Here is a 178,739-nt window from a genome sequence, read left to right on the forward strand (position 1 = left end):
GACCCAAACAGAAAAAACGGCCGAAAGCCTAATCGCAGCCATGCGGGGATTTTTTCTTCCACTTTTTTATCGGTGATGTTCAGCATTATCTTGCCCTCAAGCGCCTCTCGATGCTGGTTAACTCAACTACGATGTTGATGCTACCATAAACATGCATAAAAAATACATGTTAAAAATAAGATTATACTTAAGGGGTAAAGTTTGAGCTTCATGGGCTGGTTAGGTATAAACAGTCCAAGACACAAAAAATGAGTTAAGGGATGCAACGAAGATGTACATATTTGGCTATGGCAGTTTAATCAATTCTGCGTCGCGCAAGTTAACAGGACAAACGGGAGAAGCCATTCCCGTCATTGCTCATGGACTGGTTCGCTACTGGGGAAAGATTGATGACAGCTACACTCTGTCTCCACTGGTTGTGAACCAAGGCAATGGACAGGTTAATGGCGTTTTACTCGAAGTGAATGAAGAAGCTCTCGCAGAATTCGATCGCCGTGAACGTGGCTATCATCGTATTCAAATTCAGCCAGATCAAATCGAAACGGACGCGAACTTTAACCAAGGACATGAGATTTGGGTTTACGTAAAAGACGAGCCACTACCACCGTGCGCAAACAGCCCAATCATGCAAAGCTATGTTGATACCGTGCTAGCAGGTTGCTTGGAGGTATCCCATGCATTTGCGGAGCATTTTGTGCGTCACACCATTGGCTGGCACCACGCGAAAGAAAATGACCGCCACCAACCCAAATACGGCAACCTTGCAGGCGTGCAAGAGCACCATTATGAGTTGATTGATAATCTGATTGCCCAAAATTCGTAGCTCAATCCCATCTATAAAAACAGCTCTAAACTAAGAGCTGTTTTTACAATAGAGCGACCAGTGAACTGATTAAACAATTCTCACCCCGGTCGGCATCGCTCTTTCTGGCGTTAGCAACACACTTTCGGATTCATCTTCCGTTTCTGCGCATAACAACATACATTCAGAGGTTTCACCGCGCATTTTGGCTTTGGCAAGATTACACAATACGACCACTTGTTTGCCCATCAACTCTTCCTCGGTGTAATAAGGCACTAAGCTGGTTACGGTTTGCAGTGTTTTCTCACCGATATCAATTTGCACAATATACAGCTTGTCTGCATTTTGATGACGAGCCACTTCAATGATTTTTCCGGTACGAATTTCCAGTTTGGCAAAATCAGAGTAAGCGATAGTTTCCATAATAAAAACCTCAGTAAAGTTTTACTAAAAAGATAACGTTTACACTATCAGTAAGCTTAATAAATACAAGTGGTAAAGATCTCATTTCCGAAAGCAAATCCTCTATCAAATTGCACTTATTACACAATGGGTGTTTAATACTTTCAGTCAAAATTTTTAGCCACTAAAGGTTCTATATGGCAACGATCAAGGATGTCGCGAAAGAAGCCGGTGTTTCGGTCGCAACGGTTTCTCGCGTGATCAACAAGTCCCCAAAAGCCAGTCAATCATCGGTAGAGTCGGTCACCAAAGCAATGAGCAAATTGGGTTACAGACCCAATGCCGCAGCTCGCGCACTGGTGAGTCAAAGCACAAATACCATGGGTGTGTTGGTGAGTGATGTGTCCGATCCTTTCTTCGGCACGCTGGTCAAATCCGTCGATAATGTCGCGCGCGAAAATGGCAAACATATCTTGATTGGCAACGGTTACCATAATCCAGAAGATGAACGTCAAGCTCTAGAATTACTGATCAACAGCCGTTGCGATGCAATAGTCATCCACTCGAAAGGCTTATCTGATGAGGAGCTAATTGGCTACGCCCAAGAAGTAAAAGGTATGGTGCTTATCAATCGTCATATCCCAGAGCTTGCTGAGCGCTGTATTTCCCTTGATAACCGCAAAGGAGCATTCCTCGCGACAGAATATTTAATTCGTCACGGGCATCGCAAAATCGCTTGTATTGCCTCATCCCACGATATCGAAGATACCGATGAGCGATTGCAAGGTTACCAAGCAGCATTGAAAGAACATGGTATTGAACTCTCCAAAAGCTACATCGAGTACGGTGAACCCAACAGTGATGGTGGCGAAGTTGCGATGACCAACCTGTTAACCAAATCTTTGGAGATTACTGGAGTGGTGGCCTACAACGACTACATGGCCGCTGGCGCATTGGCAGCGTTAGATCAAAATGGCATTGACGTACCAAGTAAGGTTTCTATGGTCGGGTTCGATGATGGCTTGATCGCCCGCTTTGTTCACCCTAGCTTGACTACTATTCGCTACCCAATCGAGATGATGGCAGAACGCGCCGCCCGTTTGGCTTTGGCGCTGTCTCGTGACGAAAAAGTTGAAGATGAAACCATTATTTTTAGCCCAACGTTAGTACGAAGAAATTCTGTCGAGCGTTGTTGATGGTGGATAATCTGTAAATTGAAAACGAAAAGCCCGCTCAGGTTATTGAGTGGGCTTTTTCTTTGAGCACTTGTCGAGACGATATGGATTCTAGCTCAAGGCTTCGTGCGGTTTTACAGACTTAACGTCAACGCCTTGCGCAAACTCACCACGCTGTAATTTTTCTCGTAAAATCGCATGTTGGTCTTCGGTAAATGTGTAGCGAGACATAATGAAGATGCGCACTAGAGCTCCCAATGCGGGTAGCAACGCAATACAGAAGAACATGCCATTGAGCGCGGTTTCCGTTTGCGCCGCATTTGGTACATAGCCAATCATCGTCAAGATTAACCCCGTTAAGCCGCCCGCTACCGCAACAGAAAGTTTGCCTGTAAAGGTTTGTCCCGAGAACGTGATCGCCGCGGTACGTTTGCCACTGTGGTAGTACGAGTACTCTACTGTGTCTGCAATCATGGCCGAGATAAGAGGGTTGGTCATCATAAAGATGCCTGTAATCACCGCTAACCACGCCATCACGACCGTTGGATTATCATAGCCAGTAAAATAGAACCCAATGCGAGCGATGATCTCTAAAACACACAGCGCAATAAAGATGTCACGTTTTTTGAAACGCTTTGTCAGCACAGGCGTAGCCAAACACGCAATCGCACTTACCAAAGTGATGGTACCAATCAGAGAGACTAACCCTGCGTCCCCCATGTTGTATGTGAAGAAGAAAATGTACAGGCCATTCACTAAATTGAAAAACACATTCATGAAAAACGCTGCCAGAATAAAAAACAACGGCTTGTTTTTACGAACGGCTTGAAAGGTTTGTTTTAGCGTGACTTTTTCGCAGCTCTTCGTCGAGATGCGTTCTTTGGTGTTATAAAAACCGTTCAGCATGAAGAACAAACCCGCGATCATCAACACAATCACAGCTGGTAAGTAACCCTGATCTGCTCGGCCATCAGCGAAGTAAGCGCTCAGTTTTGGGAACACAACCAAAGTTGCACCAATACCTGCATTCACCCCTAACATGGCACAAGTTGCCGCTTTTGCTCGCTCTTGCGGTTCATCCGTCATAACAGAAGACATAGACCAAAACGGCACATCAGAAATGGTGTAAAGCGTACCCCAAAGAATGTAAGTGATACCGGCATACATCACTTTTGTCGACGTATCAGCTTCAATGTTATAGAACGCGGCAACCGTGACCAGAACAATCAAAATCGGCGTAAACAGCATGTAAGGGCGGAATTTACCAAAGCGAGAGTCTAGCGTGTCCATGTATCCGGCAATGAGCGGATCGTTCACCGCATCCCACACACGAGCAATCAAAAAAATCGTACTCGCCGCAATTGGAGAAATGCCCAAAATATCGGTATAGAAATAAAGAATAAAAGAGCCGACTAGACCAAAGCTAAAGCACTGGCCTACCCCATAGCCGAAGTAAGACATCAGCTCCTTATTAGTGAGTTTGTTTTGTAGAGTAGTCATTGTTCACGTCTCAATTGATTTTATTGTAAATAAGAAACCGACCCATTTCTCAGAGTCGGCTCACAGGCAATTAATCCACTTCTGCGAGTGTTTTGATCAATTGCACTTCGCTTGCGTCATACGGCTGCCCTTGCTCATCAAGCAGATCGTGGAACCATTGACTCGCATAGTTTGCATCGCTACGTTTTATCTCTGGCCAAGGCAGATGCGTTTGTGTTTTTCCTTTCACTAATCCCCACTGGTAGCAGCCAATGTTTTTCTGTTTAAAGACCGGAAGCTGTTCGTGCATATACGATTGCGCATGACGAGCAAGCCACTCAGTACACATCATTGGTCGGTTGTAGCTTTCTACAATTTCAACGGCTTTATGGAACAGATCGAGTGGTAAGTAAGCGTGGAAAGTAATGATGTCCGATAGCTCCATCGCTTTGCGATCGGTTGGGTGTTCATAAATCGGCAGGCTTCGGTCAAGAATGCTTGGCGCATGCCAAGCGCCGACGGTAAGAGGCTGAGTTGGGTTTTCTTCACGTGCCCACTCAAACGCTTGTTCCATCAGCTCATGACTAAAGATTTCCATTTCTTCGTCGTAAGCGATCTCACCCGTAGTGGTGAAAATCATGCGGTTGGTTGGCTCGTTATAGAGATCCCAAATAACGATTCGAGGGTCATTTTTGTAGGTAGAGATGATGTCGCGAATATACGCTTCGACCTCACCCCACATAGATTTGTCCATCACCACATTGCGACCAGGACTTGCTGCTGCTTGGCTGTTGTGCAAATCCGGTACTGGCGCTTTTTGTTCACCAAGATAAGGATGGTCGCCCGAAAAACCGCAGTCATCCATCGGCGTGAGCATCACTTTGATTTGATTGCGTTCGCAAATATCCAGAAAGCGCTCAATTCGCGCATGTAAACCATCGCGATCCGCTTGCCAAACTATAAATGGTAAGTTGGTACGTAAAGTGTTGTAACCCACATCATGCGCCCAAGCTAACTCTTGTTCCATCACCTCAGGAGCAAAAGATTCCGCTTGCCACATCTCATTCCAGTTAACCGCTGTGCGCGGTAAATAGTTAAAGCCACGTAGCCAGCCATGCTCTTTTTGCCATTGCCACGCTTTCTCTTCCGACCATCTTTTCATCTTACTCACCTTAAAACTAAATTATTAACTAATAATATTAGCTAATATATTAATTAATAATTTAATGACTAGGTGCTCAAAGAATAAACGTGGTGAAAATCACAGCTTTTAAGTTGCTCTGACTTACTTTTGTGATCTTCATCTTTAAAGGATGATCCGAACTTAATCTTTAGCTAATATCTTTAGCTAACGAAATTAAGTAAAGAACAGAATGGCTAAAAAAATCACCATGAGTGACATTGCGGCGGCGGCTGGCGTCTCTCAGTCGACCGTATCGCTGGTATTGAATGGCTCAACTTCCGTAAAAATCGCGGAAGCGACCAAACGTAAAGTGCTCGAAACCGCAGAATCACTTGGCTACAAAAACAAAAAGGTTGCCCATGCTTTGGGACGCCCTAAAAAGATCGCATTGGTGATCAATGGCTTAACCAGTTATGACCCATTTATCGATGCCATCAATGCAGCGAGAGAAGAAGCGTGGTCGAACGACTACATATTGGTGACGTTCAATTACAGCCATGATGAAGTGTTGGCAAGCAAGATTGAGTCGGAGATAAACGGCGGTGATTACGCAGGTTTGGTTTACGCATCCAGTATGACGCGAGAGTTGGAGCAGCAACGCGTCACAACTTCCTTACCGACTGTGCTGTTGAACTGCACCAACGAAGAACACACCGAAACGCCAAGTATTTTGCCGGCCGATATGATTGGAGCTTACAAAGCAGTTTCCCACCTCACAGCGCAAGGTTATCGTCGCATTGCCATGCTGTCTGGTGAAAGTTGGATGCTAGCCAGTAAGCAACGTGCCGATGGTTATCGTCAGGCTCTCATTGATGCAGACATCATTCCTAACTCAGAGTATTTAGTCGATGCAAACTGGTCGCTAAAAGAAGCACACCAGCAAACACTGGCACTACTGAATATGGAGCAGCCGCCAGAAGCGATTTTCTGTGGCAGCGACTATATGGCAATGGGGTGCTACCAAGCGATAGCGGAGTTGGGGTTGAAGATTCCTCAGGATGTTGCCGTTGTCGGTTACGATAATCAGCAAATCGCCTCTGAAAGCTTCCCAGCATTAACGTCGGTTGAACTGCCCTACTCAGACATGGGTAAACTCGCAATCGAATCGTTGATGGCACTGATTGAAGGGCAACCGTTGCTTTCTAACAAACGCAAAGTAGAGGGTGAGCTCATCGTTCGAACCTCTTCGACAAAAACAAAAAAGGTGGGCATGTAGCCCACCATAACACCCAAAGTCGTTGGAGTTGCAGCATTGCTGCCGCTGCAAGTTCAAAGGGTAGAAGTGCTATCTAAAATTCAAACTGATAAGTAGTTTGATGCTGATAGCAATCCCCAGAGCTCAACACCCCATTGTTGAGTCCCCATTCTGGTTTGTTTGGCCCGTCTGGAAAGTACTGCGTTTCCAACGCAAGGCCGTCATAGCATTCGTAAGTTTTACTTGCACCTGGCGTACCGGCTAAGAAATTACCTGAATAAAACTGGATGGCAGGCTTGGTGGTTTTCACTTTCATCACCACATCTTCTTTTGGTGCAATTAAAACCGCAGTGACAGACACGCCATCGGTCACTTCAGGCATGAAGACAAAGGCGTGATCGTAGCCACCAGCAGTTTTCTGATCTTGCTCGGCAAGAAATTCTTGGCCAATCAATTTTGGCTCGGTGAAGTCGAAACTGGTACCCGAAACTGGCTTTTGTTCACCGGTAGGAATTAACCCCGCATCCGTTGGCAAGTAATACCCAGCGTTAAGCTGTAAAGTATGATCCAAACTTTTCGCGCAGCTCGCCTCACCAGCCAAGTTAAAGTAGGCGTGATTGGTTAAGTTCACTGGTGATGTTTTGTCGGTCTTAGCATCATAGGCGATAGCCAGTTCATTCTCGTCAGTGAGCGTGTACGTAACCTTCACATCGAGGTTTCCCGGATAGCCTTGGTCACCGTCCGGGGAGCGAAGTGAAAAAGTGACCCGTTGATCATTTTGCTCTTCAACCTTCCAGCGGCGTTTATCAAACCCTTCTAGGCCACCGTGCAGTGAGTTTTCACCGTTATTGATACCAAGTTGATACTTCTCTCCGTCTATCTCAAACTGCCCCTTCGCAATTCGGTTAGCAAAGCGGCCAACAATGGAACCGAAGTAAGCGTCTTGCTTCATGTGTTCAGCCATATTTGGTGAGCGCAACAACACTTCACGGTTTTCACCATTTACCGGTAATGTGCAACTCAACCACGTCGCACCGATATCCATAAACGACGCTGTCATACCATTCGCGTTGGTCAAATGAATCAGATTCGCAGTTTGGCCATCAAACGACGGCGTTTGCGCCATCGCTTGTTCTAGTTGTTGAAAATAGGCTTTCATCATCATTCCTTACAGCACTTCAACCAAACCCGCACCATTTTGGGCTTGGCAAACATAAATCGACTCTTTTAAGCCCGTAGCCGCTTGGTACTTCGCTTCAACTTCCGCTTTCACGTCATCAACCAGTGCTGGCGGTACAAGTGCCACGATGCAACCACCAAAGCCACCGCCAGTCATGCGCACGCCGCCTTGATCGCCGATCACCTCTTTGACTATCTCCACCAGCGTATCGATTTCTTTTACCGTAATTTCGAAATCATCGCGCATCGAGGCATGAGACTCGGCCATCAGCTCGCCCATACGCTTCATGTCGTGTGCTCGTAGCGCTTGTGCCGCTTCCACAGTACGATCATTTTCTGTGATGACGTGACGTGCACGCTTGGCCACCATTTCATCCAGCTCAGCGACTTTCTCGTTGAACTGCTCAATCGTCACATCACGCAAAGCTTTCACACCGAAAATACGCGCCGCTTCTTCACATTGCTGACGACGAGTGTTGTATTCGCTGTCGACCAAACCACGTTTTTTATTCGAGTTGATGATCACGACGGCCATGTCTTCTGGCATAGAGACTGCTTCAGTTTCAAGGCTCCGGCAATCTAATAGCATCGCATGATTTTCACGCCCTTCCGCTGAAATCATTTGATCCATGATGCCGCAGTTGCAACCGACGAATTCGTTCTCAGCTTGCTGACCGTTTAACGCAATTTCGGCTTGGCTGATCTCAAGATTGAACAGCACTTTGAACGTCTGGCCAATCACCACTTCCAACGCCGCCGATGAGCTCAAACCCGCGCCTTGAGGCACGTTGCCGCTGACTGAAATATCCGCCCCAGTAAACTGGTAGCCACGCGCCAGAAGACACTTCACCACGCCGCGAATGTAGTTCGCCCACATTTTGTCTTGCTGGAAGGTAATGGCTTGCGTGATATCGAATTCGTCCACTGCGTTGCCGTAATCGACCGCAACCACACGCACGATATTGTCTTCACGCTTTGCCGCCGCCACGACCGTTTGGTAGTTAATGGCACACGGTAGGACAAAACCATCGTTGTAATCGGTGTGCTCACCAATCAAGTTCACACGACCAGGCGCTTGAATAATATGGCTAGGTGCGTAGCCCAACACTTGCTCAAATGACGCTTTCACATTTTGGATAAGTTCAGACATAGGGACGTTCTCTTAAAATAGTAATTTGTGTGGGATAGCGCGTTGAGCCTAACTTTCTATCTGTAAAGTCGCGCTATCCCGTTATTCGTAATCAGTCCAATTTAAAGACTTAGCATTCTTTGTAGTGGACATCACTCACATCACGCAGACGCTGCGCCGCTTGCTCTGCGGTGAGGTCACGTTGGCTTTCTGCCAGCATTTCGTAGCCCACCATGAACTTACGAACCGTGGCACTGCGCAGTAGTGGCGGATAAAAAAGCGCATGAAGCTGCCAATGGTCGATGTCTGTGCCTTCGTCAAAAAACGGCGCGTAGTGCCAGCCCATCGAGTAAGGGAAAGAGCATTGGAATAAATTGTCGTAACGGCTGGTCAGCTTCTTAATCGCTAGCGCTAAATCGTCTCGTTGCTCATCGCTGAGTTCGCTCATGCGACGAATGTGCGTTTTCGGCAACAACATGGTTTCGAACGGCCAAGCAGCCCAGTAAGGTACCACCGCCAGCCAGTGTTCAGTTTCCACCACGATGCGTGAGCCGTCTTTGAGTTCCGCTTGCACGTAATCCACCAGCAAATTGCTGCCGTGTTCTTGGTAGTAGGCTTTTAGGTTGTGCTCTTTACGCTCGATTTCATTTGGTAAGAAGCTGTTCGCCCAGATTTGACCGTGCGGATGAGGCTGAGAACAGCCCATGGTTTCGCCTTTGTTCTCGAACGCCTGAACCCAAACGTATTCCTTGCCGAGCTCTTCAATTTGCTCATTCCATGTATCAATCACGCCACGAATTTTATCCACTGGCAGCTCCGGTAAGGTTTTGCTGTGATCTGGCGAGAAGCAAATCACTCGGCTCAAACCACGCACGCCTTGCGTTTTGAATAGCGGGTTGTTTGACTCTGGTGCATCTGGTGAATCCACCATCAGCGCAGCAAAATCGTTATTGAACACATAGGTGCCTTCGTAATCTGGATTAACATCGCCAGAGATACGTTCGTTGGTTGGACAAAGGAAACATTTACCGTCATAGCTTGGTAGCTCATCCAATGCGGGCTTTTCATCTGCGCCGCTCCAAGGGCGTTTTGCACGGTGAGGTGAAACCAAAATCCATTGCCCAGTCAGAGGGTTGTAACGGCGGTGTGGATGATCCACTGGGTTAAATTCGACATTCGACATGTTACTTACTCAACTCTTTAAAATTCTTCAAACTCAGCTTCCCAAAACCGTGAGAAGCGCAGATGGCAACGCGCGACTGCAATTACTCCGGGGAATAGCCACTAGGGTTATTTGACTGCCAGTGCCACGTATCGGCGGTCATTTCAGCCACCGTGCATGTTGCTTTCCAACCTAGTTCACGCTCTGCTTTTTCCGTGCTTGCCCAACATTCAGCAATATCCCCAGGACGACGCGGGCATAACTCGTAAGGCACAGGTTTACCGCAAGCGGTCGCGAACGCATCCACCATCTCAAGTACGCTCGATCCTTTACCTGTACCTAAGTTGTAAATGTGCAAACCCGATTTCTCACCCACCGATTTCAATGCGGCGATGTGGCCGTCGGCCAAATCCATCACATGGATGTAATCACGCACGCCAGTGCCGTCAGGGGTTGGGTAGTCGTTACCAAATACCGCGAGTTTTTCTCGGCGACCAACAGCGACTTGGGCGATAAATGGCATCAGGTTATTGGGAATGCCTTGTGGGTCTTCCCCCATGCAGCCCGATGGGTGCGCGCCAACTGGGTTGAAGTAACGCAGTAAGGTGATGCTCCAGTCGTTTTCAGCATGGAACAGATCGCTTAAACACTGCTCCACCATATATTTGCTGCGTCCGTATGGATTGGTGGTTGCGCCTGTTGGTGAGTCTTCCGTAATCGGCACTATTTCAGGGTCACCGTAAACCGTTGCCGATGAACTGAATACGATGCTTTTCACGCCCGCTTTACGCATGCTGCGCGCTAACACCAATGAGCCATTGACGTTGTTGTCGTAGTACTCAAGTGGTTTTGCCACCGATTCGCCAACCGCTTTGAGGCCAGCAAAGTGGATCACGGCTTGGATGTCGTGTTGCGCGAATACCGTATCCAAAAAGGCTTCGTCACGGATGTCACCTTGGTGGAACGCAGGCTGTTTGCCAGTCAGCGCTTCAATACGGTTTAACACTTCCAGTTTGGCGTTACACAAGTTATCAACGATGATAGGTTCCATTCCCGCTTCAATCATCTGAACGCAAGTGTGACTACCGATGTATCCCATACCGCCTGTGACAAGAACTTTCACTTTTTGCTTCTCCACGTTTGCTGCTTTCTGTTCATACCTCACTCTGATGCGCTAAAAGCCAATCGCTATTGCATCGAATCAGTACGCCCATTTCTAACTGGCTAAAAGTCTAGCAACCAATCTCGATCCAGATCCGTGATCGAATTCAAATTGTGTAAACGTTTCCACGAAATTGCACGAAAGCCTTATTTTAGATGCAGACTTTAGTTAAATTAAACCGGGAAGATGATGAGCAGTGAAGATGAGTCGAGCAGATACCGCTCTCTTTCATGGAGCGCACGATTTTACTAAAAGTTTGTGCATCCCTAAGTAGCTGTTTACAATAGCCAGATTATTGAGTTCTCACTTGGACTGTGAGCAATGCCAACGGGAAATGTACATGGCAACACTAAAAGATATCGCCACTGAAGCGGGCGTCTCACTTGCAACTGTATCGCGAGTTTTGAATGACGATCCGACGTTGAGCGTTAAAGAAGAAACCAAACGCCGCATTTTAGAAATCGCAGAAAAGCTGGAGTACCGCACCAGCAGTTCGAAGAAAGCCACCAAAGAAGCCAAGCAAAAACATCACTTTTTGGCCTTGTACAATTACAAACAAGAAGCAGAAGTGAATGACCCCTACTACTTGTCGATTCGTCATGGGATTGAAACTCAGTGCGACAAACTCGGCATTACGCTAACCAATTGCTACAACAGCGAAATTGATGTTGAAACGCAAAAGATTACGGGTGTCCTTTTAGTCGGGAAAGTCGACCAAAAGGTGGTCAATAAGTTACCTAAACGCCTAGCCGATAGCATCTGTTACATCGACTTTTCAGATCCAACTAGCCCTTACGATTGCGTTGATATCGACCTTGTAAGAATCAGCAAGCAAGTGGTTGATTTCTTTGTACAACAAGGCTACGAACGCATCGGCTTTATTGGTGGACAAGACGAGCCCAACACCGCAGACATTCGTGAAAATGCGTTTGTGGACTACGGCAGTCTAAAAGGTGTGGTTTCTGAAGACGACATTTATCGTGGCGATTTCTCTAGCTTGTCCGGTTATGACTTAGCGAAAGAGATGCTGGCCAAAGGCGATTTCCCAAAAGCGATGTTCATTGCTTCGGACTCCATTGCGATTGGTGTGTTACGAGCAGTGCATGAGTTTGGTTTAAACATTCCTGATGATATTGCGCTGATCAGCGTGAACGACATTCCTACCGCGCGCTTTACCTTCCCTCCTCTATCTACCGTTCGTATTCATTCTGAAATGATGGGGATTCAAGGTGTGAACTTGTTAGTAGAAAAATACCGTGACGGACGCGCACTACCCCTTCAAGTGTACGTTCCAAGCAAGCTCAAGCTACGCGGCACAACTCGATAAAAACCCCCTCAAAACTGCTCAAATAAAGCACTGAATTTTCAGTGCTTTTTTATTTCTTCTTTTATTTTCTACCGAATTTTTACTGTTTTTACTTTCCAAAACAATCTAGAACGCATTCCTTTACGCTGATCACATCTTGCTCAACATTGGTCATTTAAAACGTGACCAAGTTAAAGTAAAACGTTTTCACTAATTTATTTTAGTAAAACTTTTACTAATATCTTTCTCAGATTATTCATAAGCATTTTTCACAATACATCGGCCGTTGTTTTTGCACTGATGTTGAGCCGCGATGAAACCAATCCGCACTCCAACATAAGCGCACCAAGCCGAGGGGAGATCAAAACGTGAACAATTGGGAAAACTTCCAACACTTACACGAGAATCGTATGGCACCACGTGCGTACTTTTTCTCCTACGACTCTGTTCAGAGAGCACAAACCTTTCAACGTGAACTGAGTCGCCGCTTTATGTTGCTCAGCGGCCAATGGACATTCCGTTATTTCACCAACCCAATGTTGGTGCCTGATGCGTTTTACTCACAAACAATGAACGACTGGGGACACATTACCGTCCCAAACATGTGGCAAATGGAAGGCCACGGCGATCTGCAATACACCGATGAAGGCTTCCCATTCCCGATCGACGTCCCGTTTGTACCAACCGACAACCCAACGGGCGCTTATCAACGCACATTTACACTTGGTCCACAGTGGGATAACCAACAAACCATCATCAAGTTCGATGGCGTGGAAACCTACTTTGAAGTGTACGTAAACGGCGAGTACGTCGGCTTTAGTAAAGGCAGCCGACTCACAGCGGAATTCGACATTTCCAAGTTCGTCCAACAAGGCGAAAACTTACTCTCTGTACGCGTAATGCAGTGGGCCGATTCCACTTACATTGAAGACCAAGACATGTGGTGGACGGCGGGGATATTCCGTGATGTTTACCTAATCGGAAAAGAGAACATTCACGTCCAAGACCTAACAATTCGCACCGATTTCGCCGACGATTACCAAAGTGCGACGCTCAGTGCTCAAATCGAATTGGAAAACCTTTCCACCGCTATCACGTCTGGCTACACGCTGGAATACGCGCTGCATGACAAAGGCACTGTCGTAGCCAGAGGTCAATGCGATTCACTGACTATCCAAAAACACCACTCAACAAGCTTTGCGATTGATATGGTGAATCCAACGCATTGGACAGCTGAAAATCCTTACCTTTACCACTTGTTCATCACCTTAAAAGATCACCAAGGCAACGTAGTGGAAGTGATCCCACAACGCGTGGGTTTCCGTGACATCAAAGTGCGCGATGGCCTGTTTTACATCAACAACCAATACGTGATGCTGCATGGGGTCAACCGTCATGACAACGACCACCTAAAAGGTCGTGCAGTAGGCATGGACCGCGTGGAAAAAGATCTGATGTTGATGAAGCAGCACAACATCAACTCAGTTCGCACCGCGCACTACCCGAACGACCCACGCTTCTACGAGCTGTGTGATATTTACGGCCTGTTTGTGATGGCAGAAACCGATGTGGAAACCCACGGCTTTGCCAACGTTGGCGACCTCAGCCGCATCACCAACGATCCAGCATGGGAAGCGGTGTTTGTTGATCGCGCTGTGCGCCATGTGCACGCACAGAAAAACCACCCATCGATCATCATGTGGTCACTCGGCAATGAGTCTGGCTACGGTTGTAATATCCGCGCCATGTACGCCGCCACCAAAGCCCTTGATGACACCCGTTTGGTTCATTATGAAGAAGACCGCGATGCTGAAGTGGTGGATGTGATTTCCACTATGTACTCACGCGCTCAACTGATGAATTACTTTGGCGAACACCCACACGAGAAGCCACGCATTATCTGCGAATACGCGCACGCGATGGGTAACGGGCCGGGTGGTCTGACGGAATACCAAAACGTGTTCTATGCGCACGACCACATTCAAGGTCACTACGTTTGGGAATGGTGTGATCACGGCATTCTAGCGCGTGATGAACACGGTCAAGAGTTCTACAAATACGGCGGCGATTACGGCGACTACCCAAACAACTACAACTTCTGCATGGATGGTCTGATTTACCCAGATCAAACCCCGGGCCCAGGTCTCAAAGAATACAAACAAGTCATTGCACCGGTGAAAATCCGCGCCGTTGAAGGTTGCCATGACCGCTTTATCGTTGAGAACAAATTGTGGTTCACCAACCTCGATGATTACACCATTACTGCTGACGTGCGTGCCGAAGGTGAAACCCTGCGCAGCGTGCAATTCAAAGTCGAAGCTTTGGTCGCCAACAGCGAACGTGAAGTGACCATCGACTTGCCAGAATTGGATGAGCGCGAAGCCTTTGTTAACTTCACCGTACGCAAAGACAGTCGCACACTTTACAGCGAAGCCAACCATGAAATTGCGGTGTATCAGTTCCAACTGAAAGAAAAGACCGCGTCTGCACCTGCGTTCATCAATCGCAACGCACAACCTTTGGTGATTAACGAAAGCCGTTTGGAACACGTAATTGAAGGCCATAACTTCACGCTTACTTTCTCGAAAGTAAACGGCAAGCTGACTTCTTGGCGCGTAAATGGCGAAGAGATCATTCAATCTGAGCCGAGACTGAACTTCTTCAAACCGATGATTGATAACCACAAACAAGAGTATGAAGGTTTGTGGCACCCAGCGCATCTGCAAATCATGCAGGAGCACTTCCGCACACTTGCTGTGGAAGCAACTGATGATTCCGTCTTGATTACAACCACCAGCATCATTGCGCCGCCGGTCTTTGATTTTGGCATGCGTTGTACCTATCGCTATCAAATCAATGCTCAAGGCCATTTGAACGTGGAACTGAGTGGCGAGCGCTACGGCGACTACCCTCACGTGATTCCGGTCATTGGCTTGGATTTAGGCATTAACGGCAGCTTTGATCAAGTGAGTTACTACGGTCGCGGCCCTGAAGAGAACTATCAAGACAGCCGCCAAGCCAACATCATCGATCTGTACCACACCAACGTGGCGGACATGTTCGAGAACTACCCGTTCCCGCAAAACAACGGCAACCGCCAACACGTGCGCTGGGCATCGCTCACGAACCGTCATGGCACAGGGTTATTGGTGAAACCTCAGCAAGAAATCAACTTCAGCGCGTGGCTCTACACCAACCAAAATCTGCATGAAGCGCAACATACGATCGAGCTAGAAAAGAGTGGCTACATCACCCTTAACCTTGACCATCAAGTGATGGGGTTAGGCTCGAACTCATGGGGCAGCGAAGTGCTCGACTCTTACCGCGTGTACATGGACGAGTTCCGTTACGGTTTTACGCTGATGCCACTGCAAGCAGGCGATTGCAACGCACAAGTGATGGCAAACCATGATTTCGACAACGCGTTTTTCACTCAAACCAATACTCAACCAGTCAACGAGGCGTAACCCATGATCGTGTTAGACAGCTTAGAGCAATTCAAACAGGTATATCGCAACGGTCGTAAATGGAACCGCTGTGTGGAAGCCATTGGCAACATCGGTAACATCAAAGATGGCGTGATGCACTCGATTGGCGATTCACTGGTTTACATGGTTGAAGATGGCATCGCGAAACAAACCGAAACGTTCATCGGTAACCGTCGTTACTTCGATGTGCATTACTACCTCGAAGGCCGAGAAACCGTTGAGTTCGCGGATAAAACCGCTTTGACACTAGAACAAGCTTATCGTGATGAAACCGACCGCGAATTTTTTTCTGGTCAGGGTGAAATACGTGAGCTTTGCGAAGGCCAAGTAGCGATTTTTGAAAACAGTGAAGCGTACCGCTTCCATGGAGACAACCGCGTAAGAAAAGTGGTGCTCAAAGTGACCATCGAAGATGGCTACTTCCTAAATAAATAAAACAAGAGAAGGGCTGTGGTCACAGCATTACAAGCCCTTCCTCCCTACAATTCCAACGTGATTCACCGGAGATAGAACATGTCTGAATCCAAACGTAATACGATAGGCAAATTCGGGTTGTTGTCCCTCACCTTTGCTGCAGTATTTAGCTTTAATAACGTAATCAATAACAACATCGAGATCGGTCTAGCGTCTGCGCCAATGTTCTTTCTGGCGACCATTTTTTATTTCATCCCTTTCTGTTTGATCATCGCAGAATTCGTATCTCTGAATAAAGATTCTGAAGCGGGGGTCTACGCATGGGTAAAAAGCTCACTTGGCGGTCGCTGGGCGTTTATCTCTGCCTACACTTACTGGTTCGTTAACCTATTCTTCTTCACGTCCTTGCTGCCGCGTGTTATCGCTTATGCGTCTTACGCGTTCTTGGGCTATGAATACATTCTGACGCCATTCACCACTACCGTGCTCAGTATGATTTTGTTTGCGTTTGCGACCTACGTATCGACAAACGGCGCGAAAATGTTGGGGCCAATTACGTCGGTGACCTCCTCCCTCATGCTGCTACTGACAATGTCGTACATTTTACTGGCTGGCGCAGCGTTGATCGGCGGCGTAGAACCAGCTGACCCAATTACTGTAGAAGCGATGATCCCTGATTTCAGCTGGGCATTTTTAGGCATTACTACATGGATATTTATGGCGGCAGGCGGTGCGGAATCGGTCGCGGTTTACGTAAACGATGTGAAAGGCGGCTCGAAATCGTTCGTTAAAGTCATCATCATCGCAGGTATCTTTATCGGTGTGCTTTACTCAGTCGCGTCTGTTTTGATTAACGTATTTGTTCCTAGCGAAACCCTAAAATACACGGGCGGATCGGTTCAAGTATTTGAAGGTTTGGCTGCGTACTTTGGTTTGCCAGAAATATTGATGAACCGCTTTGTAGGCTTGGTATCCTTCACCGCTATGTTTGGCTCTCTACTGATGTGGACAGCAACGCCAGTGAAAATCTTCTTCTCTGAGATTCCAGAAGGCATTTTTGGTAAGAAAACCGTAGAGCTGAACGAAAACGGCGTTCCAGCTCGCGCAGCTTGGTATCAGTTCCTTATCGTTATCCCACTGATGATCATCCCAACATTAGGTTCTAACACCGCTCAAGATCTGATGAACACCGTGATCAACATGACCGCAGCGGCATCCATGCTCCCACCATTGTTCATCATGTTGGCGTACCTGAATCTGCGCTTGAAACTGGATCACGTCGAGCGTGATTTCAAAATGGGCTCACGCAAAATGGGCATCGCTACCGTATCGGTACTGATCGCTATCTTTACGGTTGGTTTCTTAGCATCGACCTTCCCTACAGGGGCCGACATCATGACCATCATTTTCTACAACGTTGGCGGTATCGTGATTTTCCTTGGCTTTGCTTGGTGGAAGTACAGCCAATACGAAAAATCATTGAATCAGGAAGAACGTATAAAAGAGGCCGCGCCAGCTTCGCAAGCGGTATAACACAGACTCTCAATGACAAACATTCTGGGCACCCTTTGGTGCCCTTTTTATATGTGAGAGGTGATGGTCGAAGAAACCAACTCGCGTAGCCAAATGCCTTTGTCTTCATTGTTTCGGCTGGAATGCCACAGCATGGCAATGAGATCGCGCTTTTTCAATAAATGCCGAATAGTGAGAAAGTTGCGCGACGCCACGGTGACTTTACGGCTCAAGCCATGTTCTGCGAGCTTTTGGTCTACTTGTGTCTTTAAGCTCCCATCGGGACTTACCAGAGCTTGCTCTATGTTCGCGAACGCTTCCAGAGAGAGCTGTGTTTCCCCTTTCAATACCTGTTTATCACACATACACACATGTTTTTCCGTGTACAAGTACAAGCTCTCAAAGTTGTCATCCAACACCGGCATGCTGCCAATAATGACATCGAGCTTTTCGTGCTCAGTTAATGCCACGTAGTTGCTACGATTGACGTTAATAAAACTGATCTGGGCCTCTGGTGCGCGCTGGCGTATTTCGTCATAAAGCCGAGGAGCAAAAATAAACTCGGCATAATCCGTTAACCCAATGCGACATACACCCGCGTAATTTTCAGGTTGAAAGGCAGACTTAGTGAGCAAGTCTTTGGCGATAGAGTCCAACAAGTGATGCACAGTTGGCGCGATGTGGTGAGCGTGCTCGGTGGGCTCCATCTTATGTCCTTTTCGCTCAAAAAGCGGGTCGTCAAACAACAACCTTAAACGAGACAAACTATGACTCATCGCCGACTGGCTAACGTAACTTTTCTCTGCAGCGACGCTAACGCTTCGATGTCGATACAAGTAGGAAAACGTCACCAATAAGTTCAAGTCAATGTTGCGCCACTGAATGTCCTCTTTCACCTCAACACCTTCATCCCATTTCATTCATAAATGAAATTAAATCTATCAATTTGAGTCATTTTAGAGCATCCGATAAATTAGCAACAATGCTTTTTAGATAAACAGGCTCGACATGTTCACCATCTTCAAAACTTTTTTCTGGCTGGGTTGGTTCAGCTTCGGCGGCCCGGCGGCTCATATTGGTTATTTTCGCCAAACCTTTGTTGAGAAACTGAAATGGCTTGATGACAGCGAGTACGCGCAAATTGTCGCACTCAGTCAGTTTTTGCCGGGACCGGGCTCAAGCCAAGTTGGCTTTGCTTTAGGCTATAAACGTGGCGGTTTAGGTGGCGCATGCGCAGCATTTGTCGGATTCACGCTTCCTTCGGTGATCATCATGTTGGCGCTGGCGATGGTGAGCAGCCAAATCACCGACACCGCAGTGTTCCAAAACATCGTTCACGGCCTAAAACTGCTCGCAGTCGTCGTCGTGGCGGATGCGACTTGGGGCATGTACAAAAACTTCTGTCAAAGCAAACTGACCGCGGGTTTGTGCGTCGCGACTGCGATTGCGTTGCTGGTGGCACCAAGCATCATGACGCAAATGTTCGTGTTGCTCGTAGCAGGTTTTGTCGGCATGCGATATCTGAAGAAAGACTCCGCGCCATCAGCCGAGCCGTTTAAACCGTCTATCACGCCATTGGCTCTATTTGCGGTGCTTTTACTCGGCTTACCGTTAGTAGCTCATACGTTGCCTTTGCTTGGGTTGTTTAGTGATTTTTTCCAAGCTGGTAGTTTAGTGTTTGGTGGCGGTCATGTGGTGCTACCGCTTCTGCAAAACATTGTTGGCGACCAGCTCAGCCAAGATGCATTTTTAACAGGCTACGCCGCTGCACAAGCTGTACCGGGGCCAATGTTCACCTTTGCGACTTTTATTGGTTATGAGCTTTCGGATACGCCAATTTTAGGCGCGCTGATCGCAACGCTTGGCGTATTCCTCCCAGGGTTTCTTTTACTGCTTGGCGTTCTTAAAAACTGGCAAGCACTGGCAGACAAACCGCTGGTCTCCGGCGCCATCAACGGTGTCAATGCCTCGGTAGTAGGGTTACTACTCGCGGCACTTTACCAGCCAGTATTTAGCAGCGCAGTTGTTGCTCCCATCGACATGGCGTTAGTGGTTGCGGGTTGCTATCTACACAAAAAGCTCAACCTTTCGGTGCTGTGGATGATCGTGTTTTTTGTGGCGGCAGGCCTTGTCACGGGCATGATGTAGCCTGCTGATACGCCAACTATTGAATCCAGATAAACCACGGGTACTCAAATACGAGTGCCCGTTTTCTCAACTAAGCTTAATGATATTGGAAGGATTGAGATGACGGATCATCGATGGAACAAGACAACAATTACGAGCTCAACCTGAGCTGGCAGCAAAAGGGCGTCGCTTTCTTCAATCAATTGCGAGAGGAAATAGCTGCAGACAAAAGTGTTTACCTGTATTGCCTTATCACAACCATCCTGCTTTATGCCTTAGCAGTTTACTTAAAACTCCCAGTTCAATACTCATTTACTACCTACCTCGAAACTCTTTATTTAGCTTGTTACAGCGCAGGGCTTGTGTGGTGCAGTTACTACTATTTGTATCTGCTCGTTCGCCGTGAAAAACGCCCCACCAAACAGTTTCTGTGTAAGCTCAAAACCATCGTTTTCCCGCTCAGTCGAACCTGCTCAATTCTGATTTTGTTGTTGGCGCTCAACATCGTCTTTTCAAATTACACCTTCTTAAAATCCATCATCCCCTTGCTACACCCTTACGGTGTTGATCAGAGCTTGATTGAACTCGACCGCTGGCTACATTTTGGCAACGACCCGTGGGTGATTACTCACGCTATTTTCTCAAGCCCTTGGGCATCTCTGGCAATCAATACCGCCTACAATGCTTGGTTCTTTTTTATGTGGGTGACGCTGTTTTTCTTTGTACTGTACAAGAAGGCACGAGTGTTACGCTTACAGTTTTTACTCACGTTTCTGCTGACTTGGATGATCAACGGCAGCCTATTTGCGACCGCGTTTTCATCAGTAGGGCCGTGTTATTTGGAGCTTTTGAACGGTGATGATCTTTTTGCTCCTTTAATGCAGAGATTGAACGAGCAAAGTACGTTTTTAGAAAACGTTGGCGCATTTCCATTATGGGCTTTACAAACTCAGGATTACCTTTGGCAAGGCTATGTAACGCAGGTAAATGGCATCGGTTCTGGCATCTCTGCCATGCCAAGTATGCACGTATCCATTGCGGTATTAATGGCGCTATGCACTTACCGTCTCAATAAAACATTGGGATACTTTGCCTGCGCTTTTGCGGTCATCATTCAAATAGGTTCGGTCCATTTGGGATGGCATTACGCGGTTGATGGCTATTTTTCTGTGCTTTCAACCTTGGCGATTTGGAAAGCGGTTGGATGGGCGCTAACGAGCCTTACTCACCAAACAAAAGTTACCTAACGCTACGAACTCTCCATCAAAACCCAAAATAAAAAGCCACTCTCGCCTTAGTAGCGGAGTGGCTTTTTCATTGAATATTTACTCTGTCAGATAACGGCTGTAATTGAAGAAATCGCCTCAGGTTTCGTTACCCTATTGTAAGAACACTTTCGATGTATCTTGTCGCTCGCGAACTATCGCAAGAGCGCGCTCTAGGTTTTTGTTGGCTAACTCATAGTAGGCCGGGTTCTTATCAATCGCTTGCTGCAAGTAAGGAATCGCTTCGTCCGGCTTGCCTTGCAGAATCAAAAAGTACCCCACGTTATTTAACGCTTCAGGCTCGGTCATATGACGGCTGAAAATGCTCAGCGCTTGTCTTGGTTGGTCTTTCGCAAGTGCAATCAATCCTAAGTTGTTAATTGCCCTTTCATCACTCGGTTTGATGCTCAAAGCCGCTTGAGTAAAGTGCGCCGCTTTTGAGTACTCTTTTTCCATATAATACGAGTATCCCAAACTGACTAATGCGTTAACGTTTCTCGGGTCAATATCCAACCCTTTTCTGATCAGTGCTTGTGCTACGCCGTGATCGCCACGGACGTCATACAATACCCCTAAACCAGAATACGCAGCCACTGGCGATTTATCGTCGTAACGATAAGTGGCTACAGACTCTGCCGTGATGTTGTCGTTGGTGATGTTCGGGTTGCCTTTCATACGGATTTGGTCGGCATTAAGTGCGCGAATGTAATAACTCTTACCGACGTCTTTTTCTCCGCGCTTAGTGTACAGCGTGCCAAGTTCTTGTAAGGAACCAATGTTGTCAGGATTTTCTGCAAGCGATGCACGAAAGGCTTTATCCGCCAGTTCGTAGTTCTCGCGAGCTAAGTGAATACGCCCGACGGTGTATAGCGTTTTGTCTTTATGCACCGCGTTAGGGAAAGAAAGGGAGCGAATATATTCATACAATGCCAAATCGACATTTTTGTTGGTAAGCGCAATATCACCGCGCGAGATAGCCTCTTCCTCAGTTTTGGGCGGCTCATCATTGGTGAGCGACTCAACGGGTTTGCCAGAATACAAGCTGGAATCAAAATCGGATGCTTGTTCATTTGTTGCACATGCAGTGAGCACCAACAACGAGATGATGACGTATTTCTTAATCCACAACATAACTATCCCTATTTTTATCTAATTAGAAAACGCTTCAATTAAGGTTATTATCGCGGGGCCAACGGCGACAATAAAAAAGCAAGGCCATATAAAGAAAACAGTTGGAAACAACATTTTCACTGGAACTTTTGCCGCTAACTCTTCGGCCGCTTGTTGTCGCTTGTCTCTGTAATCTTCCGTGTATTCACGTAAGGAGTTGACTAAGCTCCCCCCAATTCGAGATGCATGGCTTAACATACTTACTAATCCAACAAGTTCCTCCAATCCAGTACGAACAACCATTTCGTGTAGTGCTTCTGGCATTGTTTTACCTGCCTGTATCTTATTACAGACCGTATCTAATTCGTCAGCTAACTCGGGGTGAGATACAACCAACTCATCCGCCACACGTCGCAAAGCAGCATTAAAACCTAATCCGGATTCCGTACACACGATCAATAAATCGAGCATATCAGCCACACTAGCTCGAATTGATTTTTGGCGTTGATTTATCATTCGACTCAAAAATATATTCGGAATAAACAAACCAACAAAAATTGAAAGTATCATTAAAAAGTAAACATATTTGGATCCTGGAAAAGTTATATAAATAAATGCCGAAACTAAAACACCAAATATAGTTGTTACTGACTTAATAGAATAAAACAAAGATAAAGCATTACTCTGATGAAAGCCTGCATGCATCAGTTTATTGCGTGTGGTTTGACGTTCTTTTTCACTGGTTGGCGAGGTTAGCGGCGCGAGAGACTCCAACGTATCGGCCATTTTCTTATTGTGTGATGGGAGCGATTTCTTATCACCGGACAACTCTGCCAGCTTACGCTTAATGGGCGAGTTGACCCCGACAATGATGGAGCCCAACGTCATCACCACGAGTACCGTCGTAACCAAGATAAGTCCCATCAGTAAGGTTTCTTGATTAATGGCAAAACCGCTCAACCATCCTTGAATACTTTCCATGGTTACACCTCAACGTTGATAATTTTACGAATCCAAAGCGTACCGATGAATAGAGAGATCATCCCACCGATTATCATTTTGATACCAAGAGGACTATTATGTAACGGCTCCAAAAACTCAGGCCTAACTATAGATATAAACAAGTAGAGCACAAAAGGAGCCAACACCAGCACCCAAGCTGACATGCGAGATTCCGCTGAAATGGTTTTGATTTTTCGAGCCAGTTTGAAGCGCGCACGTAACAAATGGGACAGCTTTTCAATGTTCTCCACCAGGTTACCGCCCGTCTCTTTTTGCAATAGCACGGCACTGGAAAACGCAAGCATGGAAACCGTTGGTGTGCGCTCAGACATTTGCATGATGGCTAAACGCAGATCGTAACCATAATTGAGCAAGTTGAAGGTATTCAAGAACTCAGGGCCAAGTGGCGCGCTGACTTCCCTGCCCACTTCGCCAAACGCTTGAGTAATGGGCTGACCGGCTTGCAATACACGTTTGATGATGTCTAATGCCTCTGGTAATTGCTCCTCAAATTTCATCAAACGGTCGGCAATTTTCTTTTGCAGATAAAAGTACGCAGAGACCCAACAAGCGACCGCAACGCCAGCACACAAGTACCAGACTTGCCCCCACAAATAGAGCAGCAAACCGACCGCAACCCCAGATAAAAAGGTGAAGAAGATAACGCGGCTGAACCCCATCGAAATACCCGCGAGTTCGAGCTTTTTCTTAAAGCTTTCAAACAAGCTAAAACGTACTAACCATCGCTCTAGTGGTGAGAGGTTCTTCAAAGAGTTTTCTCTTAGCAGCGAGATACTCTCTTGATCGATATGCTTGTGGCTTTCGTGAATTCTCTTAATGAGCTGTTTGTGTTTCACCTTTTTACCCGCCGAAGGCAGGATCAATGCTTGGCTAATAAAGAACACCGACAAAAACAGCAAAAGAAGAAATAGGGGGAATTGACTTTCCATAGCACACCCTCCTAACGGACTTTTTCGTTAAATATTTCAAATGGAACGTCTAAGCCTCGTTTAATCAATTGATCATGGCAACTTGGCACGATGCCTGTTGCTATGTAATCCCCTAGCACATTGCCATCTTGATCCACCCCTCTTCTCTGGAAGGTAAAGATCTCGGACATGGTGATGACTTCCCCTTCCATGCCGTTTATTTCCTGCAAACTGACCATGCGGCGCTTACCGTCTTCCTGACGCTCCATTTGCACCACGATATTGATGGCTGACGCGATCTGCGCCCTTAAGTTTTTGGTCGAAACGTTCCAACCCGCCATAGAGAACATGTTTTCAATACGGCTGAGTGCATCCCTTGGAGTATTGGCGTGAATGGTCGCAAGTGAACCGTCGTGACCGGTGTTCATCGCAGACAACATATCGACCGCTTCCGAGCCACGCACCTCACCAATCACAATTCGGTCAGGACGCATACGCAGTGAGTTTTTCACCAGATCACGCTGGGAGATTTCCCCCTTTCCTTCAATGTTGGATGGGCGTGTTTCCAAACGAATAATGTGCGGTTGTTGCAACTGCAACTCGGCCGAGTCTTCGATAGTAACGATACGTTGATCACTCGGAATGAAACCAGACAGGATGTTAAGCGTGGTTGTTTTACCTGAGCCTGTACCGCCCGAGATAAGAATGTTCAGTTCCCCGACAACGGCTGCGTTCAAGAATTTGCCCATTTCTGGCGAAAGCGAACCAAGCCCTAATAAGTTGTCCATATTCAAACGTTCGACCGCAAAACGACGAATGGATACCGATGGCCCATCAATGGCAAGTGGAGGGATGATGGCATTGAAACGAGAGCCATCTTTTAGACGCGCATCCACCATAGGCGACGCCTCATCAATACGTCGGCCTACTTGGCTTACAATACGGTCAATGATGTTGCGAAGGTGGCGCTCATCCAAAAACGTATGCGGCGTTTTTTCTAGCTTACCAAAGCGCTCGACATAAATGTTTTTAGGGCCATTGACCAAAATATCTGAAATGGTTGGATCTTCAAGCAGTGGCTCAAGCGGCCCAAGACCAAACACTTCGTCTTCGATTTGGTGGATAACGCGGTTGCGCGCTTCTGAACTTAAAGGATGCGTTTGGTCTTCGGCGATCAACTGAACCACCGCTTCCCTTAACTCTTCTTTCGCGCGATCTTCTTGCAGATGTGATAACAAGCCAAGGTCTAAAGTATCCAGCAATTTTTTGTGGTAGTAGTGCTTGATAGCCAGATCTTGCTCAAGCTGTTTTTTCTGCTCTTCAATCGCTTTCAGCTTCGCTTCAACCGGCGTTAATGGTTTGTTTTCACTGACGTAATCCTCGTCTTCTGCTCTTTCAGAGAGATCTACTTGGACGACTTTTGATTCTTTTTCTTCATCTACGGAATTGAATGAACTCCCGACGCCTTTCCGTTTGAAAAACATAACTCCCCCTTACTAAGAAAAGAATTTCTTAATCCAACTCTGGTGCTCTTGTGTTGGGCTTTCTAATAAGTGCGATATTTCCGCTAACGAAGCTTTTAAAGCACTATTTTTCTTAGATTGAACAATTGGGTTACCTAAATTGGCGCTCTCTATCGCAATAGCAAAATTATTTGGGACTAAATGTATCGCATGGCCACCAACTGCATTTTCAATATCTTTTAAGGATATTGTTGATTTCTTTTCAAAACGATTAACTATGAGTTCAACCTGATGATGACTTAAACCATAGTCTAATTCTAATGAACGTATATAACTGACCGCATGTTTTACTGAGGTCACATTCTGCTGCATGATCAAAAATATATGCGTGGCAGGGGAAACAATCTGTTGATAAACATGATCAACGCCATGAGACAAATCGACAATAATATGCGAATAAAACTGGCGAAGAATAGGCAAAAGCTTACTCACTTGAATGGCATGCTTATGGTTATTTCTTGGATCATTTTGACTAAAACAGAGGTAATTCAACCCAGAAGGATGTTGATAAACGAGACCTTCTAGTGACAATTCATCCAAATCGTTTACGGAATCAATCACATCGTTGATGCTATATTTCGGTTTACAGTTTAAATAATCTGCGGCGTCACTGAACTGCATATCAAGGTCAATCAGCAATACTTTGCTTTTGGCGTAACTCGAAAGCTCAATGGCTGTATTGATAGCCAGCGTGGTCGCCCCAGAGCCACCTTTAGTATTGATAAATAAGGTCAAATCTCCCATTTTTTTGTTGGAGATTTTCTCTTCAGCCGTCGATTTCAACAACGGGTACAATTCACCAAGGTCTACCGAACGCGAGAAATAATCCGTCGCGCCCAGTCGCAGCGCCATTTTAAGTGAAGCGGTATCGCTTTCATCACCGAAAACAATTAATGCCGTATGGTTATGCTGTAAATTTCCATCACCAGAATAAACATGAGCCACTTTTTGTGCCCAGTTTTCTCCGGTTTCAATATAAATTAAATCAGGTATTGATTTGCTCTTAACCAAATCAATATTAAATAAATCCAGCTCTATCCAATCGACATTGACATTGACGCAACCAGATAATTCATCCGACAAATGAAGTTTAAAATTGGACGTAGAATAGACTACCCAAACAATCAAGTTTGTTTTTAAACTTTTATATGTATCGTCACTTATTTTTACTGGTTTCAACATATGGCCACTCCATTAGCAATCCGTAATAACATTCGTCCCTTCTGGCCTTAATATGCCTAAGCTCTCGGCTGGCAATATGGTTTCAAAAGCTGGAGTATTCCCTACTGCATTAATTAAAGCAGCTAAAACAAAAAACTGAAATGTATAATTCACCGCCCTTGCTCGAACATACTTTATTTGGACAAACTGAGAATCCAAAGTCGCCTTATCAGCAGGAGGCGTCGATAAAAATCCGGCTACGTTTACACTTGCGCCATTTGCATCGAGATAATCAATTTGTAGATTATTAGCAGTAAAACCCGATGGATAAAGGTTAGATACGGCAGGCAAGTTAGGAACGTCATCCCTATCGGCGATGTAACACACGGTCGCAAGCCTTGCAGCCCTTCTGGTGACCTCATTGACCATTTGCACAGAAAAAAAATACAAAGCAAATTCAATAATTAAGAAGAGCACCAATATCACTGCCAACGCAATCAGTGAAAACTCCAGCTGGGTAACCCCTTTCTGTTTCACTATCAATCGTTTCATGGACCTGTCCTCATTGATGCTGAAGCGCCAATGCTAAATTGCAAAGAAGAGTTCGAAAACGGTAAGGTCGCAAAGATTGGCACGTAATTGTAAGTTGCAGACAAAGTAACCGTTTTATTTGTCGAGGATGGAGGCGTGATAACAATATCCCCAACAGCAATGTAATCAATTATAGGCGTTGAAGACGCTGACGGTGTTCCATACACAACAACATTTTTGATATTGGTTTCATCTGCAATTGAATCAAAATCTAATGTTCCGTAAGTGTCCACCACAGCATATCGCGCGCCATTTTGCAGCGCTTTGTTAACTTCGGTGTATTGTATAAACGCACGACAAACATCTATGACTAAAACAGATAGCATCAATAAAACCGGGAGCACTAAAATAAACTCAACTGCAGCAAGCCCCCGTTGATAATTTTTGCCTAACTGGTTATGAGCTTTAACGTACAACATATTAGGAAGCCTCGCTGAGTGGATCTTTGTAAAGCTGAATTTTGTACAGGCCTTTGTCTGAAGGATCAGTACCTGTAGATCCATTGTTAATCACGCAGTCTTCCAAAAACTGTCCGTAAATTTCCGATTCGTTCCCTTTTTGCTTCACCTCTTGAAGAAGAAAGAAACACCCCAACCCCAATACCTGAACTGTTTGCTTCCCACTTGTTGTGGAATCACAGTTAATAATTGGCACTCTTAAGATTCGTCTGCCACTAGAGCCATCTGCATCATAATAGTTACTATTACACGTCCCCCCCGAACTGCAACTTTCTATCGCGGATACATAATCAGCGTAGTAAAAGTTACTGCTTTGATAAGTGTCACTCTCTAAAAGAGGGGAAGGCTCCTCAACATATTTATCGCTTTTTACCGCCCCCCCTTCTTCGGTAGGACCATTAAATTTACCAAAACGTGTATTGATACCTTGGGCAACTGGCCCAGTACCTTTACCCGTCTCAGTATCTACCGTACCGCCAATAGTAATGCAGTTATTTGTTGCGCCGGCAAAGGCATCTCGAACAGCGTTTTTACCAGACACGCCAAGATCCAGGAGATGAAAATTCCCTGGTCCTATGTCACCACTTTGATTATCTGCAGGTTTCAGTTGATATAAAGTACTCGCAATACGATCAACGGAAGGGTTATATCCGGGTTGTGGTACGTAACCCCAAGAAGTTTCCGGAGACGACGTATCTGCACACATGGCAATAGGAGAAATATTACATGTATAGTTAATACCTGCGCTTCGACCTGCAACTGCACTTGCTGATACTTGTTTGTCTATACCAAAAATGGCACTTAGAAATCGCCCAAGTTCCAAATTTGAAACTGCTACGCGAACATAAATGTCATATTCACCAGAAACGGGGGGGGTAAATGCCCCGGCACTAACAAATGATTCCATGTCTGTTGAGAACGTTACAGAAGTGTTCTCGTCAGTAAAAGTTAACTCACTATTACCTGAACTAGTCGAAAATCCAGCAAGATATGTTTTGGCAGCCGTTTCTGCCTCGCTAACATTGCTAGTCTCATCAGCAACAACAGCAGCGGCCAATGCTGCTGCATCCACAGAGTTCTGTAACCTTGTTTTATTCAAGATCTGATGGTTTAAATCAATACCGAACGCAGCAACGCCCAACAAAATCAACAGAACTAAACTTATAAGCACCAATGTGATCCCTTTCTGGGTTCTCCTTGTTGCTGTTTGCATTTTCCTTCGCATAGCCCCTCCTATAAGTGAACGAATCACTTATTTTTCTTTGGCTACCCCGTTATTGTTGTATACCTCTAAGCTGACCTGCGTGCGCTCACCGCTTCCCTCTGGTAGATAACCTAGATTTTCATACCATGCTTCCGGATTTAGCGTTTGTTCTGCGCGCAATTGGCTTACCGAGATTCCAAGATCAGGGTCATTCGCACAGCCAAACAAGCCGAATGATGTGAAACAAATGGTCATGATCATTATGCTTTTCATCTTACTCTCCCACTTATAGACTGTGCCCAAACTTGCCCTCAGAGCCACCTTCTGACGAACCGTACTGATTAAAATTATTGTTTGTATCTTCTTCTCTAATATTATTAAGTTGATAGCGGTCGAAATCGAGCGTCGCGCCTTTACCCAACAGATAGAATTCCACATCGTTTGGAGCCACAAACCCATCGGTCGGCAGAGTCACTCTGCGTCTATCGATTGGCGTCGCTAATCGTGGTGTCACCAAAATCACCAGCTCGGTTTCACCAGATGTAAACTCTTCACTCTTAAACAAGCGTCCAAGCACTGGAAGGTCACTGGCTCCCGGAATTCCATCCGCAACGTTGCGCGCGTTTTCACTCAACAAACCGGCGATACCGATTGTTTGTCCGTCCGCTAATTCAATTGTAGTTCCTGCGCTACGCTTAGTGATCGGAGGAATAAAAAACGTTGCGTTGACTTCGTTCGGATTAAACGTCAGCACACCAGAGTTAGAAATTTCACTCACGTTAACATTGAGCTTCAGGTTGATTCTCTTATCACTGAGAATGAAAGGTACAAAGTCCAGTTGAACACCGTACTCTTTGTAGTCGATGGTAATACCATTCTCATTCGGTACAGGAATTGGGAATTCACCACCCGCAATAAATTCCGCTTGAGTACCACTTAGAGCAGTAAGGCTTGGCTCTGCCAATACTTTAGCCATACCGTTTTGCTTCGCGACATCCAGAGCAAACGTAAACAAAGTATTGCTATCAATGAACGATCCCAAGAAGCCGAAATCTTCTACCGTTGGCACATTTAAAATCGGGCCAATGTTGTCGATACCGCCACCCGCGGTTGTCGCACCCCAAGTGAAGTCACCGCTTTTTTGGAAGAAATGGAAGTTTGAGTCAAAACGTCGAACCAAAGTTCGTTGTACTTCCGCGACCGTCACTTCTAACGTCACTTGCTGCGCGCCGCCAATAGAAAGCAAGTTAATGACTGAGCTTTCATCGTCTTTCGCATTGTCATCTTCTTCATCAGCGGCATCACCTAAAGCAAAGGTTTCGGCAATTTTGACGGCGGTATCCATGTTTTGCTGACTGCTGACCAAACCTCTGAGAACGACTTTCTCTTGAGCGCTATGCACTTCGATATTTTCGTCCGGCAAGAACTGGAACAACTTAGATTTAAGCGTATTTAAATCGTGAGTGACTTCGACATTAAACTGTTCGATCAATCGGCCACGACTATCCCAAACCGACACATTGGTCGTTCCTAGTTTTTTACCAATCAAGAACAGTTCATTCGATCTTAGAACTACGATATCCAAGACTTCTGGATCCCCTAACGTCACCTTTTTGGCCTTACCTGAAATCACCAATTGTGTAGATTGGTGATGCGCAACAGAGACCACTCTTCCAGACTGCGCGGTTGCCGCATGAACAGACAAGCTAACAAAAAGTAACTGGCTAACGAGTAATATTATTGTTTTCATAATTCACCTAATTACTGACTCGGACACTGGATGTCTGAGATCCCTTAATGATGGTCACACTAGGTCGAGGGGTATATTTTTTTGCTACAACAGGTTTATCGACTTCATGAGGGTTACGCAAAGCCAGTTGGATCTCACCCTTGCTGTTAGCAGTAAGCAGTTTTTCCGCTTCTTTAGGGGTGACTTCCAATGTGACTGCACGAACGATCACGGGTTTGTTGTCGTTAGTTTTTGCTGTTTGGTCGACTGCTAATACATTGATATTTTTTAACACCGTGAGTGTGGTCGCTTGCTTGCCTTTGCCATAGCTCACTGTGTTCAACACATCCACTTTGTTACCCGGCAGTAGGAAACCCGCTACGCCGATAACGTCATTTACACGAATGGTGACTGCTCGCTTGTTCTCAGGAATTAAGGCCGCAAGCGTTGCGCCCTCTCCAGGTTGAGCAAGACGATTGGGATTGACCAACTCGCCCGCGTAAATGGTGTTTGCAACGATACGTCCCAAAGCTTGCTCAGGCACTTTGAGTGTTTCGTCGTCTATCCAGTCCACTTCCATTAACTTGGTGGTTAAGTGCTTTTCATCCAAAATGGTGCCTGGCTCCAGCTCCATCGTAGCGACTACAACTGGGTGACGTTCCACCTCTTCGAGCTCTACTGTTGGCTGGTTTCTGCCGTCCATCCATTGTTTGGCAATTAATACGGCAGCAAGGCCGAAAACAATGGAGAGCAGCAATAACATGATGACTTGAGTCCGACTCATAATTTAAATCTCCCTATTCATCCACTGTAAAATACAGTCCCCAAGCTCGAGTCAAGAGATCTGGAGACACCACTTTTCTTTGTCCTTCGAACACCAAAATATCTCGGCTAATACCCAATAGATCTTTCGGCAAACAAGGAAAGTTCGGCATGTTGTTATCACAGTGCAATTGCTTCAATGCATCAAAAAACTCAGGCGCTAATGCGATTTGCTGATCTTGTGAAAGAGACAACCACAGAGCGTGGTAATCTTCGTCACTGAGCGGCTTAAACTCGATTTTGTAACCAAGACGACGTAAAAAAGCAGGGTCCGCAATTTTGCTCGGTGCAAAGTTGGATGAGAAAGCCAATGTCAGCATAAATGGCACAGTAACTTGTTGACCGTTAGGCAGTGCTAGATGGTCGAACAAATACTCCATCGGCACAATCCAGCGGTTCAACAACGCATCAACGGGCATGGCTTGACGCCCTAAATCGTCAATAACCAAAATGCCGTTGTTTGCCATCATTTGCAGCGGCGCAATCCAAACTCTATTGTGCTCGCTATGGTTAACTTCCAACATATCCATCGTAAGTTCACCACCGACTTGGATATTTGGCCTTTCACACAGAACCCAGCGTTTGTCGTAATGCGTTTCCAACTTAACGAATACTTGAGAATGGGAGTTGTCTAAACGACGGTGATGGTGCTCGGAAAATACTTTGATGATGTTGCCATCAGCATAAATAGCGTAAGGAATGAAAACCGACGTACTCATCGCATTCAAAACACGCGCAGCCACATAACTCTTACCTGTACCAGCATGCCCGTACAGCAGCATTGCTCGACCTGAGTTAATCGCTGGGCCAAGCACTGGAATTAAATGCTCGGAACCAAATACATCGGACAGTGCACGTTCTACATCGGTGCGTGTAATTGGATTTTTACGCAGATCTTGCCCTTCCACAACCGTCCAATAATCGTCCAACGACACAGGAACTGGGCCAATGTAGGGATCTTTTCGATAAGCAATATCCGCCTCAGCCAAACCAAGCTCGGTAAGGCTATATCGAACATTCGAATACGAATGGCTTAGTTTGTCTGACGCAGGCTGATACACCTCAACCCAGCTGCGTTTTCTCAACTGCGCGAGTGCAAGCTCAACAATGTTTGAAACCACAGACAATCGCTGAGTCAGTTCAACTAAATCACATTTGGGATAAGCAGCCAGATGTTTCAGAACTAGGTTTTCAACGACTGAAGCTGGGATCCCAAGACCTTCCACTGCGGAAGGCACCTTTGGTGGATTGATTTGTGGCACTAGTTTTTCCCAATACGCAGAGCCCATCATACTTCCCCTCTTGAAGTTGCCTAGTCAACTGATGTCGTATGTTTTTCTATTTATAAGTATTAGTGCGTGTAGGAGAAATAAGCTAATCCGATTACGATTACAGGCGCGAAAGGAATCACTAGTGGCTTATTAGACCTAAAGCCTGGTGTAACTTTTTCAATGCAGTAGCCCTTGACCTGATGAGTTAGAGCAACGCTCGTTGAAGCAATGTGAAGCATCAAATAAAAGATGCCAACAATTCCCCCTGCGAGAATAATTCCGATAGACGCTTCCCACAGATTACTTAGACCCAACCATACCCCAATGACGGCGAGTAATTTAACGTCTCCTCCAGCCATTGCTTTAACGAGATAGAGCGCAAAGCACACTGCAAACGCAACTAATCCTCCATACGCATGATCCATCAACGATGTGGTAGGACTATAAATCACGTTTGCAGTGACAACGACCAGAAGCAACAAAACGGCTTTATTAGGAATTTTGTGCTTCTGGGCATCGGACACTCCGATCACTATCAATAACGACCAGATAACAATTTCGAACATAGGCACTTACTGACTAGCAATTGTGCTCGAAACAGTGTCGAACTTGTCAGCTAGAGCATCCCAGAAAGTAACCCCACCAGTAACGAATGCAGCAACAATCAGAGCGGCGCCCAAGATGTATTCAAGCAGTGTTAGACCTTCTTCATCTTCCATGAAGTCCTTGATTAGGTTGCGAAAGTTGTCCATAAGTTTATCCCCTTGTTTAACATTTTCTCGCTTGTTAATGATGCAAGTGCATATCCACCTGAATCATGATTAAACCTTAGTCACCGAAAAAATGGGGAGTTAGGACTTTTTTGCCAACGACTAGTACTTTTTTGCCCACCTTGTGTTTAGCGTTAAAATGTATCAAAAATGAGACACAAAACCACACTATATGCGACATATCTCACACTTGCAGTATGAATTAATAGACCTAAGCTTAAACGAAAGGGTGAGTTATTGATTTCAAGGAATGAGACTCGACTTACACCGCATGGACAACGTTGTTTCGACTCAAGCTGAAAGGATGTCATATGGAAAGAGTGACAAAAGCTTATTGGATTGGAGAGCCGTTACACACTCTGCCTGAAGAATTTAAGGCAGAGTTTGAGCAGCATTTTGATTTGCTAGATTGCAGCAACGACATATCAGTATTGAGTGATAAAGAGTTTTGCTACTTCTTTTACTACATCACCCATGACCCAACCGACCATGCCAAAAGCATTGCTACCCTTTGTGAAAACCTTGATAAGAAACTGATTGTTGTCACAAAAGAAAACACCGAGTGTTGCTTACCGCCAAGTCACATCACCGCTGAGTGTTATGAGCTAAATGAAAACACGCTACCAGTGTGGCTTTCTCAAGCTAAGCTCAAATACTTTTTACACGCCAAAGTCGATGACGCTCAAATTTCTGCGGACAATATTTTTTCCCGCAATGGTAAGTCCAATTTCTCAGATGTCGTCAATTACATCGCCAACAATGTTCATAAAGACCTAAGAGAAGAAGAAGCCGCGGCACTGTGCCATTACTCTCCGACATACTTCTCAAAGGTGTTTCACCGCAAAGTTGGTATGTGTTTTCGTGACTATGTGACTGCGAAACGCATTTCATTAGCCAAAAAAATGCTGATCGAGAACGAATCCATGAAAATCGCGTATATCGCTTACCAATGTGGTTATCGCGATGTCTCGTACTTTTCTCGTATCTTTAAAAAGAAAACGGGGCTTTCTCCGGCGAATTATCGCCAACAGTTTTAAGCCCAAATCACAGCGTTTTTTGCCGATCTAACGCTAACTTTCCCACAGAATTCATCAAAATGCGTTCCCGTGTCGTAATTCAACATGCTAAAGTTAACAATGCATTAACAATTATAAATACAACGAGAAGACATGGAGTCACCAAACATGAATCAGCCGAAAATAAATAGCACTGCTGGTTGCGCTCTCCCACCACCAAATGAAATGATTCTTAAATGGGCAGCGGAGCGCCCGAATGAGGTCTACCTAAAACAAATCATTAACCGACAGTTTGTCGAATTTACTTACGCAGAAGTCGCCGATCAGGCTCTCAAGCTCGTCAGCGCACTACGTGGGCTGGGTATTCAGCCTGGCGATAAAGTCGCACTGGTATCGAAAAACTGCGCAGAGTGGTTTATCTGCGATTTGGCCATGATGCTAGGGGATTACGTAAGCGTACCTATTTTCCCTACCGCAGGGGCCGACACGATTGAATACTGTGTAACTCACAGTGAAAGTAAGGCGCTGATCGGGGGGAAGCTTGATGACCCAGCAGCAACTCAGCAAGTCATTGATGCCATGCCAGAGCTTATCAGCATCGCGCTGCCGTATGATTCAGCACCACAATGCCAATACCAGTTCAACGCTTTGATTGCGGATGCCGTGCCAAGTGAAGAGCGTCCACAACACTACGACGATAAGTTGATGTCATTGGTGTATACCTCCGGCACATCAGGTTTGCCAAAAGGCGCAATGCTGACTTACGGAGCGTTTAGTTGGTCGGTACAACAGCTGATCAACCACATCGGCATTCAAGCTAACGACCGACTCTTTTCCTACCTACCATTGGCACATATTACTGAACGCGTTTATATTTTTGGTTCATCCATCATGGGTGGCGTACCAACGGCTTTCCCAGAGTCGCTCGATACTTTTATCGAAGACGTGAAAATGCACCGCCCAACCTTGTTCATTTCTGTACCGAGATTATGGACTCTGTTCCAGCAACGCATTCAAGACAAACTTCCGCAGAAAAAATTGAATTTCTTACTGAAAATACCGTTCGTAAATTCGCTGATTAAGAAAAAGCTCGCCGAAGGGCTGGGGTTAGATCAAGCGCGAGTTTTGGGTTGTGGTTCTGCTCCGGTATCACCCGCACTATTAGATTGGTACCACAGCGTTGGCCTAAACATCACCGAAGCATGGGGGATGACGGAATCCTTCGCTTACAGCACCATAAACTACCCATTTAGAGCAGATAAAATTGGTACCGTGGGTAACGCAGGCCCCGGCATTGAGTTAAAAATTGCCGATGACAGCGAAATCATGGTGCGCGGTAAGGGATTGTTCTCTGGCTACTACAAGAATGACATCGCAACTCAAGAATCTTTTGATTCAGACGGTTGGCTGCACACCGGCGATATTGGCGCAATTGATAAAGATGGCTACCTCACCATTCAAGGTCGCAAAAAAGACACGTTCAAAACCGCCAAGGGTAAATTTGTCTCTCCAGTACCGATTGAGAAAAAACTCTTCGAGTACAGCCGTGTAGAAATGATGTGCCTGATTGGCTTAGGCTTACCTGGCCCTATTCTTCTCGTGGTGCCGCATGATTTTCCTCATTTCGACAAGGAGCGTTATGCTCGTACGACAAGAAAAGTCATTGCGCGCATGAATCAAGAATTGGCCTCTCATGAGCAGATCAAAGGCGTATTGATGATCAAAGAGCCATGGAGTATTGAAAATGGTGTGTTGACACCAACACTTAAAATCAAACGTCATGTATTGGAACAAAAATACCACGAGCTTGGCCACAACTGGCCGAAAGATGAATTAGTCTTGTGGGAAGAAGACTTGTAACCAAGCAAAGCACTCCTCAAAGCCATTGGGGAGTGCTCTTTATTCTTGCTTCAAACTACTCTCTCCAAAATGGTTTGCTGACTTCATTACGAATCTCATTCGCTTCTAATCCGATGTCATCCCACAAATGTTCAGGTAAGTCCTTCAAGTGTCGGCGCGTCCGATAGTTCCTTCGCCAAACAACCAGTTTAGAATAAATTAACTGTAACCAAGTCTGACGACTGACTGGGATCACTTGTTCACAAGTTTGCGTCACGTTTTCCATGTTTCGGCTTCCTATTACAATATTGACCAGTTAATAATCGGAGACTACGCTGATATCCTCAAACGATAGAATCTGCCATTGAGTTAAGGAAAACTAATGTGAAAGATCGAATGCCACCATTACAGGGCTTGTACTATTTTTTCATCGCAGCAAAGGAAGGCAGTTTTAAAACCGCAGCCAAGAATCTATTTGTTACCCCCGCAGCCATCAGCCAACAAATTCGTCAGCTTGAGGAGTTTTTAGGGACGGACTTGTTTGTTCGTCAACACAGAAAAATTGTACTGACGCCAGAAGGGGAACTGCTATTTACTCAAGCAGAAAGAGGGTTTGCCCATTTGCAGCAAGGCGTACGCCTTGTCAACCAGGATCCAAACCCGAACCATCTTTCAATATCAACACTGCCCTCCTTTGCCCACCATTGGTTGGTGCCTAAAATCACCGCCTTTCGTCAACGTCATCCTGATATTGCCCTATTACTAGAGCCCACAAATGATCTCGTCTCTTTTCAAGATAGTCAGATAGATTTGTGCGTTCGCTACGGATTAGGAAAATACCCAAATTTAGAATCGCAGTGGCTGATGGACGAAGCCTTTTACCCAGCATGTCATCCGATGTATCAGAAGGAACATGGCATCTATAGCATCGAAGATTTAAGCAAAGCAGAGCTCATCGAAGACGTGTGGCCCGATCTCGACTGGAACATGTGGTTAGCAAGACTTGGACACTCTGCGGCAAAGCCCGCTTTAAAATACAGTGGCTCGCACTTAGTGTTGGAAGCTGCGTTATCCCTACAAGGTGTAGCGCTCGTCAAACACAGCTTGGCGTATCAATATTTTCGGACGGGTAAACTGGTTCGTATTGGCGACATCGCGATAAAACCTAGATTTGCGTACTACCTATGTGCACCCAAGGGTTACTTGAAGCGACCAAAAGCACAACTATTTGCCCAGTGGTTAAGAGAAGAGATAGACACATTTGAAAAGTCAGTGACACAAGATTTTGAAATTATCGAGCTCGATAAATAAGCACGTCTTACTTCAAAAGGAGTTTTGCTAAACAGCAAGAGAACGAACAAGTTCGGTGATGAATGTTAGCCAGCATCTCAGCATCAAAGTAAAGCAAACTTAAAAGATGAACGTTGATGACTCTTCAAACAACTTTCGGCCATAGATATAAAAAGCCCCGCACGAGGCGGGGCTTTAAAATCATAGAGTTAACTTAAGAATCACTTCTTAGCGTTACGCTCTTTAACGTCAGCAATTACTTGCTCAGCAACGTTGTTTGGACATGGTGAGTAGTGTGAGAACTCCATAGAGAACTGACCACGACCAGATGTCATTGTACGTAGAGTACCGATGTAACCGAACATTTCTGATAGAGGTACATCACCCTTGATACGTACGCCAGTAGTACCAGCTTGTTGGTCTTTGATCATACCACGACGACGGTTAAGGTCACCGATTACGTCACCAACGTGATCTTCTGGAGTGAATACGTCAACTTTCATGATTGGCTCAAGAAGTTGCGCGCCAGCTTTAGGCATAGATTGACGGAATGCGCCTTTAGCAGCGATTTCGTAAGCGATAGCTGAAGAGTCAACTGCGTGGAAACCACCGTCGTATAGTTCAACTTCTACGTCTAGAGTAGGGAAGCCAGCTAGAACACCAGTTTCCATCATGCCAGCGAAGCCTTTCTCAACTGCAGGCCAGAATTCTTTAGGTACGTTACCACCAACAACTGTTGATTTGAACGTGAAGCCTGAACCAACTTCACCTGGTTTGATACGGTAGTCGATTTTCGCGAACTGACCAGAACCACCAGACTGTTTCTTGTGAGTGTAGCTGTCTTCGATTGCTTGAGTGATAGTTTCACGGTAAGCAACCTGAGGAGCACCTACTTCTAGCTCAACGCCGTAAGTACGTTTTAGGATATCAACTTTGATATCTAGATGAAGTTCACCCATACCTTTTAGGATAGTTTCGCCAGACTCTTCGTCAGTCTCAACTTGGAATGATGGATCTTCTGCAACCATCTTACCAATAGCGATACCCATCTTCTCAGAACCGCCTTTATCTTTAGGCTTAACAGCGATAGAGATTACTGGTTCAGGGAAGATCATTGGTTCTAGAGTACATTCGTGTTTAGGATCACATAGAGTGTGACCAGTTTGAACGTTCTTCATACCAACTACAGCGATGATGTCACCAGCTTGTGCTGAATCGATCTCGTTACGCTCGTCTGCGTGCATCTCAACCATACGGCCGATACGCTCTGTTTTACCAGTTGCAGAGTTAAGAACTGTGTCGCCTTTCTTCATCTTACCAGAGTAGATACGGATGAAGGTTAGAGCACCGAAACGGTCGTCCATGATTTTGAACGCAAGCGCTTTTAGTGGCTCGTCTGCAGATACAGTTGCAACTTCACCAGTCGCTTCACCTGTGTCAGGATCAGTTAGAGGCTGTGGATCAACTTCTGTTGGCGATGGTAGGTAATCTACTACCGCGTCAAGAATAAGTTGCATACCTTTGTTCTTGTACGCTGAACCACAGTAAGTTGGGAAGAATGCTAGGTCACGTGTACCTTTACGGATACAACGTTTGATGTCTTCTACAGATGGCTCTTCGCCTTCTTCTAGGTAAGCCATCATTAGATCTTCGTCTTGCTCTAGAGCAGTTTCGATTAGCATTTCACGGTATTCAGCTGCTTTGTCTACCATGTCTGCTGGGATTTCTTGAACTTCGTAGTTCTCTGGCTGGCCAGACTCGTCCCATACGTAAGCTTGTTGGCTTAGTACGTCTACAACACCTACGAAATCTTCTTCGATACCGATAGGTAGAGTCATTACTAGAGGAGTTGCACCTAGAACGTTTTGTACTTGGTCTACAACTTTGTAGAAGTCTGCGCCCATACGGTCTAGTTTGTTAACGAAGATCAGACGAGATACGTGTGATTCGTCAGCGTAACGCCAGTTAGTTTCTGACTGAGGCTCAACACCACCAGAACCACAGAATACACCGATACCACCGTCAAGTACTTTTAGAGAACGGTAAACTTCGATAGTGAAGTCAACGTGTCCAGGAGTATCGATGATGTTTAGACGGTGATCGTTCCAGAAACAAGTTGTTGCTGCAGACTGGATAGTGATACCACGTTCAGCTTCCTGCTCCATGAAGTCAGTAGTAGTTGAACCGTCGTGAGTGTCACCGATCTTATGGATCTTACCAGTTAGCTTTAGGATACGCTCTGTAGAGGTAGTTTTACCCGCGTCTACGTGAGCAAAAATACCAATGTTTCTGTATTTTGATAAATCAGTCATTGTCTTACTCTGTTAATAAGGTATAAAGTGCGCGCAGAGTATATCACATTCTGTCAATACTGATACCCTTGCGTGCAGATGGAAGAAAAAAAATTTTAACGTGAATTTTCCGTCCTCAAAGGATAGTCAAACATAGCGATTTATGTACTTTATTCGTTCTATATTCAGGACGGAATGAACAGTTTGTGAGCCCACAAATACCATTCTTTTTCAGCATTACAGCTCGTCAAAAGCCTCAATAGCCTCTGACAACTTCTTAACGCCGTGGATTTGCATCCCCGGAATGCCACCTTTTGGCATATTAGCAGCCGGGACAATTGCCTTTTTGAAGCCGTGCTTAAATGCCTCGTTCAAACGCTCTTGGCCACTAGGTACCGGACGAATCTCGCCAGCCAAACCAACTTCGCCAAATACCACCACATCTTTTGGCAACGGACGATCGCGAAAGCTTGATAGTAACGCCATCACTAAAGCAAGATCCGCACTGGTTTCTGTTACCTTAACGCCGCCGACTACATTCACAAACACGTCTTGATCAGCCATTTGCAGACCACCGTGCTTATGCAGTACGGCTAATAATAAGGAGAGACGATTCTGCTCCAAACCAACCGCTACGCGACGAGGGTTTGCCAATTGCGAGTAGTCCACCAGCGCTTGAATCTCTACTAATAGAGGACGTGTACCTTCCCACACAACCATGACCGAAGATCCTGACGTCTCTTCTTCGCCACGAGAAAGGAAAATCGCCGATGGGTTACTTACTTCTTTCAGCCCCTGCCCCGTCATCGCAAACACGCCTAATTCATTTACCGCACCAAAACGGTTTTTGTGGCTGCGCAGTGTACGGAAACGACTATCTGTTCCGCCATCAAGCAAAACAGAACAGTCAATAATGTGCTCAAGGACTTTAGGGCCGGCAAGAGTACCATCTTTCGTTACGTGACCAACAATAAATACCGCAACATTGTTCTGTTTTGCGTATCGCGTCAGTGCCGTCGCAGATTCTCGCACCTGAGCAACACTGCCCGGTGACGATTGAACATCAGAAACGTGCATAACCTGAATCGAGTCAATCACCATAATTCTGGGCTGCTCTTTCTCTGCAATTTGGCAAATTTTATCGACGTTGGTTTCTGATAGCATCTTCAGGTGCTCTTTTGGCAGACCAAGACGAGACGCGCGCATCGCAACCTGTTGAAGCGATTCCTCACCCGTAACGTAAAGTGTCGGCATCAGCCCCGATAACGTACACATAGTTTGAAGAAGCAACGTCGACTTACCCGCGCCAGGGTTACCACCTATCAGAATCGCCGCGCCAGGTACGACACCACCACCAAGCACACGATCGAGCTCTTTAAAACCACTAGTGAATCGCGGCACTTCTTGCAGATCGATTTCAGATAAGGTTTGGACTTTCGATTCTGTCGCCGAACCAGCATAACCGCTTAAGCGTTCATTGCGAGCAACGGTTGGCGAAGCAGCAATGCGCACCTCTGTGATCGTATTCCATGCACCACACGCATTACATTGTCCCTGCCAACGTGGAAAATCCGCGCCACAATCATTACAAACATACGCTCGTTTTGCTTTCGCCATGATGCCTCAATTTTTTCTACAAATGTGACCAAGCACAGCCAAGTCAGATCTAATCTGAAATGAACTATTGATATACTTAAGTTTTACTTTACTTAGTCGATACAAATTAAAGTAACGACATACTCTAACAGAAATAATGCAGCAATCTGAAATTCTCTCGCTCGCTGAAAGACTCATTCCCGTTTATGGTTCTGAAGACTTTGATTTTGTCCTTGGTCAATTGACCGAGGAAGAGCCGCCGTCGGCCAAAATCTTAGTGAAGATGGAACTGAACCGTCTTATGGCACCATGTAAGAAGAGCATTGATTTACGTGGTCGCGTCAAAGGCGAATGTCGTGAATATGTTTTAGATGGCATTTCGCATTGGTTGGACGATGTCGCTTTTAATGCTTATCACAAGAACATTAAGAAGTTTGGCACCTACACCGAAGGCATGTGGGAAGCATTGGTCAACACGCGCAATAACTTTCGTGTGATGAGCAAGCTCGCCACACAGGAAAAGTCTCATTCATTAACCGATCCTAAAAGCCCCTTTCTCGCAGAACCGGTTCACCTCGGTTACGACTTAAAACGCCAAGAAAAGCGGTTGAAGGTTCAGTCGCAGGTAGAAATTCGCCGCGCCAAAGGGCAAATCCTTCATGGATTAAGCATCGATTTGTCGAGCTCTGGGGCAAAATTTAAAGTCCCGAGCGCATTTAAATACAACCTTGGTGAAATCATTCACGTTTCGTTTACCGAGTTTGCAGGCAAGTCGCAAGTCGCGGGCATCGAAAAGCCACTGTCGTATCGAGTATTGGCCGTGGACGATTGCTATGAAAATGATGCCGTGCGCTATCTACGAACCATTCGTCTAACGGAAACCAATGTCGTTGCGCGCGTCATCGACGAAGCATTAAACAGTGCCGCCAAACGCGCACGTCATGACAACCAAGATAAAATCATTCGTGCACGCACACGCGGTTATGAGCACATTGCACTCAAACACACGAGCAACTTACCACTGTTTTTTGATGGTAACGAACTCAAGCTAGCGATGCTGACACCAAACAACCAAAAGTTGTGGCAGTACTGGCACGATGAGAGAAATCAACAAGTCTTTGGCTCCTTGTTTAACGAGCAACGCGTCGCTTCTTTGATCAAACAAGGTGTGAAAGGCACCAGTAACGTTTTGTACTCGTTTACTCATGAACATGAAAACAAAACGTACTTCTACTCGATGCTTAGACCCGAAGCGACTCGCGAACAACGCCAGCTGTTTTGGCATTTAGGGGCTAAGCGAGAAAGTTGGCGTGCGTTTCGAATTTCTATTTTTGAGTTATCTGAGCAAGAGAAAGAAGATCTCGCACTATTCTCTCCAGAGTTAGCCGAAACCTCTCAGTCACTGACTCATATCGGCATCTTGCAAGAAATCGCTGACGAAAAGTCGGGGCAAGATTACCTATTAACAGAAAAACCGCGTTTGCCAGCCAACACGTTAAATGCCTTTCGTCATCCTCGAAAAATCACTGGCAACCCTAAAGGTATCTATTTCGATGCTCAATCGCGCCGTAAAGAACCACGCTATCGATTCAAAACGCCACTTGAACTCAGTTCGGGTGAGTTAAAAGCAGCAGGTTCAACCGTTGATATTTCTAAGCGAGGCTTAGGGATTCGTTTAGATGAACCAACGATGTTACGCTCGGGACAAGAAGTGCAAGTTAACTTTCGTGAGTTACAACTTTACGATAAAAAGCTGCCTCTCATGGCCGTTCCATATCGCGTTATTCGAGTCAGCCCTGACGGTTGCAGCGTACAATTGGTTATTGATGAAAACAGCAAAACGATCCGTGTGATCGCTTTCTTCAACAGCATCATTGAACACAACCAAGATAAGCTGATCCCACAAAAAGAGATGTTACCAAGCAATGCATTACTGGAAAGACTACACAGCGTTTTGCTATCAAGGACGTTAAGCACACCCATCTTTATCAGCAAAAGTACAGCGTCGGCACTAAAAACTCCGGTGGTTGGGGTGAACCTGCCGTTGCCAAAACACATTGAGTTGTTTGCGCGCTTAGGTCACGATCAAAAATTCTCTTTAGAGCCAATTTTTAAAGGCCGCTCTAGCACGCTGATCGCAGAACCAATTAAGCGTGTCGACGGAGCACAAGCAAGACACCAAGACATCTACATTAGTGCAGCGAAAATCGGCAATAAGATCACTGCTATCGAGTCCAAACTGCACCAAGAATTTAATAGCGTGAAAGCGCGAATTCAGTTCATCAAAAAAGCGCGCATGATGGGCGATTTCTATGTATTTCGAATGTCCACCGCACCCATTTTTGATCCTATGACGTCGCTGCTACGACAGGACTTGAGTGACCTTACTCAGTTTGGCGTTCATCAAGCCAGTAAACTAGAAAAGGAGCTGACGGCTTTGGTTGGCTACAGCGAGTTTGAAGACATAACCGAAGAAGTCGTCGTGCGACTTGAACTAACGGAATAAAAAAACACCGCCAAGATAGGCGGAGTTTTTCTTTCTGATTCTATTAAGGCTTCGCTTTCCAACTGATTTTTTGCTGCTTCACGAGCGCACCAGACAAAATACAGAGCACCCCACCTAACCCAGCAAAACGCACCGAGGTTTGTGCTTGCGCTTCTACTTTAGGTTTCGCGTGGTAGGCAATACCAAGGCCTGCGGCGGACATCATCACTAAGTCGTTGGCACCATCACCAACGGCAACGGTATTATGCTGTTCAATTTCGTATTCATCCGCCAGTTCAACCAAAATATCGGACTTGGTTTGCGCAGATACCACGTCACCAATCACTTGCCCAGTTAACTTTCCGTCAATGATCTCAAGCTGATTTGAACGAGCGAAGTCCAGACCGACTTTCTCTTTGATGTAATCAGAGAAATACGTGAACCCACCAGATGCAATGGCGGTTTTCCAACCGAGCGCTTTAAAGGTCGCAATCAACGCTTCAAAGTCTGGCATGAATGGAAGCTCAGAACGCACTTGCTCTAAAATCGCTTCATCTGCGCCTTTTAGTTTACCAACCCGTTGACGCAAGCTTTGTTCAAAGTCCAACTCACCTTGCATCGCACGTTCAGTTACTTCGGCGACTTCTTCCCCTACTCCAGCCAGTTTGGCAATTTCATCAATACATTCAATTTGAATCGCAGTGGAATCCATATCGAACACCACTAAGCCAGGCGCAGAGAGATCCGGCACTTCATTCAGAGAAGCATAATCAATGTTGAGGCTTTTTAAGATGGTTTCGTGTTGAGATGTTAATTCGCCCGCCATCAATGCTACTTCATACTGACCGACTTTCCATGTTTCTAACACCGGGTTATAGAAACCAGTAAAGAAGTCGATATCTTCAAAATGGCGAGGGGAAAGATATTCAGCAAAAACGATCCAATTCGCTTTCGCTTTATCTAACTGGGTAGCAAATCGAGTTTCGGGCAGTCGGTTTAAAAGTGTCGTATGTTTTCTGATAGGCAAGCTTTTTGACGCGTCCATGTATATAATCCCTTATGACTTTGCTAAAACGTTACCTCAACAAACTAAAAAGGCAAGTCTTTGTTTTGTTTTAAATGGATGAGTAAAGAGCATGAGTGAATCCTTGTTCTCAGTAAGGAATGCCCTGCGAATTCTGGCACTAATCCTACTGTGCGTGATGTTATTCATCACCATCAAAAACAGTGTTGTGATCAGTAAGGGCAACGAGAAGATTCAAGCGCAGCAGCTTGAAACACTCACCAAGGTTTTGATCTCGCAGGCATCTTTGTCTGCCAGCGAAATGATATTAACCAAAGACCAAGAGCGATTGCTCAAGCTGACCAACCAGCTCGCGCAAGACCGTTTGGTATTTGATGCCACGATTTATGACTCACAAGGTGTGCGATTGGCATCGAGTGACGAGGCGCTGTCTGTCCGTGAAGTCCTAGGATTAGATACCCCACTGGCCACCGCATCTATTGGTCGCCAGCAATTGGTCGAGCCAGTCCTAGCTGATGGTGCTGTGATTGGTTTTGTACGTGTGACGTTTGAGACAGGCCGAGTGACGGCGATTTCTGATCACCATTATCGTAAGAGTGATCGTTACATGTACATGATGGTCTTGATGAGTTTTGTGTGTGGCATGTTGTTTATTATGATTTTACGTAGACAGCCGATCCGCCGTAAAAAAGCCGAAAACTTGCTGCTGACCAAGTAATTCCAACAGCCAACTTCAAATAAAAAAACAGCCCGCTTTGAGCGGGCTGTTTTTTTAGTTCTTGAAAGCGAAGACGAATCTTTGTCGCTTATTCTGCGTCGCCTAGCAATACTGAATCTAACGCGATTAGCATCATGTCGTTAAATGTTGTTTGACGCTCGTCTGATGTGGTTTGCTCGCCAGTTTTGATATGGTCAGAAACCGTACAGATTGTCAGAGCTTTTGCGCCGTACTCTGCTGCTACGCCGTAAATACCCGCCGCTTCCATTTCAACACCAACAATGCCGTACTTGTCCATTACGTCGAACATTTCTGGATCTGGCGTGTAGAAAAGCTCCGCTGAGAATAGGTTGCCGACTTTCACATCAATACCACGTGCTTTTGCTGCATCTTCTGCTGCACGAACCATTTTGTAGTCTGCGATAGCCGCAAAGTCATGGCCTTTAAAGCGAATGCGGTTTACTTTTGAATCCGTACACGCGCCCATACCGATCACAACATCACGTACTTTGATGTCTTCATTCACCGCACCACAGCTACCGACACGGATGATTTTCTTCACGCCGAAGTCTTTGATTAGCTCAGTCGCGTAAATCGAACATGATGGGATACCCATACCGTGGCCCATCACAGAGATTTTACGGCCTTTGTAAGTGCCTGTGTAACCGAACATATTGCGCACATCACACACTTGCACAACATCTTCAAGGAAGGTTTCTGCGATGTATTTTGCACGTAGCGGGTCACCTGGCATCAGTACTACGTCTGCGAATGCACCCATTTCAGCATTGATATGTGGAGTTGCCATTTTTCTTTTCCTTAACCTTTCTCTAGCGCTCCGCGCTTAAGGCGATGTAAGCCAGAGTATTCTCATTTCCGACAAGCAGTACTTGCATACTGCAAACATAAAACTAGGAGCACTCAGCTCCTAGTTTTTAATATCCTAATTATAGGAAATTCTTACCGTAATCCATTGGAGAAGTACCGAAGTAGCTCGCCAATGTTTGGCCGATATCTGCGAACGTTTCGCGGCGGCCAAGAGAGCCTGCTGGCACTTTTTGACCGTAAACCAATACTGGAATGTGCTCACGAGTATGGTCAGTACCTGGCCATGTTGGGTCACAACCGTGGTCAGCCGTTAGGATTAGCACGTCATCTTCACCCATCAGTTCGAGCACTTCGTTGATGCGACCATCAAAGTACTCAAGCGCCGCAGCGTAACCCGCCACATCACGGCGGTGGCCGTAAGCGGAGTCGAAATCAACAAAGTTAGTGAATACGATGGTGTTATCACCCGCTTCTTTGATTTGCTCTAGCGTTGCTTCGAACAATGCAGGAATACCTGTCGCTTTCACTTTCTTGGTGATACCGCAGTTTGCGTAGATGTCTGCAATCTTACCGATAGAAACTACATTGCCTTGTTTCTCTTCGACTAACTTTTGTAGAACCGTTGCTGATGGTGGCTCTACAGATAGGTCACGACGGTTACCCGTACGCTCAAATTGACCTTTACCAGGACCGATGAATGGACGCGCGATTACACGGCCGATGTTGTAATCTTCTAGTTCTTCACGAGCAATTTGGCAAAGCTCTAGTAGACGATCTAGACCGAATGTCTCTTCGTGACATGCGATTTGGAATACAGAGTCCGCAGAAGTGTAGAAGATTGGTTGGCCAGTCTTCATGTGTTCTTCACCAAGGTCATCAAGAACTTGAGTACCAGATGCGTGGCAGTTACCTAGGAAGCCATCTAGACCTGCACGCTCAAGAATGCGGTCAGTCAGCTCTTTAGGGAAGCTGTTTGCTTTATCTGTGAAGTAGCCCCAGTCAAACAGAACTGGTACGCCAGCAATTTCCCAGTGACCAGACGGAGTGTCTTTACCAGAAGAAAGCTCAGCAGCGTGACCGTAAGCACCGATGATTTCTGCATCAGCGTCTAGGCCAGGAGCAAAGCGACCTGTTGATTCTTTGTGTGCCATCGCCAAACCAAGCTTAGATAGGTTTGGAAGGCGAAGTGCGCCTTGACGTTTGTCGTTATCTGCTAAGCCTTTTTCACACTGGTCAGCAATATGACCTAGAGTGTCTGAACCTACATCACCAAATTCTTTTGCATCAGCAGTTGCACCGATACCGAATGAGTCTAGTACTAAAATAAATGCTCTTTTCATTGCTCTTTCCTTAGGCCCACTCGGCGAATTATTATGGTTGAGTAGGCCTTATGTAATTACTTAATCTTTTAGATGTCTTCTGCACGAATTTGACGGTAAACCTCTGGAGTTGGTGTATATTCACCACCCACTTTGACTGCACTGCGTAGTGCTTTTGCCGCTTCTTCCCACTGCTCTTCACTGCGAGCGTGGATAACTGCTAGAGGTTTATCGCTATCAGCAACTTCACCCAATCGGATGAAGTTATCAAAACCTACCGCGTAGTCGATTTCATCAGTTGCAACACGGCGACCGCCACCCATAGAAACCACAGCCATGCCGATAGCACGCGTGTCCATTGCAGAAACAATGCCTGTTTCTGTCGCGTAAACTGGCTTGATGATTTCTGCTTTTTCTAGGTAGTTGTCGTAGTTTTCTACGAAGTCAGCTGGACCGCCAAGACCCGCAACCATTTTGCCGAAGCAAGCTGCTGCTTTACCGTTGTCTAGCACTTCCATCAGTTTCGCGCGTGCGTCGTCTGTGTTCTCAGCAAGTTTGCCAAGCACTAGCATTTCAGCACATGATGCCATCGTCACTTCAAGTAGACGCGGGTTGCGGTATTCACCTGTTAGGAAACGAACCGCTTCACGAACTTCCACCGCGTTACCCGCAGAAGAAGCCAGTACTTGGTTCATGTCCGTAAGGATTGCGGTAGTCTTCGTACCTGCACCATTTGCTACTGCAACGATAGATTTTGCTAGCTCTTCAGACGCTTCGTAAGTTGGCATGAATGCGCCAGAACCGACTTTTACGTCCATCACTAGAGATTCCAGACCCGCTGCCAATTTCTTAGACAGGATCGATGCCGTGATCAGTGAGATGTTGTCTACGGTAGCCGTGATATCACGAGTCGCGTACACGCGCTTATCTGCCGGAGCAAGATCACCCGTTTGACCGATGATCGCCACACCCGCATCTTTGGTTACTTGACCAAAAACTTCGTTCGTTGGTGTGATGTTGTAGCCAGGAATCGCTTCAAGTTTATCTAGCGTGCCGCCTGTGTGGCCAAGGCCACGACCAGAGATCATAGGCACGAAACCGCCACATGCTGCCACCATAGGGCCAAGCATCAGAGAAGTTACGTCACCCACACCACCGGTTGAGTGTTTGTCGACAATTGGACCACCGAAGTTCATGTGGCTCCAGTCGATTACCATGCCTGAGTCACGCATTGCACACGTTAGGGCGATGCGCTCATCCATGGTCATTTCATTAAAGAAAATCGTCATAGCAAACGCCGCAATCTGACCTTCAGATACCGTGTTGTTCGCTACGCCTTGAATAAAGAAGTTGATTTCGTCGGCTGTTAGGACTTCGCCGTCACGTTTTTTACGAATGATTTCTTGTGGTAAATACATTAGTGCCTCCCAAGCTCTTTTGAGCCATGGTTGTAGTAGGATAGAAGAGGTTTGGTAGCACCCGTTTAGGTGCTACCGTTCAGACGTATTATTGGAATTAGTACGCTGTTGGATCAGCGACGTCGTCCGATACTTCTAATGTATTTAGTAGGTTGGTTAGCAGGCTAGACGCACCAAAACGGTAGTGACGAGCATCAACCCAGTTGTCACCTAGGATTTCGTCAGCCATTGCTAGGTATGCCGCTGCGTCTTCAGCAGTGCGCACACCACCTGCTGGTTTGAAACCAACAGTTTCTGCAACACCCATGTCGCGAATAACTTCAAGCATCATGCGAGCGTATTCTGGTGTTGCGTTTACTGGCACTTTACCAGTTGAAGTTTTAATGAAGTCAGCACCTGCTTCAATACAGATTTGAGATGCTTTCTTGATTAGTGCTTCTTCTTTTAGTTCACCAGTTTCGATGATCACTTTAAGAAGAATGTCACCACAAGCTTCTTTACATTGCTTAACTAGTTCGAAGCCTACTTTCTCATCACCCGCCATTAGCGCGCGGTATGGGAAAACTACGTCAACTTCGTCTGCACCGTAAGCAACAGCCGCTTTTGTTTCAGCAACAGCGATGTCGATATCGTCGTTACCGTGTGGGAAGTTCGTTACTGTTGCAATGCGAACTTCTGGCGTACCTTGCTCACGAAGTGTCTTCTTAGCAATAGGAATAAAGCGAGGGTAAATACAGATTGCAGCTGTGTTGCCTACTGCTGTTTTCGCGTCATGACATAGTGAGATCACTTTTGCATCAGTGTCATCATCATTCAGCGTAGTTAGGTCCATAAGTTTTAGTGCACGTAGCGCTGCTGCTTTTAAATCGCTCATTTCTATCTCCGATCAATATTCAAAAAATTCACTACTCAGCCTCACATCACTTCTCTAACTATAATCAACAAGTCGAGATAGTGTGAGAAATTGGCTAAACAGTCTATTTATGAACGGACTTGGTTCCCTGAAGACTCGGCATATACAGCGAAAAATTCATATGCCAATTGCTATCCTTGTCACCGCACAGTACCAGTTTGGCCTATGGCACAACAATCTATGATTGCGGTGTCTTTAATATCACATCACACAGCGAAACGCCTATTAGATCTGATATTGCAGGGCAATTCATTTGCCCATCGAGTATGTAATATTCACTCTATGATTAAGTGGTTATCGTAACCATGATCTCGTGATTACTACATTATAGATATTCACCGCAAAACTGTAGCACCAAATAGAGCGCAAACGGTTTGTATCTCAAAATTTCCAAGCCGCTATTCCATTGGCTGCGTAAACCAATGCCTTGGGTTTACTCAGCGTAAAAATTTTGGTCCTGAAAAACGAAAAATGCCCCGCAGCAATCTCTTGCTACAGGGCATGGTTTAAAACGGCGTCTATATATTAAGAACCGATTCTAATTAAAATGCTGCAAGGCTTAGGCAGAAGCCTGCAATTGTCGCTGCCATAAGGTTAGACAACGTACCTGCAAGAACTGCTTTGATACCCATGCGAGCGATATCTGAACGACGGTTTGGTGCAAGGCTACCTAGACCACCAAGTAGGATCGCGATAGAAGAAAGGTTCGCGAAGCCACATAGTGCGAATGAGATGATAGCTGTTGTCTTCTCAGACATTACTTCACCAGTTGCTGCTACTACTTGAGCGCTGTCACCTAGGTAAGGTGTGAAGTTCAAGTAAGCAACGAATTCGTTGATAACTAGTTTCTGACCGATGAATGAACCAGCAACAACAGCTTCGTTCCATGGAACACCGATTAGGAATGCTAGTGGAGAGAATGCGTAACCTAGGATTAGTTCTAGAGTTAGCTCAGGCATACCGAACCAACCACCGATGCCACCTAGCATACCGTTAACTAGAGCAATCAGACCAACGAATGCGATTAGCATTGCACCTACGTTTAGCGCAAGTTGTAGACCAGAAGCCGCACCGCCCGCTGCTGCGTCGATTACGTTAGCTGGTTTGTCGTCGCCACCGTCCATTGCTTCTTCGATATCTTCGTGAGGCTGATCAGTCTCTGGGTGAAGAATCTTAGCGAACAGTAGACCACCTGGTGCTGCCATGAATGATGCTGCTACTAGGTACTCTAGAGGAACACCCATAGATGCGTAACCTGCTAGTACACCACCAGCTACAGAAGCTAGACCACCACACATTACCGCAAATAGCTCAGATTGAGTCATTTTTGGAACGAATGGACGAACTACTAGAGGTGCTTCAGTTTGACCTACGAAGATGTTAGCTGCTGCTGACATTGATTCCGCACGAGAAGTACCAAGCGCTTTTTGAAGTGCACCACCAAGAATCTTGATAACCCACTGCATTACGCCAACGTAGTAAAGAACTGAAATCAGTGCTGAGAAGAAGATCAGTGTAGGAAGAACACGGAAAGCGAAGATGAAACCGCCGCCGCCGAATACTTCGAACATCTTGTCAGAAACAAGACCACCGAATAGGAACGATGAACCATTGTTACCGTAGTTGATAACGTTAGAAACACCAGTAGAGAAACCGTTCAGTAGATCACGGCCCCAAGGTACATAAAGTACGAATGCACCTAATGCGAATTGGATAGCGAATGCGCCACCCACAGTTCTTAGATTGATAGCTTTACGGTTATTAGAAAATGCAAATGCAATAGCAAGAAGCACTACCATACCGACTAGGCTCATAAACAGGCTCATAGTTTATGACTTCCTTATAAGTTATTTATTGGCGTGTTACAAAATGGAGCTATAAAGCGGGGGCAATTATACTCACGCAGAATCAATTAAAGTAATGCCACCCTCACACTTTCTTATAAGATTCATCATTGATTCACCCACCTTTGTGAGTTATCTCACAATAAGCAGGGAAACGTTTTCTATTTCAGACTACATCTTTAGATTTTATTCACAGATAGAGAAAGCAAAATTGCTATTTTCCCACAGCCGAGTGGCAATCGATTGCTTTCGCGCACTATGCAACTCTGCGAGCTCATTGAATACATGAATGAGTTTGGCAGGGTGATTCGGCTCCCCTTGATAACCAAGTATAGGCATATCTGGAGCATCTGTTTCTATAACCAGATTTTCGAGTGGTAATCTTTGAATTGCGTCGCGAGTTTTATGGGCTCTCGGATAGGTAATGGTTCCACCAACACCGATGAAAAAACCTAATCTGACCCACTCCATCCCCTGCTGATAACTACCAGCAAACGCGTGCAAAACGCCACCACGAGGTAACTTCGCCGCTTTGACCATTTGAATGAGTCGATTGTGTGCTTTCCGGCTGTGCAAAATGACAGGAAGATTGAAACGCCTTGCCAGCTCAAATTGAATTTCAAGCGCCCTTTCTTGTAGCTCAGGATCTACGTTAACTGCAAAGTCTAGTCCGCACTCTCCGATTGCCACACACTGTGGCGACTTTTGGTTGAGATAGCGTTCTAGTTCTGAAAGGTGCTGCTCAACGTTATCTTCTAGAAAATACGGATGAAAACCGAGCGCGTAATACAAATTGGCGTGTTGCTCTGCCAACGTTTGAATACGAGCCCAATTTTGCGGGCCGACGGAAGGAATCAGAATTCTTGCGACGCCTTGCGTTTTCGCAAGCTCAAGTTGATGCGCAAAGTCATCTTGAAACACATCAAAATCAAAGTGGCAGTGCGTATCAAAGAACTTCATCTTGAGACTTTTTATCGACGCCAGCAGACGGAGAGTCAGAAAAAGACAGAGCTTCGCCCTTCTCTTCGTTTTGATGGGCAGGATCTTTTCGATATGGGACGCAGCTGCGTTTTTGATCGGGCGTTAATCCCATTTGTTTGCACCAATCGTCGTAACGCTTTAACCCACGTTTGAACCAGTTCATTTTTCTTCCTTATATAAAAACGCCCTTGACTAAGTCTATAGCCAAGGGCGATTTAAAATCTAGTTGCTTTAACGCGGCGGTTGATTAGTGCTCTCGAGTCGCACGGAATTCAACGTCTGGGAAGCGTTCTTTTGCAAGGTTCAAGTTAACCATAGTTGGGGCAATGTACGTTAGGTTGTCACCACCATCCAATGCTAAGTTCGCTTGGTTCTTACGCTGGAACTCATCCAGTTTCTTCGCATCGCCACACTCAACCCAACGAGCTGTCGCTACGTTAACGCCTTCGTAGATTGCTTCAACGTTGTATTCTGACTTCAAGCGAGCCACAACCACGTCAAACTGAAGCACACCTACCGCACCAACGATCAGATCGTTGTTTTGCAATGGACGGAATACCTGTACCGCACCTTCTTCAGAAAGCTGAACCAAGCCTTTTAGTAGCTGCTTCTGCTTCAATGGATCTTTCAAACGAATACGACGGAACAATTCAGGCGCAAAGTTCGGAATACCAGAGAACTTCAGTGACTCACCTTGCGTGAAAGTATCACCAATTTGAATAGTGCCGTGGTTATGCAGACCAATGATGTCACCCGCGTAAGCGTGTTCTGCTCGTGAACGGTCACCAGCCATGAAGGTTACCGCATCAGAGATACTTACTTGTTTGCCTAGACGAACGTGGTTCATCTTCATACCTTGAGTGTAAGTACCCGATACGATACGCATGAATGCGATACGGTCACGGTGTTTAGGGTCCATGTTTGCTTGGATCTTGAATACGAAGCCAGAGAACTTATCTTCTGTCGCTTCAACATCACGCTCAACCGCTTGACGCGTTTTCGGCGCTGGCGCCCATTCAGTCAGACCGTCTAGCATATGGTCAACACCAAAGTTACCCAGTGCGGTACCGAAATAAACTGGTGTCAGTTCACCCGTTAGGAACAGTTCTTTATCAAACTCAGGACATGCACCCATTACAAGCTCAAGCTCTTCACGAACGCTTGCCGCTAGGCTTTCACCAACTTTTTCATCAAGCTCTGGGTTATCCAGACCTTTGATGATGCGGACTTCTTGAATTTCATGACCGTGGCCAGATTCATAAAGGATCGTTTCGTCACGGTGAATGTGGTAAACACCTTTAAATTCTTTACCACAGCCGATAGGCCAGGTAATTGGCGCGCACATCATACCCAATTCGTTTTCTACTTCGTCCAATACTTCCATTGGATCACGAACGTCACGGTCAAGTTTGTTCATGAAAGTTACGATTGGCGTATCACGCAGACGTGTTACTTCCATTAGCTTACGAGTACGATCCTCGACACCTTTCGCCGCATCGATAACCATCAAACACGAGTCAACTGCCGTTAGAGTACGGTAAGTATCTTCCGAGAAGTCCTCGTGTCCTGGAGTATCAAGCAGGTTTACTAGGCAATCGTTGTACGGGAACTGCATCACAGAAGTGGTTACCGAGATACCACGTTCCTTTTCCATTTCCATCCAGTCAGATTTTGCGTGCTGTGCATTACCACGACCTTTTACAGTACCTGCTTTTTGGATCGCGTTTCCGAATAAAAGGACTTTTTCGGTAATGGTTGTTTTACCCGCATCCGGGTGAGAAATAATAGCGAACGTTCTACGTTTAGAAACTTCGCTTAGAAAAGGTGTATTTGACATGAAACTGGTCTTCTTTGATGTCTGAATGCCTGCTGAAAAGCAAACACGCTTTTTGTAGATTCAATTTTGCGCGGTATTCTCGCCTATTATTGCTTTAGGGGCAACTTCCCGAGTAGTACGTCTAGTTAAAGAAGAGATAACTCATGATGATCGCGTCTTCTTTTCCATTGCCTGTTTTGGCAGGATAGTAATCATAACGACGATCCACTTCGTTAAAACCAGCTTGCTCATAAATATGAATCGCAGGATGGTTACTTTCTCTTACTTCTAGCCACGCGCTGTCTGCTTTGGCTTGCTCACAGTGATTCAAAAAGGCATCCAATAACTTTTGACCGTAGCCTTTTCCTTGTAGAGCAGGGGCAACCGCAATATTGAGTAACGTCACTTCACCCACAATATTTTGTGCATAAAAGTAGCCAACTACCGAGCCGTCTTCGACCATCACGTGATGGCACGCACCGCGACTCGACAAATCGCGCACTAACGACTCTGCCCATGGGTGAGAATGCGCTTGCTGTTCAATTTGCCAAACTTGCTCCACATGCTCACTGCACATTGGGAGAATTTCAATCGTCATGATTTAACCTATTAGGTCGAAATACCGCGCCACAATAGAGCTTGGTATTCGATCTTTTACAAACGTTACGAGTAAGAACAAATTTGCTGCCAAAGTGCGCGTTTTTGTTCATTGTTGCCATCAATGTCTTGCAATAACGGCGAGGTTAGCTGCTTAGCATTTTCCATACTGTTACTTTCACAGCCTGCAAACCATACCCACTCCAACTGATGTTCACCAAGCATTGCAAGGCGCTCAGGCTCGATATGCATGGCTTGTTCAAGCGTTAATTTCATACTTTTAAGTATCTTCTCGAACAGTATCGCTGTCTCATTCGTAGGACAGATGGGTGAGACCAGCAGAAGTTTGCAAGAACTTGGCAAATCTATAGTTGGCGGTTGATAGCCTGCCAACCTTTCTGGGTGAATCAACTCCCACGAGGTGATTCCCATTTCGTGTAAATACTGTTTCTCGTTAATTGACATTTTTCGTCACCTGTTTGAACGAGGCAATCCTATCAAAAAGTCAGAGGTGTTATGAAGCTTTTCCAATCACTCTTTACTGTGATGATGGTAGCGACCATCAGTTTTTCCACATTTGCGAGCAGCAATAATGATGACTGGGAGCTGATCGCAACCAAGACCGTCAACTTCCAAACGGAGACAGACACCGTTACGCCAAATAGTCTGCTCAAAAACCGTAACTTCAGTAAAATCAAAATAAAGTGCATTCAAGGCACCGTCGATTTAAAAGACATCAAAGTCACCATGACCGACGGCAGCGAGAAAAAACTCACATCAATGGGCACGCTCACCAACGGAATGTCAACGCGAGCTTGGACACTACCAGGAGCGGAGGACGCGAAACTTAAGCACCTTGAAATGAAATACAGCAGTTGGGGAAATATGAAGCTCGACGTGTTGGGTGTCAGCAAAAAAGCAAAAGTCGAAATCTGGGGCAAAAAAAGAACCAAAAACGCTCAATAAACATCATGCTTGTCGATTGACTGATGAAAAGCAAACAGCCCGCTATTTCAGCGGGCTGTTTCAGTATTTAAAGCTCTGAGAACTCAGGCGCGTAATCAATACGTCCAGAACGTCCTGCACATTGGCCCTCGACGAGTTCAGCTACTCGAAACGCACCTTCAGGCACTTCCCAAGCGCATTCAAAGCCCATCTCTTCACCAGCATTGAAACCTTGTCGTGCATAGTAGTCAGGTTCACCCAACACGACACAGACTGGATAACCGAAATCACGCAAAGATTCGAAACCTTCTTTAATGAGTTCAGCACCAATGCCTTGACGGCGATAGTTCTCATGAACAGCCAATGGTGCAAGCCCTTGCCACGACAAATCTTCACCATTTAATGTAACTGGGCTAAATAAAGCATGGCCAATTACCTCACCTTCATCCGTACACGCCACCAGCGACAAGGTCAGCTTGCCGTTTTCACGTAAACGCATCACCAAGTTGGCTTCTGCATCGGTTGGAAACGCATGTTTCAATAGGCGGTCAATGGTCAGAATGTCAGCTGGGGCTTCAGTTCGAATAAGCATTCGCTACTCCGGGTTGTTGTGCAGGCTCTTGAACCCCTTTTTGGACAAAGTCAGCCAGTTGGTTCAGCGCTACTTGCATTGCTTTTGGTAACTGCTCTAAGTCGACACTGTCCATCAAGTTTTTCACTTCTAAGCCAAGCTCAGTGTCACCTTCAATTGAGAGGCGACGTTGGAAGAACAGTGTATCAGGGTCTTCTTTACGACCAGCAATCAGTACTAGGTCGTTTAGATTACCACTAAAACTCACATCTTCCTGAACTGGTTTTTCAGCGACGACTAATTTTTCATCTTGATAGCTGATGTACCATGCTAAGTTCAAGTCTTTAATCGCAACTTTTAACCACTTGTCTTCAAGGAATTCAAAGTCGCCATCCTCTAACGCTTCTTTGAATACCATTTTCAGCCCTTCAAGCAAGGCTTTTTGTTGAACTGTTTGTGGTAATAACTGGACTGGAGAACGCAAAATGCTGGCTGCGTTCTTTACTAGTTGACTGCGAATCTTGTTTAACACGTTCATTATCCGTTACTTTGTCATTAGGTCGCTCATATTACGCAATCGCACCACCGCGATACCTGTTATGTATCAATAAACTGTTTGTTTTCAGTTGGTGGTTTATTGCCCACTAACGTATCGTTTTTTGACCTTACGTGTATTATTGATGCGAACAGCTTGATAAACGCTTTAATAACCGTATTTTCAAAGTTATAGTTATCCGAGCGTATCCTCGTGATATCAAGTCACAGAATAAAGCCGAGTCAACCACTTAAAAATGACTCACTATGCAGGCTTGAGAAGCACGGCGGCATGTTCGCCAGGGTAGCGCTTTTGATTACACGGACGAATTAATCTGGCTCATTGGAGATCGGTAATACCCTAATGCCTTCCCAGCAATTACAACATTGGTTTGCCACGCTAACCTCAAATAGCCCTTTCTTTTTTGCCATTCTTGATAAAAAACACAATTATCGAATGGTGAGTGACCGCTATTGTGATATTGCAGGCTTAAATCATGAAGAAATCATCGGGTTAAACGATTGCCAGGTGCTAGGTGAGCAGTTTTATAAGAAGCTGGCACCTTACTACCAACGCGCATTCAAAGGCGTGCATGTCGAAGCTGAAATTACCTTAGATGAAACCGATTTAGAGACCAGCCTTCACTTTAGTTTGTCACCAGTGTATGAAGGTAACGAGGTACGTTTCGTGGTGTTTCACGCCGTCGACACCTCCGAAAAGCAAATACTTGTCCGCTCTCTGGAAGAAGCCGAAAACAAATTTGCCAAGCTGACCCAATTATTGCCCGATGGCCTGCTGCTGATTGAAGATGACATCATCATCTCAGCAAACCCTGCTTCGGCTCGTCTGCTTGGGCTTAACTCCCCTCACGAGCTGCTCGGTGAAGAGCTCTCTCGCTTGTTCATCGACGAAAACACCAAAAAAGTTTTCAGTCACCGACTCTGCACGCTTATTTCGGACAAACCGTTTGTTTGCCTGACTAGCGCGCGTTGCGGATTTGAGCGCAAAGTCCAATTGCATGCGGACTCGACGGCAATTCTAGGCAGTGAATCTCAAATTATTCTTATCCAAGATGCGGATGACACACCAAAACACTTGTCGTCGGCCTCCAGTGAAGATTCTCATATCGACTCTTTAACCAAACTGTATAACCGATTTGGTTTCACCAAGCGCCTAGAACAACTGATCAAAAGCCAAACACCGCTATTGGTGTTTTACCTCGATATCGATAACTTTAAGAACATTAATGACTCGCTGGGTCATCACATCGGTGACAAAGTCATCCAAGAAGTTTCTGCGCGTTTAAAACGACTGCTGCCAAACCAAGCGATCATCGGCCATCTTGGCGGTGATGAGTTCGGCATCATTCTTCCTGAGCCAGAAAACTCACGCATGGCAGAAGTGTTATCAGATCGCATTATTTCTTTGATAAACCAACCTTTTGATCTGCACCACTTCAGTAAACGTCTTGCTTGCTCAATCGGTAGCGTCCGCTATCCGGAAGATGGGCAGGATGCTCGTATCTTGCTACAAAACGCCGATACCGCAATGTACGAAGCCAAAGATCGCGGGCGAAACCGTCTGATCAAATTCAATGACCAAATGAACAAAGAAGCGCGTATGCGTTTGTGGCTCGAAATCGAACTGCAAAAAGCCCTGCAGCAAAATGGTCTTGAAGTTTGGTATCAGCCCAAAGTGAACGCCCGTGATTTCAGTATCAATGGCGCAGAGGCTTTAGTTCGTTGGAAACATCCGGTTGAGGGCTACATTAGCCCAGGATCATTTATTCCTGTGGCGGAACGAGCAGGTTTGATTGAGCATCTTGGCCGCGTGGTGATGCGTGATGTATTCAACACCGTAAAACGCTGGAAGCAACAAGGCATTTTGCCGGGTCGCGTCGCGATCAACTTGTCTCCAGAACAGTTTGGCAACCCTCAGTTGATCGACTTTATGGAGAAGCTGCTGCGCACAACCGAACTTGATCCAAGTTGCATCACGTTTGAACTAACGGAAAGCGCGGTGATGAGTGACAGCGAACATACGCTGCAAATGCTGAATGCGATTAAAAAGCTGGGCTTTGCTTTGTCGATCGACGACTTTGGTACTGGGTACTCGTCGCTGTCTTATTTAGCTCGTTTCCCGATTGATGAACTAAAAATCGACCGTGCGTTCATTAATGACATTGATGCCCTGCCAAAACAGGTGACCGTCATCGAGAACATCATCAACTTGGGCAAATCTTTGGAATTAACGGTCGTTGCAGAAGGCGTAGAAACGCATCAGCAAGCTACTTTGCTTTCCAACCTTCAATGTAACTCGATTCAAGGTTTTCATTTCTACCGACCTCAGCCAAAACATGAAATCGAAGAGTTGTTTGTGCAAAACCGCCGCCACAAAAACTGATCCCCCTACTTCGTCAAATCAAACCTTTACCCCTACTCTCAAGGGGTAAATATTGAGTTTATTGAGCTAAACCTAACTTAGGTCAAATTAGCTATTCATAATTCTTCATAAAATGCGGGCACCTTTTCCTTCTCTATGATTGTGAGCATATGGAACTCTTGTGTCCTGCGGGTAACCTGCCTGCGCTAAAAACCGCGATTGATTGCGGTGCAGATGCCGTGTACATCGGCTTCAAAGACGATACCAACGCGCGTCACTTTGCTGGTTTGAACTTCAACGGTAAAAAACTAGAAAAGGCCGTGCAATATGTGCATGACCACAACAAAAAGATCCACGTTGCACTCAATACCTTTGCTCATCCAAACGGTTTTGAACGCTGGACGAACGCCGTCGATAACGCAGCGGCATTGGGCGTAGATGCACTGATTGTCGCTGACATTGCTGTTCTTGAGTACGCTGCTCGCAAATACCCTGAGCTTGAGCTACACCTTTCCGTGCAAGCTTCTGCTACCAACGTAGCTGCGATTGATTTCTACAAGCAAAACTTCAACGTTAAACGTGTGGTATTGCCTCGCGTGCTGTCCATTCATCAGGTAAAACAACTGTCGCGCAACATCACCAGTGATGTCGAGCTGGAAGTATTTGCGTTTGGCAGTCTGTGCATCATGTCTGAAGGTCGTTGTTACTTGTCGTCTTACATGACGGGTGAATCACCAAATACGGTCGGAGCCTGCTCTCCAGCGAAATACGTGCGCTGGCAAGAAACTGAACAAGGCTTGGAGTCTCGATTAAACAACATTTTGATCGACCGTTACTGCGCGGGTGAAAACGCAGGCTATCCAACGCTTTGTAAAGGCCGCTTTGAAGCTGAAATTGAAGGCGAGAAAAAACGTTACCACGCGCTGGAAGAACCAACCAGTTTAAATACTCTCTCTATGCTTCCTGAACTGTTTGCAGCAAACGTAGCGTCGGTAAAAATTGAAGGCCGTCAACGCAGCCCTGCCTATGTAGAGCAAGTTACTCGCACTTGGCGCGCAGCAATTGATCGTTACCAAGCAAACCCAGAAGCTTACCAAGTCGAAGCAGCTTGGGATGCAGCCCTGGCGAACGTTTCTGAAGGTACGCAAACCACGTTGGGTGCATACCACCGTAAATGGCAGTAGAGGTTAAGATGGAAAATTCAATGAAATACGCACTTGGCCCACTGCTGTACTTTTGGCCAAAACAAGATATCGAAGCATTTTACTTACAAGCGAAAGAAAGCTCGGCAGACATTATCTACTTGGGTGAAACCGTTTGTTCAAAACGTCGCGAGATGAAACCTGCTCATTGGTTCGATATTGCCAAAGACCTGTCGGCATCCGGTAAGCAAGTGGTACTTTCCACCATGGCATTGTTGGAAGCACCAAGCGAAGTCAATATCATGAAGAAGTATATCGATAATGGTGACTTTGCGATTGAAGCAAATGACGTGTCCGCAGTTCAACTGGCGTCTGAACACAAAGTCCCATTTGTCGTTGGCCCAGCAATTAACACTTACAACGCACACACCTTGAACCTGTTTTTAAAACAAGGGATGACTCGTTGGTGTATGCCGGTTGAGCTATCTCGTGAATGGCTAAACGATACTCTGACACAATGTGAAGACTTAGGGATTCGTAACAAATTCGAAGTCGAAGTCTTTAGCCACGGCTATTTGCCATTAGCCTACTCGGCTCGCTGCTTCACGGCGCGTGCAGAAAATAAAGCGAAGGATGATTGCGAAACTTGCTGCATCAAATACCCAACCGGTATCCAAGTAAGCAGCCAAGAGGGGCAAGAAGTCTTCAACTTGAATGGCATCCAAACGCAATCGGGCTACTGTTACAACCTGATCAACGATCTGCCAAGCATGCAAGGACTCGTTGATGTCGTTCGCTTGAGTCCATTAGGCGTAAGTACCTTCTCAGAATTGGATCGCTTCCGTTCTAACGAGCAAGGCTCAAATCCAGACAAACTATCAAGCCGCCAATGCAACGGTTACTGGCATCAATTGGCTGGCTTAGAAGTGAAGAACATTTAACTCTTCCGACAAAGTAAAAAGCGAGGCACTAGCCTCGCTTTTCTGCTACCAACTTAAGACGCTTGGATGCTCGGTTCTACTGGCCTATCCACCATCAACTTTTTGATATCACGCCAAAGCATACTCATCACAACCAGACTTAACGCAATGTTGGATAGCGGGAATGCAATCCAAATGCCTGTCACACCCAACAGTTTTGGCATGATGAACAAGAACGGCAGTTGAATAAGCATATTACCTACCGTCACAAACATCGCCTTACTGCCTTTGTTGACCGATTGATAGTAAGCCCCTGCTACCACTAAGAAACCATCCAGAAACAGTGCGAACATGTGGAGACGAATTCCCACCACAGCACTTTCGATAAGCTGCTGATCCGCGTCATTAAAGACGGATACGAGCTGGTACGGGAAAAGGTTCATCAATACCACGAACACAACACCACCTAAAACCGATGTCCCCATAGCAATTTGTAGCAACTTACGAATGTTATCTTGATTTCGTGCGCCATGGTTGTAGCTCACCAAAGGCTGCATACCATTGGCAATGCCTTCCGCCACGAGATAATAGACCGTCACGATATAGCCTAAAATGGCGTAAGCGCCGATCAAAAGCGGGCTGCCGTATTGTGCGAATAACGCGTTGTGCAGAGCTACCATCGTAGATCCATAAGCGTACATAAAAAAGCTGGATGTCCCGATAAGCACAATTTTAGGAATAGCATCCAATTGCACTTTCAACTCTCTAAATGTTAGACGTAACTTCGCTTTAGAAGAGAAGAAGTAGCCCACACCTAGCACGGTGACAACCATCTGTGCCAATGCGGTCGCAATAGCCGCTCCTGTTAGCTCCCAGTTCATCCAAGCAATGAAAACATAGTCCAACACAATATTAATGATTGCACCTATCACCATCAAAATTGTAGCTAAGTTAGGGCTGTTGTCGTTACGTAGCAAGAATGGAACCGCAATAGAGCCAAGTGAAAAAATACACGCGACGATTAGTATCTGGAGATATTGCAAGCCCAACTCGTACACTCGCCCCTGAGCGCCTTGCCAACGAATAAAGTCATCAGCAAAGAAAAATAGAATCGTTGCGACAATAGGCATCAGGGCCAACAAAAATAGCAAGCCTGTGGTTAAGACCCGTTTCGCACCTTGTTGATCTTGCTCTCCTTGCTTGATGGAAGTCAGGGCTCCCGTTCCCACACCAACCATCATCCCTATTCCCAGAATGCTACCAATCACTGGCCAAGCAACATTGATGCCCGCCAATCCGTCAGCGCCAACGTAAACCGTCGACGACTTGGTACAGCCCATTGACCAACATGGCTGCGACAGTTGGAATGGTATATTTCCAAAACTGTTTATAAATGGAGTTTTGCATGATTCTCACCAATAGTTAGCAAAGCTAACTAAATAGTTAAATAAATGAATTTTTGAATTAATTTCCAAGCGCTTTATTGAGTAGCGACTGCAATTGTTTGGCTTCTTGTTCGTTTAGCTTTAGCATCATTTGATCCGAAATATCCTTATAAACAATTTGTTCTAAAGACATTTTTTCAGCGACCTCTTCCGTCAATAAGACACGCTTTGCGCGAGCATCTTCATTGCAAGCAATACGCTTCACTAACCCTTTCTTTTCTAAACGCACCACCATATTGGAGGCAGAAGGTTTGGTTACCTGTAACTCGTCGGCAAGATCAGTAATACGAACGCCTTCAGGAAACACCTGAATTACGCGTAAGTAATCAAATTCGTTAAAGCTAAGATGAGACAATGGATCTTCTTTAGCGTAAACACGCCAAGCTTTGGCGCAAAAACGCTCCAAATCGATCAAACTCTCTTCTAAAGCCATAAAGATTCACCAATTAGTTAGCAAGGCTAACTATTCTAAAGCGAGTTATCTCAATCATCAAGCGTAAAAAAAGCCGCTTATGGAAGCGGCTTTATCATTATTGCTGTTCTTGTTGCTCGGTGGCTTTTAGCTTGGCCAACCTATCTTGCTGAAGTTGGTCATAAATTTGTGCTAACTCCAAGAAAGAGTAACGATGCTCAACATACTCGTACACATTCAACGAAATGGCGAGCTTATACAACGAAATCGCGCTGGCGATGTCACCTTCCAATTGATGACGTTTACCGAGATAAAAATAGGTTTCCGTCAATCGCTGAGCAAGGCGATAGTTTTCTCGCGTCCCATCCATAATCGCAGCAAGAGCCGCTTCATCAGAAACATCGCGCAGCATAAGAGCGACTAACACCCAACCCCATTCTTCACTGCGATCTTGTTGGTAACGCTGCTGAAGGTTTGCTTTTGCTTGCTCAGGGTTTTGATCCGCTTCAATGATGTATAACCACAATGCGCGAAATGGATCGCTTGGCATCTCTTGATAATGCTTGGTCATATCTTCCAAGGCCAAATCAATACGACCGCCGTAGTATAGCGCTATCGCCCGATTGCGCTCTGCGTAAGAGTTATCTGGTGCAAGTTCGAGTGTTGAATCAAATGCTTCGTATGCCGCATCAAACTCTCCAACCTGAGTAAAGTAAACGCCGAGAAGATTAAATATATCTGGCTGAGCTGGGTTCAACTGCAATGATTGGTTGAAATCCAAACGAGCAAGGTCACGCAAGCCAACGCTGTCGTAGTAATTACCACGTTCATAGTGCATTTTGGCACGCACTTCATCGCTGAGATCAGGGCGCTGCAGTAGTTGTGATAAACGCGCAATTTGAACTTCTTGTTGAACGCTCGGTTGTAAAGGCACAGCCATTGGTGGGTAAAGCCACTTCAGAGCTGAATGCTGAGAAGTATTTGCACAACCGGTCAGCGCGATAGCAACACATAAACTTGCGGTTTGAAACCATTTCACTAATTGATACTCCTGTTTGGACCGCCTTGGGTCTGTTTCCTTAATGCACTATAGGATAAATAACCTCATTTGAGGTCAAACTCCTCGAAACAGGCCAAAAAAAAGGGAGCGAAAATGCTCCCCTTTATAGCATGCTTTCAGGCTCTTAAGCTAATAAAAGACCGAAAGGCGAGTTTCAGATTACTCTTCTTTCGCTGCTGGTGCTTCTGCAGCCGCTTCTTCAGCAGGCTTCTCTACCGCTTCTTTCATGCTTAGACGTACACGGCCTTGACGGTCGATTTCAAGAACTTTAACTTGAACTTCTTGACCTTCAGTTAGGTAGTCAGACACTTTCTCAACGCGTTTTTCAGCGATTTGAGAAATGTGTACTAGACCATCTTTACCTGGTAGAACCGTTACAAACGCACCAAAGTCAGCTAGACGAGCCACTTTACCAGTGTAGATACGGCCTACTTCAACTTCAGCAGTGATCTCTTCGATACGGCGGATAGCTTCTTTCGCTGCTGCACCTTCAGTTGCTGCAATCTTGATTGTACCGTCGTCTTCGATTTCGATAGTTGTACCAGTCTCTTCAGTTAGAGCACGGATAACTGCACCACCTTTACCGATAACGTCTTTGATCTTCTCTGCGCTGATCTTCATTGTGTGGATACGCGGAGCGAACTCAGAGATATCGTCACGAGCACCAGCAAGCGCTTCATCCATTACAGATAGGATGTGCTTACGTGCGCCTTGTGCTTGGTTAAGCGCAATTTGCATGATCTCTTTAGTGATACCTTCGATCTTGATGTCCATTTGAAGTGCAGTAACACCAGTGCTAGTACCTGCTACTTTAAAGTCCATGTCACCTAGGTGGTCTTCGTCGCCAAGGATGTCAGAAAGAACAACAAAGTCATCGCCTTCTTTCACAAGACCCATCGCGATACCCGCAACAGATGCTTTGATTGGCACACCAGCATCCATAAGTGCTAGAGATGTACCACATACAGACGCCATTGAAGATGAACCGTTAGATTCCGTGATTTCTGATACAACGCGAACTGTGTATGGGAACTCGTCAACAGATGGCATTACAGCTGCAATACCACGCTTAGCCAGTTTACCGTGGCCGATTTCACGACGCTTAGGAGAACCTACGAAACCAGTCTCACCCACACAGTATGGAGGGAAGTTGTAGTGTAGTAGGAAGTGATCTTTACGCTCACCAGTTAGCTCATCGATGATTTGTGCATCACGTTGAGTACCTAGAGTAGCTGTCACTAGAGCCTGAGTTTCACCACGAGTGAATAGCGCAGAGCCGTGTGTACGTGGAAGAACACCAGTGCGTACGTCTAGCGCACGAACCATGTCTTTCTCACGACCATCGATACGAGGGTTACCCGCGATGATGCTACGACGCACAACAGTCTTCTCTAGATCGTGGAAGATTGTGTGGATTTCTTTAGTATCCGCTTCAGGATCTTGAGCAAGCAGTGCTTCGTTTACTTCTGCTGCAATCTCATGGATGCGGTCGTAACGAGCCATTTTCTCAGTGATTTGGTAAGCCTCAACAAGCTTAGCTTCAGCAAGTTCAGCAATCTTAGTCTTAAGTGCTGTATTTTCTTCTGGAGCAACCCAATCCCAAGCTGGAGTAGCAACTTCAGCTTTGAACTCGTTGATAGCGTTGATTACAACTTGCTGTTGATCGTGACCGAACACAACTGCTGCTAGCATTTCTTCTTCAGTTAGGTTGTCAGCTTCTGACTCAACCATTAGTACCGCAGACTCTGTACCTGCAACCACTAGATCTAGACGCGATGCGTTTAGCTCAGTTTGGCTAGGGTTAAGAACTAGCTGACCATCGATGTGACCAACACGTGCTGCACCGATAGGACCATTGAATGGAATACCAGAGATAGCAAGAGCCGCAGATGTACCAATCATTGTTGGGATATCTGGTTGAACGTCTGGGTTTACAGATACAACCGTTGCAATAACTTGCACTTCATTTTTGAACGCGTCCGGGAATAGTGGACGGATTGGACGGTCGATTAGACGAGCAGTTAGCGTTTCGCCTTCAGATGGACGACCTTCACGTTTGAAGAAGCCACCTGGGATTTTACCTGCAGCGTAAGTACGCTCTTGGTAGTTTACAGTTAGTGGGAAGAAATCTTGACCCGCTACTGCTTCTTTTTTACCAACAACTGAAACGAATACTGCTGTATCGTCCATTGTAACCATAACTGCTGCTGTAGCTTGACGTGCGATAACGCCAGTTTCTAGAGTAACCGTGTGGTTACCGTACTGGAACGTTTTAACAACTGGTTTTTCGAACATTGTTATTCCTTGTTTCTAAGCGCACCGATAAATAGCCGCTTAGGTGTGTTAATAAACACTCAAGGCATTACGAATCGCGACTAGTGAAAAGAAACTTACCTAAATTTCTTTTTAATAGCCGCGACCTTTTGGTCGACGAGGTTGACTGTAATGCTATGAGTTTAATAAAAATCTAATATACCAGACTAAACAGCGACTAATCACTCATCTAGAACGGTATCAAAAGATTAAGCCGCCAGTATTATAACGGCTTAAGGATGATTTGGCTAAGCTATAGCAGTCAAAAAATAAATTAGGGGCAAGACTTATTAGCGACGTAGGCCTAGACGCTTGATTAGGTCTTGGTAGCGAGCTAGATCTTTACCTTTTAGGTAATCTAGAAGCTTACGACGGCGAGAAACCATACGTAGAAGACCACGACGGCTGTGGTGATCGCCTTTGTGAGCTTTGAAGTGACCTTGTAGGTGGTTGATAGAAGCTGTAAGTAGAGCTACTTGAACTTCTGGTGAACCAGTGTCGCCTTCAGATTGTGCGTATTCTGCAACGATTGCTGCTTTAGTTTCTGCATTCAGAGACATAATTCTCTCCTAATAAGAGTAAGTTAATGTTTGTGCCAGCCAATCTCTGATTCAGCCGACACGAGAAGCGCGAATTATAAGGAAGTTTGCTTATAGGCGCAATATAAAAATACCGGCCTAAATGCCGGTATTTTTCAAGTGAGATAGAGATTACTCTTCGTCGCGGAAAACGACTAAACGTTTTGGTGCGATCTTACCATCATCGTTCATTTCACCAACACCGATGAACAAACGCTCTTCGCCCATAGTCAGGCGCAGAGACCCCTGCTCTGGTGCACCTAATACTTGAACCGGTTGGCCATGCTGAACCATATCTGCTAATTCAGGAATTAGGTTTACTTCAGGTAAGTCTTCAACTGCAGTGTCCATTGGCATAAGCAATGGATCGAGCAACTCGCGAGGAGCGATTTCTTCACGATGAGCTTGCTCAAGTAGCTCATTAAGCTGCTCAAGAGTCACCATTTTCTCGTAAGGGTACTTGGCTACAGCTGTGCGGCGCAGCATCGTTACGTGAGCACCACAACCGAGCATTTCGCCCAAGTCATCGACGATAGTACGAATGTAAGTGCCTTTTGAACAGTGCACCTCCATCTCAACTTCATCACCTTCAAAACGGTGAAGAACGATTTCGTAAACGGTGATTTTACGAGACTCACGTGGAACTTCGATACCTTTACGAGCGTACTCGTACAGAGGTTTGCCTTGGTATTTCAAAGCAGAAAACATCGAAGGCACTTGGTCAGATTCGCCACGGAACTTCTCGATACTCGCTTCTAGTTTCTCGAGAGTCACATCTACTGGTCGCGTTTCTACCACTTCACCATCAGAGTCTGAAGTGTTAGTACGTTCGCCAAGTTTCGCGATCACGCGATAGCGTTTGTCTGAATCCAGTAGGAACTGAGAAAACTTGGTTGCTTCACCTAAACAGATCGGCAACATACCCGTCGCTAGTGGGTCCAACGCACCAGTGTGACCCGCTTTCTCAGCAAAGTAGATTCGCTTTACTTTTTGCAGTGCATCATTGGAAGAGATACCTGTTGGTTTATCCAACAAGATAACACCATTAATTGGACGACCTTTACGACGACGAGCCATTATTCTTCGTCCTCACGGCCAGAGTTCTTTTGCTTCTGCTTGTCTGAGTTAACCACTTCGGTTACTAGGTTAGACATACGCATACCTTCTACAAGCGTGTTGTCGTAGTAGAAGCGGATTTCTGGAGTTAGACGCAGACGAATACGCTTACCAAGCATCATGCGAATGTGAACTTCATGCTCACGTAGTGCCGCTAGGCATGATTCTGGTGTTTGCTCACCTACACATAGGAAAGTCACGAACACTTTTGCGTAAGCAAGGTCACGAGAGACTTCTACGTCTGAGATCGTCACCATGCCAAGGCGAGAGTCACGAACTTCACGTTGAAGGATCATTGCTAATTCTTTTTGCAGCTGCTGTGCAACACGCTGCGTGCGGCTAAATTCTTTTGACATATCTTTTCTCTTATATAGAAAGAATGGGGGGTTGGTCAAAGCCAGCCCCCCATGGTGTATTCAACAACCAATTACTACTTATCTATCAAAGATAATATGAGTAATTTTAGTCAATTAGTCTAGAGTACGTTGAATTTCAACGATTTCGAATACTTCGATTTGGTCACCAACGCGAACGTCATTGTAGTTCTTAACGCCGATACCACATTCGTAGCCATTCTTAACTTCTTGAACGTCATCTTTAAAGCGACGTAGTGACTCTAGTTCACCTTCGTAAATAACAACGTTATCACGTAGAACACGGATAGGGTTGTTGCGCTTAATTAGACCTTCAGTAACCATACAGCCAGCGATTGCGCCCAGTTTCGGTGACTTAAACACGTCACGAACTTCAGCAAGACCAATGATCTCTTGCTTGAATTCTGGAGCAAGCATACCGCCCATTGCCTGTTTCACTTCGTCAATCAATTGGTAAATGATTGAGTAGTAACGTAGGTCAACTGCTGCGGCTTCAACTGCACGACGAGCAGATGCATCAGCACGTACGTTAAAGCCAAGAATGATTGCGTTTGAAGCTTCTGCTAGTACTACGTCAGTCTCAGTAATACCACCAACACCAGAACCAACGATGTTCACTTTCACTTCGTCAGTCGATAGTTTCAGTAGTGAGTCTGCGATAGCTTCTACAGAACCTTGAACGTCAGCTTTAAGTACAACGTTAAGCTCTGCAACTTCACCAGCAGTCATATTAGAGAACATGTTCTCTAGTTTAGATTTCTGCTGACGAGCAAGTTTCACTTCACGGAACTTACCAGCACGGTAGTTAGCAACTTCACGTGCTTTACGTTCATCACGTACTACAGTAGCTTCGTCACCTGAAGCTGGCACACCTGAAAGACCAAGGATCTCTACAGGAATAGACGGGCCTGCTTCTGTGATTTCTTGACCTAGTTCGTCGCGCATTGCACGAACACGGCCGTACTCTTGACCACAAAGTACGATGTCGCCTTTATGTAGCGTACCAGATTGAACTAGTACTGTAGCAACTGGACCACGACCTTTATCAAGACGAGATTCAACTACCACACCAGACGCCATACCTTCTTTCACAGCTGTAAGTTCTAGAACTTCAGATTGAAGAAGGATTGCTTCTAGCAGACCATCAATGTTTGTACCCTGTTTTGCAGAGATGTGAACGAACATGTTCTCACCGCCCCATTCTTCAGGGATTACGTCGTATTGAGCTAGCTCATTCTTAACGTTGTCTGGGTTCGCATCTTCTTTATCGATCTTGTTCACAGCAACAATCAAAGGAACGCCTGCCGCTTTCGCGTGCTGGATCGCTTCTACTGTTTGTGGCATTACGCCATCATCTGCTGCAACTACAAGAACAACGATATCTGTCGCTTGAGCACCACGAGCACGCATAGCAGTAAACGCCGCGTGTCCAGGAGTATCAAGGAACGTGATCATACCGTTTTCAGTTTCAACGTGGTAAGCACCGATGTGCTGTGTAATACCACCCGCTTCGCCTGAAGCAACGTGTGTACGACGGATGTAGTCAAGTGTTGACGTTTTACCGTGGTCAACGTGACCCATGATCGTTACAACTGGAGCACGAGGTACTGATTCAGCATTAGTATCACGGTCAGATAGTACTGCTTCTTCCAGTTCGTTCTCTTTACGAAGAACAACTTTGTGACCCATTTCTTCAGCAACAAGCTGTGCTGTTTCTTGGTCGATCACTTGGTTGATAGTCGCCATAGCGCCCATCTTCATCATCACTTTGATAACTTCTGTCGCTTTAACCGACATCTTGTTAGCAAGTTCTGAAAGAACAATTGTTTCGCCAATCACAACATCTTGCTTAGCAACAGTCGCCGACTTATCAAAGCCGTGCTGCATTGATGTTGGTTTAGCTAGCTTACCTTTACGGCCGCCTTTACCGCCACGTTGGCTACGACCGCTATTGCGTGCCTGCTCGTCTTTAGTCGAAGGTTTTTTCTTCTTCTTATTACGACGACCGGCTTCTTCTTTGCGATCTGCTTCATCTTCGGCTTCACGTGCGTATTGTGAAGTCGTTACATGGTAATCTGTATCTTCCATATCACCCTTTTTCTCTTCTGCAGCAGACCAACGCTCTTTATTCTTTTCAGCCAATTCGCGAGCTTCCTCAAGCTTGCGCTGACTTTCCTCTTCAGCCTTACGCTTAGCTTCTTCTTCCTGACGACGTTTAAGCTCGTCGGCCTCTTTTCGCGCTGCTTCTTGCTTAATTTTCTCTTCAGCATCACGTTTTGCTTTTTCTTCAGCATTACGTTGTGCATTCGTATCTGCGTCGCGCTTCGCTTTTTCTTCAGCTTCGCGTTTCGCTTTTTCTTCCGCTTCACGTTTTACAGCATCTTCAGCTTCACGTTTTGCAGCTTCTTCAGCTTCACGCTTAGCAGTTTCCTCTGCTACGCGTTTTGCTGCTTCTTCTGCTTCACGTTTTGCTACTTCTTCTGCTTCGCGCTTAGCTTCATCTTCAATTGTGCTACGCTTCACGTATGTACGTTTTTTGCGCACCTCAACCTGAACATTCTTACTCTTACCACCACCCGCATTCACACTAAGTGTACTACGAGTTTTACGCTGAAGCGTTAGGCGAGTCGGCTCTGCATCACCAGATTTATCACCGTGTTCTTTCTTTAGATGAGAGAGAAGCTTTTGCTTCTCTTCATCAGTTACGTTGTCAGAGCTCGCCTTTTTCATGCCAGCGTCAGCAAGTTGTTCAATCAAGCGGTCGACTGGCGTACCAATCTCATCACTCAGTGCTTTAACTGTTAATTGTGTCATGCCGCTTTCCTCCTTGCCGAAATTATGCTTCTTCGCCGAACCAACAGATGTTACGTGCGGCCATAATTAGCTCACCTGCACGTTCTTCGGTCAGGCCTTCGATACCTTCTAAATCGTCAATGCCTTGGTCAGCTAGATCTTCCAGTGTCGCTACACCTTTAGCTGCCAGTTTGAATGCCATTTCGCGCTCTAGACCTTCAAGACCTAGTAGATCGTCTGCAGGCTCTAGACCTTCAAAAGATTCTTCTTGTGCTAATGCAATTGTTGTTAGCGCGTCTTTCGCACGACCACGTAGCTCTTCTACAAGCTCTTCGTTTAGGCCGTCGATTTCTAGAAGCTCGTTAACTGGAACGTATGCGATTTCTTCTAGAGTAGAGAAGCCTTCTTCAACAAGCAGCTGAGCAAAGTCTTCTTCGATGTCTAGGTACTTCATGAAGTTTTCGATAGACGCTTGTGATTCTTCAGCGTGTTTCTTCTGAAGATCTGCAACTGTCATTACGTTCAGCTCCCAACCCGTTAGCTGAGATGCTAAACGTACGTTCTGACCGTTACGACCGATAGCCTGTGCTAGGTTGTCGGCTTCAACTGCGATGTCCATTGAGTGTGCATCTTCATCCACGATGATAGAAGCTACGTCTGCTGGAGCCATTGCGTTGATAACGAATTGCGCTGGGTTATCATCCCAAAGCACGATATCGATACGCTCACCACCAAGCTCACCAGAAACAGCTTGTACACGTGCGCCACGCATACCAACACACGCACCAACAGGGTCAATACGTTTGTCATTTGTTTTCACTGCGATCTTAGCGCGAGAACCAGGATCACGAGCAGCACCTTTCAGTTCGATGATTTCTTCAGCGATCTCTGGAACTTCTACACGGAATAGTTCTTCAAGCATTTCAGGCTTAGAACGAGTGATAAACAATTGGAAACCACGCGCTTCTGGAGCGACTTTGTACAGAAGACCACGTACACGGTCACCTGGACGGAAGTTTTCACGAGGAAGTTGGTCATCGCGTAGGATTACCGCTTCTGCGTTGTTACCTAAGTCAAGAACGATTGTGTCGCGGTTTACCTTCTTAACAACACCAGTGATTAGATCACCTTCGTTGTCGATAAACTGCTCAACGATTTGTGCACGTTCAGCTTCACGAACTTTTTGTACAATAACTTGCTTAGCCGTTTGAGTCGTAATACGGTCAAACGTTACTGATTCGATTTCATCTTCTACGTAATCGCCTAGCTCAACTGAATCATCTTCATATTGAGCAGCTTCTAGAGAGATCTCTTTCGTTGGGCTTTCTACTTGGTCAACAACCAACCAACGACGGTAAGTTACAAACTCACCAGTTTTACGGTCAATAGCAACACGAACGTCGATTTCGATTTCGTACTTTTTCTTTGTAGAAGTTGCTAGAGCAATCTCAAGAGCTTCAAAGATACGCTCACGAGGTACCGCTTTTTCGTTCGATACCGCTTCTGCTACCGCTAAAATTTCTTTACTCATTGTATTTAGCCTCTAAGCTTAAACTTTTTTAGGGACCTAAAATTTAGGGATCAGGTTAGCTTTTGAAATGTTACTTAAAGCAAACTCTTCTTGCTGACCTTCAACAGTAACTGTCACTGTTTCGCCATCCACGCCGTGGATAATGCCTTTCCACTTACGACGGTTTGCTACAGCCATTTTCAAAACGATGCTGACCTCGTGACCAATAAATTGCTCGTAATGTGCTGCTTTGAATAGTGGTCTTTCTAAACCTGGAGAAGACACTTCTAGGCTGTAAGCAACAGAAATTGGATCTTCAACGTCTAACACTGCACTTACTTGGTGGCTAACTTCTGCACAGTCGTCCACGTTAATACCATTTTCATGGTCGATGTAGATGCGTAAAGTTGAGTGCGCGCCAGCACGAATGAATTCTAATCCAACTAACTCATAGCCTGATGCCTCTACTGGCGCTTCAAGCATTTCAGTAAGTTGTCTTTCTAAACCAGTCATTTAAACCACTCCAGAAACAAAAAAAGGGCTCAGAGCCCAATCAAAAAACCAAGCAGTGACCTGAGTCATTTAAAAAACTCAGATAACAAAAAACCCCGATAGTCGGGGTTTTATGCTGCTGGACCCTGATACGTTAAGAATAGTCAAATTACTTTTCTTAACTCGTAGTGTGGTTAGCACTACGCAAACTTGCCAATCTGCCACTTCTTTATTGAAAGAAGGAGATTGGTTGCGGGGGCCGGATTTGAACCGACGACCTTCGGGTTATGAGCCCGACGAGCTACCAAGCTGCTCCACCCCGCGTCCGACTTGCTGAGCATTATACTCGCAAACAAGTGATTTACAAGTTTGTAAATACATGGTGCCGAGAGAGGGACTCGAACCCTCACACCTAAGGCACTAGCACCTCATGCTAGCGTGTCTACCAATTTCACCATCTCGGCACAAAACCTTACAGCTTATTGAGGAATTTCATCACCAGTAGGTGCTGGAACTTCACTCGCTGCGTCTTTAACTTGTTCAACTACTGGTTGACCTAATGTTGGGTCTACCCATTGAGACTCGGTCTTGTGTGTAGACATACGACCAAGTAGCAAGCTAACGACAAAAAATACGGTTGCTAAAATAGCAGTTGTTCGGGTTAAGAAATTACCTGAGCCACTAGCACCAAACACTGTGTTTGAAGCACCAGCACCGAACGAGGCTCCCATATCTGCGCCTTTACCTTGTTGAATCAACACAAGGCCAATCACACCAAGCGCTGCCAACAGGTAAATCACAAGTAGAACTGAAAACATTTTTTCCACCTATGTTCCAAATTGTTGAGCCAGCGCCGTTCAATATCGAAACATCGTTAATGAACAAGGCTAGCGACCTCCTAACGGGAGGCGGAGCAATACTAGCGAAAGCCAGTAACGCTGACAAGGGAAAATTAGTAAAAAATCAATGTCGGCGGGTTAAGCGCTCAAAAAAAGGGCAAAACTTGCCCTTTTCTTTCTTTAAACACGTTAAAGCAATGATTAACAACTTGCTTTTACTGCATCCGCAATCTTAAGCGCTGAGCTTTGAACAAGCTCGGCATCTTCACCTTCTACCATTACGCGAATCAAAGGCTCTGTACCTGATTTACGTAGTAAAACGCGACCTTTATCGCCTAGTTCAGCTTCAACTTCTTCTACAGCAGCCAGTACTGCTTGCGCTTCTAGAGGGTTATTTTCACCGGCGAAACGTACATTTTCTAAAACTTGTGGGTAAAGCGTCATGCCTTGCGACAAGTCGTGCAGTGACATATCACTACCAACAACAGAAGCAAGCACTTGTAGAGCAGCAACAATCGCGTCTCCCGTTGTTACTTTATCTAGCAAGATAACGTGACCAGAGTTTTCGGCACCGATCTTCCAGCCTTTAGCCAGCAATTGCTCCATTACATAGCGGTCACCGACAGCAGCACGAACAAATGGAATACCTAATTGCTTCAGGCCATTTTCCATACCTAGGTTAGTCATCAATGTACCAACCACGCCACCTTTTAGTTCACCACGACGCAGAGCATCACGTGCGATGATGTAAGCAATTTGGTCACCATCGACTTTATTACCTAAATGGTCAACCATGATGATACGGTCGCCGTCACCATCAAATGCAAGACCAAGATGAGCTTGCTCTTCTACAACGCGTTTTTGTAGCGCGCGAACGTCTGTAGCACCGACTTCTTCATTGATGTTGATACCATTTGGCTCAACACCCATCGCGATTACATCTGCACCAAGTTCTTTGAAGACATTTGGAGCAATATGGTAGGTAGCACCATGAGCGCAATCAACGACGATCTTTAAGTTAGAGAGACTTAGTGTCGATGGGAATGTGCTTTTACAGAACTCGATGTAACGACCTGCAGCATCATTTAAACGAGTCGCTTTGCCCAATTCAGAAGACTCAACACATTCAATGTCTTTGTCCAATTCAGCTTCGATAGCAAGCTCGATATCATCAGGCAATTTTGTACCCTCAGATGAGAAGAATTTAATACCGTTGTCGTAATATGGGTTATGCGATGCAGAAATCACAATGCCAGCTTCTGCGCGGAAAGTTTGCGTTAAGTAAGCGACAGCAGGTGTCGGCATTGGACCTGTGAAGGTTGCTTTCAGACCTGCGGCAGCAAGACCTGCTTCTAGTGCAGATTCAAGCATGTAGCCAGAGATACGAGTATCTTTACCAATAATAACTTTCTTTGTGCCTTGTTTTGCTAGCACACGACCAGCAGCCCAGCCAAGCTTAAGTACGAAGTCTGGAGTGATTGGGTACTGTCCAACTGTACCGCGTACACCGTCCGTACCAAAGTAACGTCTTTTATTCGACATAAACTTACCTTTATTATTTTTAAATATTGTTTTGCGTCATTTCGACAATTTTCATTGCTTCAATAGTTTCTTCAAAATCATGAACACGAATGATCTGAGCGCCTTTCATGGCAGCAATCGTGGCACAAACGACACTGGCGTTAGTGCAATCTGCTGCGGGCTTATTAAGCAGCTTGAAAATCATTGATTTACGAGACATGCCCGCCAAGATAGGCAGACCGAACTCATGAAACTTCTCGAGATGAGCGAGCATATGATAATTGTGTTCAATGGTTTTGCCAAAGCCAAAACCAGGATCGAGGATAAGTTGAGACTTATTGATACCTACAGCTTCACAAGCAGCTATGCGCTCTTCCAGAAACTGAGCAACGTCATCCATCAAGTTCTCGTACTGAGGGCTTTCCTGCATAGTTCTAGGTTGCCCCTTCATATGCATTAAGCAAACAGGTAGTTTTGATGCAGCCGCAACTTGAAGTGCACCAGGTTCTTGTAACGCACGGATATCGTTAATTAGATCCGCACCAACAGCGATAGCCTGACGCATTACTTCTGCTTTACTGGTATCGACAGAGATCCATACATCGTATTTTTCGCGGATGGCCTTTACAACAGGAACAACGCGTTGCAGCTCTTCTTCTAGAGAGACATCTGGCGCACCAGGACGTGTGGACTCACCACCGACATCAATGATGCTAACCCCTGCGGTAATCATTTTTTCGACCTGAGCAAGAGCAAGTTCGAGAGAATTGAATTTACCACCATCAGAAAATGAATCAGGGGTAACATTAAGAATCGCCATTACATGTGGACGAGAAAGGTCGAGAGATTTGTTATTTGCTGTAATAATCATAATAAATACAAAAACCCCGAGCTAACTCGGGGTTTATTATTATCAACACTCTTTATTCAGAGTCTTTCTTTTCTGGAACTTCACTTGAAGCAGAATCTTGAGAAGTAACTTGCTCTGCGGCATTCGCAGAATCCGTTGCTTTCTCTTCCTCTTTCACTTCAGGCGTTGCTTGAGGCTTATCGTCATCCTTTGGCTTATTCATTGGGTTATCACCCCAGCCTGCTGGCTCACGAATTTCCGCTTTACGTTCCATGAGATCATCAATTTGGCGAGCATCAATGGTTTCATACTTCATTAGCGCATCTTTCATCGCATGCATGATGTCCATGTTGTCTTCCAAAATCTTTTTCGCACGGTCGTAGTTGCGGTCGATGATTTGACGAACTTCATCATCGATCAGCTTAGCGGTATCATCAGACATGTGTTTAGTCTGCGTTACGCTACGACCAAGGAATACTTCACCTTCATCTTCTGCATAAAGTAGAGGACCAAGTTTTTCAGAGAAGCCCCATTGTGTCACCATCTTACGAGCAATATCAGTCGCACGTTCAATGTCGTTGGAAGCACCTGTCGATACTTTTTCAGGACCGTAAATTAGCTCTTCAGCAAGACGACCGCCATACAGGCTTGAAATCATAGATTCTAAGTGCTGACGAGACATACTTACGCGGTCTTGTTCTGGCAAGTACATCGTTACACCAAGTGCACGACCACGTGGAATGATAGACACTTTGTACACAGGATCATGCTCAGGTACTAAACGGCCAACAATCGCGTGACCAGCTTCATGGTACGCTGTTGACTCTTTGGTCTCTTCTGACATCACCATAGAACGGCGCTCTGCACCCATCATGATTTTGTCTTTCGCTAGCTCAAACTCAACCATAGAGACATTGCGTTTGTTGCCACGTGCAGCAAATAGCGCAGCTTCGTTAACTAAGTTGGCTAGGTCTGCACCAGAGAAACCTGGTGTACCACGAGCGATTAAAGAAGGCTCTACGTCACCAGCTAATGGCACTTTGCGCATGTGTACTTTTAGAATCTGTTCACGACCGCGTACATCAGGAAGACCTACAACTACTTGACGGTCAAAACGACCCGGACGTAGCAATGCAGGGTCTAATACGTCTGGGCGGTTGGTCGCAGCAATAACGATAATACCTTCGTTGCCCTCAAAACCATCCATTTCTACTAGCATTTGGTTCAGTGTTTGCTCACGTTCATCGTGACCACCACCTACACCAGCACCACGCTGACGACCTACAGCATCGATTTCATCGATAAAGATAATACAAGGCGCGGCTTTCTTCGCTTGCTCGAACATGTCACGTACACGAGACGCACCAACACCAACGAACATTTCTACGAAATCGGAACCTGAAATAGTAAAGAACGGTACTTTTGCCTCACCTGCGATAGCTTTTGCAAGTAACGTTTTACCCGTACCTGGAGGACCAACCATTAAAACACCAGTTGGAATTTTACCACCCAGTTTTTGGAAACGGCTCGGATCACGTAGGTAATCAACAAGTTCTTTTACGTCTTCTTTTGCTTCGTCACAGCCTGCAACATCAGCGAAAGTGGTTTTGATTTGTTCTTCGCTCATCATACGAGCTTTACTCTTACCGAAAGACATAGCGCCTTTACCGCCGCCGCCTTGCATTTGACGCATGAAGAAAATCCACACACCAATCAGTAAGATCATTGGGAACCAAGAAATGAAAATTGTGCCAAGCAAGCTTTGCTCTTCAGGAGGCGTACCTTGCACTTTCACGTTTTGGTTAATTAGGTCATCTAGAAGCTTCTGATCATACACAGGCATGTAAGTGACCATTTTGGCACCGCCGCCACGACGAACAAAGCTAATTTCACCGTCTTTAAAAGTTGCTTCTTGAATCTGGCCTTGGCCAACTTCCTGTACAAACGTGGTGTAATCCACGGTTCTGCCATTGCTTTCTCCAGGGCCAAAGCTCTGGAATACCGACATCAATACGACAGCGATAACAAGCCACAGAATTAAATTTTTTGCCATGTCACTCAAGGTGTAAGCCTCTCGATAACTAATTGTAATTAAAGGTAGGGTACTACAGTTCACTCACTGTAGCTATAGTGTTAACACGCTCCCGAAAGAGCAAAATAGTTAACCTTTGTAACCAGTGGCTACAACAAAGACTTCTCGGGAGCGAGCTCGCGATGAGTCTGGTTTTCTGATTTTTACGACTTTAAACATGTCTCGGACTTCTTTCACGTATTGATCGAAGCCTTCACCCTGGAAAACCTTTACGACAAAGCTACCATTAGGCGCTAGAACTTGTCGACACATATCTAAAGCCAATTCAACTAAATACATTGCGCGTGGTTGATCGACAGAGTTGTTACCTGCAATGTTCGGCGCCATATCAGACATTACAACATCAACCATTGATGGTTGAATTCTATCAAGCAACGCCTCTAACACGGCATCGTCTCGGAAGTCACCTTGCAAGAAACTTACACCAGCTATTGGATCCATAGGAAGTAAATCACAAGCAATAATCTGACCACTATCTCCTACTATTTTAGCAGCATATTGAGACCATCCACCCGGAGCAGCACCTAAATCGACCACTGTCATGCCAGGTTTTAACAACTTATCTTTTGTTTGGATTTCATCAATCTTGAAGTACGCACGTGAACGATATCCTTTTTTACGGGCTTCATTCGCGTATTTATCATCAAAGTGTTCTTTCAACCAACGACCAGAACTAGCCGAATGTTTTTGTTTACTCATTTTAATCCCAACAAGGCGCAAATAGGAGCTATTGTTTTAATAGGCACAACCTATTACTCAATAAATTATAGTCTTCAGCAATAGATGGCGTTAAAATAGCTTTTTTCAACCCTTATTTTAAAGAAAATTGGCCGCGTAATGAACCTAAGCACCAAACAAAAGCAGCACCTAAAAGGCCTGGCTCACAGTTTAAAACCTGTTGTGCTAATGGGCGCAAATGGACTTACAGAAGCCGTGCTAGCAGAAATTGAAATCGCTCTAAATCATCACGAACTGATCAAAGTAAAAGTTGCTTCAGAAGATCGTGAAACAAAACAGCTAATCATTGACGCTATCGTACGTGAGACAGGCGCTGAAAAAGTTCAGACAATTGGTAAAGTGCTTGTGCTATACCGCCAGTCTGAAGAGCGTAAAATCGAAATTCCTCGTAAGTAATTCACTTACGTTGTTGAAGAAAAAGGTCGCCATTGGCGACCTTTTTTGCATTTAACAAATAGTGGGCATTCAAGATGCCACTTAGATGTATTCAACTCGGTCAATTTCGAAATCTTTCGCTCCACCAGGAGTCTGGATAGCAACCTCGTCGCCTTCCATCTTGCCGATCAAGCCACGAGCAATTGGAGAGCTCACTGAAATACGGCCAGCTTTAATATCAGCTTCATCGTCACCAACGATCTGATATGTCTTTTCTTCATCGGTATCGACATCAATCAAAGTCACCGTTGAACCAAAGATAACCTTGCCAGTGTTTTCCATTTTAGTTACATCAATTACTTGCGCAACAGATAGCTTGTATTCAATGTCACGGATTTGCGCTTCACAAATACCCTGCTCTTCTCGAGCGGCATGATATTCAGCATTTTCCTTCAAATCACCTAGTTCTCGTGCTTCAGCAATCGCTTCTGAAATTTGAGGACGTAGCTTAAGTAGACGTTCTAGTTCTGTACGTAGCATTTGTTCGCCACGTAGTGTCATTGGAACTTTTTCCATTATGTAACCTCAAGCCCAAATGGGTCTTTGGACAATAAAAAGCCCACCCAGTCGTAGGACTAGGTAGTGCGGTTAAAGATGTATTTTCAACTAGTGTAAACAAACTCCTGAGCGAAATCATCTTAATTCGAAATTCAACATTGCTATGCCTTTGCAGCATAACGAACCGAATCAATTTTAGATCCAATCATTATCGCAATTTATTGAAAAACAACACTGTTCATTACACTAAAAACATCAAAAAACATAAAAACTAATCAATGTCAGGCCAATGTCATTAAAGCATTAATTCATAAAAAACAATCGTTTAGCAGATAATCAATCACAATCGAACAGCGTTCATCAACATGATTTATATCATTTTACTAACTCATCATGAAACTTTAGCAGTAAAACATGTCCAGCAAGTTGTTACATCAAAGGCTTACAGTTGCGGAAAACTCTCGCAGATGAAGCCAAATATAGACCAATAACTTGTGAGAGGTCATCTCTCCCCCATACAACAATGATTATGGACAGCTAACTAGGACAAATAAGATGAAAAAGACTCTAATTGCTCTTTCTGTATCTGCAGCAGCTATGGCAACTGGCGTTAACGCAGCTGAACTTTACAACCAAGACGGCACTTCTCTAGAAATGGGCGGCCGCGCTGAAGCACGTCTATCTATGAAAGATGGCGACGCTCAAGACAACTCTCGTATCCGTCTAAACTTCCTTGGTACTCAAGCTATCAACGACAACCTTTACGGTGTTGGTTTCTGGGAAGGTGAGTTCACTACCAACGAACAAGGTGGTGTTGATGGTGACGTAAATAAAGACAGCAGCAACCTAGACACTCGTTACGCATACGCTGGTCTTGGCGGTGCATGGGGTGAGTTCACTTACGGTAAAAACGAAGGTGCACTAGGCGTTATCACTGATTTCACAGATATCATGGCTTACCACGGTAACTCAGCAGCTGACAAACTAGCAGTAGCTGACCGTTCAGACAACATGATGTCTTACAAAGGTCAATTCGAAAACCTAAGCGTTAAAGCAAGCTACCGTTTCGCAGACCGCAAACTAAACGATGCTGGTACTGAATACACTGACAACGGTCAAGACGGCTACTCTCTATCTGCAATCTACGCAGTAGCAGACACAGGTCTTGAGCTAGGTGCTGGTTACGCAGACCAAGACGAAGCTAACGAATACATGTTAGCTGCATCTTACACTATGGGTGACCTATACTTCGCTGGTATCTTCACTGACGGTGAAAAAGCGAAAACTGAAGGTGACTACACTGGTTACGAACTAGCTGGTGCTTACACTCTAGGTCAAACAGTATTCACAACAACGTACAACAACGCAGAAACTAACAACGAAACTTCTGCTAACAACTTCGCTGTTGATGCATCTTACTACTTCAAGCCTAACTTCCGTGGTTACGTTTCATACAACTTCAACCTAATCGACTCTGGCGATAAACTAGGTAAAGTTGGTGGCAACACTACAGCATCTAAAGCTGATGCAGAAGACGAGCTAGCTCTAGGTCTACGTTACGACTTCTAATTCCAGTCTTTAGACTTGAATACTCAGTGCCCGCTTATTGCGGGCATTTTTTTATCTTTCATTTCTCATCTTAATAGCGCGTTCTTCTAACCACTTTGTCTCAATATTAATGATGAACCAAGCATTCTTGGATGCGCCTAGCATATTGAGTGGACTTGCGTATACTCAATCACATAACTAACCCTAGAAAATCACACTATGCGTTTACGTTGGCCTCTACTCATTTCTTCTCTTATTTTTCCGCTATTGTCTTATGCGTATCCTCATCAAGAGGTATTGCCAGAGGGCGCCCGTATCAGCTTAGTTGCGGAAAAACTAACCGAAAGTTCCACGCTCGATGGTATCCGTCCAACAGACCAACTATTTCCACCTGCGAGCACCTTAAAAATTGTCACTGCCTTAGCTGCTAAATTAGAGTTAGGGGACAGCTTTGCATTTCGAACAAAGCTTGAAACCTCGAGTTCCGATGCCGTTATCTACTTTGTCGGAGATCCCACCTTACAAACCCAAGATTTGAAAGCGTTGCTGTCATTCGCGAAAAAAAATGGTTTAACGCGCATTAACGGTGACCTGTGGTTAGACAACAGTGCCTTTACAGGGTATGACCGAGCGGTGGGTTGGCCGTGGGACATTCTGGGGATTTGCTACAGCGCTCCGGCTTCTAGCATTACACTCAACAACAACTGTGTCCAAGCTTCTATCTATACACAAAAAGATGGCGGGACTCGAGTCTATGTGCCAGAGCATCAACCTATTCGTGTTAAAAGTTCGGTCGAGACCGTTTCTAAGACGATTCAAAAGAGCCGCCATTGCGATTTAGACCTGCTTGCTCACCCAGACAATCGCTACGAATTAAAAGGATGCTTAGTCGAACGAGAAAAGCCGCTGCCTCTCAAATTTGCGGTTCAAGATCCTGAACGTTATACCAGTCAAAATATCAGTACGTTACTCAAGCAATTAGGTATTGAGCTCAAAGGCAAAATTAAGATTGGCTCAGCGCCACAGAAACAACGTAAATTGATGGCATTACATCAATCAAAGCCGCTATCCGATTTACTTGATGACATGCTCAAGCATTCTGACAATTTGATCGCAGACACATTAACGAAAACATTGGGTGCGAAGTTTTTTGTTCAACCCGGAAGTTTTACCAATGGTACAGAAGCGATCAAACAGATCATTTTCGCCAACACTGGCATCGATATTCGTAACGCACGCTTGGAAGATGGATCGGGCCTTTCAAGAAACAACCGTATTTCTGCGAACAAAATGGCAGAAATCCTACGTTATATCTGGAAAAACGAAAAAACACTGAAGCTGATTGCCATCATGCCTAAATCAGGCGAGTCGGGTACGCTGCAATACCGCCAAAGCATGCGGAATGCCCCAATCAAAGGTCAACTGATTGCGAAGAGTGGTTCATTGTACGGAACCTACAACATGGCGGGTTATGGTTTAGATAAAAATGGCCAGCCGAATACTATTTTCGTACAGTTTGTCTCAGACTACTTCCCAGAAAAAAGGGACGATAACAAACCTGTCATCGCCCCTATTACGCATTTTGAGCAGTTATTTTACCGTGACATCGTGAATTTTAGTCAGGCAATACCTAAGAAGTAATTCACCACAGTAAAGTAAATCCACATACCTGATATATCAACGATTGATGCAAGCACAGGGCTCACCAATACGGCTGGGTCTAGCTTGCAAGCACGGGCAATTATTGGCAACAAACCGCCAAGCGTTGTGGAAATTGAGACTTGAATAAACAAAGCAACGGCGATTGCAAGTGCGATGTCTGTCAGTTCAAAGCCCCCCGTAGATTGGCCGGCACTAAAAAGCATAATGCGTCCCACCATAACTATTGCGATCGCTAGTGCAAGACACAGCGCTACGCGACTTTCTTTCCAAAGTACTGCTAACCACTGACGCTTTTTAAGCTCACCTGTGGCCAATGCACGAATGACCAATGTGGCCGCTTGAGTACCCGTATTACCACCAGCCGCCGCAATCACCGGCATGTACACTGCAAGTAAAACCAGTTGGCTCAATGTATCTTCATACTGAGCAATAATCAGCCCAGAAACGATCCCCAATAAAGCGAGTGCAATAATCCAGCCGATTCGCTGCTTTACATGCTCTAGTACGCCTGTTGATAAGTAACCGTCAGGAGTATCAACTTCCGACACATGCAAACCCAATTGGTGCGCATAGTGACGCGCACGCTTATCATGACCCGCATGCTCAAGTTGAGACATCAAACTGTTTACATACCCTACAGAACAGTGCTTCAAAATCCCCACCGCTTCATCTATTGGCATGATGGTGAGCAAATGAAGTTGCTGCTCTTGATCGTATTTCAAAAACGCATTGCGAGCTGCACCAATTTCTACTTCAGAAAAGTTTGGTGTTGTTTCAATAAAAGTGTTGTTCATTACCGTCATGGCGAATCTCCCGATTGGCATTGGTAACGACCATCGACAACACAAGCACAAGCTCATCACGCCTTTATGCCGATAGATGACACAAACACGCAAATTCACCAATGCAAAAGCACTGTCTATTCAGAATGTATGAAGGAAATAACGAGAAGAAAATTAGAAAAGATGCCTCACCACTCGGGTAAGACGGAGATCGCCAATACCGAAGCGGGTTATTTCGCTCCCTTAATCTTACTCACCCAACGACTGGGAGGATGGTCGGTATTGTTCATGTAAATCTCCGATATCGCTGCCCTGATTAGCAGCGCAAGTATAGTAGCAAAGTTAATCCATATTTACAGGTGGGCTTTGTTCTTTTTTTGCCAATTTTAGGAACAAAAAAAGCGCCCATTGGACGCTTCCATACGTAAAAATTATGGATTACTTAATCGTAATACGTGCAAATTTACGTTTACCAACTTGGAATACGTAAGTACCAGCTTCTGGCGCAAACTTAGCGTCGGCAACTTTCTCGCCTTCAACCTTCGCTGCACCTTGTTTTACCATGCGCATCGCTTCAGACGTTGATGCACACAGACCAGCATCTTTTAGAAGATTCGCTACTGGAGTACCAGCCTCAAAGTCAAATTCTGGCATTTCGTCAGGGATTTGGTTCTTAGCGAAACGGTTCACAAACTCTTGCTCTGCCGCATCTGCATCAGCTTCACTGTGGAAACGCGCAATGATCTCTTTAGCAAGTAGCACTTTGATATCACGTGGGTTTTTGCCCGCTTGAACATCCGCTTTAAACTGTTCGATTTCCTCTAGAGGACGGAACGATAGCAGCTCGTAGTAGCTCCACATTAAGTCATCAGAGATCGACATGATCTTACCAAACATTTCGCTTGGCGCTTCGCTGATACCAATGTAGTTACCCGCAGACTTAGACATCTTCTTCTCGCCGTCTAGACCAACAAGAAGCGGCATCATAAGTACAACTTGAGGTTTTTGACCGTGAGATTTTTGCAGTTCACGACCCATTAGAAGGTTGAACTTCTGGTCTGTACCGCCTAATTCAACGTCCGTTTCCATCGCGACAGAGTCCCAACCTTGCAGAAGTGGGTACATGAACTCATGGATAGCAATTGGTTGACCGCCTGCGTAACGCTTTTTAAAGTCGTCACGTTCTAGCATACGAGCAACGGTTTGGTTTGCAGCCAGACGAATCATACCTTCTGCACCCAGCTCAGACAGCCACTCAGAGTTAAACTGAATTTTAGTCTTCGCAGGATCTAGAATTTTGAACACCTGTTCTTTGTACGTTTCAGCGTTACGCAATACGTCTTCGCGGCTTAGCGGTGGACGAGTGGTGTTTTTACCTGTTGGGTCACCAACCATTGCAGTGAAGTCACCGATTAGGAACGTCACTTCATGACCTAGTTCTTGGAACAAGCGAAGCTTATTGAAAATAACCGTATGGCCTAGGTGAATGTCAGGTGCTGTTGGATCGGCGCCCAATTTAATACGTAGAGGACGACCTTCTTTTAGTTTTGCGATTAGCTCTTCTTCTGGAATCAGCTCTTCAACACCGCGCTTAATCTCGGCTAGTGCAGCTTCAATGCTCGCCATTCTTGTTCACTCCCACAGATTTGGCAAAAATATAATAGCTGAACATATTACTTGAATAGCGATGCATTTTGAAACACGTTAGACTAGGTAGTTGTCACTTTTTCCGTTTAATTTAGCAATCAAGTACCTCATGCATTCGATTTTTGTCCGACTTCCACTCTTGCACAAAGTATTGATCGGGTTTTTTAGTGCTCTGATCATCATTGCACTGTTCTTTCTGCCCGATCCGCAAGACCTCAACCCGCAACAAAGCCGATTAAAAGTTGGTCAACACTATCCTGTGCCGATCTCACTTGAATTGACGACATTAAATGGCTCTTCTCAGATGTCTTCGGTTTTGCGCTGGGAAACTTACAAAGTAAAAAATGGCGAGAGCGCCGCCATTCTATTTAATCGAGTGGGACTCTCTGCTCGTCTACTGCACGAGTTAGTGTCCTCCGATAAAGAAATTGAACAGCAGTTAACTCGTCTTCGTCCGGGTGATAAATTGCAATTTGGTTTTGATGAGAAAAACGACTTGGTTCAACTGCGCCGTACGTTAAGCGCATTCGAAACCTTTCGCATCAAACTGCAAGACGGCAAATACGTTTCTGAGGTCGATAAAAAAGAGGTCGATTACCAATTCAACTACGCCGAGGCAACCATCAAATCCAACTTCTGGAACGCAGGAATTTCGTCTGGCTTGAATGGTAACCAAATCATGGAGCTAGCAGGAATTTTTGGCTGGGATATCGACTTCGCACTCGATATTCGCAAAAACGACTCTTTCCGAGTGCTGTATCAAGAAGAAGTTGTAGAAGGTGAAGTCATTGGTCGCGGAAAAATCATCGCTGCGATATTCAAAAACCAGGGCGATACGTTTACGGCTATTTTAGATGAAAAAACGGGCAAATATTACGACGAAAATGGCCGAGCGATGAAAAAAGCCTTCTTGCGCGCTCCACTGGATTTCCGTCGCGTGACTTCAAACTTTAACCCACGTCGTCTTCACCCAGTGACGGGGCGAGTACGTCCTCACCGAGGCACTGACTACGCAGCACCTGTTGGTACGCCAATTTGGGCCGCTGGTGATGGTGTGGTGCAAAAATCGGCTTACAACAAGTTCAACGGGAACTACGTGTTCATCAAGCACAGCAACACTTACATTACCAAGTATCTGCACTTAACGAAGCGCACAGTCAAAACGGGTCAACGTGTTAAACAAGGTCAAACTATCGGTACGCTTGGTGGAACAGGTCGTGTGACAGGACCTCACTTACATTATGAGTTCCTAGTAAATGGCGTGCACAAAAACCCAAGAACAGTGAATTTGCCGCAATCCAAATCGTTAACAGGTAAAGCAAGACAAACCTTCATGGCGAATGCAAAAGTCAGTATGGACAAGCTGGATCGTTACAGTAAGTTACTGGCAATGAGATAAACGGAAAAGTAAAAAGAGGCAGCATTACGCTGCCTCTTCGCTTTCATCAGGTTTGGGCTTAGCAAGATGATCTCTTCCCAACATAAGCAAACAAGGCGTAAGCACCAACGTCAACACCGTAGCGAATGCCAATCCCCCTGCTACTGCCGTCGCTAACTGAGACCACCATTGCGTACTCGGCGCACCAAATTCGACTTTTTGATTAACTAAATCGATGTTCATTTCTAGAACCATCGGTAACAACCCTAAAATGGTCGTAATTGTGGTTAATAACACCGGTCTCAAACGCTGCACACCGGTCCGCAGGATAGCCTCTGCTTTGTCCAGTCCTCTTTTTCGCATTTGGTTATAAGTATCAATCAGTACAATGTTGTTATTAACTACGATACCAGCCAAGGCAATCACACCAATGCCAGACATGATGATGCCGAATGGTTTTTGGAAAATAAGCAACCCAGCAAAAACCCCGACCGTTGAAAACAGCACCGCACTCAAAATCAAAAATGCCTGATAAAAGCTGTTGAACTGCGTGATGAGAATGAGCGCCATGACGCCAAGAGCCACAACAAAAGCGTTTTGCAAGAATGCTGATGAGTTTTCCTGCTCCTCATTTTGACCCCGAATCTTATATTCAACGCCTTCCGGTAAACCGAGCTGTTCCATTTCAGCCGCAATTTTTGGTAACTCAAGCGCCAAATTGTAGCCTTCCACCATATCCGCTTTAATGTTGATAACTCGATGACCATCAACACGACGGATAGTATCTTGCTTGTGGTCTGGCTTAATTTGAGCAAAGTTGGTTATAGGCACTAAACCTGCAGCGGTTTTCACTCTTAGCTGATCGAATCGACCAATATCTCGCTTCTCTTGTGGGTAGCGCACCAAAATATCGACTTCTTCATCCGCATCGTCAGGTAAATAGTCCCCTATTTTCAGACCATTCGTGACAAATTGAACTGTATTTCCCACCAAAGTTGCATCGGCAGCAAAACGAGAAGCGTCGTCGCGTCGAATGTCAATTTGCCAGTCAATCCCCTCTTTATTGGTGGTATCACTCAAATTAGTCAGTGCTGGGTTGCTATCAGCCCAAAGCCTAACGAGCTTCGCGGCGTCATCTAGCTCGCCTATACTCCTACTTCGAGAGGAAACTTCAATCACCAAATCATGTTCAACCGGAGGGCCGGCATCCGGGAATTTGTACTCTAACTCAACGCCATAAAATTGGTCAGTGGTAGATTTTAGCTCTTCAATGATCGTTTTGACTTTACGACGATATTGCCAATCCACAGGAGTTATTTGAATCTGACCGATTTCGTCACCATTATCGCTCGATCCAGTGCGAGTGTAGACACTTTCAAACTCATCATGACCCAGCATGACCTTTTCAATTTCTCGCATTACGATATCTTTCTCATTAATGGAAAGATCCCCGTAAGAGCGTACTTTTACGGTGAAAAATGGCGGGTCGACTTCAGGGAAAAACTCAGCTCCTAACCCCGCTTTACTGTAAGTAAATCCAACACCACCCGCCAGCAATACCGCGCTCAGCAGCACTTTCCAAGGATGTTGAATCGCCACAAACAAGGTTTTGTAATAAAGCTTGGTAATTCCTGTCGCTTTCTCAAAGTTTCCGTTGTGCAACTCCACCATTTCTTGTTGGGCTTTAGGATTGATAACCTGAGGTTTACCAATAATGCCGCCAATAACAGGCACAAATAGCAAAGCCATCACCAATGACGCCGCTAACGTCGCGATTAGCGTTAACGGTAAGTACTTCATAAACTCACCGGTAATATCCGGCCAAAAAAGAAGCGGAGCAAATGCCGCCAACGTAGTCGCGGTAGAGGCGGTGATCGGCCATGCCATGCGTTTGGCTGCGTCTCGGTATGCCTCTTTACGCGGCGTGCCTTCTTGCATTCTCCGATCGGCAAACTCAGTGACGACGATTGCACCATCCACCAGCATGCCGACCGCCATGATTAAGGCAAACAGCACCACGATGTTTACAGTAAGACCAAAAACCGAGAGGACTAACAACCCCGTTAAGAAAGAGCCTGGAATAGAGATCCCAACCAACAAAGCCGTTCTTACCCCCAAGATCGCGATAATAACGATGACCACCAAAATGATTGCCGAGAGAATGTTGTTTTGCAGATCACTAAGCATTAGCTTGACATCATCCGACTGATCCCAAGTGTATTTAACCTGCAAATTACTTGGCCACTCTGCTCGCAGTTGCCCTTGAGCAATCACCTCTTTAACTAACGCGACGGTTTCAATAATGTTCTCGCCAGCACGCTTTTTCACGTCAAGCACAATGGCAGGCTCACCATCCAAGCGGGCAAAGCTTTCCGGATCACGAAACGCTCGGCGAACTGTGGCCACATCACCAAAGGTGATCACTTCTTTGCCATTCACTTTGATAGGCAATTCGAGAACATCTTTCAGAGAATCAAACACCGACGGAACTTTGACCGAAAAGCGCCCATATCCAGTATCGACAAAACCAGCCGCAACCACTCGGTTGTTTAGTGCGATCAAATTATAGATATCGGCCTGATCCAATCCATAGCTTTCCATTAGAAGGGGATCAACCACGATCTCGACAATATCTTCACGATCACCAGCAATATCGACTTCCAAGATCTGACGGAAGCTTTCTAATCTGTCACGCAACGTTCGTGCGATTTGAACAATGGTTCTCTCTGGCACCGTGCCATAAAGCACAACAGTTAAAACAGGCTCCTCTGAAGCAAAAGTGACTTCATTGACCGTCGGTTCATCACTGTCTGCAGGTAACTTAGGTTTCGCCAGATCGACCGCGTCGCGAACATCCGCCATCGCTTTATCGAGATCCACGCCGACGCTAAACTCCAAAGTGACTGAGGCGTGGCCTTCGGAGGCAACCGATGTCATCTCTTTTACTCCTTCAATTGAGCGCAGTTCTTGTTCGATAGGACGAACCAGTAAACGCTCAGCATCAGTTGGAGAAATACCTTGATGCCCAACAGAGACGTAAATGATAGGAATAGTGATATCGGGACTAGATTCTTTTGGGATGGTGACGTAAGTAATGCCCCCTGCGATGAGGATCATCACCAACAAGGTCAACATCGTTCTTGATCGGGATAACGCAGCATCAATTATACTAAACATGCTGCCTCCCTATTTTTCGGCCGCATCGGCAGCGACATCACCGACTTTATTCGCAATCACGGTATCGCCATCACGAACAAACCCCTGTCCTAATACAATGATGTCCGCTTGCTCGCCAAGCCCAGATAACCAAACACCATCTTCTTCTGCTTTGACTAACTGAATAGGAACAAACTTAACGTGTTCATCTTGCAGTGTTTTGACACCTAAATTCCCTTCTTCATCTAACGCCAACATTGCAGCGGTAATTTTAATCGCTAGCACTTCATTCAAAGGGAGCTGCACTTCCGCACTGATCCCCGCAGGGATGAGCGAATTGCGATTATCTATTTCGATTTCAATCGGAAACGTATTGGTCGATACGGAGGAAACGCGACCAATATAACGTAAAGTCCCCAAGTGATGCTGACCATTGATCGTTCTGACATCCGCTTGAAGACCGTCTTTAAGATACTGGATATGGCGCTCGCTAACGTCGGCCTCAATGACCAGAGTCTCTAAATCAATCACTGTCGCTATTGGATCGCCCACACCGACAAAGTCACCCACTTCGACAAAATGGTGATCAACAATGCCATCAAAGGGGGCTTTAACTTCGGTATTCTTGAGAGCGGTTTGGACATTATTGAGGTTCGCTCTTGCATCGACTAACGCGGCTTCCGCAGTCGCAAAGGCCACCTCGCCTTGTAACCCCCTGCTTTTGAGCGATTTTGCGGCATTAAACTCCTTTTCTTTCACTCGCAGCATGGCCTGAGCGCGTTTGAGCTGACTGTCCAAATCCCGCTTATCAATGTTAGCAATCACTTGTCCTTGCTTAACAAGTTGCCCTTTATTAATGTTGAGACTGACAATTTTGCCGGCCACTTCTGCACCAAGACGAGCTTGGCGATTGGGTGCGGTTCGGCCATAAAGCTCTATCGTTTTACTGGTAGGTTTTGCGGTGAAAGTATCAAACATCACCTTAGCTAAGGGCGTGTTTTCAGATTGGAGAGATGGGGATGAGGTGTGGTCACCTTGTGCTTTGAGCTGCCCTGCAGCCAACCAAGCAACAAGTAGCAAAATAAGGATGAGAGATACTAGCCACGGACGTTCGACAAAACGTCGCCCAAACGAAGTTCCAGACATACAAAGTCCTTTTTATTATTCTCTCCTGCGGAGCGCTGAGAGCATGTTTACGTGACATCCTGCTACGTAAAACTCAGGCAGCCAATTGGCTGCCTGTGATCGTGTCAATTACACGCTAAATGATGCACCACAACCACATGTGGTTGTTGCATTCGGGTTGTTAACGAAGAAGCGAGCGCCTTCCAACCCTTCGGTGTAATCCACAATGCCGCCAATCAGGTATTGCAGGCTCATTGGGTCAACAACCAGTGTCACGCCACTGTTTTCGATGGTTGTATCGCCGTCATTTACGTTCTCATCGAAAGTAAAGCCGTATTGGAAGCCGCTACAACCGCCACCAGTAATGTATACGCGCAATTTCAATGCTGGGTTTTCTTCTTCTGCAATCAGTGCCTTAACGCGAGATGCTGCAGCATCAGAAAAAGATAATGGTACGTTTACTTCGCTCACGAAGACCTCTCTCACTCGTGTAATGCGTCAAGCCTGGAGCAAGACGTCAAATTTGTGCTAATTGAGGACGATTATCCAATACCTGACAAACTCGTTCAAGTATTCGCCGCCGATTCTTTAGATTGGTCGCTGATATGTAAGATTACACTGCGAAACAACACATAAATTAAGCAAAACGTTTCTAACTTGATTATAGCTAGGTACAATGCGCCCCACTTGGTCCGAGCAATCAAAAGAGGATAACCCCATGACCAAATCATCAGAGCTGTATCAAAAAGCTCAGCAAACCATTCCTGGCGGTGTAAATTCACCAGTTCGTGCATTCAACGGCGTTGGCGGTTCTCCGCTATTTATCGAACGAGCAGACGGTGCACTGATTTTTGATGCCGATGGTAGAGCGTACATTGATTACGTTGGCTCTTGGGGTCCAATGATTCTTGGCCACAACCACGCTGTTATTCGTGAAGCGGTTATCGACGCTGCACAACGTGGCCTGAGCTTTGGCGCACCAACAGAGATGGAAATCGCGATGGCAGAGCTAGTGTCTGAACTCGTACCATCAATGGAACAAATCCGTATGGTAAGTTCTGGTACAGAAGCAACCATGAGTGCAATTCGTCTCGCTCGTGGCTTTACTGGTCGTGACAAGATCATGAAGTTTGAAGGTTGTTACCACGGTCACGCAGACAGCTTACTAGTAAAAGCCGGCTCTGGTGCACTAACTCTAGGTCAACCAAGTTCTCCAGGCGTTCCTGCAGACTTTGCTAAGCACACGCTAACAGCAACATTTAACGATCTAGATTCTGTACGTGAACTGTTTGCGGCGAACAAAGGCGAGATTGCATGTATCATCGTTGAGCCAGTGGCGGGCAACATGAACTGTATCCCACCAGTAGAAGGCTTCCATGAAGGCCTGCGTGAAATCTGTGATCAAGAAGGCGCACTGCTGATTTTTGATGAAGTAATGACAGGCTTCCGTGTTGCACTTGGCGGCGCACAAGCACACTACAACATCAAACCAGATCTAACCACACTAGGTAAAGTAATCGGCGGCGGTATGCCTGTGGGTGCTTTCGGTGGCCGTAAAGAAGTGATGCAATACATTGCGCCTACAGGCCCTGTTTACCAAGCTGGTACGCTTTCTGGTAACCCAGTGGCAATGGCTGCAGGTTTTGCCTGTTTGAACCTTCTAAAAGAAGAAGGCAATGAAAAACGCCTAGCTTCTAAAACTAAGCAACTGGCAGATGGCTTTAAGTCTCTAGCAGAGAAACACGGTATCCCACTAGTTGTTAACCAAGTGGGCGGCATGTTCGGCTTCTTCTTCACTGACCAAGAAACAGTAACTTGCTACGAAGACGTAACTAAGTGCGACATCGAACGATTCAAGCGTTTCTTCCACTTAATGCTAGATCACGGCGTATACCTGGCGCCATCAGCATTCGAAGCAAGCTTTACGTCTCTAGCGCACGGTTCAAAAGAGATCGACGCGACACTAGAAGCGGCGGATCGCTGTTTTGCAATCATTGCGGCAGAAGCAAAATAAGCGCTATACGCAAGTTATAAGAAAAGGACCGGAAGGTCCTTTTTTATTGCCAGTTCAAAATTACCAAGACAGCTAACACGCCTAGAACAATGCCAAACCACGGAATACGTTTGGTTTTCTTCTCAGATTTACATTTCTTATCGCCGTTACAACAACCCATTTTTCATCTCTTGATTGATAACCATCTGATTTGTAGTCATTATAACAAGGTCATTTACCCCTTCCCAATTCAGCTGTGTCATAAGGCTGAAAGGAAAGCTGGTGCAAAGTAATAAAGGTTTCGCGCTGATATCAACGCGAGCCATTGTAAACGTCATCCGTAAGTTGGATTTATCTCATGCCAAACAACGTAAAAATCACGTCGAGTCATCGTGTATTAATGATCGCTCTACTCGCCGCTGCTTTTGCTTGCTATTTATTGGTCGAGCCTTACATCAATTCGATCGTAATGGCTTTCATTATCTCACTGCTTATGTTTCCTGTGCATGAGTGGTTTGAGCGTAAAATGCCAAAACACAAAAATTCGGCATCGCTGCTCACGTGCGTAGTTTTGACCTTCATTATTGTCATTCCACTACTGTTTGTGTTTGCTGCAATTGTTCAACAAGGCTCTGTTTTTTCTCAGAATACGTACAAATGGGTCACCAATGGTGGCATTCAAGACATCTTCCAACATCCTTGGGTTATCAAAGGTCTATCCATTGTTAATGAGTACTTACCTTTCGATAAAATCGAGCCAAAAGCCATCGCCGAAAAAATCGGGCAATTTGCTACCACTTTTGGTTCAAACCTTGTCGCGATCAGTGCGAAAATTCTGGGTGATGCAACAAACTTCTTGATGGATTTTTTCCTGATGCTGTTTGTGCTTTTCTTCTTATTACGTGACCACGACAAAATCATTTCGGCAATTCGACATATTCTGCCACTCTCTCGTAGCCAAGAAGATAGAATCTTGACCGAGATAGAACAAGTTTCGAAGTCCGCAGTCATGGGCTCCTTTTTAACGGCTATCGCGCAAGGCTTAGCGGGCGGTATCGGTATGTGGCTAGCTGGCTTCCCTGGTTTATTCTGGGGCACCATGATGGGCTTTGCTTCCTTCATTCCAGTTGTCGGTACGGCTTTGATCTGGATACCAGCCGCCGCGTACTTGTTCCTCACCGGTGATATGACGTGGGCAATCTTCCTAACCGCATGGAGTGTAGTCATCGTCGGTTCGATTGATAACTTGCTGCGTCCATTGTTGATGCAAGGCAGCGCAGGCATGAATACCTTAATGATTTTCTTTTCATTATTAGGTGGTCTGCACTTATTTGGTTTGATTGGTTTGATTTATGGCCCACTGATTTTTGCGGTCACCATGGTGCTGTTTAATATCTATGAAGAGGAATTCAAAGACTTTCTCAACCAACAAGACAACAGCTAGCCGCCACTGAATAGTAAGCAACAGCTTCAAGCTTGGGCCAGATTGTGCGAAAATCTGGCCCTAATTATTTCTGATGAACCAAATTTATGTCTGCCTATATCGCTCCAAGCCAAATCGCTCAGCGTCAGCTAGAGTACTTCAACGGAAAACATGTTTTAGTTGCAGGTGAAGTCGAAGATATGTTCCCTCTGGAACTGACCGCACACTGTGAATCGGTCGAAGTCTTTACTTCAAACTACAGCTATTTCCGTCAAATCCGTCACTCAGACAAAATAAAAAGCCATTTTGGTTCTGAATTTGATGTGGAAACTCAAGCCGACATGCTCCTGCTGTATTGGCCAAAAGCGAAAGCAGAAGCCGAATATTTGCTTGCGATGCTTATGGCTAAACTCGGCGTGAACACGGAGATTGTGGTTGTCGGTGAAAACCGTTCCGGCGTAAAGAGCATTGAAAAGATGTTCAAAGAATATGGTCCTGTAAACAAATACGACTCAGCTCGCCGCTGCTCTTTCTACTGGGGTAATTGCTTAAATGAGCCAAAACCATTCAATCAAGAAGAGTGGTTTAAGTCTTACACGGTAACCCTTGGTGAGCAGTCACTTACAGTAAAAAGTTTACCGGGCGTATTCAGTCATGGTGAATTTGACTTAGGCAGCCGTCTACTACTGGAAACCTTACCTAACTTGTCAGGCAAAGTGCTCGATTTTGGTTGTGGTGCCGGTGTTTTAGGCGCGTTCATGGCGAAAGCAAACCCAAAAATTGCGATTGAGATGTGTGATATCAACGCGTATGCCATCACCTCAAGCCAAGCAACGCTTGAAGCCAACGGTTTGTCTGGTCGCGTGTTTGCGTCTGACATTTACTCAGATACGGCCAATGACTACCGATTTATCATCAGCAACCCGCCATTCCACAGTGGTTTAGACACCAATTACAACGCGGCTGAAACTCTGTTAGGTCACGCGCCACAACATCTTTCAAACCATGGTGAGATGATCATTGTTGCGAACAGCTTCTTGAAATACCCACCAATTATTGAGAACGCATTCAATAATTGCGAGACGCTAAATAAGACCAATAAGTTCTCTATCTACTACGCGAAAAAATCGTAATTGTGAGCCGCGCAGGCAAGAACCTGCGCGCTTCTTTCCTAAAATTGCCCCATTTGTAAGAAAAACTGCGTGACTCTGCACGCTTTGCAACTAACTTTCTTGTCAAAGAAAAAAAACTCGTTAATTTTGTTAATTCTATCGAATTTAACTTCTTATCCGTTTTTAACGAGAACCTAGGCGAGCACCTTCAACCCGTGCTAGCCCTTTACGAGTTGTAATCTTATCCATGTTTAAATTCTACAAAAAACAGAAATTTAAGCGCCTTCAGAGTACGCTGATGACTGCGTTTCTTGTCCTCAGCATTACGCCTCTTACCATCACTGCGATTTTTTTCCTGCAATCCCATAGTAAAGATCTGCAAGAACAGAGCACTTCACATCTGCTTTCTGTTCGTGATACCAAACAACAACAGATCCTCGACTACTTCGAAGCGCAAGAAACCGAAGTCATGGGATTTGTACGCTCTGAGCTCGCGTATGCCAGTGGTGGTCGTTTTTACGGCCTCGTCAATGCATTTAGCCGTTTAGGCAATGATATTGAAGAAGCACGTGAAAATGCTCAGCAACGTTATATCGAAGGCAGCGGTGACCAAATCAAAACATCGATTTTGCCGGAGTCCTCAAATTATGTCGGTAGTGAACGTTATCGCTTACTCCACAAACGTTATCACTGGGCGTATCTGGAGCTACTCAAACGCTCAGATTTTAATGATATTTTGCTGGTCGATATTAACGGCAACGTGACCTATTCCATCAACAAAGACGACAACTACGGTACTAACCTACTAACGGGGCGCTACAAAGACTCGGCATTAGGAAAAACCTTCAAACGTCTGGCTGATGACGTCAACGAACGCCGCAAAGTGAATGAAGATTATACGCCCGTCATTATTTCTGATTTTGAACTGGAACATGGTCGACAAGTCGCTTGGCTTGGTGCACCTATCGTTCAGCAAGGCTATTTGCACAGCTATGCTATGTTCCGTTTACCAAACAACGGCATTACCAAGCTGATCGCAGATAAAAACCGTGAATCGTCCATCAACACTCTACTGGTCGGCAGCGATCAGCAACCACGTACGATTAATACCAAGCAAGACAGTATTCAAAACAGTCTTGAAGTCATCGATAAAGCTTTAGCAGGACAAACCGACGTTGGCACCTACACCAATGGACTTGGCGAAGAAATTATCGCTGCATTTGCCCCAATTCAAACACGCGGCATTACATGGGCGCTCGTGGTTCAACTTCCAGAAAAAGAGGCGTTTTCACGCATTCATCAACTGGAAAAGCTCTTCGTTATCGCCATGCTAATCGCGATCATTCTTGTGGTGATTGCATCGCATTATTTGTCCAACTTCATTACATCACCACTGCTGAAGCTGACTTGGGCGGCGGAGAAAGTATCCGCTGGCGACCTCGACGAAACGACATTCAATACCGAACGTAAAGATGAAATCGGTCGCTTGGCTATCAGCTTCGAACGTATGCAGCGCTCGATTCGAGAAAAAATCCAAACCATCAAACAGCAAAACGAAGAACTTGAAAGCAACATCAAGCTGATTCAGAAGCAAAATGATGAGTTGCAACTGGCTGATAAACTGAAAGATGAGTTCCTCGCAACAACCTCGCACGAATTGCGTACACCGCTACATGGCATGGTTGGGATAGCAGAAACCCTTGTGTCAGGAGCAAATGGAGTCATTCCCGCCAGTCAAAAATACCAACTTGATATCATTATCAAAAGTGGTCAACGCTTAGCTAACCTCGTAGACGATTTATTGGATTACCACAAAATGCGCTATGGCAGCATGGATATACAAAAATCGGCAGTAAGCTTAGCTAGTGCAACACGCTTGGTGCTTGAGCTTTCTAATCACCTGCTAGGCAATAAGACCATTCGCATCATCAACCAAGTACCAGCCGACCTTAAAGCCGTTTCGGCCGATCCGCAACGCCTCGAACAAGTGCTGTATAACTTGATTGGCAATGCCATTAAATACACCTCAGAAGGTAAGATCGTCATTTCCGCTACCATTGTTGACGATCACGTCCGCGTGCAAGTGGTCGATACTGGTCAGGGAATTCCAGCAGAACATCTTGAGCATATTTTTGAGCCTTTAATTCAAGCTGGCCAAGATGCAAGTCGCTATCGTCAAGGTGCGGGACTGGGACTATCGATTAGCCGACAACTGATTGAGTTGATGGGCGGTTCACTTTACGTGAGCAGCCAGCCGATGGTCGGCACCACGTTTAGTTTCACACTGCCATTGGCCAGCGAAGAGGAAATCCAAGCAACTCAAACCTTAGTGGCGCGTGGGCACTTCCAAATTCCTGAGATTAATTTGGAAAATGGCGACGACTTATCGCTACCAGAGAACCCTGATGGCCCACTGCTTTACGTCGCAGATGATGAACCCGTTAACTTGCGAGTACTGGAAAGCTTCTTGCGCCTAGAAGGATACCGCGTTCGTACCGTTTCAGATGGCCCAGAAACGCTGGCGCTGGTTGAACAAGAAAAGCCGGAACTGCTGTTACTCGATATTATGATGCCCGGCATGAGCGGCTACCAAGTATGTAGTGAACTACGTGAAACCTATGATCATGCTGAGCTACCGATCATTATGCTCACCGCTCTCAGCCAAACAGAAGACCGAGTGAGAGGCTTTGAAGCAGGCGCGAATGACTACTTATCGAAGCCATTCAACAAACAAGAGTTGGCGGCACGTATCCAAGCGCATTTAACAGCAAGTAAAGCGGAAATGCGCCATATGGAAAACAAAGTGCTGGAGTCAGAGCTTAGACAGCGTGCTGTCGTCGAAGCAAGCCTTCTTGAAACTCAAGGTCGTTTGTTAGAACAGCTAGAATCTGCTCCGGAAGCTATTATTTGTCTGCGAGAAGATCAGCGTATTCGTTTTGCCAACGAAGCGGCTTGTAAGCTATTCAAACGCAGTTTAGAGCAACTTAAACGCTCATCAGCTGACGAACTGATCGCACCAAAATATTTGACGGTGAAGCAGCCTCATTATTGCGGCAAGATTGATATCTACATCGAGGATATTCGTCAAAACATTGAAGCCGACATTCTAAAACTGCCAGAAGGCTCTGGCTTAGATGTGATGTACATCTTTAATGTCGGTGGTGGAGCTAACGCCGCGCGTATTCATAACCTAGAAACTGCGGTAGAAGTACTCTCAAGTTATGCATTCGATGGTGATAGAGACCAGTTGCAGAAACTCAAAGAGCTTGGTGGCGAGTTTACTCGTTTGGCAGATAAGGCTTTGGGCAACAAAAAAGATAAGCAAGATTTGATGCGTGAAGTGTTGGTCGATGCCATGACGCATGCATTGGACTATTGGGAGTCTGTTACGGGTGAAAGTAAATTTGCGTTTGCCGAACAAAGTGGACTGTGGCGCGTCTACCTCGACCGAAGCACACTGCAAACCCGAACGCTCGATAAATACATGCGTATCGAAACTCTGCCTAAAACACCGCGCTGGAGAACGGTTCTGAGTTCGATTGAGTTTATTCTTGAACACTGTAAAGAACAGAGCCCTGAACGTGCTTACATCGAAGCACAGCGCGATAAATTGCAAAGACTGCTCACTAGCTAAACCTCTCATAAAATACAAGCCTCGCTCAATGCGGGGCTTTTTATACCTATTGTTTTCTGCCTATGGGTGGTACGCACTCTCCCCTCTCAAAAAACAAAATGCACGACATGTAAACGGTGAATGTATGCTCCTATGCACTCAACGAACTAGTACGAGCTGACATTTTCACAAACACCATTAATCTTAGCGACGGCCTCAAGCACTCTTCTTAATTGAGCTCATTTCCTAGCGGCTCCGGCGGAACTCTCCTCTTCTTAAAACGAAAAGACACCGTAGCTAAAAAGTGTTGTATTGCACTATTTATCAACCCGCCACTCTTCTTTGATAAATGGGAAATTAGACTTCATTTTTCTTGTAAAAAAAGCATAATCCCCCCCTTAATTTCGCGGGTAAAAAAGACGATTTTTCATATTCCAAACGGAAATTGACCAACAATTGACAGAGATTGCGAAGTCAATCACAACAGAACGGCAGATTAAATTTCACCTGATTAATTAACGCTTTCAGCGCATGTGAGCTAGATCTCCGAACCTTAGATAGACAGAACAAACCCTTTAAACACTTACACCTCAAAGTTAGCACCCACTAACACACAAACAAAACACGGATATAAACTGCGACACATATCAATGTTCATTTTTCAACCAAGAACGAGCTAAAAGCAAACAAAATGACGTTTATGACGTGGACGGGTGTGTTTTTAACGTTTTTAACGGGAATCGAGTTTGATTATTTTATGGATAAGGTGTTTTCTTACTCCTGCCTAAGGCCTACAGGCCACTCTTAACGAGACTTAATGTGAAAAGCGTAAGTAACGAAAAACGAAGAGGTAGGTCTTGGAGAGTGTTTATCAATTGATGACATTCAATTCCATTTAGTGAAATGAAAGCAAATAGTAAGGAACAGCTATGCTTGCCAATATTAAAAAAACAGCACTAGCAACAGCAATTATTGCAACAGCTACTACAGGTTTTGCATCGGTAGCTACTGCGGCTGAACGCAGTGAACTGACTATCCACCCTAAAGAGTTTACAACTTTCGTTCGTAACTTTAACCCTTTCTTGGGTGCAACTAACTTGCACACAACAACCGACTTCATCTACGAACCACTAGTTGTTTTCAACGAAATGCACGGTAACACTCCGGTATTCCGTCTAGCTGAAAACTTCAAAATGGCTGACGACCTAATGAGCGTAACTTTCGATATTCGTAAAGGCGTGAAATGGTCTGATGGTCAAGCATTCACTGCTGACGACGTTGTTTACTCTTTCAACCTAGTAAAAGAGAAACCTGAGCTAGACCAGTCAGGCATCAACTCTTGGGTTACTGGTGTTGAGAAAGTTAACGACTACCAAGTTAAATTCCGTCTAAGCGAAGCAAACTCTAACGTTCCTTACGAAATTGCTAAAGTACCAGTTGTACCTAAGCACGTATGGAGCAAAGTGAAAGATCCAGCAACGTTTACTAACGAAAATCCTGTAGGTTCAGGTCCTTTCACAGTGATCGATACGTTCACTCCACAATTGTACATCCAATGTCAAAACCCGAACTACTGGGATGCTGACAACCTAGATGTTGACTGTCTACGTGTACCTCAAATCGCAAACAACGACCAATTCCTAGGTAAGATTGTTAACGGCGAGATGGACTGGACTTCTTCATTCGTTCCTGACATTGACCGTACTTACGCAGCAGCAAGCCCGAACCACCACTACTGGTACCCGCCAGCGGGTACTGCTCAAGCGTTCGTAGTGAACTTCAAAAACCCAGACGCTGCTAAGAACGAAGCACTAACAAACGTTGACTTCCGTCGCGCGTTCTCTATGGCGCTTGACCGTCAAACTATCATCGACATCGCATTCTACGGTGGCGGTACAGTGAACGACTTCGCATCTGGCCTTGGCTACGCATTCGAAGCTTGGTCTGACGAAGCAACTCACAACAAGTACAAAGGCTACAACACGTACAACGTTGAAGGTGCTAAGAAACTTCTAGCGAAAGCTGGCTTCAAAGACGTGAACAAAGATGGCTTCGTAGACACACCATCAGGTAAGTCTTTTGAGCTTCTAATTCAATCGCCAAACGGTTGGACGGACTTCAACAACACCGTACAACTAGCGGTTGAGCAACTAGCTGAAGTTGGTATTAAAGCACGTGCTCGTACTCCAGACTTCTCTGTGTACAACCAAGCAATGCTAGAAGGTACTTACGACGTTGCTTACACCAACTACTTCCACGGTGCGGATCCACACTTGTACTGGGATAGCGGTTACAACTCGAAGCTACAATCTGGCGATGGTATGCCTCGTTTCGCGATGCACTTCTACAAGAACGACAAGCTAGACAGCCTACTTAACAGCTTCTACAAAACAGCTGATAAGCAAGAGCAGCTAGAAATCGCTCATGGTATCCAGCAAATCATCGCTCAGGATCAAGTTACTATCCCTGTGTTGTCTGGCGCTTACATGTACCAATACAACACAACTCGCTTCACTGGTTGGTGGAACGAAGAAAATCCTAAGGGCCGTCCAAACATTTGGGCTGGTATCCCAGAGCGTCTACTTCACGTACTGGACCTAAAACCAGTTAAATAAGTAGAAGTTCATTTCTCGCGGCACACATCCCGTGTGCCGCCTATAAAAATCCCCTAATAACGAAACCAATATGTGGCGCTCGTCGTCAGGGGATTTTTCGCTCTAAATTTCGCTAGGGGCGACCTGAAACCAGAAACAGGGAAAAAATCTGGGTGAGTAAGGTGTGAGTTATGGGTTATTTTTTAAGACGTTTGTCGTTCTATCTTGTCGCGCTCTTAGTTGCGGCGACGTTAAACTTTATTATTCCGCGAGCAATGCCTGGTGACCCAGTTACCATGATGTTTGCGAACGCTTCAGTACAGGTAACGCCAGAGCGAATCGCAGCAATGAAAGAATTGCTAGGTTTCGTTGATGGTCCTATTTACATCCAATACCTGTCCTACATTAAAAACATTCTAAGCTGGGAGCTAGGTACTTCAATTCAGTTCTATCCGCTTTCAGTAAACTCTCTACTTGGCAGTGCATTTGGCTGGTCTCTGTTCCTAGCTGGTACAGCGGTTGTACTTTCTTTCTCAATCGCATCAGTTCTTGGCATCTTCGCCGCTTGGAAACGTGGTAGTCGTTACGATGCCTTCGTAACACCAGGCACACTGATCATCCAAGCTATCCCACAAATGGTTATCGCAATGCTAGCGCTGTTTACCTTTTCAATTGGCTTGAAATGGTTCCCATCTGGCTACGCTTATACACCAGGCACCGTGCCAGATTGGTCAAGCTGGGAATTCATTAAAGACGTTGGTTACCACGCGGTACTGCCTCTATTTTGTGCAACGATTGTTCAAATCGGTGGCTTCCTAGTAAACATGCGTAACAACATGATCAACCTTCTAGCTGAAGACTACATCACTATGGCTAAAGGTAAGGGTCTAAGCGAAAACCGTGTGGTATTTAACTACGCCGCTCGTAACGCTTTACTTCCAAGTGTGACTGCACTTTCAATGTCTCTAGGTATGGCTATCGGTGGTCAGTTGATTATCGAAATGATCTTTAACTACCCAGGCCTAGGTACTGTTCTACTGAACGCTATCCACGCTCGTGACTACCAAGTACTTCAAGGTCAGCTAATTATCATGACGATGTTCATGCTGTGCTTCAACTTAATGGCTGACATGCTGTACATGATTCTAGACCCTCGCCTACGCAAGGGAGGCAAATAATCATGAAAAACTTATTCAAACTGATTTTAGGCAACTCGTTCGCACGTATTGGTTTAGCCATTATCACGATCTTCATCTTCGTTGCAGTGGCAGCACCATTAATTACAAAACACGCACCAGACAAGCGTACTGGTAATCCTCATGAGTACCCAAGCTTTGTTGTGAAACAAGCGCAAAGTAACCCTGATGGTTGGGTGGCTAAGAACCTAGCAGACGATCGTCGCACGCTGATTATGTCTAAAAAAGCAGATCACGTATTAGGTACTAGCCGTATGGGCCGCGACATCTGGTCACAAGTGGCTTACGGTGCCCGCGTATCACTAGGGGTAGGCTTTGGTGCTGGCATCATCGTGTGTTTCCTAGCGACGGTCATTGGTATCTCGGCAGGTTACTTCGGCGGTAAAGTGGATGACGTATTGAGTGCAGCAATGAACATCATGCTGGTAATTCCTCAATATCCATTGCTGTTTGTATTGGCGGCATTCATTGGCGAGGCAGGTCCTCTCACCATTGCCTTAATTATTGCAGGTACTTCCTGGGCTTGGGGCGCTCGTGTTGTTCGCTCGCAAACCATGGCACTGCGTGAGAAAGAGTTCGTTAAAGCAGCCGAAGTTTTGGGTGAATCTCCATTCCGCATCATCTTCGTTGAAATTCTGCCAAACCTAATTCCTATCGTAGGTGCAAGCTTCATCGGTTCAGTAATGCTGGCAATCAACACCGAAGCCGTTATCTCGTTCTTGGGTCTTGGCGACGCAAACACCATCAGCTGGGGCATCATGCTGTACAACGTACAAACATCTTCAGCAATGTTGATTGGCGCATGGTGGGAAGTACTCGCACCTTGTATTGCACTGACACTACTGGTTACTGGTCTTGCTCTGTTGAACTTTGCCGTTGACGAAATTGCGAACCCTCAGCTTCGTTCTCACAAAGGCATGAAACGCTGGAAAAAACTAGCAGCAAAAGACAAGAAAGAGCGTGAGCCTGAATTGGCACCGCAAAATGCACTATGGAGCGGAGATAAATAATCATGACTGCACCACTAATTTCTATCCGTAACCTATGCGTAGACTACATTACAGATGCGGGCGATGTCCGCGCCTGTAACAACGTAAGCTTTGATATTGCACCGGGCGAAGTCTTTGGTCTGGCTGGTGAATCAGGCTGTGGTAAATCAACCGTTGCTTTCTCACTAATGCGCTTACATAAGCCGCCAGCGTTTATCACCGGAGGTGAAGTTATCTTCAATGGCGAAGACATACTCCAATACAGTGATCAACGCATGCAATCATTCCGTTGGAGTGAAATGTCGATGGTATTCCAAAGTGCGATGAACGCGCTGAACCCAGTTCTCACTATGGAAGAACAGTTCTGCGACGTAATCATGCGCCACACAGGACTCACTCGAGCTCAAGCAAGAGTTCGCGCTGAAGGCCTATTGGAAATTGTTGATATTCATCCTAGCCGCTTGAGCGATTACCCTCACCAGTTCTCTGGTGGTATGCGTCAGCGTTTGGTTATCGCTATTGCTCTGGCTCTGAATCCGAAGATGATCATCATGGATGAACCAACTACGGCACTAGACGTGGTGGTCCAACGTGAAATTCTGCAAAAGATTTACGCGCTTAAAGAAGAGTTTGGCTTCTCGATTCTGTTCATTACTCATGACTTGTCGCTGATGGTCGAGTTTTCTGACCGTATCGGCATCATGTATTCAGGTGAATTGATTGAAGTCGCACCTTCGAAACAAATTCTGGAAAGTCCTTACCACCCTTACACCAAAGGTTTGGGTAGCTCTTTCCCTCCACTAACTGGTCCTAAGACCAAATTGACTGGTATTCCAGGCAACCCTTTGAACCTATTAGAGATTCCTCAAGGCTGCCGCTTCCAAGCTCGCTGTGACCGTGTCCACGAAGCTTGTACACGAGTACCGACTCAGCTGCGTCAAATTGAACCTGGTCGTTATTCAAACTGCCACTTGTACGGCGATACGATTGCTCAAGCCAAGGTTTAAAACCAGAAGTCACGCTAGCTAAGAACAAAATTACACTGGAGAGAATTATGAGCAAACAACTCGGCGAACTGCTGGTTGAGGGTAAAAACGTCGTTAAGGACTTCCCGTTAAACAGTAACTCAATCAAGCAGTCAAAGATGCGTGCTATCAACGACGTATCTTTCAAAATGTACAAAAGCCGCGGTTTGTCAGTAGTGGGCGAATCTGGTTCAGGTAAATCGACCACCGCTAAAATGATTGCAAAAATGTACGCACCTACTGACGGCATCATTGAGTACAAAGGGCGTGATATTCAAGACATCACCTCAAGACAAGACTTGATGGCGTATCGTGAAGGCGTACAAATGGTGTGGCAAGACCCATTTGGCTCGCTAAACCCAACGCACAATATCTTCCACCATATTGCGCGCCCGCTGCTGATTCATAAGAAAGTAGCACCGGGCAACAAGAAAGAACTGGAAGAGCGTGTGTACGACCTACTTGAACAAGTTGGTCTTATTCCACCAAAAGAAACGGCGCAAAAGTTCCCGCACCAGCTATCTGGTGGTCAGCGTCAACGTGTAAACCTAGCTCGTAACATCGCAGTTGGTGCAGAAGTGGTATTGGCGGATGAGCCAACATCGATGCTCGATGTATCAATCCGTGCCGGAGTTCTGAACTTGATGGAAGAGATGAAGTTCGAGAAACAAATGTCTCTGCTTTACATCACTCACGACATCGCAACAGCGCGTTACATTGCTGAAGATCTCGCGGTCATGTACGTAGGTCACATGGTTGAATGGGGCGATACTGAAGAAATCATTCACGATCCTCAACACCCATATACGCAACTGTTGGTATCTGCGGTTCCAGATCCATCGAAGTCTATTCACGAGAAACTGAAAGGCAACAAAGGAGAAATCCCACTTTGGACACCAGAATCTGTCGGCTGTCCATTTGCTGGACGTTGTGTACACGCTACCGACAAATGTCGCGAACGACTACCGGGCGTCACTCAACTGTCCGACAACCACTTTGTCCGCTGTTACTTATTTGAAGATTAATCATAACGAGGGTCAGGTTCAGCCTGGCCCATTCCTGTTTTTATCGTTTCCCGGAGACATTGAATGCTGCTACTGACTAACCACATTGGTTATGAACGTCTGGGCCCCAAAAAAGCCATTATCCAGACCGAACAACCACACTTGTCTTCTTACACTGCTCAATTGATTTGTGCCACTAGCGAGCAAACAGTGGCAACTTTTGCGGTTGAAGAACAAGGTAAAGTGGCGAACTGGCATCAGGGCTATTTCTACCTCATCGACTTTTCATCTTTCACAGATTCAGGCGACTATTTCCTGCAAGTGGAAGATTCGCGTTCTTCTTATTTCACTGTTGGCGAACATATTCTGTTAAATCAAACCCTGTCAGATGTGATCCACTACTTCAAATCACAACGTTGCGGTGGGGTTTTCGATCAACAAGATCGACAAGTGCCAGTGCTCAACGCCAACCAAACAGTTGATGTTCACGGTGGCTGGTACGACGCATCTGGAGACGTTAGTAAGTACTTAAGTCATCTTTCATACGCTAATTATTTGAACCCTCAACAAACTCCAATGGTGGTTTGGAACATCCTAAAAGGGCTTTCATTGCTTGAAGGAAGCGAAGACATTGCAGCCTTCACACGCACACGTCTTATTGAAGAAGCCCTGTTCGGTGCAGACTTCCTTGTTCGTATGCAAAACGAAAAAGGCTTCTTCTACATGACGGTCTTTGATAAGTGGAGCAAAGATACTGCGCAACGAGAAATCTGTGCCTACGAAACGCAACTTGGTCACAAATTTGACGACTACCAAGCAGGCTTTCGACAAGGTGGCGGTGTCGCCATCGCAGCGCTGGCCGCGGCGTCGCGTTTAGGTGTTCATGGCGAATACGATCAACAGAAATACCGCAACGCCGCTGAAAATGGTTACTGGCACCTAAAAGAGCACAATACGCAGTACCTCAATGATGGTGAAGAAAACATCATCGACGAATACTGTGCGCTACTAGCTAGTGTAGAACTGTTTAAAGCCACCAAAGAAACTCGCTACTTGGAAGAGAGCCGTTTGTGGGCGCAACACTTAGTTGCCCGCCAAATGAGCGACGAGCAGATTCAACACTTCTGGTCAGCAAACCAAGACGGCAGTCGTCCATACTTTCACGCTGCCGAAGCAGGTCTACCAGTTATTGCTCTATGCGAATACCTAGCAATTGAAGACGACTCCGTACAGACAGAATCGGTAAAACGCATCGTTAACCGAGCGTGTGAGTTTGAGATCAAAATATCGAATAAAGTGACCAACCCATTCGGTTACCCTCGCCAGTATGTTAAAGGCGTAAATGAGTCAAAACGCGATGCATTTTTTGTCGCACACAACAATGAATCCGGCTATTGGTGGCAAGGCGAGAATGCTCGATTGGGCTCACTCGCGACCATGGCGTATCTCGCTCAACCGCATATAGCGTCGCAAGAAATACAGCAACAACTTTCCGTGTTTGCTCAAGATGCATTGAACTGGATTGTAGGCTTAAACCCATACGACATGTGCATGCTTGATGGCCACGGTCGTAACAACCCTGATTACCTTCCTCAATATGGTTTCTTCAACGCTAAAGGCGGTGTGTGTAACGGAATCACTGGCGGCTTTGAAGACGAGGAAGACATCGCATTTAACCCACCAGCACAAAAAGACGACATGTTACAAAACTGGCGCTGGGGCGAACAATGGATCCCGCATGGCGCTTGGTACTTACTCGCGATAATGAGTCAAGCTCAGCATATTTCTCAGTTGGAAACCTCTAAAAATATTAAGGAACAATAATCATGGGGATGTATTTTGTCGGTATCGATGGTGGCGGCACGTCATGTCGAGCCAGGATCAAAGATTCACAAGGTAATTTTCTTGGCGAGGCCAAAAGCGGCAGCGCCAACATCATGCTAGGTGCTGAAGTTGCAATGGCTTCGATTCTTGAATCCATCACTTCGGCTGCCGAGCAAGGCGGTCTGACACAACAAGATTTCGCATCGATGCATGTCGGCTTAGCCCTTGCAGGTGCTGAGCACAAAGCATCTTGGCAAGCCTTTATGTCTCTTCCTCATCCGTTTGCCAGTATGACTCTTAATACTGATGCTTACGGCGCGTGCGTTGGTGCACACAATGGCGAAGATGGCGCAATCATGATCGCAGGAACGGGCTCTTGTGGCATCTACCTTAAAGGATTGGAGCAGCACGTTGTCGGTGGTCGCGAATTCCCTATTTCGGATCAAGGTGGCGGCGCAGTGATGGGGCTTCGCCTAGTTCAACAAGTTTTGTTAGCAGAAGATGGCATCAGGGAGAAAACGCCTCTAGCACAACACGTCATGGCGCATTTCGAAAATGACGTTGATAACGTGGTGGCTTGGTCTAAACAAGCGCTTCCTCGTGATTATGGCCAGTTTTCTCCTGCGATTTTCCAACATGCAGAACAAGGTGATGCACTAGCAATTGAGATGCTGAAGCAAACTGCAGCTGATATAGAAATGTTTCTCGTGGCATTAAACAAGCGCGGCGCAACGCGTATTTGTTTAATGGGCAGCATTGCTGAACGTATTTTAAGTTGGCTTTCGCCACCAGTTCAGCAATGGGTTGTTGAGCCACAGTTTGACGCGATTGAAGGCGCAATTATGTTTGCAGGTAAACCTGAACATAACCTTTACTCGCTCAGTGCGGCGTAGGAGTAGATATGGAATATCGTGTTGATCTCGTCGTCCTATCAGAACAAAAGCAAAACTGCCGTTTCGGACTGACTTTCCATAACTTGAGCGATCAAGATCTCCACAATTGGAGCCTGATTTTTGCTTTTGATCGCTACATTCTGCCGGATAGTATTTCGAATGGTCAGCTCAAGCAAATTGGCAGCTACTGCACCCTCAAACCAGAAGGGTTGGTGCTGGCAGCTAACCATCATTTTTACTGCGAGTTCAGTATTGGTTCGAACCCATTCCGTTACTATTCTGATGGATTCAATGAAGCCTTGGTCAACTTTGAAGTCAACGGCAACCTTCAGCGAGCTCAAGTCGATGTCACGCCGATCGTATTGGCTTCACCGTACCGTGAACGTAGTGAGATCCCTTCCAGCTTGACGCATGCGCAGCCTTTATTGCCAAAACCAAACCATATAGAAGTCAGCGATCACTGCTTTAGCTTTAATCATCAAGCTGGCGTTGCGGTTTATTCAAACCTAGCCAATTCAGCTAAAGAGTGGTTACTTGAAGAGCTTAAGCGCATTCATCAATTTGAGTTCGCATCAGACAATGGCAGTCAGATCATCTTCAAAGGCAACCCAACCTTGGATGAAGGCGCTTACAAACTGAAGGTAGCAGAAGAGTCGATCAAAATTGAAGCAGGCTCTTCGTCTGGTTTTACCCATGCTTGTGCAACGTTATTGCAACTGATCAAAGTTGGCGATCAACCAGCCTCAATGGAAGTGGTTTGCTGTTCAATCAAAGACCGACCACGTTTTCGTTACCGCGGTATGATGCTAGATTGTGCTCGCCATTTTCACTCCGTTGAGCAAGTCAAACGTTTGATCAACCAGTTGGCTCACTACAAGTTCAATACATTCCATTGGCACCTTACCGATGATGAAGGTTGGCGAATTGAGATCAAATCATTGCCTCAACTAACCGATATTGGCGCATGGCGTGGGTTGGATGAAACCAATGAGCCACAGTACACGCACCTTGCTGAGCGTTACGGCGGTTTTTACACTCAAGAAGACATCAAAGACGTGGTTGCCTTTGCTTCGAAACGAGGCATCACTGTTATCCCTGAAATCGATGTACCAGGCCACTGCCGAGCTGCCATCAAGTCGTTACCACACCTATTGGTAGAAGCTGAAGACACCACCGAATACCGCAGCATTCAGCATTACAACGACAACGTCATTAACCCAGCTCTGCCGGGGAGCTACGAGTTTATCGATAAAGTGTTGGAAGAAGTCTCCGCGTTGTTCCCTGCCCCTTATGTTCATATCGGTGCGGATGAAGTACCTAACGGCGTATGGTCAAAAAGCCCAGCGTGCCAAGCACTAATGGAACAACTGGGTTACAGCGACTACAAAGAGTTACAAGGGCACTTCTTGCGTCATGCCGAAGACAAACTGCGCAAACTTGGCAAGCGCATGCTGGGTTGGGAAGAAGCACAGCATGGCGACAAAGTCAGCAAAGACACAGTGATCTATTCGTGGTTAAGCGAAGAAGCGGCGTTGAACTGCGCGCGCCAAGGTTTTGATGTGGTGCTACAACCAGCGCAAACCACCTACCTAGATATGACCCAAGATTACGCACCAGAAGAACCGGGCGTGGATTGGGCTAACCCGTTGCCGCTAGAAAAAGCTTACAACTATGAACCACTCGCTGAAGTGCCAGCCGACGATCCAATACGTAAACGCATTTGGGGCATTCAAACCGCATTGTGGTGCGAAATCATCAACAACCAGTCTCGTATGGACTACATGGTCTTCCCGCGCTTAACCGCAATGGCAGAAGCATGTTGGACAGACAAACAACACCGAGACTGGACCGACTATTTATCACGTTTGAAAGGACACCTACCGCTGCTTGATTTGCAGGGAGTGAATTACCGTAAACCGTGGAAGTAATACAGAGCTGATGTAGAAGCATCACGCTTGAAGAGTTTTTAAATTTTGGCTGCAGACGCAGCTTTGTAAAAAGGAAAGACACAAATGAAATACGGCTATTTCGATAACGAGAATCGTGAATACGTCATTACTCGCCCTGATGTACCTGCTCCTTGGACCAACTACCTAGGTACAGAAAAATTCTGTACCGTTATCTCGCATAACGCAGGTGGCTATTCGTTCTACAACTCTCCAGAATACAACCGTGTTACTAAGTTCCGTCCAAATGCGACATTCGATCGCCCAGGACACTACGTTTACCTACGTGATGATGAGACGGGAGATTACTGGTCAATCTCTTGGCAACCAGTTGCCAAGAGCCTAGACGAAGCGAACTACGAAGTTCGTCATGGTTTGTCGTACTCTAAATTCAAGTGTGAATACAGCGGCATTAGCGCAACCAAAACGCTCTTTGTACCAAAAGGCGAAGATGCAGAAATTTGGGATGTGGTCATCAAGAACACCTCTGACAAACCGCGTACGATCAGCGCATTCTCATTTGTTGAGTTCTCGTTCAGCCACATTCAATCTGATAACCAAAACCACCAGATGTCTCTCTACTCTGCTGGTACGTCATACAACGAAGGCGTGATTGAATACGACCTGTACTACAACACTAACGATTTCGAAGGCTTCTACTACCTAGCGTCAACGTTTGATCCAGATTCATACGACGGTCAACGTGATAGCTTCCTAGGTCTATACCGCGACGAAGCAAACCCACTAGCAGTAGAACAAGGTAAGTGTTTTAACACCGCACAAACGTGTTACAACCACTGTGGCTCTCTGCACAAGCAATTTACTATCCAACCAGGTGAAGAAGTTCGCTTTGCTTACATTCTGGGTATCGGTAAAGGCAACGGTGAGCGTCTGCGTGCTAAGTACCAAGACCTTGCAGAAGTCGACAATGCATTTGCTGACATCAAAGCACACTGGGATGAGCGTTGTGGCAAGTTCCAAGTGAAATCGCCAAACGAAGGCCTAGACACCATGATCAATGCTTGGACGCTATACCAAGCAGAAACATGTGTGGTTTGGTCTCGCTTTGCTTCGTTCATCGAAGTCGGTGGCCGTACTGGTCTTGGTTACCGCGATACGGCGCAAGATGCAATTTCCGTTCCTCACGCGAACCCGAAAATGACTCGTAAGCGCATCGTTGATCTACTGCGTGGTCAAGTAAAAGCGGGTTACGGCCTACACCTATTCGATCCTGATTGGTTCGATCCTGAAAAAGCAGATGTTAAGCCATCTAAATCTCCAACGGTTGTTCCTACTCCGTCCGATGAAGACAAGATCCACGGTATTGAAGACACTTGCTCTGATGATCACTTATGGCTAGTACCAACCATCTGTAAATACGTGATGGAAACCGGTGAGCACAGCTTCTTCGACGAAGTGATTCCTTACGCGGATGGCGGTGATGCAACCGTGTATGACCACATGAAAGCTGCGCTAGACTTCTCAGCTGAATACGTGGGTCAAACGGGCATCTGTAAAGGTCTACGTGCCGACTGGAACGACTGTCTAAACCTAGGTGGCGGCGAGTCTTCAATGGTGTCTTTCCTACACTTCTGGGCGCTACAAGAGTTCATCGACCTTGCAAAATACCTAGGCAAAGAAGCTGACGTTGAGAAATACACCGAGATGGCAGCAAACGTGCGTGAAGCGTGTGAAACACACCTTTGGGACGAAGAAGGCGGCTGGTACATTCGTGGTCTAACGAAAAACGGCGACAAGATTGGTACAGCGCAACAAAAAGAAGGTCGTGTGCACCTTGAGTCAAACACTCTTGCGGTGCTGTCTGGTGCGGTATCTCAAGAGCGCGGTGAAAAGGCAATGGACGCAGTCGACGAGAATCTATTCTCTGAATACGGCCTACATCTGAACTCACCATCATTCGCAACACCAAATGATGATATCGGCTTTGTAACCCGCGTTTACCAAGGCGTAAAAGAAAACGGTGCGATCTTCTCACATCCAAACCCATGGGCTTGGGTTGCTGAAGCAAAATTGGGGCGTGGTGACCGTGCGATGAAGTTCTATGATGCTCTCAACCCATACAACCAAAACGACATCATCGAAAAACGTATCGCAGAACCGTACTCCTACGTGCAGTTCATTATGGGTCGAGACCACCAAGATCACGGTCGTGCAAACCACCCATGGCTAACTGGCACATCTGGTTGGGCTTACTTCGCAGTGACCAACTTTATCCTTGGTGTGCGCACAGGTTTTGATGGTCTAACTATCGATCCATGTATTCCAACTAACTGGCCTGGATTTGAAGTCACTCGTCAGTGGCTAGGCGCGACTTACAACATCAAAGTTGTTAACCCTGATTCAGTCAGCAAAGGCGTGAAATCTATCACTCTGAACGGCGAAGCTATCACTGGCGCATCAGTACCAGTTCAAGCGGAAGGCTCCGTGAACGAAGTGATCGTAACACTAGGTTAATCGCTGAAAAATTCCCCAATGCACTTTTGCTCTTTAGCTTGTGCATTGGGTTCGCTAGCAAAATTTTAAGGTGCGGTGTATTGCCGCCCTTATTGAGGTTCGAATCATGATCAAATTTGGTACAGGCGGTTGGCGCGCATTCATCGGTGAAGAATTCACTAAAGATAATGTTCGTTTGGTTGCTCAGGCAGTAGCAAACATCACTAACAGAGAATCAGTGGCAGATCGTGGCTTTATCATTGGCTATGACCGACGTTTTCTGTCTGATAAAGCGGGCCGTTGGTTTGCCGAAGTTTTAGCGGCAAATGGCATTGTAGTTAGCTTTATCGATAAGTTTGTTCCAACACCAATCGTGATGTTCAAAGCAAAAGAGATGGGCTGTGCTTACTCGGCGTGCATCACCGCATCGCATAACCCTGCAGATTACAATGGCATCAAAGTCTTCATTGAAGGTGGTCGTGATGCAGATGAAATCATTACCGAGAAAATTGAAACTCAAATTTCCACACTTACCGTACAAGATGTGAAAAGTGTCGATTTTGATCAAGCGGTTGAAGACAAGTTGATTGAAATCATCAACCCGATGAACGAGTTTGTTGATTCAATCATCGACTTTATCGACATTGAAGCAATCAAAAAAGCCAACCTTCGTGTGCTGATTGACCCGATGTTTGGTGTCGCGAAAAACGCACTACAAACCGTCCTAATCAACGGCCGCTGTGAAGTAGACGTGATCAACGACGGAAAAAACCCAGACTTCGGCGGTTTAATGCCTTCTCCAAGTGCTGCGACCCTGTACCGCTTGATGCACCTTGTCGAGCAAGAAGGCTACGACATCGGTATTGGTACTGACGGCGATGCAGACCGTCTTGGTATCATCGATGAGAAAGGCAACTTCATTCATCCAAATGAAGTGCTGATCCTGCTGTATTACTACCTATTGAAATACAAAGGTTGGAAAGGCTCAGTCGTACGTAACATCGCGACAACACATCTACTAGACAAAATCGCCGAAGATCACGGTGAGAAATGTTTTGAGGTTCCAGTTGGCTTCAAACACATCAGCTCGCAAATGGAAGCAGATGACTCACTGATTGGTGGAGAAAGCTCTGGTGGTTTAACTATTCGCGGTCATATCAAAGGTAAAGATGGTGTGTTCGCATCGAGCTTACTGGTTGAAATGATCTCGGTAACGGGCAAAAAGTTGTCTGAGCTACTGGATGAAATCTATGGCAAGTACGGCTACGCGTACATGGCAGAAGGTGATTGCAAATTCAAACCAGCGCAAAAAGAAGTCCTATTCAACAAGATATATGTTGAAAAACAACTGCCTGAGTTTGAGTTCGATATTGAAAAAGTCAGCTACGAAGATGGCGCGAAAGTCTACTTCAAAAACGGCGGTTGGATCATCGCGCGCTTCTCTGGTACTGAGCCATTACTACGTATTTTTGCAGAAATGCAAGATAAGGACACTGCGGAACGTGTTCTTCAACAGTTTAAAGACTTCTTGTCTCTATAACTGACCTTGTGCCTGCTTCGAGCACAATGATGAGAGCCGACGCTGTCTGGAAAAGGCGATCATCAACAGGAGAAGAGCACTTGCCCGGCATCACTGCCGGGCTTTTTTGTATCTATAAATCGAGAATGGATTCGCAATCCCGTATGCAGAGACATTAAGCGAACGCTAGCACGCCTTGAGTTTCGATCTTCACAGCAACACGCTCACCGATATGAAGCGGCTGTGATGCGATAGCCAGTAGACGATCACCATTAGCATCAATCACATAACGACAATGATCACCCATGAAGTGCTGCTCAAGCACAGTGACCGCACTGTCTTCATCCGACTGAATTTGGACATGTTGTGGTCGCAGTAGTAATGAACAAGCAGATTGCATTTGAATCTCTTGCTGTGCACTCGCCTCAACTACACCAATATGGGTTTCGTATTCCGTATCTGAAATGCGCGTTGCGGCTAGGTAGCTACCACCACCTAAGAAGTCTGCAACAAACTTGCTCGAAGGTTGGTAGTAGAGTTCTGAAGCCGTGCCGTATTGCTCAATAACACCGTGGTTCATCACCGCCATTTTGTCTGCAAACGCAAATGCTTCTTCACGACTGTGAGTCACGAAAATCGCTGTAACGCCTTGTGCCTTAAAAATCTTACGGATCTCGCTGATTAACTCGTGACGAACCTGAGTATCAATATTGGAAAACGGTTCATCCAAAAGCAGTAAATCAGGGCTGTAAGCCAGAGAACGGGCAATCGCAACGCGCTGTTGTTGTCCACCAGAAAGCTGATGTGGATAACGATCGGCGTAACCTTGAAGGTGCACGAGTTCTAGCATTTCATCAACTTTCGCGCGCTTTTCCTGTGCTGATTGATGCTTCAAGCCAAAGGCTATATTTTGCGCAACTGTCAGATGAGGAAATAGTGCATAATCTTGGAAGATCATTCCGATATTGCGCTCTTCTGGCGGCAACCAATTTTCACCATCATCAATCGTCTGACAATTTAAGCTCATTTGACCAGAAGTAAGAGGCAGCAAACCAGCAATCGCTTTCAACAAAGTCGTTTTGCCACAACCACTCGCCCCTAAAAGACAAACGATTTGCCCCTGTTCAACTTCAAGCGACAAAGACTCTAAAACGGTTTGAGCATCGTATTGGCAAGTTAGGTTTTTAATTGATAGTGCGCAGCTCATCAGTGATTTTGCTCCAGTGAACGGTTAACAACAACAAGCGGGATCAACCCAACAAGAACCAACAATACAGCAGGCAGAGCTGCCAATTCTAAATGCTCATCCGAGGCAAAGTTATATACGTATGTTGCCAGTGTTTCAAAATTGAATGGACGCAGAAGCAGAGAGGCATTGAGCTCTTTCATCGACTCAATAAACACCAACAATGCCGCAATCAGTGCACCACGTTTTACCAGTGGGAAGTGCACTCGCCACAGCATCGTATTAGGCGTACATCCCATCGTGCGTGACGCCATATCTAACGATGGAGAAATTTTATTTAGATTACTTTCGATACTACCAATCGCAACAGCAGAGAAACGCACCACCATCGCAAAGATCAACGCAAACATTGAGCCTGAGAAAATCAGCCCCGGTCTACCCCATTCCATCGCCTTCGCAATATCGTTTACGCGATAGTCCATAAACAGCACGGCAACCATCACGCCGATCGCCAATACCGTTCCAGGTACTGCGTAGCCCATTGAGGAAAGACGCATAAAAGCAAGGCTTTCACGTTTGCCATTGACTCGGTGAGTAAAGTTAACCACAAGAGCAACGGCCACGCCGATGATCGCAGCAATGACAGACACAACAAGACTGTTCCACGCGTACTCACGGAATTCTGGTGTCCAGCTTTGCTCAAAGTAAGTAATGGAGTAATCAATCAACTGAAGTAATGGCAAAATGAACGCCACAGCAACCAGCCCCCAACACCACACCAGTGCCGCCCATTTTTTCCAGCCACTTAACTCGTAACGAAAATCTTCATGGCTGTTAAATTGGCTTTGGAATAGTTTCTGCTTTCTGCGGCTATAGCGTTCTGTACTGAGTAGCAGCACAACAATCAACAGCATAATTGCGGAAATTTTAGCGGCCGCGTTAAGGTTAGAATAACCAAGCCACGTGTCGTAAACCGCTGTCGTTAATGTGTTAACGGCGAAATAGCTGACAGTGCCGAAGTCCCCAATGGTTTCCATCGCCACCAGCGACAAACCCACGGCAATAGAAGGTCGCACCAAAGGCATCGAAATACGCCAAAAGCTCTCCCAAGGTGAGCATTTCAGCAAGCGGGCACTTTGCAGCAGTGAAACATTCTGTTCCATAAACGCCGCGCGGCACAGTAGATACACGTAAGGGTATAACACCAGAGACAGGACAAAGGTCGCCCCCGGCAAGGTTCGAATATCAGGGAACCAATATTCGCCAGGTCCCCACCCGGTGACATCACGCAGGAATATTTGAATTGGGCCAGCAAAGTCGAACCAATCCGTAAATATGTAACCAATAATGTAACCCGGCATTGCCAATGGCAATACAAGCGCCCACTGTAACCACTTTTCCGTTGGCAACTTACACATTGCCATCAACCAAGCGCTTGGAATACCGAAAATAAGAGAGAGGCCCATAACCCCAATCGTTAAGACGACGGTGTTATAGATATAGGTTGGCATCACCGTCGACATCAAATGTGTAAACAGGTTATCCGTTTCACCAATTGCGGTGTAGAAGATCGCTAAGATCGGCAAAACCAGTAACAGAGTTATCGCTCCACTACTGGTTTTCCATAGAGAATGTCTATCTTTCATTGCCTAATTACTGCAAGGCTTTATGAAATACAAATGCTGGTGCAAATACATCTCATATCCTTTAATCAAATGGGGGTATAGTTATACCCCCACAAGGAATTAAAGGTCAAATTTCACTTCATCTAGTAGCTTAATCGCTGCTTCATGGTGAGAAGCGATATCATCTAGAGAAAGCGTGTCTGCTTTAAAGTCGCCCCAAGATTCCACAAGTTCAGAACGCTTAACGCCTTCTTTTACTGGGTACTCGTAGTTCACTTCTGCGTACATCTTCTGAGCGGTTTCGCCAGTCAAGAACTCCATAAGCTTAAGCGCGTTATCTCGGTTTGGAGCGTATTTCGCCATCGCCATACCAGAGATGTTCACGTGCGTGCCTGTTGTTTCTTGATTCGGGAAGTTAATGTAAACCGCATCAGCCCAAGCTTTTTGCTCTTTGTCGTTAACCATTTTGCCTAGGTAGTAGCTGTTACCCAAAGAAACATCACATAGACCTTCTTTAATCGCTTTTACTTGTGCACGGTCGTTACCTTGAGGTTTACGAGCAAGGTTCGCTTTTACGCCTTCCAACCATTCTTTCGTTTCTGCTTCGCCGTAGTGAGCGATCATCGAAGAAACAAGAGATACGTTGTATGGGTGCTTGCCGCTGCGAGTACAAATCTTACCTTTGTATTCTGGTTTGGCTAGATCAGCATAGTTAAAGTCCGCACCTAGTTTGCCAACACGGTCGCGAGAAGAGTAAACACTACGAGTACGTAGCGTAAGTGCAAACCACTCATTCTCTTTGTCTTGGTACTGAGCTGGTACATTTTCTTCAATGATCTTGCTATCAACTTTCTGAACTAGACCTTTGTTTGTCAGTTCTGCTAGACGGCTGATATCAGTAGTCAGGACAACGTCCGCTGGGCTGTATTCGCCTTCCTGAGCTAGTTTCTCTGCTAGACCTTCCTTCGCAAATTTAACGTTTACTTTGATGCCAGTTTCTTTAGTGAACTCGTTGAACATTGGTTCAACTAGAAAAGGTTGACGGTAAGAGTAGACGTTCACTTCTTCAGCTGCCATTGCTGTTGGAGCTAGAGTTGCGCAAGTCAGTGCTGAAAGAGTTAGCAGTTTTTTCATTGTTTAATCCTTTACCATGCTAATGATAACGTTTATCAGTTGCGTTATTATATGTATGTTCAATAAGAAAACAACGACCAAAATAAAAAAACCTGCTCATCGGAGCAGGTTTTTACATACCGAGAATGTAACTATTTATTACAAGGCATATTTACTTCACAGTTACGAATTCAGGGTAAGCACCAACACCACAATCGTGCATATCCATACCTTCCATTTCTTCCTCTTCCGTAACTCGAATACCAACCGTAGCTTTAAGAATCGCCCAAACCACTAGGCTTGCACCAAATACCCAAGCAAAGATCACTGCGGCACCAAGAAGCTGCGCACCAAACGTTGCTTCACCGTTGCTTAGAGGAACAACCATTAGACCGAAGAAACCACAAACACCGTGAACTGAAATTGCACCTACAGGATCGTCAATCTTCAGTTTATCGAGACCGATGATGCTAAATACCACTAGCGCACCCGATACCGCACCGATTGCTACAGCATACAAAGGTGATGGTGATAGTGGGTCTGCCGTGATAGCTACCAAACCAGCCAGCGCACCGTTAAGGATCATGGTTAAATCTGCTTTACCCCAAGTGGTTTTACACACAAACAATGCAGCAATCGATCCCGCAGCCGCAGCCGCGTTCGTGTTAAGGAAGATTTGACCAACCGCCGTTGCGTTTTCAAAGTCTGAAACCATCAATTGAGAACCGCCATTGAAGCCAAACCAGCCGAACCAAAGAATAAACGTACCCAGTGTTGCTAATGGCATGTTCGAGCCAGGAATTGGGTAGATTTCACCGTTTTTACCGTATTTACCTTTACGAGCACCAAGCAGTAACACGCCAGCTAGCGCCGCAGACGCACCTGCCATATGAACAATACCTGAACCCGCGAAGTCGCTAAAGCCAGCTTCAGATAGGAAGCCACCGCCCCATGTCCAGTAGCCTTCCATTGGGTAAATGAACGCGGTCAAAACAGCTGAGAACAGCAAGAATGACCAAAGCTTCATGCGCTCTGCAACGGCCCCCGAAACAACAGACATCGCTGTTGCAACAAATACCACTTGGAAGAAAAAGTCGGATTCAAGAGAATGGTCTGCGCCTTCACCCTGGGTACCAATCAACCCACCGAACGATGGTAGCCAACCGCCTTCTCCGTTATCGACGTACATAATGTTGTAACCAATAACAAGGTAAGTGGTACACGCTATCGCGTACAAACAAAAGTTTTTGGTTAGAATCTCAGTTGTGTTCTTAGAACGCACTAGACCCGCTTCTAACATGGCAAAACCTGCTGCCATCCACATTACCAACGCACCGGAAATGAGGAAGAAAAAGGTGTCGAGTGCGTAACGTAACTCGGTTACTGTTGTTGCTAATTCCATAATAGTGTCTCCAATCCCTTGAATACTTAAAGTGCTTCTGCGTCCATTTCACCCGTACGGATGCGCACCGCTTGGTTCAGGTCGTACACAAAAATCTTACCGTCGCCAATTTTTCCGGTCTGCGCCGCTTTTGTGATCGCCTCTACGACGCGATCAACATTGTCTGCATGTGTCGCAATTTCTATTTTGACCTTCGGTAGAAAGTCCACTTGGTATTCCGCGCCGCGGTACAACTCAGTGTGGCCCTTCTGGCGACCAAAGCCTTTCACCTCTGATACTGTCATCCCTTCGATACCGACATCAGCCAATGCTTCGCGAACATCGTCTAACTTAAACGGCTTAATAATGGCGTTGATTATTTTCATGCAATTCTCTCCGAAGCTTTCATCCTGAAACACTTCTAGTAATCCAATCTACGTGCCAAGTTTTTAAGCCATTGAAATAAATGTATTTATAGTAATTTACAGGTTTATAAACAAAAAAAACCTTTTTCACAAATATAAAGCAATCCCGATGGAATTACCCAAAACTGTGCATTAAATGTTCAAAAAGTCTTTCCATTGCTCAATCAGTGCAACAAAGTCTTCAATGCCGCAGCTTGCTGTACTCTCTGCATCATAGAAATCGAACTCACTTTCCATCTCTACATCGTAATCGTGCGATAGAGCGTTCTCCTGCACCAGAACTTCATCCCCTTGAATCATCAAGCTGATCTCAGTACCTGTTAAAGTATGCTCTTGAGAAGGAAGAGAAAACGCCTTATCAATTAAAGCTTCTACTTGAGCAATCTTCACTGGATCTTTTCCGATTTCTTCTTGTAACCAGCGCCCTACGATCTCATGCCCCATGCTGCATTTTACGTAGTACTCGCCCATCAACGTATTACGGATGAATTCAAATTCCATCGAGGTTGCCTTTTCGTATCAATTTGGTGCGGAGTATAACGAATTACGTCCATAAAAAAAGCACCTCAAGTGAGGTGCTTTTCGTCGTTTAGCTTTACTTATGCTGGCTCTTGGAAGATAACTTCATCAGCTTTCTTGGTGTACTGTTCCATTTTATGGAAGTTCAAGTAGCGGTAAGTATCTGTTGCCGTTGCGTCGATTTGCTTCGCGTATTCTAGGTATTCTTCTTTGGTTGGAATCTTACCTAGGATTGCACCTACTGCTGCTAACTCCGCAGAAGATAGGTAGACATTCGCGCCAGTACCTAGACGGTTCGGGAAGTTACGCGTAGACGTAGACATGACTGTCGATTTGTCAGCAACGCGTGCTTGGTTGCCCATACATAGTGAACATCCTGGAGTTTCAATACGAACCCCTGCACGTCCGAAGATGCCGTAGTAGCCTTCTTCTGTCAGTTGGTCTTTATCCATCTTCGTTGGTGGCGCTATCCAAAGGCGCGTCGCTAACTGACCATTGAACTTATCAAGCAATTTACCTGCAGCACGGAAGTGACCAATGTTCGTCATACAAGAACCGATGAACACTTCATCAATCGCAGTGCCTTGTACTTCAGATAGCAAACGAGCATCATCTGGATCGTTTGGTGCACACAGTACTGGCTCATGGATTTCGGCCATGTCGATTTCAATCACATGCGCGTATTCCGCATCTGAGTCCGCTGACATCAATTCAGGTTTCGCCAACCACTCTTCCATCGCAGTGATACGACGCTCGATTGTACGGCGGTCACCGTAGCCTTCCGAGATCATCCACTTAAGCATTACGATGTTCGAGTTTAGGTATTCTTCGATTGATTCTTGAGATAGCTTAACGGTACAACCCGCAGCAGAACGCTCAGCTGATGCATCAGACAGTTCGAATGCTTGCTCAACCGTTAGTGTTTCTAGACCTTCAATCTCAAGGATACGACCAGAGAATTCATTCACTTTACCGGCTTTTTCAACAGTCAGTAGACCTTGTTGAATCGCGTAGTAAGGGATGGCATGAACTAGGTCACGAAGTGTGATACCCGGTTGCATCTTGCCTTTAAAGCGAACCAAAATTGATTCAGGCATATCCAATGGCATAACGCCTGTTGCCGCTGCGAATGCAACCAGACCAGAACCAGCTGGGAATGAAATACCTAGCGGGAAACGAGTATGCGAGTCGCCACCAGTACCGACAGTATCTGGCAGTAGCATACGGTTTAGCCACGAGTGGATAATGCCATCGCCTGGACGTAGAGAAACACCGCCACGGTTCATGATGAAATCAGGAAGTGTATGGTGAGTATTCACGTCTACTGGTTTAGGGTACGCAGATGTGTGACAGAACGACTGCATAACTAGGTCTGCTGAGAAGCCAAGACACGCAAGGTCTTTAAGCTCATCACGCGTCATAGGACCCGTTGTATCTTGAGAACCTACGGTTGTCATCTTAGGCTCACAGTAAGTGCCCGGACGAACACCTGCTACACCACATGCTTTACCAACCATTTTCTGTGCAAGCGTGTAACCCTTGCCAGAATCAGCGACTTCACCAGGTTTACGGAATACATCAGAAGACTCAAGACCTAGAGCTTGGCGCGCTTTATCTGTTAAACCACGACCGATGATCAGTGGGATACGACCGCCAGCACGTACTTCATCAATCAGCACGTCTGTTTTTAGAGAAAACTCAGCAAGTACTTCACCTGTTTCGTGGTTACATACTTTGCCTTCGTATGGGTAAACGTCGATAACGTCGCCCATATTCAACTTCGTTACATCAACTTCGATAGGCAGCGCGCCCGCATCTTCCATTGTGTTGAAGAAGATAGGTGCAATTTTACCGCCAAGCACATAACCACCAGCGCGTTTGTTAGGTACGTAAGGGATATCATCGCCCATGAACCATAGCACTGAGTTAGTTGCAGATTTACGAGAAGAACCAGTACCAACAACATCACCAACATACACTAGCTGGTGACCTTTTGATTTTAGCTCTTCGATTTGTTTGATTGGACCGATGGTGCCTGGCTGGTCAGGGTTAATACCCTCACGTTCGTTTTTCAGCATCGCAAGCGCGTGTACTGGAATATCAGGGCGAGACCATGCATCAGGAGCTGGAGAAAGATCATCCGTGTTCGTTTCACCTGTCACTTTAAAGACAGTCAGCGTGATTTTTTCTTCAAGCTTAGGCTTAGATAGGAACCATTCAGCATCCGCCCAAGATTGAAGCACTTTTTGTGCATGAGCATTGCCTGCTTTCGCTTTCTCTTCTACATCATAGAAAGCATCAAACATCAGTAGCGTATGAGACAGAGCTTTCACAGCGATTTCAGCCAAGGCTTCATCGTCTAGTAGTTCAACTAACGGTGCAATGTTGTAACCGCCTTGCATTGTACCCAGTAGCTCAGCCGCTTTTTCTCGGCTTACAAGCGGTGAAGACACTTCACCTTTTGCTACTGCAGTCAGGAAACCAGCTTTAACATAAGCAGCTTCATCTACACCTGGTGGAATACGGTTTTCTAGTAGGTCAAGAATGAACTCTTCTTCACCTTGCGGGGGATTTTTCAGAAGTTCTACAAGTCCAGCAACTTGTTCTGCGTCTAGCGGTTTAGGAACAACTCCTTCGGCAGCACGCTCTTCGACGTGTTTACGGTAGGCTTCAAGCACGACTTTTTCCTCTCATTGCGGTTCCTCCTCTATTATTACTATTGTTAAAGTAAAGGAGTGAACATCCTTGGAAACTTGGCTCTCCATTGCCCTTGTTTTCATTCAATTCTGATTGAGAAACAGCGCCGTAGAGGCCAAACTGTGGGCAAAAGAATAGCAAATTTAACCTTAAATTAAAATCTTATCATTTTGACCAACATAGCAACTTACGACTAAAGTCCTGCTAATTTTGACCAAATATGCCAAGGTTTTGCTTTCTACAGCCCAATTATTTAAACGACGTTCCTACGATCAAATACACAGCTTCCATATCCTGCTCCGTACGACCGTATGCCAACATAATAGGTCCAATTGGCGAGTCCACACCAAAGAAAATTGATGCAGCGTTATACAATGGTGCTTCATTCAATTTCAGATCGTTGTCTGACCATGTACCGCCATGTTCTAGCGACGCGCCTACATAAACTGGCGCTTCAAACAATCCAAAATCATTGTCGAACCATTTGTAGCGATATACCAAACTGCTGAAGAATAAGTTTTGCCCTATCAAGCTGTTTCTCGGTATGCCTGACAAATGCAAAAAGCCCCCTAACTCACGAGGGTCCAGCGTTATCGACGAGTTTTTACTTTGCACAAAGCTGTATTCTGCTTGTCCGACTAAAGTATGACGCTGATAGCTCATTGCCCCCTTAAATCGAGCGTCAATTTCATACACTGTATCTTCCACAATATCTTTAGGCTTGGACTGACCTATCTCTTCAGGGCTGGTATCGTGAGAAACCAAATATTCTAGGTCTACCAACAAACCTCGCGTAGGAAAAGCAAAATCATCGAGGGTGTCTAAGCGGTAATTGGCAAACAAGCCTCTTCGCTCAAAATCTAGATTACCTACAGACGCCAATGTCGATAACTCAATGCTACCCGAAGAGTATCGACCGCCCAATCTCAACTCTTGCCACAACGTAGGCTGAATGCCAATCGCTATCTCGGAAACAAACTCGGTATAAGACACTGGCAAAAAATCGTTCACCGAACTTAAACTCGAGTCATCATCACTGACTGGCAAGTTTCGCCCTTCACTGCTGTACGCCACCTTACCAGCAACAAAAAACTCTTGGCTCGACAGGACCGGAGAATACAGCTCCGCCTCAATAAGCTTATCTGTGCCCATCTCAACGTTGAGTGCCATTTCAGCACCGTGAGAGTTTAAGTTGGTAAAGTTAGTCGACATCCCTATGCCGTATTGGCTGTCGGTATCAAAGTCATCTTCGAGGAAGAAACGGAAGTTAAGGTAGTTTGGCCCCCAAGATTTTTCGTTAACGTCAAACACCAATAAATTCGAACCATCGACTTCTTCAAAGTGATAAGTAATTAACTCAAATCGGTCCAATGCATAGAGGTTTTCTACCGCTTTTTCGATTTCAGCCGTTTCGATTTTACGGCCAGTTTCCAGTTCCAAACGGTTGGTCAACAAAACATCGCTATAGTGGGTATTGTTTACAATCACAATCTCATCCACTACGCGATCGTCACCATAAACGAGCTTTTTGCGAACTTCCTGCTTATGGTCGATGTACTTTTGATACTCCGCGTTTGATAAACGCAGTCCCGCTAGCTTCGACTCCATTTCTCTGGTGATGTCATAGCCAGATTGAAAAGCCCAAGGCATTTTGTCGAACTCGACGGTTTCCATTTGGCCGACATTGGGACGAATGTAAACATCCTGTTCTTGTAGGGTTTCGACTTGCTGCTGGGTACTGCGACGCACCAGATAGTTGGAGAGTTGGTCTGCAACGGTAAACAGCCCAGTAAAATCATCTTCGGTTTTGTAGTCGGTACTGATGTCTACCGCGATAACCACATCCGCGCCCATCGCACGCGCAACATCCACTGGCATGTTGTTGACCACGCCACCGTCAACAAGCATGTGGCCATTTAACTTATACGGAGGGAGTGCGCCGGGTACAGACATACTGGCCATCATGGCATCAACTAAATAACCGTTGCCGATCACCACTTCGTCCAGTTCTAAAATATCTGTCGCAACGGAACGGTAAGGAATGGCAAGCTCATCAAAGGAGTCAAAACGTCCGAGGTTGCCTGTGGTCTCGCGCAACACACGCAACATGTTTTGCCCTTGAACCACACCAGTTGGAGCACGAACCTCGCCGAACCGCAAACCAAGGTCGGTCGTGATTTGATAGCGGTCTTCATATTCTTTGTCACGAACACGACGCTGACTGCGATCGACGCGATCACGATAACCACTGTTCCAATCAACAGAATAGATAAAACTTTCGATTTCATCGGCGCTCATGCCTGTCGCGTACAAGCCGCCAACATAAGCTCCCATGCTTGTCCCTGTGATGATATCGACAGGAATGTGCATTTCTTCTAGCGCCTTGAGGACACCAATGTGGGCAGCACCTTTTGCGCCGCCACCAGCGAGAACAACCGCGACTTTAGGACGAGTCGGAGTATCCTCATTTTTGACTTGAGCAACAGAAGGAGTGGCTATCAAAAACAAACTTACCCACAACGCGAAATAGCGCGACATCGGGCTTGATGACAGCGTTTTGAACATCCACTTCTTCCTTTACTGAATACTTGATCACTAATATGTACTAAGAATTGACCAGTGAAACAAGTCCATGTTGTTGATTTGGAGATCCTACCAATCAAACAAACTATTCAACCAGTTAGATTTTTTCTCACACTGTTGTTTGATTTGACCCGTTTTATCCCATACTGGAAGTTTGTAATCGCTGCGGCAATTCATCTCTAAACCACCGTTGGAGGTCGGCTTAAAGCCAAGCGTCGTCACTTCTTTAGGCCAAGGCAACTCCAAACGCTCAGGAATTCGCTGCGCCAAGTATTCCGCGTAAACACGCAATGCACCGCTTGAGCCCGTAAGGTTGATTGGCTTGTTATCATCACGGCCTAGCCAAATGGTCGTCACTTCACGACCATCAATCCCGACAAACCAGCTATCACGAGTATCGTTACTGGTGCCCGTTTTACCCGCTAACGCAGCCCAAGCGAATTGGCTTTGAAGGTAGCGGCCCGTACCTTGTGCGACACCTTGTTTCATCGCGTAAGTCGTTAGCCAAGCCGCTTGTTCGTCAACCGCGCGAGAGGAGCGAGGCAACGATTGATAAAGCACGTTACCGTCCATATCGATGACGGAACGAAGCGCGGTCAACTTAGCACGTTTACCCGAGTTAGTCAGTGTTTGGTACATTTGCGCCACTTCAAATGGCGTCAATGAAAACGAGCCCAAGAACATAGAAGGCACAGGACGAATCTCATCTTTGTTGACGCCTAAGCGTTCAAGTGTGCCAGATACTTCAGGAATACCAAGCTCCATCCCCAACCTTACCGTTGGTACATTCAATGACTTCGCAAGCGCAAGGTAAAGTGGCACATCACCACGATATTTACGGTCGTAGTTACGCGGAGTCCATACCGAGCCTTTGCTACCTTTCAAACTTAGAGGCGTGTCGTGCAGCGTCGTCCCCAAATTGTATTTGTCTGGCTGTTCAAGCGCGGTCAGGTAAATTGCCGGCTTGACCAACGAACCAATTGGACGACTAGCATTAAGCGCACGGTTAAAGCCTTCATAACCCACGCGTTTACCACCAACCATGGCACGAATTTCACCACTGTGGCGATCAACAGCCACGGCAGCAGCTTCGAGTTCTTTGCCGCCTCGCTTAGCTAAATCCGGTATTTTCTTCGCGATAGCCTGCTCCATTTTACTTTGAGAGACAGGATCGAGAGACGTAAACACGCGCAGACCAGTTTCAGCCTTGAAGCGATCACCGACCTTCTCTTTCAGCTCGATATTCAATTGCTGGAAGTATGCAGGCTGACGGCTCGCAATACGTGGTTTGCTTTGTGTATCAAGAGGTCGACTCACAGCTTGTTCATATTGCTGCGATGTGAGCATGTTTTGTTGCATCAGCAATCGAAGCACCAAGTCTCGACGCTCTTTAGTGCGCTCAGGATAGCGAACAGGATTGTAATACGACGGTCCTTTCACCATGCCCACCAGCATCGCAAGTTGATCAATTCGCAACTCTTGGATTGGCTGCCCAAAGTAGTAGCGTGATGCTAAGCCAAAACCGTGGATCGCTTCGCCGCCGCTTTGGCCCAAATATACTTCATTGAGGTAGGCTTCTAAAATGCGGTCTTTGCTGTAACGGTAATCAAGAATAAGCGCAATATAAGCTTCGCGCACCTTACGCCACAGTGTTTTATCACGGGTTAGAAATAAGTTTTTCGCTAGCTGCTGCGTTAAGGTACTGCCACCTTGCACGGTGCGACCCGCTTTGATGTTCGCCACTAAAGCACGGGCAATAGCCAATGGTGAAACACCATCATGCTGATAGAAGTCTCGGTCTTCTGTCGCCAACAAGGCATCAACTAAAATTTCAGGGAATTGGTCACGACGTAAGAACAGACGTTGCTCATCACGATCTTTTTCAAGCATCCCCAGCATCTTTGGCTCAAGGCGCAAGTAGCCTAGATCGCCTTTTGACTCTAAAGATTGAATACGCTGTAAACCACTGTCTGAGAAGTGCAGCATGACGTGGCGATCCGGTTCTGGGCCATCAGCAAATTCAAAAGGACGGCGAATCAGTTCAACACGAGTCGAAGAAGAAGAATACTCACCAGGATAACGAGGCTGACTTACCTTGCGGTAGTTCAGTACATCTAATTCGTTGCGAAGCTCTTGAATGGTGATGTTTTCACCTGGATTGAGGTTCAAAATGCGCGCGTACACAACGGTAGGCAATTCGAATAGCTGCCCATCAAAGCGTTCTTTAACCACACTATCTAGGTAAATACCAACAAACAGCAACACCGCGGCAAGAGCAACGCCGGCTTTCCAGCTAAAAGACCACAACACTTTGAGCCAAGAACGTTTCTCGTTGGTTGGCTTTTTACTCGGCGTGCGACGAGGGCGTTTTGTGGTGCCTTTGCTGGCTGTACTTTTCTTCGCAGGCGCTTTCTTAGCGCTTGGCTTCTTACTGTCAGTCATTATTCAATTGTCTTTTCGTTTTCGTTGTCGCTACGTGGTTTGCCGGGTCATCTGGCCAAACGTGTTTTGGGTAGCGCCCTTTCATCTCTTTTTGAACGTCTTTGTAGCTTCCATTCCAGAAAGCCGCCAAGTCTGACGTCACTTGCAATGGACGTTGCGCGGGAGAAAGTAGTTCAAGCACCAAACGCTTGCGGCCAATGGCCACCGTTGGCGACGTACTTTCCCCAAACACTTCTTGCATTCGCACTGACAATACGGGCTCATGCCCATGTTGATAACGAATGCGCTTTTTAGTCCCAGTCGGTAACTGATAATGTTCTGGCAACCATTCATCCAAGTGTTGATTGAGTGGCCAGCCTAATCGAGCATTAAGCGCTTCGACCAAGTTTATCTTGCTCAGATCTTTCACCGAAGCGACCGACGTCATGTACGGTTCTAACCATTCGTCTAATGAATCCAACAAACTGGCTTCATCAAACATTGGCCATGCTTGCTCAGGTAACCAATCCACCGCACAGCGAATACGTTCAAGCAGGCTTTCCGCTGCCGGCGTCCAGTTTAGACTGCTTACGCCCTGACGGCGGACATAAGTGAGTAAAGCTTGTGTCATTTTTTCTTTACCCGGATTAGGTAATGACACCCTTTCAATCACCAATTGACCGAGTTTTCGTTGTTTCTCGGCCACTAAACGCCCTTTCTTTTCATCCCAATCCACTACTTCTTCAGTAGAAAATAGTGAATCAAAAGTCGTTTGCAATATATTGACGTCCAATTCACACGCTAAATGTATTTGGCTCGAATTGGAATGAGACCGCATCAGATCAATCGCGACCAAGTACTCACAGCCGCCTAACATATCGTCAGGACGACATTCTGCACCATGACCATTCGCTAGTGCAAAACGACCAAATTGATTGGCGCGTTGCTGAGCGATCCTGTCGGGAAACGCCAAGCTCAACACCAACGGCAATGCATCTTCATCCACTTCTCGAAGGCTAAACGTGGTATCGAGTTTATGCGCAAGAGATTGTGCGCGCTTCAATAACAACGATTTTTTCGGATGAGAACCGGACAACCAACGATGCAAGCTATGTGCGATATTCGTTACATTACGCTCTGGCTCTTCAATTAGGGCGACCGCCGCCAAAGCGACATTTACCATCTTATCGCTGTGGGATTGCGATTTAATTAACATCGCTGCCGCGCGAGGTTCTACGCCCAAGTCATGAGCCTGCTTTCCTTCCGCAGTCAGTTGTCCTTGCTCGGTAATAAGCCCTAATGAAAACAACAACTGCTTAGCTTGTTGCAGCGCGGCAGCAGAAGGAATATCGAGCCATTTTAGCTCATGAATATCGGTCGTCCCCCAAAACGCCAGCTCCATTACCAAGCTCGCAAGATCGGAATGCAAAATCTCAGGTTGTGGCACTTGTGGCTGTTGCTTGAGTTGGCTTTCTGAATAGAGGCGAACGCAAATCCCCTCTTCAATTCGCCCAGCACGACCAGCTCGCTGGATGGCTGACGATTGAGCAATACGCGTTTGCTCCAATCGTGTAAGGCCATTTTTCAAGTCAAAACGCGCAACGCGCTCCAAACCAGAATCCACCACAAGGCGAATGCCTTCAATTGTCAGAGAGGTTTCCGCAATGTTGGTTGCCAATACGACTTTGCGCTTACCTTTTTCTGCAGGAGAGATGGCTTTCTGTTGCTCAGTAAAGCTTAACTGACCATACAACGGGCATACTTCAACATCGTCCGGTAAGTGCGATAAACGCTCTTGCACTTGCTTAATGGCCGCCACACCGGGAAGAAACGCAAGCAGAGAGCCTGACTCTTTATTCATCAAACTCTCTATATTTTTTGCCATTACCGTTGAAAGATGATCGTTGGCAGTAAGCGGAACATAGCGAGTTTCCACAGCAAAGCTGCGCCCTTCTGATTCAATATAACAAGCTTCCGGCAGTAAAGATTGCAACGCTTCTTGATCCAACGTTGCCGACATCACCACCAGCTTAAGATCGTCTCGCAATGCTTCTTGAACTTCCAAGCTAAGCGCCAAAGCCGTATCGGCATGAATACTGCGTTCATGGAACTCATCAAAAATCAGCAAATCGACACCATCTAGCTCAGGGTCATTTTGGATCATGCGAGTCATGACCCCTTCAGTCACAATTTCTAACTGAGTAGAAGCACTTACCTTTGTCTCGCCACGAACGCGATACCCCACTCGCTGGCCAACTTGCTCGCCCAGTTGCTCGGCCAAATATCTCGCGATATTGCGCGCGGCTAATCGTCTTGGTTCAAGCATGATGACTTTCCCAGTCACCACTTGGTTCTGGATAAGTTGTAAAGGGAAGTACGTCGATTTACCCGCACCAGGCGCGGCTTTTAAAATAACCTGATGTTGATGTTTGACCGCCGTAAGTAGCTGGGGCATCACGGCTTCAATCGGCAATTGTGACAAAGGAAATACCTTGTGGTGTAATGGTGGCAACATTGTACATAAAAACATTCCCGTCTAAATAAGCAAATGCAATTCAAACCCGCTTTAGAGTCAGCCACTCTACTTAAACGCTACAAACGCTTCCTTGCTGATATCGAATTTGATAATGGTGAGCTGCGCACCATCCACTGTGCGAACACCGGTGCGATGACAGGTTGCGCGACACCCGGTAATAAAGTTTGGTTTTCAACGTCCGACAACCCAAAACGCAAATACCCCAACAGCTGGGAGCTAAGTGAAACCGCGCAAGGGCATCGTATTTGTATCAATACTGCCCGCGCCAACCAATTAGCCGTTGAGGCTATTGAAAATAATGTCATTTCAGAGCTTTGCGGATATGACACACTTCAAACTGAAGTGAAATATGGCAATGAAAATAGTCGAATTGATATCTTGCTCAGCGCAAGCGACAAGCCAAAGTGCTATATAGAAGTGAAAAGCGTCACCCTTCTTGATGAGACAGGCTCAGCTGGACAAGGATACTTCCCAGATGCCGTCACGACTCGTGGTCAAAAGCACCTGAGAGAGCTCACAGAAATGGCACAAAATGGAAGTAGAGCCATACTTTTATTCACTGTTTTACATTCAGGTATTGAAAAAGTATCCGCGGCACACCATATAGACGCGAAATATTCACTATTACTCAAACAAGCACAAGACGCCGGAGTAGAAGTTCTCTGCTATAAAGCCGAACTGAGCAATACTGAAATGAAGCTAATTTCCGCTATTGATTTTATCAATTAAGAGAAAAAATGATGTCGTCTTCACATTGACGACAACTTTGCGATTCAGTGTTTGCTTGCACCGCCTCTTTTTGCTATAGATACCCGCCTTAAATTGACTGCGTAGCAGTTGACTAGGTGTAAGTAGGAGATGCTGTATGCCAGAAGCAAAGAAGAAAACGATCGGCATCCTAGCCATTGCCGGCGTGGAGCCATATCAGGAGAAGCCTGGTGAAGAATACATGTCACCAGCGCAGGTTGAACACTTTACGAAAATCTTAACAGCTTGGCGTGACCAACTACGAGCTGAAGTAGATCGTACCGTTCACCACATGCAGGACGAAGCAGCAAACTTCCCAGATCCAGTTGACCGCGCCTCTCAAGAGGAAGAGTTCAGCCTAGAACTGCGTAATCGTGACCGTGAGCGCCGTTTGATCAAGAAGATTGAAAAAACATTAGACAAAATCAAAGAAGATGATTTTGGTTTCTGTGAGTCTTGTGGCGTTGAGATTGGCGTTCGTCGCCTTGAAGCACGTCCAACTGCAGACCTTTGTATTGACTGTAAAACACTTGCAGAAATCAAAGAGAAGCAGATGCAAGGTTAATCACCACGCATTTGATTACTGAAGGGAGCTAAGGCTCCCTTTTTGTTTTGGCTAATATCAGTCCCGTAAGCGCTCAGAACCACAAACACTCACCACAGGCAAAACGCTATTGCCACTTCGTGTTTACAAAACCTAGCTGAAGCGTTACTTACGATGACTAAACTGTACATCTAATAAGTTCGAGATACACCCATGGCACGCTACGTAGGTCGATTTGCCCCATCCCCTTCTGGCCCATTACACTTTGGCTCATTGATTGCTGCGCTTGGCAGTTATTTTCAAGCCAAAGCAAACAACGGAATTTGGTTAGTACGCATTGAAGATCTTGATCCACCAAGAGAAATGCCCGGCGCTTCGCAACTGATTCTAGAAGCGCTTAAAGCTTACCAGTTGCATTGGGATGGAGAAGTGGTGTATCAAAGCGAGCGTCATGACCTTTACCAAGCACAGATCGACGCTTGGCTCGACAACGGTGACGCCTATTATTGCCAATGCACTCGCAAGCAAATTAAAGAGCACGGTGGCTTTTATCCGGGAACTTGCCGAGATAAAAACTTGAAAGAAGGCGCGATTCGCCTAAAAATGACCAAACCCGTCGCCCGCTTCCTCGATCAGAAACATGGAATGATTGAGATTCCAGAGCAATTGGTTAATGAAGATTTCATTATTAAACGTCGAGATGGATTATTTGCTTATAATCTTGCGGTAGTATTGGACGACATCGACCAAGGGGTTACTGAAGTGGTTCGAGGTGCAGACCTGATTGAACCAACAGGACGCCAAATCAGTTTGTACCAAATCCTTGGACAACCTGAAGTTAGCTACTTGCATTTACCATTGGCGATGGATGACAACGGCAACAAATTGTCGAAACAAAATCACGCGACAGCTATTGATATCGAAAACCCTAAGCCAGCTTTATTGCATGCCATGACGTTTTTAGGCTTTGATGTGCCTGAAGAAATAAAAGCCGCCAGCATGAACGAAATTCTTCGTTGGGGCTGCGAAAATTGGCGCTTAGAACAACTGCCATCAGAGATCGAGATCACACCGCGATTCTCAAATGGCACTGTGTAGGCTATCATTAGCCGCAAAATCAGCCCTAGAGGCGCAGATAACTAACCAAAGCAAGATTGGATTAAACCCAGTTATTGCCAGATGCACATGAATACAAACGACTATACACCAAGCGAACCTGCCACAGTTCCAGAGCTCGCTCTCAATGTAATAACTCGTGAAGAGCACAACATTTCGCGTAAGCAGATCAGTGACAACGCACTGAAAGTGCTGTACCGACTAAACGGTGCTGGTTTCGATGCTTTTCTTGTGGGTGGCGGGGTTCGAGACTTACTGCTTGGACAAAAACCGAAAGACTTTGATATTGCGACCAACGCAACGCCAGAACAGATCAAGCAGCTATTTAGAAACTGCCGCTTGATTGGCCGACGCTTCCGTCTGGCACACATTATGTTTGGCCGAGACATCATCGAAGTGGCGACATTCCGCGGTCACCATCAAGAGCAAAAGAACAAAAACATCTCTCAGCAATCCAAAGAAGGTATGCTGCTACGCGATAACGTGTACGGCACCATTGATGAAGACGCTGAGCGCCGTGACTTTACGATCAACTCGATGTACTACAACATCGCTGATTACTCGATCCACGACTACGCGCGCGGTATCGAAGATTTAGAAGATCGTCTGATTCGTCTGATTGGCGATCCAGAAACACGCTACCGTGAAGACCCAGTGCGCATGCTGCGTGCGGTTCGCTTTGCCGTCAAACTGGACTTTGATATTGAAGAAGACACCGCAGCACCAATCGAAGAGATGGCGCCGCTACTGCGCGAAATTCCTTCCGCTCGTCTTTTCGAAGAGTCACTCAAACTCTTGCAATCAGGCCACGGTCTAGAGACATACCACCTGCTACGTGAATACAACTTATTCCAACAGCTGTTCCCAGCCATTTCGAAGCACTTCACAGAAGACTACTCGTCGCATACTGAACAAATGCTCGATCTTGTGTTGGATTCCACAGACATGCGTATTGAAGATGGCAAGCGCATTAACCCAGCATTTATGTTTGCTGCGATGCTGTGGTACCCGCTGTGTGCACTAGCAGACAAACTCATGGATCAGCATAACTTGTGTCATTACGACGCGATCATGGAAGCGAGCAACATCATTCTTGATGATCAAGTTCGCACCATCGCAATTCCACGTCGCCATACTGCGACCATCCGTGAGATTTGGCAGCTGCAATTGCGCCTTCCACGACGCAATGGCAAACGTGCGTTCCGCCTAATGGAACTCAACAAATTTAGAGCTGGCTTTGATTTTCTTGAAATGCGCGGTGAAATTGAGGGTGGCGACACTCTGAAGCTTGCTAAGTGGTGGGAAACTTTCCAAAATGCAGGCCGAGAAATGCGCCAAGCGATGGCCGCAGACCTAGATGGTCAAGCACCAAAATCGGGCCAACGTCGCCGCAAAACCTTTCGCAAGAAAAAGAGTAAGCCGAAATCATGATCACAGCGTACATTGCGGTAGGCAGTAACTTGGCTGATCCTGTCAGCCAAGCTCAGCAAGCGATTGAGGCTCTAAAAACGTTACCAAACTCTGAGTTTGTACAAGCGTCTTCGCTATACAGCAGCACGCCTATGGGGCCACAAAATCAGCCGGATTACATCAATGCGGTTGTGGCGATCAAAACAAATTTGACGCCTCTTGAGCTACTTGATTGCACCCAAGCAATTGAGCAAGAGCAAGGGCGTGTCCGAAAAGACGAACGTTGGGGACCAAGAACCTTGGATCTTGATATCGTTCTTTACGGCAATGAGGTGATTAATTCCGAAAGACTTATTGTTCCTCATTACGGAATGCGAGAGCGCGAATTCGTACTCTACCCTCTTGCGGAAATTGCACCAAGTTTACAACTCCCTGATGGGACCGAGGTCTCTGAACTACTGGAACAAGTAGATAGAAACGGCCTCAGAATTTGGTAGTCATAGCCAGCTCCTAGTAAGGATAAAACAATGAAAAAGATGACCATCAACGACCTTATCAAGTGGAAGCAAGAAGGTCGTAAATTTGCTACTTCAACCGCTTACGATGCGAGCTTTGCACAACTTTTTGAAAGCCAAGAAATGCCCGTTCTTTTAGTTGGTGATTCACTTGGTATGGTATTGCAAGGTGAAAACGATACGCTACCAGTAACGGTAGATGACATCGTGTACCACACTCGCTGTGTGCGTGCTGGCAGCCCGAATTGCTTGCTAATGGCCGATATGCCATTCATGAGCTACGCAACACCAGAGCAAGCGTGTGAGAACGCGGCAAAATTGATGCGCGCAGGCGCAAACATGGTAAAAATCGAAGGCGGCGACTGGCTAGTTGATACCGTTAAGATGCTTACTGAACGCGCAGTGCCAGTCTGTGCTCACCTTGGTTTAACCCCTCAGTCTGTTAACATTTTTGGTGGTTACAAAATCCAAGGTCGCGATCAAGAAAAAGCGGATCGCATGGTAAAAGATGCGTTAGCGCTACAAGAAGCAGGCGCTCAAATCGTCCTACTAGAATGTGTGCCTGCTGAACTGGCAGAACGCATTACTAAAGTACTCGACGTGCCAGTCATCGGTATCGGTGCGGGTAACGTAACGGATGGTCAGATTCTTGTAATGCATGATATGTTCGGCATCTCTGCCAACTACATGCCTAAATTCTCCAAAAACTTCCTTGCTGAAACAGGTGATATGCGCAAAGCCGTTGCAAAATACATTGAAGATGTAGCAAACGGTGTATTCCCAGACGACGCTCATACCATTGCCTAGAGGATAAAAGCATGCAAACTTTTGCGGAAATCTCAGCAGTTCGTGAACACCTTAAAACCTTTAAACGTGAAGGTCGTAAAATTGCCTTCGTCCCTACAATGGGCAACCTTCACGAAGGTCACTTAACTTTAGTGCGTAAAGCACGCGAATACGCTGATATCGTTGTCGTAAGCATCTTTGTAAACCCGATGCAATTTGATCGTGCAGACGATTTAAATAACTACCCACGTACGCTTGAAGAAGACTTAAGCAAGTTGACGGCAGAAGGCGTCGATGTGGTATTCACGCCAACTCCAGAAATCATCTACCCAGAAGGTCTGGATAAGCAAACCTTCGTCGATGTTCCTGGCCTATCAACGATTTTAGAAGGCGCGTCTCGCCCAGGTCACTTCCGTGGCGTAACGACCATTGTGAATAAGCTATTTAATATCGTACAACCGGATGTAGCATGCTTCGGCGAGAAGGACTTTCAACAACTTGCTGTTATCCGCAAGATGGTTGATGACCTAGCAATGGATATTGAAATCATTGGGGTACCAACCGTACGAGAGATGGACGGTTTAGCAATGAGTTCACGCAATGGCCTGCTGACACTGGATGAACGTCAACGTGCGCCAGTGCTTGCTCGAACAATGCGTTGGATCAGCAGTGCCATTCGTGGTGGCCGCGATGATTACGCATCCATCATTGAAGATGCAAATGATCAGCTACGCGCTGCCGGTCTTCATCCTGATGAGATCTTCATTCGTGATGCTCGTACCTTGCAAGTGATCACACCAGAAACGACACAAGCTGTCATTCTGATGTCGGCATTCTTAGGTCAAACTCGTCTTATCGACAACCAAACCGTTGATATGGTTGTGGAATCGAAAGATGAAGCAGAATCTAATGATGGCACCGCAGCAAACGCTGAATAAGCCAAACGCTCAAAAGAAAAAGGTCGACCTTGTGTCGACCTTTTTTATGTTCTACGTATAGACGCAATCAAATCCTTCAGGACGTGTTTTAAACCGTTTGTGCAACCACATCCACGCAGGAATATCGCGTCTTATCATTTTTTCGAGTTCTTGGTTCAAGATACTTGCCGCTTTCATCGCATTACGCTTTTCAAAATACTCACTGAGATCCTTCCCAATATACAACGTGTAGTGATGATTCCTGCTCACTGTGACACCTGATATGACCGCGCACTGTGTTGCGTCAATAAGCACACTAGACCCCACAGTGCTCGCAGCTTGTTCAACGGCAAAAAACGGTGCAAAAACAGAATGGTTGGCACCATAATCATGATCAGGTAAATACCAAAGTCGATGGCCATTTTTCAAAACTTTGAGCATTGATTTCACGTCTTTTCGATCGATCATTTGATGCCCAAAACGAGTTCGGCCTCGATGTTGAATAAATTCATAAGCAGGGTTTGAGTTTGGTCGATAAACACCATAGCCTTTGGCAAATTGGCTAAAGATACGAGCGGTTATTTCCAAGTTCAAATGGTGACTACACACCACTAATACAGCGCGACCGTTCTTTTCCTCTGTGAGCAGACGATCTTTGCCAACAATAGAAGTTATGCGATTAATTCGCCAGTCTGGCCAAAACCAAGCGATACCAGTTTCGATGAGCGCCATTCCCGTGTATTGAAAGTTTTTTCGTACCACATCCTTGCATTGCCAATCTGTATAGTCAGGAAAACATAGCTGAAGATTACGCAAAGCGATCTTGTATCGTCGCTTCATTAAATGCATCGCAACGCAACCGATGCTTCTACCTAAGATTCGTAAAACTACATACGGCAGTACATTAACAATGATTGCTAGAGATCCAAATGCCAGCCAAACAGACCAATATTTGGGCTTAAGTAACTGATAGGAAAAAAGCGGCGGCGGGACAATATTCATAGGATCACTCATTTATTACAAATGATTGAAACCTATCATGATAAAAACCGGAAGATTGTATGGGTATGTATTGTTGTGCATGCAAAAGAGCAGCGTAAATCGCTGCTCTTTTCTTTATGAGCATGGCTTAGCTTCGTAGCCCAATCCCTTTTGTTACCAAGTAGTGGGCAATGGCGTACAGCACCACAACAAACACACCCAGTACACTAAATGAAGTCACGATACCGACATCCGATACGCCTAAAAATCCGTAACGGAATGCATTCACCATGTAAACAATTGGGTTGATTTTCGATACACCTTGCCAAAACTCAGGCAACAGGCTAATCGAATAAAACACACCGCCAAGATAGGTAAGCGGCGTTAAGACAAACGTAGGAATGATTGAGATGTCATCAAACGTCTTTGCGTAAACCGCATTGATCAATCCACCAAGAGCAAACACCACCGACGTCATAAATACCGTCGCCACAATAATGCCCCAGTGCTCAACCTGTAGATCCACAAACAGCAGCGACACGCACGTCACAATAGCACCAACCAGCAAGCCACGGGTTACACCACCCATGACATAACCTGCGATGATGACGTAGTTTGGCACAGGTGCAACCAACAACTCTTCGATGTTCTTTTGCAGTTTTGCACTAAAGAATGAAGATGCGACATTTGAATATGAGTTGGTGATCACCGACATCATGATCAAACCCGGCACGATGTATTCCATATAGCTAAATCCGCTCATTTCACCAATTCGAGAACCGATCAGATTACCGAAGATGATGAAGTACAGCGTCATCGTAATCGCTGGTGGCACCAAAGTTTGTACCCAAATACGCGAGAAGCGCGTCACCTCTTTACCCAGCAAACTACGAAATGCCGTCCAATACAGTTGGTACATTTACTTGCTCCCCTCTCTGACAATGCTGACAAACAGTTCTTCTAATCGGTTGGCTTTATTGCGCATCGACAGCACTTTCACGCCATGTTCCGTTAATTGAGCAAACACCGCATTGAGACCTTGGCTTTTATCTAGCTCAATTTCTAATGAGCCATCGATTAAGCTTTGACGATTGACACCATTCAACTCAGGCACTTCGCCGTCAGTCTCGATATCTAGAATAAAGGTTTCTACGCTGAGCTTACTGAGCAACGCTTTCATGGTTGTGTTTTCAATCAACTCGCCGCGATTGATAATGCCTATGTTGCGACATAGCATTTCCGCTTCTTCTAAATAGTGCGTAGTAAGAATGATAGTGATCCCTTGCTGCTGATTGATTTCTTTGAGGAAATCCCACATTGAACGACGCAGCTCAATGTCCACCCCTGCCGTCGGCTCATCCAAAATCAGCAGTTTTGGCTCGTGCATGAGCGCGCGAGCAATCATCAAACGACGCTTCATACCACCCGATAAGTTACGAGCACGCTCTTTGCGCTTCTCCCATAAATCGAGCTTCTTCAGGTATTTTTCTGCTCGCTCTTTTGCCAGAATTTTAGAAACACCATAGTAACCCGCTTGTTGAATGACGATCTGCTCAACCGTTTCAAATTGGTTGAAGTTGAATTCTTGAGGCACTAAACCAAGATTTTGCTTGGCAAGTTCTAAGTCAGTATCAATGTCATAACCAAAAACTTTTGCCACTCCAGAGGTCTTATTAACCAAAGAAGAGATGATGCCGATCGTGGTTGATTTTCCTGCACCGTTAGGTCCAAGAAGCGCGTAAAAGTCACCTTTTTTAACTTGTAGACTGATGCCTTTTAACGCTTCAAAGCCGCCCGCATACGTTTTACGTAATTGTTCAATTTCTAATGCGTACATAGCGTAATGATTGCCATCTGTTAGTGAATTGGGATGACCAGTTCCAAGATAAGCATCACCTGAAGCTTAGTAGGAAGCTGGAGAAAGTTTCATTAGTTTATCGTCGAATAACGATGATTACAATTAAACCTTTCGACAATATTGGAAATATCAACCTTGTAATTTTCAAGGTTTTCAATTGAGGGGGTTAAGGGGAAACAAAAAAGCGCTGCTAAACAGGCTGAGCAGCGCTTTCATACAGAACGTAAAAATTAGGCTGTCATTCGCTGGTATTGATCCGATTCAACATGCGCGACAGCCGCATTCAAGGCCTCGTAGCGGAACTGATACATATTGTTATCCGGCACTAGGTCGATGACATGAAACTTCTCGAGTTGCTCGCGAGTACGCTGATTCGGACACAACAAGTACACTTCACAGTGAGCATCTAACGCGTCTTTAATGGCGTTTTCGAGAGCTAAGCCCACCGTAACATCCAGCATAGGAACATCGGTCAAATCCAAGATCATCACGTCGTAATCAGAAATACTGGTGTGTTGACGAGAAATAGCCTTAGACACACTGAAAATCATCGGGCCAGAGAGATAGAAGAACAACACTCGCCCATTGGCGCGATCTAACAATCCTCGTTCACTGTCCGTAAGTGGCACGTCGTCTTCGTCGGCATCACTGATGGCTTTTACCTGACGAGCTTGTTCGCGACTCAAGCGCTCAATAATCATGATGTTTGAAACAAACACACCCAAACCAACAGCCACAATGAGATCAACAAACACTGTCAGTAGCATCACGCCATACATGATCGCCATGCCAGAAAAACTGACCTTATGCGCGCGCTGAATAAAGCTCCAGTCTAAGATGTTAAAGCCAACGTACACCGCGATGCCTGCTAGCACAGCCATTGGGATAGGTTCGGTTAATCCACCAGCCACCAAAACAACCAGAGCCAGTACTAAGGCTCGCACCACACCAGATAATGGAGAGCGAGCGCCAACTTGGATGTTTGTCACCGTGCCCATCGTCGCACCCGCTCCTGGAAGTGCGCCGAATAAACCTGAAATCATGTTCGCTAAGCCCTGACCACGAAGCTCTTTGTCGGAATCGTGCTCTTTTCGGGTAAGTGAGTCACCGATAACCGCAGTTAACAAGGTATCAATACAACCGAGCGTACCTAACACCAATGCATCGATGACCATTTCAACGAACATATCGGGGTCGATATGTGGCGCGACCAAAGATGGCAGGCCAGCCGGAATTTCCCCGATACGGCGGATATCTTCCGTATCAAACAACATCACCGACAATAAGGTCACTGCGACCAGTGCCACCAATTGGGCGGGTACATATTTGCGATACTTCTTTGGGAAAAAGAACAGAATGCCTAATGTCAGCAAGCCAAGGAAAAGCTCGTTAAATTTTAGATTAGAAATGGTTTCAGGCAGCGCTGACAATGTCCCTAGCACTCCTCCCGCAGGCGCAGCGTGCCCCAGGAGTGGCGACAATTGAAGAATGATGAGTATGACACCAATACCCGACATAAAGCCGGAGATCACGCTGTAAGGCATTAAGGTGACGTATTTACCCATCTTCAGCGTTCCAAGCAAGATCTGAAATGCCCCCGCCATCATGACAACAGTAAACGTCATCGCCATACCTGTTTCAGGGTACTTCGCCATCATACTGGTCAATACGGCTGTCATGATCACCGTCATCGGACCCGTGGGTTCTGAGATAAGTGTATTTGAGCCACCAAACAAGGAGGCAAACAAGCCCACCATTATGGCGCCCCAAAGGCCAGCTTCTGCGCCCGCCCCCGAAGCAACCCCGAACGCCAACGCCAAAGGGAGAGAAATAATGGCCGTGGTCACCCCGCCAAATATATCCCCTTTGAAATTGATATCTTTAAAACGACTACCGAACACCGTTTAGCTCCCTGCATTAATTTCAAAATTAAATAAGTAAAATGTCATTACTTTAACGAGGAATGTGAAAAATTAAACCATAAATAAATTATGGCTTAATTCGTTATCTAATAAGCGGTCTGAATTGTACGAATTTATTTCCAAGAACACGTCAGATGAGTCCTGTCTGACGCATATTTAACGGGATCGAAATTGTAACATTGTGTATAGTTACAACACTGATCGCTTGATATGTTTCAATTGCGATGAGTGCTTTTGTCATTTAAGGGAAGTAGTTTGCAAGATGCCGGAAATTAAACAGTTATTTGAGAATAATTCAAAATGGTCGGAAGAAATCAAATCTGATCGTCCTGAATATTTCGCTAAGCTCGCCGAAGGCCAAAAGCCTGATTTTCTTTGGATTGGCTGCTCCGATAGTCGAGTACCCGCAGAACGATTAACCGGCCTTTACTCCGGTGAATTATTTGTTCACCGCAATGTTGCAAACCAAGTCATTCACACAGACCTCAATTGCCTTTCCGTTGTTCAATACGCCGTTGATGTACTCAAGGTGAAGCACATTATTGTGTGTGGCCACTATGGTTGCGGCGGTGTTAACGCGGCGATAGATAACCCCCAACTCGGGCTTATCAATAACTGGCTACTGCACATCAGAGATCTTTACTTCAAGCATCGTTCTTACTTAGATCAAATGCCTGTTGAAGATCGTGCCGATAAGCTTGGTGAAATTAACGTTGCAGAACAAGTTTATAACCTAGGCAATTCAACCATCATGCAAAACGCGTGGGAGCGCGGGCAAGATGTCGAAATTCATGGTGTCGTATACGGAATAGAAGATGGTCGCCTTGAATATTTAGGTATTCGCTCTAATTCTAAAGAGACCGTTGAAGCATCGTACCAGAAAGCACTGTCGACGATTTTAAACCCTGACAATAAGCAAACGCCCATTTATATGGGCGTTTTTTTGTATTTCGAATAGTGAACTCAATTATTCTTGAGGAACCACTTTACCGATGAATGGTAGGTGACGGTATTTTTGAGCGTAATCGATACCAACACCAACAACGAACTCGTCAGGGATCTCGAAACCAATCCAATCAACTGGCACATTTACTTCACGGCGAGATGGCTTGTCTAGTAGCGTACAAATCGCGATAGATTTCGGTTCACGTAGCGATAGGATTTCGCGAATTTTATTTAGCGTGTTACCTGTATCGATGATGTCTTCAACAAGCAAAACGTCTTTGCCTTTAATGTCATCATCCAAATCTTTCAAGATGCGTACATCGCGTGAGCTTTCCATCGTGTTGCCGTAGCTTGATGCCGTCATAAAATCAACTTGATGAGTCAGTTCAATAGCACGCGCTAGATCGGCCATAAATACAAAAGAACCACGCAACAAGCCAACCAAAACTAGGTCTTCACTGCCTTGGTAACGCTCTGTAATTTGTTTGCCTAATTCACGAATTCGTTCCTGAACTTCTTGCTCAGAAATCATGACTTCTATTGTATGTTTCATACTGTGCTCAATTTAGTTTGTGGGTTGAGGTAGGTCGCACGCAAACGATCACCTAATCTTACGGCGTGTAGTGTATCACCACGAAGAGTGGGTTGAAAGTCACATCCTTTTGCGGAAAATTCTTGGGAGCGCTGCCAAATTTTCGAAAGTTTACAGCAAAACTTATCAATAATAATGACATTACTGTCTATAAATTATCCATCAGATGTTGACCTTGTGCATATGCACCATTACACTCATCACTGCTTAAAGCAATTATTAAAATAATCAATTAGGGGGTTACCCCCAACAACAACTCAAATGGCAAGGAAAATGGATATGGACTCAATTGCAAAGAGACCTAGAACTAGGCTTTCTCCTCTTAAACGTAAGCAACAACTCATGGAAATCGCGTTAGAAGTATTTGCACGCCGTGGTATTGGCCGTGGTGGTCACGCAGATATTGCTGAAATTGCGCAAGTGTCTGTTGCAACCGTTTTTAACTACTTCCCAACTCGCGAAGATTTGGTTGATGAAGTTCTCAACCATGTTGTCCGTCAGTTCTCGAATTTCCTTTCGGATAATATCGACCTAGACATACACGCTCGTGAAAACATCGCAAACATCACCAATGCGATGATCGAGCTCGTAAGCCAAGATTGTCACTGGCTGAAAGTTTGGTTCGAGTGGAGCGCATCAACTCGTGATGAAGTTTGGCCTCTATTTGTGTCTACCAACCGCACTAACCAATTACTGGTTCAAAACATGTTCATTAAAGCGATTGAACGCGGTGAAGTGTGTGATCAACACGATTCAGAACACTTGGCAAATCTATTCCACGGTATTTGTTACTCGCTGTTCGTACAAGCAAACCGCTTCAAAGGTGAAGCCGAGTTGAAGGAACTCGTGAGCGCTTACCTAGATATGCTTTGCATCTACAATCGCGAACACTAAAGCTCAGATTTGAATACAAACAAGCCCACCACATGGTGGGCTTTTCTATGTTTGTCCGCTTCGAACATTAAAATACAAAAAAACCGCTGAAATTCAGCGGTTTTTATTATTCTTTCAGTAAGAGAACTTACTTCTTCTTAACTGCTTTTTTATTTGGCAGGTCAGTGATTGAACCTTCAAATACTTCAGCAGCTAGACCCACAGACTCGTGTAGAGTTGGGTGAGCGTGGATAGTTAGAGCGATATCTTCTGCATCACAACCCATCTCGATCGCCAGACCGATTTCGCCTAGTAGTTCACCACCGTTAGTACCAACGATAGCACCACCGATTACGCGATGAGTTTCTTTGTCGAAGATTAGCTTAGTCATACCATCTGAACAGTCAGATGCGATTGCACGACCTGATGCAGCCCATGGGAATGTCGCCACTTCGTACTTGATGCCTTCTGCTTTCGCTTCTTTCTCTGTCTTACCAACCCAAGCCACTTCTGGCTCAGTGTACGCGATTGAAGGGATAACTTTAGGGTCAAAGTAGTGCTTCTTACCAGAGATAACTTCAGCCGCTACGTGGCCTTCATGCACACCTTTGTGAGCAAGCATTGGCTGACCAACGATATCACCGATCGCGAAGATGTGAGGAACGTTAGTACGCATTTGCTTATCAACGTTGATGAAGCCGCGCTCGTCGATTTCTAGACCCGCTTTTTCACCGTCGATAAGTTTGCCGTTTGGTACACGACCGATAGCAACTAGAACCGCATCGTAGCGCTCTGCTTCAGCAGGTGCTTTTTTGCCTTCCATTGAAACGTAGATACCGTCTTCTTTCGCTTCAACTGCTGTTACTTTCGTTTCTAGCATTAGCTTGAACTTGTCTTTGATACGCTTGGTGTAAACCTTAACGATATCTTTGTCTGCTGCAGGGATTACCTGGTCAAACATCTCAACGACTTCAACTTTAGAACCTAGAGAGTGGTAAACCGTACCCATTTCTAGACCGATGATACCACCACCCATGATAAGCAGTTTTTCTGGCACTTCTTTCAGTTCAAGAGCGTCAGTAGAGTCCCAAATACGTGGGTCTTCATGCGGGATAAATGGCAGTTTGATTGGACGAGAACCAGCCGCAACGATTGCGTTGTCGAAGTTAACTACTGTTGACTCGCCTTCACCTTCTACAAGGATAGAGTTAGGGCCAGTGAACTTACCGTAACCGTTTACCACTGTTACGTTACGCATCTTAGCCATGCCGCTTAGGCCGCCAGTTAGTTGGTTAACAACTTTTTCTTTCCAGATACGGATCTTGTTGATGTCTGTTTGCGGTTCGCCGAACACAACGCCGTGATCAGCCATCGCTTTCGCTTCTTCAATTACTTTAGAAACGTGTAGAAGTGCTTTAGATGGGATACAACCCACGTTCAGACACACACCACCTAGAGTGCTGTAACGTTCAACAAGTACAGTTTCAAGACCTAAGTCTGCACAACGGAAGGCAGCGGAGTAACCAGCAGGACCAGAACCAAGTACAACAACTTGGGCTTTAATTTCTTTGCTCATTTTGACCTCTTGTAGTCATTATCCCTAACAGGCTGAGTGGGTATCGATTTTTTCTGTTTAAGAGTTATTCGTTTTAAACAATTATTTTCAGACCGCCAACAGTTTACAGAGATGTTAATGGTGTGAAAAGTAAATCAATTTAGCCTGTGAGCTAGACAACAATTCGATTGTGAAAACCCTGTAGAGAATAAGGGAGATAACCAAATTGTCCGGTAATTATTATTAGCAGAGGCGGCTAAATTGCCGCCTCTCATTCATCTAACTTCTATTAAAGAACTAGACGACGAATGTCAGATAGACATGAATTTAGGTAAGTGATGAAGCGCGCACCTTCAGCACCATCGATCACACGGTGGTCGTATGATAGAGACAGTGGAAGTTGTAGACGCGGTTCGAACTCTTTACCGTTCCATACAGGTTTCATTTCTGACTTAGACACACCTAGGATACCAACTTCTGGCGCGTTTACGATTGGAGTAAACGCCGTACCGCCGATACCGCCTAGGCTAGAGATAGTGAAACAGCCACCTTGCATGTCAGCAGCAGTTAGCTTGCCTGCACGTGCTTTCTTAGAAACAGCCATTAGCTCTTCAGATAGCTCGTAGATGCCTTTCTTGTTCACGTCTTTAAATACAGGAACAACTAGACCGTTTGGCGTATCTACTGCGATACCGATGTTCACGTATTTCTTCAGAATTAGGCTCTCACCGTCTTCTGATAGAGAAGAGTTGAACGCTGGGAACGCTTCAAGTGCTTTAGCAGCCGCTTTCATGATGAACACTAGTGGAGTGATCTTCATGCCAGTGTCTTTCTTCGCTTCAATCGCGTTTTGCTCTTTACGGAATGCTTCAAGAGCCGTGATGTCTGCGTTATCCCACTGTGTAACGTGCGGGATCATTACCCAGTTACGGTGTAGGTTAGCACCAGAGATCTTCTTAATGCGAGATAGCGGTTGTACTTCTGTCTCACCGAACTTGCTGAAGTCCACTTTTGGCCATGGTAGTAGACCAAGAGCGGCACCGTCGCCTTTGCCAGATGCTGCAGCACCAGACTCAAGACGCTTAAGCGCTTCTTTCACGTAGTTCTGAACGTCTTCTTTCAGGATACGGCTCTTACGACCAGAACCTTTAACCTTAGAAAGGTTTACACCGAACTCACGAGCTAGACGACGAACAACTGGAGACGCGTGAGCGTACTCATCATTGTCTTGGAAGTCGCCAGCTGCTGGAGCTGCTGCCGCTGGAGCTTCTGCTTTAGGAGCAGGAGCCGCTGCAGGTGCTGCCGCTTGAGCTGGAGCCGCTGCCGCTGCAGGTGCAGGTGCTGCGCCCGCCACTTCGAATACCATGATTAGTGAGCCAGTAGACACTTTGTCGCCAGCTGCAATCTTGATTTCTTTAACTGTACCAGCAAATGGTGCAGGAACTTCCATAGAAGCTTTGTCGCCTTCTACAGTGATCAGAGATTGCTCTTCTTCCACTGTGTCGCCAACAGCAACCATGATTTCAGTTACTTCAACTTCGTCGCCGCCGATATCTGGAACGTTAACTTCTTTTGCCGCAGACGCTGCTGGAGCTGCTGCCGCTGGAGCTTCAACTGCCGCAGGAACTGCTGGAGCACCTGAACCTGCAGTTTCGAATACCATGATTAGAGAGCCAGTCGATACTTTATCGCCTGCTGCTACTTTGATCTCTTTAAGCGTACCTGCGAATGGTGCAGGAACTTCCATAGAAGCTTTGTCGCCTTCTACAGTGATAAGAGATTGCTCTTCTTCGATGCTGTCGCCGATTGCTACCATGATTTCAGTAACTTCAACTTCGTCACCACCGATGTCTGGTACGTGAACTTCTTTCAGTTCTGCCGCTGCTGCTGGAGCTGGAGCCGCTGCTGGAGCCGCTTCTGCCGCAGGAGCAGGTGCAGCGTCAGCTGCACCCTCGGCTTCGAAAATCATGATTAGAGAACCAGTAGAAACCTTGTCGCCTTCTGCAACTTTGATTTCTTTAACGATACCCGCTTGAGAAGCAGGAACTTCCATAGAAGCTTTATCGCCTTCAACAGTGATCAGAGACTGTTCTTCTTCAACCTTGTCGCCAACGCTTACAAGAATCTCAGTAACTTCAACCTCATCCGCACCGATGTCTGGTACATTAATTTCGATTGCCATTTCTTATCTACCTTCTTAATTAAGCGTATAGCGGGTTAGTTTTCTCAGTGTCGATGTCGAATTTCTTAATTGCTTCCGCAATTACAGATTTCTCAACTTCGCCACGTTTCGCTAGTTCAGTTAGTGCTGCTACTACTACGTAACCTGCGTTCACTTCGAAGTGACGACGTAGGTTTTCACGGCTGTCTGAACGACCGAAGCCATCAGTACCAAGAACTTTGAAAGACTCAGCAGGAATGAATGCACGAACCTGCTCTGCGTAGTTCTTCATGTAGTCAGTTGCTGCGATAGCTGGCTCAGTACCCATTACTGTTTGGATGTAAGGTACTTTCGCTTCCGCTTCTGGGTGAAGCATGTTGAAACGCTCTGCATCTTGACCGTCGCGAGTTAGTTCGTTGAATGACGTTACAGAGTAAACATCAGAAGCAACACCGTACTCTTCGCTTAGGATTTGAGCTGCTTTACGTACTTCATTCATGATAGTACCTGAGCTCATTAACTGAACTTTCGCTTTATCGCCCGTGTAAGTTTCTAGCTTGTAGATACCTTTACGGATGCCTTCTTCAGCGCCTTCTGGCATTGCTGGCATTGCGTAGTTTTCGTTCATTAGCGTTAGGTAGTAGAACACGTTCTCTTGATCAGGACCGTACATGCGACGGATACCGTCTTGCATGATTACTGCTACTTCGTACGCGAATGTTGGGTCGTAAGAGATACAGTTAGGAACGGTACCCGCCATGATGTGCGAGTGACCGTCTTCGTGCTGTAGACCTTCGCCGTTCAGCGTTGTACGACCAGCAGTTGCGCCTAGTAGGAAACCACGTGCTTGTTGGTCGCCCGCCATCCACGCCATGTCGCCAACACGTTGGAAGCCGAACATTGAGTAGTAGATGTAGAACGGGATCATTGGTAGGTCGTTTGTCGAGTATGAAGTCGCAGCAGCAACCCATGAAGACATAGCACCTAGCTCGTTGATACCTTCTTGTAGAACCTGACCTGACGTTGCTTCTTTGTAGTAAGAAACGATGTCGCGGTCTTGTGGTGTGTAGTTCTGGCCGTGCGGGTTGTAAATACCGATTTGACGGAACAGACCTTCCATACCGAATGTACGCGCTTCGTCAGCAATGATAGGGACGATGTTCTTACCAATGTTCTTGTTCTTAAGTAGAACGTTAAGTGCACGTACGAATGCCATAGTAGAAGAGATATCACGCTTCTGTTCTTCTAGTAGTGGCTTGAATTCTTCTAGCTCAGGAACGATGAGTTCTTGAGTAAAGTTTGGTAGACGCTGTGGCGTGTAGCCGTGTAGCGCTTTACGACGAGCGTGTAGGTATTCGTACTCTTTTGAACCTTCTTCAAGTTTCAGGTACGGAAGTTCTTTCACAGCTTCGTCAGTTAGGATGTCTTGTAGACCTAGACGATCACGTAGGTGTAGTACGTGAGTCATATCCATCTTCTTAACTTGGTGCGCGATGTTCTTACCTTCAGCCGCTTCACCCATGCCGTAACCTTTAACAGTCTTAGCTAGGATTACTGTTGGACGGCCTTTAGTTTCTGCCGCGTTTTTGTAAGCAGCGTAAAGCTTAGAAGACTCGTGACCACCACGCTTAAGTGCGAAGATTTCGTCGTCAGTCATGTCAGCAACTAGCGCAGCAGTTTCTGGGTACTTACCGAAGAAGTGCTCACGCACGTATGCGCCATCTTTCGCTTTGAACGTTTGGTAATCGCCATCGATTGTTTCGTTCATAAGCTGTAGAAGCTTACCAGTGGTGTCTTTAGCTAGTAGAGAATCCCAGTTGTTACCCCAGATTACTTTCACTACGTTCCAGCCAGCACCTTTGAACAGACCTTCAAGTTCTTGAATGATCTTACCGTTACCCATTACAGGGCCATCTAGACGCTGTAGGTTACAGTTGATTAGGAAACATAGGTTGTCTAGCTTCTCACGCGCAGCGAAAGAGATAGCACCACGTGATTCAGGCTCATCCATCTCACCGTCACCTAGGAACGCGTAAACGCGCTGCTCAGAAGTATCTTTCATGCCGCGGCCTTCAAGGTACTTAAGGAAACGAGCTTGGTAGATCGCAGAGATCGGACCTAGACCCATAGATACGGTTGGGAACTGCCAGAATTCAGGCATTAGTTTAGGGTGCGGGTATGATGGGATACCTTTACCATCCACTTCTTGACGGAAGTTGTCTAGCTGCTCTTCAGTTAGACGACCTTCAACGAACGCACGAGCGTAGATACCCGGTGAGATGTGACCTTGGTAGTAAACTAGGTCACCACCGTCCTTCTCGTTTGGCGCACGGAAGAAGTGGTTGAAACATGTTTCGTAGAATGCAGCAGAAGACTGGAAAGACGCCATGTGGCCGCCTAGTTCTAGGTCTTTCTTAGATGCGCGAAGAACGATCATGATTGCGTTCCAGCGAATGATGGAACGAATACGGCGCTCAAGCGTTGTGTCACCAGGGTAAGCTGGCTCTTGGTCTGCAGGAATCGTGTTGATGTAGTTAGTTGTGATACCTGTTGGCATATCAACACCGTCTAGACGTGCTTTGTCTAGAACCTGCTCTAGTAGGTACTGAGCGCGTTCTACACCTTCTTCACGTACAACTGACTCAAGTGCTTGTAGCCATTCTTGAGTTTCCAGTGCATCTACGTCATGCTTCATATCAGACATGGCGATCTATCCTTCTGTTGGTTGGATCTACTTATTTAAGTAACACTCTTACGAGTTGTTACCCTGCTGAATTCGACGCAGAGAACGCTCTCGTCGAGACTCTTCTCGAGTCAAATCCAACAATGTTTCTTCGATGTAAGCCAAGTGCGAATGAGACATCTCACGAGCCTTTTCAGGCTGACCAGAAACAATCGCATCCACAATGTTAGCTCGGTGTTTACTCACTTTCTCGACCGCCTCTGGGCGGCGACGTAGTAATTTAAAATTCTGTAGAATGTTTTGCTCAAGTAGAGGAGCTAAGCTACGCACAATGTGCAGTAACACGACATTATGAGCCGCTTCTGTTATGGCAATTAAAAACTGCATAACTTCCGCTGATTCCGCTTCGATATCGTTGTTTGCTTGCTCTTTACTAATGCGCTCAAGGCAGCCTTGAATGCGTGCAAAATCTTCTTCGGTACCACGCAAAGCTGCAAAATACGCTGAAATCCCTTCCATTGCATGACGTGACTCAAGCAAATCAAGTTGGGTTTCAGAGTGGCTAGACAACAAATTCAGCAAAGGATCGGAAAAGCTTTTCCAGATGTTTTCGCTAACGAAAGTACCGCCACCTTGGCGACGAGTTAACAAACGTTTCGCTTCTAAGCGTTGGATGGCTTCACGGACTGAAGGACGAGACACATCGAACTGTTTCGCCAGTTCGCGCTCTGGTGGCAATTGTTGCCCCGGAGACAATGTTCCTTCCACAATCAACCTTTCTAACTCTTGTTCAATAACATCAGAGAGCTTTGGCTGACGAATCCTTTGATAAGCCATAATTTATTGTTCTTCTACTCTTGCAGGTAATTGGTAATACCAATTTTAAGTTGGTGCAGAAATTAACATAATTAAAACGCAACTGTCCAGCCAAAAATTGACCTAAATCATAGAACAGACTTACAACCAACAGTCTGATAACAATTGACTATTAAAACGGCAAAAAAATTGGTCTGACCAATTACATTAACAAAACAAATGGGAATTAGACGTGCTAGCGGTTTTGGAAAAGAAATACAAAAAATGACAAAATGATCAGTCTATTTATTCACCAAAACGAACTCATTAGTCGTAAAAATGTAGTTAATTTTTAACAACCACTAATATTTCTCGTATCAAAAAAAGGCATACCTGATCGTATGCCTTATTTATTTCCGTTTTTTGAATTTACAGTTTTGCTACAAATCAACGTTGAACCAGCTGCCTATATTTAACCCAATCAAAGCTTAGACCAGGATCGCTTTTTCTCAAGGGAGCAATGTATTGATGACCGGTAATTCGCGGCAAGGTAATTTGAGGATATTGGTGCATGATGGCTTGAGTTAATCGAGCAAGTGATTGATATTGCTCTTCTGTATACGCCACAAATTCTGTTCCCTCTAGCTCAATGCCAATAGAGTAATCATTGCAACGGTCTCTCCCGGCAAAGCTTGATTGCCCCGCATGCCATGCTCTATCAAGAAACGAAACGAACTGAACAATCTCACCGTCGCGCTTAATTAAACAATGCGCTGAAACGCCCATTTTGTGAATTACCTCAAAAAATGGGTGCGCGTTAGGATCAAGATTACCGCTGAAAAAATCTTCAATATACGGCCCACCAAACTGACCAGGTGGCAAACTGATGTTATGAACAACTAATAGAGAGATATCGTGTTCGCTGTTGCGTGCATCAAAAAATGGTGATGGAACATGCTTTGCGTGAGTCAACCATCCATTATCGATAATTGGGGACATATCAACCTCTATAGTTTGCAAATTAACTGCTGAAATTATTGACACCGGAGAGTATCATTCGATGCCATCTCCCTTTCAAGACAAGATTTGCGATGAAGAACACACACAACATTCAAGAACGCCTAGAATACCTTAAACAACAACTCCCTTTAGAGATCACTCGCTCTGTCGCTGATACCCTAAAAGAAGATCTAGGTGGCAGTGTCGACGCAGATAACGACATTACTGCATCTTTGATCCCTGCCGATGCGGTTAATACCGCAACGATTATTACTCGTGAGCATGGTGTGTTCTGTGGTCAAGCATGGGCAGATGAAGTTTTTAAACAGCTCGGTGGCAAGGTCAGCATTGAATGGCACGTAAAGGACGGCGATAAAGTCGAACCTAACCAAACCCTTTGCACGCTGACAGGCCCTGCTCGTGACTTGTTGACTGGTGAGCGTAACGCAATGAACTTCATCCAAACGCTGTCTGGCTGCGCAACAGTTACCGCAGAGTACGCTGAAAAAATCGCGCATACTGAGTGTCGTCTACTAGATACACGTAAAACCATTCCAGGTCTGCGTAGCGCACTAAAATACGCCGTGACGTGTGGTGGTGGCTTTAATCATCGCATCGGCGTGTTCGACGCTTACCTCATTAAAGAGAACCACATTATTGCTTGTGGTGGCATCACTCAAGCCATCCAAAAAGCGAAAGAGCTCAACCCAGGCAAACCGGTAGAAGTAGAAACGGAAAGCTTAGAAGAGTTGAAACAAGCGATAAACGCTGGTGCCGACATCATCATGCTAGATAACTTCACAAAAGAAATGATGCGTGAAGCTGTAGCGATTAACGCAGGTCGTGCCGCTTTAGAGAACTCCGGCAACATTACGCTAGAGACCATCGCAGAATACGCAGAAACCGGTGTCGATTACATTTCGGTAGGCGCGTTGACTAAGCATCTAAAAGCGATGGATCTTTCGATGCGCTTCAAATAATTCCAGAGAACCAAGCGATACTAATTCTCTTAATCTCATAGAGTTACGCTTTTAAAACAAAAATAAAGAGCCACAAGGCTCTTTATTTTTATCCGCTTAAAAAAATAACACCACTCGCAAAACCTTGTATGTGATATGCAACTACAGTGCAAAGATTTTTATCTCACTCGAGAGCCACTTCGTTTCCAGTTTCCACTTGTTTCTACTCTTTTTACTCTTCTGTCCCATGCATAAGCATTAACTAAATTTATCTTAAGGAAAGAAGATGAAAACGAATAAACAGAAGAAGCAGCAAGGTTTTACGCTGATTGAATTAATGATTGTGGTGGCAGTGATTGGTGTCTTGGCGGCGATTGCAATGCCACAGTACCAAAAATACGTTGCCAAAAGCGAAGTAGCATCTGTTTTAGCCACACTTACTGGTGCAAAAACTAACGTAGAAGCATACACAGTAGAAAACGGCTTATTTCCAAACAATGTCTCTGACGCATCACCGACGGCTTTGGGTGTACCAGACATGCCGCTGGGAAGTGTAGTGTTTAAAAGGGATGATAATACTGATGGTGGTACAATAGAATTTACTTTTACCTCAGTAACTAGCGGAGCAAGCTCCTTAGTAGCGACCAAAAATTTAACACTCACTAGAACAAAAGAAAAAGGGTCTTGGGCTTGTTCATCTACCAACCTAGAAAATGAACTTCTCCCAAAAACCTGCAAAAAATGATAACCAACCTCTCAACAATTCTTCGCCAAGCAGGATTACTAACATTTTCCCAAGAAGAATCGTTGCTTGAGCAAGTCAAGGCTTCTGGCATTTCGATGCCAGAGGCTTTACTCAGTTCTGGATTATTTACATCAAGCGAACTCGCTGAGCACTTAAGTTCTCTCTTTAGTTTGAGTCAGCCCGAGTTATCTCAGTATGAGTACGCTTCGCTTTGTCAACAACTCGGTCTACGTGAATTAATCACTCGACATAACGCACTCCCACTCCAGCGTACGCCTTCAACTTTGTTATTAGCCGTTGCCGACCCGACGAACCAACAAACAGAAGATGACTTTCGTTTTGCGACAGGGTTACAGGTTGAACTAGTCTTGGCGGATTTTCGTCAACTCAGCGCGGCAATTCGACGCTTGTATGGTCGTTCATTGAGTCATGAGAAGTCTGGATTAAAAGAGATCAACCAAGAAGAGTTAGCCAATCTGGTTGACGTGGGCGCAGATGAAATCGACAACATTGAAGACTTGAGCCAAGATGAGTCTCCTGTTAGCCGTTACATAAACCAAATTCTGTTGGACGCTGTGCGCAAAGGCGCATCCGATATCCACTTTGAACCTTATGAAAAGATGTACCGAGTTCGTCTACGTTGCGATGGCATTTTGATCGAAACTCAGCAACCGCCAAATCACTTGAGTCGTCGCTTATCAGCTCGTATCAAAATTCTCTCTAAACTTGATATTGCCGAGCGACGTTTACCACAAGATGGGCGAATTAAACTCAAACTGAATCAAGACACCGCGATTGATATGCGGGTATCCACGCTACCTACCTTGTTTGGAGAGAAAATCGTACTCCGACTGCTCGATAGCAGCTCTGCATCACTGGATATCGACAAGCTTGGTTATAGTGAGCAACAAAAACAGCTGTATTTAGAGGCTCTGCGTCGTCCACAAGGTATGATTCTGATGACAGGTCCAACAGGAAGCGGCAAAACCGTTTCGTTGTACACTGGGTTAAGTATTCTCAATAAACCAGAGATCAACATCTCCACAGCGGAAGACCCGGTAGAAATTAACTTATCGGGCATTAACCAAGTTCAAGTCCAACCTAAGATTGGTTTTGGCTTTGCAGAAGCTCTACGTTCTTTTCTGCGTCAAGATCCCGATGTGGTCATGGTGGGTGAGATTCGAGACCTAGATACTGCGGAAATCGCGATTAAGGCGTCCCAAACCGGTCACTTAGTGCTCTCTACTTTGCATACCAACTCTGCGGCTGAAACCATCATTCGTTTATCAAACATGGGCGTAGAAAGTTTTAACCTCGCCTCTTCTCTTAGTTTGATTATTGCCCAACGCCTAGCTCGCAAACTTTGTCCATATTGTAAACAACCGCAAGAGCATACCGTTCAACTTCAGCACCTCGGCATTCAAACAACTGACAACATTTTTAGAGCCAATCCAGATGGTTGCAACGAATGCACCCATGGTTATTCTGGCCGAACAGGTATCTATGAAGTCATGCGCTTTGATGAATCTCTATCCGAAGCTCTTATTAAAGGAGCCTCGGTACATGAACTGGAAAAGCTTGCCATTGCGAACGGCATGAGCACCTTGCAAATGTCCGGAATAGAAAAACTCAAACAAGGCATCACAAGCTTTAGTGAGTTACAACGCGTGCTCTATTTCTAATCCTTTAATCAGCAGTTACCCCCTATGAAAACTACGACACCACAATTAAAGAACTTCCGTTGGAAAGGCGTCAACAGCTCAGGGAAAAAGACCTCTGGTCAAACTCTGGCAATGAGCGAAATCGAAGTACGAGAGCGCTTAGATGCCCAGCACATCAAAATCAAAAAGCTAAAGAAAAGCAGCATCTCTTTTTTGACCAAACTTAGCCATCGCGTAAAAGGGAAAGACATCACGGTTTTCACTCGTCAAATCTCAACGATGCTAGTAACCGGTGTGCCGCTAGTACAAGCATTGAAATTGGTCTCTGATAACCACAAAAAAGCGGAAATGAAATCCATTTTGATGAGTGTAACTCGGGCTGTTGAAGCGGGTACACCGATGTCCAAAGCGATGCGTACCGCCAGCAACCATTTTGACCCGCTGTATACCGACCTGATTGCGACAGGAGAACAATCGGGCAACTTAGACGAAGTGTTCGAACGCTTAGCTACCTACAGGGAAAAAAATGAGCAGCTTAGAGCCAAAGTGATCAAGGCTCTAATATATCCAGCCATGGTTATTCTAGTTGCACTGGGAGTATCGTTTATCATGCTAACCAAGGTCATTCCCGAGTTTGAAAAAATGTTTGTTGGCTTTGGCGCTGAATTGCCATGGTTTACAAGGCAAGTCTTAGATCTTTCCGCTTGGACACAAAACTGGAGCCCATTTATCGCACTTGGCTCCATCAGTGTATGTATCTCCGCGAGAGTACTCTCTAAGCGTTCAGATTCTTTTCGCTTAATGCTCAACCGCTCTGTACTTAAGTTTCCAGTCCTTGGGGCAGTTTTATCGAAAGCCGCTATCGCAAAATTTAGTCGAACACTCGCTACAAGCTTTACGGCGGGCATTCCGATTCTAACCAGTTTAAAAACCACCTCGAAAACGTCCGGAAATATGCATTATCAATTGGCTATCGAAGAGGTTTATCGCGATACCGCAGCAGGAATGCCGATGTATGTTGCAATGCGCAATTGCAACGTGTTCCCTGAGTTGGTGCTGCAAATGGTTATGATAGGCGAAGAATCCGGCCGACTTGACGATATGCTCAATAAAGTTGCCACAATTTACGAGTTTGAAGTGGACAACACCGTCGATAACCTCAGTAAAATCTTAGAGCCATTGATTATCGTTTTTTTAGGTATCGTTGTCGGTGGCTTGGTCACAGCAATGTACTTGCCAATCTTTAACTTAATGAGTGTATTGGGCTAGAATGAGCCGTTAATCCCTTCAAAATAGCATGTTGCTGATTTGACTTATCGCTCAAGAGACAAATATGGAAGTGTTGCAGTACTACCCTTGGCTATTCGTTGTGTTTGCCAGTATCTTCGGTTTAATTGTGGGTAGTTTTCTTAATGTGGTCATTTATCGGCTACCTAAAATCATGGAATTAGAATGGCGCCGTGAATGCGCCGAATCATTCCCTGAATATAAGATTAAGCCACCTCAAGAAGTTTTGACATTAAGCGTGCCTCGCTCTTCGTGCCAAAACTGCGCGACGCCAATTCGTATTCGAGACAATATTCCTGTAATCAGCTGGCTATTGTTAAAAGGAAAATGCCATCATTGTCATACCGCAATTAGTCCTCGCTATCCGCTGATAGAATTACTCACTGCTGCGTGCGCTGGTTTTGTGGCTTATCATTTCGGCTTTAGCTACTTTACGGTTGCGTTAATCTTTTTCACATTTGTCTTAATAGCCGCGACTTTTATCGATCTCGATACTATGCTGCTACCGGACCAATTAACATTACCATTAACTTGGGCTGGCATTGCGTTAGCATTAACAGAAATAAGCCCTGTTAGTCTACAAGACGCCGTAATTGGTGCGATTGCCGGTTATTTGTGTCTTTGGTCAGTATATTGGGGTTTCAAACTGCTTACTGGTAAAGAAGGCATGGGTTATGGTGATTTTAAATTGCTGGCTGCCCTTGGCGCTTGGCTAGGATGGCAATCATTACCAATGATCATCCTACTTTCTTCCGTCGTCGGTGTGATATTCGGACTCGTTCAGTTACGACTACAAAAACAAGGTATAGAGAGAGCTTTCCCTTTCGGCCCATATTTAGCGATTGCAGGATGGGTAAGCTTAATCTGGGGCGACCAAATTCTAAGTTGGTACTTCACGTCAATTTTAGGGGTGTAAATGGCTTTGGTAATAGGCTTAACGGGTGGTATCGCCAGCGGTAAAACTACCGTAGCGAATCTGTTCAAGCAGCAGTTTAAAATTGATATTGTCGATGCAGATATTGTCGCACGAGAAGTCGTCGAACCTGGAACTCCCGGGTTAAATGCAATCATTCAACATTTTGGTCAAGACATTACGCATGACGACAACACCTTAGATCGTGCCAAGTTACGCGAAAAAATCTTTTCTAATCCAGAAGAAAAAGCTTGGCTCAATGCATTGTTACATCCGATCATTCGAGAAAAAATGATAGTAGACCTTCAACAGGTCACGTCGGATTATGCGTTATTGGTCGTGCCATTACTCGTTGAAAACAACCTCGATAGTTTGTGCGATCGTGTCCTCGTTGTAGATGTAGAACCTGAAACTCAAATTTCTCGCACCGTTAAACGCGACAACGTAAGCGAAGAGCAAGCACATGCGATTCTCGCCTCTCAAGCTTCAAGACAGCAGAGACTCGATATCGCTGACGATGTGGTTAAAAACAATCCAAATGACCCAGATCTTTTGCTTCAAATCACAGATTTGCACGAAAAGTACCTAGCCATGTGTAAGAAAAATCTGCGAAAATAGGAATGAAACTCACCAAGGCTTATGTCGATGACCACGCACAAATTTGAACATCCGTTAAATGAGAAAACTCGTATTTATCTAAGAGTAGAGTCTCTGCTGCGTCAGGCTCACTTGGCCTCTGGTTTTGCCGATAATCACCAGTATCAACTTTTTTTCCGTGCTCTTTTTGACATGGTAGAGATCTTCGAGCAGATCCAACTAAAAAGTGAATTGGCTAAAGATCTTGAGAAACAGCGCCTCTCCTATCGCCATTGGCTAAATGTAGAAGGTGTTGATCAAGAAGCCCTCAATTCGTTACTCAATGAAATTGATGTGGTTCATAGTCAATTAATGGGTGCAGAGCGTTTTGGTCAAGCGTTAAAAGAAGATCGCTTCCTTAGCTCTATTCGCCAACGTTTCAATCTACCCGGTGGCTCGTGCTGCTTTGATTTACCTGCATTACACTATTGGCTTCATCTGCCTATTGAACGTAAAAAGCATGATGCCAACCAATGGCAAAAGAGTTTGAAACCACTTTCCGATGCGCTCACCTTGTGGCTAAAGCTTGCTCGTGAAACCGGTCATTTTAAAGCCCAAATCGCGCGTGCAGGATTCTTCCAAAGTGACGCAGATGAAGCAAATATCCTCCGACTTCATATTCCTATGAAGTATGGCGTCTACCCTATGATTTCAGGTCATAAAAATCGTTTTGCGATTAAATTTATGGCTTTTGAAAATGGTCAGGCATGCACACAAGATGTCGAGTTTGAATTAGCCGTTTGTAGCTAATCAAAACATCAGGCTATTATTCTAAATACTTCGCTTTAATACCAAGATTACAATGGGACGATTCAACTATGTCTAAAATTACTATCGTTCAATGCCCTCAATGTGGTACCGACGTTGAGTGGGGAGAACAAAGTCCTCATCGCCCTTTCTGTAGTAAAAAGTGCCAAATGATCGATTTTGGTGAATGGGCAGATGAAGAAAATGCCATTGCTGGCGCCCCAGATATGTCAGACAGTGACGGCTGGTCAGAAGATCAATACTAGAGGTTCTAGGTTCTAGGTTCTAGGTTCTAGGTTCTAGGTTCTAGGTTCTAGGTTCTAAAAGTTGAGGAAGTTGGCGTGAAAGCGTCAACTTTTTTATTGCCTGTCGGAAAACTTTCCCTGAAGGCTTCTCCACTACTATCGGGGTTGTAACCTTTCAAGTTACAGTTCCACTCTATATCAGCGGGTTAAGTAATTTATTTAAACACAAGCAATTTGTTTAGCTCAGAACGCAGATATTTTTCTTGCTACCTAGGAAGAGGCGCGGAGTGTACGCCAGTACATGAGCACCGATGACAACGGTAGAAAGAGAAATAGCCAGTTATGAGGCAAACATAAAAAAAACGGAGCCCTAAAGGACTCCGTTTAATGAGAACGCTAGTTATAGCATTACTTCTTAGCAAGTTTCTCTTTGATACGAGCTGACTTACCAGAACGCTCACGTAGGTAGTACAACTTGGCACGACGTACTGCACCACGGCGTTTAACTTCGATGCTATCAACGATTGGAGAGTGTGTTTGGAACGTACGCTCAACACCTTCACCGTTAGAGATCTTACGTACAGTGAAAGCAGAGTGCAGGCCACGGTTACGGATTGCGATTACAACGCCTTCGAAAGCCTGTAGACGCTCACGGTCACCTTCTTTAACTTTAACCTGAACTACAACAGTGTCACCTGGTGCAAATTTAGGTAGGCCTGATTTCATTTGCTCTTCTTCAAGAGCCTTGATGATGTTACTCATTTTTAAAATTCCTAGAATAAACTGATACTAAATAAATTAGGTTACTTTGCATTATGCTCACTAATGAACTCTGCAAGTAATTGTTCCTGTTCGTCAGTCAGAGCTAGGTTTTCCAGGAGCTCTGGTCTTCTAAGCCAAGTTCGGCCCAGCGACTGCTTTAGTCGCCATTGACGAATGTCCTTGTGATTGCCTGACATCAGTACCGATGGCACCTCTTTGTCATCCAATACTTCTGGACGCGTATAGTGAGGGCAATCTAGCAAGCCATTAGCAAAAGAATCTTCTTCTGCTGACGCAAAATCTCCTAATACGCCCGGAATAAACCGAGATACAGAATCAATTAACGTCATGGCTGGTATCTCACCACCCGTCATCACAAAATCCCCAATCGACCATTCTTCGTCGACTTCAGATTGAATGATGCGCTCATCTACCCCTTCATAACGACCACAAATCAGAAGCAAATTCTCATTTGTTGCCAGTTCTTCGACTCCTTTTTGGTCGAGCTTACGACCTTGAGGAGATAGGTAAATGACTTTCGTCTTACCCGGTGAGGCTTTCTTAGCGGTATGAATGGCATCGCGTAAAGGCTGAACCATCATTAACATACCAGGGCCACCACCGTAAGGTCGGTCATCGACAGTGCGATGTTTGTCGTGAGTGAAATCGCGAGGATTCCATGTCTCAATCGACAAAAGACCTTTTTTAACCGCTTGACCTGTTACTCCAAAATCAGTAACAGAACGGAACATTTCAGGAAAAAGGCTAATAACGCCAACCCACATGTTTATCTCGCTCTGTAATTTTGGAGATTAGAATCCAGGATCCCAGTCAACTTCGATCCGTTGAGCTTCGCGATCAACTTTGATGATCACTTGCTCTTCAAGGAACGGAATTAGTCGTTCCTTTTGCCCGAAAGCATCTTTAAGATTTGCTTTAACAACCAGAACATCGTTTGAGCCAGTTTCTAGCATGTCAGTAACGACACCTAGATCGTAACCTTTAGTGGTTACTACGTGCATTCCAAACAATTCACGCCAGTAGAATTCATCTTCTGACAATTCAGGAAGTACTGCAGGGTCAATAGCAATTTCAAAGTTAGTCATTAAATGCGCGTCTTCACGAACATCCATGCCTTCCAGCTTAGCCACCATACCTTTGTTATGGCGCTTCCAGCTTTCTACTTTGTACTCAACCCACTTGCCCTTTTGGTTAATATACCAAGGGCTGTAATCGAAAATGCTTTCAGCATTGTCTGTGTAGGAAAAAACCTTAAGCCAACCTCGAATGCCGTAAGTAGCACCAAACTTGCCTACAACAATCTTTTCGTTGCTCATTGTTTCTTTACCTTTCATCGACATAAACTAGTTTCTACTTCTGAAGTAAAAATTAAGCCGCTTTTTGAGCGTCTTTAACTAGCTTAGCAACGCGGTCAGATACAGACGCGCCTTGACCAACCCAGTGGTTAACGCGGTCTAGGTCTAGACGTAGACCTTCTTCTTGACCTTTAGCAGTTGGGTTGAAGAAACCAACTTTCTCGATGAAACGGCCAGTTGCAGCGTTGCGGCTGTCCGCTACTACGATTTGATAAAATGGACGCTTCTTAGCGCCGTGACGTGCCAAACGAATGGTTACCATGTCGTCCTCTTTGCTTTCTCAAAAATAAAATTAACCCCAAAAACCGTTCAATAACCTGAACAATCTGGGGTCTCGTGCCAAAATAAAGCTCCGGAATTTTACTCTTATCCCGGAGCAATGCAAGGGTTTAGTTACTTTTTCACCAACATAAATCGAAATTCAAGTTTGTGACGCAGCTAACACCCTGAAACTATAGTCACATCGATGAATTATCGACCAAATGGATTGAAGCCGCCGCCTCCACCCATACCGCCCATCATGCCTTGCATGTTACGCATCATGCCTTTCATGCCGCCCTTCTGCATTTTCTTCATCATCTTCTGCATTTGGGTGAACTGCTTCAGTAGACGGTTAACATCTTGAACCTGTACACCTGAACCTGCAGCGATACGCTTTTTACGCGAGCCTTTAATGATTTCAGGACGTTGACGCTCTTTCATCGTCATTGAGCTGATGATCGCTTCCATTTGCTTGAACATCTTGTCATCGACTTTGTCTTTCACGTCAGATGGTAACTGAGACATACCTGGTAGCTTGTCTAGCATGCCCATCATGCCACCCATGTTTTGCATTTGACCTAGCTGTTCACGGAAGTCTTCAAGGTCGAAACCTTTCTTCTCTTTGAACTTCTTCGCTAGCTTCTCTGCTTTTTCTTGGTCAACATTGCGTTGTAGGTCTTCAATCAAAGACAGAACGTCGCCCATGCCAAGAATACGCGATGCAACACGATCAGGGTGGAACGGCTCTAGTGCGTCAGTTTTCTCACCGACACCTAAGAACTTAATTGGCTTGCCCGTGATATGACGAACTGACAGCGCAGCACCACCACGCGCATCACCATCAACCTTAGTAAGAATCACACCAGTAAGTGGTAGTGCATCACCAAAGGCTTTTGCTGTGTTCGCCGCATCTTGACCTGTCATTGCATCAACAACGAACAGCGTCTCAACAGGATTGATAGCTGAGTGAAGATCTTTGATCTCCCCCATCATCTCTTCATCGATAGCCAAACGACCAGCGGTATCGACAATTAATACGTCGTAGAATTTCTTCTTCGCGTGGTCGATTGCTGCGTTAGCAATATCAAGTGGCTTTTGATCTGGTGAAGATGGGAAGAAGTCGACACCGATGTCTGATGCTAGTGTTTCTAACTGTTTGATCGCCGCAGGACGGTAAACGTCGGCAGACACCACAAGCACTTTCTTCTTATCGCGCTCTTTTAGAAGCTTAGATAGCTTACCTACCGATGTGGTTTTACCCGCACCTTGTAGACCTGCCATCAAAAGTACTGCTGGCGGCTGTGCTGCTAGGTTAAGCGCTTCGTTAGACTCACCCATTACCGCTTCAAGCTCTGCTTGAACGATCTTGATGAATTCTTGGCCCGGAGTTAAGGATTTAGAAACTTCTACGCCAACCGCTTTTTCTTTAACGCGGTTTACGAATTCGCGAACAACAGGAAGTGCAACGTCAGCCTCTAAAAGGGCCATACGAACTTCACGCAGGGTTTCTTTAATGTTGTCTTCGGTCAGACGACCTTTGCCACTGATATTTTTCAGCGTTTTGGATAATCGATCCGTTAAATTCTCAAACATCTTTGTCTCTTCGCTAAAATGGCGATTAATTAGGGTGAGTATACCTTAGCCAACGTCACAGTCATACCCGAACACTACTCTTATAACTAAGTTGAGGGCTAACTTGTTAATTTCAATATCTCATCTCTCATGATTGATGACGCATATAACGTAGCCCCAAAGAGTAATGCAAGGTATAATTTCGTCACCGTGCACAACAACATTTAGGATTCATGGATAGCTTAATTGCCATCGCGGCCGCCATGCTCTACGTTTTGGCGATTGCGACCATCATACCTGGACTCTCTCAACAGTCAGGAATCAAAGCAAAAACAGTGTTTGCCAGTGCTGCCTGTGCGCTTGTTTTTCATGCGTGGATTTTGAGTGACCTGATATTTGATGGTTCTGGTCAAAACCTGAGTATTCTTAACGTCGCGTCTTTGATCAGTTTTATTATTTCGCTGGTCATGAGCATTGCAATGTTGAAAAACCGACTGTGGTTTTTATTGCCTGTCGTTTATAGCTTTGCTGCCATCAACTTAACTGCTGCCACATTTTTACCAAGCACGTTTGTCAAGCACTTAGAAAATGACCCGAAGCTACTCATTCATATCTCTTTTGCACTATTTTCTTATGCAACGCTCACCATCGGCGCTTTGTACGCGCTGCAATTGGCTTGGCTCGATCACAAATTAAAAGCGAAGAAGTCGCTGGCTATTAACCCTAATTTACCACCGCTGCTAATGGTTGAACGTCAGCTATTTAAAATCATTCTGATTGGTAACTTACTTCTAACAGGCACACTCATCACTGGTTTTGTGTTTGTACAAGACATGTTTGCGCAAGGCAAAGCGCATAAAGGTATTCTTTCCTTCATTGCGTGGATCGTTTATTCCATCTTACTTTGGGGCCACTACCATAAAGGTTGGCGCGGTCGAAAAGTAACGTGGTTTGCGGTTGCTGGTGCGACGTTATTAACGTTGGCCTATTTTGGCAGTCGTTTTGTAAAAGAAATCATCTTGAATTAAGGAGCTCTCGGGCTCCTTTATCCTTTATATTCGCGGACAGATAAAATACAGTACGCATTAATTCATTGAATTCGCAGCTCACTTTGCTGTTGAATTGCCAAAAACATACAAGGAACAGCTACGTTTTGGACGACATATCTACGGGTATCTTATTTGCGCTACTCGCGTGTCTTATCGTCATATCAGGTTATTTTTCTGGTTCAGAAACAGGGATGATGTCTTTGAACCGTTACCGCTTGAAGCACTTAGCGAAAAGTGGGCATAAGGGCGCCAAACGTGTCGAAAAGTTATTAGACCGACCAGATCGCTTGATTGGTCTTATTCTTATCGGCAACAACCTCGTGAACATTCTTGCTTCAGCAATTGCGACCATCATCGGCATGCGCCTATACGGCGATTTAGGTGTCGCGATCGCAACGGGTGCACTAACTATGGTTGTCTTGGTGTTTGCCGAAGTCACACCAAAAACCGTTGCAGCGCTGTATCCAGAGCGTGTTTCCTACGCGAGCAGCATCTTGCTCACTATCCTAATGAAAGTGCTATCACCGCTCGTAATGCTGGTGAACTTTATTACTAATGGTTTCATTCGTTTGCTTGGCGTGAAAGCTGATCACACGGTAGAGGACCATCTAAGTTCGGAAGAGTTACGCACGGTCGTAAATGAAGCTGGCGGACTTATCCCTCGTCGTCACCAAGACATGTTGGTGTCTATTCTCGACCTCGAACACGTTACTGTAAATGACATTATGGTGCCACGTAATGAGATTACGGGTATCGATATTAACGATGACTGGAAATCCATTGTTCGTCAGTTAACACACTCGCCACACGGTCGAATCGTTTTTTATCGCGACCAAATCGATGAAGTGGTTGGTATGCTGCGTTTACGTGAAGCGTACCGTTTGATGCTAGAAAAGAACGAGTTCAACAAAGAGACGTTACTGCGCGCGGCAGATGAAGTGTATTACATTCCCGAAGGAACGCCGCTGAACGTACAAATGTTGAAGTTCCAGCGCAACAAGCAGCGCATCGGTCTGATCGTAGACGAGTACGGTGATATTATCGGTCTAATCACCCTTGAAGACATCCTAGAAGAGATCATTGGTGAGTTCACGACGTCTATTTCTCCTAGTTTGTCTGATGAAATCAGCCCACAAGGCGATGGCAGTTTCTTAATTGAAGGCAGCACCAATATCCGCGATATCAACAAAGGTTTGAAATGGGATTTACCTACCGATGGCCCTAGAACCTTGAATGGTCTGATTTTGGAACACCTAGAAGATATTCCAGAGAGTCATTTAAGTGTCCGTGTCGCGGGCCACCCGATGGAAATTGTTGAAATCGAAGAAAACCGAATCAAATTAGTTCGAGTCTATCCGAAGAAGAAAAAATCAACGTCCAAATAACCAAAACAAAAAGCCTGACTCATGTCAGGCTTTTTGTTTTGTGTTGCCGTTCCAAAAGAACTTAGTCTACGCGCAGCTCTTTTAGCATTGATTCTGGTAAAGCCAACTCGTCGTTTTTATTAACAGACACACCTGCGGCTAGAATGTTCTTGGCAATTTGCTGTGCTTCTTCTAAAGAATGCATCGCTGCAGTACCACACTGGTACTCATTTAGCTCAGGGATTTTGTTCTGGCTTTCCACTTTTAGCACATCTTCCATAGAAGCAAGCCATGCGTCTGCGACTTGCTGTTCAGAAGGCGTACCAATGAGACTCATGTAAAAACCAGTGCGACATCCCATCGGTGAGATATCAATGATTTCCACACTGTCACCATTTAGGTGATTGCGCATGAAACCTGCGTACAAGTGCTCTAGTGTATGGATGCCTTTCTCTGAAAGAATGTCTTTGTTAGGCGCAGTGAAGCGTAAGTCGAAAACCGTAATGGTATCTCCTTTTGGAGTTTGCATGGTTTTCGCGACACGCACTGCTGGCGCATTCATGCGAGTGTGGTCTACGGTGAAGCTATCGAGTAAAGGCATTACATCTCTCCTGATTGTAATTCCAACACCTTGAGGTATTGGTTTGGTTTTTATACCCAAATGGGGTTAAAAGAACCAGCTGCTGTTGTCTTCCAATTCCTGACGACATTGTTTCAGCTGCCAGCCATAAGTCTTTGCGGTTTGCTCAACGCGCCGAGCCACTTTCATCAAACTAGGCTTTCTTTTGTAAGTTCCACGTTTATAACCGCCTCGCCCTTCATGATAGGCCAGATACTGGTTATAAGGGTCCCACAATGAAATGCCTAACTGGCGACGAGTCTCGTGGGTATACCACCCAACAAACATTATCGAATCATCAAAATTGGAGCGCGAACCACCTTGCCCGGTGGAATCTTGGAAGTCATCCCAAGCTGGATCTTGAGCCTGTGCATAGCCATACGCACTGCTTACGCGTCCCCAAGGAATGAAACCCAATACGTAATCTTTGGGTGGTTTGGCATCATGGCGGAAACTGCTTTCCTGCTTGATGATGGCCATGGCAACATGAATGGGCGTTCCCCACTCTTTTTCCATATCTTTCGCATCATCATACCAACCAGATTTTTCTCGGAATATCTCACATAGGTTATCTTGCTGTTTTGGTGGCGCTGTCGCACATCCCGCAAGCAACACACTTCCTAGCACCGATACAACCAACGGCTTAATGTTCAATCCCACCCAATCCTTACTTATTGATTATTATTTTAGATAAGCGAAGTAGTTTTCCAGAAACTCGTCAAAAGATAACGTATCGCTTTCTTCCGCTTGTCGCTGTTTCTCAACTGAAGAAGCCACTTCCGTTTCCATTATATCTTGCGAGTAATGTTGGTAACCGTGAGCCAGATTTTCTTCACGGAACTTCATGCCAAGAGCACAACCTACTTTGCCAAGTCCACCAAGTTCTTTGGTTAGCTCAAGCAATTGGCCAGAAATCGTCAGTTCAGGGTTATCAATCCATGCTTCTAGCTTGTCACATACAGCTTGGTAAGCATCGCCACCAGCCGCAGAATCCATCTCTACTGCAATTTGGCGCAACTCAACGAATACTCGCTTCGCCCAATCTTGCAAAGATAAGCGTTCACCTTGGCAACCGATCTGCAGCATCAAACCTTTTTCACGACCAGAGATGATCACTTTGTTCCAGTTGTCACGCCAGCATTCTAGTTCGCAGTTATCCATTGGGTCAGAATCTGACAACGCCGCCCACGTTAGGAAAAGATCTAAGAAACGAACTTGCTCTTCGCTAACACCAACGGCACTGAATGGGTTCACATCTAATGAGCGCACTTCAATGTATTCCACGCCCGCACGACTCAATGCATCTGATGGCTTCTCACCACTTTTCGCTACGCGTTTCGGACGAATTGGTGCGTACAATTCATTTTCAATCTGGAGAATGTTGGTATTGAGCTGACGGTACTCACCATCCACTTTTACTCCAATTTTTGCGAATTCTTCAGATGGTCGACGAATCGCATCACCTAAACCTTCAAGATATTGGTCAATACTGTTGAAACCAATTTTCAATACGCTTTGAGCACTGTTGGTATAACCAAGATCACTCAAGCGAAGAGACGTCGCTTTAGGGAGATACAGTGTCCCACCGATGCTTTCAAACGGGAGTTTAGTCTCACGGCCTTGAATGAACGAACCACATAACGCTGGCGATGCACCAAAGAAGTAAGGGATCATCCAACCAAAACGGTAATAGTTACGAATCAAAGCAAAGTAAGCAGCTGATTTGGTGTCTTGGCGAGCTTGCTCATCCTGCTCACCATAAAGCGCATCCCAAAATGACTCAGGGAATGAAAAGTTGAAGTGAACACCAGAAATAATCTGCATCAAGCTACCGTAACGGCGTTTTAGCCCCTCACGGTACAATGTTTTCATTTTCGCCGAGTTCGATGAACCGTACTGAGCAAGCTGAATATCATCTTCACTGCCGACATAACATGGCATAGAAAGCGGCCACATCTTTTCTTCGCCCATTTTGGTTTGAGTGAAATGGTGAATGTCTTTCAGTTGCGCCATCAATTCTGGAATGTCATGAGAAACCGGAGTGATGAACTCCAGCAACGATTCAGAAAAGTCGGTGGTGATCCATTTGTTTGTGAACGCTGAGCCCAAACCCTCTGGATGAGGTGTTGTTGCTAGGTGTCCATCCTGACGATAGCGCAAAGTTTCTCGCTCAACACCGCGTCCAAACTGCTTAAATACTTCGGGGTTTGATGCAACTTTTTTTAGTCGCGCAGCAAAATCAGTCAAAATGAGGTTCGCTTATATTAGGAGCAGGACACTTGTCGCTCGGGACAAGTGAAAGCTAAGTTATTGATAGTTCATGCATCTAGATAAACAACCCATTAAAAGTCGCTTATCTAGATGAATAGCGGAGAGATCACTCTCCGCTATTAAATGTGTACTCTATCGAATGATTTCAAGCTCTTCTACGTCTTTCCCCAACTTTTCTAGTTGAGGACGAAGTGATTTAGCATCACCAACGACAATGATTTGATAGTCATTCGGATCAAACCATTTTTGAGCTAATGCATTCAAAGTTTGCTTATCCACTTTCTCAACGATAGCGTTTCTTTGCTGCAAGTAATCTTGATCGAGGTTGTATTTGAGAATATCACTAATGAGTTCCGCTTTTTGTGTCGGCGTTTCATACTTCAGTGCATCTTTTTGACCGACCGCTTGGCGCATAAATTTCATTTCTTCATCAGTCATTCCAGATTGAGCGTATTCATTCAGCTCATTTTCCATCTCGATAATCGATGCGACCGTCGAATCGGCACGAACTTGCGCGGTAAATACAACCGAACCGGTTTCAGGATTCCCCGAGAAGTAACCGTAAGCACCGTAGGTGTAGCCTTTGTCTTCACGCAGGTTTTGGTTGATGCGACTGTTAAAGTTACCCGCTAGATTAAAGTTCGCGAGCTGGCTCAGATAAAAGTCACCCGTGGCATCATAAGGCATGCCTTGACGAACCATCATAACCACACTTTGCGGTGCACCTGGTTTGTCGACAAGATGAATTTTCTGCTCACCTAATGCTGGTATTGTTTGAGGAGCATAAAGTGGTGCCGCTTCATCTTTCCATTCAGCCCAAAACGCAAGCTTCTGCTCAATGTCTTGTTTAGCAATGTCACCCACCACCACGACTTGTGCGCTCTGCGGTGTGTAGTGCTTAGCGTAGAACTCACGCACATCATCAAGCGTTAGCGCACTGACACCAGCTTGCGTGCCGTCTTTTGGGCGTGCAAAAACAGAATCGCCATACAGCACTTGTCGACTTGCTTGAGATGCCATCCAACTTGGATTTTGATGTTCGTACACAAGCCCTTCGAGTGCCTGCATTTTCACACGATCAAAATCTTCTTGTTTGAACGCAGGCGATAGCAGCATCTCTTCAACGATTTTCAGTGTTGGCTCTAAATTCTTTTCTAAAGAAGAAACGCTGATGTTCGTCGTGTAGCCTGTGGCATCGACAGAGATCATGCTGCCGAGTTTATCGAGCTCAGCTTGAATTTGTTCCACGCTACGTTTGGTCGTTCCTTCTTGCAACATAGCGGCCGTCAGTTGCGCTAGGCCTTCTTTGCCTTTTTCCACAAAACGCGTGCCCGCAGGCAAGCTGAATTGCATCATGACTGTCGGAGTTTCGTTGCTCACGGTGCCGAGTAGTTCAGAGCCGTTGTCAAAGTGCACGTTGTACAGTTCTGGCATTGTTGCTTTCACTGACTCACCGACCGGTGGCTGTACTGAACGATCAAAATTGTCCGTTGCGCGGCGATAGGCTAACTGATCATCGGTAATTTTTTTGTACTCTGGCAAGGTACGCTCTGGCGTTGTAAATGTCGCAGACTTAACAGCAAGATCCGTTTTGCCTTTTGGTACCACGCTCAAGGTGACTTTCGACTTACCTTGAATAAAGTTTTGGTACACCTTCTCAACAGATTGAGGAGTCACGGCGCGAATCTGTTCCAATTGTTTTTCAATCAAATCAGGTTGGCCAAAGAAAGTTTCATTCGACGCTAGCTGTGTGACTTTACCTTTCACGCTTTCAAGCGCAAAAATCGCATCCGCTTCAGCTTTACCTTTCAACTGCTCCAGACGATCGTCAGTGACGCCTTTCTCTGCAAACTTGCTCATCGACTTCATAAGCTCATCATACAAGGTCGAAAGATCGCCTTTGTCTCCAGAATCTCCCATCGCGTAGACATAGAAATTACACGCAAGCTCTGCACAGTCATGGAAGGAACCCGCATCAACCGCTTTTTGCGTCTTCACTAAATCTTGGTACAGCACGCTGTTGGTACCACCACCTAATACTTCCGATAGCGTATCCAGAGATGCTTGGCTCTCTTCGCCGCTGTATGTGGTTGGCCACGCAATCATTACCATCGGTTGTTGGATACGATCTTCCAACGTAATGTATTTGTCTTCTTGCAACTTAGCTGGTTGTTTCGGTGCGTTTTCAACCTCTGGACCGCGAGGAATGGAACCGAAGTATTTGTTTACCCACTCCAGTGTTTGCTCGACATCTAAGTCACCACCGATCGTGATCGTCGCGTTATTTGGACCGTACCAACGCAGAAAAAATGCTTTAAGATCATTCACATCAACACGGTCAAGATCTTCAACGTAACCGATGGTTTGCCATGAGTAAGGATGACCTTCTGGGTATAACGCTTCAGACATACGTTCCCAAATCAAACCGTACGGACGGTTGTCATAACGTTGCGCACGCTCATTTTTCACCGTAGATCGTTGAATTTCAAATTTGCGCTGTGAAACCGCATCAAGTAAAAAGCCCATACGATCCGATTCAAGCCACAGCATTTTTTCCAGCTGATTCGCAGGAACGGTTTCAAAGTAATTGGTGCGATCGCGATTGGTCGTACCGTTTAACGTACCACCCGCCTCTGTGATGATTTTGAAGTGCTCTTGATCGCCAACGTTCTCTGAACCTTGGAACATCATATGTTCAAAGAAGTGCGCAAAGCCCGACTTACCGATTTCTTCACGAGCTGAGCCGACGTGATACGTGACATCAACGTGTACCAATGGATCAGAGCCCTCTGGCGCTAGAATTACGGTCAAGCCGTTATCGAGTTTGTATTTTTGATATGGGATCTTAACTTTGCCGTCTTCTGCTTTCGATGATTCGACGAAAGTCACCCCTTTTGGCAACGATGAAACAGGGTAATTTGATGCACAGCCCGTGATCACTAACAGTGAGCACGCGCCAACCCAAAACATTCTCATGTACTTTCCTTAAAATAATCCGAGATAAATGGCCGCTAACAAGCTGTACCGAGCGGCTTTTCCTAAAAATATTAAAATCACACACGGCAGAAGTTTCATCCTTAACCATCCAGCCGCGAGACACAACGGATCACCAATAATTGGTAACCAACTGAAAAATAATCCCCAGTAGCCATATTTTGCTAGCCACTTTAAAGCGGTATGACCATGTTTTTCTTCTTGGGTTTTATTGGGGATCCATAACCCAAGCCAGTAATTGGTTAAGCCACCAAGCGTATTACCTATTGTGGCAACCAAAAGAATAGAAGAAACCGCATATTGATTGAGTGAGAGAGTTGCGATCAGCCCAGCTTCAGAGCCACCAGGCAGTAAGGTGGCGCTCAGAAAACCCGTTAAAAAAAGCACCCACAATGCTGAATCAGAAAACCAAAGGGCTAAATGTTCAAAAGCTGAATTGAATGCGTCTAGCATGTCATATCAAGTAATACCTTGCCTCTCGTTCGCCCCGATTCCACTTGTTGGTGTGCGGCGATAACTTCAGTCATAGGGTAAATGTGTTGCACTTCTGTTTTAAGTAATCCCACACCTACCATGTACAACAACGTGTCTAACTGTGAAGGATCTGGCTCAACCCACATACCGCTTGCCTCGAAGCCTAACAGCTTGGCCTTGTCACAAATTAATTCAGCGCTAATCGTTGGTACCGTGATCACGCGGGCATTGTCTTTTAGGCACTTGAGGGCATCTAGAGCCGCATCGCCACCAACCAAATCAATTAAAACATCAACGCCTTCAACACGTTCTGACACTGGTGCAAATTGATAGTTCACTGCATGAGCGCCAAGTGTGGCGAGGTAGTCTAAATTTCGTTCACTGCAGGTGGTAAACACTTCGGCTTTTGTCGCCACAGCAATCTGCACCGCTAAGTGCCCTACGCCACCCGCTCCTGCGAGAATTAATACTCTATCGCATTCGCTGACATTCGCTTTGCTTAATGCTTGAGCTGCGGTTTGCCCTGCCAATGGTAAAACCCGCTGACATTCGCTTTGCTTAATGCTTGAGCTGCGGTTTGCCCTGCCAATGGTAAAACCGCCGCCGCTTCTAGCGTGACCGAACTTGGCACGTGACTTAGCTCCGACTCCGGAACACAAACATATTGGCTATAACCACCACCTTGGAGAGGAAAGCCAATAAAACCGGCCACTTCATCTCCCACAGCAAAGCGAGAAGTCTTAGTACCACAAGAGGCGACTTTCCCAGAAATATCGTAACCTGGCACCCAAGGCAGTTTGTCTTTATTCTGGGAAGCAGCCCAGCCAAGTCCCGCTCGTGTTTTGACATCGATAGGATTCACGCCAGCATAATGCACCTTGACCAACACTTCGCCAGACTTAGGGATCGGAGTTTCAGCGCTTTGAATCGCCAGAACATTGGCGTCGCCAAACTCAGTGATAACAATCTGTTTATGTTCCATAACTCACTCCCTGAGGGACAAATAAAAAAGGGATGCCGGAGCATCCCTTTGACTATAAACCATTTTGTTTAACCAAGTTAATGGCAAGCATGTAAATTGGTTGATAATTTTATCTTCAACACGATAACTATATTTACGTGTTACAAGAGTCTTTATCCAACCAAGGCCAACAGAATACCTGCCGCTACCGCGGAGCCAAGTACACCAGCTACGTTTGGTCCCATCGCATGCATCAACAAGAAGTTTTGAGGGTTTGCATCAAGCCCGACTTTGTTCACCACACGCGCAGCCATAGGTACGGCAGACACCCCTGCCGCGCCAATGAGTGGGTTGATGTCCTCTTCTGAGAACTTATTAAGAAGCTTAGCCATGAGAACACCTGCGCCTGTACCGATACTGAACGCCACAGCGCCTAGACCAAGAATGCCTAATGTTTCCAAGTTTAAGAACTGGTCAGCTTGCAGTTTCGAGCCAACCCCTAAACCCAAGAAGATAGTCACAATATTGATCAGTTCATTTTGTGCAGTTTTCGATAAACGATCCACTACACCCGCTTCACGCATCAGGTTACCGAGACAGAACATACCAACCAATGGCGTCGCAGAAGGTAGGAACAGAATCGTCATCAACAGCACGGCCATCGGGAAGAACACTTTTTCCCACTTACCAACATGACGAAGCTGCGCCATTTTGATTTCACGCTCTTCTTTGGTAGTCAGCGCTTTCATAATTGGCGGTTGAATGATCGGAACTAATGCCATGTAGCTGTATGCCGCTACCGCAATCGCCCCCAATAAGTCTGGCGACAACTTGCTGGCCAAGAAGATCGCCGTTGGACCATCAGCACCACCGATGATGGCGATAGATGATGCATCTGCCATCGAGAATTCCATCCCTGGCACAAAGTTAAGCAAAATAGCCCCAAACAAGGTCGCAAAAATACCAAACTGCGCTGCCGCCCCTAACCAAAGTGTTTTAGGGTTCGCGATCAATGCGCCAAAGTCCGTCATCGCACCAACGCCCATAAAGATCAACAATGGGAAAACTCCCGATTCGATCCCGATATAGTAGACGTAGTACAACAAACCGCCCGGCTCAGTGAAGCCCGCATTAGGAATGTTAGCTAAGATAGCGCCAAAGCCAATTGGCAATAAAAGTAATGGTTCAAAACCTTTACGAATCGCTAAAAACAACAGCGTACAGCCAACCAGCATCATGCAGATTTGGCCAAACTCAAAGTTAGCGATCCCTGTTTCTGACCATAAGGTCATCAATCCGTCCATGATACTCCCTTACGCCAAGCTGAGAAGAGGTGCACCAACGGTAACGGCATCACCCTCTTTAACGTTCAGTTCTTGAACGATACCACCGCGAGCTGCACGAACTTCCGTTTCCATCTTCATTGCTTCAAGGATCAGTAGGACATCACCTTCTGCGACTTCAGCACCCGGCTGAACGTTCACTTTAAAGATGTTTCCTGCAAGCGGTGCAGGAACCGATTCCGCATTTGCCGTCACAGGAGCAACGGGAGCGGCCACTGGTGCAGAAGCTGAACTTGGCGTCACAGAAGTCAATTGTCCTTTTGGCCCCACTTCAACTTCGTAGACTTGTCCATCAACGCGAACACTGTAAGTTTCTACGCTACCAGACGCGACTGGAGCCGCAGGCGCTGCAACTGGTTTTGCACTTTCCAATGTGGGTGCTGGTTCAAAAGCATCAGGGTTACCACGGTTTTTAAGGAACTTCAGACCAACTTGAGGGAACAACGCATAAGTAAGTACGTCATCAACGCGTTCACTCGCAAGCTTAATGCCTTCAGACTGAGCCTTATCCATTAAATCCACCGTAAGAGCTTCCATTTCTGACTCTAACAAATCAGCAGGGCGACACGTAATTGGCTCTTTACCTTCAAGGACTTTTGCTTGTAGTTCGGCATTCACTGCCGCAGGAGCGGCACCGTACTCTCCTTTGAGAACACCAGCGGTTTCTTTAGTGATGCTCTTGTAGCGCTCGCCGGTCAGTACGTTAATGACGGCTTGAGTACCAACGATCTGAGACGTCGGTGTTACGAGAGGAATAAAGCCAAGATCTTCACGTACACGTGGGATTTCTTCTAACACCTCGTCGATACGATCCGCTGCACCTTGCTCTTTTAGCTGACCTTCCATATTCGTCAACATACCACCTGGGACTTGAGCAATAAGGATACGGGAGTCCACGCCTTTTAGTTGCCCTTCCCACTTCGCGTATTTCTTACGTACTTCACGGAAGTAAGCTGCAATAGGTTCTAGTTGATCAAGTTTCAAATTGGTGTCGCGCTCAGTACCTTGCAGCATTGCTACAACCGTTTCTGTCGGAGTATGCCCGTAAGTACAGCTCATCGAAGAAATAGCCGTATCGAGGATGTCGATACCAGCCTCTACCGCTTTGATTGCCGTAGCAGTAGAAAGACCAGTGGTAGCATGGCAGTGAAGTGCCAGTGGTACATCACAAGAGGCTTTAATGCGTGTGATTAGCTCTTGCGCTTCGTAAGGCTTTAGCAAGCCAGACATGTCTTTGATACACAGAGAATGACAACCGAGATCTTCCAAACGCTTTGCTAAATCAACCCAAGTATCCGTATTGTGAACAGGGCTTGTTGTGTATGACAGGGTGCCTTGCGCATGAGCGCCAACATCTACCGCCGATTTCACCGCTTTTTGGAAATTGCGAACATCGTTCATCGCATCAAAGATACGGAATACATCCATACCATTGGCATGAGCACGCTCAACGAACTTCTCTACTACGTCATCAGCATAATGGCGATATCCTAAAAGGTTTTGACCACGAAGTAGCATTTGCATTGGTGTATTTGGCATCGCCTTTTTCAACTCACGTAGACGCTCCCAAGGGTCTTCCCCAAGGAATCGAATACACGAATCAAACGTTGCACCACCCCAGGTTTCTAGGGACCAGTATCCAATCTTATCCAACTCAGCTGCGATAGGCAGCATATCTTCGATACGCATACGCGTAGCAAACAGTGATTGATGGGCGTCTCGAAGGACCACATCGGTAATAGCTAGTGGTTTAGACATGCTCTTAAACTCCTTTTTAATCCTATATTCGGCTACTTCGCGATTGAAGCGCGATGTTGATGAATCGCCGCTGAAATCGCTGCCACTACTTGTGGACTAACAGCTGAAGAGGTTGATTGAACTTTGGTATTTGTTTTTGGTGCTGCGATCGGCTCTGGTACTTCTTCTGGTACCAGTTTCGACAATAGCCGAACGAGATAAACAAGAATGGTGAGGAAAATAAATACGACCGCCATCCCCGTAACCATAAGGGTGGCCGCATCTACTAGCAGGCTTCCTATATTCGTCATGTTGCTTCCTTTCTTTGTCATCCTGACAACGTGCAGGACTTTATTAGCGTCAAATCCCGACCAATGGATTATCTCGATTGGTTAAATTTTGTCAATTTTGTTTAAGGAAGGATTTAAATAATCTCCATAATTGATTATTTATTCACTACCCAGATCACAATTCAAACTTAAACCATCGAGTTAGAATGAATGCTCAATATATAAACAGGTTAATTCAAAGAGCACGAGAAAACTGCGATTAAGATTTCAAAACAAAACAAGTGAGATTAAAAGAAAGAACTATTAAAACAAAAAGATAGGAGTAAAGATCAAAACAAAAACACCATTATAACATGTGATTAACACATTTTATTTAAATCACGTTAGTCATCATTTTGCTGGAAACGAAGAAAGCATGGCGCACCGATGATGAATTATTAGAGATGATTGACTAGATACGCAAAGTGACATTGCAGTTCAATCAGATAAGAAAAGAAACCTACTTTGACAGCGCAGACTAAAGAATAAGTAGTGAGTGTTTGTTTTTCAGATACAAAAAAAGCCTCGCATAAGCGAGGCTTTTTGATAAGTGGCGCGTCCTGGAGGATTCGAACCTCCG

At 45.6% G+C, this 178,739-nt stretch carries 147 protein-coding genes, 2 tRNA genes and 2 pseudogenes (1 of these 151 cut by a window edge); 55 read left to right on the forward strand and 96 right to left on the reverse strand.

Annotation, left to right across the window (positions count from 1 at the left end):
- A protein-coding gene (locus tag OU793_RS00520) for an NnrS family protein (RefSeq protein ID WP_159404033.1) crosses the window boundary here: on the reverse strand, window positions 1-86 show its start. It extends 1,099 nt beyond the left edge of the window; only the first 86 of its 1,185 coding nucleotides appear in the window; its start codon is at window positions 84-86; its stop codon lies beyond the left edge, outside the window.
- Between the two features lie 185 nt (window positions 87-271).
- Between OU793_RS00520 and OU793_RS00525 the strand changes: the two genes are divergently transcribed.
- Window positions 272-823, forward strand: coding sequence for a gamma-glutamylcyclotransferase family protein (locus tag OU793_RS00525; protein ID WP_025508445.1), 552 nt, complete (start codon window positions 272-274; stop codon window positions 821-823).
- Window positions 824-892: 69 nt separating this feature from the next.
- Here OU793_RS00525 and OU793_RS00530 read toward each other — a convergent pair whose 3' ends face one another.
- On the reverse strand, window positions 893-1,225 hold the full coding sequence (locus tag OU793_RS00530) for a tRNA-binding protein (RefSeq protein ID WP_140177528.1): 333 nt from the start codon (window positions 1,223-1,225) through the stop codon (window positions 893-895).
- 176 nt (window positions 1,226-1,401) lie between these two features.
- Here OU793_RS00530 and OU793_RS00535 point away from each other — a divergent pair, with 176 nt between their 5' ends.
- Window positions 1,402-2,400 (forward strand): substrate-binding domain-containing protein, encoded by a 999-nt coding sequence (locus tag OU793_RS00535; protein WP_020835443.1) that lies wholly within the window; start codon window positions 1,402-1,404, stop codon window positions 2,398-2,400.
- 90 nt (window positions 2,401-2,490) lie between these two features.
- On the opposite strand, the gene OU793_RS00540 is transcribed toward OU793_RS00535, so the two are convergent.
- Complete coding sequence (locus OU793_RS00540) at window positions 2,491-3,879, reverse strand: MFS transporter (RefSeq protein ID WP_140103123.1); 1,389 nt, start codon at window positions 3,877-3,879, stop codon at window positions 2,491-2,493.
- Between the two features lie 70 nt (window positions 3,880-3,949).
- Complete coding sequence (locus OU793_RS00545) at window positions 3,950-5,020, reverse strand: cellulase family glycosylhydrolase (RefSeq protein ID WP_005494146.1); 1,071 nt, start codon at window positions 5,018-5,020, stop codon at window positions 3,950-3,952.
- Between the two features lie 211 nt (window positions 5,021-5,231).
- Between OU793_RS00545 and OU793_RS00550 the strand changes: the two genes are divergently transcribed.
- Window positions 5,232-6,257, forward strand: coding sequence for a LacI family DNA-binding transcriptional regulator (locus tag OU793_RS00550; protein ID WP_006742407.1), 1,026 nt, complete (start codon window positions 5,232-5,234; stop codon window positions 6,255-6,257).
- Window positions 6,258-6,330: 73 nt separating this feature from the next.
- On the opposite strand, the gene galM is transcribed toward OU793_RS00550, so the two are convergent.
- From galM to galE, 4 genes are all read right to left on the reverse strand, one after another.
- The gene (galM, locus tag OU793_RS00555) at window positions 6,331-7,395 is read right to left on the reverse strand and encodes a galactose-1-epimerase (RefSeq protein ID WP_180793851.1); all 1,065 of its coding nucleotides are present in this window, start codon (window positions 7,393-7,395) and stop codon (window positions 6,331-6,333) included.
- Between the two features lie 9 nt (window positions 7,396-7,404).
- Window positions 7,405-8,565, reverse strand: coding sequence for a galactokinase (gene galK, locus OU793_RS00560; RefSeq protein ID WP_005494140.1), 1,161 nt, complete (start codon window positions 8,563-8,565; stop codon window positions 7,405-7,407).
- A 109-nt stretch (window positions 8,566-8,674) separates the two neighbouring features.
- Window positions 8,675-9,727: a UDP-glucose--hexose-1-phosphate uridylyltransferase gene (locus OU793_RS00565; protein WP_140103124.1), complete on the reverse strand. Its 1,053-nt coding sequence runs from the start codon at window positions 9,725-9,727 to the stop codon at window positions 8,675-8,677.
- An 82-nt stretch (window positions 9,728-9,809) separates the two neighbouring features.
- Window positions 9,810-10,829 carry a UDP-glucose 4-epimerase GalE gene (gene galE, locus OU793_RS00570; protein ID WP_140103129.1) on the reverse strand — a complete coding sequence of 340 codons (1,020 nt, stop codon included), beginning with the start codon at window positions 10,827-10,829 and terminating at the stop codon, window positions 9,810-9,812.
- Between the two features lie 379 nt (window positions 10,830-11,208).
- Between galE and ebgR the strand changes: the two genes are divergently transcribed.
- The 4 genes from ebgR (at window position 11,209) to OU793_RS00590 (ending at window position 17,609) form a co-directional block, all read left to right on the forward strand.
- Window positions 11,209-12,195: a transcriptional regulator EbgR gene (ebgR, locus tag OU793_RS00575; protein WP_005494135.1), complete on the forward strand. Its 987-nt coding sequence runs from the start codon at window positions 11,209-11,211 to the stop codon at window positions 12,193-12,195.
- A 347-nt stretch (window positions 12,196-12,542) separates the two neighbouring features.
- Window positions 12,543-15,641, forward strand: a complete 3,099-nt coding sequence (gene ebgA, locus OU793_RS00580; RefSeq protein WP_140103126.1) for a beta-galactosidase subunit alpha — start codon at window positions 12,543-12,545, stop codon at window positions 15,639-15,641.
- A gap of 3 nt (window positions 15,642-15,644) precedes the next feature.
- Window positions 15,645-16,097, forward strand: coding sequence for a beta-galactosidase subunit beta (locus tag OU793_RS00585; RefSeq protein WP_140053059.1), 453 nt, complete (start codon window positions 15,645-15,647; stop codon window positions 16,095-16,097).
- A 78-nt stretch (window positions 16,098-16,175) separates the two neighbouring features.
- Window positions 16,176-17,609, forward strand: coding sequence for an amino acid permease (locus OU793_RS00590; RefSeq protein WP_005456559.1), 1,434 nt, complete (start codon window positions 16,176-16,178; stop codon window positions 17,607-17,609).
- A 47-nt stretch (window positions 17,610-17,656) separates the two neighbouring features.
- Here the strand turns inward: OU793_RS00590 and OU793_RS00595 are convergent, their stop codons facing one another.
- Complete coding sequence (locus OU793_RS00595) at window positions 17,657-18,508, reverse strand: LysR family transcriptional regulator (protein ID WP_274647715.1); 852 nt, start codon at window positions 18,506-18,508, stop codon at window positions 17,657-17,659.
- Between the two features lie 88 nt (window positions 18,509-18,596).
- On the opposite strand from OU793_RS00595, the gene chrA reads away from it, so the two are divergent.
- Both chrA and OU793_RS00605 read left to right on the forward strand, forming a co-directional pair.
- Complete coding sequence (gene chrA / locus OU793_RS00600) at window positions 18,597-19,736, forward strand: chromate efflux transporter (RefSeq protein WP_047708820.1); 1,140 nt, start codon at window positions 18,597-18,599, stop codon at window positions 19,734-19,736.
- 113 nt (window positions 19,737-19,849) lie between these two features.
- Window positions 19,850-20,962, forward strand: coding sequence for a phosphatase PAP2 family protein (locus tag OU793_RS00605; protein ID WP_140103127.1), 1,113 nt, complete (start codon window positions 19,850-19,852; stop codon window positions 20,960-20,962).
- Between the two features lie 132 nt (window positions 20,963-21,094).
- Here OU793_RS00605 and OU793_RS00610 read toward each other — a convergent pair whose 3' ends face one another.
- From OU793_RS00610 to OU793_RS00675, 14 genes are all read right to left on the reverse strand, one after another.
- On the reverse strand, window positions 21,095-22,108 hold the full coding sequence (locus tag OU793_RS00610; protein ID WP_021447697.1) for a lipopolysaccharide assembly protein LapB: 1,014 nt from the start codon (window positions 22,106-22,108) through the stop codon (window positions 21,095-21,097).
- 21 nt (window positions 22,109-22,129) lie between these two features.
- Entirely contained in the window at window positions 22,130-23,071 is a 942-nt protein-coding gene (locus tag OU793_RS00615) for a type II secretion system F family protein (RefSeq protein WP_021449970.1), read from the reverse strand.
- Between the two features lie 2 nt (window positions 23,072-23,073).
- Window positions 23,074-24,042, reverse strand: coding sequence for a type II secretion system F family protein (locus OU793_RS00620; protein ID WP_023584085.1), 969 nt, complete (start codon window positions 24,040-24,042; stop codon window positions 23,074-23,076).
- A gap of 11 nt (window positions 24,043-24,053) precedes the next feature.
- Complete coding sequence (locus tag OU793_RS00625; RefSeq protein WP_021449972.1) at window positions 24,054-25,505, reverse strand: CpaF family protein; 1,452 nt, start codon at window positions 25,503-25,505, stop codon at window positions 24,054-24,056.
- A gap of 12 nt (window positions 25,506-25,517) precedes the next feature.
- Complete coding sequence (locus OU793_RS00630; protein ID WP_021449973.1) at window positions 25,518-26,726, reverse strand: AAA family ATPase; 1,209 nt, start codon at window positions 26,724-26,726, stop codon at window positions 25,518-25,520.
- A 12-nt stretch (window positions 26,727-26,738) separates the two neighbouring features.
- Complete coding sequence (locus tag OU793_RS00635) at window positions 26,739-27,257, reverse strand: TadE/TadG family type IV pilus assembly protein (protein WP_159404032.1); 519 nt, start codon at window positions 27,255-27,257, stop codon at window positions 26,739-26,741.
- Window positions 27,254-27,715, reverse strand: a complete 462-nt coding sequence (locus OU793_RS00640; protein WP_140103130.1) for a TadE/TadG family type IV pilus assembly protein — start codon at window positions 27,713-27,715, stop codon at window positions 27,254-27,256. Before OU793_RS00640 ends, OU793_RS00635 begins: the two co-directional genes overlap by 4 nt.
- Window position 27,716: 1 nt before the next feature.
- Window positions 27,717-28,979, reverse strand: coding sequence for a pilus assembly protein TadG-related protein (locus tag OU793_RS00645; RefSeq protein WP_053046885.1), 1,263 nt, complete (start codon window positions 28,977-28,979; stop codon window positions 27,717-27,719).
- 27 nt (window positions 28,980-29,006) lie between these two features.
- Window positions 29,007-29,231, reverse strand: a complete 225-nt coding sequence (locus tag OU793_RS00650) for a hypothetical protein (protein ID WP_005482341.1) — start codon at window positions 29,229-29,231, stop codon at window positions 29,007-29,009.
- A gap of 13 nt (window positions 29,232-29,244) precedes the next feature.
- A complete protein-coding gene (locus OU793_RS00655) occupies window positions 29,245-30,708 on the reverse strand; it encodes a type II and III secretion system protein family protein (protein ID WP_023584081.1) in 1,464 nt (487 codons plus the stop codon).
- A 7-nt stretch (window positions 30,709-30,715) separates the two neighbouring features.
- Window positions 30,716-31,471 (reverse strand): Flp pilus assembly protein CpaB, encoded by a 756-nt coding sequence (cpaB, locus tag OU793_RS00660; RefSeq protein WP_021449978.1) that lies wholly within the window; start codon window positions 31,469-31,471, stop codon window positions 30,716-30,718.
- Window positions 31,472-31,484: 13 nt separating this feature from the next.
- Window positions 31,485-32,798, reverse strand: a complete 1,314-nt coding sequence (locus OU793_RS00665; protein ID WP_053047819.1) for a hypothetical protein — start codon at window positions 32,796-32,798, stop codon at window positions 31,485-31,487.
- A 62-nt stretch (window positions 32,799-32,860) separates the two neighbouring features.
- The gene (locus OU793_RS00670) at window positions 32,861-33,346 is read right to left on the reverse strand and encodes a prepilin peptidase (RefSeq protein ID WP_025515429.1); all 486 of its coding nucleotides are present in this window, start codon (window positions 33,344-33,346) and stop codon (window positions 32,861-32,863) included.
- 6 nt (window positions 33,347-33,352) lie between these two features.
- Window positions 33,353-33,532, reverse strand: a complete 180-nt coding sequence (locus OU793_RS00675) for a Flp family type IVb pilin (protein ID WP_021449981.1) — start codon at window positions 33,530-33,532, stop codon at window positions 33,353-33,355.
- Window positions 33,533-33,861: 329 nt separating this feature from the next.
- Between OU793_RS00675 and OU793_RS00680 the strand changes: the two genes are divergently transcribed.
- Window positions 33,862-34,587 carry an AraC family transcriptional regulator gene (locus OU793_RS00680; protein WP_005456623.1) on the forward strand — a complete coding sequence of 242 codons (726 nt, stop codon included), beginning with the start codon at window positions 33,862-33,864 and terminating at the stop codon, window positions 34,585-34,587.
- A 147-nt stretch (window positions 34,588-34,734) separates the two neighbouring features.
- Complete coding sequence (locus tag OU793_RS00685) at window positions 34,735-36,426, forward strand: AMP-binding protein (protein ID WP_005456535.1); 1,692 nt, start codon at window positions 34,735-34,737, stop codon at window positions 36,424-36,426.
- Window positions 36,427-36,481: 55 nt separating this feature from the next.
- On the opposite strand, the gene OU793_RS00690 is transcribed toward OU793_RS00685, so the two are convergent.
- Window positions 36,482-36,691 (reverse strand): DUF1127 domain-containing protein, encoded by a 210-nt coding sequence (locus OU793_RS00690; RefSeq protein WP_021449984.1) that lies wholly within the window; start codon window positions 36,689-36,691, stop codon window positions 36,482-36,484.
- A 98-nt stretch (window positions 36,692-36,789) separates the two neighbouring features.
- Here OU793_RS00690 and OU793_RS00695 point away from each other — a divergent pair, with 98 nt between their 5' ends.
- On the forward strand, window positions 36,790-37,716 hold the full coding sequence (locus OU793_RS00695; protein WP_023584078.1) for a LysR substrate-binding domain-containing protein: 927 nt from the start codon (window positions 36,790-36,792) through the stop codon (window positions 37,714-37,716).
- Between the two features lie 200 nt (window positions 37,717-37,916).
- Here OU793_RS00695 and fusA read toward each other — a convergent pair whose 3' ends face one another.
- Both fusA and radA read right to left on the reverse strand, forming a co-directional pair.
- A complete protein-coding gene (gene fusA / locus OU793_RS00700) occupies window positions 37,917-40,007 on the reverse strand; it encodes an elongation factor G (RefSeq protein WP_005456593.1) in 2,091 nt (696 codons plus the stop codon).
- A 216-nt stretch (window positions 40,008-40,223) separates the two neighbouring features.
- A complete protein-coding gene (gene radA / locus OU793_RS00705; protein ID WP_005456064.1) occupies window positions 40,224-41,603 on the reverse strand; it encodes a DNA repair protein RadA in 1,380 nt (459 codons plus the stop codon).
- Between the two features lie 136 nt (window positions 41,604-41,739).
- Here radA and OU793_RS00710 point away from each other — a divergent pair, with 136 nt between their 5' ends.
- Entirely contained in the window at window positions 41,740-44,088 is a 2,349-nt protein-coding gene (locus tag OU793_RS00710; protein WP_274647716.1) for a PilZ domain-containing protein, read from the forward strand.
- 43 nt (window positions 44,089-44,131) lie between these two features.
- Here OU793_RS00710 and serB read toward each other — a convergent pair whose 3' ends face one another.
- On the reverse strand, window positions 44,132-45,112 hold the full coding sequence (gene serB, locus OU793_RS00715) for a phosphoserine phosphatase (RefSeq protein ID WP_020841223.1): 981 nt from the start codon (window positions 45,110-45,112) through the stop codon (window positions 44,132-44,134).
- 91 nt (window positions 45,113-45,203) lie between these two features.
- Between serB and OU793_RS00720 the strand changes: the two genes are divergently transcribed.
- Window positions 45,204-45,809 (forward strand): YtjB family periplasmic protein, encoded by a 606-nt coding sequence (locus tag OU793_RS00720; RefSeq protein WP_005481596.1) that lies wholly within the window; start codon window positions 45,204-45,206, stop codon window positions 45,807-45,809.
- Between the two features lie 88 nt (window positions 45,810-45,897).
- On the opposite strand, the gene deoD is transcribed toward OU793_RS00720, so the two are convergent.
- From deoD to OU793_RS00770, 10 genes are all read right to left on the reverse strand, one after another.
- Entirely contained in the window at window positions 45,898-46,617 is a 720-nt protein-coding gene (gene deoD / locus OU793_RS00725) for a purine-nucleoside phosphorylase (protein ID WP_005456104.1), read from the reverse strand.
- A 139-nt stretch (window positions 46,618-46,756) separates the two neighbouring features.
- A complete protein-coding gene (locus tag OU793_RS00730) occupies window positions 46,757-47,977 on the reverse strand; it encodes a phosphopentomutase (RefSeq protein ID WP_005456086.1) in 1,221 nt (406 codons plus the stop codon).
- A 68-nt stretch (window positions 47,978-48,045) separates the two neighbouring features.
- A complete protein-coding gene (gene deoA / locus OU793_RS00735) occupies window positions 48,046-49,374 on the reverse strand; it encodes a thymidine phosphorylase (RefSeq protein WP_140103132.1) in 1,329 nt (442 codons plus the stop codon).
- A 97-nt stretch (window positions 49,375-49,471) separates the two neighbouring features.
- Window positions 49,472-50,248: a deoxyribose-phosphate aldolase gene (gene deoC, locus OU793_RS00740; RefSeq protein WP_005456105.1), complete on the reverse strand. Its 777-nt coding sequence runs from the start codon at window positions 50,246-50,248 to the stop codon at window positions 49,472-49,474.
- 581 nt (window positions 50,249-50,829) lie between these two features.
- Window positions 50,830-52,113 (reverse strand): NupC/NupG family nucleoside CNT transporter, encoded by a 1,284-nt coding sequence (locus OU793_RS00745; RefSeq protein ID WP_005456066.1) that lies wholly within the window; start codon window positions 52,111-52,113, stop codon window positions 50,830-50,832.
- Window positions 52,114-52,317: 204 nt separating this feature from the next.
- Window positions 52,318-53,091 (reverse strand): TatD family hydrolase, encoded by a 774-nt coding sequence (locus OU793_RS00750; protein ID WP_140103133.1) that lies wholly within the window; start codon window positions 53,089-53,091, stop codon window positions 52,318-52,320.
- The gene (locus OU793_RS00755; protein ID WP_005456108.1) at window positions 53,078-53,275 is read right to left on the reverse strand and encodes a DUF5363 family protein; all 198 of its coding nucleotides are present in this window, start codon (window positions 53,273-53,275) and stop codon (window positions 53,078-53,080) included. Before OU793_RS00755 ends, OU793_RS00750 begins: the two co-directional genes overlap by 14 nt.
- 84 nt (window positions 53,276-53,359) lie before the next feature.
- Window positions 53,360-54,949 carry a peptide chain release factor 3 gene (prfC, locus tag OU793_RS00760; RefSeq protein WP_005456063.1) on the reverse strand — a complete coding sequence of 530 codons (1,590 nt, stop codon included), beginning with the start codon at window positions 54,947-54,949 and terminating at the stop codon, window positions 53,360-53,362.
- 121 nt (window positions 54,950-55,070) lie between these two features.
- Entirely contained in the window at window positions 55,071-55,526 is a 456-nt protein-coding gene (rimI, locus tag OU793_RS00765) for a ribosomal protein S18-alanine N-acetyltransferase (protein WP_005494078.1), read from the reverse strand.
- Window positions 55,527-55,591: 65 nt separating this feature from the next.
- Window positions 55,592-55,990 (reverse strand): DNA polymerase III subunit psi, encoded by a 399-nt coding sequence (locus tag OU793_RS00770; protein ID WP_005456107.1) that lies wholly within the window; start codon window positions 55,988-55,990, stop codon window positions 55,592-55,594.
- A 51-nt stretch (window positions 55,991-56,041) separates the two neighbouring features.
- On the opposite strand from OU793_RS00770, the gene OU793_RS00775 reads away from it, so the two are divergent.
- Window positions 56,042-56,491 carry a hypothetical protein gene (locus OU793_RS00775; RefSeq protein ID WP_005456073.1) on the forward strand — a complete coding sequence of 150 codons (450 nt, stop codon included), beginning with the start codon at window positions 56,042-56,044 and terminating at the stop codon, window positions 56,489-56,491.
- Window positions 56,492-56,558: 67 nt separating this feature from the next.
- Here the strand turns inward: OU793_RS00775 and OU793_RS00780 are convergent, their stop codons facing one another.
- Both OU793_RS00780 and OU793_RS00785 read right to left on the reverse strand, forming a co-directional pair.
- The gene (locus OU793_RS00780; RefSeq protein ID WP_140103134.1) at window positions 56,559-57,062 is read right to left on the reverse strand and encodes a GNAT family N-acetyltransferase; all 504 of its coding nucleotides are present in this window, start codon (window positions 57,060-57,062) and stop codon (window positions 56,559-56,561) included.
- On the reverse strand, window positions 57,046-57,573 hold the full coding sequence (locus OU793_RS00785; RefSeq protein ID WP_164885535.1) for an SCP2 domain-containing protein: 528 nt from the start codon (window positions 57,571-57,573) through the stop codon (window positions 57,046-57,048). The genes OU793_RS00780 and OU793_RS00785 overlap by 17 nt, the downstream gene beginning before the upstream one ends.
- A 366-nt stretch (window positions 57,574-57,939) precedes the next feature.
- Between OU793_RS00785 and OU793_RS00790 the strand changes: the two genes are divergently transcribed.
- The 3 genes from OU793_RS00790 to OU793_RS00800 all read left to right on the forward strand — a co-directional run bounded on the left by OU793_RS00790 (window position 57,940) and on the right by OU793_RS00800 (window position 62,041).
- Entirely contained in the window at window positions 57,940-59,979 is a 2,040-nt protein-coding gene (locus OU793_RS00790) for a bifunctional diguanylate cyclase/phosphodiesterase (protein ID WP_140103135.1), read from the forward strand.
- 149 nt (window positions 59,980-60,128) lie between these two features.
- Complete coding sequence (locus tag OU793_RS00795; protein WP_005456088.1) at window positions 60,129-61,142, forward strand: peptidase U32 family protein; 1,014 nt, start codon at window positions 60,129-60,131, stop codon at window positions 61,140-61,142.
- A gap of 20 nt (window positions 61,143-61,162) precedes the next feature.
- Entirely contained in the window at window positions 61,163-62,041 is an 879-nt protein-coding gene (locus OU793_RS00800) for a U32 family peptidase (RefSeq protein ID WP_029844003.1), read from the forward strand.
- 53 nt (window positions 62,042-62,094) lie between these two features.
- Here OU793_RS00800 and vmrA read toward each other — a convergent pair.
- The 17 genes and pseudogenes from vmrA to rlmE all read right to left on the reverse strand — a co-directional run bounded on the left by vmrA (window position 62,095) and on the right by rlmE (window position 80,114).
- Window positions 62,095-63,427 (reverse strand): annotated as a pseudogene (vmrA, locus tag OU793_RS00805) (sodium-coupled multidrug efflux MATE transporter VmrA).
- A gap of 57 nt (window positions 63,428-63,484) precedes the next feature.
- Complete coding sequence (locus tag OU793_RS00810; RefSeq protein WP_024702430.1) at window positions 63,485-63,898, reverse strand: MarR family winged helix-turn-helix transcriptional regulator; 414 nt, start codon at window positions 63,896-63,898, stop codon at window positions 63,485-63,487.
- 97 nt (window positions 63,899-63,995) lie between these two features.
- Entirely contained in the window at window positions 63,996-64,916 is a 921-nt protein-coding gene (nlpI, locus tag OU793_RS00815; protein ID WP_140103136.1) for a lipoprotein NlpI, read from the reverse strand.
- A gap of 180 nt (window positions 64,917-65,096) precedes the next feature.
- Window positions 65,097-67,232, reverse strand: a complete 2,136-nt coding sequence (gene pnp / locus OU793_RS00820; RefSeq protein WP_005456067.1) for a polyribonucleotide nucleotidyltransferase — start codon at window positions 67,230-67,232, stop codon at window positions 65,097-65,099.
- A 308-nt stretch (window positions 67,233-67,540) separates the two neighbouring features.
- Window positions 67,541-67,810 (reverse strand): 30S ribosomal protein S15, encoded by a 270-nt coding sequence (gene rpsO / locus OU793_RS00825; protein ID WP_005456110.1) that lies wholly within the window; start codon window positions 67,808-67,810, stop codon window positions 67,541-67,543.
- Between the two features lie 150 nt (window positions 67,811-67,960).
- Window positions 67,961-68,905, reverse strand: a complete 945-nt coding sequence (gene truB / locus OU793_RS00830; protein WP_025506893.1) for a tRNA pseudouridine(55) synthase TruB — start codon at window positions 68,903-68,905, stop codon at window positions 67,961-67,963.
- Window positions 68,905-69,300 (reverse strand): 30S ribosome-binding factor RbfA, encoded by a 396-nt coding sequence (gene rbfA / locus OU793_RS00835; RefSeq protein WP_005456060.1) that lies wholly within the window; start codon window positions 69,298-69,300, stop codon window positions 68,905-68,907. Before rbfA ends, truB begins: the two co-directional genes overlap by 1 nt.
- A 114-nt stretch (window positions 69,301-69,414) precedes the next feature.
- A complete protein-coding gene (infB, locus tag OU793_RS00840) occupies window positions 69,415-72,132 on the reverse strand; it encodes a translation initiation factor IF-2 (RefSeq protein WP_005481598.1) in 2,718 nt (905 codons plus the stop codon).
- A 22-nt stretch (window positions 72,133-72,154) separates the two neighbouring features.
- On the reverse strand, window positions 72,155-73,642 hold the full coding sequence (nusA, locus tag OU793_RS00845; RefSeq protein WP_005456069.1) for a transcription termination factor NusA: 1,488 nt from the start codon (window positions 73,640-73,642) through the stop codon (window positions 72,155-72,157).
- 36 nt (window positions 73,643-73,678) lie between these two features.
- A complete protein-coding gene (gene rimP, locus OU793_RS00850) occupies window positions 73,679-74,134 on the reverse strand; it encodes a ribosome maturation factor RimP (protein ID WP_005456065.1) in 456 nt (151 codons plus the stop codon).
- 226 nt (window positions 74,135-74,360) lie between these two features.
- Window positions 74,361-74,437: transfer RNA gene (locus OU793_RS00855), tRNA-Met, on the reverse strand.
- 56 nt (window positions 74,438-74,493) lie between these two features.
- Window positions 74,494-74,577 (reverse strand) — tRNA-Leu (locus OU793_RS00860).
- 15 nt (window positions 74,578-74,592) lie between these two features.
- Window positions 74,593-74,931: a preprotein translocase subunit SecG gene (gene secG, locus OU793_RS00865; RefSeq protein WP_005481580.1), complete on the reverse strand. Its 339-nt coding sequence runs from the start codon at window positions 74,929-74,931 to the stop codon at window positions 74,593-74,595.
- Window positions 74,932-75,153: 222 nt separating this feature from the next.
- The gene (gene glmM / locus OU793_RS00870) at window positions 75,154-76,494 is read right to left on the reverse strand and encodes a phosphoglucosamine mutase (RefSeq protein WP_031847366.1); all 1,341 of its coding nucleotides are present in this window, start codon (window positions 76,492-76,494) and stop codon (window positions 75,154-75,156) included.
- Between the two features lie 19 nt (window positions 76,495-76,513).
- Window positions 76,514-77,344 (reverse strand): dihydropteroate synthase, encoded by an 831-nt coding sequence (gene folP / locus OU793_RS00875; RefSeq protein ID WP_021454076.1) that lies wholly within the window; start codon window positions 77,342-77,344, stop codon window positions 76,514-76,516.
- Between the two features lie 52 nt (window positions 77,345-77,396).
- Entirely contained in the window at window positions 77,397-79,376 is a 1,980-nt protein-coding gene (gene ftsH, locus OU793_RS00880; RefSeq protein WP_017447709.1) for an ATP-dependent zinc metalloprotease FtsH, read from the reverse strand.
- 108 nt (window positions 79,377-79,484) lie between these two features.
- The gene (rlmE, locus tag OU793_RS00885) at window positions 79,485-80,114 is read right to left on the reverse strand and encodes a 23S rRNA (uridine(2552)-2'-O)-methyltransferase RlmE (RefSeq protein WP_005494062.1); all 630 of its coding nucleotides are present in this window, start codon (window positions 80,112-80,114) and stop codon (window positions 79,485-79,487) included.
- A gap of 138 nt (window positions 80,115-80,252) precedes the next feature.
- On the opposite strand from rlmE, the gene yhbY reads away from it, so the two are divergent.
- A complete protein-coding gene (gene yhbY, locus OU793_RS00890) occupies window positions 80,253-80,549 on the forward strand; it encodes a ribosome assembly RNA-binding protein YhbY (RefSeq protein WP_005380066.1) in 297 nt (98 codons plus the stop codon).
- Window positions 80,550-80,630: 81 nt separating this feature from the next.
- Here yhbY and greA read toward each other — a convergent pair whose 3' ends face one another.
- Window positions 80,631-81,104 carry a transcription elongation factor GreA gene (greA, locus tag OU793_RS00895; protein WP_005485311.1) on the reverse strand — a complete coding sequence of 158 codons (474 nt, stop codon included), beginning with the start codon at window positions 81,102-81,104 and terminating at the stop codon, window positions 80,631-80,633.
- Window positions 81,105-81,641: 537 nt separating this feature from the next.
- On the opposite strand from greA, the gene OU793_RS00900 reads away from it, so the two are divergent.
- Both OU793_RS00900 and dacB read left to right on the forward strand, forming a co-directional pair.
- Entirely contained in the window at window positions 81,642-82,655 is a 1,014-nt protein-coding gene (locus OU793_RS00900; protein ID WP_005490380.1) for a porin, read from the forward strand.
- A gap of 198 nt (window positions 82,656-82,853) precedes the next feature.
- Window positions 82,854-84,275 carry a serine-type D-Ala-D-Ala carboxypeptidase gene (gene dacB, locus OU793_RS00905; RefSeq protein ID WP_140103881.1) on the forward strand — a complete coding sequence of 474 codons (1,422 nt, stop codon included), beginning with the start codon at window positions 82,854-82,856 and terminating at the stop codon, window positions 84,273-84,275.
- Here the strand turns inward: dacB and OU793_RS00910 are convergent.
- On the reverse strand, window positions 84,254-85,099 hold the full coding sequence (locus OU793_RS00910; RefSeq protein ID WP_005494055.1) for a magnesium transporter: 846 nt from the start codon (window positions 85,097-85,099) through the stop codon (window positions 84,254-84,256). The two genes, dacB and OU793_RS00910, sit on opposite strands and share 22 nt — an antisense overlap.
- A 417-nt stretch (window positions 85,100-85,516) precedes the next feature.
- Complete coding sequence (gene tyrS / locus OU793_RS00915; RefSeq protein ID WP_015297229.1) at window positions 85,517-86,704, reverse strand: tyrosine--tRNA ligase; 1,188 nt, start codon at window positions 86,702-86,704, stop codon at window positions 85,517-85,519.
- A 130-nt stretch (window positions 86,705-86,834) separates the two neighbouring features.
- On the opposite strand from tyrS, the gene OU793_RS00920 reads away from it, so the two are divergent.
- Window positions 86,835-88,124 carry a peptidoglycan DD-metalloendopeptidase family protein gene (locus tag OU793_RS00920; RefSeq protein WP_005490383.1) on the forward strand — a complete coding sequence of 430 codons (1,290 nt, stop codon included), beginning with the start codon at window positions 86,835-86,837 and terminating at the stop codon, window positions 88,122-88,124.
- A 24-nt stretch (window positions 88,125-88,148) separates the two neighbouring features.
- Here the strand turns inward: OU793_RS00920 and vmeK are convergent, their stop codons facing one another.
- From vmeK to erpA, 3 genes are all read right to left on the reverse strand, one after another.
- A complete protein-coding gene (gene vmeK / locus OU793_RS00925) occupies window positions 88,149-91,280 on the reverse strand; it encodes a multidrug efflux RND transporter permease subunit VmeK (RefSeq protein WP_017447704.1) in 3,132 nt (1,043 codons plus the stop codon).
- Between the two features lie 9 nt (window positions 91,281-91,289).
- The gene (gene vmeJ, locus OU793_RS00930; protein ID WP_021453321.1) at window positions 91,290-92,405 is read right to left on the reverse strand and encodes a multidrug efflux RND transporter periplasmic adaptor subunit VmeJ; all 1,116 of its coding nucleotides are present in this window, start codon (window positions 92,403-92,405) and stop codon (window positions 91,290-91,292) included.
- 108 nt (window positions 92,406-92,513) lie between these two features.
- Window positions 92,514-92,855, reverse strand: a complete 342-nt coding sequence (gene erpA / locus OU793_RS00935) for an iron-sulfur cluster insertion protein ErpA (protein WP_005461279.1) — start codon at window positions 92,853-92,855, stop codon at window positions 92,514-92,516.
- A gap of 247 nt (window positions 92,856-93,102) precedes the next feature.
- Between erpA and hemL the strand changes: the two genes are divergently transcribed.
- The 14 genes from hemL to OU793_RS01005 all read left to right on the forward strand — a co-directional run bounded on the left by hemL (window position 93,103) and on the right by OU793_RS01005 (window position 115,990).
- Window positions 93,103-94,398, forward strand: a complete 1,296-nt coding sequence (gene hemL / locus OU793_RS00940; RefSeq protein ID WP_053805569.1) for a glutamate-1-semialdehyde 2,1-aminomutase — start codon at window positions 93,103-93,105, stop codon at window positions 94,396-94,398.
- A gap of 337 nt (window positions 94,399-94,735) precedes the next feature.
- Window positions 94,736-95,821 carry an AI-2E family transporter gene (locus tag OU793_RS00945; protein WP_005461253.1) on the forward strand — a complete coding sequence of 362 codons (1,086 nt, stop codon included), beginning with the start codon at window positions 94,736-94,738 and terminating at the stop codon, window positions 95,819-95,821.
- An 86-nt stretch (window positions 95,822-95,907) separates the two neighbouring features.
- Complete coding sequence (gene rsmC / locus OU793_RS00950) at window positions 95,908-96,933, forward strand: 16S rRNA (guanine(1207)-N(2))-methyltransferase RsmC (RefSeq protein WP_140103880.1); 1,026 nt, start codon at window positions 95,908-95,910, stop codon at window positions 96,931-96,933.
- Between the two features lie 226 nt (window positions 96,934-97,159).
- Window positions 97,160-100,546 carry a response regulator gene (locus OU793_RS00955; protein WP_005461251.1) on the forward strand — a complete coding sequence of 1,129 codons (3,387 nt, stop codon included), beginning with the start codon at window positions 97,160-97,162 and terminating at the stop codon, window positions 100,544-100,546.
- A gap of 908 nt (window positions 100,547-101,454) precedes the next feature.
- A complete protein-coding gene (locus OU793_RS00960; protein WP_274647717.1) occupies window positions 101,455-103,140 on the forward strand; it encodes an ABC transporter substrate-binding protein in 1,686 nt (561 codons plus the stop codon).
- Between the two features lie 170 nt (window positions 103,141-103,310).
- On the forward strand, window positions 103,311-104,297 hold the full coding sequence (locus tag OU793_RS00965) for an ABC transporter permease (protein WP_140103391.1): 987 nt from the start codon (window positions 103,311-103,313) through the stop codon (window positions 104,295-104,297).
- A gap of 2 nt (window positions 104,298-104,299) precedes the next feature.
- Entirely contained in the window at window positions 104,300-105,325 is a 1,026-nt protein-coding gene (locus OU793_RS00970) for an ABC transporter permease (protein ID WP_005461261.1), read from the forward strand.
- Between the two features lie 2 nt (window positions 105,326-105,327).
- Window positions 105,328-106,311 (forward strand): ABC transporter ATP-binding protein, encoded by a 984-nt coding sequence (locus tag OU793_RS00975; RefSeq protein ID WP_005461267.1) that lies wholly within the window; start codon window positions 105,328-105,330, stop codon window positions 106,309-106,311.
- A gap of 47 nt (window positions 106,312-106,358) precedes the next feature.
- Window positions 106,359-107,354, forward strand: a complete 996-nt coding sequence (locus OU793_RS00980; RefSeq protein ID WP_005461254.1) for an ABC transporter ATP-binding protein — start codon at window positions 106,359-106,361, stop codon at window positions 107,352-107,354.
- Between the two features lie 63 nt (window positions 107,355-107,417).
- Window positions 107,418-109,157 carry a glycoside hydrolase family 9 protein gene (locus OU793_RS00985; protein WP_140103390.1) on the forward strand — a complete coding sequence of 580 codons (1,740 nt, stop codon included), beginning with the start codon at window positions 107,418-107,420 and terminating at the stop codon, window positions 109,155-109,157.
- 2 nt (window positions 109,158-109,159) lie between these two features.
- Window positions 109,160-110,050, forward strand: coding sequence for an N-acetylglucosamine kinase (locus OU793_RS00990; protein ID WP_042762596.1), 891 nt, complete (start codon window positions 109,160-109,162; stop codon window positions 110,048-110,050).
- 8 nt (window positions 110,051-110,058) lie between these two features.
- Window positions 110,059-111,978, forward strand: coding sequence for a beta-N-acetylhexosaminidase (locus OU793_RS00995; protein ID WP_005494033.1), 1,920 nt, complete (start codon window positions 110,059-110,061; stop codon window positions 111,976-111,978).
- An 84-nt stretch (window positions 111,979-112,062) separates the two neighbouring features.
- Window positions 112,063-114,471: a N,N'-diacetylchitobiose phosphorylase gene (locus OU793_RS01000; protein WP_024702440.1), complete on the forward strand. Its 2,409-nt coding sequence runs from the start codon at window positions 112,063-112,065 to the stop codon at window positions 114,469-114,471.
- A 106-nt stretch (window positions 114,472-114,577) separates the two neighbouring features.
- Window positions 114,578-115,990, forward strand: coding sequence for a phosphoglucomutase/phosphomannomutase family protein (locus OU793_RS01005; protein ID WP_140103388.1), 1,413 nt, complete (start codon window positions 114,578-114,580; stop codon window positions 115,988-115,990).
- 154 nt (window positions 115,991-116,144) lie between these two features.
- On the opposite strand, the gene OU793_RS01010 is transcribed toward OU793_RS01005, so the two are convergent.
- From OU793_RS01010 to hrpB, 10 genes are all read right to left on the reverse strand, one after another.
- Entirely contained in the window at window positions 116,145-117,176 is a 1,032-nt protein-coding gene (locus OU793_RS01010; RefSeq protein ID WP_005461276.1) for an ABC transporter ATP-binding protein, read from the reverse strand.
- Complete coding sequence (locus OU793_RS01015; RefSeq protein WP_024699414.1) at window positions 117,176-118,801, reverse strand: iron ABC transporter permease; 1,626 nt, start codon at window positions 118,799-118,801, stop codon at window positions 117,176-117,178. Before OU793_RS01015 ends, OU793_RS01010 begins: the two co-directional genes overlap by 1 nt.
- A gap of 99 nt (window positions 118,802-118,900) precedes the next feature.
- A complete protein-coding gene (locus OU793_RS01020) occupies window positions 118,901-119,914 on the reverse strand; it encodes a Fe(3+) ABC transporter substrate-binding protein (RefSeq protein ID WP_005479089.1) in 1,014 nt (337 codons plus the stop codon).
- Window positions 119,915-120,065: 151 nt separating this feature from the next.
- A complete protein-coding gene (locus OU793_RS01025) occupies window positions 120,066-121,295 on the reverse strand; it encodes an ammonium transporter (protein ID WP_005490371.1) in 1,230 nt (409 codons plus the stop codon).
- 26 nt (window positions 121,296-121,321) lie between these two features.
- Window positions 121,322-121,660: a P-II family nitrogen regulator gene (locus tag OU793_RS01030; protein WP_005386570.1), complete on the reverse strand. Its 339-nt coding sequence runs from the start codon at window positions 121,658-121,660 to the stop codon at window positions 121,322-121,324.
- 171 nt (window positions 121,661-121,831) lie between these two features.
- Window positions 121,832-122,200 (reverse strand): YacL family protein, encoded by a 369-nt coding sequence (locus tag OU793_RS01035; RefSeq protein WP_020835406.1) that lies wholly within the window; start codon window positions 122,198-122,200, stop codon window positions 121,832-121,834.
- A gap of 98 nt (window positions 122,201-122,298) precedes the next feature.
- Entirely contained in the window at window positions 122,299-124,896 is a 2,598-nt protein-coding gene (gene acnB, locus OU793_RS01040) for a bifunctional aconitate hydratase 2/2-methylisocitrate dehydratase (RefSeq protein WP_140057985.1), read from the reverse strand.
- Window positions 124,897-125,164: 268 nt separating this feature from the next.
- Window positions 125,165-127,480 carry a patatin-like phospholipase family protein gene (locus tag OU793_RS01045; protein ID WP_017447692.1) on the reverse strand — a complete coding sequence of 772 codons (2,316 nt, stop codon included), beginning with the start codon at window positions 127,478-127,480 and terminating at the stop codon, window positions 125,165-125,167.
- Window positions 127,481-127,567: 87 nt separating this feature from the next.
- On the reverse strand, window positions 127,568-129,940 hold the full coding sequence (mrcB, locus tag OU793_RS01050) for a penicillin-binding protein 1B (RefSeq protein WP_005494015.1): 2,373 nt from the start codon (window positions 129,938-129,940) through the stop codon (window positions 127,568-127,570).
- Window positions 129,933-132,401 carry an ATP-dependent helicase HrpB gene (hrpB, locus tag OU793_RS01055; RefSeq protein WP_140103387.1) on the reverse strand — a complete coding sequence of 823 codons (2,469 nt, stop codon included), beginning with the start codon at window positions 132,399-132,401 and terminating at the stop codon, window positions 129,933-129,935. Before hrpB ends, mrcB begins: the two co-directional genes overlap by 8 nt.
- A gap of 66 nt (window positions 132,402-132,467) precedes the next feature.
- Here hrpB and sfsA point away from each other — a divergent pair, with 66 nt between their 5' ends.
- The 7 genes from sfsA (at window position 132,468) to panC (ending at window position 138,511) form a co-directional block, all read left to right on the forward strand.
- Entirely contained in the window at window positions 132,468-133,184 is a 717-nt protein-coding gene (sfsA, locus tag OU793_RS01060) for a DNA/RNA nuclease SfsA (RefSeq protein WP_017447689.1), read from the forward strand.
- 136 nt (window positions 133,185-133,320) lie between these two features.
- Window positions 133,321-133,767: an RNA polymerase-binding protein DksA gene (gene dksA / locus OU793_RS01065; RefSeq protein ID WP_005490361.1), complete on the forward strand. Its 447-nt coding sequence runs from the start codon at window positions 133,321-133,323 to the stop codon at window positions 133,765-133,767.
- A gap of 192 nt (window positions 133,768-133,959) precedes the next feature.
- Complete coding sequence (gene gluQRS, locus OU793_RS01070; protein ID WP_021450009.1) at window positions 133,960-134,844, forward strand: tRNA glutamyl-Q(34) synthetase GluQRS; 885 nt, start codon at window positions 133,960-133,962, stop codon at window positions 134,842-134,844.
- Window positions 134,845-134,925: 81 nt separating this feature from the next.
- Entirely contained in the window at window positions 134,926-136,293 is a 1,368-nt protein-coding gene (pcnB, locus tag OU793_RS01075) for a polynucleotide adenylyltransferase PcnB (RefSeq protein ID WP_180793878.1), read from the forward strand.
- Window positions 136,290-136,769 (forward strand): 2-amino-4-hydroxy-6-hydroxymethyldihydropteridine diphosphokinase, encoded by a 480-nt coding sequence (gene folK, locus OU793_RS01080; protein ID WP_140103385.1) that lies wholly within the window; start codon window positions 136,290-136,292, stop codon window positions 136,767-136,769. Before pcnB ends, folK begins: the two co-directional genes overlap by 4 nt.
- 30 nt (window positions 136,770-136,799) lie before the next feature.
- Window positions 136,800-137,594 carry a 3-methyl-2-oxobutanoate hydroxymethyltransferase gene (gene panB / locus OU793_RS01085; RefSeq protein WP_005454450.1) on the forward strand — a complete coding sequence of 265 codons (795 nt, stop codon included), beginning with the start codon at window positions 136,800-136,802 and terminating at the stop codon, window positions 137,592-137,594.
- 11 nt (window positions 137,595-137,605) lie between these two features.
- Window positions 137,606-138,511 (forward strand): pantoate--beta-alanine ligase, encoded by a 906-nt coding sequence (panC, locus tag OU793_RS01090; protein WP_025558970.1) that lies wholly within the window; start codon window positions 137,606-137,608, stop codon window positions 138,509-138,511.
- A gap of 51 nt (window positions 138,512-138,562) precedes the next feature.
- On the opposite strand, the gene OU793_RS01095 is transcribed toward panC, so the two are convergent.
- The 4 genes from OU793_RS01095 to OU793_RS01110 all read right to left on the reverse strand — a co-directional run bounded on the left by OU793_RS01095 (window position 138,563) and on the right by OU793_RS01110 (window position 143,230).
- On the reverse strand, window positions 138,563-139,492 hold the full coding sequence (locus OU793_RS01095; protein WP_140103384.1) for a Kdo(2)-lipid IV(A) acyltransferase: 930 nt from the start codon (window positions 139,490-139,492) through the stop codon (window positions 138,563-138,565).
- Window positions 139,493-139,619: 127 nt separating this feature from the next.
- On the reverse strand, window positions 139,620-140,390 hold the full coding sequence (locus tag OU793_RS01100; protein ID WP_005479696.1) for an ABC transporter permease: 771 nt from the start codon (window positions 140,388-140,390) through the stop codon (window positions 139,620-139,622).
- Window positions 140,391-141,308, reverse strand: coding sequence for an ABC transporter ATP-binding protein (locus OU793_RS01105; RefSeq protein ID WP_005462584.1), 918 nt, complete (start codon window positions 141,306-141,308; stop codon window positions 140,391-140,393).
- A gap of 251 nt (window positions 141,309-141,559) precedes the next feature.
- On the reverse strand, window positions 141,560-143,230 hold the full coding sequence (locus OU793_RS01110) for a SulP family inorganic anion transporter (RefSeq protein WP_069546226.1): 1,671 nt from the start codon (window positions 143,228-143,230) through the stop codon (window positions 141,560-141,562).
- Window positions 143,231-143,513: 283 nt separating this feature from the next.
- Between OU793_RS01110 and can the strand changes: the two genes are divergently transcribed.
- Window positions 143,514-144,209 carry a carbonate dehydratase gene (gene can, locus OU793_RS01115; RefSeq protein ID WP_274647718.1) on the forward strand — a complete coding sequence of 232 codons (696 nt, stop codon included), beginning with the start codon at window positions 143,514-143,516 and terminating at the stop codon, window positions 144,207-144,209.
- A 9-nt stretch (window positions 144,210-144,218) separates the two neighbouring features.
- On the opposite strand, the gene hpt is transcribed toward can, so the two are convergent.
- Window positions 144,219-144,749: a hypoxanthine phosphoribosyltransferase gene (gene hpt / locus OU793_RS01120; RefSeq protein ID WP_005479701.1), complete on the reverse strand. Its 531-nt coding sequence runs from the start codon at window positions 144,747-144,749 to the stop codon at window positions 144,219-144,221.
- Window positions 144,750-145,067: 318 nt separating this feature from the next.
- Between hpt and opaR the strand changes: the two genes are divergently transcribed.
- Window positions 145,068-145,682: a transcriptional regulator OpaR gene (opaR, locus tag OU793_RS01125; RefSeq protein ID WP_005479697.1), complete on the forward strand. Its 615-nt coding sequence runs from the start codon at window positions 145,068-145,070 to the stop codon at window positions 145,680-145,682.
- Between the two features lie 127 nt (window positions 145,683-145,809).
- Here the strand turns inward: opaR and lpdA are convergent, their stop codons facing one another.
- The 5 genes from lpdA to ampD form a co-directional block, all read right to left on the reverse strand.
- A complete protein-coding gene (gene lpdA / locus OU793_RS01130) occupies window positions 145,810-147,237 on the reverse strand; it encodes a dihydrolipoyl dehydrogenase (RefSeq protein ID WP_005479684.1) in 1,428 nt (475 codons plus the stop codon).
- Between the two features lie 268 nt (window positions 147,238-147,505).
- On the reverse strand, window positions 147,506-149,398 hold the full coding sequence (aceF, locus tag OU793_RS01135; protein WP_140103383.1) for a pyruvate dehydrogenase complex dihydrolipoyllysine-residue acetyltransferase: 1,893 nt from the start codon (window positions 149,396-149,398) through the stop codon (window positions 147,506-147,508).
- A gap of 19 nt (window positions 149,399-149,417) precedes the next feature.
- Window positions 149,418-152,081: a pyruvate dehydrogenase (acetyl-transferring), homodimeric type gene (gene aceE / locus OU793_RS01140; RefSeq protein ID WP_005462566.1), complete on the reverse strand. Its 2,664-nt coding sequence runs from the start codon at window positions 152,079-152,081 to the stop codon at window positions 149,418-149,420.
- Between the two features lie 48 nt (window positions 152,082-152,129).
- A complete protein-coding gene (gene pdhR, locus OU793_RS01145; RefSeq protein WP_005462576.1) occupies window positions 152,130-152,897 on the reverse strand; it encodes a pyruvate dehydrogenase complex transcriptional repressor PdhR in 768 nt (255 codons plus the stop codon).
- 405 nt (window positions 152,898-153,302) lie between these two features.
- The gene (gene ampD / locus OU793_RS01150; protein ID WP_005462574.1) at window positions 153,303-153,854 is read right to left on the reverse strand and encodes a 1,6-anhydro-N-acetylmuramyl-L-alanine amidase AmpD; all 552 of its coding nucleotides are present in this window, start codon (window positions 153,852-153,854) and stop codon (window positions 153,303-153,305) included.
- Window positions 153,855-153,946: 92 nt separating this feature from the next.
- Between ampD and nadC the strand changes: the two genes are divergently transcribed.
- The 8 genes from nadC (at window position 153,947) to yacG (ending at window position 161,068) form a co-directional block, all read left to right on the forward strand.
- Window positions 153,947-154,834 (forward strand): carboxylating nicotinate-nucleotide diphosphorylase, encoded by an 888-nt coding sequence (gene nadC, locus OU793_RS01155; protein ID WP_140103793.1) that lies wholly within the window; start codon window positions 153,947-153,949, stop codon window positions 154,832-154,834.
- Window positions 154,835-155,099: 265 nt separating this feature from the next.
- Window positions 155,100-155,558, forward strand: a complete 459-nt coding sequence (locus tag OU793_RS01160) for a pilin (protein ID WP_029847971.1) — start codon at window positions 155,100-155,102, stop codon at window positions 155,556-155,558.
- A complete protein-coding gene (gene pilB, locus OU793_RS01165) occupies window positions 155,555-157,240 on the forward strand; it encodes a type IV-A pilus assembly ATPase PilB (RefSeq protein WP_140103792.1) in 1,686 nt (561 codons plus the stop codon). The genes OU793_RS01160 and pilB overlap by 4 nt, the downstream gene beginning before the upstream one ends.
- Before the next feature lie 24 nt (window positions 157,241-157,264).
- Window positions 157,265-158,488 (forward strand): type II secretion system F family protein, encoded by a 1,224-nt coding sequence (locus OU793_RS01170; protein WP_140103791.1) that lies wholly within the window; start codon window positions 157,265-157,267, stop codon window positions 158,486-158,488.
- A gap of 64 nt (window positions 158,489-158,552) precedes the next feature.
- Window positions 158,553-159,422: an A24 family peptidase gene (locus OU793_RS01175; protein WP_015297252.1), complete on the forward strand. Its 870-nt coding sequence runs from the start codon at window positions 158,553-158,555 to the stop codon at window positions 159,420-159,422.
- Complete coding sequence (gene coaE, locus OU793_RS01180) at window positions 159,423-160,037, forward strand: dephospho-CoA kinase (protein WP_031847490.1); 615 nt, start codon at window positions 159,423-159,425, stop codon at window positions 160,035-160,037.
- A gap of 27 nt (window positions 160,038-160,064) precedes the next feature.
- Window positions 160,065-160,805: a cell division protein ZapD gene (zapD, locus tag OU793_RS01185; RefSeq protein WP_023624252.1), complete on the forward strand. Its 741-nt coding sequence runs from the start codon at window positions 160,065-160,067 to the stop codon at window positions 160,803-160,805.
- 68 nt (window positions 160,806-160,873) lie between these two features.
- Complete coding sequence (yacG, locus tag OU793_RS01190; RefSeq protein WP_005462546.1) at window positions 160,874-161,068, forward strand: DNA gyrase inhibitor YacG; 195 nt, start codon at window positions 160,874-160,876, stop codon at window positions 161,066-161,068.
- A gap of 387 nt (window positions 161,069-161,455) precedes the next feature.
- On the opposite strand, the gene rplS is transcribed toward yacG, so the two are convergent.
- The 5 genes from rplS to ffh form a co-directional block, all read right to left on the reverse strand.
- A complete protein-coding gene (rplS, locus tag OU793_RS01195; RefSeq protein WP_005462554.1) occupies window positions 161,456-161,809 on the reverse strand; it encodes a 50S ribosomal protein L19 in 354 nt (117 codons plus the stop codon).
- A 41-nt stretch (window positions 161,810-161,850) separates the two neighbouring features.
- Window positions 161,851-162,594: a tRNA (guanosine(37)-N1)-methyltransferase TrmD gene (trmD, locus tag OU793_RS01200; RefSeq protein ID WP_005462562.1), complete on the reverse strand. Its 744-nt coding sequence runs from the start codon at window positions 162,592-162,594 to the stop codon at window positions 161,851-161,853.
- A 27-nt stretch (window positions 162,595-162,621) separates the two neighbouring features.
- Window positions 162,622-163,170, reverse strand: a complete 549-nt coding sequence (gene rimM, locus OU793_RS01205; protein ID WP_005462552.1) for a ribosome maturation factor RimM — start codon at window positions 163,168-163,170, stop codon at window positions 162,622-162,624.
- A gap of 28 nt (window positions 163,171-163,198) precedes the next feature.
- A complete protein-coding gene (gene rpsP, locus OU793_RS01210; protein ID WP_005379962.1) occupies window positions 163,199-163,447 on the reverse strand; it encodes a 30S ribosomal protein S16 in 249 nt (82 codons plus the stop codon).
- 209 nt (window positions 163,448-163,656) lie between these two features.
- A complete protein-coding gene (gene ffh / locus OU793_RS01215; RefSeq protein ID WP_005462555.1) occupies window positions 163,657-165,039 on the reverse strand; it encodes a signal recognition particle protein in 1,383 nt (460 codons plus the stop codon).
- A 212-nt stretch (window positions 165,040-165,251) separates the two neighbouring features.
- Here ffh and OU793_RS01220 point away from each other — a divergent pair, with 212 nt between their 5' ends.
- Complete coding sequence (locus tag OU793_RS01220) at window positions 165,252-166,046, forward strand: inner membrane protein YpjD (protein ID WP_005462565.1); 795 nt, start codon at window positions 165,252-165,254, stop codon at window positions 166,044-166,046.
- Window positions 166,047-166,171: 125 nt separating this feature from the next.
- Window positions 166,172-167,452 (forward strand): HlyC/CorC family transporter, encoded by a 1,281-nt coding sequence (locus OU793_RS01225; RefSeq protein ID WP_005462557.1) that lies wholly within the window; start codon window positions 166,172-166,174, stop codon window positions 167,450-167,452.
- Window positions 167,453-167,513: 61 nt separating this feature from the next.
- On the opposite strand, the gene luxS is transcribed toward OU793_RS01225, so the two are convergent.
- From luxS to OU793_RS01270, 9 genes and pseudogenes are all read right to left on the reverse strand, one after another.
- Window positions 167,514-168,032 carry an S-ribosylhomocysteine lyase gene (gene luxS / locus OU793_RS01230; RefSeq protein ID WP_005462534.1) on the reverse strand — a complete coding sequence of 173 codons (519 nt, stop codon included), beginning with the start codon at window positions 168,030-168,032 and terminating at the stop codon, window positions 167,514-167,516.
- Between the two features lie 66 nt (window positions 168,033-168,098).
- Entirely contained in the window at window positions 168,099-168,704 is a 606-nt protein-coding gene (locus OU793_RS01235; RefSeq protein WP_005484861.1) for a hypothetical protein, read from the reverse strand.
- Between the two features lie 27 nt (window positions 168,705-168,731).
- A complete protein-coding gene (gene gshA / locus OU793_RS01240; RefSeq protein WP_025518038.1) occupies window positions 168,732-170,297 on the reverse strand; it encodes a glutamate--cysteine ligase in 1,566 nt (521 codons plus the stop codon).
- A gap of 156 nt (window positions 170,298-170,453) precedes the next feature.
- Window positions 170,454-173,297 (reverse strand): pitrilysin family protein, encoded by a 2,844-nt coding sequence (locus tag OU793_RS01245; protein WP_140103789.1) that lies wholly within the window; start codon window positions 173,295-173,297, stop codon window positions 170,454-170,456.
- A gap of 9 nt (window positions 173,298-173,306) precedes the next feature.
- Window positions 173,307-173,768, reverse strand: a complete 462-nt coding sequence (locus OU793_RS01250; protein ID WP_017447676.1) for a YqaA family protein — start codon at window positions 173,766-173,768, stop codon at window positions 173,307-173,309.
- Window positions 173,762-174,771 (reverse strand): annotated as a pseudogene (locus tag OU793_RS01255) (NADP-dependent oxidoreductase). The gene OU793_RS01250 and the pseudogene OU793_RS01255 overlap by 7 nt, the downstream one beginning before the upstream one ends.
- Window positions 174,772-174,923: 152 nt before the next feature.
- On the reverse strand, window positions 174,924-176,054 hold the full coding sequence (locus OU793_RS01260; protein ID WP_005462536.1) for a sodium ion-translocating decarboxylase subunit beta: 1,131 nt from the start codon (window positions 176,052-176,054) through the stop codon (window positions 174,924-174,926).
- Between the two features lie 9 nt (window positions 176,055-176,063).
- Window positions 176,064-177,851 (reverse strand): sodium-extruding oxaloacetate decarboxylase subunit alpha, encoded by a 1,788-nt coding sequence (oadA, locus tag OU793_RS01265; protein ID WP_005462548.1) that lies wholly within the window; start codon window positions 177,849-177,851, stop codon window positions 176,064-176,066.
- Between the two features lie 32 nt (window positions 177,852-177,883).
- Window positions 177,884-178,141 carry an oxaloacetate decarboxylase subunit gamma gene (locus OU793_RS01270; protein ID WP_005493951.1) on the reverse strand — a complete coding sequence of 86 codons (258 nt, stop codon included), beginning with the start codon at window positions 178,139-178,141 and terminating at the stop codon, window positions 177,884-177,886.
- Window positions 178,142-178,739: the final 598 nt, after the last annotated feature.

Source organism: Vibrio sp. VP6 (assembly GCF_028823755.1).
Lineage (GTDB): Bacteria > Pseudomonadota > Gammaproteobacteria > Enterobacterales > Vibrionaceae > Vibrio > Vibrio parahaemolyticus.

Bases quoted from the DNA above. Each gene is read 5' to 3' on its own strand.
- OU793_RS00525 (WP_025508445.1), top strand. From the start codon at position 272: ATGTACATATTTGGCTATGGCAGTTTAATCAATTCTGCGTCGCGCAAG.
- OU793_RS00530 (WP_140177528.1), bottom strand. From the start codon at position 1,225: ATGGAAACTATCGCTTACTCTGATTTTGCCAAACTGGAAATTCGTACC.
- OU793_RS00535 (WP_020835443.1), top strand. From the start codon at position 1,402: ATGGCAACGATCAAGGATGTCGCGAAAGAAGCCGGTGTTTCGGTCGCA.
- OU793_RS00540 (WP_140103123.1), bottom strand. From the start codon at position 3,879: ATGACTACTCTACAAAACAAACTCACTAATAAGGAGCTGATGTCTTAC.
- OU793_RS00545 (WP_005494146.1), bottom strand. From the start codon at position 5,020: ATGAAAAGATGGTCGGAAGAGAAAGCGTGGCAATGGCAAAAAGAGCAT.
- OU793_RS00550 (WP_006742407.1), top strand. From the start codon at position 5,232: ATGGCTAAAAAAATCACCATGAGTGACATTGCGGCGGCGGCTGGCGTC.
- galM (WP_180793851.1), bottom strand. From the start codon at position 7,395: ATGAAAGCCTATTTTCAACAACTAGAACAAGCGATGGCGCAAACGCCG.
- galK (WP_005494140.1), bottom strand. From the start codon at position 8,565: ATGTCTGAACTTATCCAAAATGTGAAAGCGTCATTTGAGCAAGTGTTG.
- OU793_RS00565 (WP_140103124.1), bottom strand. From the start codon at position 9,727: ATGTCGAATGTCGAATTTAACCCAGTGGATCATCCACACCGCCGTTAC.
- ebgR (WP_005494135.1), top strand. From the start codon at position 11,209: ATGGCAACACTAAAAGATATCGCCACTGAAGCGGGCGTCTCACTTGCA.
- OU793_RS00585 (WP_140053059.1), top strand. From the start codon at position 15,645: ATGATCGTGTTAGACAGCTTAGAGCAATTCAAACAGGTATATCGCAAC.
- OU793_RS00590 (WP_005456559.1), top strand. From the start codon at position 16,176: ATGTCTGAATCCAAACGTAATACGATAGGCAAATTCGGGTTGTTGTCC.
- OU793_RS00595 (WP_274647715.1), bottom strand. From the start codon at position 18,508: ATGAAATGGGATGAAGGTGTTGAGGTGAAAGAGGACATTCAGTGGCGC.
- chrA (WP_047708820.1), top strand. From the start codon at position 18,597: ATGTTCACCATCTTCAAAACTTTTTTCTGGCTGGGTTGGTTCAGCTTC.
- OU793_RS00605 (WP_140103127.1), top strand. From the start codon at position 19,850: ATGGAACAAGACAACAATTACGAGCTCAACCTGAGCTGGCAGCAAAAG.
- OU793_RS00615 (WP_021449970.1), bottom strand. From the start codon at position 23,071: ATGGAAAGTATTCAAGGATGGTTGAGCGGTTTTGCCATTAATCAAGAA.
- OU793_RS00620 (WP_023584085.1), bottom strand. From the start codon at position 24,042: ATGGAAAGTCAATTCCCCCTATTTCTTCTTTTGCTGTTTTTGTCGGTG.
- OU793_RS00625 (WP_021449972.1), bottom strand. From the start codon at position 25,505: ATGTTTTTCAAACGGAAAGGCGTCGGGAGTTCATTCAATTCCGTAGAT.
- OU793_RS00630 (WP_021449973.1), bottom strand. From the start codon at position 26,726: ATGTTGAAACCAGTAAAAATAAGTGACGATACATATAAAAGTTTAAAA.
- OU793_RS00635 (WP_159404032.1), bottom strand. From the start codon at position 27,257: ATGAAACGATTGATAGTGAAACAGAAAGGGGTTACCCAGCTGGAGTTT.
- OU793_RS00640 (WP_140103130.1), bottom strand. From the start codon at position 27,715: ATGTTGTACGTTAAAGCTCATAACCAGTTAGGCAAAAATTATCAACGG.
- OU793_RS00645 (WP_053046885.1), bottom strand. From the start codon at position 28,979: ATGCGAAGGAAAATGCAAACAGCAACAAGGAGAACCCAGAAAGGGATC.
- OU793_RS00650 (WP_005482341.1), bottom strand. From the start codon at position 29,231: ATGAAAAGCATAATGATCATGACCATTTGTTTCACATCATTCGGCTTG.
- OU793_RS00655 (WP_023584081.1), bottom strand. From the start codon at position 30,708: ATGAAAACAATAATATTACTCGTTAGCCAGTTACTTTTTGTTAGCTTG.
- cpaB (WP_021449978.1), bottom strand. From the start codon at position 31,471: ATGAGTCGGACTCAAGTCATCATGTTATTGCTGCTCTCCATTGTTTTC.
- OU793_RS00665 (WP_053047819.1), bottom strand. From the start codon at position 32,798: ATGGGCTCTGCGTATTGGGAAAAACTAGTGCCACAAATCAATCCACCA.
- OU793_RS00670 (WP_025515429.1), bottom strand. From the start codon at position 33,346: ATGTTCGAAATTGTTATCTGGTCGTTATTGATAGTGATCGGAGTGTCC.
- OU793_RS00675 (WP_021449981.1), bottom strand. From the start codon at position 33,532: ATGGACAACTTTCGCAACCTAATCAAGGACTTCATGGAAGATGAAGAA.
- OU793_RS00680 (WP_005456623.1), top strand. From the start codon at position 33,862: ATGGAAAGAGTGACAAAAGCTTATTGGATTGGAGAGCCGTTACACACT.
- OU793_RS00685 (WP_005456535.1), top strand. From the start codon at position 34,735: ATGAATCAGCCGAAAATAAATAGCACTGCTGGTTGCGCTCTCCCACCA.
- OU793_RS00690 (WP_021449984.1), bottom strand. From the start codon at position 36,691: ATGGAAAACGTGACGCAAACTTGTGAACAAGTGATCCCAGTCAGTCGT.
- fusA (WP_005456593.1), bottom strand. From the start codon at position 40,007: ATGACTGATTTATCAAAATACAGAAACATTGGTATTTTTGCTCACGTA.
- radA (WP_005456064.1), bottom strand. From the start codon at position 41,603: ATGGCGAAAGCAAAACGAGCGTATGTTTGTAATGATTGTGGCGCGGAT.
- OU793_RS00710 (WP_274647716.1), top strand. From the start codon at position 41,740: ATGCAGCAATCTGAAATTCTCTCGCTCGCTGAAAGACTCATTCCCGTT.
- serB (WP_020841223.1), bottom strand. From the start codon at position 45,112: ATGGACGCGTCAAAAAGCTTGCCTATCAGAAAACATACGACACTTTTA.
- OU793_RS00720 (WP_005481596.1), top strand. From the start codon at position 45,204: ATGAGTGAATCCTTGTTCTCAGTAAGGAATGCCCTGCGAATTCTGGCA.
- deoD (WP_005456104.1), bottom strand. From the start codon at position 46,617: ATGGCAACTCCACATATCAATGCTGAAATGGGTGCATTCGCAGACGTA.
- OU793_RS00730 (WP_005456086.1), bottom strand. From the start codon at position 47,977: ATGAAAAGAGCATTTATTTTAGTACTAGACTCATTCGGTATCGGTGCA.
- deoA (WP_140103132.1), bottom strand. From the start codon at position 49,374: ATGTATTTACCACAAGAAATCATTCGTAAAAAACGTGACGGCGAAGTC.
- deoC (WP_005456105.1), bottom strand. From the start codon at position 50,248: ATGAGCGATTTAAAAGCAGCAGCGCTACGTGCACTAAAACTTATGGAC.
- OU793_RS00745 (WP_005456066.1), bottom strand. From the start codon at position 52,113: ATGAGCCTGTTTATGAGCCTAGTCGGTATGGTAGTGCTTCTTGCTATT.
- OU793_RS00750 (WP_140103133.1), bottom strand. From the start codon at position 53,091: ATGAAGTTCTTTGATACGCACTGCCACTTTGATTTTGATGTGTTTCAA.
- OU793_RS00755 (WP_005456108.1), bottom strand. From the start codon at position 53,275: ATGAACTGGTTCAAACGTGGGTTAAAGCGTTACGACGATTGGTGCAAA.
- prfC (WP_005456063.1), bottom strand. From the start codon at position 54,949: ATGTCAAATACACCTTTTCTAAGCGAAGTTTCTAAACGTAGAACGTTC.
- rimI (WP_005494078.1), bottom strand. From the start codon at position 55,526: ATGACGATTGAAATTCTCCCAATGTGCAGTGAGCATGTGGAGCAAGTT.
- OU793_RS00770 (WP_005456107.1), bottom strand. From the start codon at position 55,990: ATGTCAATTAACGAGAAACAGTATTTACACGAAATGGGAATCACCTCG.
- OU793_RS00775 (WP_005456073.1), top strand. From the start codon at position 56,042: ATGAAGCTTTTCCAATCACTCTTTACTGTGATGATGGTAGCGACCATC.
- OU793_RS00780 (WP_140103134.1), bottom strand. From the start codon at position 57,062: ATGCTTATTCGAACTGAAGCCCCAGCTGACATTCTGACCATTGACCGC.
- OU793_RS00790 (WP_140103135.1), top strand. From the start codon at position 57,940: ATGCCTTCCCAGCAATTACAACATTGGTTTGCCACGCTAACCTCAAAT.
- OU793_RS00795 (WP_005456088.1), top strand. From the start codon at position 60,129: ATGGAACTCTTGTGTCCTGCGGGTAACCTGCCTGCGCTAAAAACCGCG.
- OU793_RS00800 (WP_029844003.1), top strand. From the start codon at position 61,163: ATGAAATACGCACTTGGCCCACTGCTGTACTTTTGGCCAAAACAAGAT.
- OU793_RS00810 (WP_024702430.1), bottom strand. From the start codon at position 63,898: ATGGCTTTAGAAGAGAGTTTGATCGATTTGGAGCGTTTTTGCGCCAAA.
- pnp (WP_005456067.1), bottom strand. From the start codon at position 67,232: ATGTTCGAAAAACCAGTTGTTAAAACGTTCCAGTACGGTAACCACACG.
- rpsO (WP_005456110.1), bottom strand. From the start codon at position 67,810: ATGTCTCTGAATGCAGAAACTAAAGCAGCAATCGTTGCAGAATACGCA.
- truB (WP_025506893.1), bottom strand. From the start codon at position 68,905: ATGGCTCGTCGTCGTAAAGGTCGTCCAATTAATGGTGTTATCTTGTTG.
- rbfA (WP_005456060.1), bottom strand. From the start codon at position 69,300: ATGTCAAAAGAATTTAGCCGCACGCAGCGTGTTGCACAGCAGCTGCAA.
- infB (WP_005481598.1), bottom strand. From the start codon at position 72,132: ATGACACAATTAACAGTTAAAGCACTGAGTGATGAGATTGGTACGCCA.
- nusA (WP_005456069.1), bottom strand. From the start codon at position 73,642: ATGAGTAAAGAAATTTTAGCGGTAGCAGAAGCGGTATCGAACGAAAAA.
- rimP (WP_005456065.1), bottom strand. From the start codon at position 74,134: ATGACTGGTTTAGAAAGACAACTTACTGAAATGCTTGAAGCGCCAGTA.
- secG (WP_005481580.1), bottom strand. From the start codon at position 74,931: ATGTTTTCAGTTCTACTTGTGATTTACCTGTTGGCAGCGCTTGGTGTG.
- glmM (WP_031847366.1), bottom strand. From the start codon at position 76,494: ATGTCGAATAAAAGACGTTACTTTGGTACGGACGGTGTACGCGGTACA.
- folP (WP_021454076.1), bottom strand. From the start codon at position 77,344: ATGATTATTACAGCAAATAACAAATCTCTCGACCTTTCTCGTCCACAT.
- ftsH (WP_017447709.1), bottom strand. From the start codon at position 79,376: ATGGCAAAAAATTTAATTCTGTGGCTTGTTATCGCTGTCGTATTGATG.
- rlmE (WP_005494062.1), bottom strand. From the start codon at position 80,114: ATGAGTAAACAAAAACATTCGGCTAGTTCTGGTCGTTGGTTGAAAGAA.
- yhbY (WP_005380066.1), top strand. From the start codon at position 80,253: ATGAACCTAAGCACCAAACAAAAGCAGCACCTAAAAGGCCTGGCTCAC.
- greA (WP_005485311.1), bottom strand. From the start codon at position 81,104: ATGGAAAAAGTTCCAATGACACTACGTGGCGAACAAATGCTACGTACA.
- OU793_RS00900 (WP_005490380.1), top strand. From the start codon at position 81,642: ATGAAAAAGACTCTAATTGCTCTTTCTGTATCTGCAGCAGCTATGGCA.
- dacB (WP_140103881.1), top strand. From the start codon at position 82,854: ATGCGTTTACGTTGGCCTCTACTCATTTCTTCTCTTATTTTTCCGCTA.
- OU793_RS00910 (WP_005494055.1), bottom strand. From the start codon at position 85,099: ATGACGGTAATGAACAACACTTTTATTGAAACAACACCAAACTTTTCT.
- tyrS (WP_015297229.1), bottom strand. From the start codon at position 86,704: ATGGCGAGCATTGAAGCTGCACTAGCCGAGATTAAGCGCGGTGTTGAA.
- OU793_RS00920 (WP_005490383.1), top strand. From the start codon at position 86,835: ATGCATTCGATTTTTGTCCGACTTCCACTCTTGCACAAAGTATTGATC.
- vmeK (WP_017447704.1), bottom strand. From the start codon at position 91,280: ATGTTTAGTATAATTGATGCTGCGTTATCCCGATCAAGAACGATGTTG.
- vmeJ (WP_021453321.1), bottom strand. From the start codon at position 92,405: ATGTCTGGAACTTCGTTTGGGCGACGTTTTGTCGAACGTCCGTGGCTA.
- hemL (WP_053805569.1), top strand. From the start codon at position 93,103: ATGACCAAATCATCAGAGCTGTATCAAAAAGCTCAGCAAACCATTCCT.
- OU793_RS00945 (WP_005461253.1), top strand. From the start codon at position 94,736: ATGCCAAACAACGTAAAAATCACGTCGAGTCATCGTGTATTAATGATC.
- rsmC (WP_140103880.1), top strand. From the start codon at position 95,908: ATGTCTGCCTATATCGCTCCAAGCCAAATCGCTCAGCGTCAGCTAGAG.
- OU793_RS00955 (WP_005461251.1), top strand. From the start codon at position 97,160: ATGTTTAAATTCTACAAAAAACAGAAATTTAAGCGCCTTCAGAGTACG.
- OU793_RS00960 (WP_274647717.1), top strand. From the start codon at position 101,455: ATGCTTGCCAATATTAAAAAAACAGCACTAGCAACAGCAATTATTGCA.
- OU793_RS00965 (WP_140103391.1), top strand. From the start codon at position 103,311: ATGGGTTATTTTTTAAGACGTTTGTCGTTCTATCTTGTCGCGCTCTTA.
- OU793_RS00970 (WP_005461261.1), top strand. From the start codon at position 104,300: ATGAAAAACTTATTCAAACTGATTTTAGGCAACTCGTTCGCACGTATT.
- OU793_RS00975 (WP_005461267.1), top strand. From the start codon at position 105,328: ATGACTGCACCACTAATTTCTATCCGTAACCTATGCGTAGACTACATT.
- OU793_RS00980 (WP_005461254.1), top strand. From the start codon at position 106,359: ATGAGCAAACAACTCGGCGAACTGCTGGTTGAGGGTAAAAACGTCGTT.
- OU793_RS00985 (WP_140103390.1), top strand. From the start codon at position 107,418: ATGCTGCTACTGACTAACCACATTGGTTATGAACGTCTGGGCCCCAAA.
- OU793_RS00990 (WP_042762596.1), top strand. From the start codon at position 109,160: ATGGGGATGTATTTTGTCGGTATCGATGGTGGCGGCACGTCATGTCGA.
- OU793_RS00995 (WP_005494033.1), top strand. From the start codon at position 110,059: ATGGAATATCGTGTTGATCTCGTCGTCCTATCAGAACAAAAGCAAAAC.
- OU793_RS01000 (WP_024702440.1), top strand. From the start codon at position 112,063: ATGAAATACGGCTATTTCGATAACGAGAATCGTGAATACGTCATTACT.
- OU793_RS01005 (WP_140103388.1), top strand. From the start codon at position 114,578: ATGATCAAATTTGGTACAGGCGGTTGGCGCGCATTCATCGGTGAAGAA.
- OU793_RS01010 (WP_005461276.1), bottom strand. From the start codon at position 117,176: ATGAGCTGCGCACTATCAATTAAAAACCTAACTTGCCAATACGATGCT.
- OU793_RS01015 (WP_024699414.1), bottom strand. From the start codon at position 118,801: ATGAAAGATAGACATTCTCTATGGAAAACCAGTAGTGGAGCGATAACT.
- OU793_RS01020 (WP_005479089.1), bottom strand. From the start codon at position 119,914: ATGAAAAAACTGCTAACTCTTTCAGCACTGACTTGCGCAACTCTAGCT.
- OU793_RS01025 (WP_005490371.1), bottom strand. From the start codon at position 121,295: ATGGAATTAGCAACAACAGTAACCGAGTTACGTTACGCACTCGACACC.
- OU793_RS01030 (WP_005386570.1), bottom strand. From the start codon at position 121,660: ATGAAAATAATCAACGCCATTATTAAGCCGTTTAAGTTAGACGATGTT.
- OU793_RS01035 (WP_020835406.1), bottom strand. From the start codon at position 122,200: ATGGAATTTGAATTCATCCGTAATACGTTGATGGGCGAGTACTACGTA.
- OU793_RS01045 (WP_017447692.1), bottom strand. From the start codon at position 127,480: ATGTTCAAAACGCTGTCATCAAGCCCGATGTCGCGCTATTTCGCGTTG.
- mrcB (WP_005494015.1), bottom strand. From the start codon at position 129,940: ATGACTGACAGTAAGAAGCCAAGCGCTAAGAAAGCGCCTGCGAAGAAA.
- sfsA (WP_017447689.1), top strand. From the start codon at position 132,468: ATGCAATTCAAACCCGCTTTAGAGTCAGCCACTCTACTTAAACGCTAC.
- dksA (WP_005490361.1), top strand. From the start codon at position 133,321: ATGCCAGAAGCAAAGAAGAAAACGATCGGCATCCTAGCCATTGCCGGC.
- gluQRS (WP_021450009.1), top strand. From the start codon at position 133,960: ATGGCACGCTACGTAGGTCGATTTGCCCCATCCCCTTCTGGCCCATTA.
- pcnB (WP_180793878.1), top strand. From the start codon at position 134,926: ATGCACATGAATACAAACGACTATACACCAAGCGAACCTGCCACAGTT.
- folK (WP_140103385.1), top strand. From the start codon at position 136,290: ATGATCACAGCGTACATTGCGGTAGGCAGTAACTTGGCTGATCCTGTC.
- panB (WP_005454450.1), top strand. From the start codon at position 136,800: ATGAAAAAGATGACCATCAACGACCTTATCAAGTGGAAGCAAGAAGGT.
- panC (WP_025558970.1), top strand. From the start codon at position 137,606: ATGCAAACTTTTGCGGAAATCTCAGCAGTTCGTGAACACCTTAAAACC.
- OU793_RS01095 (WP_140103384.1), bottom strand. From the start codon at position 139,492: ATGAATATTGTCCCGCCGCCGCTTTTTTCCTATCAGTTACTTAAGCCC.
- OU793_RS01100 (WP_005479696.1), bottom strand. From the start codon at position 140,390: ATGTACCAACTGTATTGGACGGCATTTCGTAGTTTGCTGGGTAAAGAG.
- OU793_RS01105 (WP_005462584.1), bottom strand. From the start codon at position 141,308: ATGTACGCATTAGAAATTGAACAATTACGTAAAACGTATGCGGGCGGC.
- can (WP_274647718.1), top strand. From the start codon at position 143,514: ATGCCGGAAATTAAACAGTTATTTGAGAATAATTCAAAATGGTCGGAA.
- hpt (WP_005479701.1), bottom strand. From the start codon at position 144,749: ATGAAACATACAATAGAAGTCATGATTTCTGAGCAAGAAGTTCAGGAA.
- opaR (WP_005479697.1), top strand. From the start codon at position 145,068: ATGGACTCAATTGCAAAGAGACCTAGAACTAGGCTTTCTCCTCTTAAA.
- lpdA (WP_005479684.1), bottom strand. From the start codon at position 147,237: ATGAGCAAAGAAATTAAAGCCCAAGTTGTTGTACTTGGTTCTGGTCCT.
- aceF (WP_140103383.1), bottom strand. From the start codon at position 149,398: ATGGCAATCGAAATTAATGTACCAGACATCGGTGCGGATGAGGTTGAA.
- aceE (WP_005462566.1), bottom strand. From the start codon at position 152,081: ATGTCTGATATGAAGCATGACGTAGATGCACTGGAAACTCAAGAATGG.
- pdhR (WP_005462576.1), bottom strand. From the start codon at position 152,897: ATGGCTTATCAAAGGATTCGTCAGCCAAAGCTCTCTGATGTTATTGAA.
- ampD (WP_005462574.1), bottom strand. From the start codon at position 153,854: ATGTCCCCAATTATCGATAATGGATGGTTGACTCACGCAAAGCATGTT.
- nadC (WP_140103793.1), top strand. From the start codon at position 153,947: ATGAAGAACACACACAACATTCAAGAACGCCTAGAATACCTTAAACAA.
- OU793_RS01160 (WP_029847971.1), top strand. From the start codon at position 155,100: ATGAAAACGAATAAACAGAAGAAGCAGCAAGGTTTTACGCTGATTGAA.
- pilB (WP_140103792.1), top strand. From the start codon at position 155,555: ATGATAACCAACCTCTCAACAATTCTTCGCCAAGCAGGATTACTAACA.
- OU793_RS01170 (WP_140103791.1), top strand. From the start codon at position 157,265: ATGAAAACTACGACACCACAATTAAAGAACTTCCGTTGGAAAGGCGTC.
- OU793_RS01175 (WP_015297252.1), top strand. From the start codon at position 158,553: ATGGAAGTGTTGCAGTACTACCCTTGGCTATTCGTTGTGTTTGCCAGT.
- coaE (WP_031847490.1), top strand. From the start codon at position 159,423: ATGGCTTTGGTAATAGGCTTAACGGGTGGTATCGCCAGCGGTAAAACT.
- zapD (WP_023624252.1), top strand. From the start codon at position 160,065: ATGACCACGCACAAATTTGAACATCCGTTAAATGAGAAAACTCGTATT.
- yacG (WP_005462546.1), top strand. From the start codon at position 160,874: ATGTCTAAAATTACTATCGTTCAATGCCCTCAATGTGGTACCGACGTT.
- rplS (WP_005462554.1), bottom strand. From the start codon at position 161,809: ATGAGTAACATCATCAAGGCTCTTGAAGAAGAGCAAATGAAATCAGGC.
- trmD (WP_005462562.1), bottom strand. From the start codon at position 162,594: ATGTGGGTTGGCGTTATTAGCCTTTTTCCTGAAATGTTCCGTTCTGTT.
- rimM (WP_005462552.1), bottom strand. From the start codon at position 163,170: ATGTCGATGAAAGGTAAAGAAACAATGAGCAACGAAAAGATTGTTGTA.
- rpsP (WP_005379962.1), bottom strand. From the start codon at position 163,447: ATGGTAACCATTCGTTTGGCACGTCACGGCGCTAAGAAGCGTCCATTT.
- ffh (WP_005462555.1), bottom strand. From the start codon at position 165,039: ATGTTTGAGAATTTAACGGATCGATTATCCAAAACGCTGAAAAATATC.
- OU793_RS01220 (WP_005462565.1), top strand. From the start codon at position 165,252: ATGGATAGCTTAATTGCCATCGCGGCCGCCATGCTCTACGTTTTGGCG.
- luxS (WP_005462534.1), bottom strand. From the start codon at position 168,032: ATGCCTTTACTCGATAGCTTCACCGTAGACCACACTCGCATGAATGCG.
- OU793_RS01245 (WP_140103789.1), bottom strand. From the start codon at position 173,297: ATGAGAATGTTTTGGGTTGGCGCGTGCTCACTGTTAGTGATCACGGGC.
- OU793_RS01250 (WP_017447676.1), bottom strand. From the start codon at position 173,768: ATGCTAGACGCATTCAATTCAGCTTTTGAACATTTAGCCCTTTGGTTT.
- OU793_RS01260 (WP_005462536.1), bottom strand. From the start codon at position 176,054: ATGGACGGATTGATGACCTTATGGTCAGAAACAGGGATCGCTAACTTT.
- oadA (WP_005462548.1), bottom strand. From the start codon at position 177,851: ATGTCTAAACCACTAGCTATTACCGATGTGGTCCTTCGAGACGCCCAT.
- OU793_RS01270 (WP_005493951.1), bottom strand. From the start codon at position 178,141: ATGACGAATATAGGAAGCCTGCTAGTAGATGCGGCCACCCTTATGGTT.